The organism is Halobacterium sp. KA-4 (genome assembly GCF_021028995.1).
Classification (GTDB): domain Archaea; phylum Halobacteriota; class Halobacteria; order Halobacteriales; family Halobacteriaceae; genus Halobacterium.
Map to the genome: position 1 here is coordinate 1 of NZ_JAJJZG010000004.1, position 198,883 is coordinate 198,883.

Annotated in this window: 211 protein-coding genes, 4 tRNA genes and 4 pseudogenes; 115 read left to right on the plus strand and 104 right to left on the minus strand. The window is 64.9% G+C overall.

What is annotated here, in order from left to right:
* Positions 1-224: 224 nt before the first annotated feature.
* Positions 225-761 (minus strand): hypothetical protein, encoded by a 537-nt coding sequence (locus tag LPA44_RS05405; RefSeq protein WP_269069804.1) that lies wholly within the window; start codon positions 759-761, stop codon positions 225-227.
* Positions 762-1,058: 297 nt separating this feature from the next.
* Between LPA44_RS05405 and LPA44_RS05410 the strand changes: the two genes are divergently transcribed.
* From LPA44_RS05410 to LPA44_RS05455, 10 genes are all read left to right on the plus strand, one after another.
* Complete coding sequence (locus LPA44_RS05410) at positions 1,059-2,792, plus strand: transposase (protein WP_230888572.1); 1,734 nt, start codon at positions 1,059-1,061, stop codon at positions 2,790-2,792.
* A gap of 600 nt (positions 2,793-3,392) precedes the next feature.
* Entirely contained in the window at positions 3,393-4,712 is a 1,320-nt protein-coding gene (locus LPA44_RS05415; RefSeq protein WP_230888573.1) for an MFS transporter, read from the plus strand.
* Positions 4,712-5,293, plus strand: a complete 582-nt coding sequence (locus LPA44_RS05420) for a molybdenum cofactor guanylyltransferase (protein ID WP_230888574.1) — start codon at positions 4,712-4,714, stop codon at positions 5,291-5,293. The genes LPA44_RS05415 and LPA44_RS05420 overlap by 1 nt, the downstream gene beginning before the upstream one ends.
* Positions 5,294-5,469: 176 nt before the next feature.
* Positions 5,470-7,242 (plus strand): nitrite/sulfite reductase, encoded by a 1,773-nt coding sequence (locus tag LPA44_RS05425; RefSeq protein WP_230888575.1) that lies wholly within the window; start codon positions 5,470-5,472, stop codon positions 7,240-7,242.
* Between the two features lie 93 nt (positions 7,243-7,335).
* Positions 7,336-9,429: an assimilatory nitrate reductase NasA gene (gene nasA, locus LPA44_RS05430; RefSeq protein WP_330166480.1), complete on the plus strand. Its 2,094-nt coding sequence runs from the start codon at positions 7,336-7,338 to the stop codon at positions 9,427-9,429.
* A gap of 60 nt (positions 9,430-9,489) precedes the next feature.
* The gene (locus LPA44_RS05435) at positions 9,490-9,912 is read left to right on the plus strand and encodes an SRPBCC family protein (protein WP_230888576.1); all 423 of its coding nucleotides are present in this window, start codon (positions 9,490-9,492) and stop codon (positions 9,910-9,912) included.
* Between the two features lie 286 nt (positions 9,913-10,198).
* A complete protein-coding gene (locus LPA44_RS05440) occupies positions 10,199-10,348 on the plus strand; it encodes a hypothetical protein (RefSeq protein ID WP_230888577.1) in 150 nt (49 codons plus the stop codon).
* A gap of 4 nt (positions 10,349-10,352) precedes the next feature.
* Positions 10,353-11,330 carry a halocyanin domain-containing protein gene (locus LPA44_RS05445; RefSeq protein WP_230888578.1) on the plus strand — a complete coding sequence of 326 codons (978 nt, stop codon included), beginning with the start codon at positions 10,353-10,355 and terminating at the stop codon, positions 11,328-11,330.
* 1 nt (position 11,331) lies between these two features.
* Positions 11,332-13,041 carry a cytochrome c oxidase subunit I gene (locus tag LPA44_RS05450; protein WP_230888579.1) on the plus strand — a complete coding sequence of 570 codons (1,710 nt, stop codon included), beginning with the start codon at positions 11,332-11,334 and terminating at the stop codon, positions 13,039-13,041.
* Between the two features lie 70 nt (positions 13,042-13,111).
* Entirely contained in the window at positions 13,112-13,828 is a 717-nt protein-coding gene (locus tag LPA44_RS05455; protein ID WP_230888580.1) for a hypothetical protein, read from the plus strand.
* On the opposite strand, the gene LPA44_RS05460 is transcribed toward LPA44_RS05455, so the two are convergent.
* Both LPA44_RS05460 and LPA44_RS05465 read right to left on the minus strand, forming a co-directional pair.
* Positions 13,825-14,757: a DMT family transporter gene (locus tag LPA44_RS05460; RefSeq protein ID WP_230888581.1), complete on the minus strand. Its 933-nt coding sequence runs from the start codon at positions 14,755-14,757 to the stop codon at positions 13,825-13,827. The genes LPA44_RS05455 and LPA44_RS05460 overlap by 4 nt on opposite strands.
* Positions 14,758-14,819: 62 nt before the next feature.
* A complete protein-coding gene (locus tag LPA44_RS05465; RefSeq protein WP_230888582.1) occupies positions 14,820-15,731 on the minus strand; it encodes an alpha/beta hydrolase in 912 nt (303 codons plus the stop codon).
* Positions 15,732-15,812: 81 nt separating this feature from the next.
* On the opposite strand from LPA44_RS05465, the gene kynU reads away from it, so the two are divergent.
* Complete coding sequence (kynU, locus tag LPA44_RS05470; protein WP_230888583.1) at positions 15,813-17,084, plus strand: kynureninase; 1,272 nt, start codon at positions 15,813-15,815, stop codon at positions 17,082-17,084.
* 71 nt (positions 17,085-17,155) lie between these two features.
* Here the strand turns inward: kynU and LPA44_RS05475 are convergent, their stop codons facing one another.
* Positions 17,156-19,450 carry a GAF domain-containing protein gene (locus LPA44_RS05475; RefSeq protein WP_230888584.1) on the minus strand — a complete coding sequence of 765 codons (2,295 nt, stop codon included), beginning with the start codon at positions 19,448-19,450 and terminating at the stop codon, positions 17,156-17,158.
* Positions 19,440-20,036: a response regulator gene (locus LPA44_RS05480; protein WP_230888585.1), complete on the minus strand. Its 597-nt coding sequence runs from the start codon at positions 20,034-20,036 to the stop codon at positions 19,440-19,442. The genes LPA44_RS05475 and LPA44_RS05480 overlap by 11 nt, the downstream gene beginning before the upstream one ends.
* Positions 20,037-20,198: 162 nt before the next feature.
* On the opposite strand from LPA44_RS05480, the gene LPA44_RS05485 reads away from it, so the two are divergent.
* Positions 20,199-20,906, plus strand: a complete 708-nt coding sequence (locus LPA44_RS05485; RefSeq protein WP_230888586.1) for a dolichyl-phosphate hexose transferase — start codon at positions 20,199-20,201, stop codon at positions 20,904-20,906.
* 190 nt (positions 20,907-21,096) lie between these two features.
* Here LPA44_RS05485 and LPA44_RS05490 read toward each other — a convergent pair whose 3' ends face one another.
* From LPA44_RS05490 to LPA44_RS05520, 7 genes are all read right to left on the minus strand, one after another.
* A complete protein-coding gene (locus LPA44_RS05490) occupies positions 21,097-23,181 on the minus strand; it encodes a DUF7846 domain-containing protein (protein ID WP_230888587.1) in 2,085 nt (694 codons plus the stop codon).
* On the minus strand, positions 23,160-24,290 hold the full coding sequence (locus tag LPA44_RS05495) for an ABC transporter ATP-binding protein (RefSeq protein WP_230888588.1): 1,131 nt from the start codon (positions 24,288-24,290) through the stop codon (positions 23,160-23,162). Before LPA44_RS05495 ends, LPA44_RS05490 begins: the two co-directional genes overlap by 22 nt.
* The gene (locus tag LPA44_RS05500) at positions 24,283-25,893 is read right to left on the minus strand and encodes an ABC transporter permease (RefSeq protein ID WP_230888589.1); all 1,611 of its coding nucleotides are present in this window, start codon (positions 25,891-25,893) and stop codon (positions 24,283-24,285) included. Before LPA44_RS05500 ends, LPA44_RS05495 begins: the two co-directional genes overlap by 8 nt.
* A complete protein-coding gene (locus LPA44_RS05505; protein ID WP_230888590.1) occupies positions 25,894-27,057 on the minus strand; it encodes an extracellular solute-binding protein in 1,164 nt (387 codons plus the stop codon).
* A 60-nt stretch (positions 27,058-27,117) separates the two neighbouring features.
* Entirely contained in the window at positions 27,118-28,266 is a 1,149-nt protein-coding gene (locus LPA44_RS05510) for an alpha-1 4-glucan-protein synthase (protein WP_230888591.1), read from the minus strand.
* 64 nt (positions 28,267-28,330) lie between these two features.
* Entirely contained in the window at positions 28,331-29,038 is a 708-nt protein-coding gene (locus tag LPA44_RS05515) for a hypothetical protein (protein ID WP_230888592.1), read from the minus strand.
* On the minus strand, positions 29,035-30,543 hold the full coding sequence (locus tag LPA44_RS05520) for a protein kinase (protein ID WP_230888593.1): 1,509 nt from the start codon (positions 30,541-30,543) through the stop codon (positions 29,035-29,037). The genes LPA44_RS05515 and LPA44_RS05520 overlap by 4 nt, the downstream gene beginning before the upstream one ends.
* Before the next feature lie 91 nt (positions 30,544-30,634).
* Between LPA44_RS05520 and LPA44_RS18360 the strand changes: the two are divergent.
* Positions 30,635-31,962: pseudogene (locus LPA44_RS18360) on the plus strand (glycerate kinase type-2 family protein).
* A gap of 61 nt (positions 31,963-32,023) precedes the next feature.
* Here the strand turns inward: LPA44_RS18360 and LPA44_RS05530 are convergent.
* Together LPA44_RS05530 and LPA44_RS05535 are read right to left on the minus strand one after the other, a co-directional pair.
* Positions 32,024-32,794: pseudogene (locus LPA44_RS05530) on the minus strand (RNA-guided endonuclease InsQ/TnpB family protein); the annotation flags it as partial.
* A gap of 180 nt (positions 32,795-32,974) precedes the next feature.
* Positions 32,975-33,844 carry a universal stress protein gene (locus LPA44_RS05535; RefSeq protein WP_230888595.1) on the minus strand — a complete coding sequence of 290 codons (870 nt, stop codon included), beginning with the start codon at positions 33,842-33,844 and terminating at the stop codon, positions 32,975-32,977.
* Positions 33,845-34,006: 162 nt separating this feature from the next.
* On the opposite strand from LPA44_RS05535, the gene LPA44_RS05540 reads away from it, so the two are divergent.
* The 3 genes from LPA44_RS05540 (at position 34,007) to LPA44_RS05550 (ending at position 36,753) form a co-directional block, all read left to right on the plus strand.
* The gene (locus LPA44_RS05540) at positions 34,007-35,101 is read left to right on the plus strand and encodes a sensor histidine kinase (RefSeq protein WP_230888596.1); all 1,095 of its coding nucleotides are present in this window, start codon (positions 34,007-34,009) and stop codon (positions 35,099-35,101) included.
* 138 nt (positions 35,102-35,239) lie between these two features.
* Positions 35,240-36,391 carry a thiolase C-terminal domain-containing protein gene (locus LPA44_RS05545; protein WP_230888597.1) on the plus strand — a complete coding sequence of 384 codons (1,152 nt, stop codon included), beginning with the start codon at positions 35,240-35,242 and terminating at the stop codon, positions 36,389-36,391.
* On the plus strand, positions 36,388-36,753 hold the full coding sequence (locus LPA44_RS05550; protein WP_230888598.1) for a Zn-ribbon domain-containing OB-fold protein: 366 nt from the start codon (positions 36,388-36,390) through the stop codon (positions 36,751-36,753). The genes LPA44_RS05545 and LPA44_RS05550 overlap by 4 nt, the downstream gene beginning before the upstream one ends.
* A 10-nt stretch (positions 36,754-36,763) precedes the next feature.
* Here the strand turns inward: LPA44_RS05550 and LPA44_RS05555 are convergent, their stop codons facing one another.
* From LPA44_RS05555 to LPA44_RS05570, 4 genes are all read right to left on the minus strand, one after another.
* Positions 36,764-37,129: a GNAT family N-acetyltransferase gene (locus LPA44_RS05555; RefSeq protein ID WP_230888599.1), complete on the minus strand. Its 366-nt coding sequence runs from the start codon at positions 37,127-37,129 to the stop codon at positions 36,764-36,766.
* Positions 37,130-37,191: 62 nt separating this feature from the next.
* The gene (locus LPA44_RS05560; RefSeq protein ID WP_230888600.1) at positions 37,192-38,289 is read right to left on the minus strand and encodes an NADH:flavin oxidoreductase/NADH oxidase; all 1,098 of its coding nucleotides are present in this window, start codon (positions 38,287-38,289) and stop codon (positions 37,192-37,194) included.
* 275 nt (positions 38,290-38,564) lie between these two features.
* Complete coding sequence (locus LPA44_RS05565) at positions 38,565-38,831, minus strand: hypothetical protein (RefSeq protein WP_230888601.1); 267 nt, start codon at positions 38,829-38,831, stop codon at positions 38,565-38,567.
* 87 nt (positions 38,832-38,918) lie between these two features.
* Entirely contained in the window at positions 38,919-39,560 is a 642-nt protein-coding gene (locus LPA44_RS05570) for a nitroreductase family protein (protein WP_230888602.1), read from the minus strand.
* 144 nt (positions 39,561-39,704) lie between these two features.
* Between LPA44_RS05570 and LPA44_RS05575 the strand changes: the two genes are divergently transcribed.
* Positions 39,705-40,310 carry a TetR/AcrR family transcriptional regulator gene (locus LPA44_RS05575; protein ID WP_230888603.1) on the plus strand — a complete coding sequence of 202 codons (606 nt, stop codon included), beginning with the start codon at positions 39,705-39,707 and terminating at the stop codon, positions 40,308-40,310.
* A 15-nt stretch (positions 40,311-40,325) separates the two neighbouring features.
* On the opposite strand, the gene LPA44_RS05580 is transcribed toward LPA44_RS05575, so the two are convergent.
* Together LPA44_RS05580 and LPA44_RS05585 are read right to left on the minus strand one after the other, a co-directional pair.
* The gene (locus tag LPA44_RS05580) at positions 40,326-40,682 is read right to left on the minus strand and encodes a hypothetical protein (RefSeq protein ID WP_230888604.1); all 357 of its coding nucleotides are present in this window, start codon (positions 40,680-40,682) and stop codon (positions 40,326-40,328) included.
* An 84-nt stretch (positions 40,683-40,766) separates the two neighbouring features.
* Positions 40,767-42,194 carry a dihydrolipoyl dehydrogenase gene (locus LPA44_RS05585; protein WP_230888605.1) on the minus strand — a complete coding sequence of 476 codons (1,428 nt, stop codon included), beginning with the start codon at positions 42,192-42,194 and terminating at the stop codon, positions 40,767-40,769.
* 99 nt (positions 42,195-42,293) lie between these two features.
* Between LPA44_RS05585 and LPA44_RS05590 the strand changes: the two genes are divergently transcribed.
* Positions 42,294-42,977 carry a haloacid dehalogenase type II gene (locus LPA44_RS05590; RefSeq protein WP_230888606.1) on the plus strand — a complete coding sequence of 228 codons (684 nt, stop codon included), beginning with the start codon at positions 42,294-42,296 and terminating at the stop codon, positions 42,975-42,977.
* A 79-nt stretch (positions 42,978-43,056) separates the two neighbouring features.
* Positions 43,057-43,926, plus strand: coding sequence for a transcription initiation factor IIB family protein (locus tag LPA44_RS05595; protein WP_230888607.1), 870 nt, complete (start codon positions 43,057-43,059; stop codon positions 43,924-43,926).
* A gap of 121 nt (positions 43,927-44,047) precedes the next feature.
* Here LPA44_RS05595 and LPA44_RS05600 read toward each other — a convergent pair whose 3' ends face one another.
* Positions 44,048-44,251, minus strand: a complete 204-nt coding sequence (locus LPA44_RS05600; RefSeq protein WP_230888608.1) for an NlpC/P60 family protein — start codon at positions 44,249-44,251, stop codon at positions 44,048-44,050.
* Between the two features lie 186 nt (positions 44,252-44,437).
* On the minus strand, positions 44,438-45,214 hold the full coding sequence (locus LPA44_RS05605) for a carbon-nitrogen hydrolase family protein (RefSeq protein ID WP_230888609.1): 777 nt from the start codon (positions 45,212-45,214) through the stop codon (positions 44,438-44,440).
* Positions 45,215-45,309: 95 nt separating this feature from the next.
* On the opposite strand from LPA44_RS05605, the gene LPA44_RS05610 reads away from it, so the two are divergent.
* Positions 45,310-46,755, plus strand: a complete 1,446-nt coding sequence (locus LPA44_RS05610) for an aldehyde dehydrogenase family protein (protein ID WP_230888610.1) — start codon at positions 45,310-45,312, stop codon at positions 46,753-46,755.
* Here LPA44_RS05610 and LPA44_RS05615 read toward each other — a convergent pair.
* A complete protein-coding gene (locus LPA44_RS05615) occupies positions 46,745-48,034 on the minus strand; it encodes an MFS transporter (protein WP_230888611.1) in 1,290 nt (429 codons plus the stop codon). The genes LPA44_RS05610 and LPA44_RS05615 overlap by 11 nt on opposite strands.
* Before the next feature lie 32 nt (positions 48,035-48,066).
* Positions 48,067-48,864, minus strand: a complete 798-nt coding sequence (locus tag LPA44_RS05620) for a ZIP family metal transporter (protein WP_230888612.1) — start codon at positions 48,862-48,864, stop codon at positions 48,067-48,069.
* Positions 48,865-48,972: 108 nt separating this feature from the next.
* Here LPA44_RS05620 and LPA44_RS05625 point away from each other — a divergent pair, with 108 nt between their 5' ends.
* The 3 genes from LPA44_RS05625 to LPA44_RS05635 all read left to right on the plus strand — a co-directional run bounded on the left by LPA44_RS05625 (position 48,973) and on the right by LPA44_RS05635 (position 52,496).
* Positions 48,973-49,275: a MazG nucleotide pyrophosphohydrolase domain-containing protein gene (locus tag LPA44_RS05625; RefSeq protein WP_230888613.1), complete on the plus strand. Its 303-nt coding sequence runs from the start codon at positions 48,973-48,975 to the stop codon at positions 49,273-49,275.
* 66 nt (positions 49,276-49,341) lie between these two features.
* Entirely contained in the window at positions 49,342-51,438 is a 2,097-nt protein-coding gene (locus tag LPA44_RS05630; RefSeq protein ID WP_230888614.1) for an acetate--CoA ligase family protein, read from the plus strand.
* Positions 51,435-52,496 carry a phosphotransacetylase family protein gene (locus LPA44_RS05635; protein ID WP_230888615.1) on the plus strand — a complete coding sequence of 354 codons (1,062 nt, stop codon included), beginning with the start codon at positions 51,435-51,437 and terminating at the stop codon, positions 52,494-52,496. Before LPA44_RS05630 ends, LPA44_RS05635 begins: the two co-directional genes overlap by 4 nt.
* Here the strand turns inward: LPA44_RS05635 and LPA44_RS05640 are convergent.
* A complete protein-coding gene (locus LPA44_RS05640) occupies positions 52,493-52,888 on the minus strand; it encodes a chemotaxis protein CheW (protein WP_230888616.1) in 396 nt (131 codons plus the stop codon). The two genes, LPA44_RS05635 and LPA44_RS05640, sit on opposite strands and share 4 nt — an antisense overlap.
* Before the next feature lie 155 nt (positions 52,889-53,043).
* On the opposite strand from LPA44_RS05640, the gene LPA44_RS05645 reads away from it, so the two are divergent.
* From LPA44_RS05645 to LPA44_RS05670, 6 genes are all read left to right on the plus strand, one after another.
* A complete protein-coding gene (locus LPA44_RS05645; RefSeq protein ID WP_230888617.1) occupies positions 53,044-53,385 on the plus strand; it encodes an ArsR/SmtB family transcription factor in 342 nt (113 codons plus the stop codon).
* Between the two features lie 110 nt (positions 53,386-53,495).
* Positions 53,496-53,777: a DUF7521 family protein gene (locus LPA44_RS05650; RefSeq protein ID WP_230888618.1), complete on the plus strand. Its 282-nt coding sequence runs from the start codon at positions 53,496-53,498 to the stop codon at positions 53,775-53,777.
* A gap of 145 nt (positions 53,778-53,922) precedes the next feature.
* Entirely contained in the window at positions 53,923-54,651 is a 729-nt protein-coding gene (locus LPA44_RS05655; protein WP_230888619.1) for a fumarylacetoacetate hydrolase family protein, read from the plus strand.
* A 47-nt stretch (positions 54,652-54,698) separates the two neighbouring features.
* On the plus strand, positions 54,699-55,229 hold the full coding sequence (locus LPA44_RS05660) for a gluconate 2-dehydrogenase subunit 3 family protein (protein ID WP_230888620.1): 531 nt from the start codon (positions 54,699-54,701) through the stop codon (positions 55,227-55,229).
* Positions 55,229-56,824 (plus strand): GMC family oxidoreductase, encoded by a 1,596-nt coding sequence (locus tag LPA44_RS05665; protein WP_230888621.1) that lies wholly within the window; start codon positions 55,229-55,231, stop codon positions 56,822-56,824. Before LPA44_RS05660 ends, LPA44_RS05665 begins: the two co-directional genes overlap by 1 nt.
* A 173-nt stretch (positions 56,825-56,997) precedes the next feature.
* Positions 56,998-57,237: a hypothetical protein gene (locus LPA44_RS05670; RefSeq protein ID WP_230888622.1), complete on the plus strand. Its 240-nt coding sequence runs from the start codon at positions 56,998-57,000 to the stop codon at positions 57,235-57,237.
* A gap of 2 nt (positions 57,238-57,239) precedes the next feature.
* On the opposite strand, the gene LPA44_RS05675 is transcribed toward LPA44_RS05670, so the two are convergent.
* Genes LPA44_RS05675 through proC form a run of 3 tightly spaced genes read right to left on the minus strand, consistent with a single transcriptional unit; the run spans position 57,240 to position 60,181 of the window.
* Complete coding sequence (locus tag LPA44_RS05675) at positions 57,240-58,571, minus strand: glutamate-5-semialdehyde dehydrogenase (RefSeq protein WP_230888623.1); 1,332 nt, start codon at positions 58,569-58,571, stop codon at positions 57,240-57,242.
* The gene (gene proB / locus LPA44_RS05680) at positions 58,564-59,412 is read right to left on the minus strand and encodes a glutamate 5-kinase (protein WP_230888624.1); all 849 of its coding nucleotides are present in this window, start codon (positions 59,410-59,412) and stop codon (positions 58,564-58,566) included. The genes LPA44_RS05675 and proB overlap by 8 nt, the downstream gene beginning before the upstream one ends.
* On the minus strand, positions 59,405-60,181 hold the full coding sequence (proC, locus tag LPA44_RS05685; protein WP_230888771.1) for a pyrroline-5-carboxylate reductase: 777 nt from the start codon (positions 60,179-60,181) through the stop codon (positions 59,405-59,407). Before proC ends, proB begins: the two co-directional genes overlap by 8 nt.
* Positions 60,182-60,280: 99 nt before the next feature.
* On the opposite strand from proC, the gene LPA44_RS05690 reads away from it, so the two are divergent.
* Positions 60,281-60,679 carry a DoxX family protein gene (locus LPA44_RS05690; protein ID WP_230888625.1) on the plus strand — a complete coding sequence of 133 codons (399 nt, stop codon included), beginning with the start codon at positions 60,281-60,283 and terminating at the stop codon, positions 60,677-60,679.
* A 5-nt stretch (positions 60,680-60,684) separates the two neighbouring features.
* Here LPA44_RS05690 and LPA44_RS05695 read toward each other — a convergent pair whose 3' ends face one another.
* The 3 genes from LPA44_RS05695 to LPA44_RS05705 all read right to left on the minus strand — a co-directional run bounded on the left by LPA44_RS05695 (position 60,685) and on the right by LPA44_RS05705 (position 62,620).
* On the minus strand, positions 60,685-61,650 hold the full coding sequence (locus LPA44_RS05695) for an arsenic resistance protein (RefSeq protein ID WP_230888626.1): 966 nt from the start codon (positions 61,648-61,650) through the stop codon (positions 60,685-60,687).
* 46 nt (positions 61,651-61,696) lie between these two features.
* Positions 61,697-62,119: a Rieske (2Fe-2S) protein gene (locus LPA44_RS05700; RefSeq protein ID WP_230888627.1), complete on the minus strand. Its 423-nt coding sequence runs from the start codon at positions 62,117-62,119 to the stop codon at positions 61,697-61,699.
* A 75-nt stretch (positions 62,120-62,194) separates the two neighbouring features.
* A complete protein-coding gene (locus LPA44_RS05705; RefSeq protein WP_230888628.1) occupies positions 62,195-62,620 on the minus strand; it encodes a hypothetical protein in 426 nt (141 codons plus the stop codon).
* Positions 62,621-62,717: 97 nt separating this feature from the next.
* Between LPA44_RS05705 and hisC the strand changes: the two genes are divergently transcribed.
* From hisC to LPA44_RS05735, 6 genes are read left to right on the plus strand one after another with little or no spacing between them, the layout of a single operon-like run.
* Positions 62,718-63,791 carry a histidinol-phosphate transaminase gene (gene hisC, locus LPA44_RS05710; protein WP_230888629.1) on the plus strand — a complete coding sequence of 358 codons (1,074 nt, stop codon included), beginning with the start codon at positions 62,718-62,720 and terminating at the stop codon, positions 63,789-63,791.
* Positions 63,788-64,294 (plus strand): adenylate kinase family protein, encoded by a 507-nt coding sequence (locus LPA44_RS05715; RefSeq protein ID WP_230888630.1) that lies wholly within the window; start codon positions 63,788-63,790, stop codon positions 64,292-64,294. Before hisC ends, LPA44_RS05715 begins: the two co-directional genes overlap by 4 nt.
* Complete coding sequence (locus LPA44_RS05720) at positions 64,291-64,890, plus strand: CDP-alcohol phosphatidyltransferase family protein (RefSeq protein WP_230888631.1); 600 nt, start codon at positions 64,291-64,293, stop codon at positions 64,888-64,890. The genes LPA44_RS05715 and LPA44_RS05720 overlap by 4 nt, the downstream gene beginning before the upstream one ends.
* Before the next feature lie 48 nt (positions 64,891-64,938).
* Positions 64,939-65,472, plus strand: a complete 534-nt coding sequence (locus tag LPA44_RS05725; RefSeq protein ID WP_230888632.1) for a multiprotein bridging factor aMBF1 — start codon at positions 64,939-64,941, stop codon at positions 65,470-65,472.
* Positions 65,473-65,511: 39 nt separating this feature from the next.
* Positions 65,512-66,159 carry a triose-phosphate isomerase gene (tpiA, locus tag LPA44_RS05730; RefSeq protein WP_230888633.1) on the plus strand — a complete coding sequence of 216 codons (648 nt, stop codon included), beginning with the start codon at positions 65,512-65,514 and terminating at the stop codon, positions 66,157-66,159.
* Between the two features lie 42 nt (positions 66,160-66,201).
* Complete coding sequence (locus tag LPA44_RS05735; RefSeq protein WP_230888634.1) at positions 66,202-66,381, plus strand: hypothetical protein; 180 nt, start codon at positions 66,202-66,204, stop codon at positions 66,379-66,381.
* Positions 66,382-66,407: 26 nt separating this feature from the next.
* Here LPA44_RS05735 and LPA44_RS05740 read toward each other — a convergent pair whose 3' ends face one another.
* The 3 genes from LPA44_RS05740 to dinB all read right to left on the minus strand — a co-directional run bounded on the left by LPA44_RS05740 (position 66,408) and on the right by dinB (position 69,682).
* Positions 66,408-66,854 carry a universal stress protein gene (locus LPA44_RS05740; protein WP_230888635.1) on the minus strand — a complete coding sequence of 149 codons (447 nt, stop codon included), beginning with the start codon at positions 66,852-66,854 and terminating at the stop codon, positions 66,408-66,410.
* Positions 66,855-66,917: 63 nt separating this feature from the next.
* Positions 66,918-68,312: a GntP family permease gene (locus tag LPA44_RS05745; RefSeq protein WP_230888636.1), complete on the minus strand. Its 1,395-nt coding sequence runs from the start codon at positions 68,310-68,312 to the stop codon at positions 66,918-66,920.
* A gap of 113 nt (positions 68,313-68,425) precedes the next feature.
* Entirely contained in the window at positions 68,426-69,682 is a 1,257-nt protein-coding gene (dinB, locus tag LPA44_RS05750; RefSeq protein WP_330166483.1) for a DNA polymerase IV, read from the minus strand.
* A 453-nt stretch (positions 69,683-70,135) separates the two neighbouring features.
* Between dinB and LPA44_RS05755 the strand changes: the two genes are divergently transcribed.
* A complete protein-coding gene (locus LPA44_RS05755; protein ID WP_230888637.1) occupies positions 70,136-71,287 on the plus strand; it encodes a Cdc6/Cdc18 family protein in 1,152 nt (383 codons plus the stop codon).
* Between the two features lie 195 nt (positions 71,288-71,482).
* On the opposite strand, the gene LPA44_RS05760 is transcribed toward LPA44_RS05755, so the two are convergent.
* The gene (locus LPA44_RS05760) at positions 71,483-72,250 is read right to left on the minus strand and encodes a GTP cyclohydrolase III (protein WP_230888638.1); all 768 of its coding nucleotides are present in this window, start codon (positions 72,248-72,250) and stop codon (positions 71,483-71,485) included.
* A gap of 133 nt (positions 72,251-72,383) precedes the next feature.
* On the opposite strand from LPA44_RS05760, the gene LPA44_RS05765 reads away from it, so the two are divergent.
* From LPA44_RS05765 to LPA44_RS05795, 8 genes are all read left to right on the plus strand, one after another.
* Positions 72,384-73,334, plus strand: coding sequence for a hypothetical protein (locus tag LPA44_RS05765; RefSeq protein WP_230888639.1), 951 nt, complete (start codon positions 72,384-72,386; stop codon positions 73,332-73,334).
* A 49-nt stretch (positions 73,335-73,383) separates the two neighbouring features.
* Positions 73,384-73,518, plus strand: coding sequence for a hypothetical protein (locus LPA44_RS18055; RefSeq protein WP_269069752.1), 135 nt, complete (start codon positions 73,384-73,386; stop codon positions 73,516-73,518).
* A 178-nt stretch (positions 73,519-73,696) separates the two neighbouring features.
* Complete coding sequence (locus tag LPA44_RS05770; RefSeq protein ID WP_230888640.1) at positions 73,697-74,278, plus strand: SprT-like domain-containing protein; 582 nt, start codon at positions 73,697-73,699, stop codon at positions 74,276-74,278.
* A gap of 30 nt (positions 74,279-74,308) precedes the next feature.
* Positions 74,309-75,904: a hypothetical protein gene (locus LPA44_RS05775; RefSeq protein WP_230888641.1), complete on the plus strand. Its 1,596-nt coding sequence runs from the start codon at positions 74,309-74,311 to the stop codon at positions 75,902-75,904.
* 691 nt (positions 75,905-76,595) lie between these two features.
* Positions 76,596-76,763 (plus strand): hypothetical protein, encoded by a 168-nt coding sequence (locus LPA44_RS05780; protein ID WP_230888642.1) that lies wholly within the window; start codon positions 76,596-76,598, stop codon positions 76,761-76,763.
* A 5-nt stretch (positions 76,764-76,768) separates the two neighbouring features.
* Positions 76,769-77,104, plus strand: a complete 336-nt coding sequence (locus LPA44_RS05785; protein ID WP_230888643.1) for a type II toxin-antitoxin system RelE family toxin — start codon at positions 76,769-76,771, stop codon at positions 77,102-77,104.
* 144 nt (positions 77,105-77,248) lie between these two features.
* On the plus strand, positions 77,249-77,419 hold the full coding sequence (locus LPA44_RS05790; protein ID WP_230888644.1) for a hypothetical protein: 171 nt from the start codon (positions 77,249-77,251) through the stop codon (positions 77,417-77,419).
* A gap of 65 nt (positions 77,420-77,484) precedes the next feature.
* Positions 77,485-77,679 carry a hypothetical protein gene (locus LPA44_RS05795; protein WP_230888645.1) on the plus strand — a complete coding sequence of 65 codons (195 nt, stop codon included), beginning with the start codon at positions 77,485-77,487 and terminating at the stop codon, positions 77,677-77,679.
* A gap of 250 nt (positions 77,680-77,929) precedes the next feature.
* On the opposite strand, the gene LPA44_RS05800 is transcribed toward LPA44_RS05795, so the two are convergent.
* Positions 77,930-78,106 (minus strand) — tRNA-Trp (locus LPA44_RS05800).
* 96 nt (positions 78,107-78,202) lie between these two features.
* Between LPA44_RS05800 and LPA44_RS05805 the strand changes: the two genes are divergently transcribed.
* Positions 78,203-78,505, plus strand: a complete 303-nt coding sequence (locus LPA44_RS05805; RefSeq protein ID WP_230888646.1) for a hypothetical protein — start codon at positions 78,203-78,205, stop codon at positions 78,503-78,505.
* A 37-nt stretch (positions 78,506-78,542) separates the two neighbouring features.
* Positions 78,543-78,749, plus strand: coding sequence for a hypothetical protein (locus LPA44_RS05810; RefSeq protein WP_230888647.1), 207 nt, complete (start codon positions 78,543-78,545; stop codon positions 78,747-78,749).
* Here LPA44_RS05810 and LPA44_RS05815 read toward each other — a convergent pair.
* Entirely contained in the window at positions 78,746-78,970 is a 225-nt protein-coding gene (locus LPA44_RS05815; RefSeq protein WP_230888648.1) for a DUF5795 family protein, read from the minus strand. The genes LPA44_RS05810 and LPA44_RS05815 overlap by 4 nt on opposite strands.
* A gap of 45 nt (positions 78,971-79,015) precedes the next feature.
* Positions 79,016-79,900 carry a DUF5794 domain-containing protein gene (locus LPA44_RS05820; RefSeq protein ID WP_230888649.1) on the minus strand — a complete coding sequence of 295 codons (885 nt, stop codon included), beginning with the start codon at positions 79,898-79,900 and terminating at the stop codon, positions 79,016-79,018.
* Positions 79,901-80,395: 495 nt separating this feature from the next.
* Between LPA44_RS05820 and guaB the strand changes: the two genes are divergently transcribed.
* Positions 80,396-81,895 carry an IMP dehydrogenase gene (gene guaB, locus LPA44_RS05825; protein WP_230888650.1) on the plus strand — a complete coding sequence of 500 codons (1,500 nt, stop codon included), beginning with the start codon at positions 80,396-80,398 and terminating at the stop codon, positions 81,893-81,895.
* A 214-nt stretch (positions 81,896-82,109) separates the two neighbouring features.
* Here guaB and LPA44_RS05830 read toward each other — a convergent pair whose 3' ends face one another.
* The 5 genes from LPA44_RS05830 to LPA44_RS05850 form a co-directional block, all read right to left on the minus strand.
* On the minus strand, positions 82,110-82,529 hold the full coding sequence (locus tag LPA44_RS05830) for a universal stress protein (RefSeq protein ID WP_230888651.1): 420 nt from the start codon (positions 82,527-82,529) through the stop codon (positions 82,110-82,112).
* A 31-nt stretch (positions 82,530-82,560) separates the two neighbouring features.
* Positions 82,561-84,003, minus strand: a complete 1,443-nt coding sequence (locus LPA44_RS05835) for an ATP-binding protein (protein WP_230888652.1) — start codon at positions 84,001-84,003, stop codon at positions 82,561-82,563.
* Between the two features lie 7 nt (positions 84,004-84,010).
* Positions 84,011-85,474 (minus strand): ATPase domain-containing protein, encoded by a 1,464-nt coding sequence (locus tag LPA44_RS05840; protein ID WP_230888653.1) that lies wholly within the window; start codon positions 85,472-85,474, stop codon positions 84,011-84,013.
* Positions 85,474-86,082, minus strand: coding sequence for a response regulator (locus LPA44_RS05845; RefSeq protein WP_230888654.1), 609 nt, complete (start codon positions 86,080-86,082; stop codon positions 85,474-85,476). The genes LPA44_RS05840 and LPA44_RS05845 overlap by 1 nt, the downstream gene beginning before the upstream one ends.
* Before the next feature lie 400 nt (positions 86,083-86,482).
* A tRNA-Lys gene (locus tag LPA44_RS05850) sits at positions 86,483-86,556 on the minus strand.
* 218 nt (positions 86,557-86,774) lie between these two features.
* Here LPA44_RS05850 and LPA44_RS05855 point away from each other — a divergent pair.
* Positions 86,775-88,232 carry a DHH family phosphoesterase gene (locus LPA44_RS05855; protein WP_230888655.1) on the plus strand — a complete coding sequence of 486 codons (1,458 nt, stop codon included), beginning with the start codon at positions 86,775-86,777 and terminating at the stop codon, positions 88,230-88,232.
* A 15-nt stretch (positions 88,233-88,247) separates the two neighbouring features.
* Here LPA44_RS05855 and LPA44_RS05860 read toward each other — a convergent pair whose 3' ends face one another.
* The 4 genes from LPA44_RS05860 to LPA44_RS05875 all read right to left on the minus strand — a co-directional run bounded on the left by LPA44_RS05860 (position 88,248) and on the right by LPA44_RS05875 (position 91,228).
* Entirely contained in the window at positions 88,248-89,156 is a 909-nt protein-coding gene (locus tag LPA44_RS05860) for an AEC family transporter (protein WP_230888656.1), read from the minus strand.
* 136 nt (positions 89,157-89,292) lie between these two features.
* Positions 89,293-89,673, minus strand: a complete 381-nt coding sequence (locus LPA44_RS05865) for a DUF2267 domain-containing protein (protein ID WP_230888657.1) — start codon at positions 89,671-89,673, stop codon at positions 89,293-89,295.
* Between the two features lie 99 nt (positions 89,674-89,772).
* Positions 89,773-90,063, minus strand: a complete 291-nt coding sequence (locus tag LPA44_RS05870; protein WP_230888658.1) for a PRC-barrel domain-containing protein — start codon at positions 90,061-90,063, stop codon at positions 89,773-89,775.
* 67 nt (positions 90,064-90,130) lie between these two features.
* On the minus strand, positions 90,131-91,228 hold the full coding sequence (locus LPA44_RS05875; protein WP_230888659.1) for a pyridoxal phosphate-dependent aminotransferase: 1,098 nt from the start codon (positions 91,226-91,228) through the stop codon (positions 90,131-90,133).
* A gap of 105 nt (positions 91,229-91,333) precedes the next feature.
* Between LPA44_RS05875 and LPA44_RS05880 the strand changes: the two genes are divergently transcribed.
* On the plus strand, positions 91,334-93,637 hold the full coding sequence (locus LPA44_RS05880; RefSeq protein ID WP_230888660.1) for a DEAD/DEAH box helicase: 2,304 nt from the start codon (positions 91,334-91,336) through the stop codon (positions 93,635-93,637).
* A gap of 46 nt (positions 93,638-93,683) precedes the next feature.
* Complete coding sequence (locus LPA44_RS05885) at positions 93,684-94,361, plus strand: IS6 family transposase (protein WP_230888661.1); 678 nt, start codon at positions 93,684-93,686, stop codon at positions 94,359-94,361.
* A gap of 262 nt (positions 94,362-94,623) precedes the next feature.
* Here the strand turns inward: LPA44_RS05885 and LPA44_RS18220 are convergent, their stop codons facing one another.
* Positions 94,624-94,794, minus strand: a complete 171-nt coding sequence (locus LPA44_RS18220; RefSeq protein WP_330166484.1) for an HVO_0758 family zinc finger protein — start codon at positions 94,792-94,794, stop codon at positions 94,624-94,626.
* A gap of 667 nt (positions 94,795-95,461) precedes the next feature.
* Positions 95,462-96,086 (minus strand): annotated as a pseudogene (locus tag LPA44_RS05890) (IS6 family transposase).
* Between the two features lie 218 nt (positions 96,087-96,304).
* Between LPA44_RS05890 and LPA44_RS05895 the strand changes: the two are divergent.
* Positions 96,305-96,469 (plus strand): hypothetical protein, encoded by a 165-nt coding sequence (locus LPA44_RS05895; RefSeq protein WP_230888662.1) that lies wholly within the window; start codon positions 96,305-96,307, stop codon positions 96,467-96,469.
* A gap of 398 nt (positions 96,470-96,867) precedes the next feature.
* Complete coding sequence (locus LPA44_RS05900) at positions 96,868-97,224, plus strand: hypothetical protein (protein WP_230888663.1); 357 nt, start codon at positions 96,868-96,870, stop codon at positions 97,222-97,224.
* A 19-nt stretch (positions 97,225-97,243) separates the two neighbouring features.
* Here the strand turns inward: LPA44_RS05900 and LPA44_RS05905 are convergent, their stop codons facing one another.
* From LPA44_RS05905 to LPA44_RS05925, 5 genes are read right to left on the minus strand one after another with little or no spacing between them, the layout of a single operon-like run.
* Positions 97,244-97,648, minus strand: coding sequence for a helix-turn-helix transcriptional regulator (locus LPA44_RS05905; RefSeq protein WP_230888664.1), 405 nt, complete (start codon positions 97,646-97,648; stop codon positions 97,244-97,246).
* 25 nt (positions 97,649-97,673) lie between these two features.
* The gene (locus LPA44_RS05910; RefSeq protein WP_230888665.1) at positions 97,674-98,363 is read right to left on the minus strand and encodes an NRDE family protein; all 690 of its coding nucleotides are present in this window, start codon (positions 98,361-98,363) and stop codon (positions 97,674-97,676) included.
* Positions 98,364-98,388: 25 nt separating this feature from the next.
* Positions 98,389-99,855, minus strand: coding sequence for an o-succinylbenzoate--CoA ligase (gene menE / locus LPA44_RS05915; protein ID WP_230888666.1), 1,467 nt, complete (start codon positions 99,853-99,855; stop codon positions 98,389-98,391).
* Positions 99,848-100,855 (minus strand): mandelate racemase/muconate lactonizing enzyme family protein, encoded by a 1,008-nt coding sequence (locus LPA44_RS05920; protein WP_230888667.1) that lies wholly within the window; start codon positions 100,853-100,855, stop codon positions 99,848-99,850. Before LPA44_RS05920 ends, menE begins: the two co-directional genes overlap by 8 nt.
* Positions 100,852-101,787 carry a 1,4-dihydroxy-2-naphthoate polyprenyltransferase gene (locus tag LPA44_RS05925; RefSeq protein WP_230888668.1) on the minus strand — a complete coding sequence of 312 codons (936 nt, stop codon included), beginning with the start codon at positions 101,785-101,787 and terminating at the stop codon, positions 100,852-100,854. Before LPA44_RS05925 ends, LPA44_RS05920 begins: the two co-directional genes overlap by 4 nt.
* Positions 101,788-101,902: 115 nt before the next feature.
* Between LPA44_RS05925 and LPA44_RS05930 the strand changes: the two genes are divergently transcribed.
* Positions 101,903-103,561, plus strand: a complete 1,659-nt coding sequence (locus LPA44_RS05930; RefSeq protein ID WP_230888669.1) for a histidine kinase N-terminal 7TM domain-containing protein — start codon at positions 101,903-101,905, stop codon at positions 103,559-103,561.
* Here the strand turns inward: LPA44_RS05930 and LPA44_RS05935 are convergent.
* On the minus strand, positions 103,558-105,162 hold the full coding sequence (locus LPA44_RS05935; RefSeq protein WP_230888670.1) for a BCCT family transporter: 1,605 nt from the start codon (positions 105,160-105,162) through the stop codon (positions 103,558-103,560). The genes LPA44_RS05930 and LPA44_RS05935 overlap by 4 nt on opposite strands.
* Positions 105,163-105,489: 327 nt before the next feature.
* Here LPA44_RS05935 and LPA44_RS05940 point away from each other — a divergent pair, with 327 nt between their 5' ends.
* Complete coding sequence (locus LPA44_RS05940; RefSeq protein WP_230888671.1) at positions 105,490-106,626, plus strand: sensor histidine kinase; 1,137 nt, start codon at positions 105,490-105,492, stop codon at positions 106,624-106,626.
* Here the strand turns inward: LPA44_RS05940 and LPA44_RS05945 are convergent.
* From LPA44_RS05945 to LPA44_RS05965, 5 genes are all read right to left on the minus strand, one after another.
* The gene (locus tag LPA44_RS05945) at positions 106,620-107,534 is read right to left on the minus strand and encodes a 1,4-dihydroxy-2-naphthoyl-CoA synthase (protein WP_230888672.1); all 915 of its coding nucleotides are present in this window, start codon (positions 107,532-107,534) and stop codon (positions 106,620-106,622) included. The genes LPA44_RS05940 and LPA44_RS05945 overlap by 7 nt on opposite strands.
* 36 nt (positions 107,535-107,570) lie before the next feature.
* The gene (locus LPA44_RS05950) at positions 107,571-107,945 is read right to left on the minus strand and encodes a hypothetical protein (protein WP_230888673.1); all 375 of its coding nucleotides are present in this window, start codon (positions 107,943-107,945) and stop codon (positions 107,571-107,573) included.
* A 26-nt stretch (positions 107,946-107,971) separates the two neighbouring features.
* Positions 107,972-109,729, minus strand: coding sequence for a 2-succinyl-5-enolpyruvyl-6-hydroxy-3-cyclohexene-1-carboxylic-acid synthase (gene menD, locus LPA44_RS05955; RefSeq protein WP_230888674.1), 1,758 nt, complete (start codon positions 109,727-109,729; stop codon positions 107,972-107,974).
* Complete coding sequence (locus tag LPA44_RS05960; RefSeq protein WP_230888675.1) at positions 109,726-111,054, minus strand: isochorismate synthase; 1,329 nt, start codon at positions 111,052-111,054, stop codon at positions 109,726-109,728. The genes menD and LPA44_RS05960 overlap by 4 nt, the downstream gene beginning before the upstream one ends.
* Positions 111,055-111,486: 432 nt before the next feature.
* Entirely contained in the window at positions 111,487-112,083 is a 597-nt protein-coding gene (locus tag LPA44_RS05965; protein WP_230888676.1) for a sulfite oxidase-like oxidoreductase, read from the minus strand.
* A 156-nt stretch (positions 112,084-112,239) separates the two neighbouring features.
* On the opposite strand from LPA44_RS05965, the gene LPA44_RS05970 reads away from it, so the two are divergent.
* The 3 genes from LPA44_RS05970 to LPA44_RS05980 all read left to right on the plus strand — a co-directional run bounded on the left by LPA44_RS05970 (position 112,240) and on the right by LPA44_RS05980 (position 115,036).
* The gene (locus tag LPA44_RS05970; protein WP_059056697.1) at positions 112,240-112,458 is read left to right on the plus strand and encodes a DUF7120 family protein; all 219 of its coding nucleotides are present in this window, start codon (positions 112,240-112,242) and stop codon (positions 112,456-112,458) included.
* 115 nt (positions 112,459-112,573) lie between these two features.
* Positions 112,574-112,852, plus strand: coding sequence for a UPF0058 family protein (locus LPA44_RS05975; protein ID WP_230888677.1), 279 nt, complete (start codon positions 112,574-112,576; stop codon positions 112,850-112,852).
* A gap of 93 nt (positions 112,853-112,945) precedes the next feature.
* Entirely contained in the window at positions 112,946-115,036 is a 2,091-nt protein-coding gene (locus tag LPA44_RS05980; RefSeq protein WP_230888678.1) for a DUF7527 domain-containing protein, read from the plus strand.
* 16 nt (positions 115,037-115,052) lie between these two features.
* Here the strand turns inward: LPA44_RS05980 and LPA44_RS05985 are convergent, their stop codons facing one another.
* A complete protein-coding gene (locus LPA44_RS05985) occupies positions 115,053-115,355 on the minus strand; it encodes a hypothetical protein (protein WP_230888679.1) in 303 nt (100 codons plus the stop codon).
* A 238-nt stretch (positions 115,356-115,593) separates the two neighbouring features.
* Here LPA44_RS05985 and LPA44_RS05990 point away from each other — a divergent pair, with 238 nt between their 5' ends.
* Both LPA44_RS05990 and LPA44_RS05995 read left to right on the plus strand, forming a co-directional pair.
* The gene (locus LPA44_RS05990) at positions 115,594-116,919 is read left to right on the plus strand and encodes an adenylosuccinate synthase (RefSeq protein WP_230888680.1); all 1,326 of its coding nucleotides are present in this window, start codon (positions 115,594-115,596) and stop codon (positions 116,917-116,919) included.
* Positions 116,920-116,982: 63 nt separating this feature from the next.
* The gene (locus LPA44_RS05995) at positions 116,983-117,402 is read left to right on the plus strand and encodes a CBS domain-containing protein (RefSeq protein WP_230888681.1); all 420 of its coding nucleotides are present in this window, start codon (positions 116,983-116,985) and stop codon (positions 117,400-117,402) included.
* Between the two features lie 71 nt (positions 117,403-117,473).
* Here the strand turns inward: LPA44_RS05995 and LPA44_RS06000 are convergent, their stop codons facing one another.
* Positions 117,474-117,902: an Hsp20/alpha crystallin family protein gene (locus LPA44_RS06000; RefSeq protein ID WP_230888682.1), complete on the minus strand. Its 429-nt coding sequence runs from the start codon at positions 117,900-117,902 to the stop codon at positions 117,474-117,476.
* A gap of 109 nt (positions 117,903-118,011) precedes the next feature.
* Between LPA44_RS06000 and LPA44_RS06005 the strand changes: the two genes are divergently transcribed.
* Together LPA44_RS06005 and LPA44_RS06010 are read left to right on the plus strand one after the other, a co-directional pair.
* Positions 118,012-118,206, plus strand: coding sequence for a methytransferase partner Trm112 (locus LPA44_RS06005; RefSeq protein ID WP_230888683.1), 195 nt, complete (start codon positions 118,012-118,014; stop codon positions 118,204-118,206).
* A 42-nt stretch (positions 118,207-118,248) separates the two neighbouring features.
* Positions 118,249-118,809 carry a DUF7524 family protein gene (locus LPA44_RS06010; protein ID WP_230888684.1) on the plus strand — a complete coding sequence of 187 codons (561 nt, stop codon included), beginning with the start codon at positions 118,249-118,251 and terminating at the stop codon, positions 118,807-118,809.
* A 3-nt stretch (positions 118,810-118,812) separates the two neighbouring features.
* Here LPA44_RS06010 and LPA44_RS06015 read toward each other — a convergent pair whose 3' ends face one another.
* Both LPA44_RS06015 and LPA44_RS06020 read right to left on the minus strand, forming a co-directional pair.
* Positions 118,813-119,892, minus strand: coding sequence for a DR2241 family protein (locus LPA44_RS06015; RefSeq protein WP_230888685.1), 1,080 nt, complete (start codon positions 119,890-119,892; stop codon positions 118,813-118,815).
* Complete coding sequence (locus tag LPA44_RS06020; RefSeq protein ID WP_230888686.1) at positions 119,892-120,773, minus strand: CbiX/SirB N-terminal domain-containing protein; 882 nt, start codon at positions 120,771-120,773, stop codon at positions 119,892-119,894. Before LPA44_RS06020 ends, LPA44_RS06015 begins: the two co-directional genes overlap by 1 nt.
* A gap of 113 nt (positions 120,774-120,886) precedes the next feature.
* Here LPA44_RS06020 and LPA44_RS06025 point away from each other — a divergent pair, with 113 nt between their 5' ends.
* The gene (locus LPA44_RS06025; RefSeq protein ID WP_230888687.1) at positions 120,887-122,053 is read left to right on the plus strand and encodes a LolA family protein; all 1,167 of its coding nucleotides are present in this window, start codon (positions 120,887-120,889) and stop codon (positions 122,051-122,053) included.
* On the opposite strand, the gene LPA44_RS06030 is transcribed toward LPA44_RS06025, so the two are convergent.
* Positions 122,054-122,356 carry a DUF7521 family protein gene (locus tag LPA44_RS06030; RefSeq protein ID WP_230888688.1) on the minus strand — a complete coding sequence of 101 codons (303 nt, stop codon included), beginning with the start codon at positions 122,354-122,356 and terminating at the stop codon, positions 122,054-122,056.
* Positions 122,356-122,700, minus strand: coding sequence for an ArsR/SmtB family transcription factor (locus tag LPA44_RS06035; protein WP_230888689.1), 345 nt, complete (start codon positions 122,698-122,700; stop codon positions 122,356-122,358). The genes LPA44_RS06030 and LPA44_RS06035 overlap by 1 nt, the downstream gene beginning before the upstream one ends.
* 87 nt (positions 122,701-122,787) lie before the next feature.
* Here LPA44_RS06035 and LPA44_RS06040 point away from each other — a divergent pair, with 87 nt between their 5' ends.
* The 6 genes from LPA44_RS06040 (at position 122,788) to LPA44_RS06065 (ending at position 127,871) form a co-directional block, all read left to right on the plus strand.
* Positions 122,788-123,264 (plus strand): DUF7523 family protein, encoded by a 477-nt coding sequence (locus LPA44_RS06040; RefSeq protein WP_230888690.1) that lies wholly within the window; start codon positions 122,788-122,790, stop codon positions 123,262-123,264.
* Between the two features lie 60 nt (positions 123,265-123,324).
* Positions 123,325-124,806: a cysteine--tRNA ligase gene (cysS, locus tag LPA44_RS06045; protein ID WP_230888691.1), complete on the plus strand. Its 1,482-nt coding sequence runs from the start codon at positions 123,325-123,327 to the stop codon at positions 124,804-124,806.
* A gap of 76 nt (positions 124,807-124,882) precedes the next feature.
* Positions 124,883-125,515: a DUF6517 family protein gene (locus tag LPA44_RS06050; protein WP_230888692.1), complete on the plus strand. Its 633-nt coding sequence runs from the start codon at positions 124,883-124,885 to the stop codon at positions 125,513-125,515.
* 230 nt (positions 125,516-125,745) lie between these two features.
* Complete coding sequence (locus LPA44_RS06055; RefSeq protein ID WP_230888773.1) at positions 125,746-125,883, plus strand: rubrerythrin-like domain-containing protein; 138 nt, start codon at positions 125,746-125,748, stop codon at positions 125,881-125,883.
* 77 nt (positions 125,884-125,960) lie between these two features.
* Positions 125,961-127,466 (plus strand): HVO_2922 family protein, encoded by a 1,506-nt coding sequence (locus tag LPA44_RS06060; protein WP_230888693.1) that lies wholly within the window; start codon positions 125,961-125,963, stop codon positions 127,464-127,466.
* A 78-nt stretch (positions 127,467-127,544) separates the two neighbouring features.
* Positions 127,545-127,871, plus strand: coding sequence for a cupin domain-containing protein (locus LPA44_RS06065; protein ID WP_230888694.1), 327 nt, complete (start codon positions 127,545-127,547; stop codon positions 127,869-127,871).
* Between the two features lie 239 nt (positions 127,872-128,110).
* Here the strand turns inward: LPA44_RS06065 and rpl12p are convergent, their stop codons facing one another.
* The 5 genes from rpl12p to LPA44_RS06090 form a co-directional block, all read right to left on the minus strand.
* Positions 128,111-128,449, minus strand: a complete 339-nt coding sequence (gene rpl12p, locus LPA44_RS06070; protein ID WP_230888695.1) for a 50S ribosomal protein P1 — start codon at positions 128,447-128,449, stop codon at positions 128,111-128,113.
* 2 nt (positions 128,450-128,451) lie between these two features.
* Entirely contained in the window at positions 128,452-129,501 is a 1,050-nt protein-coding gene (locus LPA44_RS06075) for a 50S ribosomal protein L10 (protein WP_230888696.1), read from the minus strand.
* Positions 129,502-130,140 (minus strand): 50S ribosomal protein L1, encoded by a 639-nt coding sequence (locus tag LPA44_RS06080; protein ID WP_230888697.1) that lies wholly within the window; start codon positions 130,138-130,140, stop codon positions 129,502-129,504. It lies immediately after the preceding gene.
* 204 nt (positions 130,141-130,344) lie between these two features.
* Positions 130,345-130,836, minus strand: a complete 492-nt coding sequence (locus LPA44_RS06085) for a 50S ribosomal protein L11 (RefSeq protein ID WP_230888698.1) — start codon at positions 130,834-130,836, stop codon at positions 130,345-130,347.
* Positions 130,837-130,908: 72 nt separating this feature from the next.
* Positions 130,909-131,109 (minus strand): VNG_1110C family protein, encoded by a 201-nt coding sequence (locus LPA44_RS06090; protein WP_230888699.1) that lies wholly within the window; start codon positions 131,107-131,109, stop codon positions 130,909-130,911.
* Positions 131,110-131,210: 101 nt separating this feature from the next.
* Between LPA44_RS06090 and LPA44_RS06095 the strand changes: the two genes are divergently transcribed.
* The 6 genes from LPA44_RS06095 to LPA44_RS06120 all read left to right on the plus strand — a co-directional run bounded on the left by LPA44_RS06095 (position 131,211) and on the right by LPA44_RS06120 (position 135,675).
* Positions 131,211-132,323, plus strand: coding sequence for an OBG GTPase family GTP-binding protein (locus LPA44_RS06095; protein WP_230888700.1), 1,113 nt, complete (start codon positions 131,211-131,213; stop codon positions 132,321-132,323).
* A 1-nt stretch (position 132,324) separates the two neighbouring features.
* Entirely contained in the window at positions 132,325-132,747 is a 423-nt protein-coding gene (locus LPA44_RS06100) for a TIGR04206 family protein (protein ID WP_230888701.1), read from the plus strand.
* A gap of 59 nt (positions 132,748-132,806) precedes the next feature.
* Positions 132,807-133,592, plus strand: a complete 786-nt coding sequence (locus LPA44_RS06105; protein ID WP_230888702.1) for a VOC family protein — start codon at positions 132,807-132,809, stop codon at positions 133,590-133,592.
* A 61-nt stretch (positions 133,593-133,653) separates the two neighbouring features.
* Positions 133,654-134,043, plus strand: coding sequence for a tRNA (N6-threonylcarbamoyladenosine(37)-N6)-methyltransferase TrmO (gene tsaA, locus LPA44_RS06110; RefSeq protein WP_230888703.1), 390 nt, complete (start codon positions 133,654-133,656; stop codon positions 134,041-134,043).
* Between the two features lie 44 nt (positions 134,044-134,087).
* Positions 134,088-134,852, plus strand: a complete 765-nt coding sequence (locus LPA44_RS06115) for a DUF2267 domain-containing protein (protein ID WP_230888704.1) — start codon at positions 134,088-134,090, stop codon at positions 134,850-134,852.
* Positions 134,853-134,928: 76 nt separating this feature from the next.
* Entirely contained in the window at positions 134,929-135,675 is a 747-nt protein-coding gene (locus LPA44_RS06120; protein WP_230888705.1) for a DUF2267 domain-containing protein, read from the plus strand.
* 16 nt (positions 135,676-135,691) lie between these two features.
* Here the strand turns inward: LPA44_RS06120 and dph5 are convergent, their stop codons facing one another.
* Positions 135,692-136,489 (minus strand): diphthine synthase, encoded by a 798-nt coding sequence (gene dph5 / locus LPA44_RS06125; RefSeq protein ID WP_230888706.1) that lies wholly within the window; start codon positions 136,487-136,489, stop codon positions 135,692-135,694.
* Positions 136,490-136,571: 82 nt separating this feature from the next.
* Here dph5 and LPA44_RS06130 point away from each other — a divergent pair, with 82 nt between their 5' ends.
* The 4 genes from LPA44_RS06130 (at position 136,572) to LPA44_RS06145 (ending at position 139,164) form a co-directional block, all read left to right on the plus strand.
* Positions 136,572-137,555 (plus strand): class I SAM-dependent methyltransferase, encoded by a 984-nt coding sequence (locus LPA44_RS06130; RefSeq protein ID WP_230888707.1) that lies wholly within the window; start codon positions 136,572-136,574, stop codon positions 137,553-137,555.
* A 50-nt stretch (positions 137,556-137,605) separates the two neighbouring features.
* A tRNA-Thr gene (locus tag LPA44_RS06135) sits at positions 137,606-137,679 on the plus strand.
* Positions 137,680-137,891: 212 nt separating this feature from the next.
* Complete coding sequence (locus tag LPA44_RS06140) at positions 137,892-138,296, plus strand: hypothetical protein (RefSeq protein ID WP_230888708.1); 405 nt, start codon at positions 137,892-137,894, stop codon at positions 138,294-138,296.
* Positions 138,297-138,444: 148 nt separating this feature from the next.
* Complete coding sequence (locus LPA44_RS06145) at positions 138,445-139,164, plus strand: DUF4396 domain-containing protein (protein ID WP_230888709.1); 720 nt, start codon at positions 138,445-138,447, stop codon at positions 139,162-139,164.
* A 3-nt stretch (positions 139,165-139,167) separates the two neighbouring features.
* Here the strand turns inward: LPA44_RS06145 and LPA44_RS06150 are convergent, their stop codons facing one another.
* On the minus strand, positions 139,168-139,935 hold the full coding sequence (locus LPA44_RS06150; protein WP_230888710.1) for an MOSC domain-containing protein: 768 nt from the start codon (positions 139,933-139,935) through the stop codon (positions 139,168-139,170).
* A gap of 272 nt (positions 139,936-140,207) precedes the next feature.
* On the opposite strand from LPA44_RS06150, the gene LPA44_RS06155 reads away from it, so the two are divergent.
* A complete protein-coding gene (locus tag LPA44_RS06155; protein WP_442903367.1) occupies positions 140,208-141,584 on the plus strand; it encodes a short-chain fatty acid transporter in 1,377 nt (458 codons plus the stop codon).
* Here the strand turns inward: LPA44_RS06155 and LPA44_RS06160 are convergent.
* The 3 genes from LPA44_RS06160 to LPA44_RS06170 form a co-directional block, all read right to left on the minus strand.
* Positions 141,578-143,041, minus strand: coding sequence for an HTTM domain-containing protein (locus tag LPA44_RS06160; RefSeq protein ID WP_230888712.1), 1,464 nt, complete (start codon positions 143,039-143,041; stop codon positions 141,578-141,580). The two genes, LPA44_RS06155 and LPA44_RS06160, sit on opposite strands and share 7 nt — an antisense overlap.
* A 49-nt stretch (positions 143,042-143,090) precedes the next feature.
* On the minus strand, positions 143,091-143,636 hold the full coding sequence (locus LPA44_RS06165; protein WP_230888713.1) for a thermonuclease family protein: 546 nt from the start codon (positions 143,634-143,636) through the stop codon (positions 143,091-143,093).
* Positions 143,637-143,706: 70 nt separating this feature from the next.
* Positions 143,707-144,831, minus strand: coding sequence for a PGF-CTERM-anchored ABC transporter substrate-binding protein (locus tag LPA44_RS06170; protein ID WP_230888714.1), 1,125 nt, complete (start codon positions 144,829-144,831; stop codon positions 143,707-143,709).
* Positions 144,832-144,889: 58 nt separating this feature from the next.
* Between LPA44_RS06170 and btuC the strand changes: the two genes are divergently transcribed.
* The 6 genes from btuC to LPA44_RS06200 all read left to right on the plus strand — a co-directional run bounded on the left by btuC (position 144,890) and on the right by LPA44_RS06200 (position 150,904).
* Positions 144,890-145,993, plus strand: coding sequence for a vitamin B12 ABC transporter permease BtuC (gene btuC, locus LPA44_RS06175; RefSeq protein WP_230888715.1), 1,104 nt, complete (start codon positions 144,890-144,892; stop codon positions 145,991-145,993).
* Positions 145,990-147,207, plus strand: a complete 1,218-nt coding sequence (locus LPA44_RS06180; RefSeq protein WP_330166485.1) for an ATP-binding cassette domain-containing protein — start codon at positions 145,990-145,992, stop codon at positions 147,205-147,207. The genes btuC and LPA44_RS06180 overlap by 4 nt, the downstream gene beginning before the upstream one ends.
* Before the next feature lie 45 nt (positions 147,208-147,252).
* Positions 147,253-149,253, plus strand: a complete 2,001-nt coding sequence (locus tag LPA44_RS06185; RefSeq protein WP_230888716.1) for a PGF-CTERM sorting domain-containing protein — start codon at positions 147,253-147,255, stop codon at positions 149,251-149,253.
* Positions 149,254-149,355: 102 nt separating this feature from the next.
* Complete coding sequence (gene srp19, locus LPA44_RS06190; protein ID WP_230888717.1) at positions 149,356-149,637, plus strand: signal recognition particle subunit SRP19; 282 nt, start codon at positions 149,356-149,358, stop codon at positions 149,635-149,637.
* On the plus strand, positions 149,637-149,864 hold the full coding sequence (locus LPA44_RS06195; protein WP_230888718.1) for an H/ACA ribonucleoprotein complex subunit GAR1: 228 nt from the start codon (positions 149,637-149,639) through the stop codon (positions 149,862-149,864). Before srp19 ends, LPA44_RS06195 begins: the two co-directional genes overlap by 1 nt.
* A gap of 47 nt (positions 149,865-149,911) precedes the next feature.
* On the plus strand, positions 149,912-150,904 hold the full coding sequence (locus LPA44_RS06200; RefSeq protein WP_230888719.1) for a presenilin family intramembrane aspartyl protease PSH: 993 nt from the start codon (positions 149,912-149,914) through the stop codon (positions 150,902-150,904).
* Positions 150,905-151,048: 144 nt separating this feature from the next.
* On the opposite strand, the gene LPA44_RS06205 is transcribed toward LPA44_RS06200, so the two are convergent.
* The gene (locus LPA44_RS06205) at positions 151,049-152,047 is read right to left on the minus strand and encodes an ornithine cyclodeaminase family protein (protein ID WP_230888720.1); all 999 of its coding nucleotides are present in this window, start codon (positions 152,045-152,047) and stop codon (positions 151,049-151,051) included.
* Between the two features lie 41 nt (positions 152,048-152,088).
* Positions 152,089-152,301, minus strand: a complete 213-nt coding sequence (locus LPA44_RS06210; RefSeq protein ID WP_230888721.1) for a hypothetical protein — start codon at positions 152,299-152,301, stop codon at positions 152,089-152,091.
* A gap of 136 nt (positions 152,302-152,437) precedes the next feature.
* On the opposite strand from LPA44_RS06210, the gene LPA44_RS06215 reads away from it, so the two are divergent.
* Complete coding sequence (locus LPA44_RS06215; RefSeq protein ID WP_230888722.1) at positions 152,438-153,655, plus strand: MFS transporter; 1,218 nt, start codon at positions 152,438-152,440, stop codon at positions 153,653-153,655.
* Positions 153,656-153,664: 9 nt separating this feature from the next.
* Here LPA44_RS06215 and LPA44_RS06220 read toward each other — a convergent pair whose 3' ends face one another.
* Positions 153,665-154,063, minus strand: coding sequence for a DUF3054 domain-containing protein (locus LPA44_RS06220; protein ID WP_230888723.1), 399 nt, complete (start codon positions 154,061-154,063; stop codon positions 153,665-153,667).
* A 23-nt stretch (positions 154,064-154,086) separates the two neighbouring features.
* Positions 154,087-154,680, minus strand: a complete 594-nt coding sequence (locus tag LPA44_RS06225) for a class I SAM-dependent methyltransferase (RefSeq protein WP_230888724.1) — start codon at positions 154,678-154,680, stop codon at positions 154,087-154,089.
* Between the two features lie 59 nt (positions 154,681-154,739).
* Between LPA44_RS06225 and LPA44_RS06230 the strand changes: the two genes are divergently transcribed.
* From LPA44_RS06230 to LPA44_RS06255, 6 genes are all read left to right on the plus strand, one after another.
* Positions 154,740-155,318, plus strand: coding sequence for a GNAT family N-acetyltransferase (locus LPA44_RS06230; RefSeq protein ID WP_230888725.1), 579 nt, complete (start codon positions 154,740-154,742; stop codon positions 155,316-155,318).
* 31 nt (positions 155,319-155,349) lie between these two features.
* Positions 155,350-155,562, plus strand: a complete 213-nt coding sequence (locus LPA44_RS06235; protein ID WP_230888726.1) for a hypothetical protein — start codon at positions 155,350-155,352, stop codon at positions 155,560-155,562.
* 38 nt (positions 155,563-155,600) lie between these two features.
* On the plus strand, positions 155,601-156,584 hold the full coding sequence (gene fen / locus LPA44_RS06240; protein ID WP_230888727.1) for a flap endonuclease-1: 984 nt from the start codon (positions 155,601-155,603) through the stop codon (positions 156,582-156,584).
* Positions 156,585-156,630: 46 nt separating this feature from the next.
* Positions 156,631-156,888 (plus strand): BolA family protein, encoded by a 258-nt coding sequence (locus tag LPA44_RS06245; protein WP_230888728.1) that lies wholly within the window; start codon positions 156,631-156,633, stop codon positions 156,886-156,888.
* A 158-nt stretch (positions 156,889-157,046) separates the two neighbouring features.
* Positions 157,047-157,232, plus strand: a complete 186-nt coding sequence (locus LPA44_RS06250) for a hypothetical protein (protein WP_230888729.1) — start codon at positions 157,047-157,049, stop codon at positions 157,230-157,232.
* A complete protein-coding gene (locus tag LPA44_RS06255) occupies positions 157,225-157,920 on the plus strand; it encodes a hypothetical protein (RefSeq protein ID WP_230888730.1) in 696 nt (231 codons plus the stop codon). The genes LPA44_RS06250 and LPA44_RS06255 overlap by 8 nt, the downstream gene beginning before the upstream one ends.
* Before the next feature lie 15 nt (positions 157,921-157,935).
* Here LPA44_RS06255 and LPA44_RS06260 read toward each other — a convergent pair whose 3' ends face one another.
* The 4 genes from LPA44_RS06260 to LPA44_RS06275 form a co-directional block, all read right to left on the minus strand.
* Complete coding sequence (locus LPA44_RS06260) at positions 157,936-159,081, minus strand: ABC transporter ATP-binding protein (protein WP_230888731.1); 1,146 nt, start codon at positions 159,079-159,081, stop codon at positions 157,936-157,938.
* A gap of 90 nt (positions 159,082-159,171) precedes the next feature.
* The gene (locus tag LPA44_RS06265) at positions 159,172-160,113 is read right to left on the minus strand and encodes a carbohydrate ABC transporter permease (protein WP_230888732.1); all 942 of its coding nucleotides are present in this window, start codon (positions 160,111-160,113) and stop codon (positions 159,172-159,174) included.
* The gene (locus tag LPA44_RS06270; RefSeq protein ID WP_230888733.1) at positions 160,110-161,153 is read right to left on the minus strand and encodes a carbohydrate ABC transporter permease; all 1,044 of its coding nucleotides are present in this window, start codon (positions 161,151-161,153) and stop codon (positions 160,110-160,112) included. Before LPA44_RS06270 ends, LPA44_RS06265 begins: the two co-directional genes overlap by 4 nt.
* A gap of 7 nt (positions 161,154-161,160) precedes the next feature.
* A complete protein-coding gene (locus LPA44_RS06275) occupies positions 161,161-162,318 on the minus strand; it encodes an ABC transporter substrate-binding protein (protein ID WP_442903368.1) in 1,158 nt (385 codons plus the stop codon).
* Between the two features lie 693 nt (positions 162,319-163,011).
* Here LPA44_RS06275 and LPA44_RS06280 point away from each other — a divergent pair.
* Positions 163,012-164,421, plus strand: a complete 1,410-nt coding sequence (locus LPA44_RS06280) for a class II fumarate hydratase (protein ID WP_230888735.1) — start codon at positions 163,012-163,014, stop codon at positions 164,419-164,421.
* Between the two features lie 62 nt (positions 164,422-164,483).
* Here LPA44_RS06280 and LPA44_RS18225 read toward each other — a convergent pair whose 3' ends face one another.
* From LPA44_RS18225 to LPA44_RS18235, 3 genes are all read right to left on the minus strand, one after another.
* Complete coding sequence (locus LPA44_RS18225; RefSeq protein ID WP_330166486.1) at positions 164,484-164,717, minus strand: hypothetical protein; 234 nt, start codon at positions 164,715-164,717, stop codon at positions 164,484-164,486.
* Positions 164,718-164,786: 69 nt separating this feature from the next.
* Positions 164,787-165,182, minus strand: coding sequence for an SGNH/GDSL hydrolase family protein (locus tag LPA44_RS18230; RefSeq protein WP_330166487.1), 396 nt, complete (start codon positions 165,180-165,182; stop codon positions 164,787-164,789).
* 51 nt (positions 165,183-165,233) lie between these two features.
* A complete protein-coding gene (locus LPA44_RS18235; RefSeq protein ID WP_330166488.1) occupies positions 165,234-165,500 on the minus strand; it encodes a hypothetical protein in 267 nt (88 codons plus the stop codon).
* Positions 165,501-165,598: 98 nt separating this feature from the next.
* On the opposite strand from LPA44_RS18235, the gene LPA44_RS06290 reads away from it, so the two are divergent.
* From LPA44_RS06290 to gatE, 3 genes are read left to right on the plus strand one after another with little or no spacing between them, the layout of a single operon-like run.
* Positions 165,599-166,084, plus strand: coding sequence for a PH domain-containing protein (locus LPA44_RS06290; protein ID WP_230888736.1), 486 nt, complete (start codon positions 165,599-165,601; stop codon positions 166,082-166,084).
* Entirely contained in the window at positions 166,081-167,547 is a 1,467-nt protein-coding gene (locus tag LPA44_RS06295; RefSeq protein ID WP_230888737.1) for a PH domain-containing protein, read from the plus strand. The genes LPA44_RS06290 and LPA44_RS06295 overlap by 4 nt, the downstream gene beginning before the upstream one ends.
* 53 nt (positions 167,548-167,600) lie before the next feature.
* Positions 167,601-169,469, plus strand: coding sequence for a Glu-tRNA(Gln) amidotransferase subunit GatE (gatE, locus tag LPA44_RS06300; RefSeq protein WP_230888738.1), 1,869 nt, complete (start codon positions 167,601-167,603; stop codon positions 169,467-169,469).
* Here gatE and LPA44_RS06305 read toward each other — a convergent pair whose 3' ends face one another.
* A complete protein-coding gene (locus tag LPA44_RS06305) occupies positions 169,470-169,955 on the minus strand; it encodes an Lrp/AsnC family transcriptional regulator (RefSeq protein WP_230888739.1) in 486 nt (161 codons plus the stop codon). It abuts the gene before it with no gap.
* 169 nt (positions 169,956-170,124) lie between these two features.
* Here LPA44_RS06305 and LPA44_RS06310 point away from each other — a divergent pair, with 169 nt between their 5' ends.
* Both LPA44_RS06310 and LPA44_RS06315 read left to right on the plus strand, forming a co-directional pair.
* Complete coding sequence (locus LPA44_RS06310) at positions 170,125-171,057, plus strand: DMT family transporter (protein ID WP_230888740.1); 933 nt, start codon at positions 170,125-170,127, stop codon at positions 171,055-171,057.
* Positions 171,058-171,105: 48 nt separating this feature from the next.
* The gene (locus tag LPA44_RS06315) at positions 171,106-171,558 is read left to right on the plus strand and encodes a MaoC family dehydratase (RefSeq protein ID WP_230888741.1); all 453 of its coding nucleotides are present in this window, start codon (positions 171,106-171,108) and stop codon (positions 171,556-171,558) included.
* Between the two features lie 83 nt (positions 171,559-171,641).
* Here the strand turns inward: LPA44_RS06315 and LPA44_RS18240 are convergent, their stop codons facing one another.
* Together LPA44_RS18240 and LPA44_RS18245 are read right to left on the minus strand one after the other, a co-directional pair.
* Positions 171,642-172,745: a methyl-accepting chemotaxis protein gene (locus LPA44_RS18240; RefSeq protein ID WP_330166489.1), complete on the minus strand. Its 1,104-nt coding sequence runs from the start codon at positions 172,743-172,745 to the stop codon at positions 171,642-171,644.
* Positions 172,661-173,536 (minus strand): hypothetical protein, encoded by an 876-nt coding sequence (locus LPA44_RS18245; RefSeq protein ID WP_330166490.1) that lies wholly within the window; start codon positions 173,534-173,536, stop codon positions 172,661-172,663. Before LPA44_RS18245 ends, LPA44_RS18240 begins: the two co-directional genes overlap by 85 nt.
* Positions 173,537-173,669: 133 nt before the next feature.
* On the opposite strand from LPA44_RS18245, the gene LPA44_RS06325 reads away from it, so the two are divergent.
* Positions 173,670-174,392, plus strand: a complete 723-nt coding sequence (locus LPA44_RS06325; protein WP_230888742.1) for a DUF7537 family lipoprotein — start codon at positions 173,670-173,672, stop codon at positions 174,390-174,392.
* 28 nt (positions 174,393-174,420) lie between these two features.
* Here LPA44_RS06325 and LPA44_RS06330 read toward each other — a convergent pair whose 3' ends face one another.
* Entirely contained in the window at positions 174,421-175,137 is a 717-nt protein-coding gene (locus LPA44_RS06330; RefSeq protein ID WP_230888743.1) for an RNA methyltransferase, read from the minus strand.
* The gene (locus tag LPA44_RS06335; protein WP_230888744.1) at positions 175,130-175,687 is read right to left on the minus strand and encodes a hypothetical protein; all 558 of its coding nucleotides are present in this window, start codon (positions 175,685-175,687) and stop codon (positions 175,130-175,132) included. Before LPA44_RS06335 ends, LPA44_RS06330 begins: the two co-directional genes overlap by 8 nt.
* 111 nt (positions 175,688-175,798) lie before the next feature.
* Here LPA44_RS06335 and folP point away from each other — a divergent pair, with 111 nt between their 5' ends.
* The gene (folP, locus tag LPA44_RS06340) at positions 175,799-176,911 is read left to right on the plus strand and encodes a dihydropteroate synthase (RefSeq protein ID WP_230888745.1); all 1,113 of its coding nucleotides are present in this window, start codon (positions 175,799-175,801) and stop codon (positions 176,909-176,911) included.
* A gap of 131 nt (positions 176,912-177,042) precedes the next feature.
* Positions 177,043-177,720, plus strand: coding sequence for a 6-hydroxymethylpterin diphosphokinase MptE-like protein (locus LPA44_RS06345; RefSeq protein ID WP_230888746.1), 678 nt, complete (start codon positions 177,043-177,045; stop codon positions 177,718-177,720).
* Here the strand turns inward: LPA44_RS06345 and LPA44_RS06350 are convergent, their stop codons facing one another.
* The 3 genes from LPA44_RS06350 to LPA44_RS06360 form a co-directional block, all read right to left on the minus strand.
* Positions 177,721-178,086 carry a hypothetical protein gene (locus LPA44_RS06350; RefSeq protein WP_230888747.1) on the minus strand — a complete coding sequence of 122 codons (366 nt, stop codon included), beginning with the start codon at positions 178,084-178,086 and terminating at the stop codon, positions 177,721-177,723. It lies immediately after the preceding gene.
* Between the two features lie 75 nt (positions 178,087-178,161).
* Positions 178,162-179,163, minus strand: coding sequence for a TIGR04024 family LLM class F420-dependent oxidoreductase (locus LPA44_RS06355; protein WP_230888748.1), 1,002 nt, complete (start codon positions 179,161-179,163; stop codon positions 178,162-178,164).
* A gap of 66 nt (positions 179,164-179,229) precedes the next feature.
* Positions 179,230-180,786: a long-chain-fatty-acid--CoA ligase gene (locus LPA44_RS06360; protein WP_230888749.1), complete on the minus strand. Its 1,557-nt coding sequence runs from the start codon at positions 180,784-180,786 to the stop codon at positions 179,230-179,232.
* Positions 180,787-180,886: 100 nt separating this feature from the next.
* Between LPA44_RS06360 and LPA44_RS06365 the strand changes: the two genes are divergently transcribed.
* The 6 genes from LPA44_RS06365 to LPA44_RS06390 all read left to right on the plus strand — a co-directional run bounded on the left by LPA44_RS06365 (position 180,887) and on the right by LPA44_RS06390 (position 185,256).
* Positions 180,887-181,330, plus strand: a complete 444-nt coding sequence (locus LPA44_RS06365; RefSeq protein ID WP_230888750.1) for a PaaI family thioesterase — start codon at positions 180,887-180,889, stop codon at positions 181,328-181,330.
* Positions 181,331-181,367: 37 nt separating this feature from the next.
* Positions 181,368-182,768, plus strand: coding sequence for a cryptochrome/photolyase family protein (locus LPA44_RS06370; protein ID WP_230888751.1), 1,401 nt, complete (start codon positions 181,368-181,370; stop codon positions 182,766-182,768).
* Between the two features lie 96 nt (positions 182,769-182,864).
* The gene (locus LPA44_RS06375) at positions 182,865-183,314 is read left to right on the plus strand and encodes a hypothetical protein (RefSeq protein WP_230888752.1); all 450 of its coding nucleotides are present in this window, start codon (positions 182,865-182,867) and stop codon (positions 183,312-183,314) included.
* A 118-nt stretch (positions 183,315-183,432) separates the two neighbouring features.
* Positions 183,433-183,960, plus strand: coding sequence for a hypothetical protein (locus LPA44_RS06380; RefSeq protein ID WP_230888753.1), 528 nt, complete (start codon positions 183,433-183,435; stop codon positions 183,958-183,960).
* A 114-nt stretch (positions 183,961-184,074) separates the two neighbouring features.
* Positions 184,075-184,635, plus strand: coding sequence for a hypothetical protein (locus LPA44_RS06385; RefSeq protein ID WP_230888754.1), 561 nt, complete (start codon positions 184,075-184,077; stop codon positions 184,633-184,635).
* A gap of 165 nt (positions 184,636-184,800) precedes the next feature.
* Positions 184,801-185,256: a pyridoxamine 5'-phosphate oxidase family protein gene (locus LPA44_RS06390; protein WP_230888755.1), complete on the plus strand. Its 456-nt coding sequence runs from the start codon at positions 184,801-184,803 to the stop codon at positions 185,254-185,256.
* Positions 185,257-185,332: 76 nt separating this feature from the next.
* Here LPA44_RS06390 and LPA44_RS06395 read toward each other — a convergent pair whose 3' ends face one another.
* Entirely contained in the window at positions 185,333-187,582 is a 2,250-nt protein-coding gene (locus LPA44_RS06395; RefSeq protein ID WP_230888756.1) for a PAS domain S-box protein, read from the minus strand.
* Between the two features lie 172 nt (positions 187,583-187,754).
* On the opposite strand from LPA44_RS06395, the gene LPA44_RS06400 reads away from it, so the two are divergent.
* Positions 187,755-188,411 (plus strand): hypothetical protein, encoded by a 657-nt coding sequence (locus LPA44_RS06400; RefSeq protein ID WP_230888757.1) that lies wholly within the window; start codon positions 187,755-187,757, stop codon positions 188,409-188,411.
* A gap of 74 nt (positions 188,412-188,485) precedes the next feature.
* Here LPA44_RS06400 and LPA44_RS06405 read toward each other — a convergent pair whose 3' ends face one another.
* Positions 188,486-189,658, minus strand: a complete 1,173-nt coding sequence (locus tag LPA44_RS06405; RefSeq protein WP_230888758.1) for an MFS transporter — start codon at positions 189,656-189,658, stop codon at positions 188,486-188,488.
* A gap of 150 nt (positions 189,659-189,808) precedes the next feature.
* On the opposite strand from LPA44_RS06405, the gene sod reads away from it, so the two are divergent.
* Positions 189,809-190,411: a superoxide dismutase gene (gene sod / locus LPA44_RS06410; protein WP_230888759.1), complete on the plus strand. Its 603-nt coding sequence runs from the start codon at positions 189,809-189,811 to the stop codon at positions 190,409-190,411.
* Positions 190,412-190,439: 28 nt separating this feature from the next.
* Here the strand turns inward: sod and LPA44_RS06415 are convergent, their stop codons facing one another.
* Positions 190,440-190,895, minus strand: a complete 456-nt coding sequence (locus tag LPA44_RS06415; protein ID WP_230888760.1) for a DUF7522 family protein — start codon at positions 190,893-190,895, stop codon at positions 190,440-190,442.
* A gap of 101 nt (positions 190,896-190,996) precedes the next feature.
* Here LPA44_RS06415 and LPA44_RS06420 point away from each other — a divergent pair, with 101 nt between their 5' ends.
* A complete protein-coding gene (locus LPA44_RS06420) occupies positions 190,997-191,266 on the plus strand; it encodes a DUF5827 family protein (protein ID WP_230888761.1) in 270 nt (89 codons plus the stop codon).
* On the opposite strand, the gene LPA44_RS06425 is transcribed toward LPA44_RS06420, so the two are convergent.
* Together LPA44_RS06425 and LPA44_RS06430 are read right to left on the minus strand one after the other, a co-directional pair.
* Entirely contained in the window at positions 191,267-191,842 is a 576-nt protein-coding gene (locus tag LPA44_RS06425) for an MBL fold metallo-hydrolase (RefSeq protein WP_230888762.1), read from the minus strand.
* A 75-nt stretch (positions 191,843-191,917) separates the two neighbouring features.
* Positions 191,918-192,256, minus strand: a complete 339-nt coding sequence (locus tag LPA44_RS06430; protein ID WP_230888763.1) for a cupin domain-containing protein — start codon at positions 192,254-192,256, stop codon at positions 191,918-191,920.
* 88 nt (positions 192,257-192,344) lie between these two features.
* On the opposite strand from LPA44_RS06430, the gene thyX reads away from it, so the two are divergent.
* The 4 genes from thyX to LPA44_RS06450 all read left to right on the plus strand — a co-directional run bounded on the left by thyX (position 192,345) and on the right by LPA44_RS06450 (position 195,768).
* Positions 192,345-193,088, plus strand: a complete 744-nt coding sequence (gene thyX / locus LPA44_RS06435) for an FAD-dependent thymidylate synthase (protein ID WP_230888764.1) — start codon at positions 192,345-192,347, stop codon at positions 193,086-193,088.
* A gap of 210 nt (positions 193,089-193,298) precedes the next feature.
* Positions 193,299-194,273 (plus strand): transcription initiation factor IIB, encoded by a 975-nt coding sequence (locus LPA44_RS06440; protein ID WP_230888765.1) that lies wholly within the window; start codon positions 193,299-193,301, stop codon positions 194,271-194,273.
* A 130-nt stretch (positions 194,274-194,403) separates the two neighbouring features.
* Positions 194,404-194,478, plus strand: a tRNA-Glu gene (locus tag LPA44_RS06445).
* 186 nt (positions 194,479-194,664) lie between these two features.
* On the plus strand, positions 194,665-195,768 hold the full coding sequence (locus LPA44_RS06450) for a tyrosine-type recombinase/integrase (RefSeq protein ID WP_230888766.1): 1,104 nt from the start codon (positions 194,665-194,667) through the stop codon (positions 195,766-195,768).
* Between the two features lie 300 nt (positions 195,769-196,068).
* Here LPA44_RS06450 and LPA44_RS06455 read toward each other — a convergent pair whose 3' ends face one another.
* The 4 genes and pseudogenes from LPA44_RS06455 to LPA44_RS06470 form a co-directional block, all read right to left on the minus strand.
* Positions 196,069-196,323, minus strand: a complete 255-nt coding sequence (locus LPA44_RS06455; protein WP_230888767.1) for a hypothetical protein — start codon at positions 196,321-196,323, stop codon at positions 196,069-196,071.
* A complete protein-coding gene (locus LPA44_RS06460) occupies positions 196,320-196,601 on the minus strand; it encodes a hypothetical protein (RefSeq protein WP_230888768.1) in 282 nt (93 codons plus the stop codon). The genes LPA44_RS06455 and LPA44_RS06460 overlap by 4 nt, the downstream gene beginning before the upstream one ends.
* Before the next feature lie 468 nt (positions 196,602-197,069).
* Positions 197,070-198,104 carry a hypothetical protein gene (locus LPA44_RS06465; protein WP_230888769.1) on the minus strand — a complete coding sequence of 345 codons (1,035 nt, stop codon included), beginning with the start codon at positions 198,102-198,104 and terminating at the stop codon, positions 197,070-197,072.
* A 236-nt stretch (positions 198,105-198,340) separates the two neighbouring features.
* Positions 198,341-198,883, minus strand: a pseudogene (locus tag LPA44_RS06470) (ISH3-like element ISH3B family transposase); the annotation flags it as partial.

Genomic DNA, 198,883 nt, shown 5'->3' on the forward strand with positions numbered 1-198,883 from the left:
TCTAGTGGTACTGATTATTTTCCCATGTCGAGGAGAATACACCCATTTACAGTCTGTTCGGAATTCACCGGTGTCTGTTGCACGCTTAATCGGGTTCCTCTGTTAGCTATGATTGGCGGATGTTGACCCACTCCTGGGCTTTACTCAGGTCGTACGGATCCCCAAGTCAGGAACCCCTTCGGGGTTAACCTCCCGGGCTGTACTTAGCCTTCAGGAGTTCGTCTTCACTCACTACTCTCTTCGGCTTGATCGTCCGCAATTGGCTCGAGTGATTCTTCCATGCGTTCGAATTTGGCTTCACGAAGTTCCTCCTCTGACGGAGCTTTCGGTACGAATGATGCGCCCTCGGGCAGGTCAACATTCTCGCCCTCCAGGGGGTCCGAATCCGCAACCATCTTGCAGATTTCCATATCTCGATTGAGCTTCCCAATCAACTGCTCGAACGATGTATCACGCTCGTGACGCAGCCGGCGCAGTTCTCGAACCTTCCGCTCGAACTCTGTCTGTTCTGCCCAATCATAGATTCGCCGTCCAAGCACCGTGAGCTCATACCGCTTTTCGGTTCCATGCTCAGTTGGCCTGTGACTCACCGTGAAAATATCGCGTTCAACACCCTCGGATACCCGTGAGGATACTGTCGAAGAACTCACCGCAACCGCGTCGACGAGTTCGTTAAACGTCGCTGTTCCTGTCCCGATCTCCGTGACGAGTTCCGGTGCGCCCTTCTGCCGGAGAAACCCCTCCAAGTCGTCTAATCCCATCGTATCCACGCATTCGCCACCAGCCACTATAAATCCAACCAATAGATAACTCACACCGATATTTGGACTATACCGTATTTCAGCCACAACCAATTCTTCAACTACAGCACGCACACCCCTTCATACATCCGCAGTCACAAGTTCCAGACAGACAACCGACGCTAATGACTGGTCCTAATCCTACTCTAATCTATACCGATTTCTGCCAGTCCAGCGGAACCACACTACGTTTGAACCACTCCACAATCTGGCTAGCGTCACGCCACCAGTGCAGTAGGGCGGCTCGGAGGCGGGATAATGACGGGTGATCCGGCGGCGGTCGCTGAGTCAATCGTCGTTCACGCGGAGACGCTCTGTGAGCGTGAAGACCACCTCTGGGATGTCATTCGCCAGCTTTCGATTCCAGTTAACGATCTCGAGGACGCCCGTGACCAGAACAAGGCCGATTTCGAGACCGACGAAATGTTTCGCACGCTCCTATTCAAAGGGATCCGTGGGATCTCACAGAATGAATTAGCGCAACAGCTCGGTCGGAAGCCAAACCTCGTCAAGAGCTTCCACTTCGATATTACTGACCTCGAGAAGACGCCGACCCAACAGCAACTCTCGTACACGCACGGGAAATTCAGTGAGGACACTCAGGAAGTCCTCAACCGGACTGTGGCTGGCGTCCGGCAAGTCGCGCTCGACAATGATGTCCTCACAGAAGCTCTCGTGCCGTCCGTCCCAACCGAAACCGGGGAAGAGGAGTCACAGAGCACGAGCGAGTACAAGAAGGAGAAGGCTCAGAAGACGCTGACGCTTGCTCGCAAACACGTTATCCCCGAGTTTGACACGCACCGAGCGGCCCACAAGTCGTACTCCGACGAGGTAATCCTGGATATGTTTGCGAGTATCTGCGCGAACAACGGGAGTGCCCACTCAGAAGCCGAGTACGGCTGGCTCACCGACGACGACCTCACCTGCGACGACTCAACGTTCCTACGGGCAATCAAGAAAATCGCAACACCCGAAGACTCGGACAACCAGCTCACGTTCGCGGAGTTCGAGGACGATGATTCGATGCCCGAGATTGACCAGATTCGGGACGCAGTTATGACGGCGTTCAACGCCGCCACGGAGAACATCATCAACTCAATTCGCGGTGACGATCCCTTCGACTCACGGGAGACCGTTGCAGCCATCGACATCACGCACGAGCAGTTCCACGTCTGGCCGTGGGAAGACAAGGAAGCGGGAGTTGCGAAGCCAGACTACCCGAAGATGGTGAGCGGCTACAAGAAAGACGGCGAGTTCAAACGTGGATATAAATACGCGACTATCACGCTCGTTGGTGACCACGCACCAATCGTCCTCGGTATTGAGCCGGTCAAAGAGAACTCCAAGTGGGAGCCGGATGGGTCTCCCTCCTATTCGAAGGCGGACCTGGTGGGACGATTGCTGGACCGCGCTGAGCAGTTCGTTGACCTGGATATGGTGATGTTCGACCGAGGATTCTACATCAATCAAGCGTACGCGAACGTGCACGAGCGCGACATTACGTATCTCTCGCCGGTCCCGAGATACGAGGACGAATTGGCGGCAATCCAGGATATTCAGGAGCATCCGACGGCGGACGAGGCCGTCAAACACGATGTGGCACTCGAGATTGACGGTGAGGTACACCACGAGGCGGAGTTCCTCTATACGCCGAGCACGAGTGATGATGCTGACGGGAAGTACGCGGTCTTCGTGACCAACCAGGACCGCGTTGAGCCGGCGGAGATTGCGAGTGTGGTGAACGGGTACAGTCGGCGGTGGGACATCGAAAACCAGTACAAGTCGATCAAGGACTTTCTGCCGAAAACGTCGTCGACGGACTACCGGCTTCGGTTGTGTAACTTCGCGCTGTCGACGCTGATCTATAATCTGTGGCGGCTCACAGACTATCTGATCAAGGTCGCACTCGAGAAGTCGATCCGGTCGCCGCCAGTGATTACGGCGAAGACGTTCGTACGGGCGTTAGGAGACTTCCTCCGGGAGCTCGGGTAACGCTTTTCTCACGCCGGGTTCATCGATTCAGTAGCGGTGGCGCTGTTCATTTCCGCTCATTTTCACGGTATCTGTCAGTAGTTCGGATGATGTTCAGTCGGTAAGTCGATCTCGTCCGTTTTTCGCGCTGGTAGCGGACTCACTAACTTCCAGAATCCCAGTTTCGTTTGTAGGCTTAAAAGGACGCGAAGAATGTGGGCTACCCGTAGACGCCACCGAACCCAGTTGATACGTGCGCTAATGCAGTTGTTCTCGCGAATCAGCGCTTGATGCGTCCGTGCAGCGACCACGCAGCGGTTCGCCGGGACGCGGCCGTTCTTGAACCACGGGTACCGAACTTATTCGGCATTCGTACTATTTTCCCGTCGACAAATGCCCATTCAAACTCCTTAATGTGGTGGTATCCATCCTAATACTGGTTGAACACTAGGCAGAACACGATATTATCGCCTAAACGTCAACGCGTAGGTTAATGTAGTTGGTAGTGCTCGATTTTCTCGTATCGATGTGGCCTCACATCCAGGATAGCGTGAAATCAGTGGACGACCGGTTTAGTGAAATCGAATTTGTTGGACGTTCGGGTGAAACTGCGGGGGTAGCATGGCGCTGATACGGATGACCAAATACCGGACGCTGTTGCTCGCGACCATCGGGTTCAACTTCTCGTTTCTCATCTGGTTCTCGTTCGCGCCGTTCACCGAGCCGATGGCCAGCGAGTTCGGGCTGTCGCTGGCGGAAATCGGCCTACTCGCCAGCGCAAACATCTGGCTTGCACCGTTCGGGCGCGCGCTAACCGGCTGGCTATCAGACAAATTCGGCGCGCCATCGGTGTTCGCCATTGTGTTGGGGTACGTCGGCGTGTTCTCCATCGCGTCGGCGTTCGCGCAGTCCTACGAGGTGTTCTTCGTTGAGCGCCTCATCGTCGCGACGGCCGGCATCACGTTCGTCGTCGGCATCCAGCACGTCGCCGAATGGTTCGAGGAAGAGAACCTCGGGCTCGCAGAGGGCATCTACGCGGGCGTCGGGAACGCCGGCGCTGCGGGTGGCGCGCTCATCCTCCCGCGCGTGTTCGGAACGAACTGGAACGGCCCGCTATTTTCGACGAACTGGCGGGCGGCGTTCTTCTACACGGGCATCATCTCGATTCTGCTTGGGGTAGCGTACTTCACGCTCGGGGAAGCCGCCAAGAGCGAGGAAAAACGCCAGGCAACCAAGGACAGCGCGAGCTTCGCGGGCTGGGTGCACACCGCCACGCGGTACGGGACGCTCGTCCTCGCGCTCGCGTACGTGATGACGTTCGGCCTCGAACTGTCGATGAACGGCTGGCTTGCGACCTACTACCGCGAGGGGTTCGACACGAACAACCTCGTGCTCGCGAGCACGTTCGCGGCGACGTTCTCCGTCGCAGCGGGCCTGCTGCGCCCTATCGGTGGCTACGTCAGCGACCGGCTGGCACGCGCCGAGCGCAACATCCTCCCAATCTTCACGGGCCACTACCGCGAGCAGTGGACGTTCACGGCGATGTCGTTCGTCGTCGTTGCGATGTTCGGGATGACGCTCGCTGGAATGTCGGGCGAGGTGTTGCTCGCGGTCGGCGCGGGGTTCCTCGTCGGGATGGGCTGTGCGTTCGCGGAGGGCGCCATCTTCGCGCAGGTGCCAGCGATGTTCCCGAACAGTTCGGGGGCGGTCGCGGGCGTCGTCGGCGGCGTCGGCACCATCGGCGGCATTGTCTACCCGTTGGTGTACTCGGCGCAGTTCATGCCGAACCTCCACACGGGCTACTCGGTGGTCGCGGCGTCGATGATCCCCATCCTCGTGCTGACAGCGTGGGTGTTCCAGCCGAGAATCGCAAGCGTCGCCAACGAGGCCGGCTTCGGCGACTCGACGTCGTCGGCGGTTGAGGCGCCGGGTGACGACTGATGCGGACGGGGCTCGTGCTCGCGGGTGGCCACTCGACGCGCTTCGGCGAGGCGGACAAGTCTGTCGCCACCGTCGACGAAAATCCGATGGTGCGCCGCGTCGCCGAGCGAATCGACAGTGTCACTGACGAGCTCGTAGTGAACTGCCGGGACGACCAGCGGACGGCGATTACAGATGCCCTCGATGGCCTCGACTACCGGATGGCGGTCGACCCGATTCCTGACGAGGGGCCCGTTGCGGGAATGCGGACCGGGCTACGAGTTGCGCGTGGCGACAGGGTTGCCGTCGTCGCCTGCGACATGCCGCTGGCCGACCCCGAGTTGTTCGAGCGGCTCTTCGAGCGTTCGGGTACCGCTGCGGTCCCGCGCGCAGACGGCCACTTACAGCCGTTGCATGCCGTCTACGGTCGTCACGCGGCACGGTTCGCGTGCGACCGGACGCTCGCGAACGGGTCGCGTCGGCTGGCCGATGCGCTCGCGCGCCTCGATCCAGTGGTCGTCGACGTCGCCTCCACGGACTCATTCACGAACATCAACACTAGAGATGATTTAGTGGGCGTACGTGGAATACTCAGCAGGTAGTTGGCAAATATATCTGTATAAGGTCCTTTAGATTCTGACGTTCGTCTGCATACACGTACTGCAATTCGACTTTTTCAACGCTGACCTTTATTATCTAGACGAGAGACTCCTCTAACTGTATTAGACGCGACGGTCGTCCGGATATATCCGGAAAACAAGCCCAAACACAAACCACGATGGCACACAAGAAAGAAGAGTGGAAGGCCGAGCAGTACGGTGACGAAGTCAGAGCACAGCTCGAGGAGTTCGCCGAGCGCGGTTGGGAGGCAATTCCCGAGGAGGAACATGACCAGTGGTTCTCCCGGTTCAAGTTCTGGGGGGTATTCCACCAGCGCGGCGGCCAGGAGAGCTACTTCATGATGCGGTTGACCAACTGCGGCGGCGTCCTCGAACCCGACCAACTGCGGGCCATCGGCGAGGTCGCCCGCGACTACGCGCAGGGACCCACCGAGAACCCCGAGTTCGGGAACGGGTGGATCGACCTCACGACCCGCCAGTCCATCCAACTGCACTGGCTCAAACTCGAAGATATCCCCGAAATCTGGGAGAAACTCGAAGCCGTCGGCGTCTCCTCGCGCTCAGCGGGCGGAGACACGATGCGCAACATCTCCGGCTGTCCGGTCGCCGGAAAAGCCGACGAGTACGTCGAGAGCCGCGAACTCCTTGACGAGATTCAGGACGGCATCCGCGGGGACGACGACCTCGCGAACATGCCCCGCAAGTTCAACATCTCGGTGACTGGCTGCCGGCAGGGCTGCGCGCAGGACGCACTCAACGACATCGGCCTTGAACCCGCGCACAAATTCGTCGAGGGAGAAGAAGTCAAAGGCTTCAACGTCCGCGCCGGCGGCGGACTCGGCGGCCGCGAGCCCCGTGCGGCACGCCCGCTCGATATCTTCGTCACGCGCGACCAGGCCTACGACACCGTGCGCGCGTTCGTCGAACTGTACCACGAGGAAGGCAACCGCGAGAACCGCTCGAAGAACCGCGGGCGCTTCTTCGTCGACGAGTGGGGCACCGACGAGATTCGGGACGCCCTCGATGAGCGCCTAGACTTCGACCTCGAATCCGCGGGCACAGACTTCCGCGGCGAGTACACGTACAACGCCGGCAAGCCGTCCGAGCGCGGCGCGCACGACCACGTCGGCGTCTACGACCAGGAGGACGGCCAGAACTACGTCGGCATCAGCGTCGCCCTCGGGCGGCTGCGTGCCGACGAAGCAATCGAACTCGCGGACCTCACCGACGAGTACGGCAGCGGGGAAGTCCGCTTGACGCGCCGGCAGAACCCCATCATCACGGACGTCGCGGACAAGGATCTCGACAACCTGCTTGCGGAGCCACTACTCGACAAACACAAGCCCGAGCCCAACCCCTTCGAGCAGGGCGCGATGGCCTGTACTGGCACGGAGTTCTGCTCCCTTGCGCTCACGGAGACGAAGGCGCGGATGGCGCGGCTGTTGCGCTGGCTCGGGGACAACGTCGAAGTCCCCGACGATGTCGACCGCATTAAGATGCACTTCTCGGGCTGCACCGCGGACTGCGGGCAGGCGATGACCGCGGACATCGGCCTTCAGGGGATGCGCGCACGCAAGGACGGCGAGATGGTCGAAGCCGTCGACGTCGGCGTCGGCGGCGGCGTCGGCGAGGAGCCGACGTTCATCGACTGGGTGCGCCAGCGCGTCCCCGCCGACGAACTCCCGGGCATGATTGCGAACCTCGTGCGGGCGTTCGCCGCGCTCCGCGAGGACGGACAGACGTTCCGCGAGTGGGTGGAGGCGACCGGCCACGAGACCATCGTCGAACTCGCAGAACCTGAGGAGGTCGAGGGGTACACGGATCCCTGTCTCTACGACGCCAAGCAGTCGTGGTACCCGTTCGCGGAGGGGGACAGTCCGGCGCCGACCGCCGCTGACGGCACGCCGCTGGCCACCGAAAGCGATGACTGACGACGCGACGGTGTCGACGGCACCGATGGACGTCGCGCCCGAACTGTTCCCGACGAACGCCGACCAGCCCGACCCCGCCGAGGTGGACGACGCGTGAGTGAGCCCGTCCAAACCACGTGCATGCGGTGTGCGGTCGGCTGCGGCCACCTAACCGACCGCGTGGATGCCGGCTACGGCATCGGGACCGTGCGCGGCGACGTCACCCACCCCGTCAACCGCGGGCTGGCGTGCTCGCGCGGCGTCGAGGAAACGAAATCACCCGATGGAACGTGGCTGACACGCCCGCTCGTGCGGATGGACGGCGACCTCCAGCCGACGACGTGGGACGTGGCGCTCTCCCGCATCGCCAACGAGTTCGGGGCCGCCCTCGACCGCGACCACAACAGCGTCGCCGTGCTCGGGAGCGGCCAGCAGACCAACGAGGCGGCGTACGCGCTCGGAAAACTCGCACGCGGCGGGTTCGGCACCCGCTACTACGACGCCAACACGACGCTCTGCATGGCGAGTGCGGTGACTGCCTACTACGACGCGTTCGGCAGCGACGCGCCGCCGTGCACGTACGACGACATCGAGGACGCGAAGACGCACGTCGTCTGGGGCGCGAACCCGGCGGTCGCCCACCCGGTGATGTTCCGCTGGATTTCCGAGAGCGCGACAGCCGACGACAGTGAACTCGTGGTTGTGGACCCGGTCGGCACGAAGACCGCCCAGGGGGCCGACGAACACGTCGCGCTCGAACCGGGGACGGACCTCGCGCTCGCACGGGCCGTGCTCGCTCGCGTCGTCGAACGCGGTGACGTCGACGAAGAGTTCGTCGAGGAAGCGACGACGGGCTTCAAGGAGCTACGCGGCGATCTCCCGGACCCGGAGGAGGCAGCGGCGACCGCCGATGTGGACGTGGAGACCGTCGACAAGCTCGCGGACGCCTTCCGGGAGCAGACGCTCGTCTACTGGGGGATGGGCGTCAACCAGAGCACGCAGGGGACGGAGACGGCGGGCGCGCTCGTGGACCTCTGCCTCGCGACGGGGAACCTCGGCCCCGGAACCGGTCCGTTCTCGCTGACCGGGCAGGCGAACTCGATGGGCACGCGCGTGTGCTCCTCGAAGGGCTCGTGGCCGGGAATGCGGTCGTTCACGGACCCGGACGAGCGCCAGGTCGTCGCAGACGCGTGGAACGTCCCGGTCGAACGCCTCCCCGACGACCCCGGACCCGGGCCGGTCGGCCTCGTGAACGCCATCGATGACGGCCCGGTGGAGGCAGTCTGGACGGTCGCGACGAACCCCGCGGCGGGCCTGCCGGACGCCTCCGCCGCGCGCGAACACCTCGAAGACGCGTTCCTCGTCGCGCAGGACGCCTTCCACACGGAGACGACGGAACTCGCGGACGTCGTGTTGCCGGCGGCGACGTGGGGTGAGTCCTCGGGGACGGCGGTGAACATGGAGCGTCGCGTCTCCCGCATCCGGCCGGCGTCGGACCTCGTGCCGGACGTGCGCACCGACCTCGACATCATCACGACCATCGGCGAGCTGCTCGTCCCCGGACTCCTCGGCGACCCCGACCCCCGGGACGTCTTCGACGAACTCGCGGCGCTGACGGCGGGGACGCTAGCGGATCTCTCGGGCATCAGTTACGCGCGCCTCGACGACCAGCAAGCGGTCAGGTGGCCCGCGCCGGACGCAGTTTCGGAGGGCGGCTACCGCTACTACGACGACGGCGACTGGTCGTTCCCGACGCCCTCTGGGAAGGCCCGGTTCTCCACGGGACGCCATGAGGGCCTCCCGGAGCCGACCAACGAGACGTACCCGTTGACGTTGACGACCGCTCGCGAGGCGGACGGTTACAACACGGGCGTGCGCTCCCGGGGCGAGGACGCGCCAGCGAATCCGCTCGCACGCATTAACCCTGAGACCGTCGAGGCTGCCGACATCGCGGCGGACGCCGACGTCGCGGTCGTCGAGTCCCGTCGCGCGAACGTCCCCGTGCGGGTGGAGGTGGACGACGCCGTACCGACGGGCCTCGTCTGGCTGCCGATTCACCACCCGGAGACGAACGCGCTGACGCTCCCCGAGACCGACCCGCGCTCGGACGAGCCGAACTTCAAGCAGTGCGCGGTGCGCGTGCGGCCGGTCATCGACGAGGCGGCTGCGGGTACGCTCGGCGATGCGGAAGCGCCCGCCGACGACTGACGTTCCCGGGGTCTGGGAGCGTGGGAAATCTGCTTTTGGCAGCGCCGCGAACGCCACGCCATGAACGAGGTCACGGAGACGCGGCGTATCGAAGCGTCGCCTGACGCCATCCGGGACGCGATGGTGGACGTCGAAGCGTTCGTCGAGTCCGCGGGCTTCGACGACGTCGAAGTCGATGGGGAGACGATTCGCGTGGCCAATCAAGTGGGTATCGCGGAACTCGAACTGGAACTCGTCGCCGTTGAGCGCGAGGGCGCGGATGTCGCCCACGAGCAACGCGACGGCATCTTTGAGGAGATGTGGACGACGTACACCGTGGAACCGCGAGCGGGCGGCGACGAGGTCGACGTTACGGCGCACACAGAGTTCACGCTCGACGTGCCTGTAGTCGGTGACATCCTTGACGCGACGGTCATCCAGCGCCAGCGTCGCAAAGAACTGAACGCGCAACTGGACTGGCTGGAGGGAGAGACCCGACGGTAGCGCGACGTGGCTCGAATTGGTGGTCTGGTCGGCGGCACAGTACTGGCGTTCGTCGCCAGTGGTCGATACGCACGGTACCTGCTGTCTTCGCGTGACGGGTACGACGAGTAGGGGAGAGTCGGAACGGACGACACGCAATCAGTGGACGCTATTGATTGCGTCATCCGGTCTGCACGGCAATTCCTTCCCCCGGCGCCGAACGGGGAAACCGCGTTGTCAGCCACTGGGAATCCGGACGAACGCGTTCGGGACAACTTCCTCCGAGGGTGCGTCACGACGCTCCATTATGTCGGGTGACGCGAACGACGGGAGCGCGCCGTGGCCCCAGCAACTGCTCGACAGCGAGTGGCTGCTGGCGGGCGCGGCCATCCTGTACTTCATGGTCTCGTACGTCCTGTGGGGTGTAATCGACATTTTCACGGTTCCCGCGGGGTGACACGATGGGCGACGACGACCACTCCCCGCTGGAGTCGCCGGAGGGCCACTGGTGGAACCAGTCGGTCAACCGCCGGGAGTCAATCTGGCTGGGCATCTCGGGCGCGTGGGCAGTGTCGATGTTCGGCTGGATGCTCGGCTGGACGCAGGTCGGCGAACAGAACCAGACCGGCCAGACCTACGAGGTGAGCACGGAGCGCTACCGGCAGAAGGTCCAGTCGTTCAAGGAGGCGGCGGGCACGCTGGAAGTCGACGGCGAGGAGGTGCTCGTGCCGGACGGCAACGACGTCTACGTCGGCGCGCTCCAGTGGGCGTGGGACGGCCTCCCGGTCGTCCTGCAGCCGGGCGAGACGTACAACTTCCACCTCGGCTCCTACGACGTCCAGCACGGCTTCGGCGTGCGCCCGGAGGGGAACCTCAGCAAGCAGATTTCGCTCCAGATTCTCCCGGGTTACGAGTGGGTCGTGGAGATGTCCTTCGACGAGACGGGCACCTACCATGTCGTCTGCAACGAGTTCTGCGGCGTCGGCCACCGCTCGATGCACGGGACGTTCGTCGTGCAGGACCACGAGCCCGTCGAGACCGGCAGCGGGGGCAGCGAATCGTCCGACGCGGCCTACGGCAGCTGGTTCACGAGCGACGCGCGCGGCGGCGCGACAGATTTCGACGGCGAGCCGACGGACGCCACCGACCAGAGCGACGTGACCGTGGAGGTCGGTGCGGACGGCAACGGCGGCCCGTACGCGTTCGCGCCGACCGCCGTGCAGGTGTCGTCGGGGACGACGGTGACCTTCGAGTGGGTGTCGGACAACCACAACGTCCTCGTGGAGTCCCAGCCCGATGGCGCGGACTGGGAGGGCGTCGATGCCTTCGAGAATGAGGGGTACAGCCACTCGTTCACGTTCGACGCGCAGGGCGTCTACGAGTACTACTGCGAGCCCCACCTCGGCATGGGAATGAAGGGCGTTGTGGAGGTGGTCTGAGATGTTCGGCCTGAGCACGTTCGACTACGACGAGGACGGCTTCCGGGAGTGCGACGTTACGGGCCTGACGGTCCACAAGTCGGCCGAAGACCTCGTGAAACTGTTCGGCGTGACCGCCATCGTCTCACTTGCGGTTGGCGGCGCGTTCGCGCTCACGGTCGCACTGACGCGCTGGGAGGCCATCGGCTTCCTCGACCCCGGGCAGTACTACCGGTTCACGAGCCTGCACGCGTGGTTCATGATTCTATTCTGGATGGTGTTCATGGAAATCGCCATCCTCTACGTCGGCGGGCCGTTCGTCCTCGGCCGCAAACTCTCCCTCTCACGACTCGGTTGGGCGGGCTACGGCATCATGCTGGCCGGCGGCGCGCTTGCCGTCTTCAGCATCGCGACCTACGACCTCCCGAACCAGGCGCCATTCTACACGTCGTACGTCCCGCTACCGTCGCCAGCGCCGTACTTCGCGGGCGCCGTGCTCTTCCTCTTGGGCGCGCTCGTCGCCGCCGTCCCGTTCTTTGTGACACTGTGGCACGAGAAGCGCGAACACCCCAGCAAAACGCTACCGCTCATCACGTTCGGCGCGTTCATCACGGGCGTCATCGCGCTGGAGGCGCTCGTCGGCGGTATCACCGCACTCACGCCCGCGTTCCTCTGGCGCATCGGGTTCCTCGAACACCTCGACGCGGCGTGGTACCGCCAGATGTTCTGGACCATCGGCCACGGCAGCCAGCAAATCAACCTGCTGGCGATGATCACGGTCTGGTACTTCATGACCCACGTCATCGGCGGCGCCGAAGTCGCCTCCGAGAAGATTTCCCGCGTCGCTTTCGTGCTCTATCTCTTCTTCATCAACCTCGGCGCCGCCCACCACCTGATGTCCGACCCCGCGCTCTCCTCGTCGTGGCGCATGTGGAACACCTCCTACGCCGCCTACGGCGCGGTCGTCGCATCGATGATTCACGCATTCGCCATCCCTGCTGGCCTGGAAGCCGGCCGCCGGCGGAAGGGTGCGGGCGGCGGGCTGTTCGGCTGGCTGTGGTCCGCACCGTGGAAGGACCCCGGGTTCTCCTCAACGATTCTCTCCATCATCCTCTTCGGCTTCCTCGGCGGCATCACCGGCGTCATGATGGGGCAGATGCAACTCAACATGAGCTGGCATAACAACCTCGCCGTCCCCGGCCACTTCCACGCCACCGTCGTCACCGGCACCACGCTGGCGTTCATGGGACTGGCGTACTACGTGCTCCGGCTGGTCTTCGGCCGCGACTGGTTCGCCAGCCGGCTCGCCTCGATTCAGCCGTTCTTCTACGGCGGCGCGATGGCCGTCGTCTGCCTGATGATGATGTACCTCGGCCTGCTGTTCGGTGTGCCACGCCGCCACCCCTCCGTGATGGACATTCCCGGGACGGCGTTCGACTTCTCGCCGTCGGAGCCGTTCTTCGTGGTGTTCGGCATCGCGGCCATTCTCTCCGTCGTCGGCGGCGCGCTGTTCGTCGTCATCGCCGTCGGCACGCTCCTCGCTGGCGGCACGTTCACACCCCCAATTGTCGAGGACCGTGCCATATCGCCGGTCAGCGGGGACGCCGCGCCGCCACACGAGCAGAGCATGCGTGGGACGTTCGTGCTCGTGCTCGTGTTCTTCGCGGTGTTCGTGGTGCTGTACGCGTTGAATTGGTTCCTGCTCTCGCAGGTCTGGGAAATCGGCCCCTGACCGCAGGCAAATATATTCGGGACAACCCCCACCGGCCGCGACCGCCAACCACTACTCAAGGTGATGCGCCGTGGCTAATCCGACCGAAACGTCGCCGTCCGCGCTCGCCGGCGTCACCAGTGCCGTCCGCAACGGCTGGCGGACCGCGAAAACAGTCTACTACGCGAATTCGGTGAGTTGGCGGGTGCTGAAGAGCGGCGCGCTCCTCTTCCTCGGTTGCTTCCTCTGGGCGGGGTCGAACGTCCTCCAGTCGTACGTCGGCTGGCGCGTGCTCGACTACACGATGGCGTACGGGTTCGTCGTGCTGCTCTACGGGCCGGTCCACCACCTCGTCGTGATTCCGCTGGCGTTGCGGTGGAGGCGGTCGTCGGGGCTGCGCCAGCGTTTCGGGAAGCGTTTGCCGACGGCGATGCTGGCGGTGTTCCTCGCGGTCGTCCTGATTGCGGGGGCGTTCCCGGCGGGTGCAATGACCGTGGACTTCGGGTCGGCAATCGGAACCTCAGACAGCGCGACTGCTGCCCAGCCGGAGTTGGCGTGTACGACCGAGTCCGGCGGCGAAACTATTGTCTGCGAGGTCACGAACGCCGGGCGCGTGGACCGCGTGGTCGTCACGAGCGCGGGCGAGCAGTTGCTCGCGGTCGACGACCCGCCCTACGACTTCACCGTCGAGGCGGCGAACGTCCAATCGACGATGGATCGCGAGCAGTTCCGCGTCGTCCTCTACGACGAGAACGGGAACCTCGTGCGACAGTACACGCGCCGGCTATCAACCATCGGGCTGAACTAGTCCGCGGGCTGAGACGGCCTGCCGTCGGCGAAGCGCCGGAGTTCGGTTCTGATGGCCCGGAACTTCGCGGCGAGGAAGCCTGCGAGGATGAAGACGAAGCCGGTCGCGGTGGTGGCAGTCACTTCCTGGCCGAGGACGAGCCAGCCTGCCAGCGCCGCGAACACCGGAATCACGTACTCGATGAAGCTCATTTCGATGGGGCCGAGGTCGTCTAGGAGCGTGAAGTACAGCAGGAAGCCGCCCGCGCCGGCAACGACGGCGAGGTATGCGATAGCGCCCAGCGCGGAGGGTGTCCACGTCGCGGCCGCGAACGACTGGCTGGGGAGCGCGAGCACGGCGATGTGGAGGACGAGCGCGCCGACGGCCATCATCCACGCCTGCGTCGCGAGGAACGGCAGCGACGGGGACCGACTGTGTGTGAGGACGGCGGCAAGCGCGAACGCGAGCGCGGAAGCGAGCACGAGCGCGACGCCAAGCACGCCGTCCGCGAGGTTCGCGGGGTCGGGGTTCGCGATGACGACGACGCCGGCGAACCCGAGCACGACGCCGAGCGCAGTCGCGGCGGTGAACTCCTCGTCGGTGGAGACGAGCCGCGTGAGCGCGGGCGTCACGACCGGGATGAGGCCGAGGAGGACGGCAGCGACGCCGCCGGCGACATACTGCTGGCCGGCGAACAGGAACGCGTGGTGGACGCCAATCATCAGCGCGCCGCCGACGAGCACGTAGACGTAGTCGTCGCGCGTCTGCGGCCGGAACTCGGTGCCAGAGGCGAGGACGGCCGCGAACAACAGCGCGGCGGCGACGTCGAAGCGCACGGCCGCGAACGGCACGGCCGGGAGGTCTGCGAGGCCGACGTCCGTAGCCATGAACGCCGTCCCCCAGATGGCAGCCAACAGCAGGTACTTGCCCGTGGTCCGGTAGCGACTCATTCATGAGTAGGTCGCCGTCCGACGTGGATATGTGCGTCGAACCGACCGGATCACCCGAGCGCTCAGATGTGTGCGGCGACCGTGTCGAGCGCGTCGTCGGCCACTGCCACGTCGTCGCTGAGACTGAGGAAACCGTGGGCCATCGTCGGGAAGTGTAGACGTTCGACTGGTGTCCCCGCGTCGTCGAGTGCGTCGGCGTACGCGCGGCCCTCGTCGCGGAGTGGGTCGTGCCCCGCCGTGACGACCGTCGCGGGCGGGAGGTCAGCGTGGTTGGCGCGTAGGACGCTCGCGTACGGGTTCACGGCGTCAACAGGGCTCCGGCAGTAGTTCCCCCAGAACCACTCGACGTCCGCGCGCGTCAACAGCGGGCCGTCGCCGTGCTCCTCGTAGGACGGCCAAGTCGTATCGCGGTCGGTCATCGGATAGAGTAGGTGCTGGGCGGAAATCTCGGAGCCATCGAAGTCTCGGGCGCGTAGCGCGACGGCGGCCGCGAGGTTCGCGCCCGCGCTCGTCCCTGCGACGGCGATGTGCTCGGGGTCGCCGCCGAATGCGTCAGTGGTCTCGACGGTCCACTCCAAGGCGGCGTATGCGTCGTCCAGCGGCGCGGGGAACGGGTGTTCGGGCGCGAGCCGGTAGTCCACGCTGACGACGATACAGCCGGCACGCGCCGCGACTTCACGGCAGACGCCGCCGATGGAGTCGAGCATTCCGAGCATCCAGCCGCCACCGTGGTAGAAGACGACCACGGGTGCGGGCTGGTCTGGGTCGTCGTGGTAGACGCGAACTGGGACGTTGCAGTTCGGACCTGAGAACGAGAGGTCGCGGACGAACGCCACGTCGCGACGCTCGTCGGGCGTGAACACGTCGTCCTCAACGCGGCGCGCGATTGCGACCGAGAGCTGGTGCCACTCCGGGACGCCCGCGGCTTCGATGTCCTTGATGGCTGCGGCGAGTTCGGGGTCGAGTGCGGTCACGGATGGCTGTCTCGTCGCTGGCACCTGAACGTTCGGGACGCGGTCCACAACGTTCTCGGCGCTCGCCGGGAATGACGAGACATGGACGAGTTTGACGCGTCGCTGGCGGCCGCCCGGATGCGGGACGCCGAGTCGTCGCTGACCGGGCTCCGCGAGCGCTTCTCCGTACCCGAGGACACCGTCTACATGGACGGAAACAGCCTCGGCGTCCACGGGCAGGACGCCGCGGACGCCCTAGAGCGCGCCCTCACGCAGTGGAAGGAGTACGGCATCGAGGGGTGGACACAGGCGGACCCGCCATGGTTCGAGTACGGCGAACGCCTCGGTGACCGACTCGCCGACGTCGTCGGCGCGAAGCCCGACGAGTGCGTCGCCGCAAACTCCACCACCGTGAACATCCACGCACTCGTCGGGACGTTCCTTGATGTCGCCAACGGCACCGAGGTAGTCGTCAACGAACTGGACTTCCCGACCGACCACTACGCGATTCGCTCCCAACTGCGAGCGCGACACCTCGACCCCGACGAGCACCTCGTCGTCGTGGAGAGCGACGACGGCCGCACAATCGAGACGGACGCAATCGCAGATGCCGTGACCGACGATACCGCCATCGTGTTCATGCCGTCGGTGCTCTATCGTAGCGGCCAACTTCTCGATGTCGAAGCCATCACCGACATCGCCCACGAGCACGACGCGTTCGCGGGGTTCGACCTCGCGCACTCGGTTGGAGTCGTCAACCACGACCTCCACTTCGACGGCGTGGACTTCGCGGTGTGGTGTAGCTACAAGTACCTCAACGCCGGCCCCGGTGCCATCGGCGGCCTCTACGTCCACGAGGACCACTTCGACCGCTCGCCTGCGATGGCTGGCTGGTGGGGGAATGCGGACGGGACGCAGTTCGATCTCGCTCCCGAATTCGACCCCGCACGCGGCGCTGCTGCGTTCCAAATCGGGACTGTGCCCGTCTTCGCCGCCGCGCCACTGTTCGGGACGCTCGACGTCACCGAGGCTGCGGGCGTCGACTCGCTCCGCGAGCGCTCCGTCGAGTTGACACGCTACCTCGTCAGCCTCGTGGATGAACGGCTCCCCGAGTGTGAAATTGGGACGCCCCGAGAGGCCGAGCGCCGCGGCGGCCACGTCGCCGTCGAACACCCCGACGCCGGGAAGCTCAGCCGTGCGCTCCGTGATCGGGGCGTCGTTGTGGACTTCCGCCCACCGAACGTCGTCCGCGTCGCGCCTTCCCCGTACTACGTCGGCTTCGATGACATCTGGCACGCCGTTGACGAAGTCCGCGCGATTTTGGATGCGGACGCCCACCACGCGTACGACGAGGGCGACGAACAGGTGACTTGACAGCGGTGTTAGCGGAAGCCCACCCCTTCAGGGGTGGATGCAAGCGATAGGCATCGCAGACCAATCTACGTCTACACCCGGAACTCGAAGCGCGCGCCGCCGTCCGCGCCGTCGGTAACGCTGGCCGTCCAGCCATGGGCCTCCGCGATGTTCTTCACGATGGCGAGCCCGAACCCTGTGCCGTCCTCGTTTCTGGTTTCGCCGTTTTCGAAGACGTGCTCGCGGCGCTCGGGCGAGATGCCGCGGCCATCGTCCTCGACAAAGAAGCCTGGGACGCCGTCGAGGCAACCGACGGACACGGCCACGTCGCGGCCTCCGTGTTCGATGGCGTTCCGAAACAGGTTCTCCAGGAGCGAGCCCAACCGCGAGGGGTCAGCTTCCAACGTGGCGTCGTCGGCGACGTTGAGGGTGGCGTCCGCGGTGTCGACGTTCGCCCACGCGTCGTCGGCGGCCTCCGAGAGTGACAGCTCACGGACGTCGTCGAGGCTGCGGCCGTGGCGCGCGAGCGCGAGCACGCTCTCGATGATTTCGTGCATGCGATCCAGCGATGTGTCCATGCGCTCGAAGTACTCGTCGTCGCCGGTCTGCTCGGCAAGTTCGAGGTAGCCGCGGGCGACGTTGAGGGGGTTGCGGAGGTCGTGACTGACGATGCTCGCGAACTCCTCGAGGCGGTCGTTCTGGCGTTCGAGTTCGCGCTCGTGTTCTTTCCGGTCGGTGATATCCGTGTACATCGCGTAGCCGTGGATGTTTGGCTCGTCAAGGCGGAACGGCACGACGTCAAGTAGGAAGTCCCGAGGGCCGTCGGCGGTCTCGCGGCGGACTTCGACGTTGATGTTCTGGCCGTCGAAGAGCTTCTGGTTGTATTCGTCGGCCTCGGCCTGCTCTTCCGCGGGAATAATGTAGTCGTCGATGTTCTCGCCGACGAGCTCGTCCTCGCTGTAGCCAAACACGTCCTCGAAGGCGGGGTTGACCGCGCGAACGAGTGGTTCGTTATTCTCCACGACGAAGCTCGCTGTGGGGCTGGGGACGTTCTCGAACAGCGCCGCGAGTCGGCTGTGTTCGCGCCGCAGGTCGGCTTCTCGGCGGCGGAGTTGGCGGACGCGCTCGGCGCGGTCGAGGGCGGCTTCGGCGTTCGTTGCGAGCACGCGCACGAGGTCGTGGTCGGTACTGTCGAAGCTCCCGGCGTCGGTCGCGCCAATCATTAGGACGCCGTGGTCGCCCAGCGGGTGGATTATCTCCTCGCGGATGACCGTCTCGGGGTTGTGGACGTTGGGCTGCCTGTGGACGTCCGTGAACGTTTTTGGTTCCCCGGATTCGTAGACGTCCCACGCGAGGCTCTCGCCGGCCTCGAACGTCGGCGGCGTGTCGCCGGTGACGGGGTCGGAGACGGACGCCGGCCGGAGTTCACCGGCGTCGGCCGCGGCGTAGAACACGCCGACGTACGGGAGTTCAAGGAGGTCGTCGGCGGCCTCCACGATGACTGCGGCGATGTCGTTGCGGTCGTCCACTACGAGCATCCGCCGAGTCGCGTCGTGGAGCCCGGTGAGGGTGTGCTCGCGGTGGCGCTGCTCGGTGACGTCGCTGACGACCGCGAACGCGTCCGGGCCGTCCTGGTGGAGGAATTGCTTGACCGTGACCTCGAAGATGCGGCCGTCACCGGCGAACCCGGCTTCGAACGTCTTTGCGCCGTTTCCGGGGATGAACTGCTCAGGGTGCGCGTCGAAGCACGCGGCCAGCGACTTCCCCTGGAGGTCGGCTTCGTCGGTGCCGACGACGCGCTCCGCGGCGTCGTTGACGAGGCGGACTTCGGTGTCACCGTCGGCAGTGACATCGTAGAGTACGAGTGCGTCGTCGTTCTGTTCGAACAGTTCGCGGAAGCGCGCTTCGCTTTCACGGAGGTCGCGCTGTGAGCGGATGCGCTGGACGGCCTGGTAGGCGTGGGAGGCGAGCAGCTCCGCGAGTTCGACGTCGTCCTCATCGAAGCCCTCGGGTTCGTCCATGCCCGCTTGGAAGACGCCGATGTCGCCGATGGGGACGCTGACGACGGACTGTGGCGTACCGACTGGCGGGTCCGTGATGCGGGGGTCCTCGTGGATGTCCGCGACTAGCTGGGGTTCGCCGGTACGGTAAGTCTCCCCGGCGATGCCCTCGTCGGTGGGGATGCCGTCGACGCTTGGCGCGCGGCCGCTCCACGAGCGCACGGCCAGCATTCCGTTGGTCTCGGTTTCGACGACTGCCGAGGAGAAGTCGAACGCCGCCTCTGCGGCGTCGGCCATCGCGTCGTAGACCGCTTCCACGTCGTCGGCGCTCGCAACTTCAGTGGCGTAGGAGAGGAGGTCGCTACGGTAGTCGCGGTCACTCGTCATCGGCTGAGAGCCGGCGGAACAGGACTTCGTAGTCGTCCTCGTCGAACTCATCGACAACGTCGTCGAGCCGGCTCCGGAGGTCGTCGAGGCGGTCTTCGAGCGTTTCGAACTCCGCCGATTCGGTGACGCTCGGATCGTTGGACTCGGTGAGTAGTGCGTGTTTCCGGGCGGCGGCGAAGTACCGTTGGACGGTCTCGTCGTAGGCCGAGCGGCGGAGGAGGCGGTCGACGGTCTCGCGGAGGGTCTCGCGGTCGACGGGTTTGCGTAGGTAGTCGTCGAAACCGAGGTCGACGATGTCGAGTTCGGGCTCGACGGCGGTTACCATCGCGACGCGGCAGTCGAGGCCGCGCTCACGGATGGTTTCGAGGACGTCGTCGCCGGAGACGCCAGGCATCTGTCGGTCCAGTAGGACCACGTCGACGTCCTCGTCGAGGGCGGTGAGGGCGGCTTCGCCGTCGTAGGCGGTCTCGACGGTGTATCGGTCGCGGAGCCAGATGGCGTAGAGGTCGGCGAGTCCTTCCTCGTCGTCGACGACCAGCACTGTGGCTTCGTCGGCGCTTGCGTCGTCCGAACCTTCCCCTGTCATAGTTGTCCGCGTACCGCGGGTCTGGCGAACCTTCGACGTGTACCTATTTATGGATGTTGCAAGTTGAAAATCTCCGTCGTTCAAGGCGGGGAGGATGTCAACGCTTGTTGCCGACCGGACTTTTTGGTAAGCCTAAAATAACGGGGCGTCCTACCGGCTGTCATGTCCGAGTCAGAGGCGCCGTACACGCTCGACGACGTTACCGTCGTCATGGGAACGTACAATGAGGAAGCCGCAATTGCGACCGTCCTCGAAGACATCGACAACGTCACGGACGGCCGCGCATCCGTCGTCTGCGTCGACAGCTCGTCCGACCGAACGCCCGAAATCGCACGCGAGCACGGCGCTCGCGTCGTTGAACAAGAGCCGCTCGGCTACGGCGTCGCCGTCCGGTCGGCGCTGTACGAGGCCGACACCGAGGTCGTGATCACGACCGACTGCGACGACACCTACCCGATGGAGCGCATCCCGGACTTCCTCGAGTACGTCAACGAGGGGTACGACGTCGTCAGCGGCGACCGCCTCTACTGGGGTGCCGACGAGATGCCCGCCGTCAACCGCCTCGGCAACGCCACGTTCGCCGCCATCGCGTCGCTATTCGTCGGCGAGCGCGTTCACGACACCACCACGGGGATGCGCGCGTACCGCCGCGACGTTATCCAGGACATCGACTGGACGCAGAACACGGGTCTCTCCGCGGAACTGCTGATTCGACCGCTCTGCCGGGACTACGACGTCATCGAGGTCCCCATCGAGTACGACGAGCGCCTCGGCGAGACGAAACTCGACCCGCTCTCGGGCGGCGCCGAAATCATGGGATCCATTCTGAAAGTGTGTGTGGAGGAACGGCTCCACGGGCTGCTGCATTGATATCCTCCTCCGCGTTCACGGGGAGGAATCCCGAGCGGTGGGAGTGCCAGGTCTGACAGCTCACCGAACAGCCAGTCAGTGCGAATCTAACTGGCTGTTCACGGACTGAGTGGGTGGGAGTACTGGGAGTGCCAAGCCCCCGGGGACTCCTATCCTCGGTCAGATAGGGACTCTCAGAGTTGTTTGTGCCTCAAGGGAGTCCCCCAGACTTCGACGGACTCGGAGTCACCGACGTGTTCACGTAGGCGCCGTCCGGCCCGACGCCGGGCACGTACGCGGCGCCACCCTCGCAGTTCCGCAGGTCTGTGCAAAGTTCGCGGTACGGCGTCAACGTCTGGTACTCCCCGTCGGCTCGCTCAATGGGGAACCGGACGCGGTACGCGAACCCCGCGCCGTAGCCGCCGTCGACGTGCGCGTCCAGCACGACACTTACTCCGTCCTCGACCGGTATCGACGCGGTCTCATCGCCGGCCGACAGTCGCATTCGGCCGTCCGCGACCACAAGGTCGATGTTCGCGCGCGACGCGTTCTGTGGCGTGAGCGTAACGTACGTCTCTTCATCGGCCGCCGATACCGTGAGCGTCACCGTCTCCGTCCACGACGGCAGCCCCAGTTCCGCGTTCACGGTCAGCGAGTCGCCCGATGCGACGTGGATTCGCCGGAGGTCGGGGTCGACGGGGTCGTCGCCGTACGGCGACCACGACCCACGGTAGACGTACCGGTAGAATACGCGGTCCGGATATTCGGCGGCGATGTCGAGCGGCCGCTCGTTGACCGCATAGACGGTGCGGCCGTCGAAGCTCGGGTTGTTACGCAGCGGCTGGAACGGGTGGTTCAGCCAGTCACCGTACGGGTCCGGGAGGAAGACGACGCTGTTCGTGGGCGGTTTGGGTTCGAACGGCTCGTAGGCCGCCTCGTAGTGGTCGGTGAGTTCAGCGTTGTCCCGTACCTGTTCGGCGGTCGCTGACGCCGCGACGCCGCCGAGTACTGCGCTCGCGACGAGTAGCACGGCGAGCGTGGCTGCGACGGCGCGGCTCGTCGAAAGTCGGTTCGTAGCCGCGTCGCGAACACGGTCGGCGGCAGCGAGCACTCCCGTCGCGGCGAACGCGCTCACGGGTACGAGCAGGTCGAAGTGGTAGTACGGCCCGAGCGTCGTAATCAGGCCGTTCGGGTCCTCGACGTCTCCGAGGACGTTGAAGTTCCCCCAGAAGTAGATGTTCCCAACGACGACGCTGGCGGCGACGCCCGCGAGCACGGCCTGCTGCCACGCCCAGCCCCGACGGTGTGTCACGAGCGCGCCGACGGCGGCCAGCGGCACGCCGAGAACGCCGAGTGGCGCCCACTCCGTGACGAACTGTTCGAGGACGCTGGCGTTCGCGCGCAGCGCGAGCCTGGGGGTGTACTGGATTTCGTGGTTCAGTATCTCGCGGCGGCCGAAGCCGAGGCCGTCCAGCGGCGCGAACGCCTGATATGGGAACATCAGCGGGTCACCCGTAACGACGGCGTTGTACGCGAGCGTGACGGCGACGCCGCAGAGACCGAGGCTGGCAGTCGCGACGCGGCGCCGGAATAGCGCGGAGAGGTGGCGATCCTGGAACGGTTCGCGGAGTGTCCAGACGGCGTGGACGATGAACGGCGTCGCGAACAGGACTGCCGTATAGGGACGCGAGAAGAACGCGAGGCCGATAGCGGCCCCCGCGACGGCCGCCCAGCGGACGCTCCCGGTGCGTTCGGCACGGAAGTACGCGAGCGCGAATGCGAGGTTGAGCATCGTCGTCGGCGCGTACGGGAGGAAGACGGCAGACTGCATGAGGAACAGCGGCGAGCAAAGCAGCACGACGGCGGCGAGTACGCCCGTGCGGTGGTCGAACGGCTCCCGGACGACGCCGTAGAGGAGCGCGACGTTGGCGGCGGCGACGGCGGGGAGCGCGTATCGGTATGCGCCCGCGAGTTCGCCGAGCGCGTAAATGGCGGCCGTGACAGGCGCGTACTTCGAGTAGAGGCCGCGCGGCGAGTCCACGAAGAACCATGGGCGGAACGAGCCCTCGACGGGCGGGTGGAGGAACAGTTTGCCGTCGAGCAGCATCGCGGCCTGTTGGAGGTAGACGGCTTCGTCGTGGTTCGTGGAGTGGTACGGAAAGACGGTGACGGAGAGCACGTACGCCGTGACCGCGGCGACAACCGCGAGCGCGGCGGGCGCGAGAAACTGACTGCCGCGGACGCGAGTGACGAGTCGGCGGATGCGCCCGTCCGTCATCCCTGTTTGGGGTACCATGCGAGTGAGTGGTCGGCGACGAGGTCGACGGTGACGGGTTCGCCGACTGTCATGTCCTCAGCGTGGTTGTGGAGGCAGCGTACGAGATCGCCGTTGTCCAGTTCGACGTGGTAGATGAACGAGGGGCCGGTGTACTGTCGGCGGACGATTGTGCCGTTGGCGTTGGCTTCGTTCTCGGGGACGGCGCGGAGGTCGTCCGGGCGCACGAGTACGTCAACCATCGCGCCCGCGTAGCCATCCGCGAGCCCCTTCAGGAGGGTGCGGTCGTAACTCCCTATAGAGGTGTCGACGGTGTCGCTGCCAACGCGCGCGGAGAGGAACCCGGCCTGTCCAAGGAACGACGCGACGAAGCGCGACTCGGGGTGTTCGAACACTTCCTCGGGGTCGCCGATCTGTTCGAGTTGGCCGTCGTTGAGCACTGCAACGCGGTCCGAGATGGAGAGTGCTTCCTCTTGGTCGTGGGTGACGGAGACAGCCGTGACACCGGCCTCCTTGAGGATGCGCCGGACTTCCTCACGCATTTCCACGCGCAGCCGGACGTCCAGATTCGAGAACGGTTCGTCGAGCAGCAGGATGTCGGGTTCGGGCGCAAGGCTGCGCGCGAGTGCGACACGCTGCTGTTGGCCGCCCGAGAGCTGGTCGGGCGAGCGGTCGCCCATCCCGGGCATGTCCACAAGGTCGAGGAGGTCGTCGACGCGCTCGTCGGCGGCGTCGCCGTCGCGATCGGTGAGCCCGAACGCGACGTTTTCCCGGACCGAGAGGTGGGGGAACAGTGCGAAGTCCTGGAAGACGATGCCGACGCCGCGGGACTCGGCCTCTATGAACGTTGACGGCCCGGCGACTTCCTCGTCCGCCAGCGAGATGACGCCCTCGCTGGGGCGTTCGAGGCCGGCGAGCATGCGTAGCGTCGTCGTCTTCCCGCAACCCGACGGCCCAAGAAGTGTGAGAAGTTCGCCGTCGCGGACGGACAGCGAGAGGTCCGTGACCGCGGTCTCGGAGCCGTACTCCTTGGTCACGCCGTCGAGTTCGAGGACTGCGTCGGCGGCGTCGGTCGGTCCGTCTATGTCGGGCTCGACCGCCGCGTTCGTCGTAAGTTCGCTGTCAGCCATTGTATCGTTCCTGTGCGAGGATGACGACCATCGAGAGCGCGGACACGCCCACGAGTACGAGCGCGGGTATCGCGGCCGCGCCGTACGAGCCGGCCCCTCTAACGAGCCAGATGTACGAGACGAGGGTTTCAAAGCCTATCGGACTCAGCATTAGCGTCGCTGGAAGCTCCTTCATCGTCGTGAGGAAGACCAGCGCCGCGCCGGCGGCGACGCCGGGCGCGATGAGCGGCAGCGTCACCTTCCGGAACGCACCCATTGGGGACCGGCCGAGCGTGCGTGCGGCCTCCGTGAGCTTCGGATCCACCTGAAGAACCGACGACCGGACGGTGCCGACCGCCTGCGGGAGGAAGCGCACAACATACGCGAACACGAGCAGCGGCACGGTCTTGTACAGCGACTGGGCGAACTCCGTGGAGAGGTACAGCAGCGCGAGCCCGACGACGACGCCTGGGACCGCATAGCCGACATACGTCAGACGGTCCGCGAGCGTCGATAACAGCGACGTCGAGCGAGCAGCGTACCCAGCGACGGGTAGCGCGAGTAGCGAGGCGGCGACGGCAGCGGCGACAGCCACCTTCAGGGAGTTCCACGCGACGGCGGGCTCGAACTCGAAGACCGCAGCGCCAGCCTGCTCGAACCACCACGCGAGTACGCCCAACGGCACGCCGAGCGAGAGCACGGCGATACTTGCGCAGAACACCAGCGCGGGCCATTTCCACGCACCGAGCGTGATTTGGCCGGGCTGGCGGGAGCCCCGGGAGATGTACGACGCGTTGGCGTCGCTGCCGATGCGGGACTCCAGCGCGAGCACGACCGCGACCACCGCGAGCAACTGCAGGGAGAGCAACGCGGGGTAGCCCTCGGGGACACCGAGGCTGCGCTGCGCGACATAAATCTGCTGGGTGAACACCTCGTAGCGCATGATAGAGGGCGTCCCGAAGTCCGAGAGCGCGTATAGCGCAGCGAGCAGCGCGCCCGCGGTAACGCCGGGCAGAATCTGGGGGACAGTGACGCGCTTGAACGCTTCCCACCGCGAGTGGTTGAGGGTGCGCGCGGCCTCGACGAGCGTTCCGTCAAACGAGAGCAACGCGGCTCGCGTAGTCAGGAAGACGTAGGGATACGTGAACAGAACCAACACGAGCGCGGTGCCGTGGAGCCCGTAGATAGCAGGGATGCGTTCAACCCCAAGTGGAGCGAGTGCATCCGCAAGGTCGCCCTGCGGACCGAACGCGGAGACAAACGTGAACGCGCCAATATAGCTCGGGACAACCAGCGGGAGCGCTGCGACAACCGTCCAGAACCGCCGCCCCGGGAGGTCGGTTTGGACGGTGAGCACAGCCAGCGGCACGCCGACGAGCACGCACCCCAGTGTCACCCAGAACACGAGTACGAGGCTGTTGAGAAGCACGTCGAGGCTGTCGGTCTCGGTGAGCAGGCCGACGAGGTGGCCGAATCCGTAGTTCGACGCGCGGACGAGTAGGCCGACCAGCGGCAGGGAGACGAACGCCGCGACGGCACCGGCCAGCACTGCGAGCGAGAGCCCCGGCTCGTCGTCGCCGCCGACGGCGTCGCGGAGGCGTGCGAGGCGCTCGCTGACTGCCATCTATGAGAGGATGCCGACGTCCTCTAGGAGTTGGATGGTAGGCTGGACGTCCGACAGCGACTGGAGGTCGAGGTCCGGCGGCGAGAGTTCCTCGATGGTGGGGAGCGGGCCGACGGGTTCGACGCCCTCAATCATCGGGAACGCGAAGCCGCGGGTGGCGAGGAACTCCTGGGCTTCCGCGGAGAGCAGGTGGCGGACGAACAGTTCCGCGAGGTCGGGGTTGGAAGCGCCGTCGAGGACGCTCGCGCCCGCGGTGTTGACGAGGGCGCCGGCGTCATTCTCGGTGAACGCCAGGTCGAGAGGAGCGTCGGGGGTGTTGGCGAAGACGAGCATGGGGTAGTAGTGGTTCGTCAGCCCGACGCCGACTTCGCCGTTTGTGATGCCCTGCGAGACGGTGGCGTACTCGCTGTCATAGCGCGCGGGGTTCTGGTCGAGCATGTTGTTCAGCCACTCGCGCGTGCCGTCCTCGCCGCGAAGCTGGCGCATCGCGGTGACGAACCCGTGGAACGCGCCGTACGTGGGCGCCCAGCCGATGGTGTCGGTGAATCGGTCCTCGGTCGCAATCGCGTCGACGCTGGTGGGGATCTCGGACGCGCTGAATTGGTTCGTGTTGTACGGAATCGCGCGCGACCGGCCGGCGACGCCGGCCCACTGGTCGGTCACGAATCGGTCGTCGGCGACCATCGAGGTGGCGTCGCTGGAGAGGTCGAGGGTCGCGCTGTTGTCCGCGACGTACGCCAGCGAGCCGGCGTCGACCGACCAGAAGACGTCCGCTTGCGTGGTCCCGCTTTCGTACTCGTCGACGATGACGTTTGCGAGCTGCGAGGACGGCTGCGTCTGGGCGGACGCCTCGAAGCCGTCGTAGTACTGGTTGAGCAGGTCGATGAGCGTGGTGTAGCGGCCGCCTTCGCCGCCGCCGAGGTAGATGGAGAGTTCGCCTTCGAGGTCGGGGAGGTCCTCGATGGAGGTGCCGCCGGGGGCGGGCCGCCCGGAGACGAGTTCGCCGGAACCGCGGAAGTCCGCGAGCGTCGGTTGGTCGTTCTCACCGCTGCTGCCGCTCCCCCCGTCGCCGAGGATGCCCGTACAGCCCGCGAGTGCGGTCGTCGAAGCTACACCTGCCGCCGCGAGGAAGCGCCGGCGCGTCTGACTCTTTCGCTCTTTCATGTATTGAATTAGGTCGGCCTAAAACTCTTATAACTACCGATTCCGGTGCCTGCGGTCTGGTTAGTCGTCGGCGGGCGCAGCCGTACGCTGGTCCGCCAGCGCCGCACAGCAGTCCACCCAGTCCAGCAGATACTCCCCGCACTCCACGAGGAACGCGCCGTTGTTGTACTCCTCATAGTCGCCCTCCACGAGGCGCTCGCCGACCGCACGGGCGACTGCCTCGTAGGAGTCCTCGTCGGGCTCAACGGCCGCGACCTCCTTCCAGAAGTGCTCGTTCAGTTCGAGGCCCGCGACCTCGTTGGCGAGGTCGTCGAACGTCGACCGCGGCGCCTTGTTGTGCTCGCACAGCGGCGCACCGTTGTAGATTTCGCCGCCCACCACGTCGGCCGCGCGCTTCAGGAGCACACCGCTCCAGATGTCGTCGAAGCGCCCGACCTCCCACGCGTTGTCGTCCATCGGGAACTGGTAGAACGCGGGCACGACCTCGCGGCGGAACGCGAGGTTCATCGAGCACACCGTGAGGTAGTCGCCCTCGGCGGCCACGAAGTCGCGATCGAAGTCCTCGAAGTCCGTGCGCGTCTGAGCCTGCCCCTGCAGATCGCCGTCCATCAGGATACGCACCGCGTCGAGGTCCGGGACGTTCGTCCAGAGCCCCTGCGAGGCGACCACGTGGTCGGTCTCCGTGGTGTCGGTCTCGATGTCCTCATCCATCGCGGAGTAGGGGTACCCGCGCGGGTAGAGGTCAGATTCGGACTGGTAGAGGACGTTCACCCAGCGCTCGTCCGAGGAGACTTCCTCTACTTCGCCCTCGTGGGCGAGGTTATCGAGATGCGTGCCGAAGAAGTCCCACTCGTCGTGGGGGAGCGTGTCGTCGTCGATGAACACGCCGTACTCGAAGTCGTTTGCCCAGAGGTAGAGCAGGCCGAACGAGGTCTGGGCGTGGCTGGCGGCGGGAATCAGGTGGCTGTACTGTTCGAGGCCCTGCTCGGCGAACCACGCCTCGCGGTCGCTGCCGTCGAAGACAGCGCCGGCGACGCCCTCCTCGTCGAGCATCTCCCGCATCCCCTCGGTGTCACAGAAGTCCTCGGTGACGAGGACGACGAACAGGCGGTCCAAGTCAAAGCCGTGGTCGCGGGCGTTTCGGAAGTACTCGCGCATGCATTCGTACTCTCGAATCGTCGGCACGATCACGCAGACGTCTTGGTTCATCTGTTGGAGTGGTCTATTTAGGCCACCCTAAAATGTGTGTCGATGTTTAGGGCGTCCTAAATTGTCAAGTAAGGCCAGCGACCGACTGCTGAAGGCGTACCGTCGGCGGCACCAGCAGGCCGCCCAGCAGCACGAGGAACACGTGGAACACGCCATCGGCGACCGCAGCGGGCGCTAGCAGCGCCAACGCATCGGCGGCTGCCACGCCGGTCGCACACACCAACACGAGCAGTAGGTGGCGGCGTAAACTGTCCAGCGCCGTCCCGTGCGCCAGCGTCTCCAGACGCTCGCTGAACGCCACGCCGTACGCCGCGAACCCGAGCGCGCCCAGCGCCTTCACGCCCGCAGCTATCGCGGGCTGGTCGATGAGCAACACGACCAGCCACTCCGCGGCGATGACGACCACGAACCCGAATTCGAGCCGCCTGACCCGGTCGAGCGAGACCGCGCGCTCCTCGGGCGACGGCGCAAGTGCGCTGTTGAAGTACACCTCCCGCAGCGCGAACGTCAGAAACGCGATAGCCACGAGCAACGAGACATCCGCGAATGCACGCACTACGCTCGCGTTCCGCACTGTCAACACGAGCCCAAGCACGCCGAAGGCCGCGAACGACAGCCCGAGATAGGTGAGGTATCCCCAGAAGTCGTCGTATCCCTCTAGCCGGTCGAAGGCATAGTTCTGGACCGCGTAGTACGTGAACGCCAGCCCGGCGACGACGACGATGCCGTAGCCCGCGAACGCCACCGCTGACAGCGTCTCCGTAGCGGTCATCGACGCACCCCACCGAGGTCGGCGGTGAAGTCGTCGAGCGCGCGCTGGAAGTCCAGCACGGTCGCGAACCGCGCACGCTTCTCCGGGGCCAGCGCCCGCGCGAACAGGTCGTCAGCGCTCCCTGGGAGCGCCGGGTTCTGCTCGGACGCCGGAATCCGTTTCTCTTCTTTACCTGGTGGCTCGCCCGTCAGCAGGAAGTACGTCAGCGCGCCCAGCCCGTAGACGTCCGTCGCCTGGTCGAAACGGCCGTACGTCTCCGGGTCGTGATGCTCGGGGGCCGCGAACGCGGCTGGAATTGGCGGCGTCCGGCGCGCGCTGGCGGCGTGCGCGAACCCCCAGTCGCCCAGCAGCGGCGCGTCCCATGTCCGCGCGCCCGTCTCCACGAACCGTACCGCGCCCGGGTGGATACCGCCGTGGACGACGCCACGCGAGTGGGCGTGACTGACCGCGCGAGTTAGCGCACTGGCATTCCAGACGGCCTCCGTGAGCGTCGTCGGAGCCCCACGGCTGTCGAGCGTGTCGCCGTCATCGTAGCGCGTCGCCAGCCATCGCGCGCCGTAGCCGAGCACGGCGACCACGTGGTCGTGGTCGTCCACGCCCGCCCACTGCTCGACGCCGTCCGCAAACGCCGACGTGACCGCGCTCTCGTCGGCGTGCAGCCGCCGCACCGTCGCCAGCCCGTGTTCAAGCACATCTTCGTCGACGTCCGCGCGGTAGTCTGTCGTGAGCACGCCCTCGCGGACTTTCAGGTTCGGTGAGACGTCCTCGGCGGCGAGCGTCACGTCCGGCGGGTCCGGAATCTCCGCGGGCGGCCCCGCGTCCGTCTCGTCGCTCTCGGCCTCCTCGCTGTGGACCGGCGCGTTCTGCCCGAAGGAGACGTGAATCGGCCGCGAACGGTCGTCGTCGTCGTTCACTGTGACCACGGAGACGCCGTCGGGGAACAGGTCTGCGTACGCCGGGTGCGAGCGCACGACCATCGGGTAGCCCGCGTCCTCGGCCCGCTTCGCGATGGCGGTCGTTACCTCAGCGACCGCCTGCTTCGCGTACCGCTGGACGAGCGCGTCCTCGGACTGCGTGAGTGGCGCAATTGCTGACAGGCCCGTCGAAGCCCGCGCAGGGTATGACTTTGTGACGCCAGCGAGCGCGACTACACCATTCTGCCGAACAAGCGGGTCCTCTGCTCGCGTCAGCGAGACGAGGTCGGAAAACTCTACGGAGAGCGCGTCAGGCTGGCGCTCGGCTAGTTCCGCGAGCACCCACGTAGCCCCCCGCCGCACCCACACGTCGTCGTCCTCGACCGCGTCGCGGATATCATTGAGGACGGCGCGAACCTCGGTCGGCTCGGTGGTGACGGCCTCCACGAGCCGCCACGCGGCGCCCGCGCGCTCGTCGGCGTCGTCGCTGTGGAGGCGCTCCGCGAGTTCCTCGACGCCGTCGGCGTCCACCGACTGCCGGAGCGCGGCGACGCGCTCCTCGTCGACCGAGCCATCTGTGTGGCGTTCCATGCGCGTTGCTATCGAGCCAACTTCGCCGGCACCCGCATTGAACCTTCGGCTTCCCCCGGTGGTTTTGCTGCCCCGGTACGTCTCGCCCGGTATGGTAGATATCCGGGACCAGGCGACGCTCGCTGAGACGCCCGCCCGCGAGACGGCGCTGGCGTGTGTCGAGGCCGGCATCGACGCCGCGCACCCCGCCCGCGTGGTCACCGACGAAGTGACGGTCGACGGAGACGTGCTCCGGGTTGGAGACGCGACTTACGACCTCGCCGGCCACGACCGCGTCGTCGTGCTCGGTGGCGGGAACGCGGCTGCACACGTCGCTCGCGCACTCGTCGACGTTCTGGGCGACCGGCTCAACGGCGGGTGTGTAGTAACCGACGACCCGGTCGACGTACCAGGCGTGGCCGTGCTCCCGAGTGACCACCCCGTCCCCTCGAAGCGAGGCGTCGATTCCACTGCGGACCTGCTTGACGCCGCCCACGGCTACGACGCGGATACGCTCGTGCTCACAGTGATAACGGGGGGTGGCAGCGCGGTGATGCCCGCTCCCGCAGACGGACTTTCCCTCTCCAACTTGCAGGCCACGACCGAGGCGCTGTTGCGCTCGGGCGCGCCGATTCACGACGTGAACGCCGTCCGCAAGCACTGCTCGGCGCTGAAAGGCGGGCAGCTCGCGCGAGCGCTCGCACCGGCGACTGTCGCTACGCTCGTGTTCAGCGACGTCGTCGGCAACGACCTCGATGTCGTCGCCAGCGGGCCGACAGTCCCGGACACCTCGACGTACGACGACGCGCTCGCCGTTCTCGACGACTACGTGGTCGACGTTCCGACCGCAGTCTGCGACCACCTTGAACGCGGCGCGCGCGGCGACCTCCCCGAGACGCCTGGTAAGGAAGACCCAGCGTTCGAGGCCGTCGACACGCACGTGCTCGCGGACGGGTCTACTGCGCTCGCCGCGGCAAGCAATGCCGCCCGGGAACGCGGCTATGAGTCGCTGATCTCTCCTCGTGTATCGAGGGTGAAGCCCGCGAAATCGGAGGGGTTCACGCCGCGATTGGAACAGAAACCGCGCACACGGGCGACCCGGTCGAACCACCCGCCGTCCTGCTCTCGGGCGGCGAACTCACGGTCACCGTCGGGGGCGACGGCGTCGGCGGCCCGAATCAGGAATGCGTGCTCGCCGCTGCCCACCGTCTCCCGGGAGGCGCGGCGTTCGCGTGCGTGGACACGGACGGCATCGACGGCGCAAGCGAGTACGCAGGCGCGCTCGTCGACAGCGAGACGGTCGACGACCCCGCCGACGCTCGCGCGGCGCTCCGCGAGAACGACGCGGGCGGCTTCCTCGCCAACCGAAACGCGCTACTCCGTACTGGTCCGACCGGGACGAACGTCAACGACCTGCGCGTGCTCGTCGTCGAGAACTGAGTGCCTACCTGATCGACATCCTCCTCCGCCTGAAAGCGGAGGAATCCCGAGCGTTGGGATATTAAGGTTTGCAGACGCCCTGTTCTCTCGGTGTGAACCGGCCGCTCTCGCGGTCGAACAGGAAGACTCCGGGCTGTGCCAACCAGCCGGGACTCATATCCCCAGTCGGAGGACTCTGAGTTATCTTTCGTCGGATGTTCACTGCGCCGTTCACGTTCGCGTTCATCGTCGTCTTGCACGATGAACAGACGTACAGACCACGCTCCACGCGATTACTGTCTCGAATCTGCCCACAACACGAACATGTCTTCGACGTGTTCTCCTCGTCCACGCGGTCAACGAGGATACCGTGTTCCTCGGCCTTGTATTCGAGCAGACGGGCGAATCGGTCGAACTCCCATCCGTGGAGTTTCTTGTTCCCCGACGCTCCCCAGTTCCGCGAGTCGCCGTTCTCATCCTCGCGGATGTCACTAAGGTCGCCAACTGCTATCTCTGCCACGCCTGCTTCGACACACCGTGTGACGATGTGCTTGCTGAGGGTGTGGAGGAAGTGGTCTTTGCGGCGAGAGAGTTTCCGACGAGCCTTCAACGCCCGCTTGGATGGCCCGTTCTCGCCTTCAGTCTGGTACTCCTCACGAGTGAAGTAGTGCTTGTCTTCTTTCAGCACATTCCCTGGATACAACTCATTCGAGCCGTCTTCATAGTCGATGGCGAGATAGTTGCTGATGCCGAGGTCGATACCCGCTGTCTTGTCACCGGGAGCGTCCTCAACGGGAATTGCTTTCTTGCAGACGAGGTGGAGTTCCCAGCGGTCGCCGTGGTATTGCGCCTGCTCCGCGTATAACACGGTCGATGACACGGCCTGTATGCCTCAAGTGGGACGACCATCACTGGTCAGAGTCATCACGCTCTGTTCCCAACGAGGAGCATACGAACCCGCAAGTTGCCTCCGTGGGCCGGTAAGCGATACCCCCAGCGCGAGGAAACCCCGGCGTTCACGCCGGGGAGGATGTCATAGCCAGCGGGAGAACACGGACTCGTCCGTGTCGCGGTGGACGGTCAGGACCGGGCCGGATTCGCCGTCCTGTTCGACTTCGTCGGTCGTCGACCCGAAGAGGAACCGCCTGAGCCGCCCCTTCTCGGGCGCGCCCAGCACCGTCACGTCGTGGTAGCCGGCGTGCTTGATGATTTCGTCCGCGGGCTCCGCGGCTTCGACGATGTGATGGTCGACTTCGACGTCGTCGCCCAGCCGGTGCTCGTATGCATCCAGTAGCGCGTCGGCGTTCCCTCGCTCCGACTCGCTCGCGTCCTCGTTGACGACGTGGAAGAGTTCGATCCAGCAGCCGGAGGCGCGCGCAATCGCCTCCGCGATGCGCGTCGCCAGTCCCGAGTGTGGGCCCTTCGCCACCGGCACGAGAATGCTGGACGGCGACTCGAAGGTGTCCATGCGCGTCCCGACGACGTTGTGACACCCCGATGCGACCGTCTGCTCGTCGCGGCTCCGCGAGAAGAAGCCCCGTTCCTCGCGGTCGACGACCGTCGCCGTTATCGAGTGCGAATCGACGAACGTGTCGAGGACTCGGTTCGAGAAGTCGTCCTCGAACTGCGCGACGGGGATGTCGAACTCTTCGCGGACCGCCAGCTCCAGCTCCGCCTCGTCGCGCAACTCGTTCGCGTCCGCCAGCCCGCCCGCTTCGGTCGCGTGCAGGATGTACAGTTCGCCGTCACTCCCGAACGTGATGCTCGCACCGAGGAGGCTCGTCTCCGTTCGGTTCGCGGCTTCGCAGAACGGCACGAGGATGCGCTGCTCGTCGGCCGGCCAGTCGACGCCCTCGTGGTCGAGGACCTGCGGCCACGGTCGGTCGCCGGAGTTGATGCTCATGGATGGGGCGTTCGGTGGATGGAGTGATAAATTGTCGCCGTCGTCGCAACGGTCTCGAGATGGCATTCAAAATTCGTTCGTCCATCCTATTATAGAATACCGGGACAAGAAGATAGTAATTCGAGTATAGTGCAAACGTATATATTGTAATAATAGGATTTAGTGCTCGAGCGGCAAGAAACATACGTGTGGGCGTGGAACGGGGAGATGATGGAAGGTAACGATTCGAGCCCCCTCGAACCCCGCGAGGACGCCGGTCGGTTCCAGTACCTTTTCGAGCACGTGCAGGACGCCGTCGTGGAGTTCGAACTGGACGGCGAGGAGCCTATCGTCGCAACGGTCAACGACTCGTTCTGCGAGATGTTCGGCGTGGACCGCGAGGCGGTCGTGGGCGCGTCGCTGAACGACCTCATCGTTCCGAGCGAGCGGGTGACCGAAAGCAACCGCTTCGACCAGCGCACCGCCGCGGGCAAGTCGAACTACGCCATCGTCGACCGGCGCACCGAGAACGGCCTCAAGACACTGCTCTACCGCGGCATCCCCTTCGACGGCGGCGACGGAGGATTCGCGCTCTACACCGACCTCACCGACGAGATTCGCCAAGAGCGCGAATTGGCGGTGCTCAACCGCGTGCTCCGGTACAACCTCTCCGAGGAAGTCGACGCCTTGCTCGACCACGCCGAGGCCCTCGCCGAGAACGTCGAGGACCCCGAACTGGCCGACACCGCGCGGGAAATCCAGGAGCGCGCGCTCGCGCTCGACCGCACCAGCGAGGAAGCGAGGGACGTCGAGCGCGTGCTGGACGCCGACCCCGACCTGGAGCCGACCGACCTCGGCGACGTGGTGCGGGCGGCGCTCGACGACGTGCCGCTGGTCGACTACGCGGACGTGACCGTCGACGTCGAGGACGCGCCGCAAGTCATGTCCGGCGGCCACCTCGACCGCGCGGTCGCCGCGCTCGTCGACAACGCGATTCGCTACACCGACGACGAGACGCCGCGCGTCCAAATTACCGCACGTCGGACCGACGGCGCGGTCGCGCTGACAGTGAGCGACGACGGACCCGGCCTCCCAGACAAGGAGCGGCGGCTCCTCACCGGCGACGTCGACCTGACGCCGCTCGACCACGGAAGCGGGCTCGGGCTGTGGCTGGTCCGGTGGATTGCGACGGCCTACAACGGCGCCGTCACCTACGAAGAGCGTGCGAGCGGCGGGAGCGACGTCACGCTCGAAGTCCGCGCCGCGCCGAATCACTGAACGACAGCGGGAGTGGGCTGAGACGTATTCGAGGCCGCGAACCCGGGCAGACCACCGTGTAGCGGCGATATTTCGCGTCCGGCCGCGTGTCGGCGCGAACGTGAAAGCGTAAAGACCCCGCTCCGAGACGGTGGGGGTATGGACCGCGTAGCAATCATCGGTGCGTCGATGACGACGTTCGGCGACCGCGACGCGTGGGTGCGGGAGTTGCTGGCGGAGGCCGGCGACGCCGCCCTGCGGGACGCGGGCGTGGACGGCGACGACCTCGACCACCTCTACGTCTCGAACATGGCCAGCGGCGAGTTCGAGGGACAGACCGGCGTCCCGAACGCGCTCGCCCACGACCTCGGCGCGCTCGGCGCGTACACCCAGCGCGTCGACCAGACGAGCGCCTCCGGCGGCGCGGGCATCTACGCCGCGTGGCAGTCCGTCGCCTCCGGCGCGAGCGACATGACGCTGCTCGTCGGCGGCGAGAAGATGACCCACAAGACGACGGGCGAGGCGACCGACGTCATCGCCAGCCTCACGCACCCCGTGGAGTACAAGCACGGCGTCACACTCCCGAGTTTCGCGGGCCTCACCGCACGCAAGTACCTTGACGAGTACGACGCGCCCCGCGAGAGCCTCGGCAAAGTCGCCGTGAAGAACCACCGCAACGGCGTGGACAACCCCCACGCGCAGTTCCGTAAGGAAGTCGACCTGGAGACTGTTCTCGACTCCCCCATCGTCGCGGACCCGCTCCGGCTGTACGACTTCTGCCCGATTACGGACGGTAGTTCCGCGCTGCTGTTCTGCCCGGAGTCCGTCGCCGAGGAGTACGCCGACGACTACGTCGTCGTCTCCGGTATCGGCGGCGCGACCGACACCCACGTCGTCCACGAGCGCGAGGACCCGACGACGATGCAGGGCGTCGTGGAGTCCTCCGAAATCGCCTACGAGATGGCCGACCGCGGCCCCGAGGACGTCGACTTCGCGGAACTCCACGACATGTTCACGATTCTGGAGTTCCTCCAGAGCGAGGACCTCGGCTTCTTCGAGAAGGGCGAGGGCTGGAAGGCCGCCGAGGAGGGCGTCACCGCTCGCGACGGCGACCTCCCCATCAACACCTCTGGAGGACTGAAGTCGAAGGGCCACCCGCTCGGCGCGAGCGGCGTCGCACAGGCGTACGAACTCTACGTGCAGTTGCTCGGCAACGCGGGCGACCGACAGGTCGAGGGTGACGTCGGCCTCGCCTGCAACGTCGGCGGCTTCGGCAACTGCGTGACCACCACCATCCTCGAACAGCCATGAGCTTCGACGCACACCGCTGCCCGAACGGCCACGTCACGTACCCCGGACACACGCGCTGCCCGGAGTGCGGGGAAGCACAGACCGAGACCATCGACCTCGCCGAGCGCACCGCTACAGTCGTCACATGGACGACATCCACGGCGACGCCGCCGGGCGTCCGCGAGCCCAACCACCTCGCAATCGTCGAGTTCCAGGTAGAGGGTGAGAGCGTCCGCGCGCTCGGCCAGCTCACGACCGCCGACGACGTCGAAATCGGCGACGACGTCGAACCGGTGTACGAAGAACAGCTACGCGACCCCGAGGCGGGCATCCGCGAGCCCGACAGCCACGAGTGGGACGGCTACCGGTTCGAACCTCCGTAGCCGCTTAAACCTACTCGGGCGTCACGTGGTCGACGACTGCGCCGAGCTTCTCGACGCCGCCGTCGAGGAACGACCGCACGGAGCCGAGGATGTCGCCAACGAAGTCCGGGACGGGCTCGGGCAGGCTCGCGACCGCAGAGAGCCCGTGGAGGTCGTGAAAATCGCCGCGAATCCGCGTCCGGAAGTCGATGTGCTTGGAGGTCGTCAGGAGGTCGTCGCCGTCGTAGAGCCCGTAGCGGGTGCCGACCGTCGCGGGTGTGGGGACGTCCTTGGGGTCGAAGTCCTTGACTGGGCCCGCTTCGGGGCGGAACGCGTACGAGACCAGCGAGTGGAAGGCCTCGCGGTCGTCGTCGGGGACCGCGTGAAACTCGGGCATACCACGAGAAGTGGCGGTCGCCCGCTTGAAACTATTGGGCCCGTGTGAATCGGCGTCGGGCCCTAGAACGCGCGGTGGTACTGGACGGGGACGTCGACAGCCTCCTCGCGGTCGAGTTCCTTCGCGGCGTGCAGCGGGAAGTAGGGGTCACGGAGGAACTCGCGGCCGACGATGGCGAGGTCCGCGCGGTCGTTGCGGATGATGGCGTCGGCCTGCTCGGCGGACGTGATGCCGCCGACGGTGCCAACCTTCACGTCAGTGTCGCGGCTGTTCCGGATGTGTTCGGCGAATCGGAGCTGGTAGTTCGGGCCGGTCCACTCGATGTTCTGGTCGGGGTGAATGCCACCGGAGGAGACGTCGACGAGGTCCGCGCCGACCTCGTAGAGGTCGTCGGCGAGGCGGGCGGACTGCTCGACGTCCCAGGAATCGCGGTCGTCGAGCCAGTCGGTCGCGGAGATGCGCACGAAGACGGCTTTGTCCTCGCCCATCTCCTCGCGGACGGCTTCGGTGACCTCGCGGACGATGCGGGTGCGGTTCTCGAAGCTGCCGCCGTACTCGTCGTCGCGGTCGTTGGTCACAGGGGAGAGGAATTCGTGGAGGAGGTAACCGTGAGCCGCGTGGACCTCAGCGATTTCGAAGCCGGCTTCCCGGGAGCGTCGGGCGGCCTCGCGGAACGATTCGATGACTTCATCGATGCCGTCCGAATCGAGGGCTTCGGTCGCAGGCGGCTCCTGGTCGTAGGGCCACGGTTCGTCGGAGGGACCGACGACCGTCCAACCGCCGTCCTCGGGGTGGACTGGTTCGGAGCCCTCCCACGGTCGGGACTTCGACCCCTTCCGGCCGGCGTGCGCGAGTTGGATGCCGGGTGTCGCGCCCTGGGACTTCACGAAGTCGACGATGGGTTCGAGCGCGTCGCGGTGCTCGTCGCTCCAGATGCCGAGGTCCTCGGGTGTGATGCGGCCACGGGATTCGACGGCAGTGGCTTCAGTCATCACGATGCCAGCGCCGCCGGTGGCGCGCGAACCGAGGTGGACGCGGTGCCAGTCCGTGGCGAGGCCGTCGCGGGCGTCGACGGAGTACTGGCACATCGGGGACACGACGAACCGATTCCGGGCGGTCACGTCTCGCAACTCCAGCGGCGAGAACACGTCGTCTGTCATCGCGTGGCTGTAGTGCTGCCGGGGGTTTATCCGCGATGACTGAGGGGCTGCTTGCCGGCTTCGCGTCTGACTGAGGATTTTTCACTCGGCGAAAACACACGATATCCACCGATTTGATTGGTGTTTGTACATGTACGAGTCAGCCAACACCGCCCCGGCATCGTGGTCGAGGGACTACTTGGACAGTTTGACGCTGTCGTCGAAGGTGGCGGCAACGACCAGTGGCAGCGCTGGCACCTCCCCGACAAGTCGCTGTCCACGCGCTGGCCGGAACTCTAGTCTTCCTCCAACCCTTCTTCCTCGTCCTCTTCGAGTTTCATTCCCTCGGCTTCCGGCGCGTAGTACTCGTCTTCGCCCTCCTCGGATTCCTCGCTCTCTGCGCCCGTCTCCTCGCCGGCGACCTCGATTTCGGCTTCCACTTCGATGGAGACCCCCGGCGCGTCCAATTCCGCCTCGAACTCCTCCTCGTCGCCGGCTTCGATCTCAAGTTCGGTCGAGTCGACTTCCACTTCGACCTCGGTGTCGACGTACGTATCAGACATACTCGGAGCCACACCACGACGACTGGTAAACGGTGTGGCCGGCCGCAGTGCTGGCCGGCGTGAAAATAATGCGGCGAAGCGGAGCCGCTAGAAGGTTTCGCGGTGGAGAACGTCGTCGACGTCGCGGCGCGGCAGGCGCTCGGGCTCGTCGCCACCGCTTGGGCCAACCGCAATCAGGACGACCGGAATCGTGTCCTCGGGCAGGTCGACGAAGTCCGCAGCAGCCTCGAAGTCGAAGCCAGTCATCGGCGTCGCGGTGAGGCCGCGGGCGTGCGCGGACAGCAGGATGTTCTGTGCGGCGAGGGAGGCGTTGCGAATCGCGTAGTCGCGGCCCGCGCGGTCGGACTCGTAGCCGGCGACGGTCTGCTCTTTCATCGCCTCGCCGGTCTCGGCGTCGACGCGGCCGGCTTCGACCCACTCGTCGAAGACGCGGTCGGCGGTCTTCGTCTCGGTGTGGCCAGCGACGAGAATTGCGGTGCCGGCCTCCTTGATGTGCTCTTGGCCGTTCGCAATCTCGACGAGTTCGTCGAGGCGGTCGTCGTCCTGAATCGCGACGAAGTCCCACGGCTGGAGGTTGAACGAGGAGGGTGCGAGCGTCGCGTCCTCGACGATTGCTTCCAGGGTCTCATCGTCGACGTCCTCGCTGGGGTCGAAGTTGTGCCCGGAGCGGCGGCTGCGCAGCGCCTCGATGGCGGCGTCGGTTCGCGACTGCTGGCTGGCTTCTGACATCGGCTTACGATAGGTTACCCGTACGGAGGGGGCTGGCGGTCCCAGCGCGTCCCGCCGATTGGAGTGCGTGAGCGACCGACACGCGCGAACCCCGTTCCCGGCCACCGACATCACTATCCCGTTCGCTTGACTACCCGTTCGCCGATGGTGGACGCTCACCCGTTCTCCGGCGAGCCGGCGACCACGCGGGAAGCGATCATGCAGGCGACGTTCCGCGCGCTCCGCGAGCATGGCTACGCGGGGTTGACGATTCAGCGAATTGGCGATCACTTTGAGAAAAGCAAGTCGCTGCTCTACCACCACTACGACAGCAAGGACGAACTCCTCTTGGAGTTTCTGGCGTACATGCTCGCGGAATTCGAGCAGGCTGCACCTGATGACGACCTGCCGCCGCGCGAGCGTCTCGACGCGATTCTCGACCACGTGCTCGCGGTGAAACTCCCCGACGACCGGCGGGAGTTCACGAGGGCGATGGTCGAACTCCGCGCGCAGGCCGCCCACGATGAGCGCTATCGCGACCATTTCACGCGTAGCGACGACTCGCTGCACGACGAAATCGCAGGCATCGTCCGCGAAGGCGTCGAGTCGGGCGAATTCCGCGACCTCGACCCCGACGATGTCGCGTCGTTCCTGTTGACGCTCGTGAATGGCGCGATGTTTCAGCGAGTCACTGCCGAGGAAACGCGCACGGAAGCGGTCCGCGACGAAGTCGACGCCTACCTCGAATCGCAGCTGCTGGCCGAGGAGTAGGGCGGGCGAGGCGCGTTAGAACGTGATAATCTCGTAGTCGTCGTCGACGAGCGAGCGGATGCTTGGGTGGCCGTCGTGTTCGTCGACGGTGACGACGCCCGCGTCCTCGATGGCTTCGTCGACCCCGAACGCGCCCGAGCAGTGGTCGCACGCGGAGCTGTCGTCCTTGACCGTGGCGTAGAGGTGGTGGTAGTCGTGGTCGGGGTCTTCGAGTTCGGGAATCCACTGCGTGCCCGCGCCGTCGAAGATGAGTTCGAGGTCGTCCTCGGGGTTCTCGGCGAACTCGCGGGCGGCTTCGAGGCCGTTGACGAGCCGGCCGAGGTCGCTGTGGGATTCGGTGCCTGCCAGAATTACGATTGCGGCATTCGTCATTACACTCCGACCCACGAGCGCCGGTCAGAAAAGGTCGCGCGAACGTCTCAGTAACGAGGTTACGGGACAGTAATCCCGGGACGGCTAGTGGTGGTGTTCGTGGCCGCGGCTGAACTGCCCGGAGAACGCGCGCTGGACGACCTCCGGGAGCGCGGGGTGGACGTGAATCGACTCGCGGATGTCTCGCACGGTGCCGGAGCCGGCTTTCATTGCGACGACGACCTCCTGAATCAGCGTCGAGGCGTCCGGGCCGACGATGTGGCAGCCCAGAATCTCGCCGTCGAGGTTGACGAGCACCTTCACGAATCCGTCGGCGTGCATCGCGTCGCCGCGTGCGGTGTCCGCGAAGTCGTACGTGTTCGTCGCGTACTCGCGGTCCGCGTCGCGGAGTTCGGCTTCGGTCGCGCCGACGCCCGCGACCTCCGGCGACCCGAACACGGCGAACGGCATCGCCGAGTAGTCGACCGGCTCGGGTTCGCTCCCGAAGATGTTGCGCGCGACTGCCTGCGCCTCGTGGTTGGCGCTGTGCTTGAGGAGGTACTCGCCGACGACGTCGCCGAGCGCCCACACGTCCTCGACGTCGGTTTCGAGGTAGTCGTCAGTCGCCACGAACCCGCGGTCGTCAGTCTCGACACCCGTCGCGTCGAGGTTCAGTGTGTCCGTGTTCGGCGTGCGACCGGCCGCCACGAGCAGCGCGTCGCCGGTGACGGACAAAGTTTCGCCGGCCTCGACGACGCCGCCGCCCTCTCCGTACTCGTACTCGCGGGCTTCTAAGGTCACTTCGCCGTCTGACTGGGAGACGCTCGTCGCCTCGTAGCCCGTGTAGACGTCGGCGCGCTCGGCGAACTGGTCGGTGAACGCCGCCGCGACCTCGCTGTCGGCGTTCGGCAGCAGGTTCGGACGCCGGCCGACGACCGTGACGTCGCTGCCGAACGTCTCGAAGAAATGCCCGAGTTCCGCTGCGATGTAGCCGCCGCCGACAACGACGAGGCGGTCGGGCGGCGTCTCCAACTGGAGCGCCTCCTGGCTCGTAAGGTAGTCGACCTCTTCGATGCCGTCGATAGGTGGAATCGCGGGGCGCGTGCCCGCCGCGATGAGTACGGTCTCGGCACGGATGCGCGCACCGTCGTCTTCGCCACCCGAAATCTCGACCTCGTGATCGTCCAAGAAGCGCGCTTCACCCTCATAGAGCGTGTGTCTGTCCGACGAGCGCAGGCCGCGCCGAATCGAATCCGCGTCCGCCTGCACCTCCTCGTTGACCTTGCGGACGATACGCTCGAAGTCGACGCCGTTGACTTCGGCGTCGATCTCGAACTCGCCGGCGCGCTCGATGGTTTCGAGCACGTCAGCGTGGTACAACAGGAGCTTCGAGGGAATGCAGCCGCGGTTCAGACATGTCCCGCCCAACGGCCCCTTCTCCACGACGGCGACCGACTGGCCCTGATTGGCGGCGACGTTCGCGACGTCCAGCCCGGACCCCGAACCGATGACGAGAAAGTCGAATTCGTCCATACGCCGCACACGCGTGCCGGCGTCAAGAAACCGCTTGCAGCCGCGAACCCCGCCGGTTGGCCCGAAAGTTATCCGGGACGGGGGTGAAGGCGAGCGTAGATGACCTTCGACTCGGAGCGCGTCACGACGGTGACCTTCGACTCGTACAGCACGCTCGTGGACGTGGACGCCGCCGAGCGCGCGCTCGCCGACCGCGTCGCCGACCCGAAGCCGGTCTCTCGGCTGTGGCGGTCGCGGTCGCTGGCGTACACGTTCGTCGCCAACCAAATCGACGCCTACCAGCCGTTCTATGAGATGAACCGGGACGCCCTCCAGTACGCGCTGGACGCCCACGGCGCGGACGTCACCACCGCGGAGCGCGACGAGATTCTCGCTGTCTACCACGAACTCGACGTCTTCGACGACGTCCGCAGCGGCCTCGAAGCGCTCACCGACGCGGGCTACGACTGCTACGTCGTCTCGAACGGCAACCCCGAGATGCTGGCGTCGATGGTCGACCACGCCGACATCGGCGACCTCCTCGAGGACACGGTGAGCGCCGATGAGGTGGGGACGTTCAAGCCCGCCGCCGAACTCTACCGCCACGCTGCCGCCCGGACGGGGACGCCAATCGACGAAATCGTCCACGTCACGGCGGGCTGGTTCGACGTGCTCGGCGCGAGTCACGCGGGTATGCAGAGCGCGTGGGTCGATCGGAAGTCGTCGCCGTGGGAGCCGTTCGCGGGCGACCCGGACCTCACGGTTTCTGACTTCCATGACCTCGTCGCGGCGCTCTCGGCCTGATTCGCCGCGTGGTGGGCGCGTGGTATCCGCCTCAACCCCGAGTTATTTGTCCCCGCATGACACACTCCGGGACGATTAGATGACGACCGAAGAGACGAGCGTCGAGCCGCAGGTGGTCGGCGACGCGCTCGACCAAATCCAGTCTGCCGCGACCGCGCTTGGGGTTCCCGCGGAGACGACGGAGACCGCGATTGCGGTGTTCCGCCGTCACCGCGACCAGCGCGCGGCCCACGCGCACAACGTCGCGACGACTGCAGCGGCATGCCTGTACGTTGCGTGCAAAGTTGAGCGAGTCCCGCGTACGGTCGACGAGTTCGTCGACGCGACGGGCGTCGATCGCACGCAGCTCCTGCGGCGCGCAAAGGCGGTGACCAGCGAACTCGGCATCGACCTCTCGGGGTTCGCGGACGCCTCCCAGTACGTCGACCGGTACGCCGACGAGCTCTCGCTCCCCGAGGACGTCGCGGACCGCGCGCGGGAAATCGTCGACCACTGCGAGGACGCCGGCATCGCGGGCGGTAAGTCGCCAAGCGGGTGGGCGGCGGCCGCCATCTACAATGCCTCTGTGGAGGCCGACATGAACGTGCGGCAGGACACGCTCACGGAACTGGCGGACGTCACGCACGTCACCATCAGGAACCGCTACAAGGAGCAACGCGAAGTGCTGCGCGAGCGGAACCCGCCGCCCGCAACCGCGGTGGCCGCTATCGACTGGTATCGCGAGTACCTGCCCGCGTCGGATTACGTTGCGAGCACGGCGCGCGACCTGCTGGAGTCGGCGGCGGACGTCCGATCCGTGGACGACGAGCCCGCTGCGTGGGCGGCCGCCGCGCTCCGGGTCGCGGGCGAGCGAGCGGGCGCTCCAATCGGCATGAAGGCGCTGAAGACGCCCGCGGGCTGTGCTTCGACGGACATCCATGACCGCGCTAGCGATCTCGAATCGCTGTAGTCTGAGGCGTGGCGCGCACTCGACGGATTCGTCGAGATCGGCGACGTAGCCGTCGTCGCTACTATCGAGGCTGTTCTCGGTGACTTCGTTCGCCGGCTTGTGCGCGTGGACGAACGACTACTCAAACCCGTGAAATAGCGATATACCCGGGGGAGAACAGCAGGTCCCCGGGCTGTAGTTCGTCGCGCTCTCCGGCGTCGCCGACAGCGCGTTGCTGGTCGGCGTCCCGCGGGCGCGTATCACCGTGGCGCCGAAATACGGCCCAGACGAGGACCGAGAAGTCGATACTGGCGTCCGTGAAGCGGCCCCAGCGGTAGGGCGTCAACGCGTACTCGCGGGCCGCCGATCGGCTTTTGCGTCCGTGCGGAAAGGCACGCGTTGCCAGTCGTCGCGGGCATCGCGATAGTATCGAAGCACGGTCACGTCGAAGGCGAGTGGCGGGTACGATAGCGCTGGACGGCGAGCGTTGCGCGGCGGGCAGCGTCCACACCATCGGGGGTGCGAACCGGCGTCAAGAATCCTCGCCGAACACGTCGATGAACTCGCGCTGCTCGGCCAGAATCTTGGGGTCAAGGTCGGCGACGAGCGTGCGTTCGTCGCGGTTGAGCGCAGCGCTGACGGCGCCGTCCGGCCGCACGACGGCGGACTTGCCGGCGTAGTCGACGACACGGGCGTCCGGGAGGTCGCGACGGCCAGTGCGACCGCAGCCGACGACCCAGCGTACGCCGTCGAGGGCGCGGGCGCGCAGGAGGAGCCGCCAGTTCTCGCTGTGCGTGCCCGGCCACGCACCAACGACGAAGAGGGCGTCAACGCGTTCGCGGGCGAATTCGGCGCTAACGTCCACGAAGTTGAGGTCGTAACAGGTGATGACGCCCGTCCTCCCGGCGGGGGTCTCCACGGTGACTGCGTCGTCGCCGGCCGTGAGTACGTCGGCTTCGCCGCCCCAGAGGTTACGCTTCCGGTAGTACGTACGGTCGCCGTCCGGCGTGATGTAGCCGGTGGTGTTGTAGTAGTCGTCGCCCGCATCCTCGACGAAGCCCGCGAGCACGCTCACGTCGTAGTCCGCGGCGGAGGCGGCGAGGCGGTCGAGTGCGTCGCTGTCGTGGGCGAGCGCGGCGTCGTGGACGCGGTCGTCGGCGACGAAGCCAGTGAGCGCGTACTCGGGGAACAGTGCGACATCCACGCGGTCGTCGAGGCCGGCGAGGCGTTCGCCGACGGTAGCGAGGTTGGCGGGCGGGTCGAGGTCTGCGAGGTCGGTCTGACAGGCGGCGACGGTCGGTGTCGGCACGCCGCGGAATCGGCGCGCAGCCAGCAAAAACCCGGCGGACCGTTTTAATACGAATTTGAGTAAAGTCTTTACCCGGGGCGTGCCAATCTCCGCGTATGGAACGAGAGGCCATCCGTCGCCGGGAGCGGCTGTACGTGGGTGGCGAGTGGGTCACGGGGCCTGACACCTTCCCCGTCACCGACCTCGCCGAAGGCGGCACGTTCGCCGAAGTCGCGGCGGCCGACGAGGACGCTGCCAACGACGCGCTCGCCGCCGCCGAGGACGCGAAGGCGACGCTTCGAGACACCACGATTCCGCAGCGCTGCGAGTGGCTGCAGGCCATCGCGGACGGCCTGCGCGACCGTAAAACCGAGCTCGCGGAGGTCATCGTCCGCGAGGCCGGCAAACCAATCTCCTCGGCGCGCGGCGAGGTCGACAGCGCCGCCGAGCGCTTCGAGCGCGCCATCGAGGAGATTCGCCACCTCAAGGGCGAGTACCGGGAGGGCACCACAAGCGGCCACGAGGGCTGGGAGGCCATCGTGAAGCACGAGCCGGTCGGTGCTGTGCTCTGCATCACGCCGTACAACTATCCGCTCGCGACGACGGCGCTGCAGGTCGCGCCCGCTCTCGCCGCCGGGAACGCGGTCGTCCTCAAGCCCGCGAGCAAGACGCCCGTGAGCGCCGCTATCCTCACTGAAATCGTCGACGAGGTCGGGCTCCCGGACGGCGCATTCAACTTCGTGCCGGGGAAGGCCAGCGTCATCGGCGACGAATTGGCGGGTGACGACCGCGTGAACGCAATCGCGATGACCGGCTCCTCGGGCGCCGGCAAGCACGTCGCCTACGAGTCCGGGATGGTGAACCTCCACATGGAACTCGGCGGGAACGCGCCCGCCGTCGTCTTCGACGACGCGGACCTCGACGAGGCCGCCGGTGCGGCCGCGAAGGGATCGCTGAAGTACGCCGGCCAGCGCTGTTCGGCCATCTCGCGCGTGCTCGCTCACGAATCCATCCACGACGACATCGTCGAGCGCATCGACGCTGGGATGGACGACTGGGTGCAGGGCGACCTCTTCGACGAGGACACCGACCTCGGCCCGCTCATCAGCGCCGAGCAGGCGGACTGGGTCGAGGAACTGGTCGATGAGGCCGTCGATCGCGGTGCGACCGTCGTGCGCGGCGGCGACCGATACGAGCAAAAAGAGGGCGTCCACGTCTTCGAGCCGACGCTGCTCGCGGACGTCCCACAGGACGCCCGCATCGTCGACGAGGAGCAGTTCGGGCCCGTCTGCGCGGTGACGACGTTCGAGGACGACGACGAAGCCCTCGAAGTCGCGAACCGCTCGGACCTGGCGCTGGACGCCTGCGTGTTCACCAGCGACTACGACCGCGCGATGCGGATGGCCGAGTACATCGACGCGGGCGCGGTCCGCATCAACGGCGCGCCCTCCCACGGCCTCGGCGACATTCCGTTCGGCGGGAACGAGGACTCCGGCATCGGTCGCGAGGGACTGGACTCGACCATCCACGAGTTCGTCCGCAAGAAGTCGATTATTCTATAGTCCGGCGGGTCACCGTCGCGACTACCGCTCCCGCGAGTACGAGCCCGCCAGCGACGGCGAACGCGCCGACGTAACTGAGTTCTGTGGCGAGGAGACCGCCGACGACGCTGCCAACCGCCGTTCCTAGTCCGCCCAGCGCCGTGTACGCGCCGAGCGCGTCCCCACGAACTGCGGGCGGGGCGAGTCGCGCGACAATGGTCGTCCCGGTGACGGCGACGACCGCCCACGTCAAGCCGACCGCGACGAACAGCACGACTAGCCCCGGGAGCGCGAGCGCGCCGAGCACGGCTGCGAACGCGACTGCGGGGAAGAGGACGACGCGTGCGGCGAGCGCGGCGGTCTGTACGGCTTCCGGGCTGCGGGCCGCAGCAAGCGCGCCGACGCGCTCGTAGGCGACCGCGGAGGCCGCGCTGGAGACGAGGAACAGCGCGAACACGTTGCCGGACGCGAGTCCAAGGTCCGTGGCGAGGTACGACGGGAGCGGGCCGAAAAACACCGCGAACCCCGTGAAGAACAGCGTCGCGGCCACGAGGTAGCCCGATAGCGCGGGCGTCAGCCGGGCGGCGAGCGTGCGTGGGTGGAGCCGGCGGAGCGCCCAGAACGATCGCACGCCGGAGAATGGCGCGAGCCGGGCGGCTCGACCCGCACCGCGCTGGAGGCTCTCGATGGAGACTGTGGCGCGACCGAACCGCGCCGCTGAGACGTCGGGCCGGCCGGGTAGCCAGCGCCACGCGAGCACGGTGGCTAGCCCGCATGCGGCGGCCGAGGCGTAGAAGAACCAGCGCTGGGCGGTGATGGCGGCCGTGTACTGGCTGGCGATGGCGGTCCACGCGGCGCCCGCGAGCAGGCCGGCGAGCCAGCCGTAGCCCTGCCACGCGTTCAGCACGCCGATGCGGCGGTCCCACTCCGCGTCGGGGTGGCCGGAGACGACCAGCAGCGCGAGCACGGGCGCGGCGGCGGCGACGGCGAACTGGAGCGCGGCGTTCGCGGCGACGACCGCGGGCAACGACTCCGCGAGCGGGAGCGCGACAAACGAGACGGCCGAGAGGCCGAGGCTGACGAGGAGGAACGGGCGGTAGCGGCCGGTGCGGGTAGCGAGGTTCCCCCACGCGAGCGCGCCGGGGATGCCGGCGAACGCAGCGGTCGCAGCGACGACGGCGACGACGAACGCGTCCGCGCCGAGCGCGATGGCGTACAGCGGCACGAGCACGGACGAAGCGCCGACGGCGGCGTAGCCGAGACTCCACGCGACCAGCCAGCGGTCCCCGGTGTCGAACACGCCCGAACCCTCGCGGGGCGGGGACAAATCGCTTACGCGACCAGCAGCGGGAGCATCGCGGCGACGCCGACGACCAGCCCGACGAGCAGTTCGCGGTGGCCGTCGTTCGGGAGGCGGCGGCCGACTGCGCGGGCTTCGGGAATGAACTCGGTGAGCACGAGGTAGACCATCGCGCCGCCCGCGAATCCGTAGCCGGCGGGGAGCAGCGTGCGCGCGAACTGGACGAACACGAACGCCAGCACCGCGCCGATTGGCTGGGGGACGCTTGTGAAGACGGCGACACCGACAAGTTTCCAGCGGCGCGCGCCGTGCTCGTGGAGCGGAATCGATACCGCCAGCCCCTCCGGGATGTTGTGGATGGAGATGGCGATGGTCATGAACACCGCGAGCAGCGGCACGGAGAAGCCCAAGATTGGGTAGCCACCCTCCAGCCCCATGTCGGCGAAGGAGACGCCGACGGCGACGCCCTCGGGGAACGAGTGGACGGTGAGTACGCCCGCGACGAGCACGAGCTTCTCGAAGTCGGCCTGCGCGATTTCCCGGGGCTCGAACTCGTAGTCGTCGATGACGCGACGGGCGACGACGACGAGCGCGACGCCGACGAGCGCGCCCGCGGCGACGTCCAGCGGCGTGCCGTAGTTGAGCCCCTCGCGGAACAGTCCGAACCCGGATGCGGAGAGCATGATGCCGGAGGCGAGTCCCCAGAGGCCGACGCGCCAGCGGTCGTTGACGTCGTCGACGAAGAAGAAGGGGAGTGCGCCGAGGCCGGTTGCGAGGTCCGTCAACAGGCCGGCGAAGAAGACGAACGCGAGCGCACCCGTGAGTTCCATGTGCGGCGGTACGAACGCTCGTGGAATAGTCTTTCCCTTCCCAGAAAGAAAAGTTTGGGAAACCTAAAAACCATCCAAGTGAAGGGGGTTCAGTCTCTCCCGCGGCGTATGGACGAGCAAGCCCGCGTCGCCGCGTTCCTCGACGAGGAGGACCTCCACGCACCGCCAGCCAACCGCGTGCTCGATCTCGCCAGCGAGGTCGGCGAACTCTCGAAGAACGTCAACGAATCCACCGACTACGGAGCTAGCGCGGGCGCGGACGTCGACCGCGACGAACTCGGGGACGCCCTGTTCTGCCTGCTCGCGCTCGCCGACGAACTCGACTACGACGCGAGTGCGGCGCTCGACGAGGCGCTCGGGAAATATGAGGACCGGCTCGCCGACTCCGGGACGGCCGGCTCCGGCGAGTAGCGGGTTCTCGTCTCCCGGGAGGCGCGGACGCTTTTATAGCCCTGCTGTGCGTCGGTCAACGTGAAGATGGAAGACGACGCAAGCGGGCTGTTCGCGCCCGACAGAGTCGCCGTCGTCGGTGCAACCGACCGGGAGGGTTCTATCGGTCGCGCCATCGCGACGAACCTCGCTGACTTCGACGGCGACGTCGTCGCCGTCAACCCGGGCCGCGACGCAGTGCTCGGCTACGACTGCTACCCGGACCTCCAGTCTGCCCCCGACGCCGACCTCGCGGTCGTCGTCGTCCCACCTTCTGTAGTGGTCGACGCCGTCCGTGACGCCGGCGAAGCAGGCGTCCGGAACGTGGTGGTCATCACCGCGGGGTTCAGCGAGACCGGCAGCGAGGGCGCGGCCCGCGAGCACGAACTCGCGGCCGTCGCCGACGAGTACGACCTCAACCTCGTCGGCCCGAACAGCCTCGGCGTGCTCTCCACGCCGTCGGGACTGAACGCAACGTTCGGCCCGTCGAACGCGCTCCCCGGCTCGCTCTCGTTCATGAGTCAGTCGGGCGCGTTCATCACGGCCGTATTGGACTGGGCGAACGACCAGGGAATCGGCTTCAAGGACGTCGTCAGCCTCGGGAACAAGGCCGTCATGGACGAGACGGACTTTCTCCGGCAGTGGCACGACGACCCCGAGACGAACGTCGTGCTCGGCTACCTCGAGGGCATCGAGGACGGCCGCGATTTCATCGACACCGCCCGCGAGGTCACGCAGGACACGCCCGCGGTCGTCGTGAAGTCCGGCCGCACGGAGGCCGGCGCGCAGGCCGCGTCCTCGCACACGGGGACCATCGCGGGCAGCGAGGCCGCCTACGAGGCAGGCTTCGAGCAGGCGGGCGTCGTCCGCGCGGAGAACGTCCAGGAACTGTTCGACTTCGCGCGCGCCCTCGACGGCCTCCCGCTCCCGGACTCCGAGGAGGTCGCGGTCGTCACGAACGCAGGCGGTCCGGGCGTGATGGCGACGGACGCAGTCGGCGATGCTCGACTGTCGATGGCGTCGTTCGGCGACGACACGCTCGACGCGCTCTCCGACTCGCTGCCAGACGCGGCGAACGTCTACAACCCCGTGGACGTGCTCGGGGACGCCGGCGTCGACCGGTTCGCGGACGCCCTCGACACCGTACTCGGCTCGGAGGACGTCGGCTGCGCGGTCGTCGTCGCCGCACCCACGGCCGTCATGGACTTCGGCGACCTCGCGGAGGTGCTCGCCAAGCGGCAGGCCGAACACGGCAAGCCCGTGGTCGCGTGCCTGATGGGTGGCGAGCGCACTGAGGCCGCGGCCGACACGCTCTCAGCGGCGGGCATCCCGAACTACTTCGACCCAGCACGGGCGGTGCGTAGCCTGGACGCGCTCGCCGTCCAGCGCGCCGTCGAGGCCCGCGAGTACGAGGAACCCACCGAGTTCGACGTAGATCGTGAACGTGCTCGCGAGATTCTTGATGCCGCCGCGGAACGGGATTCTCGCCGGCTCGGCGTCGAAGCGATGGATCTGCTCGATGCCTACGGCATTCCGACACCCGGGGGCGAAGTCGTCGACGATCCCATAGCAGCCGAGGAGGTCGCTCACGACATCGACGGCGATGTCGTGATGAAAATCGTCAGTCCGGATATCCTCCACAAGTCCGATATCGGCGGCGTGAAAGTCGGTGTCTCCGACGAGGCGGTCCGGGATGCCTACGAGGACCTCGTAACGCGCGCGAAGAACTACCAGCCCGACGCCACTATCCTCGGCGTCCAAGTCCAGGAGATGGTCGACACCGAGGCTGGGGCGGAGACGATTCTTGGGATGAATCGCGACCCCCAGTTCGGGCCGCTCGTGCTGTTCGGGCTGGGCGGCATCTTTGTTGAAGTACTGGAGGACACGAGCGTCCGTGTCGCACCCGTCTCCGAGCGCGAGGCCGACGAGATGATAGACGACCTCGACTCCGCGCCGCTGCTGCGCGGGGCGCGCGGCCGCGAACCGGCCGATGAGACAGCAGTCACAGAAGCCGTCCAGCGGCTCAGCCAGCTGGTCACCGACTTCCCCGCGATACTGGAACTCGACGTGAACCCGCTACTGGCAACCGCTGACGGCGTGCAGGCGCTGGACGTCCGACTCACCATCGACCCCGAGGAACTATGAAAACGCTACTGGTCACATCCACGGAAGCAGGCACCGGCAAGACCGCGGTCGCGCTCGCGCTCGCGCGGCTCGCGACCGAACGCGGCGACGACGTCGGCTACATGAAGCCCAAGGGCACCCGGCTGGAGAGCAACGTCGGGAAGACCCTCGACGCCGACCCGATGCTCGCCCGGGAACTACTCCCGCTCGACGCCGAGATGCATGAACTCGAACCCGTCGTCTACTCGCCGACGTTCATCGAGGGCGCGATTCGCGGCCGCGAGAACCCCGCGGAACTCCGATCGCGCGTGCAGGAGGCCTTCGACGGGCTCGCCGGGGGCAAGGATCTGATGGTCGTGGAGGGTGCCGACGACCTCGCGACGGGTGGCATCGTCGACCTCACAGACGCCGAGGTCGCGGATCTATTAGACGCCGAGGTCGTCGTGCTCTCACGGTACAGCGAGCCGGGTGACATCGATGATGTGCTCGCAGCCGCGGACGACCTCGGCGACCGGTGTGCTGGCGTCGTCTTTAACGCCGTCCAGGACGCCGTCTACGACGACGTGGAGACGAATATCGCGCCGTTCCTTGACGGCCGCGACGTCCCCGTGCTCGGCGTACTCCCGCGGGACGCGGACCTTGCTGGCGTGACGATTGCGGATCTCGCGACAGAACTCGGCGCGGAGGTTCTCACCGAGGACGGCGCGGGGACCGACGAGCGCGTCGAGCGATTCCTCGTCGGCGCGATGAGCGGCGAAGCTGCGCTGAGTCACTTCCGGCGCACGAAAGACGCCGCGGTCATCACGGGCGGCGACCGCGCCGACGTCCAGACTGCCGCCCTCGACGCGCCGGGTGTGACGTGTCTCGTGCTCACGGGCGGCCACCGGCCGTCTGGCGCGGTGCTTGGGAAGGCAGCGGAGAACGGCGTGCCCGTCCTCTCGGTGCAATCGGACACGCTGACGACCGTCGAACGTGCCGAAGAACTAGTACGGGGCGGGCGCGTCCGCGACGAGCGTACCGTCGACCGGATGCAGGAACTGCTCTACGACCACGCGGACGTCGACGCACTCCTCGACTAGACGAGGGCGGTCGGCTCGATCCAGACGACGAAGCGGTCGTCGCGGCGGACGACGCCGTGGGTCGTCTCGGAGGCCGCCGAGTCGTCGACGTCGGCGGGGTCGACGCACTCCACTTCGTGGACATCGTCGACCAGCAGGCCCGTGCTCTCGTGCTCGGAGAGGACGACGATGCGGCTGCCGTCTGGCGATCCCTCGACGCCGAGGCGGACCCGCGGGTCGACCACGGTCGTCGTCTCGCCGCGGAGGTCGACGACGCCCACGACGTTGGCGTCTGCGTTCGGAATCGCGGTGACGTCCTCGGCTGCGTCCACGATTTCGTCGACGTGCGCGATGTCGATGCAGTAGCGGTTGTCGCCGAGGGAGAACTCCAGCACGTCCGTCTCCGATGTCATGGCCGCGAGTCTGGTTCCAACCGAATTAAGCGTTGGGTCTGTCCAGCGAATATGTCGCCAGTCGAACTACTCCGTCGTACTGTCGGCGAATTCTCCGCCGAATCGGCACGCCGACCCCGACACTCTTTTTTCCCTCCGTATTCATCATCAGTTCGATGGACCCGGTGGACGTGTTGCGGGTACTCGGCAACAAGTACAACGCCGAGATTCTCGAAGCCACGCACGCCCCGAAGTCAGCCCAGGAGCTCAGCGAGGAGCTCGACATTCCGATTGCGACGAGCTACCGGCGCATCGAGGAGCTCAACGAACACGACCTCCTCAAACTCGAAGGGAAAGAGCTCTCCGACGAGGGCCGCCGCACGAAGGTGTACCGCCGGCAGGTCGACGAACTCACCGTGAAGTTTGGCGTCGACGAGACTGACATCGAGACGACCGAACGCACCGAAGCGAAGAACGCCCTTGTAGACGTCTGGAGCGACCTCCGCTCCGAGCAGTAGGCTCGCAGGCCGCCCGTAGTGGGCGTCGTACGTGCGTAATTCTATAGAATAATAATCGCAGGGTCATCTTTATACGGAGTCTGTGGGACGTGGGTACGAGCCACGCGACCATGCGCCCAATTGAAGCAATCTACCTCGTCTTCAGCGCGACCCTCGCCACCGCCGGCCTCAGCATGGTAGCGTTCGCAGTTCGCGCCTACCTCGACACCGGCCGGCACTCAATGATGCACCTTTCAGCCGGCTTCGCGCTGGTTGTTACCGCCGCCATCGGCACGACCGTTGTGGCCTTCGTCACTGACTTCGAGCACACCCGGACGCTGCTGACGGCGAACTATGTGCTCACGACGGCGGGATACCTCTTCGTTATGTACAGCATCGTCACGCCCGAGTGACAAAATCCCGTCTGCAAGGGGCAGCGCTTTCTCCTTGATTCACGCCCGCCGTGAATGGCGGGATTCTCTCGCTGGGTCAAGATAGCGCCCTCTCTCGTTTGCCGCACCCGGAACGCTTACGCGGTCACCCCGGAAAGCCGCGGACATGCATTGGATGCGTTTCCGTGATCGGGCAGGAGCAGTACGACGCGGCGAATACGAAGACGGTACTGTCTCCTTCGGTGGGCGGACGTACGATGTCGATGACGTTGAGGTACTGCCGCCGGCGGAGCCGTCGAAAGTCGTCTGCGTCGGCCGGAACTACGCTGCGCACGCCGAGGAGCGCGGTGAGGAAGTGCCAGACCGCCCGCTTCTCTTCTTGAAGCCACCGAACGCCGTAGCCAGCGACGGCGACACCGTCACGCTGCCCGGCGACAACTACATTGAGCACGAGGCGGAGGTCGCGGTCGTCATCGGCGAGCAGTGTCGGAATGTCGCCGTCGAAGATGCTCTCGACGTGGTTGCGGGATACACGGCCGCCGACGACGTCTCGAACCGCACTGACCAGTCCCAAGAGAAGAACTGGGTGCGCGGGAAGGCCTTCGACGGTGCGTGCCCGCTCGGCCCGGTGCTCGCGTCGCCCGACGAGGTGCCCCACGACGCGAGCGTCGAACTGCGCGTGAACGGCGAAACACGACAGTCGTCCTCGATAGAGCACTTCATCTTCACTGTCCCCGAGCTCATCGCCGAGATTACGGAGTACATGACCCTCGAACCTGGCGACGTCATCATCACGGGGACGCCCGAGGGCGTGGCCGAACTGGAGGACGGCGACAGCGTTGAGGTCGAGGTCGAGGGCGTCGGCACGCTCTCCCACGACGTCGAACGACGCTGAGTACGAAGGACAACGCTAAAGATTAGGCCGACCTAAGACTCGGCCGAATGGAGCTGACGCGACGCGACGTGCTCGCCGCGCTCGGCGCTGCGGGCGCCGCAGGTGCGGTCGGCGCTGGCGCACTCACGCTCTCCCAACGCGACAACACCGGGAATCCTGTTGGCGACCACGAAGTAGCAACGCTGGTCGCGGTCGCGGGCGTCGTCTATCCCAGCGAGGTTGAAGGCGTCGAGACATTCGTCCGGGAGTACAGTGTCGCCCGCTTCGCGGACCGCCCCGAGTACGCGGCGGGCGTTGCGGACGCCGTCGCCGCGCTCGACGAGTACACGCGAACCTGGCATGACGCGGCCTTCGTCGGCCTCGACGCTAATGCGCGCGAGGAGACGCTTTCCGGAATGGAAGTTGACATCGCCGACCCCGTACCCGAGGGGGACCATCGCGAGCGCGTCCGCTACTACCTCGTGAACGAACTGCTGTACGCGCTGTTCTCGACGCCAACCGGCGGCGAACTCGCGGGCATCGAGAACCCGCAAGGCCACCCCGGCGGCACGACGAGCTACCAGCGGGGGCCACAGTGATGCAGTCGAACCGCGAGCCCTCCGAGCGCGCGGACGTCTGCGTCGTGGGTGCTGGCCCCGCCGGTGGCATCGTCGCGGACAAACTCGCCAGCGAAGGCTACGACGTGGTCGTCCTCGAAGCCGGGCCGCGATTCGACGACGACGAGCGCGAGCAGCGCATGGAGCGCTCGATTCGGCCCGCGCACGGCCCGCATTCGGTTTGGGAGATGGGCGGCGAGCGCGATGCCTACGCGTCGACGGGCGACCGCCACTATCCGCTGAACGCGGCGCGCGTGAAGGGCGTCGGCGGGTCGACGCTGCACTGGCAGGGGATGGTGATGCGCCTGCACGAGCAGGACTTCACCCTCGAGAGCGAGACCGGCGTCGGCACGGACTGGCCGGTGAGCTACGACGATCTGCGGCCATACTACGCCGACGCCGAGGAAGAATTGGGCGTCGCGGGCGCTAGCGACAACCCGTTCGCGCCGCCGCGCAAGCAGCCCCACCCACTGCCCGCGTTCCCGCCGAGCTACTCGGACTCGCTTTTCGCCGAGGCCTGCGAAGCAGTCGGCGTGACGACGCACTCGGTGCCGAACGCCCGACTCTCCGAGTCTCGGAACGACCGGAGCGCGTGCGTGGGCTACGGCACCTGCCAGCCCGTCTGCCCGTCGGGCGCGAAGTACGACGCGACAATTCACGTTGAACAGGCCGAGCAACGTGGGGCTCGTGTCGTGGACCGTGCGCCAGTCCAGCGTCTTGAACACGACGACGCGGGCGAACGCGTGACGGCGGCCGTCTACGCGACACCGGATGGCACCGAACACCGACAGGAGGCCCGCGAGTTCGTGCTCGCTGCGGGTGGCGTCGAGAATCCACGGTTGCTCTTGCTCTCCGAATCGGAGCAGTACCCGGACGGCCTCGCGAACTCCTCGGGACTCGTCGGTCGGTACTTCATGGACCACCTGTTCGCGGGCGCCGGCGGCACGCTCGACGAACCCACCCGGCAGAACCACGTCGGCTTCAACACCACGGAGAGCCACCAATTCTACGACCGAGAGGACGACTCACGGGGCGCCATCAAGCTCGAGTTCCTCAACTACGCCGGCCCCTCGCCCCTGGAGATGGCGCTATCCGGCGACGACTGGGGCGACGCGATGCTCGACCGCATCCGCGACGGCTACGGCACGCACGTCGCAGTAGGGGCGCTCGTCGAGCAACCCCCGAAGAAGGAGAACCAAATCCGCCTCCACCCCGAGCGCACCGACGACCACGGCAACCCTGTGCCAGACGTGGTGTGGTCGGTCGACGACCAGACACGCCGGACCATCAAGCGCGCGAACGAGATTCAACACGAGATTCTGACCGAACTCGGCGCGGACATTCAGTGGACGGTCGGCCCTGACGCGACGGGACCGGCGTTCCACCACATGGGTACGACGCGGATGGGCGACAACCCCGAGACGAGCGTCGTCGACGCCCAACTACGCACGCACGACCTCGCAAACCTCACGATTCCGTCCTCAAGCGTCTTCCCGACGGGCGGCGCGATGAACCCGACGCTCACCATTGCCGCGCTCGCGTTGAAGGCCGCCAACCACGTCGCCGAGCGGATCTAGCGCCAGCGCCAGCCGAGCGCGAGCGGTCCATCGTCGCTCTCGGCTGTGTTCACCTACAAGTGCTTTTCCCGGCTTCGGGAGGGGGCGACACAGAAACGAATTTCAGCAAGCTCGCTTACAGAAATGTCGTTCAGATTATCCTTATGGGGTGCGGGGCCATTCATCCATCTGTGATGAGACCAGGTACCTCACACGCCCCGGCCGACGCGCACAGCCTCCGAACGACTGTCGCGGCCGCGGCACTGGTCGTCGTCGTCACGTTCGCCACGGTCGCCGTGGCAGTCGCCCCCCGAACCACGGCCACGGTCGCCGCGACCACGGTCGTCGTCCTCGGTATCCAGCGCGGCGTCGCGGCCTACCGTGGCGTCCGCTGGGACCCGCTGGCGCTCCACGCAGAAGAGACCGACGGCTAGAACTATTCGACGTGGAGGCGGCCCGGCTGCCACTCCGCGTCGAAGTCCTCGTGCGCGAACGGCACGGCGTCCTCGCCGCTGTACGTCGCGACGAGCTGGCCGTCGCCCTCTAGGTAGTACTTGTACGTCGTCAGGCCTTCGAGGCCGACCGGGCCGCGCGCGTGAATCTTCCCCGTAGAAATGCCGACTTCGGCGCCGAGCCCGTAGCGGTAGCCGTCCGCGAACCGCGTGGAGGCGTTGTGGAAGACGCTCGCGGCGTCGATGCCCTGCATGAACACCGCGGCGGCGTCCTCGTCTTCCGTGAGGATGGACTCCGTGTGCTTGGAGCCGTGCGTGTTGACGTGGTCGACGGCGTCGTAGACGTCCGCGACGACCTTGATGGCGAGTTCGAGGTCGCCGTACTCGGTGTCCCAGTCGTCCTCGGTCGCCGGGTCAATATCCACGATGTCGCGGGTGGCGTCGTCGCCACGGAGTTCCACGCCCGCGTTCTCGTAGCGCTCGACCATCTCCGGGAGGAACTCCTCGGCGACGGCCTCGTTCACGAGCAGCGTCTCCACGGCGTTGCACACCGCGGGGTACTGGACTTTCGCGTCGAAGGCGACGTCCTCGGCCATGTCGAGGTCGGCGTCGTCGTCCACGTAGACGTGGCAGACGCCCTCCGTGTGGCCGAGCACGGGAATCTGGGTGTTGTCCTGAATGTAACTGACGAATTCGGAGGACCCCCGCGGCATCACGAGGTCGACTTTGTCGTCCATCTCCAGCAGCCGGTCGACGTCTTCCCGGGCCTCGATGAGTTGCGCCCACCCGGTCGGCAGGTCCTCGGTCGCGTCCCGGATGATGTCGTAGAGCACGCGGTTGGACTCGCTGGCCTCGCTGCCGCCCTTCAGGATGACTGCGTTCCCGGATTTGAGGGCGAGCGCCGCAATCTGGACGAGTGCGTCGGGCCGCGACTCGAAGACCGTCGCGACGACGCCGATGGGCACCGCGACCTTGTACAGTTCGAGGTCGTCGTCCAGTTTTCGGGCTTCGAGGGTCTCGCCGAGTGGGTCGTCCTGGCCCGCGACGGACTCGACCATCTCCGCGATGTTCTCCAGCTTGGCGTCGTCGAGCTTGAGGCGGTCGACGAGCGCCTGCGTGTACTCGCCGCGTTCGAGCATCTCCTCGGCGGCTTCGACGTCGTCCTCGTTCGCAGCGAGAATTTCGTCCTCGTGGGCGCGAATCGCGTCCGCCATCGACTGGAGCGCGTCGTTGCGCGCCGCCTCGTCGATGTTCGCGAGGTCGAGCGCCGCGCGCTGTGCCTCAGTCACCTGGGCGTCGGTGTCGCGTTCACTCATCGTGCTCACCATTCGTGGGAACGAATAGCGTGCCGACGGGCTTGGCAGTAGCGATTTTCTCGAGCACGTCGGGCTCGGTGGACTGTGCGATAATGGCGGGGATGTCGTGTTCGGCGGCCGCGCGCGCCCGCTCGACTTTCGTCTGGATGCCGCCGAACTGCTCGGGCGTGCTCTCGCTGACCAACTGCTGGACGTCGCCGTAGTTCTCACCGACGGACTCGATGCGCTGGGCGGTCTCGTCGTGTTTCGGGTTCGCGGTGTAGACGCCGCCGACGTCAGTCAGCGTCACCAGCAAGTCGACGTCCACGCCGATGGCGACCGACGACGACAGCATGTCGTTGTCGCCGATGCGAATCTCCTCGGTGGCGACCGCATCGTTCTCGTTGATGATGGGGACGATCCCCCAGTCGAGCAGCGTCTCGATGGTGTTGCGGGTGTTCGTGAACCGCTCGGGGTTCGAGAGGTCGTGCTCGGTCAGCAACAACTGAGCGATCTTCTGGTCGTAGCGGTCGAAGCTCTCCGTGTAGTGGCGCATCAGGTGACTCTGCCCGACCGTGGCGAGCGCCTGACTTTCCTCGACGGTCTCGACGTCGTGGTCGACGCGCCCCTTCCCGGCGCCGACTGCACCCGATGAAACGAGTAGGACGTCCTTCCCGCGCTCGCGGAGGTCCATGATGTCGTCGACGAGCTTGTCGAGCTTCTCGCGGTCGAGGCGCGACTGGTCGTCGGTCAGCGAGTTCGTCCCCGCCTTCACGACGACGCGCTGGGCGTCCGCCGCACGCTGGCGCGCGTGCTCGACGGCGTCCGTGTCTGCGGCTTTCGTCTGCACCTGCTCACTCATCCTCGAACTCCTCCGCGAGTTCCCGGGAGCGCCGCTCTGCCGCCTCGACGGCCGCGCGCACGGCCTCGTCGGCGTCGCTGTCCCATAGCACTTCCATGCCCTCGATGGTCGTTCCCTTCGGCGAGCAGACCGCGTCGATGAGTTCGTCGACGCTGCGCTCGTCCTGGAGCACCGTCTCTGCGGCGCCCTTGAACGTCTGCGCGGCGAGCGTTTCCGCCTGCTCGGCGTCCAGCCCGGCCTCGACGCCGGCTTCCTTCATCGCCTCGATGAGGTAGAACGCGAACGCCGGGCCGCTGCCGTTGACCGCGGTCGCGATGTCCATCTGCTCCTCATCGACGACGACGAACTCCCCGAGGTCGTCGAGGAGCGCGCGCACATCGTCAGTGATGCCTTCCTGGGTGGCCGCAGCGGCCATGTCCCGCGTCTCCGCGGCGACGTTCGGCATGATTCGCACGACATTGGCGTCCGTCTGCGCGGCGACAAAGTCCCGGGGGACGCCCGCGGCGAGCGTAATCAGGGTCTGGTCCGCGCGCAGGTCGAGGTCGTCAAGGACCGCCGCGGCGATGCTGGGCTTCACTGCGAGCACCACGATGTCCGCGTCCCGCGCCGCCGCGCTGTCCGTCGTGGTCGTGTCCGCGGCATCCGCGACGCGCTCGAGCGCGTCGGGGTCGAGGTCAATTGCCGTCACTTCGTAACCGCCGGCCTTCGCGAGCCCTCGGACGAAGGCCCCACCCATGTTTCCGCAGCCGATGACGCTGACGTGTTTCATCTTACCCCTACAGAGGGGACTGGGGGTCATACCGTCTACGCTTCCGACACAACCATCCTGCAGGTAGGCTTTTGTCGCCATCGCGTAAACGACGACACGATGACAGACCCGACCGAGAACGAGTCCCGCTCGCTGTCCAGCCTCGGCCGCGTCGCGCTCGGCCTCGGGCTCGCACTGCAAGCGAGCGAGGACTTCCGCGACATGGACGACACCGTCGAGTACGCCGAGTCCGCGGGCGTCCCGATGCCCGACCTGATGGCGCCGCTCGCGTCGGGCATGATGGTCGCCGCGGGCCTCGGCATCGCGCTCTGGCGGCTCCCCCGGCTCGCGACCGGTGCGGCCGCGACGTTCCTCACCGTCGTCACCGCGACGATGCACGACTTCTGGAACGCCGACGAGGACGACGCCAGCGGCGAGCGCCTCGCGTTCTTCGGGAACCTCGCCATGCTTGGCGGCGTGCTCGTCTTCCTCCGAGAAGCGTACCGCAGCGAGGACTAAACCGGCTACTCGTTCTCCGGAAGTAGCCACGCCGGAACGACGCGCGTGAGCGTGACCATTCCAGCGAGTTCGACGAGCGTCTGCGTCACGACGACCGCGGGAGCCAACTCGTAGCCGGCGGGGAGCGCGAGCGCCAGCGGAAGCACGACAAGCGAGTTGCGCGTCACCGACGTGAACACGAGCGCACGCCCCTCGCCAACATCCATTTCGAGCAGGCTCACCGCCACCCGCGCAAGCAACGGCACAACGACGAGGAACGCGACGTAGACCGGGACGACGGCCGCGACCTGGTCGATGGAGCTGCGAACGCGCGGGAACTGCGACGCGACGACGACGAACAGCGTCGCGGCCATCATCGGCACGGGCAGCCACCCCATCGTTGCCTGCCACTGGCGGCCCGACGCGGAGCGTTCGGCCCACGCTTCGGTGAGCCATGCCAACGTCAACGGCAACGCGATAAGGAAAAGGAATGCCTCGATGAAGGGGCCTGCTTCGACGACTTCTGCGACGCGCGGCCCCACGAACAGCCAGAGGTACACCGGGAGCAACAGGAGTTGCACGAGCATCAGCGCCGGCGTCGTCGCGGTCAGTTGCTCCGCGTCCCCACCCGCGAGCTTCGTGAACGGGACGACGTAGTCAATGCACGGCGTCAACAGCACCATCAGCGCGCCGACGAGTACGACCGGTTCCTGCAGGAACACTCGCGTGAGCACCCAGACGACGACGGGGACGACGAGGAAGTTCATTGCGAGCGCCGCGCCCACGAAGCGCGTGTTCGTGAACGCGCGGCGGAGCCGCACAAACGGGATTTCGAGGAACGTCACGTAGAGGAGCACGGCTAGCACGGGGTCGATGACGCGCTCGACGGCCCGCGCGGCGGCCGGGCGGCTCGCCGCGACTGCGACGGCGAGCACGACCACGACTGCGTAGACGCCGACCTGCCGACGCTGCAGCCACTCCTTCCCGCTCATGTACTGGTCGTGTCCACAAACCGGCTAAAAGCCGGGTGTCTCGCGCTTAGAACTGAAGATGCGAAGTCGAACTCGGGCCGCCATCGTCGGCTTCGTCCTGTTTCAGCCCGTCGTGGAGGTAGCGCACGTCGTCGTCCGTGAGGTACACCTGGCCGTCCTCGACGGTAATGTCGACGTCAACGAGCGTCGTATCCGCGGCTTCGCCGTTGTCGCAGTGGCCGCTGCACGTGTCGAACATCGACCCGTGCTTCGGACAGACGACCTCCCCGTTCCGCACGACCGCGCCGACGCCCTCGCGGTAGAGCCGCTGGGCCTCGTGCGTGCAGCGGTTCACCCACGCCTCCACGCCGTCCTCACAGGGCACCAACAGCACTTCCTCGTCGCCGCCGTGTTCGTCCCGCACCGTGAACACCCAGCCGCCCTCCTCGTGAACGTCTGCGACGCTCGTCACGCGATAACGACTCGTCATAGCGGTAGAGGCGGCGCCGACCCCGTTAATTCCAACGGTCACGGCGGCAAGCGGGGAAAAGTGCCTTCGGCCGGCTCAGAGCCCGCCGGTGGCGAGCGCACCTGCATCGAGCAGCAGGAGGACGGCAACGGTGGATGCGCCGTAGAGGATGGAGGTAGCGTCTTCACCGTCTTCGAGTTTGCCGGCGGCGACTTCGGTGAGACCGGCAAGAGCGAACCACAGCACGAGCATCGCCAACACGAGATGGCCCTGGCCAGTACCCGTGAGAACGCCACTCTCGGTGTAGCCAGCGAGCGTGAGCATGTAGCCGCCCGAGAGGAAGAGAACAGCGGCGCTGACGCGGGAGACCTTCCGGAGCGTCCCGACGAACGACTCGCGAGCGCTCGCGGACAGCGTCCCGCCGATTCCGGGCAGCGTCGCCGTCGCGAACAGCACGCTCCCGGTCCAGAGGCCGGCGAACAACAGGTGGAACGCGTAGACGACTGTCTCGATGACTGTCATGGCCCTCAGTTGTTGGCGTGTGGTCGTAAAACGCCGGGGTTGCGGCGGACGCCTCCGTGAGGGCAATCTTAAGGCACGCCCGCTATTCGATTCGGGCATGGAACTACGGGACCTCTCCGACCATGTGGAGTACCGGGCCGGTCGGGGTATTGAGGAGGTTGCGCGCGAACTTGGGCGCGATCCTGCGGAGTTCGTGAAGCTCTCCTCGAACGAGAACCCCCACGGTCCGAGTCCGAAGGCTGAAGCCGAAATCCGTGAGACCGCTTCGGAGGTCCACCGCTACCCGAAGGCCGTCCACGCCGACCTCACGGCCGCGCTCGCCGACCGGTGGGACGTTGCCGACGAGCAGGTGTGGCTGGCGAACGGCGGCGACGGTGCGCTCGACTACCTCGCGCGGGCGACGCTTGCGCCGGGCGATCGCGTGCTCGTGCCGACGCCCGGTTTCACGTACTATGGGATGAGCGCGCGCTTCCACCACGGCGAGGTTGCCGAGTACGATGTCCGGACCGACGACGGGTTCGCGCTCACTGCCGAGAGCGTGCTTGACGCGTACGACGGCGAGCGCGTCGTCTACCTCACGAGCCCGCACAACCCCACGGGACATCGGTTCACGCTGGACGCGGTCACGGACATCGCAGATAAGACCGACGAGGATACGCTCGTTGTCGTGGACGAGGCGTACGGTGAATTCACGGACGCGCCCTCCGCCGTCTCCCTGCTTGACGAGCGCGACGATATCGCGGTGCTGCGGACGTTCTCGAAGGCGTACGGGCTCGCGGGCCTCCGGCTCGGCTACGCGCTCACGCCACCGGAGTGGGCGGACGCGTACGCTCGCGTGCAGACACCGTTCGCCGCGAGCGCCATCGCGTGCCGCGCTGGCACCGCCGCACTGGACGACGACGAACACGTCGAGCAGACCGTCGACAGCGTCGAGTGGTCCCGGCAGTACATGTACGACGAACTCGACGCACCGACCTACGAGAGCCACGGGAACTTCGTGCTCGCGAACGTCGGCGACGCCACCGAAGTTGCGGACGCCGCGAAGCGTGAGGGTGTCCTGATTCGGGACTGTTCGAGTTTTGGGCTCCCCGAGCACGTCCGCATCACGTGTGGGACCCGCGAGGAGACCGAGCGCGCGGTCGCCGTGCTCAACGAGGTGCTCGCAGAATGAGAGTCGCCGTTACCGGAACGCCGGGCACGGGGAAGACGACCGCCACAGAGCACCTCGATACCGACCTCGACATCGTCCACCTCAACGACGTTATCCAAGAAGAAGGCCTCTACACCGAGGTCGACGAAGCCCGCGACAGCAAGGTCGCCGACCTTGACGCCGTCCGCGACTGGCTGGAGGGGCGCGAGGACGTGCTCGTGGAGTCTCACCTATCGCACCTATTGGACGCCGACCGCGTAGTCGTGCTGCGGTGCGCGCCTGGCGAACTGGAGCGCCGCCTCATCGAGCGCGGCGAACCCGCAGAGAAAGCCGAGGAGAACGCTGAGAGCGAGGCGCTGGATGTTATCCTCTCGGAGGCCGTCCGCGAGCACGGGAAACCTAACGTCTACGAAATCGACACCACCGACCGCGACCCGGAGGTAGTCGCCGACGACATCGAGGCCGTGCTCGCAGGCGAACGCGACCCCTCCGCGGGCGAGGTGGACTTTACCGAGTACCTATGACCCTCGACACGTACCGCGACCTCGCGACGCGACTGATGCGGCCGTGGGTACGCGCCGCCGTCAAGGTCGGCGCGACCCCGAACGCGGTCAGCGTCGTTGCGTTCCTGTTCGCGGTTGCGGCCGCCGCCGCGTTCTACGTCGCGTCGCCGTTGATGTACGCGGTCGGCGCGCTCTGCGTCGTCGTGAACGGCTGGCTTGACCTGCTTGACGGCGCGCTCGCCCGAGAACTCGGCACCGACTCCGTGGCTGGCGACCTCCTCGACCACGTGCTGGACCGGTACGCTGACGTGGTTATCGTCGCCGGCCTCGCCGCCGGTATTGGCCGCTACGACCTCGGTCTCGCCGCCGTCACGGGTGTGTTGCTCACGTCGTACCTCGGGACGCAAGCGCAGGCCGTCGGCCTCGACCGCGTCTATGGTGGCCTGCTCGGGCGCGCGGACCGCCTCGCGCTTGTCGGCATCACGGGCGGGCTCTCCGTGTTCATTCCGGCTGCCGGCGGGTTTTCGCTGGTTGCGTGGCTGCTCGCGCTGTTCGCCGTTGTTGGCCACCTTACCGCGATTCAGCGGTTCGTCTCCGCGTGGCGCCAGCTCTCTTGAGGTCCCCGCGGCGTGCCATTTAAGCGTCGTCCGCGGCTACCTGTTAGTATGGCTCAGTGCGAGATGTGTGGCAAGGAGGTCTCGTCCCCGAAGACCGTCAAAATCGAGGGGGCGGAAATCGACGTCTGCGACGACTGTTCGGACTTCGGCACGACAGTCGAAACGGAGTCCTCCAGCACCACCAGCACCAAGTATTCGACGTCTTCATCTAGTCAGTCCTCCGGCGGCTCTACGTCCTCGTCCAGCGGCGGGTCCTCGGGCGGTCGCCGCCGCCGCGACATGTTCGACGAGATGGAAGAACTCGCCAGTGACTACGACGAACGCATCCGGAAGGCCCGCGAGACCGAGGGGCTCAGCCAGGAGGAACTGGCCGACGACCTCAACGAGAAGGCCAGCGTCATCCGGAAGCTCGAACGCGGCGACAGCCTCCCCAGCGACGACGTCCGCGAGAAGCTCGAGAACAAGCTCAGCATCTCGCTGACCGAGTCCAGCGGCGACACCGACGAGGACTGGTCCTCGAGCAGCGACAGCGCGGGGCTGACGCTTGGCGACAAGGTTCGCCGGAAGAGCGACGACAGCTAAACCTACAGTTTTTTCGCGCGGGAGAACGCCGGTGGGGACGTGTTCGTACTCGTCAACCTGAAGGCGTACCCTTGCGACCCGGTCGCGGTCGCGGAGGCCGCCGCCGACGTCGCCGAATCGACAGACACGACCATCGCCGTCGCCCCGCAGCCCGCGGATCTCACGCGGGTCGCGGAGACCGGCGCGACGACGTACGCCCAGCACGTCAGCCCCGTCGAGCACGGCAGCCACACGGGCAGCGTGCTCGCCGAATCCGTCGCGGACAACGGCGCTGTCGGCACGCTCCTCAATCACTCCGAGCACCGCCGCAAGCTCGCGGACATCGACGGCAGCCTTGACGCCGCCGAGCGCGTCGACCTCGACACCGTCGTCTGCGCGAACAACCCCGAGCAGGTCGCGGCCGCCGCCGCGCTCGGCCCCGACGCCGTCGCCGTCGAACCGCCCGAACTCATCGGCACCGGAACGCCCGTCTCGCAGGCCGACCCGGATATTGTTGAGGACGCGGTCGCGGCCGCGGAAGCCGTCGACCCGAGCGTCGACGTCTACTGTGGTGCCGGCATCAGCACGGGCGACGACCTCGAAGCCGCCCGTGAGTTGGGTGCCAGCGGCGTGCTGCTCGCCAGCGGCGTCGCCAAGGCCGACGACCCGCGTGCCGCCCTCGAAGACCTCGTCGAACCACTCGAGTGACGCCAACATAACGCTGAAGGCGGCGACAGTCGACTGCCCGGTATGGCTGCCCGCGACCTCCTGTTGTTCGGCATCGCCGTGATCCTCGCCAGTGGATTCGTCCTCATCCACGACGTCCTTCGATACAACCGTGGCACCGAGCTCACCGTACTGTTCTACTTCGGTATTTTTCTCGGACTCGCACTCGCGCTCCTCGGCACACTAGTGTCCAGCAGCGACTAAGGCGTCGAAAAAAGCGAGGTATCGGGTTACGCGGTGAGGACGGTGACGGGGTCGTCGTAGTCGAGGATGACTTTCTGCGTCGCGTCCCCGAAGATGGCCTTCCCCGTCGGCGAGCGCTTGCGGCCCGCGAGGAAGACGTGGTCGCAGCCGTACTCTTCGGCGGCTTCAAGGGTTTTACCGGCCTTGTTGCCGAGGTAGCCGGCGGTCTCGTACTCGACGTCGAGGTCCGCGAGAATCTCGTCGGCGAGGTCCTGCGCGAACTGCGCGGCCCCTTCTTCGGCTTCGCCGGGCGAGTAGCTCGCTGAGCCGTTCGGAATCGCTTCCATCGCTTCGCGGCGCCCGCCGTATTCGTCCTCGGTGGTGACGTGAATCACCACGAGGTCGGCGTCGACGCCCGCCGCGAGCGTGCCTGCCTCGTGCAGGAGGTCTTTCGCTGCGTCGGTCGGGTCGATAACTGCGAGTGCGCGGTCCATGAGTGTGTTCTCGTTGTGGGTTGTGATTTGTTTTCGGGGCGATACGACGAAGCAGCCGTTCGCTTACACAAGCGGCAGCACGGAGGACATGATGAGCACCGACACGAGCCCGGTGACGGAGATAATCGTTGTCAGTGCGGTCCACGTCTTCAGCGTCTCCGCTTGTGTGAGGCCGCCGATTTCCTTCACGAGCCAGAAGCCCGAGTCGTTGTACCACGAGCAGATGTTCCCGCCCGCGCCGATGACCATCACGAGGTACGCCGCGCTGACGTCGAGTTGGCCGGTCAGGGGCGCCATGATGCCAGCGGCGGTCAGCATCGCGGCGGTCGCCGATCCCTGCGCAATGCGGACAATAGCGGCGATGAGCCATGCGGTGACGAGCAGGCCGATGCCGAAGTTCTGCAGGATGTCGGCGATGTACGGGCCGATGCCGGAGGCGGCGAGCAGCGCACCGAACGCGCCACCCATCGCGGTGATAGCGGCGATGTTGCCACCGCTTCTCAGTGCTTCAGTGAGTTCGTCCTCCCAGACGGACCGCGAGAGGCCGGTCCAGCGGAGGTAGGTGACGGCGGCTGCCATCGCGGCGATGGTGAGTGCGACGTTCTTGTCGCCGAGGAACGCGACGACTGGTTGAACTAGTTCCAAGATAGGGTACCAATCTTGGAATGCGCTGACAGCAGTAGCCGACCCGACGAGGCCAACTGCGAGGAGGATGGGCGCGATGGCCTCGAGGACGCCGGGGAGGTTCGTGGTGTCGCGCTGGGCGCGCTCCTCCAGCTCCTCCGTGGTGGTGCCCATTGCGTCCCGCAGCGGGATGTCGAGGCGGGCGTTAATCCAGCGGCCGTAGATGAGGCCGCCGACGATGGCCGCGGGGATTGCGGTGGCGACACCGACGAGGATCGTGATGCCGAGGTCGACGCCGATTTCGCTGGCGACGGCGAGCGGGCCGGGCGTCGGCGGGACGAACACGTGCGTGGTTGCCGCACCGGCACCGACCACGACGAGGTAGAGTGCGTAGTTCTTCCCGACGCGGGCGCGCATCGAGCGGGCCAGCGGCGCCATCAGGTAGAACACGCTGTCGAAGAACACTGGGATCGCGAGGACGGAGCTGCTACCCCAGAGCGCGAGGTCGGAGTTGCCTTCGCCGACTAGCGACTGGAACCCACGAACGATGCGCTGGGCAGCCCCGCTCTCTAGCATTGACTTCCCGATGATGGCAGCCATCAGGATGGGGATACCGATGCCGGCCATGTTGTTACCGAAGGCCGTCGCGGTCCTCGCCGCCGCGTCGGCCATTGCGAAGTCGGGGACGAAGACGGCGTTGACGAGGCCGACGGTGAACGCCGCGATGGCGAGCCCGACGAACGCAGGAAGGTCCAAGAAGACTAGTAGCATCACGACTACGGCCAGCCCGGCCGCGAACGTGAGCAGTGGACTGTGTGCGAATTCAATTGCCATGTGTTACGATTTATCAGGCAATCCCAGCACCCCAAAAAAGTTTTTATTCGATACCGGAATAATTCCGACAGGCCGCCCCTACAGGTCATATTTCTGACCTTCGAGGCGGCTACTTAATCGAAGTCTTCGAGGGACACCTGGCCGCGGCGCTGGTCGTCATCGGAGCGGTTGCGCCTTCGCACGGCATCGGTCCGGTCGATCTCGGTGTGGGAATCATCCGTACAGCTGTCGCTCTCGAAGCCGTCGAGGCTAGCCTGCTCGCGCTCGGAGAAGTCCAGATTCGAGACGCGGACGCCGACCTTTCGCACGGACTCGCCCTCGAACTCGCCGAGGAGGTCCTGCGTGACGTCATCCACGAGGCCGGCGTCGTCCACGGGCCCGGGCAAGGATTCGGCGCGCGTATGGACGTCGAACGGCGGCGTCACCACCTTAATTCCGATAGTACGGTAGAAGGCGTCCTTCCGGGTGGCGCGGTCCGCGACCGCCTCCGCAAGCGTCGCCACCTGCTCGCGCACGCGCTCGAAGTCATCGGTCGCGCCGTCGAAGGCGGACTCCCGGGAGAGGCTCTTGGGCTTCCCGCGCGGCTCGACGGGCCGGTTGTCCTCCCCACGGGCGCGCCGATAGAGGTCCCGGCCGCGGTCACCGAACCGATCGGTGAGCTCGTAGGGGTCCGCGCTGGCGAGGTCGCCCGCAGTCTCGATACTCATCTCGCGGAGTTCCCGCGCGCGAACCGGGCCGATGCCGTGGACGTCCGCGACGTCGATTGGCGCGAGAAACTCCCGGACTTCGTCGGGCTCGACGACCACGAGGCCGTCGGGCTTGTCGTAGTCGCTGGCGAGCTTCGCGGTGCTCATGTCGGGCGCGACGCCGACGCTCGCGGGCACGCCGACCTCGCGGTGGATGCGCTGTTTGACGTGGCGCGCGAATCCGTCGGCGACGTCCCACGCGGTCCGGTCGGTAACGTCGAGGTACGCCTCGTCGATGCTTACCTCGCGGACCGTATCGCCGAGCTCGTAGAGGATTTCCTTGACCGAACTGCCGACGTCCTGGTAGAAGTCGAGGTCCACGGGCCGGTAGTAGCCCGCGTCCGGATTGTCGGGCTCGTCGGCCTTCCGCGGGAGGTTGTCGAGGGCGGCACCGATCGCTTGCGCGCTCGCGACGCCGTACTCGCGGGCCTCGTAACTGGCGGTGGCGACCGCGCCGACGGTCTCGCCTGGCTCGTAGCCCATGCCGACGACGACAGGTTCGCCACGCAACTCGGGTTCACGACGGCGCTCGCAGCTGGCATAAAAGCAATCCATGTCGACGTGAAGTATCACGGGATTGTCGCCGCCAGTACTCGCGTCGTGCGTGAAATCGTCGAGTGTCACCCCGAATCACCACGGAAACAGCGCGGAGACTGATTCAAGTTGACTCGCTGGATGCGTGGACACGATTCGAGGGGTTGGGTGGCTGATCGAGGGCTTCGGAATCCAACAATGACCGAACTCGAACCACTCACGCTATACGACGCGTTGGAACTATATACTAAAGTCAGTAGCGGCAATCTCTTTGAGAGCTCTGTTGAAGTTAGAGAGTTCAACTCGCCTTCTTCATCCAAGCACCCACACACCGGATTTCGAGTGTCTAACACCCGCCCCAGTTTTCGAGTGTCTTTTGGCGAGAGTGAGGTCATGAGATTACAGAGATCAGCGGCGAGAAACCCCCAAATCAACTACATTACGAAGCCACCCACACACCAGTTTTCGAGTGTCTTTTGCGTATAGGGACGTTTGTCTGATATAATCCATACCCCCATGTCTAACGAGAATCTTTTCACAGACATGAGCAGCGTCTATAAGAATCGTTCCGTCCTTTCAGAGGACTATCAACCAGAGGCCATCCTCGAACGAGAGGACGAGAAACAGGCCTACGGTGCTGCGCTTAGCCCAATTCTGAACGGAGGCAAGCCAAACAACATCTTCGTTTACGGGAACACAGGCGTTGGGAAAACCGCAGTCACGCGGTATATGTTTAGGCAACTAGACGATCGACTCAACGACGAGGACAAAGATTTCACCGTCGTCTGGCAAAACTGCCGTAACCAGACAACGTCCTACCAAGTGGCCGTATCGCTCGTAAACGAACTAGCACCACGCGGCGAGGAAATCCCCGAGACAGGGTATGCTCCACCGCAGGTCTACAATATGCTGTTCGACTTACTTGACGATGCCGGTGGAACAATCTTAGTTGTACTTGACGAAGTTGATGCCGTCGGTAGTGACGATGACTTGCTCTATGAACTCCCCCGTGCGCGAGCAGAAGGCAATCTCAAGGATGCTCATGTAGGTGTAGTTGGCATTAGCAACGACTACCAGTTCCGTGGCCAACTCTCCCCACAGGTGCAAGACACACTCTGCGAGAAAGAAATCACGTTCCCTGCCTACGATGCAACTGAACTACAGACAATCCTAACTGCGAGAGCGAAGGCCGCATTCGATAATGACGCGTACGATGAGGCAATCATTCCACAGGCTGCTGCAATGGCAGCGAAAGACTCAGGAAGTGCGCGACAGGGACTGGACCTGCTGCGCGAGGCCGGCGATCTCGCTGCTGAGGAAGAACGTGTGATTGACGAAGAGACTGTTCGAGAAGCAGTGGACCGGCTGGAACGAACGAATGTACGGCGGTCAGTGCAAGACCTAACAAATCATGCACGACTTGCACTCATTAGCACAACGTTAAAGACAGTAGAAGAAAAAGAACGTAGTAGGACGAAGAATATCTACGAGAAGTACGCGGTACTCGCAGAAGAGAATGGCGACGACCCGCTCGGATACCGGTCGTTCCAGAATCGCTTGAACGACCTCTCGATGATGGGATTTTTGGACCGTAGTACGGTCAACAAGGGCGAACGCGGCGGAAAGTCCTACACATATTCGGTCACGAATGATCCAGATGTAATTCTCGACGCAGTCAGCGAACTCAACTACTAGCCGCAGATTATCGCCGCCACTACTTATCTGAGAAGACAGTCGAAAACTGGGGTGGAGGGGTTACAGAGTCACGCTTTCTGTACACGAGACATCGGAAGTGTAATGCGCTCCTCGCGTGCTGGCGCACCGGGGAGTCGCTCGCCGTCGACCATCACGCGTGATTCGGGCGCGACGAGCAAAAAACGGCCGGTCCGGTCAGGGCTCGGGGACGACTTCGACGTCGGTCTCGTGTTCGCGGGCATCTTCGAGCGCGTGCTTGGCGCCCATGCCGGCGTCGTGCGGGGAGACGCCGTACCCGACGCCGACGCGGACGTCGACGTCGGCGGTGTCGTGGACGTGCTCGATGGCCTCCTCGTAGTCGGCGGGCGTGAGGTCCGGGCAGACCGCGATGATGTTGTCGCCCCCGACGAAGAACGAGAGGGAGTCGTGGGCGTCGTGCATGTGCTGCATGAGCGCGGCGTATCCCTGCTCGATGTGGACGAACGACGAGTATGCGTCGAGTTCGTCGGTGTACGTGCCGGTGGCGTCGACGACGTCGAAGTGAGCGATCTGGATGTCGTCGTCGGTGCGCGTCTCTTCGTCGATGGGCTGGCCGAGGAGTGCTTCGCGGCGGTCGGCGTCCTGTGCGCTGCCCTGTTCTTGGAGGGCGGCGGTCGCCTCGACGAGTGCGTCGGCGGGCGACGAGCCGGTGCCGATGGAGAGGCTGACGGTGACCGGGTAGCGGTTGCGGATGGACTCTTGGATCCGGGCGTGGTCTTCGAGGTCGAGTCCGTTGCTCACCGCGATCATGTTGTCGAAGCGCGTGAAGAAGATGTAGCCGTCCCGCATCCCGAACGCCTGCGAGAGGTCGGCGTAGAGGCGGGACTGCATCGTCTGGAGGTCGACTTCGCGTCGCGGCGACGGCGTTACGGTCCACGGGCCGTAGTTGTCGAGTTGGACGAGAGTAACCTGCGTGTTCGTCACGGTTACCGACACTCGGCCCCACGGAGGTATATCGGTTGTGGATTGCGTTCCAAAAATGACGGGCGTCTGGGAGAGGGTCGCCTCCGGAGTGCGAATCGAAACCCCCAACCGCCGACTATGGATACACGGCAGCGTGCTCGGAACCCTCCGCCGTACCGGATTCGCCGCGCTGGCGCTCGCACCCGCGATCCTCCTCGCAGGCGCGGCCACAACGCGGACCTTCACTGGCAGCACGACGGCAGCCCGGACCGCCATCGTTCTCGCCGCCAGCGCTGCCGTCATGGCGGAACGCGACGCCCTCGACGCCGTCCGTCCCGCCGCCACGTTCCGCGTCCGCGATGCCGGCGTCACCGTCGCCGCTACTGCGCTCGGTAGCGTCGCGACGTACGCGCTCAGCGTGCACGCCGACCTCGGCCCCGTGCTCGCCTCCGCAGGCGTCGGCCTCGTTGCCGGCCTCGCCGCGCCATCCATCGCCGTCGCCGTCTACTGCGGGTCGTTCGTCGGTATGGCGTCGCCTGCGCTCTTCCCCACGTCCGTCGGCGTCGCGACGGCCGGATTCGCTGCGGGCGTCGGCCTCGTCGCCGCCGATGGCGTCTTCGACGGCGTCGGTGGAAAACTCGGTACGCTCGCGTTCGCGGGCTGTCTCGCTGCCGCCGCCACGATGCCCGCCTCCTTCCCCTCAGGGACCACACTCCCCACCAGCACGCTTCTCGTAGCCGCGCCTGTCGCCGCCATGGCGGCCGTCGTGGCGTTCCACCTCCACACCGAACGCGGCCACAGCACGGTCGTCGCGTCCGCGCTCGTCGGCGTGTTTGCTGTCATGCTCCGTCCCGGATTCTCGCTCGTGACCAACGCGCCGCTCGCCACGGTCGCGTTCTGCGCGTCGTTCGTCGGTATGTCGGCGCCGCGACGCCTCCACAGCAATCGCGTCGTCGCCCTCGCGGGCGCACTCGCGGCCGTCGTCTTCCTGCTTACGTCGCCCGTGTTCGGCGGCGCTGGCGGCAAACTTGGCACGACTGCATTTGTCGCGTGCACGGCCGTCGTCGGCGTCGGCGAAGTCCAAGACCGCCTTCTGACCGATTAGCTGTCGTTCGGCCACAAGCCTCGACATCCACCCCTCCAAACGGCCACGTATGCCAGAGTGTCCCGACTGCGGCGGCGAACTCGTCGTCTCGGCCGACAACAGCGACTCCCGCGGCACGACCAACGTGTACGAGTGCAACAATTGCAACGAGCTATTCGACGTCGAGGAAATCGAAGCCGACTGAGTTTCGAAGTATACCGTTCTGTTCCCGAATTCGCCCGTTCGAATTCGATGTTCCAGCGATAGTGTTCTCGTCGACCAGCCAGCGGTGAACACTGGCGTGGTTCGAGGATGTGGCTTTTGACGGTGGCCGTCGACCCATAACGCTACTATGCCAGGGCCGAAACTCACGCCCAACCACGATGACGTCCGGGACGCCGACGCTGGAGACGGACTTCTACGCGGTCGACCGAGATGTCTCCGTCCCGGAGTTTCTCGCGGTCGCGAAAGTGTATGCCCGGGACGTCGTCGACGCCTACGACCTTGCGGTGACCGTGAGCGCGCTGGAGTGGGAGGTCAGCAAGCGCGCGAAGCGCCGCGCCGGCGCTGTCAAATACTACGGCGAGCACCCCGAAACCGTATCGCTGACTTGGGAGTACTTCCAGGAGCACGGCTGGGGTGCCACTGCGGACGTAATTCGCCACGAATTGATTCACGTGCACCTGCTGAACGAAGCTGGCGACGCCAGCCATGGCGACGCGTTCCGCGAGCTAGCGACCGAACTCCAAACGTCGGTGACCTGTGAACGGTTTGCCGATCCGAATTGGTGGGTTGTGTGTGAGTCCTGTGGGAGTGAGATGGCGCGCTACCGGAAGTCGAAGCTCGTGAAAAACCCTGGCGAGTATCGCTGTGGTGGGTGTGGTGGCGCGCTCACGTCGATGAACGCTGAATCTCGGGCCTCCGACAGTCGCACCCCCCGCAATCATAATACATCCCGGGAGTAAGGTGGTGTTATGGGTTCGTGGAGTGGGTTCGTGCAGCGAGTTCGTTGCGAGGACTGGCAGGTCGCTGTAGTCACGGTTATCGCGGTTGTCGTGACCGTGGCGCTGGCGGGCTGTCTCGGGTTTGGCGGGGGGAGTAGTCAGTCAGTATCGGACGTACAGGTTGCATCGGCTGAGGGCGATGGAGTGGCTGTGGCGTTTAACTACTCGGTGACTGCTAACACAACTGCCGTATTTGAAGCCCCGAATGGAACCGTTCTCATGGAGCAGCGTCTCTCACCGGATAGCGCGCGCAGTACGCTGTCTCTTGGGGGGCTACAGCCTGGCGAGTATGAGCTCGTTCTCCGCCAGGGGGACAAAACAATCGCGTCACGGACCACGACCTTTGCGGGTGCTGACCCGGAGATCACGGCTGTCAGCCCAAATTGGTCCGGGAATACCCTGGAATCCGTCGTCGTGACCGTCCAGAACAACGGTGACCTTCCAACGTATATTCGGAATGCGACAGTTTCGGTTCGTGGAACGGCAGTTACACAGTCGTTCTCACAGCCGGTTCCAGCGAACGAGTCACGGCAATTCAACGTCTCAACGACCGATAGTGAGCCGCTGACAATAACGGACGCTGGGACAGTTAACGGCTCTGTTGAGGTACAGACTACTCACGGGCCGCTTACGGGTGCGTTCCAAAGAACGTTCCACGGGGCGAATCTCACGTTCACGACGGTAAATGAGACGTGGAATGGGAGTCGGCTGGAGCAGGTTACAGTCTCCGTCCAGAACGACGGCGACCTCCCAACGACCGCCAACGTGACCATTCAGCGTGCCGGAGAACAACTAGCGCCTGTGGGTACTAAGCAAATCCCTGCCGGATGGACGAAATCGTTTGAAACCACGACAGCCAACCCAATCTACGCTGCTGACTTTGGTGAAACAACCTCCTTTGTTGTCGCTGCCAACGCTTCGACGCACCGGATAACCCGAGACGTTACACGGGACATCCCCCCTGCAGAGATTTCGATCGAATCGATGACGCCAGTGTGGGAAAAAGGCCAGCTGGCGGCCGTTGAATTTAACGCGACGAATGCGGAGCACGTCGCAGTTGACACGGAGGCGCACATATCGCTTACTGGAACCTCCGTGACGACGTCGTCGTTCTCGCTGCCCGCGTCTTCGACGAAACAGTACACTATCGGTGGTGAGGACACCACAGACGCGCTCTTCACGCCAACAACCCGCGGTACCAAGGACGTGAAACTGACGCTCACCGGCGGCGGCACGTCAGACTCCACGACAGCCGCAACGGTGTTTGATGGACGAATCACCTCGATTTCAGCGACGTTTGCTTCGAGCTACGACGACGATACTGCACAGATGAGTGCCGTGAACTTCGACGTACAGAACACTGGCTACATCCCGATCGGCTACGACTCAGCCGAAATTACCATCGACGGGACAACCCGAACTGACTTTCTCGTGTATGAACACGGATTAGCACGCGATGATTCGACATCCGAGCATCTCTCGACAGATCTCACAGTTTCGAGTGGAATGCACGAGCTCACGATTCGATTGATAAACGACGGCGAAACCGTCTTAGTCGAATCCGCAACGGTCGTCACGACCGGCTGAGTAGCGGAACGAACATCACTCGAATCGAGCACTCTCAGGCTTGATGATTTTGTGGCTGTGGACTGTGTCGTGTGGCGGACGCGCTTCCTCCCACCCCTGAAGGGGTGGGCTTCCGTGCTGCTACCGCTGTGAGGGATCTACGCTGGTTCTTTGCCCTATCTTCTACAAGGAGAGAATCCCCGTCGTTTACGGTGTTGACGAGACGCGTTGGGTCTCGTTCGCACACCAGAACGCAAAGCGTTCTGGGGACGGGCGTGGATCCAACAACGCCGACACAAACCTCGTTCAGCAGCAATACGGATATTTACGTAGAATCGTATCGTAGAGTGACATACACCGAGGCGGTCACACCGCCCACTCAAATGCACAATATCGGGACTCCGAGGCCCAAAACGTTTGAGACACCCTCTCGAAGGGCTGTGGTGTCTCGGTCAGAAGATAACTCCGAGTCCCCTCTGGAGATAGGAGTAACGGCGGTGTGGCCCCGTCCTCAGAACGCTTCGCGTTCTGATGGGCTGCGCAAGAGCCCTGCTCTTGCGAACGCCATCGGCCTGTCTTGTCGATAGGTCGCAAACCAGCAAATAGTCCAACTCAGCGGTGCGGTGCCGTGGGGCGCCTCGCCGTTTACCGCGAGGAGGAGGTCACCCCGGCGACCAAGGGCTTATTGTGCCGGCCGGCATACCACGATGTAATGGCTACCAACGACGAAGGTAGCGTTCACGAGCCCGATGAGGGTGATATGCTTCCGGATGAAGCGGCAGTGCTCCCTGAGCGAGGCGAACGCCTCGACGAGACTGATGAGGACGATTTACTCACGACTGAGGAAGCTGCCGACCGTCTTGGCATCGATCTGGACTAAAAGGCGTGCCGGAGGCTCCAGACGCACTTCGCATTCTCCCCGCCGTCATCGAGGACGACCTCGCTTCCATTCAAGCTCACAACCCTGACCACGCAGAGCGGATTCTCCAGAAAATCAACGACTGGGAAGACAAGATTCAGTGGGGGCGAGTGCCCCAAGAGCATCTTACGTATCTCGCTGGCTCTGCTGAGTACAACTTTTACCGGGAGCGTGTTGGAAACAGCGGCTATCGCGTCGTGTATGAAATCAGTGATGGGCTGATGGCTGCCGTTGCCGTGTTCCCGAAAGACGACAACGCCTACGATTTAGACGAGTTCGCTCGCCGCACCGACCGCGCTTGACAGCTGCCGTCTTGGCAGTTAGTATCCGGGCGTCTGGACATCACACGCCGTCGCTTACGGTACCGTCGACTGGCGAATAGCGTTGGTAGGTACAGAGAATTGTCCTATCGAATAGTTCATGTTGGATGGCTGTAGAGTCATCGTATGTCCGACCGGACCGACCGTTTACTCGCCCTCCACGTGATATTGATGGCGTTGCTTGTCGTTTCACAGACGACCGTCGTTCCACGAAACCAGACTTTGGGTTCGATTGGCGTGCTATTCGGAGCGATTGCCATTGTGTTCGCGCTCGCGGAGCTCAAAAACGCGTCCTGAATTCAGTCGTCGGAAACAACAGGCCTGGCAACAGATTTATCGTTTCGCCAATCGCCGCTTCTGCTATGGGAAGCCCGTTGAGCAATACCCTCCACACTCAACAGTTTCAAGATGCCCTGTTCATACTCGGTGGTATCGGTGGATTCCTCTTCATTACCGGGTTCACGGGGTACGGCAACTTCGCAACGACCCTCCCCGGAGTAATATTACTCGCGCTGACCGGATACCTCGGATTTCGGTTGAGTCGGTCGATGAATTAGCATCTCTACTAATCTCCTATTTCGTTCATCAAGTCACACCTCAATAACGCCGGCGAGCGGCAAGCATGGCCAGTCAATAGCCTCTCCAGCAGCACCTGCCGGTACTTCTTTGAAGACAGGCATCACATATCTCATCGCCTGATAGCGACGACCACCATCCGATAGTTGGTTCAATTAAAGACTGCAAATTCGGAGTTACGTAAAACAAACCCGCCGCTATACGGGGATTATTGGTCGGAAGATGAAGTAATGGGGCCGGAGGGATTTGAACCCCCGATCGACTGATATCTCCGGTGCGCCTCGGAACTCCAGAGGGTCGTCGTCGCGGACCGATGATCAGTCGGCCGCTCGGTATACCAGTCTGGAATTTCGTCCCGGGCGCGTGGCCTCTGGAGTCAGTCGCCATCCCTGGCTTGGCCACAGCCCCTCGCGTTCCTTCGTACGGTGATTTGTCCTAAGTGCGTTTCGATTCGGCGTCTCAGGTCACCACCGACAAGGCAAACCCAGCCGTATCGGGGATAGTATGATTGTACGCATGTGGCATGGGTGGACCGAGCCCGCCGACGCTGACGAGTATGAGGCGTTCGTGACCGAGACGGTGTTCCCGGACGCGAAACGCGACATCCCCGAGTTGGAGAGTTTCGAGGTGTTGCGCCGCGATGCGGGCGACGAGGTAGAGTTCGTGACTATCGCGCGGTTCGCGTCGTGGGACGCAATCGAGTCGTTCGCGGGCGAGGAGTACGAGACCGCGCACGTTCCCGACCGCGCGGAGGCGCTGCTTGCGCGCTACGAGGAATCGGTCGCGCACTACGAGGTTCGCGCGTAGCGATTGGTCTTTCCGGGCCGAGAGCGAATCCGGAGGCATGACGGAGTATCCGATTGTGGTCCGGGAAATCGGCGGGAAGATGCGACTCGGCGTTGAGGAAGCAGAGGCGTTGGACGCGGACCTCCGTGAGGTTGTCGCGGAGGCTTACGAGCGAATCGACGTCCAGGACTGCGGGGATGGCGAAGTCGTCGGGCACGTGGTCGCGAGCGGCGACGAAATAGAGGACGTGCGCTGGAGTCGCTAGTCTTCTCGGGCGCTCCACTCGCAGTCTTGGCATTTGTAGCCGGTGACGAACTCCGTCACCGAGGGCATGTAGCCGACGGAGAGGACGTCGCCGCCGCATTCGGGGCAGTCGCGGTCGGCGTCCTCGATGGGTTCGGCGTCCATCACGGACTCGCCTTCGACGAGCTCCGCGAGTTTTTTCGGGGTGACCATGCGGCCTTCGACGACGCGGTTGTCGGACATACCGGCGGGACGGCCGCGGACGGCTAAAGACTTCTCCTCGCTACCTCACAGCCAGGGCGCGCGTTCTTCGGCGCCGTCTTCGCCGGGGTAGCCGTAGGCGGCTTCGTCGTCGTCGGGGTCGCTGCCGCCGTCGGGCGTCGCGGCTGGTGCGGTGCTGTCGGGGCCGTCGTCGGCGGCTGGCGGGACGTCTGGGGTGTCGACGTCGGCTTCCTCGGGGTCGAACGCGAGGAGGCCAGCGACGGCGAAGACGACCAGTGGCGCTTGTGAGGGCACGAGTCCGAACACGGAGAGTGCGAGCGTGCCGAGTGCGACGGCGCTTCCGAATCGGAAGCGGTCGATGTCGACGACCTGGCGGAGGTACGGTTGGAGTGCGACGACTGCGAGTGCGAAGCCGACGGCGACGCCGCCGGCGGCTGCGGCGCGCAGCATCAATACGGGGTCGGACTTGAATACGAGTTCGGCGCCCGCGGGTTGGACGCTTGCGACGAATCCGAGGCCGATGATGATGCTGGGGGAGGGGAGGTAGTCGCCGATGGTGGAGCTGGCGGTCTTTGCGGCGATGGCGAGGATGACGATGGCGGCGAAGCGCTCGAAGGTGGGGATGTCGACGATGGTCGCGATGGTGGGCGCGAGCGCGGCTTCGGCGGCGGCGACGAGTATTAGCGGCGTGCCGACGACGAGGACGGTGATGGCTTGGGAGCGTGGGTCCTCGTCCATCTCTGCGAGGATGACTGCGAGCGTTGCGCTCCCGCCGAAGACGAGCAGCCCGATTTGGGCGATGCCGATGTACGTGTCGAGTTCGCCCGCGAGCACGAGGGCGGCGAAGATGCCGTCCACGAGCGGGAGCAGCATGACGGTAGCGAGTAGTCGCGTGTCGCCGCCTACGCGTTGCTCTAGGCGGAGGGCGACGGGGTGGCGTGAGCTACTCATGAACTACCGGCCTAACCTAGACGAACTTTGGTTGGCCCGGCGATGCGGGGACGCGCGCGGCGTCGAGGGCGCGAGTGCCGGCGTTCCGAGCCAGAATGTGTCCATCAGTTTGCCGAAAAATGTGCGTGCGGCGGAGTCGACGGTGTGGTTACCGGCGGTACGCACTGCCTCGGGACTGATGGAGTCCATATGTACAACCATTAGGGTCGGATGCATAAAGATTGCGTGAGAGACGGCCGCATGTGATAGAGGACCAAAACCTGTCTTTAAGTACCGAACTACTGTCCATCGGCGAGAGTGGACGATAGGCGGAAACACGACGACATACGCCTGGATATTCTAACGTTCGTCGCCGGAACGCCCATTCACTGTGCGTTCGTGGGATCCTATAGTAGCGATACACGGACGTGCTTGGACTGGGGTAGCCACGGGAGTAGTTCACGCACGTTCGCCCAATCTCGGAACGTTTTTGCCACCGGCGATGCGACGATTTACATGGCGCACGACCCTTCCACGGACGGCCGATTCTCCGAGAAACTCCGCGTTCCAGAGGCATTGACCTTCGACGACGTACTCCTCCGCCCCGCGGAAAGCCGCGTCGAACCCGACGACGCCGACGTCAGCACCAAAGTCTCAACAAACGTCTCCCTGAACACGCCGATTCTCTCTGCGGCGATGGACACCGTCACGGAGTCCGACCTCGCCGCTGCGATGGCTCGCGAAGGCGGGCTCGGCGTCCTCCACCGCAACATGGACGTCGAGGAGACCGCCGCCGAAGTCGAGCGCGTGAAGCGCGCGGACGAACTCGTCATCGACCGCGAGAACGTCGTCACCGCGACGCCCGAGCAGACCGTCAGCGAGGTCGACCGCATGATGAGCCACGAGGGCGTCTCCGGCGCCCCCGTCGTCGACGACGACGACCGCGTGCTCGGCATCATCTCCGGGACGGACATCCGCCCATACCTCGAAGTCGGCGAGTCCGACACGGTCCGCGAGGCGATGACCGACGAGGTCATCACCGCCAGCGAAGACGTCGACGCCCGCGACGCCCTCGAACTCATGTACGAGCACAAAATCGAGCGCGTCCCGCTCGTGGACGACGAGGACCGCCTCGTCGGCCTCGTCACGATGCAGGGCATCCTCGAACGCCGCGAACACGAGGACGCCGCTCGCGACGAAGAAGGCCACCTGCGCGTCGGCGTCGCCGTCGGTCCCTTCGAGGAGGACCGCGCGACCGCCGCCGACGACGCTGGCGCGGACGTCCTGTTCATCGACTGCGCGCACGCCCACAACAAGAACGTCATCCAGTCCGCGCGCGAAATCAGCGAAATCGTTGAGGCCGACGTCGTCGTCGGGAACGTCGGCACCAGCGAGGCCGCCGCGGAAATCGTCGACTTCGCCGACGGCATCAAGGTCGGCATCGGACCGGGCTCCATCTGCACCACACGCGTCGTCACGGGCGCCGGCATGCCCCAGATTACGGCCGTCTCCGAGGTCGCAGACGTCGCCCACCCCGAGGATGTCCCTGTCATCGCGGACGGCGGTATCCGGTACTCTGGCGACGCTGCGAAGGCTATCGCCGCGGGCGCCGACGCCGTCATGCTCGGTTCGTACTTCGCGGGCACCGAGGAAGCCCCGGGCCGCGTCATCACGATGAACGGCAAGAAGTACAAGCAGTACCGCGGCATGGGCTCGGTCGGCGCGATGCAGTCCGGCGGTGGCGACCGCTACCTCAAGGAAGAAGACGAAGACGAGGAGTTCGTCCCCGAGGGCGTCGAAGCCGCGACCCCCTACAAGGGCCCGCTCTCCCAGGAACTTCACCAGCTCATCGGCGGCATCCAGTCCGGCATGGGCTACGTCGGCGCCGAAACCATCCCGCAGTTCAAGGCGGACGCGGAGTTCGTTCGCGTCTCCGCTGCGGGCCAGACCGAGGGCCACCCCCACGACGTGATGATTACGGACGAAGCACCCAACTACAGCCCGCAGAACGAGTAACGTAGCCAGCGCCGCGCTGGCCGCTCAGAGTCCTTCTCCGTCGACTTCGCAGCGCGGACTACAATACTGGTTCGTGGCCGCTTTCGAATCCTCAAACGCCTGGAAATCGTCGCCACACGTCTGGCATTCGTACGTTTCGAACGCCATGCCTGGGGGATGCGACGCCTCCAAAAAATGCGTTACGGTAGCCCGTTCGCGCGATAGCGGGCCGCGCTCAGGCCTCTTCGCCGGTCACGACGACCGGACGGTCGGCGTTCAGGATGACCGACTGCGTGACGCTGCCGAAGATGGCCTTCCCCGCGGGCGAGCGCTTTCGCCCGCCGAGCACGATGGCGTCGACGTCGTACTCGTCGGCTTCCGCGATGATGTCGTCGGTGGTGTCCCCGGAGTCGTCATGGACCTGGACGTCGATGCCCGCGTCCTCCAAGAACTCCTGTGCGCGCCGCACCGACTGGATGCGGCTCGCGGACTTGAACTGCTGGACGTCCTCGGGGAGGTCTTCGGAGTCACCAGTGAACACGAACAGTACGATAGCTTCGACGCTTTCGGCGGCGTCGGGCAGGTTCGCGACGTATCGAGCCTGCGCGAGCGCGCGATCTACGTCGTCGTCAACCGGTACCAGCACGCGGTACATGTTCCCCACGACGTCCGACGGGGGCTTAAAACTACGCGCGTTCGACGGACGGATCGTCGCCGTCTAGCACGCCACGGAGTTCGAACCGCGCGCCGCCACCGTCGGCGTCGGTCGCGCTGACCGTCCAGCCGTGTGCGTCCGCAATCTGCTTCACGATGGCGAGCCCGAATCCGGTGCCGTGATCGGCGGTTGTGTACCCGGACTCGAACAACTGGTCGCGGTCGACGCCGGCCAGCCCAGGGCCGTCGTCGGCGACGTAGACACCGCGCCCGTCGTCGGTCACCCCGACCTCGACGGAAACGGCCGGGCCGCCGTGCTCGACGGCGTTCCGGAACAGGTTCGCGAACACCTCCTGAATGCGGGCAGGGTCCCCCGACACCGTTTGGTCGGTCAGCGCCGAGTCAACGTGGAGCGTCGCGTCCGCCGTCGTCACGTTGGCCCATGAGTCGGCAACCAGTCCCGCCAGCGGGACCGACGTCCGCTCGCCGATGACGCTGCCCTGCCGGGCAAGCTGGAGGAGTTCCGCTATCATCTCGGTCATGCGTTCGTGGGCGGTCTCGACGCGCTCGAAGGCTTCCGGGTCGCCCGTGCGTTCGGCCTGGTCGAGCCACCCGCAGGCGATGCCAAGCGGATTCCGCATCTCGTGGGCGAGCACGCCCGCGAACTCGTCGAGCCGGTCGACTTGTCGCTGGAGTTCCCGCTCGTGGTGGATGCGCTCGGTGACGTCCCGGAGGATGAGTATCCGATGCCCGGGCTCGATGTCGAGGTCGTTCCCGTTGCACTCCACGTAGCGGCGTTCGGTCGCCGTCTGCACGGGGATGACCGTCGACTCGTCGCGGTCGCCGTCCCGGGACGCACGCATCTCCTCGACGGATGCAGGGTCGAACGCGTCGAAGGCGTCCAGCGGGCGACCGTGGCACTCGCCCGTGACGCCGACGAGGTCGCGGAACGCGGCGTTGCTGTCCGCGACAATCCCGTCAGCATCGACGACTATCGCGGGGTCGGGGCTCGTCTCGAACAGCGTACGGAAGCGGTCCTCGCTGGCCGCGAGTTCACGGGAGAGGCCGCGCCGCGACAGCAGCCCGCGGATGCGAGCATGGAGGACCGCCTTCTGGACCGGCATGGAGACGACGTCGTCGACGCTCGACCAGATGTCCGCGGCGGTGCGCAGGTCGTCGTTGGACACGAGCAACAGTACTGGGCAGAACAGCGACTCCTCGTGTTGGCGGTAGGCGGCGACCCAGTCGGCGTGGCGGTCGTAGGCGCCCTCGTCGAGCAACAACAGGTCCGCGCGCTCGGCGACGTCCTCGAACGTGACGCCCTCGGTCGCCGGCGTGAGCACGTCATAGGTCGCGTCCAGCCATTCCGTGAGGAGCGCGCGGTTCTGGTCGTGTGAGAGCACCGCGCCGATGCACAGCGGTTCGTCGTCCACGAAGACCCCCTCGGACTGCTGTTCCGTGTGGGGGCCCGACATAGCGGGGTTACGAATCCGTCGCTCCGTCGTTCACGAATTCTGGGGTCCCGGTCAGCAGGCCGCGCAGATTCGTGAGCGGCTCGCCGACCTTGATGCCGTGTTCGGTTATCTCGAGGGGGCGCAGCGTCCGCTCGAAGTCGCTGGTGCGCTTCTTGAGCACGCCAATCACCTTTCGGAGTTCGCCCTCAACCTCGACGTGGCGCAGGAAGACGATGTTGTCCGCGAGGTAGCTGATGCCGACCTCCGTCGGCTGGAAGTCGCCCGTGAGGTGGCCGACCTCGTCGACGAAGACGACGGTTACGCCCATGTTCTTGAGGTAGCGGCCGAGCGCGTGCAGCCGCCGCACGAGCGTCTCGTCGTCGCCCGCGAGCGCGAGCTTGTATCCCTTGATGCCGTCGATCATCACGATTTCGGTGTCGCGCTGTTCGACCTCCTCGCGCACCATGCTCGCGAACTCCTGTGGCGTCAAGTCCAGGGGGTCCATCTCCTCGATGGCGAGCGTGCCGCGGTCGACCATCTCCTCGACGGGGATGTTGACGGCTTCCGAGCGCGTGAGGAACGTCGTCCGGCTCTCCTCGAAGAGATAGACGACCGAGCGCTCGCCGCGTCCCGCGGCTTCCTTCATGAACTGCGTGCCCGTGGTGGTCTTGCCGGCGCCGCTGGGCCCGCTGATGACGCTGACCGTGCCGCGTTCGAGCCCGCCGTGCAGCAGTTCGTCCAGTTCCGGGACGCCCGCGGAGATGGACTCGGAGACGAACGTCTGCTTGTACTCGCCGGGCTGCAGTTCGGGGAACACCCGAACGCCGTCGTCGGTGATGCGGAACGTGTGTTCGCCACCCTGGGTCGACGACCCGCGGAACTTCGGGACGGAGATCTGGCGCGACTCGCGCGTGTGTTCGAGGTCGAGCGTCCCGTCCGCGATGAATTGGATGTCGTCGTCGGGGTTGTTGGGCGTCGCCTGCGAGGTGAACAGGACGGTCCCGTCCTGCTCGCCGAGGAACTGCTGGAGCGCCAGCACCTGCTTGCGGAACTGGTACTCGTCCCCGGAAAGGTACCGGAGCTGCGTAATCGGGTCGATGAAGATGCGTGCCGGGTCCAGTTCCTCGATGCGCTCGACGATGGCCTCGTTGAACGCGTCCGCCTCGACTTCCTCCGCGGCGAAGACGCTGTACGACTGGCTCTCGGTGAACACCTCGCTCTCGGGCGTGAGGCTCAGGAACTCGACGTCGCCGAGGTCGAAGCCGACCGCAGCCGCGTTCGCCTTCACGTCCTCGACGGACTCTTCGAGGTTGACGTACAGTACCGTCTCGTCGTTCTCGACGCCCGCTGTGAGGTAGTGGTAGCCGAAGATGGTCTTCCCGGTGCCGGGTTCGCCGCGCGCGAGGTACGCCCGCCCGGGGACAAACCCGCCGTTCAGCACCGCGTCAAGACCGTCGATGCCCGTCGAGACGCGTTCCTCAATACCGGGCATCAGATGCTCCCCCCGCCGGTGTCGCGGACGTCCCCATCAGCGTCCTGTTCGATGCGGTGGAATTGTGCCTCGAAGTCGTCGTCGTCGAAGTCGCTGGCGAGCGTGTCCGTCTCGCGTTCCAGCGATTCGATTTCGGCCTGCAGCGCCTCGTATTTCGGGTCGCTGGCGGCGTCGTCGCCGTACTGTGCTTCCAGCGCGGCGCGCTTCGTGACCAGTTGGAAGTACCGCTGGACTGCGGTGTCGTGGTGTTTGCGCGTTAGCAGTGTCTCCACGACGTCGTGGATGTCTTCGTTCGTCACGGGCTTGGTGAGGTATGCGTCGAAGCCCATTTCGACGATGTCGAAGTCGGGGTCGACGGCGGTTACCATCGCCACCCGGCAGTCGAGGTCGCGCTCGCGGACCTCTGTGAGTACGGCGTCTCCGGAGAGGTCCGGCATGCGGCGGTCCAGCAGGACAACGTCGATTGAGTCGTCGAGTGAATCGAGCGCCGCCTGCCCGCTGTAGGCGGTCCGCACGGTGTAGTCAGCGGACAGCCATGCGGTGAATAGGTCGGCGAGGTCCTTCTCGTCGTCGACGACGAGGACCACTGGTGGGTTTTCTTGGTCCATAAGCGGCAACGTGTTCTGGTTCTTCAGAGACGGGGACGACGTTAAGTCGTTTCGACAAGTGTACAAATGAACGACAAGTATTTCAAATTTCTATCCATTCCTATTCCCGGAATAAACAAACGGTCGCAGTCCCACGCCGTGTGAACAGATTAGTGAAAACACGTTTCGGTTGTTCGCGGAGTACGCTCTGGAAACGGTGGAGTGCCTCGTCTGTGGGTGTTAGAGCTCTACACTCCACTCTGGAACCTCTGCCACAGCAGCAAACGGCACACGAGGTGCTCCCGATCATTGTATCTGACGCCAAAACGACGGGTGTAGCCGAGCCTACTAATTCTCGCAACCCCTGTAAATCAATAGTTCAGCCACTAACAGTCTGACTCAGTATCCGTCGTTGAGAAAGCGGGCCGGGCGCGATTTGAACACGCGACCGACGGATTAAGAGTCCGTCGCTCTGCCAAACTGAGCTACCGGCCCAACGCATCCCAACGTTCGATGCTGCAACTCAAATACGTTCTGATTTGGGTTGCCAGTCCCCTGCGGGCTGTCGAATTCAATTCGACTCAACAAGCGTCAATCGTGGAGACAGCTCAGTAGACGAAATCACCCGAGTGAGACGACCAACGCGCATATTTCTCGGCTATCGACAGCAGGTCGGGAACATTAAGTGACGGCCTGTGTTATTCCGGGACATCATGAGTAGCCGGGCAACCATCTCCTCGATGTCCTCGTATGCCATTCTAGGTTGCGGGAGCGTCGGCCACGCGGTCGCCGAGGAGTTGGTCGAACGGGGTAAGGATGTTCTCATCGTGGATCGCGATGAGTCCCGGGTAGAGGCGCTGCGCGACCAGGACTTGAACGCCCAGGCCGCGGACATCCGCGATGAGGAGGTTGCGGAACTCGTCGCCGACCGCGATGTTGTTCTCATTCTGGCCTCCGATATTGAGGCGAATGAAGCGGCAGTTACGAACATTCGTGGGCGTGACGACGACCAGTTTATCGTCGTACGCGCCAGCGATCCCGTGACCAGCGACGAACTCACGGAGTTGGGTGCGGACGTCGTCATCAATCCGTCGTCAGTTATTGCAGACGCGGCGCTGCGTGCGCTCGAATCAGGCGAACTGGAGTACAAGGCCCGCCAGCTCGCGGAGGTCATCGAGGGAACGGAGGGCCGGCTGGCTATCGTCACGCACGATAACCCCGACCCGGACTCTATCGCCGCGGCGGCCGCGCTGAACGCCATCGCGGACCACCTCGGCGTTGAGGCGGATATCCTCTACTTTGGGGATATTGGCCATCAGGAGAACCGCGCGTTCGTTAACCTGCTCGAAATTGAGTTGACGCCGTACGAGGACGTTGACATTGACGACTATGACACGGTCGCGCTCGTCGACCCGGCGAAGGCTGGCGAGGTGTCGCTCGAACGCGAGGTCGACATCTTCCTTGATCACTACGAGGTCGATGAGGAGTTCGACGCGGAGTTCGCGGACGTACGCCCGAACGTCTCGGCGACGTCCACTATTCTCACGAAGTACATCCAGGAGTTCGACCTCTCGGTGAGCCAGGAGGTCGCGACCGCGCTCCTGTACGGGATTCGTGCGGAGACGTTGGACTTCCGTCGGGATACGACGCCCGCGGACCTCACCGCGGCGGCGTACCTCTACCCGTTCGCGGACCACGACACCTTAGAGCAGGTGGAGTCGCCGAACATGAGTCCGGAGACGCTGGACGTGCTCGCGGAGGCGATCGCCAACCGCGAGGTTCAGGGTAGCCATCTCGTTTCGAACGCGGGATTCATCAGTGACCGGGATGCGCTCTCGCAGGCTGCCTCCCAGCTCCTGAACTTGGAGGGTATCACGACAACTGCCGTCTTCGGCATCGTCGAGGACACCATCTATCTGGCCGCGCGCTCGAAGGACATCCGGCTGAACATCGGGCGCGTGCTCAGTGACGCCTTCGAGAACATCGGTGAGGCTGCTGGCCACTCCACGCAGGCGTCCGCCGAAATCCCGCTCGGCATTTTCACGGGCATCGAGACCACCGAGGAGAACCGCGAGACCCTACTGTCGCTGACCGAGGAAGCAGTCACGCAGAAGCTCTTCGACGCGATGGGCGTCGAATCCGAGAGTTCCAGCAGCTCGAACGGCAGCTAGCCCTTCTCTCGTACTTCAGCTGACGGCTCTGATGAGGACGAACAGCGTCCCGACCGAGACCAGCGTGGTGAGGAAGACGTTCAGGGACGCGAACGCTTCGTCGCCGCCGAGTTCGTTGGCGAACACGTACGTCGACACCGCAGTGGGCGTGCCGAGCATCACGACGGCGGCGGTGAACGTCGCGGTGTCCACACCCAGAAGCGAGAACGTCGCCCACGCGATCGCGGGCATTAGCACGATTTTGAGCGCGACGACGGAGCCGGTCGCCCCGACGTCGACGTTCGGCAGGTCGACGTCCAGGGATGCGCCGACGCACAGCAACGCGATGGGGAGCGCGAGCGTCCCCAGTAGGTCCAGTCCTGCCGTCGCCGGACCGGGAACTGTGAGCGCGACCGACCCGACGATCAGGCCGGCGACCAGCGCCACGAGCACGGGGTTCGTCGCGAGTTTTCGCAGTTCCTCGCGGACGGACGCGTCGGCGTCGTTGATGGTGGTGAGGACGAGCACCGTCAGCGGCACCTGCGCCAGCGAGACGATGCCGAGCACGACGCTCGCGATGGCGGTCACGTCGTCGCTGAACGTCGCGGCGACCAGCGGCAGCCCGAGGTAGCCCAGATTCGAGTGGTAGGACTGCGTGACGGCGACGCTCCGGCGGTGGCGCTCGGACTGGTTCCGGTGTACTATCCACGCCGTCGCCGCGGTGACGAACAGCACGAACAGCAGTCCACCAAACAGCGCAGGGGAGACCAGTTCGTCGATGGCGCGGTCGTACGTCGACACGAACACGAGTGCGGGCAGCGCGACGAAGTACGCAAGGTCGTTGAGCCGCTCCGTGCGCGCGTCGTCAAGCACGCCGGCGACCCGTAGCCCCGTCCCTACGAGCAGCAAAACGAGCAGGGCGAGTAACCGACCGACGACTTCCATGTCTCCGCCGAGCGCGTGCGACGCCTTACAGGGTTCGACTTCGGAACGCGAACGCGTGGGTGTGCCGCGTGCCGCGATTCGTGCTCGCTGGGTTCCGGAAGTCCGAGGAGAAAATCCCGCCTTTAGGGCAGGGCTGTCAAGCGTCGGCGTTGAAGAGGCGGTTGTACTCCTCGGGGAGTTGTTCGCGAGCGAGCGCGAGTTCGTCACCGCTGACCGTGTCGGCGAGCGCCGTTAACACGGCCGCGGTCTTCGGCTCCCGGCCTTCGTAGTTGAGGTCCCCGCGCTGCTCCACGCGGTCGAGGAACTCCGGCACGGAGTACTCTTGTGGGTGGCGGGGCGCGGGCGACTGGAGCTCGTTGGCGTACTTCATCGGGAGTTGCTCGGCGAGGTCCTCGGCTTCGCCCTCGGAGAGTCGTTCGGCCAGCGTCTCCAATACCGCGTCCACCGTCTCTTCGGCGTGTTCGTCGGAGTCGAACGAGTCGTGCTCACGGGCGTGCTCGACGAGTTCGGTGGGCATACCCACGCGGCCTGTCGGCCAGCAGTAAGTTGAGTCTGCTGCCCGATTCAGCGAGCGCTCGCTCGCTGGATGCGCGGAGACTGAACCGCAGAAACGGCGTTAGACTGCGACTTCGGCGTCTTCGTTGGGACTCTCGTAGCGCTCGATGACGTCGTTGATGAGGACGACGTCGCCGACTGCGCGCACCCAGCGGTATGGGATGATGACGCCTTTCTTCCCGGTTTCGGTGTCCGCGAACAGCGTGGGGTTGAGTTCGCTGAGCGCGAGGCCGTTCACTACTTCTGTGTCGAGGTTTAGGCGGACGTCTTCGACTTCCCCGACGAAGACGCCATTATTCGAGTACACCTCGCGGCCAACGAGTGAGGTGATTTCGTCTGCTTCGGAGTCCATGTCGTGGTGATTGTCGCGGTGCCACATAAGTCTTCGAGGCTCGGTGTCTCACGGGCGTCCGACGCGGCTACTGGAACTGGTCGAGGACTGCGCCGAGCGCGTCGAGTGCGGGCGCGACCTCGCTGGGGTTGCGGCCGAGACTCACGCGGACGCGTTCGTCTTCGCCGAAGAACCGGCCGGGGACGACTAGAACGCCTTCCTCCCACGCGGCGGCCGCGAGTTCGTTGCCGTCGACATTGGTGGGGTTGAGGAACGCGAACGTTGAGCCTTCCGCGAGGAACCCCTCGACGTCGTCGCGTTCGGCGAGGAATTCCTCGAATAGTTCGGTGTTTTCCACGAGTAGTGTCCGCGAGCGTTCCGCGAGGTGGTCTTTGTTGTGGAGTGCGCGCCGGCCGAGCGCCCGGCTTGTGTCCGCGACGCCGAGGAAGTGCATCGACACCGAGCGTGCGCGCTCGACGAACTCGCGGTCCGCGACCAGCCAGCCGATGCGGAGGTCGTCGAGCCCGAAGAACTTCGTTAGCGAGCTCGTGACGACGGTATTGTCGAGTCCGACCGCGGTCGGCCCGCCAAACGGACCGTCCCGGGGGCTGGTGACGTAGGGCGCGTACACTTCGTCGACGAGCAGGCGCGCGTCTGATTCGCTGGCGGCCTCCGCGAGGTCTGCGAGCGTTTCGCGTTCCGCCAGCGAGCCGCTGGGGTTGTGGCGGTTCGTTACGGTGACGAGTTCGGTCCATTCCGTGAGCGCGTTCGCCGCGCGCTCGACGTCGAGCCGGTAGATGTCGCCGCGTAGGAACCGGTCGACCTCCGCGCCGAGCGCCCCGGGCGTCTTCACGAGCGGCTCGTAACTCGGTTTCTCGACGAGCACGCGCTGTTTCTCCTCAGCGTCCTCGTCGGGGTCGAGGTGGAGCGCGGTCGCCGCAGCGACGACGTTCGCCATCGTCGCGCCGGGCGTTATCAGCACCTGCTCGGGTTCGACGCCGTACTCACCGGCAATCTGAGTTTCGAGTGTTGCACCCCTTGGTGGATCGTCGAGGCCCTCCAGTGGCTTGGGGACGGCCTCGGGTTCGTGGCCGCGGTCGCCGCGCAGGTCGCTGGACGCGAGGTCGTACAGCGCGACCTCGGGTCGTCCGGAAATCCATTCGAGGTACTCCAGCCGCGGGAACATGTCCTCGTCTCGGTCCCGCGGTGGGAAAGTAGTTATCGCTCGCGGCCAGCTGAGGCGAGTACGACTACCGGAAGCCGTTAGATCGATCAGCCCCGACCCACGGGCGTGGACGACCTCGCCGACTGGCTCCGGGACCGCCCGCATTACGACGGCCAACTTGTCGACGAGCGCACGCTCCCCGGCCGGGACGCGAGCACGCGGGACGTGGACCTGGAAAACCGTCTCGAGTCGGCGCTTGCCGACCGCGGCATCGACGCACTCTACGAGCACCAAGCAGACGCCATCAGCGCGGTCCGGGACGGCGACGATGTGGTGGTGGCGACGCCGACGGCGAGCGGGAAGAGCCTCGCGTACACGGTGCCGGCGTTCGAGCGCGCGATGGACCACGGCGGCCGGACACTCTATATTGCGCCGCAGAACGCGCTCGTCGCCGACCAGGAGGAGACGTTGTCGGGACTCGCGAGCGACCTCGGGTTCGGGAGTCGCGTGCAGGTGGATACGTACACGGGGCGGCTGTCGCGCTCGGAGAAACAGGCCGTGCGGGACCGCCGGCCGACCGTCCTGCTGACGAACCCGGAGATGCTGCACTACGCGTTGCTGCCGCACGGCCACCGGCTCTGGGAGTGGTTCTTCTCGGGGCTGGAGACCGTGGTGCTCGACGAGGTCCACGAGTACCGCGGCGTCTTCGGCGGCCACGTCTCTCACGTGCTGCGCCGTCTGCGGCGAGTCTGCGAGCGCTTTGACGCTGACCCTGACTTCGTCTGTTGTTCGGCGACGATCGGCAACCCCGTCGAGCACGCCGCGCGCGTGACAGGGAAACCCGAGTCCGGGTTCGCGCTCGTCGAGCGAGATACGAGCGAGCGTGGGCCGCGACACTGGCTGCTGTGGAATCCGCCCGAGGAAGCCGGCGGCGAGGGACGGCGGCGCTCCTCGCACGTCGAAACGAGAAACCTGATGGCGGACCTCGTGATGCGTGGCCACCAGACGCTGGCGTTCACGCGCTCTCGGCAGGGCGCGGAGCGCAACGCCACCGGCACCGCCGACGACCTCCGCGACCGCGGCGAGCACGACCTCGCCAGCGAGATTGCGGCGTACCAGGCGACCCTGACGGACGACCGCCGGCGTAGCCTCGAAGCCAGCCTCCACGACGGCAGCCTACGCGGCGTCTGGAGCACGAGCGCGCTCGAACTCGGCGTGGACGTCGGCGGCCTTGATGCTGTGCTGTTAGATGGGTATCCGGGGACGCAGATGAACACGTTCCAGCGTGCGGGCCGCGCTGGCCGCGGCACCGACCCCGCCGCCGTCGCGCTCGTCGCCGGCGAGGACCAACTCGACCAGTACGTGATGAACCACCCCGGGGAACTGTTCGATGGTGACCCCGAGGACGCCATCGTCGACCCCGCGAACGAACACCTGCTGGACCCACACATCACGTCCGCTGCGCGCGAGAACTGGCTGTCGCCGGAGGACGACCAGTACTTCCCGCGGTTCGCCGAGCGCGTCCGAACACTCGAAAGCCGGGGCGTGCTCGATCGCCGCGAGACCGACTACGGTACGCGCTGGACGTACAACGGCGACGGCAGCCCCCAGCACGAGATGAGTCTGCGCTCCATCGATGACCGCGAAATCCGGCTACTCGACCCGTCTGGTGATACTGTCGCGACGATGGAGTTCTCGGACGCGCTCCGGGACGCCCACCCCGGCGCCATCTACCATCATCAGGGCCAGCGCTACGAGGTCGTCGACCTCAACCTCGGCAACGACGTGGCGGACCTCCAGCCGACGTACGCCGACCACTACACGCGCGTCCTCACGGACAAGGACATGGACGTCCGCGAGGACCGCGAGGAACGCTCGCTGTTCGCCCGCGACGACGTCCCAGTGCGATTCGCGGATGTCACGCTCACCGAGCAAGTCACCGCGTATGAGCGTCGGAACGCCAAGCACGGCGAGTCGGAGGCAACCGTGAGACTCGACCTCCCCGAGCAGACGCTGGAGACGCGCGCGCTCTACTACACGGTGCCGTCAGATATCGAGGCGGAGTTGCGTGCGGGCGGTGACCTCCCGGGCGCGATTCACGCTGCCGAGCACGCGATGATTTCGATGTTCCCCACCGAGTTACTCTGCGACCGCGGCGACATCGGTGGGCTCTCAACGCCAGTCCACCCACACACGGGCCGCCCGACGATTTTCATTTATGACGGCTATCCGGGCGGCGTCGGGCTGGCGCGTGCCGGGTTCGACTCCATTGCGGAGCTCGCCGAGCGCACGCTCGCGATGCTCAAATCGTGTGACTGCGCGGATGGCTGTCCCGCGTGCGTGCAGTCCCCGCAGTGCGGGAACGCCAACAACCATCTCGACAAAGACCTCGCAATCAACTTACTCAACGAGTTTACCGGCACTGTCTAGTTGAGTTAGTTTGAGGAGTGAGCAGGTCGTTGAGTGAATTGGGTAGATGCTCGCAGACCTGCTCAGCGAGAGCTATGAACCGGGTTTAGAAGAACCTTGGGAGAACGAGCGGACGGCGACGCCCGTCAGGGCGTTCGCCGTCCGCCTTCACCAGACCGGTTGTTCGCTCAGAGAAACAACAACGATCTTAGCGGAATTAGGAGTGAAACGCTCTCATGGAGCGGTTTGGAACTGGGCGCATCGGCTATCTAACAGCGGACACGACCCGCCTGAGGCGCAGCCGAAGCGGGTCGCCGTTGACGAGACTGCTGTCAAGATTACCGGTGAGTGGTCTTGGCTGTATGCTGCAATAGACACCGACATAAAGTTGATCCTCGATGTCGCGTTACTCGGACGACATGCCACCGATCCAGCGGCTACGTTTCTGCAGAAACTCCAAGGGAAACATGACCTTTCGGAGACTGAGTTTCTCGTCGATCAATTCGGCTATCGGACTGCCATCTCTCGATTAGGATTGAGCGGTCGGGTCAACTATACCGACCGAACCCGCATCGAAAAGTGGTTTCACACGCTCAAAATGCGGGTTGACCGCTTCCATAATTCGTGGGTGGGCAGTCGGGCAATCGTCCGCAAGTGGCTTGAACAGTTCATGCATTACTACAACCGCCACAGACCGCATCAAGGTCTCGATGGCAGAACGCCGATCGAGGAGCTCCAGAACTAGACAGTGCCAACTCTCTCTCTTTTATTAATGATAATTTATATGTCGGCGAGGAAATATTTGAATCGTGGCTCCAGACCTTCTCTGTCTGGTTGGGTTCACTAAACACGATGACCATAATATCGCTAGTAACCGCGATCCAGTCATCAGCTTTTCAGGTTCTTACTCCCACCGATCAGCAATCACAGAGTTGTACGCTCGCAGAAACACTTTCTCAGGATGGAGAGGTTTCCAAAGGTGACTGGTGCGTTACCCCGTTCGTTTGTCAAGGGAGTTGACGCCACTCCTGCCCACACTCTGGGCAGGCACGAATTGACCCTACCTCATCTGGTTCATTCTTGGTTACCAGTTGCTCGTCACACTCTGCACATTCCAGCCGCTCATACATGTCCTTCTTAATCTCTCCTTCCCTGAGCGCACGTCGGATAGAGTCCATATATTAAGGCGTTAATCTCTGCGATGTAAACTCTGTTGGTCATCATGAGACGGGAGTTGTCAAGCTGTTGTAGAGTGTCCGACTCTCACGGACGCAGCCCGGCATTTAGGAGTTTCTTCGGAGCCCCTTTAGAAGGAAGCGCACAGGATAAAATTCGTCTGTGAGCGATCGTCTTGTTTCCGGACAAGCCGTCAAAGGGCGAATCTCTGGCAATCATTCCCGTGGTGCTTCACCTTGGAACCGTACGTGGCCTACCGCTTCAGCGGTGGAGTGCTGATACGTAGCGAGCGAAAGCGCGTCCTTTCAATAATGAGAGGGTTTTAAACCGATGAATGACGACTCGCCTGCCGGTGTTAGTTGCGAAGCTATCCAAGATCCTTGGCGACGAGCGGGCCGATTGTACCGATAACGAACGCTAAGCCAGTGCAATATCAATAATCGATTGCCGTCCACAGCACTCGTATCGAAAGAAACGGATGACACCTAGAAGGATGCCAATCAGTAGAACTGCACTGAGATCCTGCGCCGTAAGGTGTTGAAGCACAGTTCCGATTAGGATTGAAGAATGAGGCGGTGCGATTTATTAGTGATTCAGGCCAGAAACCAACCGACCAAACGGGAATAATGACTGAGTTGAGTTTGATTTTGTGGAGCGAGAGGGCACTGTTCAGATTGAGTGATTTTCGATGAAGGCGGTGGTTTGGAGCCAAGTTCCGAAGGTTGCTGGATCAGCGTGACAGAAATTATTTGTGAGCTGGTTGTCGTGACGTTTTATTCTTTGAATATACGTTCGGCGGCATTCCACTTCCCAGATGTTTCATACTGGAAGCGAAGATCGTGGCGATGGAGAGTAGCCTGCAGCCACGGCGCTCTATCAACTAAGGATGTCGCCTTGGTGACGTGATGTTTCTCGCGGGGTTCACGGAGAAACATCTCCGTGAGAGCTTATGTTCACGACGAAAACACTGACGTGGAGGTATTGCTTGGTTGCTGGATCGACAGCATACAGCCAGTAGCGTCGGTTATTGAGTTGGATCACAGTTTCGTCGATTGCAGCGTGATCCGGGCTCTTTCCTACAGTCGACTGTATGCCGGTTTTCTCCCAGCTAATTATGGACGGATGAGAGAGCACGCTTGACACAAAATTTATCGAGAATTGAAACTGTATCTGAAAGAGACAGGAAGTGTGGATGGATGCCGAATTTCATCAGCTCGCACGGTGTTTCTTCCCGCTCTATAAAATATAACTCAATCCAGTCATTACTACCGCTGAAGCATCCGATTTGCGGGATGGACGCCTAGAGATATGTCTGCCTCACTCGTCAATCCTAATCTGAACAGTGCCCATTATGCAGTCGTGTTCAGTTAAGGCAGAAAAGTGAGGCTCGGTAATTTTTGGTTGACGCAACGGTGATCCGCATCGACGATCGGCAGTACCGGATGTACGCTGCCGTCAATCCCGTCTCAAATAAATTCCTGCAAGTACGGCTATTTGCAGGGACAAAAACCATTGACTGAACGGCTCCCGCAGGAACTCCGCGAGAAACACGGCGTCTTCGACGTCGTGTTTCTCGCCGTCATACCCGACATCTCAAAACAGCACTGCAGCGAGTTGGGCTCCGATTCCAAACCGTTCGTCGTGGGACTCGGAATTCCCTCAAACATATCTTTATAATTATAAAACGACGAACCTTATAGTTTAGTGATGATTCTCCCTATCCCGAACCAACGACAGCGGAAAATCACACCTTGAAATGAATGAGTCTTCACGAAAATCCGCCATATTGTGGATACACTAAATGTGTCTTGAAGCACGTTAACAGTGTAATGATACATTATAGACCGCGGAACCCGGTCGGAGTTTTCTCGTCGTGCTAATGGACGCGCTCCGAGCGCCGGCTATCTCAATTCGCGTTGCGAGCGGCGAGCGTGGGCGGCGTCCTCGTCGCGGCAGTCATCGGTGCTGGTAGTGTGCTCGTTCTCGATGCAACGACCGACGACCTCGATTACTAACTGCCGACAGATCCCGCCGCTGGACGGTGGGTTTTCCTCGTTGCGTTCGAACGCATAGCTATGCTCCTGTTCGACGACGAGACGGTTGCGCGCGTCGCTTCCGACAGCGGCGTCCCCGAGCCCGCGCTCCGTGAGGCCGTGGAATCCGTGCAGGCGACTCTCGATGACTTCCCCAGTCGGTCTGTCGATGGCCTCGTTTACGAGTGGCGCCAAGCGTTCCGCGACGACCCGCTCGTCGAACGTCGGCCGGACACGTGGATCCTCCGGGTGCCTGAGCGCGTCTGGGTGGACATCCGCGAGCGCGCCGATGTTCCGGATGACCTTGTGGATGCGCTCGTGTCTCTGTACGAGACGGAAGCGGACGCAACAGAAGACGGCGTTGCGCTGGTGATTGCGCGGGACTCCGCGAGCGAATAACGGCGAACGGAGGCCCGACCTAGAATTCGCTTTCCGGCTCGGGTTCAGGCTCTGACTCGGGCTCGATCTGGTCCTCGTAGGCGAGGTTCATGATCCACTGCGAGAAGGCGTCGCTTTGGGCGTCGACTTCTTCTTCGCCGACGAACGGCGACAGCATTTCGCCGGCCATCAGCAGCGTGAAGTCGAGGGAGCGCTCGTCGATAACGGGCGTGATGAGGTAGGTGGTGTTGCCCTCGTGGACCGTCTCCTCGCGCTCGACGAATCCTTTCTCTTCGAGTTTCGACGCGATGCGGCTGCCCTTCCGCGAGGAGACGTCGAGTTCCTTCCAGAACTCGCTTTGGTGGACTCCCCGCGTCTCTCGAACGAGTTCCAGCCCCTGTCGCTCGTCCTCCGAGAGGTCCGACTCGGTGGCTTCGGCGCTCATGTACGAAACAGGGTGTGCGCGCGGTTTAAAGTTGGTTGTCTACGTGCCGGAAGTCGCACTCGCAGGGCGGGCCGTCCGCGAACTGGTAGGTTACCTCACCGTCCGCAGATATCGTCACGAGCGACGACGACCGCGTGCCGAAGCCGTCGCGGTGAATACACGCGCCGGTCTCGTGGTCGCGCAGCGCCGTCCGCGCAGCCGCTCGCCACGCGTCGGCGCTATCGTGGCCACGGAGTGCATCGCGGATTGAGCGCGACTTCTCGGTGTCGTCGTCGAAGCCCGCGTTCACGACGACATGCGTTCCGGGGGTGAACGCGTGCGTCCGCAACACGCCGTCCCACTCCAAGAGCACGCATTCGTGTTCGTCCGCGATAACGAGATTGAACCCCGCGTACTCGCGGTTAGCAATCCCGCGTTCGACGGTGCCGATAGCGTCGTCGGCCGACCCCGCGGCGAGCGCGTCAGTAACCAGCAGCCCGCGAGAGCGCTCGCCGTCGAGATCGGCGTCGCGGTTCGTTACACCGACGAACACGCGGTGCTCGTTCACGCCGAGCCACGTCCCACCGGCTTCCTCGTCTCTGGGCATCAGCACCTCGGGATTCGCGCCGCGAAGGGCGGGCGGCGAGGACGGCCGGCCGACTGCTTCGTCGCGGTTCGCCCCGACCACGAGCGGCGCGTCGTCGTAGACCTGCCACGCAAATGCCAGCGTACACACGCATCCGGCTACGGCCCGCGCGCACTTAGTTCTCGTCGGCCAGTCTCGCCCGAACGGCCTCCCGGTCGACGGTCCCCGACGCGGTTCGCGGCACCGCCTCGGCGAACGCAATCGTGCGCGGGTGTTTGTAGCCCGCGAGCCGGTCCTCACAGAACTCTCGAAGGCCGGCATCAGTTACGCCGTCGTCTCCGGGAACGACGAGCGCAGCGACGCGCTCACCCCACTCGTCGTCGGGTACGCCAACGACGGCGACATTTGCGACGTCCGGGTGGTCGCGGAGGACAGCCGCGACTTCCTCGGGGTGGACGTTCTCGCCGCCCGTGACGATTTGGTCGGTCTGCCGGCCGCCGACATGGAGGAAGCCATCACCATCGACGAATCCGAAGTCGCCCGTGCGGAGGCCGTGTTCGCAGAACCGCTCGCTGTTCGCGTCCGCGGAGAGGTACCCCGGCGTGACCGTCGGCCCGGAGACGACGAGCTCCCCTGTCTCGCCCACCGGCAGGACCTCACCGTCCTCACCGACGACGGTGATGTCGGTGCCGAGCAGCGGCCGCCCTGAACTGTCCGGGCGGTCGCGGGCGTCCGTCGCGTGCAGGGTTGCGACCTGCGAGGTGGTTTCGGTCATCCCGAACGTCGGGCAGACGGGAACGCCCGCATCGAGCGCGTGTTCGACGAGTTTGGGTGGCGTCGGTGCGCCGCCAACGAGTGCGAACCGCAGGCTGGCGGGGACCGCGCCCGCGTCGAGTAGCCGGTCGAGCATCGTCGGAACGAGCGAGACGCCCGTACAGCCGTACTCAGCGAGCGCCTCGTGGACGTCGTCAGCGTCGAAGCCGCGCGTGAGCACTGCTGTCGTCCCGTACAGCGCTGATCGAAGGACGACCGAAAGCCCGCCCATGTGGTACAGCGACAGCGGGCACAGCCAGCTATCCTCGGGAAGCACGCCCAAGCGGAACGACGATGCGACCGCGCTCGCGGCGAAGCTCGCGTACGTCAGCCGGACAGCCTTTGGGTTACCCGTCGTCCCCGAGGTGAACATAATGGCGCGCGTGTCCGTCCACGAGAGGTCCGCGGGCTCGAAACTCTCCGGCGAGCGCGCACCGACGTGCTCGACGTCTCCCTTGGCGTCCACGCTCACGGCCGGCACCGGGAGTTCGCGTGCCGCATCCACAGTCCCAGTTTCACAGACGACGAGCGCGGGCCCGACACGCTCCGCTTGCGCGCGGAGCTCGGGCGTCGCGAGCCGCGCATTCAGCGGCACGAGCACCGCACCGACCCGAGCGCACGCGAACACCAGCCGAACGAACGCCGGACGGTTCTCCATCAGCACCGCGACTCTGTCGCCACGCTGGACGCCACACGCGGCAAGTCGTCCCGCGGTCTCCTCGATGTCAGCGTCGAGGTCGCGGAACGTCCACGATGAATCGGTCGCGGCATCCACAAATGCAGTCGCATCGGGGTTGCTCCGCGTTTGGAGCGCGATGGCGTCACGCATCCGGGGTCACCTCCGCGAGGTCGACGCTGACGCCGTGTCCGGGCGACTCGGGGACGCGAATCCGTCCGTCTTCGACGGGCGCTGGGTCGGCCGCGAGGTCCTCGGCGAGTCGGTCGGCCGTCGCGAGCCCACAGGCTGGCACGTCTGGAATCGCGGCGGCGAGGTGGACGGCGGCAGTTCGCGCGACGACGGCGTCAACAGTCGTCGTCACAACGGGTTCGACACCTGCGCTACGGGCGTCGCGAGCGGCATTGAGCGCGCGGTCTACGCCTCCGAGTGCCATCGGCTTCAACACGACGTAGTCTGTGGCGTCAAGCACGTCCGAGAGTGCGTGCTCGGTCAGCGACTCGTCGAGCGCGACACCAACCTCGCCGCCACAGAGGTCGGCGTGCCCCGCGAGGTCGTCTGTGGGAAGCGGCTGTTCGACATACTCGACATCGAGATCGTCGAACGCGTCGAAGGCTTTCCGGGCTTGCTCGCGCGTCCACGCGCCGTTCGCGTCCGCGCGCAGCGTCGCATCGGTCGCGTCTCGAACGGCGCGGAGGCGTTCGATATCCGCGTCCAGAGAGCGCGCGCCGACCTTGATTTTCACCGTGCCGAAGCCGTTCTCCGCGGCTGCTCGTGCCTCGTCGGCGGTCTTCTCGGGGGAGCCGTCGCCGACCGTCGCGTTCACCGGAACTGACGCTGCAGGGTCCTCTGTGAGATGGCGAGCGAGCGAGACGTTCGCGTCCCGACTCTCGGAATCGAGTTTCGCCAGCGAGACGGCGTGACGGGTAGCAGGCGCGTCCTCGCAAGCAGCGAGCGCGTCATTCCAAGTTTCGGCGTTCTCGGCGGCTTCGAGAGCGTGCTCGCAGGCGTCCAGTGGCTCTGTCCAGCCCGGGAGTGGCGTGGCTTCGCCGACCCCACCGTCGCGGGCGAAGAGGAAACCCTGGCGCTCGTCGATGGTGCCGTGAGCTGTCTCAAGCGCGTAGTCTAGTGGGAGCGCGAAGCGCCGAATCATATCCCGAGGCCGACGCCGAACAGGAGCGCATACAGCGCAAGCAGTTGGCCGGTGCGCGTGAGCGCCGGGTTGAGTGCGTCACCGTCGGTCCGGGTGAAAACGGTCTTCGTGACGCGCGCGGCGAGCGGGAGCGAGAGGTACGGCAGGAACACCGCGACTTCGCCGGTGCGTACGAAAAACCACACCGGCACGGCGTACGCGAGCACCAGCATCGCCGCGAACTCAATCCGGGAGAACGTGTAGCCGAAGCGGACGGCGAGCGTGCGCTTGCCGGTCTTCGCGTCCTCCTCGCGGTCGCGGACGTTGTTTACCACGAGAACATTCGTCGCGATAGCCGCGATAGGGAGGCTCGCGACGACCGACGCCAGCGTCACCGAGCCCTCGGGGATGCCGACCGGAATCCCGGCAGCGAGTGTAGCGGCAGCCTGCACGTAGTACGCGCCCGTGACGGCGACGACGCCAAAGAAGATGAACACGAAGACGTCGCCGAGGCCGTGGTAGCCAAGCGGGTACGGGCCGCCCGTGTACGCGATGCCGGAGGCGACGCTCACGAGGCCGACGACAAGGATGGGGACGCCGCCCACCCAGACGAGGTAGGTGCCGACGAGGATGGCGGCGGCGAACGTGAGGTACATCGCGCGCTTCACTTCACCGGGCTCGATGAGGCCACCGGCGGTGACGCGCGTGAACCCCTCGCGTTCCTCGGTGTCGGCGCCCTGGACGGCGTCATAGTAGTCGTTCGCGAAGTTCGTGCCGATCTGGATGAGTGCGGCACCGACGAACGCGGCGAACGCGGGTAGCGGCGCGAACACGCCGTCGCGGACCGCAAGCCCAGCCGCGACCAGGATAGGAGCGGCCGCAACCGGGAGCGTGTGCGGGCGCGCGGCGATGAGCCACGCCTCCCGCCGAGAGACGTCAGCCGTATCGGTCATGTCCCGGGATTGGGCGAGCGCGCCCATAGCGGTGGCGGTCCCAGCCGTCGCCGCCACCCCGTATGGTCCGCCGCAAGGCGGACGTATAAGTCGGTGAAGCGACGTTTTCGAAGGGATGGCGCTATCTCCAGTCTTTCTGGCGTACGTCGGCGCATTCGGTGCGGCCGTCGTCGGGTGTGTGGTCGGCTTTCGGCGCGCGCTCCAAGTCGCGGACACCGACACACGCCGCGGGCTCGCCGGCGTCGTCGCGGGAAGCGGCGGCTGGGCGCTGTTCGAACTCGCTTTCCTCGTTGCGCCCTCGCCGTTCCTGAAATACGTCGCCTACGACCTCAGCCTCGTCGTCGGACTCTCGACGGTGGGCGCGTGGCTGTACTTCTGCTCGGCGTACACCGGGCGGGCGTTCCACCGCAACACCACCTACCGTCGGGCCGCCGTCGCCACATACGTCGGCATCGTCACGGTGAAACTCACCAACCACGTCCACGGCCTCTACTTCACGACGATACCCGTCCAGTCGCCGTTCCCGCACCTCGCCATCCAGCACGGCACCATTCACTGGCTCGTCGCGGGACTGTCGTACGCGCTGGTCGCCGTCGGCTTCTTCATGCTGTTCGAGTTGTTCCTCCAAGCCGATTACGACACGCGGCCGCTGGGCGCGCTTGTCGGCGTCACCGCACTCCCGGTCGCGCTCGACGTCGTTGGCTTCGCGTCGCCACTGCTCGTTGACATCAACTACGAGCCATTAGGCGTCGCAGCGTTCGCGCTCGGCGTGCTCTACGTCTACGAAGCAGAGTTCCTCGCCGTCCAACTCACCGACGGCGTCGACGACGCAATCGTCTACCTCGACGCCAACAACCGCATCCGCGAGTACAACGGCCGCGCGAGCGACCTCTTCGCCGCGCTCGACGGCGCGACCGGCCAGCCATTCGACGACGTCCTCCCCGAGGTCGCCGAGACGCTGAGCGACGACCATCCCGTCGTGGAGCGCGCCGTCGACGGCGAGACGCGCTACTACCTCGCGTCGGACACGTCGTTCTCCCTGGGCCAGTCGGACATCGGCCGCATGGTCGTGTTCAGCGACGTCACGCGCACCGAACGCAAGCGCCGCGAACTCGAACGACACAACGAGCAACTCGAAGGATTCGCCGCGGCCATCCGCCACGAACTACTGAACACACTCCAGATAATCGGTGGGCGCGTCACCATCGCCGGGAACGCCCTTGACCGCGGGAACGTCGAGACCGCCCGCGAGTCGCTACAAACGGCCTCGTCGACGACCGACCGAATGTCCAGCATCGTCGAGGACCTCTCGCTGCTCGCACGCCACGGCAAGACGCTCGGCGACACGGAGCGCGTCGACTTCACGAACGCCGTCGAGGACGCGTGGGCGGACGCCGACGTCGACGACCTATCCCTGTCCATGGAGGGAGACGACGACGTGATCGCGGACCCAACCCGGCTCCGCGAACTGCTGGCGAGCGCGTTCGCGTTCGCCGCACACAACGGTGCCAGCGAGGTGACCGTCGAGCGCGGCGACGACTGGTTCGCAATCGCGGGCGACGGCCAGCCGCCCGGCGACACAGAGCCCGCGGAGTTCTTCGAGTACGGGAGCGCCGTCCCGGACTCGGAGGCCGGCATCCTGCTGCCGAACGTCCGAATGCTGGCGGCCGTGCACGGCTGGTCGGCGAGTCTCGACACGGAGTACGAAAAAGGGATCCGCGTGGTCGTTTCGGGGACGGAGAGCGTTAGTGGGCCAGTCGACAGCGCGGCTTAGTCGTCGTCAGCTGGCTGGATGTCGCTCGCGCGGTCCTGTTCGGAGAGCAGCGACCCCGGGTCGACGTCGACGCGGTCGTGGCCCTCTGCGTAGTCGCGAGCAGCGACGTAGCTCGCGTAGACGATCGCCACGAGGAACACCGTGAACGGCAACGCGAGTATCGGCGACAGCGCCTCGATGGCCTGGAAGCTCTCCAGTTCGAGCGCCATCATCCCGAACCCGGCGAGCAGCGCACCCCACCACGCGCGGTTCCGGGCATTGGGGTCCTCGTCGCCGAGCGTGATGGCGGAAATCATGAACACCGCCGAGTCCAGCGACGTGATGATGTAGCCCGCGATGACGAACACGAACAGCACCGCCAGCACCGTGCCGTACGGGGTGATGTTCAGCGCGGTGACGATCGCGGCGGGGATGCCGTTAGCCGCCCACGCCTCACTGACGGGGCCGATGTACCCCGGAGAGAGCACCCAGCCGCCGAGGATGAGGTGTTGGAGCCACGAGAGGAACGCGGGCGCGACGACGAGCACGACGAACATCTCGCGGATGGTACGGCCCTTCGAAACGCGTGCGACGAAGCTCCCAACGAAGATGCTCCATGCCGCCCACCACGCCCACCAGAAGCCGGTCCAGTTGGCGGCCCAGTTGCCGGCGGACATCGGGTCGGTGTACAGCATCAGCCGCGTCATGTTGCCGAGCCAGACGCCCGTCGCGTCAAGCCCGAGTTCGAAGATGAACAGCGTCGGCCCGACGACCACCAGCAGCGCCATCGCGGCGACGATGAACAGCATGGTTGCGCGGGCGGCGTTCCGGATGCCCTTACGGAGACCAAGCCAGACGTCCGTGAGGAACACCGCGCCGATGAGCGCGAATATCCCGTACGTGAGAATGTTCGCCTCTAGGCCGAAAACGCCGCCGAGGATGGCGGCCATCGTCTGCGAGCTGAACCCGAGTGTGGTGGCGATGCCGCCGATGCTGGCGACGATCGCTGCGAGGTCGACCGCCCAGTGGAAGCCCGGATACGAGTCGGGGTCGACGATGCCCGACAGCATCGAGGAGATCTTGTACTCGCCGACGCCCTGCGTGTAGACGATGATGCCGAACGCGAGCGCGACTGGGAGGTACCACATCGCCAGGCCGGGGAACGCCTCGTGGACGAACATGAACGCCAGCGCCAGCGACTCGATGGACGCGCCCTCCACGGGGTAGGGCTGCGGCGGCGGATTCTGGACGATGGAGATGGGTTCGCCGACGCCCCAGATGAGGATGGACGCGCCGAAGCCGACGGTGAACACCATCGACAGCCACGAGAGCGTGTCGAACTCCGGTTCGGCGTCCGGGCCGCCGATGCGCAGGCGTCCGTACCGGGAGAACGTAACTCCGAGCACGAGCAACAGCAACACGAACCCGAGCAGGATGAACCACCAGCCGAAGTACGTAAGGACCCACTCGAAGGCACCGTTGAGTGCCGTGCTGAGCGCGCTCGGGCGAGCGAACCCGAAGGCTGCGAGCGCAATCATCGCGGCCATCGTCACGCCGAAGAGCGCGCGCTCGGGCCACGTCGCCTCGTCGAGGCCGAGCAGGTACCAGAAGCCAGCGGTCATGTGAATGGTACGACGGTCGCAGCGTCGGCTTCGCGGCTATCGTGTGCGCGACGGCGAGCGCTGTCGCTCGGTCGTCGTAGCACGGCTCCGTACATCTTGACCAAGCCGAGCGGGGTTTCACTGAAAAACTCGTCGTCTCACCGCCCGACCGAAACCCGGGTGCAGTGTAGATGTTTGCCAACGTGTGACGCCTGCACAGTGGCAGTTTTGACGATACCGTGAATTTATGGCCGCACGGGTCAGTCAGTAAAGAGAATGAGTGCGTTTCCGCTCCGTTCAGCGGACTCGGTTCCGGAGCGGTTAGTCGCTACTGCTGTCACGCTCAGTATGTTTGTCGTCGTGGAGGGCGTCGTCCGCCTGCGCGACGGCAAGTTCGTGGAAGGAACACAACTCCTGTTCGCGGGCGAGTTCCTCGTCGGCGCGCTCACGATGGCGCCGTTCGTCGTAGGTATCGCATACGCAGGGTACTGGCTCGACCGAAGCACCATCGAGCCCAGCGGCTACACTCGCGTCTGGTGGTGGACGGTCGCCGGTACCGCCGCCGCCGTCGGACTAAACGTCGCACTGATGACCGTCCTCCCAGTCCAGTCAACGCAAACCCTGGTCGCGTGGCTGCGATGGGCTGTCGCGGTTGGCGCCGGTCTCGGAGTCGGCATCGGCGTGACTGAGGCGCGGGCCATCCAGCAAGCGACGGTAGCCGAACGCAACGCCGTCCGCGCCGAACACCTCGAAGTCCAGCGCGACCTCCTCGACTACCTCAACAGCCTGCTACGCCACGAGGTATTGAACGCCGCGAACGTCATCTCGGGCTACGCCGACCTTCTGCAAGCCGAACACGAGGAAGGGACGTCCGGGTACGAACACAGCGAGACGATACGCCGAAAGAGCGACGAGGTGACAGGAGTGGTGCAGGACGTCCGCGTGCTGTTGCACGCCACCGAGGAACGCGCGGACTTCGAGCGGGTTGATGTCGTACCGATTCTCCACGAGGAACTCGAGAAGCTCTCGGATCTCCACGAGGACGTGGTCATCGAGACGGACCTTCCGGAAACGGCGGTTGTCCACGCGGACGCCCTGCTCCCGCGGGTGTTCGGGAATGTGCTGGCGAACGCCGTCGAGCACAACGACAGCGACCCACCGAAGGTGTGGGTTCGCAGCCGCGTGAACGAGGACACTGTCACCGTCGACGTCGAAGACAACGGCCCGGGCCTCCCAGAGGAGGACATCCCGACGTTATTCGAGCGGCCGTCGCGCCGGGCCGCCGACCACGGCCTCGGGCTGTATCTGGTTGCGCGACTCGTCGAGCACTACTGCGGAACCGTCGAACTACTCGAAACCGGCAGCGAAGGGTCGACGTTCCGTATCACGCTCCCACGTGAGCCACCCGAAGAATCCACTGCGTCGCCGTTTGTCGACCCGTTCAGCGGCGAGCGAGCCGAACAGTCCACGGGTGACGGTCAGTAGTACCAGGGATAATCAGAGAAGTCTGGGTCGCGGCCCTCCATGAACGCTTCGCGGCCTTCTTTTGCTTCCTCAGTCATGTAGCCGAGGCGCGTGGCTTCACCCGCGAACACTTGCTGGTCGACGAGGCCGTCGTCGGCCATATTGAACGCGTACTTCAGCATCCGCATCGCGGTGGGGGACTTCGACGCCATCTCGTCGGCCCACTCCAGGGCGACGTCCTCGAGGTCCTCGTGGGCGATAACTTCGTTGACCATCCCCATGTCTTCGGCTTCCTCAGCGGAGTACGTCTTCCCGCGGAAGAAGATCTCGCGGGCCTTCTTCTGCCCGACCTGCTTGGCGAGGTACGCTGACCCGAAGCCAGCGTCAAAGGAGGCGACGTCAGGGTCCGTCTGGAGGAACTTCGCATGCTCGTCGCTGGCGAGCGTCATGTCACAGACGACGTGCAGGGAATGCCCGCCGCCGACTGCCCACCCCGGGACAACCGCGACCACAGGCTTGGGCATGAACCGAATCGCACGCTGGACTTCCAGAATGTGGAGGCGGCCCGCTTTCGCCTTCTGGACCGTCTCGTCCTCCTCGGTTGCGGCTTCGTCCTCGCCGCGGTACTCGTAGCCGGACTCGCCACGCACCGACTGGTCGCCGCCAGAGCAGAACGCCCAGCCGCCGTCCTTCGGACTCGGGCCGTTCCCCGTGAGAAGCACACACCCAATATCGGTCTGGCGTTTCGCGTGGTCGAGCGCCTCGTGGAGTTCGTCGACGGTGCCCGGGCGGAATGCGTTCCGGACCTCGGGGCGGTCGAACGCGATGCGGACCGCGTCGACGTCCACGCCGCGGTGATAGGTGATGTCCTCGAAGTCGCAGTCCGCGACCGGCTCCCACCGGTCGGCGTCAAAGATGTCCGAGACCATACCCGAAATCGGGCGCGGACGGCGCAAAAAGGTTCCTTACTCGGCGGCCTCCTCAGCGGACTCCTTGGACGCGTCGTCGAGCACGCGCTCGGGGATGACCGACGGTGGGGACGCGTCGAAGGGACCGTCGGGGTCGGTCACCCATAGCGTGAGGTAGACGACACAGGCCGCGACGACCGCGGTCGGGAACTGGAGCGTGAACACGCCGTAGACGACGGTCGCGCCCATCGTCACAGCGGCGACGGTCTCGCGGTTCGTCCCGCCCGCGTACAGGAGGACAGCGACAACCGCGCAGCCGAGCGCGACCGCGAGGCCGACAACGATTTCGTTGGCGATTGCGCCGACGTACAGCAGTCCGAGCACACCAGCAAGTGCAGCGATGACGGCGAGTTGCGTCGTGGTGGAGGGCATCGAACCGACGTGCTGCGTCGAGTTCCTTAGTCGTTGAGGTTGCGTTCGACGGCGGCGGCGAGGCGTTCGCGCTCTCGGTGGCTGGCTTCGGCGTCCGTCTGGACTTCGATAACCTGCGTGCCTGGCGAGCCAACGGACTCCCGGTAGGCGTCTCGGAACCCATCAAGCGTCTCCACGCATGCGAACTCGAAACCGTAGACGTCGCCGGTCGGTTCGAAGTCGAGGCCGTGGGGCGTCTTGAATTGGCTCGTGAACGGCGGGTCGTACGTCTCGATGGGAAGCATGTGGAAGATGCCGCCGCCGTCGTTGTTCACGAGGACGATAGTCGCGTCCACGTCGCAGCGGTCGAGCGCGAGCAAGCCGTTCGCGTCGTGGTAGTATGCGAGGTCTCCCGTAATCACGACCAGCGGGTCGTCAGTGGCGCTGCCAGCGCCGAGTCCCGTCGACGTGATGCCGTCGATGCCGGAGGCGCCCCGATTTCCGAGTACGGTCAACTCGGCGCCTCGCGGTCGCGCGAACCGGTCGAGGTCGCGGACCGGCATGCTGTTCGAGACTATTACGGTAGCGGGGCCGGGCGCGTCGTCGGTCGCCGCGGCAACTACGTCGCCCTCTAGCAGCGTCTCGCGCTCGAAGGCGTCGACGGCGTTCCAGTAGTCGGCTTCGAGTGCCGCGACGCGGTCTGTCCAGTCGCTCGCGGAGCGGTCGACGCGCTCGGCGAGCGCGCGCGCCGTCTCGGTCGGGTCTGCAACCACGAGGTCCGACGCGGTGAACGTGGCTTCGCGCCATCCGCCTGCGGGGTCGACGAGGAACTGGCGGGCGTCACTATCATGGAGGTAGGTGCGCAGCGGCTTCGACGTCGGCGACGCGCCGAAGCGGAGGACAACGTCGGGCTCAGGGAGGGGTGTGTCGTCTGCGGCGAGGAAGCCGTCGTAGCCGCCGACGATGTGGGAGTCGGAGACGTGCTCGCCGAATCGAAGCCCCGAGAGTGGGTCCGCGAACACCGGGAAGCCGGTTGCGTCGGCCAGCGTTGCGGCGGCGTCAATAGCGAGGCCGTGCGCGTCGTCCGGGCCCGCGACGACGAGCCCGCGGTCCGCGGATTTGACGGCCTCCGCGAGTGCGTCGAGGGTTGCGTCGTCGGGTGCCGCGGGATTCTGGTGGACGTCGACGAACGGCCCGTCGCGGCCCTCGGCGGCCAGCGGGTGCTCGTCGGCGAAGTCCTCGGGCACGTCGCCCCGGACTTCCACGGGTTCCAGCGGCTTCTTGAACGGGATGTTGAGGTGGACGGGACCGGGGTTCGCGCCGGTCGTCTCACCAACGGCACGACATATCGACGTCCGCAGCGAGCGGAGTTTGCGGTCGTCGGCCTCCGGTTCGGGGAGTTCACGGAAGTGGCGGACAGCGTCCCCGTAGAGTTTGGTCTGGTCGACGGTCTGGTTCGCGCCCGAGTCACGGAGTTCCGGCGGACGGTCGGCCGTGAGGACGAGCAGCGGAACGCGCGCCTGATTGGCCTCCATCACGGCGGGATGGAAGTTCGCGGTCGCAGTGCCGGACGTGGAGACGACGGGCGTGGGTTTGCCGGTTCGTTTCGCGCGGCCGAGCGCGAAGAACGCCGCCGACCGCTCGTCAAGGTGCGAGAACACGTGAATGTCGTCGTGTTCGGCGAGCGCGACGGTCAGCGGCGTCGATCGACTCCCCGGGCAGACACAGGCGGCGTCAACGCCCGCGCGAACGAGTTCCTCCACGGCGGCGCGCGCCCATAGCGTGTTCCGGTTCGGCGCGCTCATTGGCGGACCTCGTCCAGAATCGGCTGGTACTTGAGTTGGACCTCGTCCCACTCTTCGCTGGGGTCGCTGTCCGCGACGATGCCGTTACCCGCGAACATCGTCACCGTCTGGTCCCGGGCGACCGCCGATCGCAGGCCGACCGCGAACGTGCCGTCGCCGTCGCCGTCGAACCAGCCGACGGGCGCGGCGTACCAGCCGCGGTCGAACGTCTCAGTCTCCCGAATCACATCCAGCGCCGCATCCGGCGGCAGCCCACCCACAGCAGGTGTCGGGTGCAGGGCTTCGGCGACGTCGAGCACGTGCGTGTCCTCGCTCACGTCCGCGGTAATCGGTGTGCTCAGGTGCTGGATGTTCGAGAGCTTGCGGACGCTGCGATCGCCCACGGAAACGTCGCCGAACGCGCCGAGCTGGGCAGCAATGGTGTCGGTGACGAGGCGCTGCTCGTGACGGATCTTCTCGCTGTCCCGCAGCCGTGCGGCAAGTTCGGCGTCCTCTTCGGGCGTGTCGCCGCGACCGACCGAGCCCGCGAGCCCAACCGTCTCCACGCTGGTGTCCTGGAGTGTCACGAGGAGTTCGGGGGTCGCACCGAGGAACGCTGCGTCGCCGGTCGGCTCCACGAGGAAGCGGAAACACGACGGATACGACTGCCGGAGGCGCTCCAGCAGGTCGCGGGGGTCGAGGTCGCCCGCGAGGTCCGCGCGCAGTGCGGTCGCCAGGACGACCTTCTGGAGGTCGCCGGCTTCGATGCGCTCGACGGCGTGCTCGACCTGCTCGCGCCACGACGCCTCGTCGCTCGTGGGGGTAGTCGATTCGACGCCGGGCCGGGGGCCGCTCGGCTGCATCGCGGGCAGCGACTCGATTTCCTCGCGGGCGTCCTCGAGCGCCGCCTCGACGTCGGCGGGGTCGACGTCCTCGCCTGCTCGCGTGACGGTCAGCCACGTCTCCTCGCCTGCGCTCGCCAACTGGACTTCGGGGAGCACGAACTGCGCGGCGGGGAACCCGGTCCACGTGCCGGCGGGGGTGTGGTTGTCGTGGAACGCGAACCCACCGAGTAGTCGGGGGCGGGCAACTTCGGGGCCGTCGTGGTCCGTGTCGTCGAACAGCGCGGTCGCCCACTCGCGGACGGCGTCGAAGCGATTGTCGCCGGACGCCGTCACGGTGGCGGCGGTGCCGACGCCGGACAGTTCGAGGCCGTCCGGGTCCGCCCAGTGGATGCGGGGCGCGCCCCGTGCCGCCAGGAACGCCCGATAGGAGACGTCGGCCACCCGGCAGCTCCTGCTCACGACCGCCCCGCGGGCGGCCGCTTCGCCGGACAGAGAACTCATTATTCGAGGTTCAGGACGCTGCGACTAAATAGCCTATCTTTTTTCGAGGAGAGAATCCCGTCCTTCGGGGCGGGCGTGAATCCGACAACGTATGTCAAATCCATGCTCGCCAGGAATTCGGGTATTTAACTCGAACGCTGTGGTTGCATGACGTACGCTGAGGCGGCATGACCGCCCACGTAATCGGATAATATCGGGACTTCGGAGACTCAGGATGTTCGAGATGCTCTCTCGAAGGGCTGTGGTGTCTCACCCAAGATAACTCCGAGTCCCCTGCCGGGATAGGAGTAACGGCGGTGTGGCCCCGCCATCGGCCTGTCATGCCGACCGGGTTGTAAACCACCAAATAGCCCACCTCAGCGGCGCGGTACCGTGGGAAGCCGCGCCGTGAACGGCGAGGAATAGGTCACCCTTCGGACCGCAGGGCCGCGATTAGCTGTACCGGTCTTCGGCCCACGGATCAGCGGTGTTCGAGTAGCCGCGCTTCTCCCAGTAGCCCCGTTCGGGCTCCGTGAGGAACTCCACACCGTCAACCCACTTCGCGCCCTTGTAGGCGTACTTGTGGGGCGTAACGACGCGCAGCGGGCCGCCGTGTTCGCGGGGAAGGTCCTCGCCATCGAACTCCCACGTAAACAGGACTTCCTCGCGCATGCAGTCCTCCAGCGGAAGGTTCGTCGTGTAGCCGTCAAGCGCGTGGAACATCACCGTCGTCACGTCCTCGTCGACGCCCGCAAGGTTCGCAAGGCGCGGGAACGTGACGCCCGTGAACTCGCAGTCGAGTTTCGACCAGCCAGTGACGCAGTGGAAGTCCTGGCGCTGCGTGACGCTCTCGAGATCCCTGAATTCGTCGTAGGACAACGAGAGCTCGTTCTCAACGGCGCCCGTCACTGTGAACGTCCAGTCTTCGCGATCCCAGTTCGGCGTCCCGCCCTTCGACAGCACGGGGAACTTTGACGTCTCGCGCTGGCCGGGCGGCAGTCGGTCGTCCCCGAACTCCTCGTAGAGGTCCGTGACGTCCACGACAGTCATACCCTCGAATAGGGGCCGCGGCCACCTATTCCTACCGACTCGGGGCTGCGCTGCCGGTTTCGAGAATCGTCGGAGTTGCGGGCTCAGCCCGGAAAACGCTCCGAATCCGCCCCCGTCAGGCTTAAGAACGGTGGCGGCGAAGCCCCGCCCAGAACGATGCCCCAGATCGAAGTCAACATCCCGGACCAGATCGAGATGCAGATTGCACAGCTCGTCGAACAGGGGGAGTTCGTCAGCCGCGAGGAGGCCGTCGAACAGCTGCTGTCGTCGGGAATTCGCGCATACAAGACCAGCGGCCCGTCCGAGGAAGAGGAGGGAGCCGGCCTCGAAAGCGAGGGCGGCATGATGGGTCACGAGGACGAGTACGTCTTCTAGACCGAGCGGGCGGCCGGCGCGCCCACACACCACCCCGTCGCGTCGTCTGCGTGACGGGCGTGGTACGCTGTCGCAGACAACGCTTAAACGCCCGAATTCCCTACCCTAACTAAGCATGCACAAGGACGAGCTCCTCGACCTCCACGAACAGATGGTGCAGATCAAAGACCAGTTCCTCCAGTTCGACAACGTCGACGACAACGCCTTCCGGGCGTACGAGGAACTCGAAGTTGATCCCTCCCACGTCCACAAGTCCAAGAGCGAGCACAAACACGCCGTGTTCCTGCTCGGGAACGCGCTAGCCGCGGCGATGAGCGAGGATGAGTTCTCGAACGCCGGTCGGCTCAGCAAGCGAATGAAAGAGCTCGCCGACGACGCTTCCGGCAAGCTATAGAGGGTTCTTCTCACGGGCTCGTCGCCGTCAGACGCACGTAGGGCGTCCGTCCGCCCGGAAAGTCTTATACGCGCGCCTTGCCTTCCAGTGGGTATGCAGGCACACACGGTCGAGCGGGTGGAGTCCTGGGACTCCCGGCCGTTCTCGGGCGGATTCCGCGAGCTACACAGCCTCGCGGACCAGGAGTTTTCGGGAGCGGTCGTTACCGAAGGCACGTGGCTGTTCATGTTGAACGGCCGCGTCATCGGCGTCTACGAGGGTGACGTCGAGGACTTCGGTGACGCATCCGGGACGGTGTACGAGGCACCCCATCCCAGCGTCGCGCTGTTGTTTTCGATGCAAGAGCGCGGCGGCGAGACGCAGGCGAAGTACTACACGAATGACACGCCGCTGTCGGAGGCCGCCGACACCCTGAAGAACGCGAGCTTTACGGGCTATATCGAGCTCTCCGAGAACGTTCTCTCCGGCGATTACTACGTCGTCTACTACGGCGGCCGCTCGATGAGCGCGGCGTTCGTCGGTGCCAGTGAGGAACTCATCACGGGCGACGAGGCCTTCGAGCTCGCCGACGATGAGGTCGGCGTCTACGAGGTCAAGAAATCCCCCGTGAACGTGACGGAGCTCCCGGAAGCCGAAGACCAGCCGACTTCGACGGCAGGCGCGGCAGGGAGCACCCACGAGCCAGAATCCGACGACGCAGAGCCCGACGAAACCACCGACGAAGCTGAGGAATCGCGGACGCAGCCGAGTGAATCCGGTGACGAGTCCGCCGAAGAGGCTGCCGAGTCTGAACCGACCGCCACCCGGAGCCCTCAGTCGGCACCGGCAACCGACACGTCTGCCGATACTGCGACGGCATCAGATTCATCGTCCAAAGCACCTGATACGGCCGAAGCGTCGACAGGTAGTGCCGAGGCAGCCGAAGCGTCAACAGATGCTGCCGAAGCAGCCGACCCACGCGCGCAAGCAGCGACGAAGCAGTCGGAGGCGAGCAGCGAGAAGCCGACCGACGCCGAGGCTGCTGCGGCACGCGCGGCTGGCGAGGAGGGCGTCTTCGACCAGGAGGAGGAGTGGCGCAACGCCAGCTCGGTGCCGACGCTCGCCCCCGAGAAGAGCCAATCCACTGATGGGGGCGCAACACGCTCGCAGTCGGCGTCCCGGAACGCGAGCGCCAAGCAGTCGACGTCGTCGTCCACGAGCACGAAGTCGAGGGCTAAGTCAAGTAGCACGGCCAAGAGTAAGGGCAAGCAGTCCCGCTCAACCGTCGAGAAGCTTAAGCGCGCCGTCAAGCAACGCGACGAGAAACTCGAAGAGGCTGCCGAGCGCGTCGACGAGCTGGAATCCGAGCGGTCGGACCTCCGCGAGCGCGTGGAGACGCTGGAAGCTGAGCGCGATGAACTGCAGACGCGCGCCGACGAACTCGAAGCACAACTGGAAGCCGCTGGTGGCGAGGACGTAGCATCGGAGACGGACCTTGCGCCGGCGGCGGCGCTGTCCGGGACGAACCTGTTTGTACGGTACGGGTCGAAAGGAAAGCCGACGCTCGACGATCTCGGACCGGAGACGGACCTCGATGCGGTGAACGAGAACCTCCGCATCGAGCACCATACGCAATTCGAGGCAGCGGACGCGACCGTCGACGGCGAGGACTACGAGTCGTTCCTCGAAGCATCGGCGGCCTACCGATTCGTTTCGTGGGCGGTCCGGGAGCTGCCCTTTGAGATTCGGGACGCCGGCCACACCGACGGGCTTTCGAACCTCTATCAGGCGTTACCGGACGTCGACCGCGCGGAACTCGATGGTACAGTTGCCGTCGATACCGATGACGGCGCCACGTCGCGGACGTTCGACGTTGTGCTCCGGGATCGGATGGGAGACCCGCTGGTGGTCGCGGAGTTGAATGCCGAGCGTGAACCTGTGACTGGTGAGGAGATGGGAACGCTCGTCGACGATGCGACCGCGGTTCGTGAAGGCGCCGACGAACTCAGCGCGGCGATGTACGTCACGTCGTCGTTCTTCGAGCCCGCAGCATTAGAGACGGCGAGCGAGGAGACGGGCGGCGGCGGCTTCCTCAGCCGCAACGACAAGGAGAGTTTCGTGAAGGTGGGCCGGAAATCCGGCTACCACCTCTGTCTCATCGAGGACCGCAACGATGCGTTCCACCTGACCGTCCCAGAACTGTAGACGGGACGTGACGGCGTTATTCGGCTTCCGCGGCAGCGTCGATTTTCATTGCTTCCATCTTGTCGACGAGGCCGTCGACTTTGCCGTCGAGTTCGTCGACGAACTCGCTGGTGCGCTCGGTCGTGATAGCTCCCTGCGAGGACGGCTCGATGAGGTTCTCCTCTTCGAGCACGCGCAGCGAGTACCGGACCTTGTGGTGTGGGTAGCCGGTCTCGTTGGACATCTTCACGATACCGATGGGTTCGTTCTCGATGACCATGCGGAGAACCTGCAGATGGCGCTCCAGCATATCGACTTCCTTCTCAAGCCGGTCTATCATGGCATTTGTTAACTTGTCTTGGCGGGGGTTTAAAGGTTGTCGTAGGTCTCCGGCGAGAAAGTGACAGTATTCGCTTGCGATTGGCAACAGTTAACGCTTGCGCCCAGCGCCGACAGCGCCCCTATTCTGCCCGTTCGTCCAACATCTTGACCACTATCTCACCACGATATGCACACACGTGCCTACTTACGGCGGCGAGACCGTAACCGGTTTGACGACGCTGGTGGAACGCACGGGTATGACCGTCACCATCGTCGGGTCGCAACTCGGCGACGAAGGCAAAGGCGGCGTCGTCGACCTGTTCGGCGACGCGGCCGACGTCGTCGTCCGATATCAGGGCGGAGATAACGCCGGCCACACCGTCGTCGTCGGCGGCGACGAGTACAAACTCTCGCTGGTCCCCTCCGGGGCTGTCCGCGGGAAGACCGGCGTCCTCGGAAACGGCTGCGTCGTCAACCCCGAGACGCTGTTCGACGAAATCGACGCACTCCGCGAGCGCGGCCTCGACCCCGACGTCCGGGTCGCCCGCCGCGCCCACGTCATCCTGCCATACCACCGCGTGCTCGACGGCATCGAGGAGGACGTCAAGTCCGACTCGGATCTCGACGCCGGAACCACGGGCCGCGGCATCGGCCCGACATACGAGGATAAGGCCGGCCGCCGCGGCGTCCGCATCGGCGACCTCCTTGACCCCGAAGTCCTCCGCGACCGACTGGAGTACGCCGTCCCACAGAAGCGCGCGCTCTACGAAGACGTCTACGGCGGCGACGCCGGCGAGGAGTTCGACGTCGAAGCGCTGTTCGAGCAGTACCGTGCGTTCGGCGAACGCATCCAGAACGAAGGAATGGACGTCAACGCCGGCGACTACCTCGCCGACCGTATCGACGACGGCGACAGCGTAATGCTGGAGGGCGCGCAGGGAACCAGCCTCGACATCGACCACGGCGTCTACCCCTACGTCACGTCCTCAAATCCGACCGCAGGCTACGCCGCTACCGGCACCGGCCTCGGCCCGACCACCGTCGGCAAGGGTGAAGTCGTCGGCGTCGTGAAAGCCTACCTCTCCCGCGTCGGCACCGGCCCACTCCCGACCGAACTCACCGGTGACGACGAGGATCTCGCGGAGTACATCCGCGAAGAAGGCGGCGAGTACGGCACCGTCACTGGCCGTCCGCGCCGCGTCGGCTGGCTCGACCTCCCGATGCTTCGCCACGCCGCGCGCGCCAACGGGTTCACCGGTCTCGCCATCAACCACCTCGACGTGCTCGCTGGCCTCGACGAGGTGAAGGTCGGGCACGCCTACGAACTGGACGGCGACACCATCTACTCGATGCCCGCGACGACCGAGCGCTGGGGCGACTGTGAGCCCGTCTTCCGGAGCTTCGACGGCTGGCCGGAGTTCGACCCCGAAGCGGTCGCCGCCGAAGGCTACGACGCGCTCCCCGAGCAAGCACAGAAGTACGTCGAGTACGTCGAGTACGAACTCGACACCGCGGCCTACGCGCTCGGCGTCGGCCCCGGCCGCGAGGAGACGGTCGTCCAGCAGAACCCCTTCGAGCAGTAACGAGGTTCGCGGCCATCGCGTTTTTTCTGAGTGCGCTGGTACCCCCGCGTGGGGAGAGTGCGAATGCCAATCCGAGACATCGCCGCCACGGAGGTTGTAACGGCCGCACGAACGGACAGTGTCACGGACGTCGCGGAGACGATGGCCGACGAGCACGTCGGCAGCGTCGTCGTCGAGGAGGAGTCGCTGCCCATCGGCATAGTCACGGACCGCCAAATCGCCACAGAGCTCGGCGACGACCCCGAACTCGGGTACGAGCACGTCGACGAAATCATGACTCGGGACGTGATGACCATCGACGCGGACGCGGGCGTCTACCAGGCGGCCCAGGCGCTCGCCGACGAGGGCGTGCGGCGCGCGCCGCTCGTGGACGACGACGAGGAACTAGTCGGCCTCGTCTCTCTGGACGACATCCTCTACACGCTTGAGGAGGAGTTCGACGCCGTCGGGGACATTCTCGAAGCACAGTCGCCGCGCGCGTAACTCGGACGGCCGCGCTTTTTTCGGATTTGTAGGAGTACGCGCTCGAAAAACGTGGACAGCGAACCGGCCGCCTACTGGATCTCGACGCGGTGGCCGCCTGCTTCGCCTTCCTCGGATTCGTGTTTCGGGAGGACGACGGTCAGCACGCCGTTCTCGTATGTCGCCGAAACCTCGTCTTCGTTGATTTCCTCCGGGAGCGTAATCGTCCGGGAGACGTCCGTCTTCACTCGCTCCTTCCGGAGGTAGGAGAGTTCCTCGCGCTCCTCGCGTTCGGCCTTGTGTTCGGCGTCGATGTGGAGGGTGTTGTCCGTGACGCGGACGTCGATGTCCTCGCGCTCGTAGCCGGGGAGGTCGGCTTCCACGACGAACTCGCCGTCCCACTCACCGACGTCCACGGCGGCGGTGGCGATTTCGCCACCCACCGACAGCCGCGTCTGTTCGAGCTGTTCGCCCATCCGTTCGAGCACGTCCTCGATGTTGGTGAATGGCTTCTGTCGCATGGCGACTCCGGGAGGGACGACTCGCGGACACAACTTCAGGCTTCTCGCCGATTCGCCCCGCACTCGCGGAACCCGCACGCTTTTTGTCCGCGCCCTCGTCGGTTCGCGCATGAAAGAAGACCTCGTGGACATCATCTGCTGCCCGCTGGACAAACACGACCTCGACCTCGACGTCGAGGAGCGCGAGGACGACGAAATCCTCTCGGGGACACTCACCTGCACGGAGTGTGGCGAAACCTACCCCATCGAGGACGGCATCCCGAACCTCCTGCCGCCGGACATGCGCGAAGAAGCCCCCGCGTAACCGTCGGGAACCTTTTTCTTACCGCGCGACAATCCATCGTGCGTGCCCGAACGGCTGTCCGTTCACCTCAACCGCGACCACCCACGCGACCTGCAGCCGGAAGCGGCGTCGTTGGAGACGGACCGGTCGTTCGTTCTCGTCTTCGAGAACCACGGCGGCCCCGTCCACGTCCACCTCCACTTGGACGACGCGCTCGACGCGGTCGCGGACATCGCGGCCACACAGGTCTACGTTGACGAGGGCGAGACCCGCGGCGTCGAAATCGCGATCCCGCCTGACCACCCGCCGGCGAAGGGCTACGTCGAACTGTCCATCGGGTACGGCGCAGAGCAGGCGCGCGTGAACGTCACCGTCACCGACAAGCGAAAGGACGGCGGCCCGGACGTCGCCGTCGACGAGTCGCTCTCCGAGAAGTCCGAGCCCGCTCGCGACGAGGAATCCGTGGCGCTGGCGGACGTTGCGCTCCCGACGGCCGCCGCGGCTGCCGTCGTCGTGATCGCCGCGGCGCTCACCCTCTCGATTTCGGACTCGGTCGCGATGCTCATCGGCGTGCTCGCGCTGTTGGGCGGCATCGGGGTCGCCGCCTACGTGCTGGCGACGTGAGAACTATTCGTGGTCCTCGGGGTACGTCGGCGTCCCCGAGAGCCCGTGTTCGTCCATGCGCTTGGCGCGCAGGAACCGGGCGCGGTAGCGGTTCGCGCCCTCGTTGACGTCGGCTTCCCGAATCTCGTCGACGCGGCCGTCCGCGACCGCGTCCACGATATCCTCGAGTTGTTCTTTCTCCGCGGGCGTCAACTCGAACGTGTACTCCCGTGTGTCCTCGCGTTCGAGCGTCGTGAATTTTCGCGCTGCGGCGATGAACAGCGAACACGGCTCCCGGCACGGGAACTCGCCGTCGCCACGAGGCACGTCGAGTTCTTCATCCTCGCTTTTGTCCCACTCGCGGCGCTTCACGCACTGCGAGTCCACGCAGCAGGCTTCTGCCGCCCATTCGAGGGCTTCGTCGTCGAGTTGTTCGACGATGCTGTAGATGCCGGACTGGCGGCCCGCGACCTCGCTCCAGTGGTCGACGTCGAGTTCGCCCTCGCGCTCGCGGTGCCAGTTCGACACCGTCGCGGGATAGACGTAGTCGACCGTCTGCACAAGGTCGGAACCATCTAAGTCGACGAACGCCCAGCCGTGCGGGAGCGACGGGGCCGTCGAGAGCGGGCGGTAGCGTCCCTCGTCGTCGTGTTTCACGAGGTGGCGGGCTTCTAGCGGGTCCGTGTAGGCGTCGACATCCTCACCCAGGTCGTCCTCGTGGCGGACCTCGTAGCGGCGCTGCCCGCCCTCGCTGAGAACGGCGGTGACCGCGAGTTCGCCCCACGAGCTCGTGTGGCCGCCGCGGAGTTCGTCGTAGCGCTCGGGAACGTCGATGTCGTCGGCGCCTTCGAGCCATCGCAGGAACGCGCGTCGGGGCGTATCGTGGCCCTCGACAACGTGCTCCCAGTAGTACCAGTTAGTGGCGTACGGGTCGCCGGCGCGCTCCCGGAGCAGGTCTTCGCTGACCGTGAGCTGTTCGCCGGGCGTCTCCCAGCGATAGCCACCGTTCGCGGGTTCGACGACGAGGCCGTCGAAGTCGATGCCGTCGGCGGCGTGCTCGACGAGCGCCGCTTCGACGTCGTCGATGGTGTCGGCTGCGGACATCAGTCTCCCGCGCTCGTGGCGCTGTCACTCTCGATCTGCTGGCGCACGCGCTCGATGGCGTCGGCGAGGTCGGCGCCCGCGTCGTCGGCGCGCTCAAGGATCACGTCTGCGACCAGCGGCTCAGTTCCCACGGCGCCCGAGTACCAGATGCGGTGGCCGTCGACTTCCGTCGGGACGTCGTAGCCCGTGCGGTAGTCGTCGGTGAGGCCCATGTCTTCGGGGATGTCCTCCTGGGTGTGGAAGCCGTCGGCGACGAACAGCGGGACGACGACGATGTCCTCCGCGTCGAAGAACTCCGTGACGTCGTCGACCTCCGGGTCCTCGTCCATGAATACGGCCTTCACTTCCTCGAAGCGGCCGGTGTCGTGGATGCGGTCGGCGTGGTAATGGATGGCTTTCGCGGAGTTCTCGTTGCGCTCGGTGCCGTGGCCGACGACCGCGAGCCCGAAGCCCTCGCCGACGTCGGGATCGTCGGTGATGGACTTCGCGCGCTCGACGATGACGTCGCTCATCGAGTCGTGGGTGCCGACCGGCCCGCAGTAGTGGACGGTCTTGTCGACGTCCTTGGCTTGTACGGTGACGTGGTCGGCGTCCGTGCCGTCCGAGTCCCAGTCTTCGGGGTCCCACTCGTTGAGGCGGAGTTCCCGGGGGATGACTTGCTCCGTGAAGTAGCCCTCGGAGATGAACAGCGGAACGACGAACACCTCCTCGGATTCGAGCGTGCGCAGTACTTCGCGGAACGACGGCTCTTCCTTCCAGAACGCCTCCCGGACCTCGTCGAAGGCGCCCGACGCGCGGATTGTGTCCGCGTGTGTGAACGCCGGATCCGACGAACCCGGGTTGAGGTGTGAACCGTGGCCGACGATGACCAGCGCTTGCATGCTCTTTCGTTGGGGAGATGCGTCCTTAGTGGCTTCGCAACCGGCGGCCAACGACGCGAGTAGCGGACAAATTCGCCCCTTTTATCCTTTTGTGCGAGAATCACGTCCTATCGATGGGGCGACAGACACTGCTGGCGGTCGCGGTCGCTGCCCTCCTCGTCACGAGCGGCTGCACCGGCCTTGACGTCCTCGCGGACGACACGGCGACGCCGCCGGACGTCGACGTCGCCCAGCGCTACGACTCCCTCGACACCCTTGAAGCGACCCGGGTGACCACCGTCGACTCCGGGAACACCACCAACGAGACCCGTGCGCTCGTCCGCGTCGACTTCACGGGCAACCCACCCCGCCGGTACCAGCGAACCCTCGCGCCCGAATCCCGTGCGGGCGACGTGATGGTCGTCAACAAATCCGAGTCACTGCTGTACGACACCGACGAGAACACCGTGACGCACGTCCCACGGTCAGGCGGGGCGACCAGAAACCAATCCGCGTACCTCGAACGAATCGTCGCGTCCGCGCGCAGCGACGACGTAGCCAAACCATCGGACGGCGTCTCGCCGCTTCCGGTTGTCCCCACGACCCGGACCGGGCCGCCGATCCCCGAAAACGCCATCGAGGGCTTCGAAGTCGAGTACATCGGAACGCAGGGCGTCGCCGGGCGGACCGCGCACGGGTTCGAGTTGACCGCGGTCACGGAAGCGGCGCTGACCGCAAACCAGACGCTGTGGCTGGACAGCGAGTACTACTACCCGTTGAGGACCAGCTACCGCCTCGATTACCAGAACCGCACTATCGAGGCAACGTCGCACCTGGAGAACGTCACCTTCAACGCCGACCTTTCCACGGACGCCTACGACTTCGACGTCCCCGAGAACGCGACGGTGGAGACGCTGAACGTCTCTACTCGGACGTTCGACTCTCCGAGCACGCTCCGCAACCACGTCGACTTCTCAATCCCCGACCCCGACGTCCCCACGGCGTACGAGTTCGAGGAGGCGCGGTACCTCAACGGGAACCTGACACAAGCCGCTCTCCAGTATATCACGGCCGACGACCAGCGACTCATCGTCACCAAGACAATATCCGGGCCGAACGCGACACTAGGATTTAGATCCGGAAAGCACGTCACCGTCGCGGGCCACGACGGCCAGTACATAACGACACCACGGAGCAAGTTCGTGTCGTGGTCATGCGGCGACGCCCGATACACCGTGGTCGCGACCGGCCTCGACGAGGAGTCACTGTTGACGGTCGCCGACTCCGTCGCCTGCAAGTAGCTACGACGGCCGCCGATACAGCGAATACGCGATACAGAGCAAGCCCGCGAGCTGGAGCATCCGAACCACCAGCCGGAACGGCGCTTCGAAGGTCGCGTCGAGGACGCCGTACCGGAGCATCGCGGAGCCAACGAACGTCGCGGTGTACGTTACCGCCGTTAAGAGGACCAGCCCCGCTGAGAGATACTGCATCGGCACGCTCTGGTGGCGGCGGAACCCCCGGTAGGCGTGGTAGCCGATGAATAGCCCGACGGCGGTCGCGGCGAACGACGCGGCGACATTAACGACGTAGAGTGCATTCATTACAGTCCCTCCCACATTCTCGTGAAGCGGTCGGCAACGTCCTCGGACTCACACTCAACCTCGGTGGTGAACTCGCCGTCGTCGAGTGCGAGCGTGAACCGGCGGAACGTCGCACGGTAGACGCGGTGGTGGTTGCCGTCCGACCGAACGTTGATGGATTCTTCGAGCAGTTCGTGGTCGGTCAGATCGTCAATTCGCCGATACACTGTCGCGGTTGACGCGTCACAGGCCTCGCTCAGTTGGCTCGCGGACATGGGTTCCGTGCTCGCCGCTGCGAGGATGGTGCGGGCGTGCTCGTCGTCAAGCAACGAGAGCACCGACGTCGGGTCGCTGTCCTCGCTCACGGCGCGTCGTACTCACCACGGGGGTTTAAAATGGCGGAGTGCTCGCAGGCGCTGAGACTTATGCCTCCACGGCGACGAACCTGAGATATGACTCAGGCGGCGGTGACACGTGCGGCAGTCGACGAGCATCCGTTCCTGCGGCGAGCGCTTCGCGCGGGCGTCGTAAACCACGCGGCGGCCGCACGCTTCCTCGACGTCGACGGCGACGAGGACGCAGTCGCAGCGGCGATTCGGCGGTACAGCGAGGACCTCCCAGGATTTGACACCGACTCGCGGGACGCACGCGTTTCGATGCAGTCCGGGCTTGGCCCCAGCGACGACGGCCTCCTGTTCGTCGCGGGCTGTGGGTTCGAACCCGGCGAAGGTGATTTGACCGCGCTGCTTGTGAGCGGCAGGGTAGACACGCGGACGCTTGCGGCAGCGCTTGAGCGCCTCCACGTCGTGGACATCGACCCGGTGGCCGCGGGCGTCGCCGAGGACACGCTCGCGGTGGTCGTCGAGCGGCGGGACGGCGCGGACGCGTTGCGCGTCATCGAGGACGCGCTCGACACGGTACCGGCCTAACCACGACAGACGCCGTCAGTTCCGACGCTTTGAAACGCCGGCGCGCGTACGTACCGCTGTATGACTCTCTACGTGTCGAACACCCTCTCCGGCGAGCAGGAGGCGTTCGAGCCCCACAACCCCGAGCAAGCTCTCGTGTACACCTGTGGGCTCACGGTCTCCGACGACGCCCACCTTGGGCACGCTCGCCTCTGGGTGCAGTCGGACGTGATGGCGCGGTGGCTCTCACACGTCGGCTACGACGTCCGCCACGTCCAGAACTTCACGGACGTCAACGAAAAGATCGTCGCGCGCACCGGCGAGGATGACCTCGGTACCACCGAACAATCGGTTGCACGCCACTACATCGACTCCGTCATCGAGGACATGCGCGACCTCAACCTCCAGCGCGCGGAAGTGTACCCGCGAGTCTCCGAGCACGTCCCCGAAATCATCGATCTCGTGGAGACGCTTATCGAGGAGGGGTACGCCTACGAGGCCGACGGCTCCGTCTACTTCGACGTTACCGCCTTCGAGGACTACGGGAAACTCTCCGGCCAGCAGGTCGAGGAGATGGAAGCACAAGGCCCCGAGTCCGAGCAGTCCGAGAAGCGCCACCCCGCGGACTTCGCGCTCTGGAAGGCAGGTGCGGTCGCTCCCGAGGATGCCAACGAACACCGGAGCGACGACCTGCCGCCCCTGGAGGAACCCGCGGGCCAGACGTGGGAGTCGCCGTGGAGCGAGGGCCGGCCGGGCTGGCACATCGAATGCTCGGCGATGAGCATGACCCACCTCGACGACCACATCGACATCCACGTCGGCGGGCAGGATCTCGTGTTTCCCCACCACGAGAATGAGGTCGCACAGAGCGAGGCCGCAGCCGGCGAGCCGTTCGCGAAGTACTGGCTGCACGTCCGCCTCCTCGAAACCGAGGGCGAGAAGATGAGTTCCAGTCTCGGGAACTTCTTCACAACGAAGAACGCCATCGAAGAGTTCGGCCCGAACGTCGTCCGGATGTTCCTCGTGTCCACGTCGTACACGCAGCGCCAGACGTACTCCGAGGAGACGATTCAGGAGGCCCAGCAGCGCTGGGAGCGCCTCGAACGGGCGTACGAGCGCGCGACCGACGCCACCGACAGCCCGGATGCGTACGCGAAAGTCGAGGCCGAGGACCTCCGTGATGCGGTCACGCAAGCCCGCGAAGAGTTCGAAGCGGCGATGAACGACGACTTCAACACGCGTGCGGCGGTGAGCGCGTTGCTGGAACTCGCGTCTGCCGTTCATCGGTACGTCGACGCGACCGAGCGCTACGACTACCGCGGGCTCGTTGACGCCATTGAGACGTTCGAGGAGTTGGGTGGGGACGTACTCGGCTTCCAATTCGTGACCGTTGACGGTGGCGAGGTCGAACTCGCTGGCGACATCGTCGACCTTGTCTTGGATATCCGAGAAGAAGCCCGTGAAGAAGGCAATTATGAGCGTGCCGATGAACTTCGTGACCGCCTTGAATCGCTCGGCGTCACCGTTGAGGACACCGACGAGGGTTCGACCTACCGACTCTAACTCCCCATCGGATCGAAGTTGCCGGATTGACACGAAAGCCACCAAGCTTATTCCTGCCGGCCGGGTTCTGTTCTCCATGCACCGACGAACGGCGGTCGCCGTAGCGCTTGCTGCACTAATCGCGACCAGCGGCTGTCTCGGCATCCTTGGCGGGGACGGCGTGGAAGTCTCGGCGTCGAAGGCCACCGTTTCCGAGAACGCCCTCCAAGAGACAGGGTACGAGGAGGCCCGCGTGAACGAATCGGAAGTCACCCGAGAGTACTCCGTGGCGGGCCAGTCGCGGAATGTCACCGTCACCAACTGGATAGCGATGTACGAACGCACCGTTGACGTGCCCGTCCTCGGCGAGCAGCGCGCCGCAGTCTTCGGCGCGTTCTCCAGCCCCGAGGTGAGCGTGCTTGGCCAGTCGTTCAACCCGATCAAAGACTACTCGGATCGCGAACTCGCCGAACTCGCCCAACAGCAGTACGATGGTCTCTCCGTCGGGCAGGCCATCAATGCCAGTGAAATGACCGTGCTCAATGAGTCCACGGAGGTTACGAAGTTCGAGGGCACCGCCGAGATTAGCGGGCAGTCCGTGGACGTCTACGTTCACGTTACGAGGGTCAAACACGACGGCGACTACGTCGTCGCGGTCGCCATCTATCCCCAAGACCTTGACGGCGAGCAGGAGCGCGTCGAGACGCTGCTGGCCGGCCTCGAACACTAACGCGATAACTCCCTCGTTTTCCGGCTCACGCGCTCGAAGTGTTACGTGCGTTCGAGTACGCCGCCCAGCAACGACTATAATCACCCCACCATCTCTTTCTATCCGTATAAACTGGATATACGTCCAATAAAACTCCTGTGCGACCGAACTACTAGCAATATAGTTCCCCTAAACCAGTATTATGGTCACTCTTACAAGTGGTTGGGTTGGTACCTATGCACATGGTTCGAATGGATTCGTACACGCCGCCGTCGACTAGCCGCTACGAGTGTACCGGCTGTCTCAGCCGCTTCGAGCGAGAGTCACACCTCGTGGACTGCCCGGAGTGCGGCGAACGAGTGCGGAACGTAGCAGTACCGCGAGAATAGCCGTCGCCACCGCACCCATCTGTGGGTGGTTCTCACTATCACGGATGTTTTTATAGTTAGTCTGTGTATTATCGTACATGTCAGCCACAGACAGCAGTGATGGCGTGACGGGCTTCTACGAACGACAGATCGGACGAGCCCAGACTGCCGACGAGGTGTACGGCTACCTCGTATTCGTCGCCGGGCTCCTGCTCGGCATCCTCGGCATCCTGCTGTTCCTGCCGAGCGAGTCCGCCGGCTCGCTCCGCGAGTACAGCATCGCACTCGGCGCGGCCGGGTTCGCGCTGCTCATCGCCGGCCCCATCATCCGGCTCCCGCTCCGACGAGCCGCAACGATAGCCGTCTACCTCGGCGTCCTGCTGTGCGCAGCCGCCATCGCATGGTTCCTCGTCGTCTTCCCGAATCAGTGGCAGGTCGCGACCGGCCACCAAGGCGTCATCGCGCTCTACGTCGTCGGCGTCGCAATCATCGGCGCGGGCGGCGTGCTCGTGCCGCTGCTCACGTCCACGCGAACAACCGAGGAAACCGCGGCCGCACGAGAGCGCAGCGAGGAGAGCGAGCGCCGCGTCAAGGAAGTCGAAAGCGAGCTCGAAGCCGCCGAACGCGCCCGCGACGAACTCGAAAGCGAAATCGAGTCCATTCGCACCAGTCAGGCACAGTTCGAACTCTTCGAGGACAAGGCCGGTGAGTTCCGCTGGCGGCTCCGCCACCGCAACGGCAACGTCATCGCCGACGGCGGCGAAGGCTACACGGCCAAGCACAACGCCCAGAAGGGCATGCAGAGCGTCCGCCGGAACGCGCTCGGCGCGGCGTCGATTCACGCCGATGAAGTCGAAGCAATCGAGGACGAATCGGACCTCGACGACCTCCCAATGCTGCCCGACGAAGCCGAACAGAGTCAGGCGACTTTCGAGGTGTTCGAGGACGAGGGCGGCGAATACCGGTGGCGGCTCGTTCACGACAACGGCAATGTCATCGCCGACAGCGGCGAGGGCTACACGCGCCGCCGCGACGCCGAGCGCGCCATCGACGGCGTCCAGAACAACGCCGGCCCCGCCGAGTACCTCACGTTCGACCCGACGTCGTTCGAAATCTACCGCGACGTCGCCGGCGAGTGGCGCTGGCGGCTCGTCCACAAGAACGGGAACATCCTCGCGGACAGCGGCGAGGGCTACTCCCGTCGTCGCGACGCCCGCCGCGCGGTCGACCGGCTGCAGGACCGCGTCGCCGACGCCGACTTCGACGTCTACGAGGACGACGCCGGCGAGTACCGCTGGCGGCTCCGCGCGGAGAACGGAAACATCGTCGCCGACAGCGGTGAAGGCTACACCCGCCGCGGCGAGGCTGAGGACGCCGTCGAGCGCGTCCGCGAGTACGCGCCCGATGCCGACGCGCTCGACGTCGGCTTCGCAGCGTTCGAGGTGTACGAGGACGCCGGCGGTGAGTGGCGCTGGCGGCTCCGCCACCGCAACGGCAACATCATCGCCGACGGCGGCGAAGGCTACAGTTCGCGAACCAACGCTCACGACGCCATCGATAGCGTGAAGCGCAACGCACCCGGCGCAACTGTCGAAGCCGAGTAACGTTCCACTCCACCTGCCCCTCGTTTTGCGAACATGTTCGGGCGAGTACCCAGGTAGCCACCGCGATGAGAGACACGCGTGTCCAACGAATCCACGGCCAACGCCGTCGAAGTCACGGACGTTGACGGGCTAACGGAGACGCCCCACGCCGAGGTGTTCGAGATACGGGACCCACGGACGGTCCGCCTCCACCTCGACGCCGGCGAGTCAGTCCCCGCTCACAAGCACCCTGACTCGATGGTCGTCCTCTACGTGCTCTCAGGCGCGCTTGATCTCGGGCTCGGCGACGAGACCTACGACCTCAATGCCGGGGACGCCGTCCGCTTCGACGGCGCGCAAGACGTCTCGCCACACGCCGTCGAGGATGCCGAGGCGCTGGTCGTGTTCGCGCCGAAACTCGAATAGCGCCAACGGCGCGCACAGGGCTATCAGGACGAGTGTCGCGCCCGGACAAGCCGCAACCAGCGCCACCGCTGATGCACTCGGAGCGATGAGTGGTCGCCCGGCGACGAAGTCTATTCCAGCGAGTCGGTCCCGCGCTCGCAGTTCAAGCGACGCGTCGCTGCCAAGGACTTCCGTGTGCGTGGCAAGCCACTGGCTGTCCGTACTGTGCGCGAAAGAAAACGGATGATCGTGGAACCGGATTAACCGAAGAGGTCGCCGAGACCTTCGCCGCTGGCCTCTTCTTCCTCTTCTTCGGCGGCTTCCTCTTCTTCCTCAGCCTCGGCCTCTTCCTCGGCTTCGGCTTCTTCCGCTTCCTCGGCTTCCTCACCGCCAGCCGCGCCCGCGGCGGGCGCAGCAGGAGCGGCAGCCGCCTCGGCGACGGCTTCCTCGATATCGACGTCTTCGAGGGCCGCGACGAGCGCCTTGACGCGGGATTCCTCGACGTCGACGCCGGCGGCCTCGAGGACGCCGGTGATGTTGTCTTCGTTGATCTCTTCGCCAGATTCGTTCAGGATGAGTGCTGCGTAAACGTACTCCATTGTTAACCGAACATCTCCCCGAGGCCTTCGGCGCCGTCGCCTCCGTCTTCGTCGTCGTCGGAGTCGTCGGCGTCTGCCTCGGATTCAGGTTCTTGTTCGTCGCTCTGTTCGTCTTCGCTCTCCGCTTCGGCTTCCGGCTCCGCCGCGGCGGCGGGGGCCTCGACGTCCTGGAGCTCCTCGGGGAGCGCCTCCTCGTCGTCAATCTGCGAGGCGAGTGCGCGAACCTGTGCGTCCGCCTTGCTGACGAGGTCGTCCGCGAGGTCCGGGCTCTCGATGGACGCCTGCAGGCCGAGGCTCTTTGCCTCGCCCTGGGCTTTCCGGATGAGTGTCGGAGCGGTCTGCGTCGTCGGGTACTCCGCGTTCACGGAGAGGTTCCGTGCGGACGCGGCTGCGGACTGGATGTCCGCGCGGTACTCCTCGACGTCGATTTCGAGTTCGTCCGGCGTGAACAGGACGCCCTCGGAGTAGACGCCGCGGAGGTCCAGGCCGACTTCCTTCGGCTCGATGCCAAGCTCGGTCAGGACGTTCGCGACGTCCGTGGAGACCGTCTCGCCTTCCTCGACGACGACGGAGTCCTCCGTGACCTTGATGGAGCCTTCCTGGATGCGCGCGTTCGCGCCAATCTGCTGGAGTTCGCCGACGAACGGACCCGGGTCGATACCGGTGTCGCCCTCGGGAATAACGATGTCGTTGGGCGCGACCTCGCCAGCGTTGGTGGGCGCGGGCGTCTTCGACTCTTCGAGCTGCTGGAACAGCCCGAACGGGTTGTCGTTCGTGGCGACGAGGCCGACCTCACCCGAGATGTACTGGGTGAGGTCTTCGAGGCCGTCGTCGACCTCTTCGAGCGCACGAACGAGGAGCGTGTTCCGGCTCATGCGGAGCGCGGCGCTGCCGTGCAGGCCGCGGCGCATGTCCTGGAGCTGCTTGCTCGGGATGCCGGTGACGCTCACGACACCGACGCTGTCGTACTTCTCGAGCAGGTCGACGAGCTCGTCGACTTCTTCGCGCTTCCACTCGGGGACAGTTTCGGTCGTGCGTTCTTCTGCGGACATCTAAGCCACCTCCACGGCGGGCCCCATCGTGGTCTTCACGTAGACTGCGTCGATGTTGAGCGGGCCCTTTTCGAGGTCCGCGTGCAGGCGGCGCAGAATGACGTCGATGTTGTCCGCGATGTTTTCGGCGGACATGTCCTCCGCGCCGACGCGCGTGTGGAACGTGCGACGGTCGCGGCTGCGAAGCTGCACGGTGTTTTTCATTCGGTTGACTGTCTCGACGACGTCGTCGTCGGGCTGGAGCGGCGTCGGCATCTTGCCGCGCGGACCGAGCACTTGACCGAGCGCACCCGCGATGTCCTGCATCATGGATGCTTCGGCCACGAAGAAGTCCGTCGCGTCAGCGAGGTCCTTCGCGGCGTCGGTGTCGTCGGCGAGATCGGCGACTTCGTCGCCACCGTAGACCTCGTCCGCGACTTCCTCGGCTCGAACTGCGGTTTCGCCCTCTGCGAAAACCACAATCTGTGTCTCCTGTCCGGTGCCCGACGGCAGCACGACGCCCTCGTCGACACGATTCGACGGGTCGTTAAGGTCGAGGTCGCGCAGGTTGATCGCGAGGTCCACCGTCTCACGGAAATTCCGCTCTGGGGCCTCCTCGAGTGCGCGAGCTACGGCCTCTTCAATATCGTTGTCTGCCATCTTTCACCTCCGTAGTGCGTTGACCCTGTGAAGGTCGGATCTCCTACGGGTCAGTGAAACAGGCGAAGCCTGTCTCGCTTCGAGAGAAGGGCATCGCGCCCTTAAAACCGTCGAACCACGCTTCCCGCGACGAGCGCCAAGAGACGGTCTCACGGCTATAGAGCCGGAAAATACGGACGCACGAAAGGAACTGAAACTGCTGCGTTACGCCGCTGCTTCTTCTGCGCCGAGGACCTCGTCGTACTCGCCGGACGCGACGCGCTCGTTGAACGTCCGCGCGTCCTCGCCCTCGATGGTGACGCCCATGGAAGCACAGGTACCCGCGACTTCCTTGGCGGCGTTACGCGTGTCGTACGCCAGCAGGTCGGGCTTCTTCTGCTCGGCGATAGTCTTCAGCTGCTCGATGGAGAGATCCGCGACGAACTCCTCGTTGGGTTCGCCGGAACCGGTCTCAAAGCCAGCCTCGTCCTTGATGAGGGCGGCCGTCGGCGGGACACCGACCTCGATGCTGAACGAACCATCTTCCTCGTACTCGATGGTGACCGGAACCTCCGTACCGTCGAAGGCGGCGGTCTGTTCGTTGATTTCCTGTACAACAGCCTGCACGTCGACGGGTGTCGGTCCGAGCTCGGGACCGAGCGGTGGGCCGGGGTCGGCCTGGCCGCCTGCCACGAGCACTTCTATCGTCTCAGCCATACCCGAACGAACCGTCGCCGCGGCTTTAACCCTTTCTTTCTCCGGAGGCGCTGGCGGCGTCGCCGAGTCGGGCTACGGGACGTTCACGCCCTGCCGAGCGAGATACTCGCTGACGTTCTTAATGACGACAGGGCTACCGATGATGCGCACCATCTCCTCGTGTTCGAGAAAACTCACCGTAAACTTCTCGTCGATGTCCTCGCGGTACCCCTCCACCGTGGAGACAGGAAGCACAATCTGCGTGCTGTCGCGCAGGCTGGAGGGGTCAGGCATCACCCCGCACTCTCTTGAGACGAAGTATGAACGTGTCGAAAACAATCCCTGTCGGGCGGGAGGGAAAGCGCTTTTCGGCGGCAGTAGCCTACTGCAGAGTAATGGGTCTGGAGGAGGAAATCGAACAGCTCGAAGAAGAAATCTCGGAGACGCCGTACAACAAGTCCACAGAGGCTCACATCGGCCGCCTGAAGGCGAAGCTCGCCGAGAAGAAGGAGAAACTGGAGAAACAGCAGTCCGGCGGCAGCGGCGGTGGCGGCTACGCCGTCGAACAGCACGGCGACGCCACAGTCGCGCTCGTCGGGTTCCCCTCGGTCGGCAAGTCCTCGCTCATCAACGCGATGACGAACGCCGACAGCGAGGTCGGCTCCTACGAATTCACGACGCTCAACGTCAACCCCGGGATGCTGGAGTACCGCGGCGCAAACATCCAACTCCTGGACGTGCCAGGGCTCATCGAGGGTGCGGCCGGCGGCCGCGGCGGCGGGAAGGAGATCCTGTCGGTCATTCGGGCCGCAGACCTCGTCATCTTCATGCTGTCTGCGTTCGAAATCGAACAGTACGAGCGACTCTACCAGGAACTCTACAACGTCAACATCCGCGTCGACGAAGAGCCCCCATCGGTGACAGTGCGCCGAAAGGGCAAGGACGGCATCGACGTCAACACGTCTGGCGACCTCGAACTCGACCACGATACGGTCAAGGAGATTCTCCGCGAGCGCGGATTCATCAACGCCGACGTCACCATCCGTGGGAACCCCTCCGTGGACAAACTCATCGACGGCGTGATGAACAACCGCGTCTACATGCCGTCGCTGGTCGCCGTCAACAAGGTCGACCTCATCGAGCCCTCGTACGTGGAGACGATGAAGGCCAACCTCCGGGAACACGACATCGACCCCGAGGAGGCCATCTTCATCTCCGCGGTGGAGGAGAAGGGCCTGGACGCCCTCAAGGAGAAGATGTGGGAGGAACTGGGGCTCATCCGCATCTACATGGACAAGCCCGGACGCGGCGTCGACTACGAGGAGCCGCTGGTCATCCGACGGGGCGACACCGTCGACGACGCCCTCCAGAAGCTCGGCGGTACGCTCGACGAGCGCTTCCGGTTCGCGCGCGTGTCGGGGCCGTCCGCGCAACACGACGACCAGCAGGTCGGCCGCGACCACGTGCTCGAAGACGAGGACGTTCTGCGCGTCATCGCGCGGCGGTAGCGTGGCCAGTCCCCAGCGACGCCTCGCAGTGGTCGTGCTCGCGGGCGTGCTCCCGTGGGTGGTCGTCACGTTCGACGGCGGCTGGTATCCGGTTTTCTCCTTCGGCTTCCTCCACCTCGACCCCGTCTCGTTCACCTCACTCCCGACGTACGTCTCCCGCGTCGGAAGCGTCCCACCGCGCCTGACCGCGTGGCCGATGGCGACACTGCTGTACGTGGCAGCGCTCGCCACGGCACTCTTCGACTACGTCTCCTCACTCGACTCGCGCATCCCCGCTGGCTTGCTCTTCCTCGCGGGCGTCGACGTCGGCTTGCTCGCGCTCTCGTTGTCCCGCCAGCCGACGATTCTCGCGCTCCCGGTCGGCGCGCTCTGTCTGTGGGCGGCCGTCTGGGTGGGGTACGGCGACGCCTTGCTCGGCGACTGAACGGGAGCGGACGTTTCCGCGTTCGGTACGCTTTTCGACGCGCCCGACAATCCCCGGGCATGAGCGAGTTCGTACTCGACCACGTGATGATGCGCGTCGGCGACCTCGACGCGAGCCTCGACTGGTACAAGACCCACCTCGACTACGTCGAATACGGCCGCTGGGAGGCCGACACGTTCGACATCGTCTACCTCGGCCCCGAGAACGTCCACGAGGAGGGTGCGCTTCTGGAACTCACGTACAACCACGACACCGACGAGTACGACGTCGGCGACGCGTGGGGCCACATCGCCGTGCGCGTCGAGGACGTCTACGACGCCTACGAGCAACTCATGGACGAGGGCGTCGAGGACTACCGCGACCCCGACTCCTGCGGCGGGTCGTACGCCTTCGTCAAGGACCCGGACGGCCACGAGGTCGAAATCGTCGAGCGCGACCACGGCGCGAAGTGGAGCCTCGACCACACGATGATTCGCGTCGAGGACGCCGACGAACAGCTCGGGTTCTGGACGCGGAAGTTCAAGTACGAGCACACGGGCCGCTGGGAGGCGGACACGTTCGCGAACTACTTCATGAAGCCCGAGGGGAGCGCCGAGGAGGCGATGGCGGTCGAACTCACGTACAACTACGACGGCCGCACGTACGACTTCGGGGACGCCTGGGGCCACCTCGCGGTGCGCACGGACGACCTCGTCGAGGACTGGGAGACGCTGATGGAGCGCGAGGCCGAGGACTATCGCGACCCCGAGTCCTGTGACTACAACTATGCGTTCACGAAGGATCCCGACGGCCACGAAATCGAGGTGCTGAACCCCGCGGAGTCCCCGGTCGACCGCGAGGACTGACGTTCCCACGCCGCGGGTTCGTGCCCGCCCGTTTTTCTTGCCGCGTGCGGAAGCCGCCAGCATGGAATGTGCGCCCATCGGTCGCGTCGAGACGCCGTTCGCGGAAGCCGCCGACGCGCCCCGTCAGGGATTCCTTGACGACGCGACCGGCACCGTCCACGTCGCCGAGCCGTACCGCGAAGGGCTGTCTGGCCTCGACGCCGGGCACACGATAGACGTCGTGTGGTGGGCCGACGACGCCGACCGCTCGGTCCTCCGCGTCCGCGACGGCGACCGGGGCGTGTTCACGACGCGGTCGCAGGCACGTCCCAACCCGGTCTGTGTGACGACCTGCGACGTGCTCGACGTGCACCGAGCGACGGGAACGGTCGACGTTTCTGGCGTGGACATGGGCGACGGTAGCCCCGTCTTGGATTTGAAGTACGCCCTCGACAGCGACGAGCGGGCATGACTTCGGCCGTCGGATTCAACCTGTCTCCGCTCGGGGGGCCACACATGGTCACGGAAGGCTTCTACTCGCTGGCCCGCACGAACGACGCGTTCGACACCGACGCGGAGGTCGACGCGACCGTCGACGCGGTCGCCGAGACGCTCGGAGAGAGCCTCTCTCGTGGGGAGACAGTCGACCTCGCCGAACACCTCCCCGAGGACGTCTCGGAGACGCTACTGGACGCGTCGGCGGACGCCGAAGAGCCCGAATCCCCACCGCTGGACGAGTTCTACGACCGCGTCGCCGAACGCGCAGACCTCGACCGAGCGGCCACACCACAGAAGGCCCAGGCCGTCGGCGTCGCCATCGCTGAATCCGTCGGCGACGAACTGGCGAACGCTCGCGCACAACTCCCGCCCGCGTACAAGGAACTATTTGAGCCACCGGCAGTGCGTCGCGAGCCGTTCGCCGAGACCGTGCGCCGCCGCCTTGACCTCGACTCGGATCCGGAAGCTCAGGAGGCCAGCGAAGCGGTGCTGGGCGCGCTCGGGGAACGCCTCCCGAAGGGCGAAACCGAAGACCTCGCGGTCTACCTCCCCGCGGACGTCGAGGACGCCATTGTCGTCGACAATCCGGCGGAAGCGACCGACTACTCGCGTAGCGAGTTCGTGCTGCGGGTCGGCGAGCGCGCGGACGTCGACGACCCGACCGCCCACGAGTACGCCAACGTCGTGCTTGGTCGGCTCGCAGAGGTCGCCGACGACGAGGAACTCGACCGCGCGCTCGAACAACTCCCCGTCGCCTACGAGTCGTTCTTCGAGCGGGCGTAGCGCGCGAATCGGCCAATTCCTTCAAGCGGCTGCTGGTCGACGTGTCTGCCGTGGTGTACGAGCGCCACGAGTCCTCATGACTGGGTTCCTCGATATCGTCGCCGAGCGAGCGGATGTATCGACACCGGAAGCCGAAGACACCGCGGAAGCCGTCCTGAAGACGCTCTCGGAGGGTATCTCGCACGGCGAGGCGGCGGACCTCGCGGCGCCGCTGCCCGAGCCGTACGCGCGCGTGCTCCGGGAGACCGAACGCGGCCGCGCGGAACCACCGGCGTTCGAGGAGTTCGTCTCGCGTGTGGGCGACCGCCTCGACGTCTCCGAGCACGAGGCGGAAGCGCGCTCGCAGGCGGTCGTCGCGGCGCTCTCCGAGACGGTCGGGGTTGAGGAAGTGGAGGACGCGCGCTCCCAGCTCCCACCTGAGTACGAGGAGGTGTTCGAGCCCGGGGAGGCGCTGGGCAGCGAGTCGTTCGTGGAGGCCGTCGCCGACCACGGCGACCTCTCACGAGCGCACGCCCGGCGCGCGAGCGAGGTCGTCCTCGCCACGCTCGGGGAACGCCTCTCGAAGGGCGAAGCCGAGGACGTTGCCGAGTACCTCCCGGAGGACGCCGCGGAGTGGCTGGTGCCCGACGAGCCGGCACGCGCGCTCGACTACGATTTCGACGAACTCGTCGCCGAAGTCGCCGACCAGGAGAACGTCACGCGCGAACTCGCAATCGAGCACGCGGAAGCGGTCACTGACGTGCTCGCGGACGCCGTCGGCGAGGAAGAACTCGACCGGATGCAGGCCCAGCTTCCCGAGACCTACGACCCGATGTTCGCGTAACTAGCCCGCCGGCCAGTCACTCTCGGTACTCGTCGAGGACGGCGTCGGGCGCGTCCGCGAGCCCAGCAAGCGCGTCCGTCTCGACGTGGTGGAGGTCGCCCGGAATCACGAGCAGGTGCAGGGGCTCGCCGAAGTCCATCTCAGCGAGCGCGCCGAGGCGGTCAGCGCGCACGGTTGCGTCGGGGGCGCCGGCGCGGGCGACGACGACGCCGAGCGCGTCCGGATTCCAGTTGTCTGCGAGCAGGCCTGCGGCGTGGCTCGCTGTCATGTACTCGTCGCCCTCGACGCGCGGGTGGTCGACCTTGATGTCCAGATAACAGAGCGTGTGGAGGCCGCGCTCGCGGTTCGCCTCGATGGTGTCGACGACCGAACTCGGTACGCCGTCGGCGCCGTGCGCCCACTCGAAGGGAAGCGTGGTCGCCTTCCCGAAGCGGTAGTTCTGGAGGCCCGTGAGACTCGACGCTGCGGACTCCGCGGTGGGGGCGTGAATCACGCGCGTGTCGATGCCGCGCTCCTCGGCGCGCAGCCGGAGGTCGACGTGCGTTGTGGAAATCATCGTGTCCCCGGCCGTGAGGAAGACACAATCGCCGGATTCGGCGGCCGAGAGGATCGGCTCGGGGTCCTGTTCGACGCCCGCGCGGTCCCGCACCTCGATGTCGGTGTTGTGGTAGGCTTCGAGGTCAGCGACGTCCGCGCCGACGAGTTTGCTGGTGTAGAACTCCGCGAACGCGCGGTCGGCGGCCGCGATGGCGTCGGCGCCAGCGACCGTGACCGAGCGCTCGTCGTAGAGGCCGAGCCCGACGAACGTGAGCATACCCACGGTAGCGCGCGCGCCGCCCTATGGGTTTCGGGACGCAAGCGACACGAGTAAGGCCGCGCCCGCCTGACTCCCGGGCATGTCAGTGCCGTGCGTCCGCGTCTCCACGGACGAGGGCGAAGCCACGCGCCGCCGGCTCGCCGAGGAAGACCTCCTCGTCGACGAGTACGCCATCACGGCCAGCGACGGCGACCTCTACATCCCCGTCAGCGACCCAGACGCAGTTCCAGACGATCTCACGATCGTGGAGTTCGACGCGCCCGAGCGCGAGACGCCGACGACGCCCGCCGAACTGCTCGGCTTCGAACCGACGTACGAGCGACTCGGCGACGTCGTCATACTTGACGAGGATTCACCCGAACGCGCCCGCGAAATCGCCGAGGCGGTGATGGAGTCGGACGTCCGCGCGAAAACAGTCGTCAACCGCGCGTCCAAGGTGAAGGGCACCGAGCGCGTCCGCGACTGGGACGTCGTCGCCGGGGATGGCACCGAGACGGTGCACACGGAGTACGGCTGCGAGTTCGAACTTGACCTCGCGACGGTGTACTTCTCGCCACGGCTCGCGACCGAGCGCCACCGCGTCGTTGAGCAAGTCCAGGCGGGCGAGCACGCCTTTGACATGTTCGCGGGTGTCGGCCCGTACGCCGTCCCGATGGCAAAGCAGGGCGCGGAGGTAGTCGCGACGGACATCAACGAGGACGCCATCGAGTATCTCCGACGGAACGCCGAGCGCAACGACGTGAGCGAGCGCGTGACCGCCATCGCTGGAGACGTCCGCGAGACCGCCGACGAGTACGAGGACTGGGCGGACCGCATCGTAATGAACCTCCCCCACACCGCCGACGAGTTCCTCGACACCGCCGTCGCGCTTGCCGGCGACGACTGCGTGATTCACTTCTATGACTTCCAGCACGAGGACGACCGCTTCGGGCCCTGTGAGGCCGCCATCCGCGATGCCGCCGAGCCTGCGTATGACGTCACAGTCAAGGACGAGCACACGGTGCGTTCGTACGCGCCCCATGAATTCAACGTCGTCGTGGATGCCCGGCTGACGCGCCGGTGATTCGCAAGGCTTATTTCTTGAATCCGGTTACGGAGAAGTGCACAGGTCGTGCCGGTATAGCTCAGACTGGTAGAGCGATTCCTTCGTAAGGAATAGGCCAAGGGTTCAAATCCCTTTACCGGCTCTACGTCGCAGGCTCGAAGCCTGCACCCACATTTTCCAAGTGCTAACGTCCGAGCGTTAGCGTCGTCCAACCGGGACGGTCGTCGGACCGGAACCGGGATAGCGGCTGCACAACTATCGGAGAGTTGTGTACACGACCGTTTCCTGGGAAATCTCCGACTTGGCGATCGACTCACGTGGCCCACAGTTCGGCGACGTCCGGGGAGGCCACCAGTGAACAACAAGCGCCACCACGACGAGTATGGCGGCCGTAAGGCCCTCCAGGACGCCGGCTGGCAGGTCGAGAAGCGGGACGCCGTGGCGTTCAACCCCGGGAGTGAGACAGACAGACACCTCGTCGCGAAGACGCTGGTCGCGAAAGTGCTGCGGGACCGGGGCTACCGCATCGACACCGAGGTCGTCAAGGACGGCGTCGGGGAAATCGACGTCGTCGCGTACGGACTCGACGAGCCACCGTTCGCAGTCGAGGTCGAGACTAACCCCACAAAGGACGTCGTCTCGGACAAGATCAGTCGGTACTATCGCGGGGAGCCGTTCTGCGAGTGCTACGTCCTCGACGTCGACGAGCTGCCGGATTCGATTGCGGACGCTCGCGAGTGGGTGGAAGCCCAAATATGAGGACTGCTCCGCGGGATTTCACTGACCCGAGACTCACCTTGAACGCATCACTTCGGACACTCCGCTCACCGTCGACGGGTCAGCAAGGGCGAGCCGTGAACGGGACGCCGCCACCAGTTCCTAAGGCGTGGAGGCACGAGGAGCGGGTATGTCCGCCGCTAGTCTCCTGCACTCGATAGAGGACGCGCTCGCGCCGGCTCGTGAGGTCGTTCGGCCGGTCTTCTCGGACCACCGCGTCCTTGCCGCGTGGGCGGTGCTGGTCGCGGCGTCGGTTGGCGTGCTGTGGTGGGACCTGCGGCGGAACAACGAGGCGATTCCGTCGCTGATGCGGGCAGTTTGGTCGCTCGTCGTGGTGTACTCGGGTCCGGCAGGACTGGCGCTGTACTGGTACGCGGGTCGAACGCAGATATCCCAGGATTCGCTGTGGCGCCGGGGCGTGCGCTCGACTGCACACTGTTACTCGGGATGTGGTGCCGGCGAAGTGACGGGGGTCGTCCTGCTGGTCGGCGTGCTCGCCATCGGGAACTCGCTCGTGACTACGCTCGGGACGTTCGCGTTCGCGTACACGTTCGGGTACGCGTTGACCGTTGGGCCACTGCTCCAGGACGGCGAGACGCTCACTACCGCGCTCGCCGACGCGTTATACACGGAGACACCCTCGATTACCGTGATGGAAGTTACCGCCATCGGCACGGACCTCCTGTTGGCGGGTGGCGCGACCATCGGCGAACCGCTGTTCTGGGGTGCGCTCGCGTTCTCGCTATCCGTCGGTTTCGTGGCGGCGTTCCCGGTGAACGTGGCGCTCCTCCGCGTCGGTGTCAAGGAAGGCATGGCGAACCCCGCGGAGCTAGCGGGGTCAAGTGCGTGAGCGTCAGTCTTCCCGTACTTCGTCGCCGACGCGCAGCGTTTGCCCGCGACTCGATTCGGGGACGTCCGCGATGAGCATGAGTGTGTAGAAGTGGTCGAAGGCGTCCTCGTCGGCGAAGTCGGGGAACGTCTCTTGTCGCCGCTGGACGAAGGTCTCCCGGAAGTCGGGCGTGCCCTCCCCCGTGTCTGGGTCGCGTGTCGGGACGACACAGCGTCCGCACGGGGTGACGCCCTCGAAGCGCACGTTACCGGCGTCGAAGCCGGGGGCGTCCTCGCCGACGAAGCGGTCCTCCCAGAACGCGGGGACGCCAGCAATTTCGACGTTCGCGCGGAGCCGCCGGCGCACGCTGTCGACGGTGAGGTCCTCGAACCACGATGCGACCTCCTGCAGGGTGGCGGTGCTGACGACCGACGGACCCATCTCGCGGCGGTCCACGTAGCCGAGGCGGTCGTCGCGTTCGAGCGTGAGGTCCTCGTCGAAGAAGTCCGAGAACCACACCTCGGCCCGCTTGGGACCGTCGTCGAGGTCGAATCGCTCGACTGCTCCGATAGGGGTCTCGACGACGAACTCGTGGGTGTCGCGGTCGAAGTCCGTGTCGAGGTCATGAATCCGCGCGGTACGCTTACCGTTGACGACGTCGCCGTCACTGTCGAACAGTGCGTACGTGCGGTCGTCGGCGAGTGTGCCGCCCTCCGTGACATCGGCTGCTTCGACGTCGATGCCGTCCAGCCCCTTCACGGGATAGACGCGCAATCGGTCGACTCGTGGCATCGTCGGAACGGAGGGCAGGCTGACTCATAGGTGTTGGTCCGAACGGGTCTAGCCCAGCGCGTGGCCAAACGTACTGCTTCGCGTATGTTTCTCCGATCAGTGTGCGACGACCGCGGCACATGGGCGTGGTACCTCGCGTATCAGAGATTCGAGTTCAGGTGAGTATCCTGCCATTATATCCCTTAATTTTATTATACTCCTCCGCCGTGGTTGCTCCCGGTATGTCATCACGAGACAAAGCATCGCAGTCGGGCGGTAACGCCTTCGAACGGATGGGCCACCGGCTCGCCGGCGTCGTCGAGCGCTGGATGCCGAGCCCGTTCCTGTTCGCAATCCTGCTGAGCTACGTCGTCTTCGTCGTCGGCATCGCCGTCGAGGGAACCGGCCCCGGCGAGATGGTCGGCTTCTGGTTCGACGGCTTCTGGGCGTTCCTGAGCTTCGCGATGCAGATGACGCTCATCCTCATGACCGGATTCGTCATCGCGTACCATCCGCGCGTGAACGGCGTACTCCAGAAGCTCACGGAGTTCCCGAGTTCGCCCGGGCAGGCCGTCGTGCTCGTCGGCGTGTTCTCGATGGCCATCGCATGGGTACACTGGGGCTTCAGCCTCATCCTCGGCGCTATCTTCGCCCGCGAAATGGGTAAGACCGCCCTCGAAAACGACATCGACGTCCACTACCCCCTACTGGCGGTCGCGGGCTACATGGGCCTCGGGCTGACGTGGCACTGGGGGCTATCCGGTTCGGCACCGCTCGCGCTCGCGACGCCCGGCAACGACTTTATTGAGGCCGGCGTCATTGACGGCGTCGTCCCGACCACGCAGACCATCTTCAGTTCGTACGCGCTCTCGTTGACCGTCCTCTCCATTCTGTTCGCGGCGGCGATGCTCTACCTGCTGTCGCCGTCGCCGAAGCGCGCCCGCCCAATCACAGACTACGTCGACGAGAGCGAATTGACTGACTCGGCGACTGAAGAACACGGCAAGTCCCCGGAACCCACTCCCGACGGTGGGACAGTGAGCCCCGCCGAGCGCATCGACAACAGCCGCGTTCTCGGGGCTCTCATCGCGCTGACGGGCGTCGCGTACGTCGCGTACCTGTTCGCAACGGACGGCCTCGACGCACTCACGCTGAACGTCGTAAACTTCGGCTTCCTGTTCGCCGGCCTCGCCATCTACCAGCGCCCGTCGCTGTACCGCGAGCGGTTCGGGGAAGCCGCCGAGTCCGCGGCCGGCATCATCCTGCTGTTCCCATTCTTCGCGGGCATCCAGGGCATGATGAACGCCTCCGGGCTCTCGGAGACGTTCGCGCAGACGCTGCTGGATGTCTCCACGCAGGCGACGTTCCCGGTCGTCGCGTGGCTCGTCGGCTCCGTTGTCAACCTCTTCGTTCCGTCCGGTGGCGGTGAGTGGATCGTCCTCGGGCCCTCGATTATCGCTGCGGCCCAGGATCTCGGCGTGCCCGTCGGGAAAGCCACCATCGCGTACGCCGTCGGTGACGCACACACGAACCTCCTGAATCCATTCTGGGCGCTCCCGCTGCTCGCCATCACGGGCGTCAAGGCCCGCGAGATGTTCGGGTACGCGGTCGCGATGCTGTTGCTGTTAATTCCGTTCCTCGCCGTCGCGCTGTACGCGCTCCCTTACTGAACCGAGCAGTTTTTCGCCGCCAGTTCGACGCGGTCGGTCGGACCCGGGCCGTCGAGGCGTACCTGCTGTTCGACGACGAACACCCTCACGGACGCGAGCTCGTCGTCCTGGCCGCCGTTCCACCGCGTACAGAGATAGTCGGCGAACCCGTCGGCAACCGCTGGGTCCGCGCCGCGTAAATTGGCGACGTACTTGCGCCAGCGCGCACTCGGGTAACTCCCGGCGACGTCGGACGGTTCGCGCCACGTCACCGCCCCGCCGTGAAACGCGTCAACGCTCCCCTCGGAGACGAGTTTCCCGGGCGCGACGACCCAGAAGTCGGTGCTCGCGGGTATGGGGGCGAACATCGACCAGCGCGGCTCCGGCGACTCGGTTACGGGGTCGGCCGCAGTGGCGTCGACAACGCCGACGGATGCGGCATTCCACACGAGCATGCTGGCGAGCACCACGGCCACTACGACCGGCACGACACGGCGCTTCCAGCGCAGCGCTACGCTCGGAATCGCTGGCAGCGTGACGAGCGGGAGCTCTCTCTTAACGATGCTCGTGTACCGCGAAATCGGAAGTGCACGGAGGCCGGGAACGCGCTGCCAGCCGGGCAACAGGTCCCAAAATGCTGGCGGGAGGAACGGGAGGAGTGCAGTCATCGAGACCAGCGGGAACAGCCCAAGCTGCATCGAGACGAGCATACCGGCATGCATCGCGACGAACAGCCCCGCGAACGCCGCGCGCAGCCATCCAGTGAGTACGAGTAAGAGTACGGACACGACCAGCAGCACCAGCCAGAACCGGTCGAACACCGCAAGTAGCATGGGGAAATCCGCAAGCACGTCCCCGAGCAGAACGGTGAACATGTCGAGTTCAAGGACGTAACGGATGGCGTCGCCGGCGATCCAGTGCTCTCCACGGAGCTTCAGGAGTGCATTCGTCGAGTACACCACGACAACCTGCACGAGCAAGCCAGCGGTCGCCACGCTCGCCACGCGGCGCGGACCATCGTCAGGGTCGCGGAGCGCGTCAACGGACCAGCGCTCGCCCAGCGGGACAAAGACGCCCCAGAGGAACAGCATGCGGAGGAGGGTGTCCCCGCTATTCAACACGAGCGGGTTGCGGTAATGCAGCGACGCCAACAAGACGCCGGTGACGATCGTCGCCAGCGTCGTCCGGTAGCCCGCGAGCATCGCCAGCGCGGCGAGCGCGGTCACGAGGAACAAGACGACCTGCACCCATGCCGCTCCAGAGATAGCGTGTATCGACAGCCGAGAGATGGTGCCGTACTGCTCGAACAACAGCGATCGCGGGAGCACGCCCGCGTCGGTGTAGAATGCGCCGAGGAAGCGCGCACGGAGACAGAGGTCGACGAGCACGAGCGCTGCAAGCGACACGCGGAGCGCGGCGAGTGCGCGCGTGTCGACGCCGAACCGACGCGCGATGGCAGCGCGGAGACGTGCTGTCACGTTCGGGACTGCCGGCGCACAGCGAATAAGCCTTCCGTGGCCTCGGTGGTTAGCTCGCGCACGTCCAGAGCCCGGTTCCGTTCTCGCGCGCCCGCTGCTCGATGGCCGCGTAGTTGTCGCGTTGCGTGAAGTCGCTGTCGTAGAGCCGGGCGTAGCCATTCTCGAGCAGCGCACGATTGAACGACTGGTCCTCGACGATAACGTACGCGAGCAGTCTGTCGTAGCCGCCGCGGCGGTCGCTCTCCGCGTCGAATTCGACGGTCACGGATTCGCCAGAGAGCCGCTCGGTGGCGTACCCGCTGGCGCGCTCCCCCCACGACCGCAGACACGACCGGCCGGCCTCCGTGTCCGGGACGCCCTCGAACTCACCGGCGGAGACATCCGCGTGGACCTCGGGCGTGTCCACGCCGAGCAAGCGGACGCGCTCCTTCGTGCCGTCCGCGAACCGTACGTCCACGGTGTCGCCGTCCACGACGCCGACAACCGTCGCGTTCCGACTCTCTGCTGGCTGTTGATCGCCCGTAAGCGGGCCGACGCAGCCAGCACTGGCGACAAGTGCGACCACGGCGAGCGCGGCGAGTGCGCGTCGATTCACACAGGTGGGGTTCTCGCCGACGTGTGTTAACGGCTACGTGCTCGCTCAAGAAGAGAGGGCCAGTGTGGCGTTACGACGAACGCCGCGCGAACAGCGCTGCACCGAGAGCGGCGACGACTGCGGCGGGGATGCCGAAGCCAGGGATGGTCGTTCCCGTGGTCTCGGTCGTCGTCTGGGTGGCGGTTGCGGTCTCAGTTGCGGTGGGTTCCTGCGTGGTCGTATTCGCTTCCGCGTATGCTTCGGGGTGGAACGCCTGCGCCATCTGCGTCATCGATTCGACGACGCGGGGCGCGGGCTGGCTAATGTGGTTGGTGTCGACCACGACGATGTTGCCTTCCTCGAAGGCGGTCGTGTTCCGGAGAATGGAGTCCTCGGCGATATACGACCGGCTATCGTTGCCGAGTTGACTGGGCTGCGCGCTCACGACGAGGAACTCGGGGTCCTGTTCGACGATGAACTCTGCGGAGAGCTGCGGGTACGCGGCAGTGGCGTTCGCATCAGCGGCGATGTTGTGGCCGCCCGCCCGCGAGATAATCTGGCCGATGAACGTGTTCGGGCCCGCGGTGTATCGGTCGCCCATGTCGTAGAAGACGCTGGGCTGCTCCTCACCCTCGACGGCCGCTTCGACGGTCTCGACGCGATCGCGCATCTCCGTGACCGTGGACTCGGCGCTGTCGCATTCGCCGGCGAGCTGGCCGATTGTTTCGGTCTTCTGGTAGATATCTTCGATGGAACTCGCTGCCGCGAAGCGATAGACGGTGACGTTGGCGTCCCGGAGCTGGGCGACCGTCTCGTTATTAATCGTGTTGGGCGCGAGCACCAAGTCGGGGTCAAGGCTGATGACCTGCTCGACGTCCACGGAGGAAGGGAAGCCGGAGGTCACGACTTCCCGGTCTTCGGCGCCATCGAGGAAGCCGGCGAACTGGGAGACGCCGACGACTTTGTCGCTGGCACCGAGCTCCCACATGGTCTGGGCGGCGCTCGGATTGAGCGTGACGACGCGCTCGGGCTCTTCCACGACCGTGACGTTGGACCCGCTCGCGTCCTCCTTGGTGACCGGGAACGAGCAGTCAAGGTCCTGTGCGCCGGCGTTCGTGATGGCGTCACCAGCGGGCGAAGCCGCGACGCCAGCGGCTGGCGCAACGGCGGACAACAGCAGTAATACCACTCCAAATACGGTTGCAGCCTGATGCATGCGGGGAGGACAGGCCTAACGCAATAAATATTTGCCTAAAGAAACTACGTTTGTCCAGATGCGCGCCTACACCCGGGCGAGCGCGTGGACCGTCGGCACGTTCCTCGCGCTCGTCGCCGTCATGCTCACCAGCGCCACCATCGGCCCGGTCGATATCCCCCTCGACCGGGTAGCGCTCGCGGCGCTGGACGCCTTCGCGGTCCCCTCCGCCGCCACGTTCTACGTCACCTCCGTCGTCTTTCCCGCCATCGGCGACGTGCCGTGGCTCGCCGTCGACCTCGCCTACACCTCGCCGCTGGACTTCGCGGTCCCCGACCAGCAGCAACTCATCGTCGGCGAAATCCGGCTGCCCCGCATCGTCCTCGGAGCCGTCGTCGGGGCCGCGCTCGCCGTCGCCGGCACGGTCATGCAGGGGTTCTTCCGGAACCCGATGGCCGACCCCTCCATCATCGGCGTCTCCTCGGGAGCGGCAGTCGGCGCCGTTACTGCCATCGCTTTCCCCCTCCTGCTCCCATTTGGCATCCAAGTGTCGGCGTTTGCGGGCGCGCTCGTCGCCGCATTCGGCGTCTACCTACTCGCCACCGACGGCGGCCGCACGCCCGTCGCAACCCTCCTGCTCGCTGGTGTGGCCGTCCAGACGTTCCTGGGTGCCATCACCTCCTACGTCATCGTCCACTCCGGGGACAGCATCCGCGAGGCGATGTACTGGCTGATGGGACACCTCCACCTCGCCAACTGGGCAGACGTTGAACTCACGCTCCCCATCGTCGTCGTCGGCAGCATTGTTCTGCTAGCGTACGCCCGCGACCTGAACGTCCTCCTCGCTGGTGAGGAGGACGCGCACACGCTCGGCGTCGAAGTCGAGCGCACGAAGCAAGTACTGCTCGCGGTGTCCAGCGTCGTCACCGCCGCCGCCGTCTCCGTCGCCGGCGTCATCGGGTTCGTCGGGCTCATCGTCCCACACGTGATGCGGCTGCTCGTCGGCCCCGACCACCGCATCCTGCTGCCCACGTCGGCATTCGCCGGAGGCGCGTTCCTCGTCGCCGCGGACACGTTCGCGCGCGCCGGCCCTGCCGAACTCCCGGTGGGCATTGTGACGGCGTTCGTCGGCGCGCCGTTCTTCCTCTACTTGCTCCGGAACCGGGAGGTGCACGCGCTGTGACCCTCGATGTCCGCGACGTAGACGTGGAACTCGGCGGCACGCAGATTCTGGACGCCGTGAGCGCGGCCGTCGGCGACGGTCGCCTCGTCGGCGTCGTCGGCCCGAACGGTGCGGGGAAGTCGACGCTGCTGCGCGCGATGAACGGCGTCGTCGAACCCGTCGCCGGCTCTGTCCTCGTCGATGACGAAGCCGTCCACGAACTCCCCTCGAAGGCCGCGAGCCGCCGAATCGCCAGCGTCCCCCAGGATACGAGCCTCGGCTTTGAATTCACCGTCCGCGAGACCGTCGAGATGGGGCGCCACGCCCACGTCCCACGGTTCGGCTCCGACCCCGACCCGGAGGCGGTCGAGCGCGCGATGGAGCGCGCGGAGGTCGCGCAGTTCGCGGACCGAGAGGTCACCTCGCTCTCGGGCGGCGAGAAACAACGCGTGCTGTTGGCGCGCGCGCTCGCCCAGCAAGCGCCCGTTCTGCTGCTGGACGAGCCGACCGCGAGCCTCGACGTCAACCACCAGGTGCGCACGCTCGAACTCGTGCGTGGGCTCGCCGACGACGCCGACCGCGCCGTCGTCGCGGCCATCCACGACCTCGACCTGGCGGCCCGGTACTGCGACGAACTCGTGCTCGTCGCGGACGGCCGCGTGCTCGACTCCGGCCGCCCCGAAGACGTGCTCACGCCAGAGCAGGTCCGCGAAGCGTTCGACGCCCGCGTCGCGGTCGGCACCGACCCTGCGACCGGCGACCCAACAGTCACGCCGCTCCCGGACACCGAGGGTGACCTCGCCGAGCGCGTCCACGTGCTCGGCGGCGGAGACGCCGCGACGCCCATCCTCCGCGAACTCGCTGACGCCGGCGCGACCGTGACTGTCGGCCCTGTCAGCGAGGGGTCGCTGGACCACGAGACCGCGACTCGATTCGGATTCGAGGCCGTCACCGTCCCACCGTTCTCGACGCCCGACGACGCTGCGGTTTCTCGCGCCCGTGACCTCGTCGGCGCGGCTGACGCGGTCGTCGTGGCTGGCGACGCCGTTTCGTGGGGGGCGAACGAGACGCTTCGCGACGCCGCCGACGCAGCCGTCGTCGTCGGCGACGCTGGCCCGCGAACTGTCGCTGGTGCGCGCGTCGAACTCGTCTCGCTCGTGGACGCGCTCGCGGCGCTCGACGTCGAACCCGAGCCGTTCGCGGTCGCCGACGGCGGCAACGTGGCGGACGATTGAGGGGTAGCCGGGTCGCCTTTGTGTGTCGCCGACACAGCTGCAATTATGAGACGCGTGGCCGTCGCACTCGTCGTCATCCTCGCGACACAGGCTGTCGGCGCTGCCGCCGTACAGGGACCAGTCGACGCGGACGCGCAGTCCTCGAACGTGCAGGTGGCGACCGAGCCCGCCCGCGGGACAGTCGACGCCGCGACCGCACAACCGTCAACGATTCAGAAGGACATCGAACTCCACCTCACGCCGTCCGAACCAGGTTCCGTCGACGTCGTGGCCACGTACGACATCCCGGATGCTGTGACAGCGCTGAGCGTGACGCTTCCCTCGGGCGCTGAGAACGTCGACTCGGAGTCGTTCACGCAGACGCCCGACGGCTACGAGTGGGACGAAACGACCGACCCCGCGACGCTGCAGTTCACGCTGCCCGCGAACCAGACCGCCAGCGGCTCGCGCGGACCGACCGTGCAAGCCGGCGGCGACTACTCGTTCGTCGACACCGGCGAGTGGGCGCTCATTACGGTCCCCCAACTTCGGACGGGATGGAGCTACCGCGGGCCGGAGGGATCAGTAACTATCACGGAGGACGTCACCGTCGCTGGTGAGGGCTCGACGGGCGGCGAAATCGCGTACCTCGGGCCCGTCGAAGAGTTCACGCAGACGACGAACGGCCAGAAGTTCACGCTTGCCGTTCCCGAGCACGCGTCGATGGTCGAGTCGTCCGGCGAGGTGCTGGACGCGCTCGGCGCGGCGTCGAGCCAGCTCCACGTCGGCGCGCGGGACGACGACGTCTGGTTCGTCGCTGCGCCAACGAGCGCCGACTGGGGCGTTCGTGGCGTCGAGTACGGCGGCAACGACGCATGGGTGGTCGCCGATGCCCGGATCGACAGAGCCAGTAACGTCTGGTTCCACGAGTACGTCCACACCAGGCAGTCGTTCAGCACGGCGGAGAGCGGCCGGTGGACGATGGAAGCTGGCGCCGAGTACTACGCCGCTCTTCTGGCGCTACAGACGGACTACGTGAGATTCTCGGCGTTCGAGACGCACATCTCGTACGGCGAGCGCGACCCGTGGCGAGACGCCATCCTCTCGCAGCCGTCGACGTGGCCCGTCGGCGCAAACTACGTGAAAGGCAGCCTCGTCTGGGGAGCGATCGACCGGCGCATACGCCTCGTCACGAACAGCACTGCGACGATGGCCGACGTCCTCTACCGACTGAACCAGCGCTCCGAATCCGTGACGAACGCGAACGTGCTGGCCGCGGTGCTGGAGGTCTCCACTCCGTCGGTCGAGGAGCGCGCGAACCAGTACACGAACACCCGCGAAACACCCGAGATGTGGACGCGCAGCCAGCATGCCGACGCGTTCAGTACGCAGCCTGCGCACATGAACTTCGAGGTGCAGGAATACCGCGTCAGCGGGCCGTTCCGGAACAAGACGTTCGCGCAGCCGCCGACGCTGTACGTCGGCGAAACCGTCACCGTCGTCGGCTCGGTGACCAACGACGGCGGTCAAACCGGCGAGTACGTCGCCACCGTCGGGTTCGAGGGTGATGTGCTCGTGGAGACGCGCGGCGACCTTACGTCAGGCGAAACCACCGAGGTCGCGCTCCGCGAGGAAGTGGGTGCTGCCGGCACGTACAACGTGACTGCCGGCCGGACCACGGTTTCCCTCGACGTACGGAAACCGGGGAACATCTCCGTGAGTGACCTCTCTGTCGCCGAGTCCAGAGTCCAACCAGGAAGCGACGTGACCACAACTGTCACGCTCTCGAATCCCAACGACGTGCCCGCGACGGGACCGGTCGCCGTAACTCTCGACGGCGAGGAAGTCGCGACCATCGACGCGTCGCTCGCTCCGGGCGCGACCGCCACGCGAACGCTGAACGTGACGCTTCCGGAAGCGGGCCAGTACACGCTCGCAGCCGGCGACAAGTCGGTGACTGTGACCGCCGGGGACCTCGGAACTGGCACGGGAATCCCCGGATTCGGCATCCCGGTCGCGCTCCTCGCGCTGCTCGTCGCCGGACTACTCGCGCGGCGCTTCGAGTAGCGTTACTGGCTGCTGGGGGCGCTCCACTCGCTCGTTTCGTGGCCTCACTTCGTTCGGCCACGCGTCCGATACCGTTTAAGGGCGCGACCTGCTAGCCGACGTATGGTCGAGAACGTCATCTGGCCCGCGTACTTCGACGCGACGCTGTCGCGTCGCGAGGGCCGCCGCGTCCCCGAATCCCTCTCCGTCGAAGACCCGACGGTTGACGAGGTCGCGACCGCCGTCCAACAGGTGGGCTACGACGCGGTCGTCGAACGCGACGTCGCGTACCCGCGCCAGCACTGGGAGGACTCCGGGCGCGTCCTCGTGAAGGGTGCCGACGACGCCGGGAAGTCCGACCTCCTGCAGGCCGTCGCGGCGTACGTGACGGCGCTGCGCGAATAATGGAGCGCGCCGGCGACGTCGTCCGTACCGCGCAGAACGTCGCAGTCGTGCGCTGCGAGAGCGACGACCACCCCGACATCGGGGCTGTAGTCGTCGACCAAAACCTCGACGAAGTCGGGCGCGTCGTCGACGTCTTCGGGCCGGTCGAACGCCCCTACCTCTCGGTCACGCCCAACGAGGGCGTCCACCTCCCGGTGCTGGTCGGCCAGACGCTGTACATTCGGTAGGTCGGCGAGTCGCAAAGCCAAAGCACGGGCGGGCCGACTGCCCGGGCATGAAGGATTCGCTGCGCGGCGTCCCGGTGCTCGTGGGCGTCGTCGCGCTGTTTCTCGTCGTGCAGTTCGGCGCGCTCGCGCTCCTTGAACCGTTCGAGAGCGCCGGCCTCCAATCCACCGAGAACCCCCAAAACCCGCTGAACAGCATTTTCTACGTCGCGTTCCTGCTGGTTGCGACGGCTGGTATTCTGCTGGTCATCAAGTACGACCAGCAGTGGATTCTGCGCGGGTTCATCCTGTTCACGAGCGGGTTCATCGCGACGTACGTGTTCGGGGTCGTGCTCCCGACGGTCGAGCTCGCGGGGGTGGACCTCGCGACCTACGGGCCGGCAGTCGCGCTCGTCGTCGCGCTGTACGTCTACCCGGAGTGGTGGGTCATCGACAGCGCAGGCGCCATTCTCGGAATGGGCGCGGCGGCATTGTTCGGCATCAGTTTCGGGATTCTGCCGGCACTCGTCTTGCTGACGGCGCTAGCCGTCTATGACGCCATCAGCGTCTACGGCACCGAGCACATGCTCACGCTCGCGGAAGGCGTGATGGAACTTCGACTCCCCATCGTGTTGGTTGTGCCGGCGACGCGCGGCTACTCGTTCCTCGAAGAAGCCGACGGCGACGCCGAAGTCGTCGAGGAAGAAGACATCGAGGGTGACGAGGAGAGCGAATCCGAGGAGCGCCAACTCGAAGGCGTCGACGAGGAGGAACGCGAGGCGTACTTCATCGGGCTCGGGGACGCCGTGATGCCGACGATTCTCGTCGCAAGCGCGGCACATTTCCTCGACACGCCCGTCGTATTCGGCGTGGAGTTGGCGGCGCTAACCGCGATTGTCGGGACCCTAATCGGGCTGCTCGTCCTGATGCGGATGGTGTTCGCGGGTCGTGCGCACGCCGGTCTCCCGCTGCTGAACGGTGGCGCTATCGCGGGCTACCTGGTGGGTGCAGTCGCAGCGGGCATCCCACTCGTGGAAGCGCTCGGGCTCGCGCCGTACGTCTAAGCGCGCTGAAGTCGCGACTAGTCGGGGCGAACAGGTGGCGAAACGAAGTCACGGAGCGGGCCACCACGCTCCCGCCGAACCGCTCCGCGCAACTCGTCAAGTCACGGGACCCGGTGGTCCCGCTCTCGTACTTCAACCTTCGTCCTACTCGCCAGTGAGCGCCTCGCTCGCGGGCGCGAACTCGATGTCGGTGCCGAGGCCGCGCTCGCTTGCGCGCTCATAGAGCATGTACGCGGCCGCGGCAGTCTCGATGCCCGTGCCGCCGCTGTCGAAAACGGTCACGTCATCGGCGGCAACGCGACCGGGCGCGTTCCCGGCGACCACGTCGCCGAGCTCAGCGTGGACGTGGTCCTCCGTGACAACGCCCTCCTCGAGCGCGTGGATGAACGAGCCGGCGTCCTGCGTGACGCGGTCGCGGAGGTCGGGGACGTAGACCGCGCGCTCGATGGTTTCGGCGTCGAGTTCGTGCTTCTCGGGGTGGTATTGTCCCATCGCTGTAACGTGCGTGCCGTCCGCGAGGTCCGCACTGTCGAAGACAGGTTCACTCGCGTTCGTCGCGGTGACGACGACGTCTGCGCCCTCGACGGCCGCGGTACTGGACGAGACAGCCTCGACAGAGATGGCGAGGTCGTCGTCCATCTCTGCGGCGAACGCTTCGCGGTTGGCTTCAGTCGGCGAGAACACGCGCACTTCTTCGAAGTCTCGGACTGTGGCGGTCGCGCGGAGTTGGCCGCGGGCTTGCGCGCCACTTCCGATGACGGCGAGCGTACTGGCGTCCTCGCGGGCGAGCGCGTCGACGCCAACCGCGCCCGTCGCACCGGTCTTGAACGGGTTCATGCGCGCGCCGTCGACGATGGCGAGCGGTTCGCCGGTGTCGGCGTCGAACAGCGGCGTGACGAACCACGCGTCGGCGTCCGCGAAGCCCGCGCTGTACATGTAGCCCCCCATCGCGCCGGTCTCGGGCAAGACAGCGGCGTACGCGGTAAACATGCCGGGCGGGGACTCGTTGAGGAGTTTCGTGCGCGGCTTGGCGGGCGCGCCCTCGCCGCGTTGTCGGTACGCGTCGCGGACAGCATCGACGTAGTCGGCTGGGTCGGCGAGCCCTGCGACGTCGTCGTCAGAGAGGAACAGCGTCTCGGTCATACGCGCCGTTTCGGCGGTCGCGTAGAAAAGGCTCGTGGGAGTTAGTCTGCGGACTCGTAGCCGGGGTCGGCGTGCCGCTCGGTCACCGACGCGGGGTCGTTGACGAACAGCCCGTGCGCGGTCAGCGCGGTCGCCACGACTGCACCGAGCGTGAGCGCCACGGTGAGGTCGACGCCCACCGCGTAGAGGCCGCCCGCGAGCCCGATCAGCGAGAGCGGGAGCGCCGCGAGCAAGGCGTCGTAGTAACTGCTCATGGTCACCTGGTACGTCTGCGCGCAGCCACATAATAGTTTGGTGCTGGTTTTGCGTATTATCTGCATAAGTTATAGCACTCAGCTGCCGGAGGCCACACGCCTATAACGCTGACAGGCGATTCTGCGCCTGTACACAGTGAACCGGAACGACCGATCTATCGTCGGACTCGTGGCGCTCGCACACGCCATGGTCCACACGTACGAACTCTCCATCCCGATTCTCATCCCGCTGTGGCTGGACACGTTCCCGGTCGGCCAGGGCACGATCGGCCTCGTCGTCGCTGCAGGCTACGCGCTGTTCGGCCTCGGCGCGCTCCCCGGCGGCATCCTCTCGGACACCGTCGGCTCGCGCCGGCTCATCGCGGGCTGCCTGTTCGGCATGGCCGCGTCGTTCGCCCTACTGTCGGTCGCGCCCTCCATCCTCGTCGTCGCGCTCGCGCTCGTCTGCTGGGGGGTCGCCGCCAGCGTCTACCACCCCTCGGGGCTGTCGCTCATCTCCACGGGCGTCGAGGACCGTGGCGACGCCTTCGCGTACCACGGCATCGCCGGCAACGTCGGCACCGCCGCCGGCCCGCTCGCGGTCACGCTCCTGTTGCTCGTAGCGGACTGGCGGGTCGTCACCGCGCTGCTCGCCGTGCCCGCCGTCGTCGCGGGACTCGTCGCCCTCCGCGTGCGTTTCGACGAACACGCTGCCGTCACCGCTACCGACGGCGGCGACTCGAAAGCCAGCGTCGGCGTCTCCTCGGTGAGCGAGTTCCTCGCCGAATCGAAACTCCTGCTCGCCGGACCGTTCGTCGCCGTCTTCGTCATCGTCATGCTGAGCGGGCTCTACTACCGGGGCATCCTCACGTTCCTCCCCGACCTGCTCTCCGAGCTGCCCGCGTTCGCACCCGTCCAGTTCGCCGGCCGCGAACTCGAGCCGTACCGCTACGCGTACGCCGGCCTGCTGATGGTCGGCGTCGCCGGGCAGTACGCCGGCGGGAAACTCACCGAGCGCATCCCGACCGAGCGCGGCATCGGCATCACGTTCGCCGCGCTCGCGGTGCTCGCCGTCGTCTTCCTCCCGGCCGCGAACGCCGGACTCCTGCCGCTGCTGGTGGTCGGCGCACTCCTCGGGTTCACGCTGTTCGTCATCCAGCCGATGTACCAGGCGACCGTCGCCCAGTACACGCCCTCGGGGACGCGCGGGCTCTCCTACGGCTACACCTACCTCGGCGTGTTCGGCGTCGGCTCCGCCGGCTCCGCGATGGCGGGGAGCATCCTCGAATACTCGAACGCGACCGTGCTGTTCGGCGTGCTCGCGGTGCTCGCGCTCGGCGGTGCGAGCATCGCAGCCGTGCTCGCCGCCCGGTAGCGGCACCTTCTAGCTACGGTAGTCGACGATTACGAGCGTGAGGAATCGCGCGACGGTGAGCGCTATCGTGCCGAACACGAGCGCGACGACGAAGAACTGGAGGTCGGCGTTCCCCGGGAAGAACGGTGTGCCGCGCAGCAGTTGCGCGAGGAAGTCTGCGCCCAGCCACGACGCCGCGCCGTACAACAGCGCGGCGCGCGTGGACTCGCGGACGCTGGCGTCGTAGCCGCCCGCGAACGGCGCGACGACCACCCAGCCCACGACGAACGGCACGAGCACGCCGGCGTACCGCTGGGCAGTCAGCGAGCCGTGGGAGAGCGTCCCCACGAGCACGAACGCGAAGATGGCCAGCAGGTCACCCGGCAGGAATCGAACGACCGCGCGCGGGTCGGCGTCGTAGAGGTCCATGTCGGAGCCTTCGGAACGAGGGACTATGTTGGTCCCGGTTCGACGCCGACGACGGTGTACGCGAACCCGCGGTTGAGCACGCGAGCATCCAGTCCTGTTTTCTCCATCCGCGTAGCGAGGTCGTCGGGCGCGTCGAACGACGAGTGGAACGCGACGGCGTGCTCGGCAGCGACAAGCAGGCGGCCTCGCAGCGTCTCTGGATTGAAGTCGCGGACGACGAGCACGCCACCGGGTCGAAGAACGCGCTTTGCTTCCGCGAGCGCGCCGTCTCGGTCGGGGAAGTGGTGGAGCGCGTCCACGATAGTAATCGCGTCCACGCTGTCGTCGCGGTACGGGAGTGCGGCGGCGTCGCCGCGAACTGCTGGCAGTCCGCTCTCGCGGGCTTCCGCCAGCATTCGCGCGCTGGCGTCGACGACCGTGACGTCCCGGCCTGCGACCTCGGTGGTGTCCCGAGCGAGCGCACGAGCCGCGCGCCCCGTGCCACCGCCGACGTCGAGCACACACTCGACCGGGCGCTCGGCTGCCGCCAGCCCCGCTGCGAGGTCGCCGCGGTCCGCGGCCGGCATCACGAGGTCGTACACCGGCGCGAACCACTCGAAGTACTGGACGTCGTGCATACACCTGCCTTCGGCCCGCAGGCACGCAACTCTTTGCCCTCGCCATCCAACCGACGGGCGTGCAGTACGCGGTACTCGGTGGTCCCGACGACGGCCCGACGCTCCGCCTCGACTGGCGGGCGTTCAGCTACGCCGGGAAGTTCGTGATGTCGAACACCGGGAAAGCGATAGCGTTCGAGGGCGCGCCGCTGGCCGAGCGCACGAACTGGCCGCCGGCGGCCCGCGACGCCGACGACCCGGTTGCGGATATTGTGGGTGCTGTCTCGTTCAACGACGACCGCACCGACTCCGGGACGGCGTGGCTGCGGTACGTCACGGTGCGCGAGGACCGCCGCGGCGACGGCATCGGCGCACGCCTCTGTGCGTTCGCGGCCGACCACCTGCTTGCTGACCACGAGCGCGTTAAGATTGCAGTGAACAACCCGTTCGCGTACGAAGCGCTCCACAAGGCCGGATTCGGGTTCACGGGCGAGGAAACCGGCATCGCGGAGTTAGTGCTGGAGCGTCCCTGCACGGACCGCGCGGCGCGCTATCAGAACGGCCTCGACGTCTACCGCGAACGCGACCTCTCCGAGGAAGAAGCGGCGTTTCTCGACCAGAGAACCGGCAGTAGACCGCCCGAGCGAGTGGACTCGTAGCTTTTTCCAGGTCCGGCCCGGACCTTCTCTCGTGACGCTGCTCTCGACGGCCCTGCTCGCGCTCGGTGCAGTCCACCTCGTCGCCGGGATTCCACTGCTGCTCGCGCCCGGATTCGTGCGTACCAGCCTCCCGGAGCGGTACGCCGAGGCGGTCGGCAACCGCGGTGAGTGGCGTGGCTTCGGTGCGGGCGTGACCAGTATCGGCATCTCCTTGTTGCTCATTGGGAACGGCATCGCGTCGTAGCTCAACGGTTAAATCCGGGGGCCGCCTACGGGCGCGTAATGGGTAACGCGGACCTCCGGCAGCTCGCGGTCATCGAGGAGGTTCCCTTCGACGAATTGGAGGGGGACGTGGTGGCCGTGGACGCGCACAACTGGCTGTACAAGTACCTCACGACGACGGTGCAGTGGACCAGCGAGAGCATCTACACGACCAGCGAGGGCATCGAGGTCGCGAACCTGGTGGGCATCGTGCAGGGCCTGCCGAAGTTCTTCGAGCACGACCTCACGCCGATTTTCGTCTGGGACGGCGGCGTCACGGAACTCAAAGACGAGGAAGTCGAGGCGCGCCGCGAGCAGCGCGAGCGCTACGAGGAAGAACTCGAAGAAGCACGCGAAGCGGGCGAGGCAATCGAGGCCGCGCGCTTGGAAGCCCGCACGCAGCGGCTCACGGAGACCATCCACGAGACCTCCCGCGAACTCCTAGAGCTGCTGGACGTGCCACAGGTCGAAGCGCCCGCGGAGGGCGAGGCGCAGGCCGCGCATATGGCGCGCGTTGACGACGATGTCGACTACGCGGGCAGCGACGACTACGACTGCCTGTTGCTCGGCGCGCCCGTGACGCTCCGCCAACTCACGAGCAAGGGCGCGCCCGAGCGCATGGACTTCGAAGCAACGCTCGACGAGCACGACCTGACGTGGGAGCAACTCGTGGACGTCGGTATCCTCTGTGGCACGGACTTCAACGAGGGCATCACGGGCTTCGGTCCGAAGACCGCGCTGAAGGCCATCCACGAGCACGGCGACCTCTGGAGTGTCCTCGACGCCGAGGGCGAGCACATCGAGTACGCCGACCGCATCCGCGAGCTGTTCTTGAACCCGGACGTCACCGACGACTACGACCTCAATCTGGAGCCGTCGCCGGACATCGACGCAGCGCGTGAGTACGTAATCGAGGAGTGGGAGGTCGACGCTGCGGAACTCGAACGTGGGTTCTCCCGCATCGAGGACAGCGTCGTCCAGACCGGGCTCGACCAGTGGACCTGACGCCGGGACCCACGGGCTTTTCTCGCCGGCTCACCGAATAGAGAGTATGGACCTGACGTTCGCGGATATCGAAGCCATCATCGAGGACGAGATTCCAGACGCCGAGGCGACTATCTCGCGGATGCGCGGCGATCACGACGACGACCACCTCGCGGCCACCGTCGTCTCGCCCGCCTTCGAGGGCAAGCGCCTCGTCCAGCAACACCAGCTCGTCTACGATGCCCTCGACGAACACATGACTGAGGAGATTCACGCACTGGAGTTGTCGACGTACACGCCCGAGGAGTACGAAGAGCACGCCTGAGGTCGCTGACGTCGGTGACTACGCCGTCCAGCCGGACTACTTGCTCGCCGCACGCCTTCGCGACGGCAATCGTGGCCAGCGTGGCGCGCTCTCGAACCACCGTACCCCGACGATGGTTGCTTCCGAAGCGTTAGGAGGATAGGTTGATAGGGTCCGGTATGGAGACTCGACCACTCGAACCAACACGCGCGGGCACGACGGAAATCGGGCCCGGAACCTGGAAGATGGGTGGCGACTGTCGCGACGCGGACGAAACGCAGGTGCGGGCTGTCCGAGCAACGCTGGGGGCGAACGTCGACTGCCTCGGCGCCGTCGGCGTTCGCGGCGACGGGCGGGGTGAGTGAGTTGTTCGTCGACGCGCTCCGATACCCAATCCAAGACCGGACGCGATTGGACGGGACAGCCAAGTGCCTCGTCTGCCTCCTGCTCGCTGGAATCCTCTTCCGAATCGCGGCTCGCATCTGGCCCGACTGGGCGTTTCTCGCCCCGCTCGTGGTCGCGGTCGTCCCGGCGGCTGGGTTCTTCGGCCTCGTTGGCGGCGTCCTCTCTGGAGCGGAGTTCCCCGACCTCCTGACGCGTTCCACGGCGACGTTCGCTCGGCGGCTGCTCGCTGTCTCGGCCGTCTACCTCCTACTGCCGGTGCTCGCCATCGTCGCGACGGGCTATGTAATCGGGAGCGGAGCCGTCCCCGCCGAAATCGGCGGCATCACGGCGGCGACGCTGGCGACGGTCGCCCTACTGCTCACCATCGTCTGCAGTTACCTGCTGCCCGCGGCAGCCGTTTCTGGAATTGAGGACGGAGTCCGTGCGGGGCTCCGCCGGGAGGCGCTCCGTGGAACTGCCTCGGGGGCGTACTTCCTCGCGTGGGTTGGCGCGATCGTCCTCGTCGTCGTCTCGTGGAGCGTGCTCGCGACGGTGGCTACACGGAGTCTTGCCGCGGTCGTGGCCCTCGCGTGGTTCTCGTACGCGCACGTCGCCGCCGCGGCACTCCTCGCCGAGGGAGTCGAGCGAACGCGGTACTGGCAGCGGTGAAGGGGAGAAAAGCGGCTATTCGAGGTCGATCGTTTCGGCGTCGTCCAGCGAGCGGTTGTGGAGTGCGTCGCCGGTCGCACGGTCGAAGATGTGAATCGCGTCTTCGGGAATCTGCGCGATGACCTCGTCGCCTTCGGGGACACGAGTGAAGCCGTCAGTCGACGCGATGAGCGTCTCGGCGTCCTCGCCGGCGTCGGGGTCGAACTGGAGGTAGACGGTGTTTTCGTCGCCCATCGGTTCGATGACGTCGACGACCGTTTCGAAGTCGTGGTCGCCGCTCGCGCTCTCGACCAGTTCGATGTCTTCGGGACGGATGCCCAAGACGAGGTCAGTCGTGTCGCCGAGGTTCGCCTGAACGTCGGAACTGATGGGGTACTCGAAGGAGTCGCCACGCAGGACGCCGTCCTGCAGCGTCACGTCAAAGAAGTTCATCGACGGCTCGCCGAGGAAGCCAGCAACGAATTTGTTCGCTGGCTTGTGGTAGCACTCCAACGGCGTGCTGATCTGCTGGAGTCGACCGTCGTTGAGGATGGCGATGCGGTCCCCCATCGTCATCGCCTCGGTCTGGTCGTGCGTCACGTAGATCGTCGTCACGCCGAGGTCGTCCTGGAGCCGCTGGAGCTCGGTGCGCATCTGTGCGCGGAGCTTCGCGTCGAGGTTCGACAGCGGCTCGTCCATCAGGAACACTTCCGGGTCCCGGACGATTGCGCGACCGAGGGCGACGCGCTGCTGCTGGCCGCCCGAGAGTTCGCTCGGCTTTCGGTCGAGCAACTCGGAGATGCCGAGCAGTTCGCCGGTCTCGGAGACCATCTGCTGAATCTCGTCGTCCGGAATGTCGGTGGACTCCTCCAGCCCGAACGACATGTTCTCACGGACGGACATGTGGGGGTACAGTGCGTACGACTGAAACACCATCGCGATGTTCCGGTCCTGTGATTTCACGTCGTTGATGACGCGGTCTGCCAGCGAGAGGGTCCCGGAGGTAATCGACTCCAGTCCCGCGATCATCCGCAGCATCGTCGACTTGCCGCAGCCCGAGGGGCCGACCACGACGAGGAACTCGCCGTCGTCGACCGACGCCGAGACGTCGTCGACAGCGACGATTTCGTCGTTCCCGTCCTGGAATACCTTCGTTACCGAGTCGAGTTCAAGCGTTGCCATATCTGTGAGTTGTGATGGAAAGGTCGTTCGCGCGCCACACACCTATCTCTTCCGCGAGGTCGCCGGAGCCGCGAGCGGCGGCAGAACGGCTCACGCCGCCACCCCCTCGGCGAACTCGTCGCCGAAGAAGATGTAGACCGCCAGCGTCGGCAACGCCGCGAGGAACGCTCCAGCCATCCGGAGCGCGAAGTCCTGGCCCTCCAGCGAGGACCCGAGGCCGGCAAGGATCAACACGACCGGTGCAGCCGGGCTCGACTCTGTCGCGACTAGTACCAGCGTGAACAGCAGGTCGTTCCAGATCTGCGTGAACTGGTAGATGAGGACGACCGCGAACATCGGCCCCGACAGCGGGAGCACGATGCGGCGGTAGACCCGACGGAGTGACGCGCCGTCGAGTCGCGCCGACTCGATCATCTCCTCACTCAGGTTCGTGTAGTACGTCCGGAATAGGAGCGTACACATGGGAATCCCGTACGCGACGTGAGTGACGATCAGTTCGATGATGCCAGCGTAGTCGTTGGGGATGCCCAGCGCCCAGACGAACGACAGCAGGCTCGTGAGTTCGACCCACTGCGACCAGAACTGGGTCAGCGGCACCAGCACGGCCTGGTACGGGATGAAGATGCCCGCGATGATGATTGCGAGCAGCGGGGCCTTGTACGCCTGCTTCCAGTTCGGAATCGTGAGTCCGTACGCCATCAGACTCCCGACGACCGCCGAGATGACCGTCGCCGGCACGGCGTACAGCAGGCTGTTGCCCATTCCGCGCAGCAGCGCGTCGACGGCCGCCTGCCACTTCGCCAGCGTGAACCCACTCGGTCCCGGGGGCGCGAACGGCGCCGTCTCGATGACCGCGGTTCCGGTCTTGAACGAGGTGACTAGTCCGGACTCGATCGGGACGAGGTAGAAGGCCGCCATCACGAGCAGCACGACGTACAGTCCGACGTCTTCTACCGTCGTCTGTTCGAGGTTCTGGCGGATTCGGGCCGTCACCGCCGCGTCGCCGTCCGTTCGAGATTCGGTGTCGCTCATAGGTTGTCCCTCCGGTATTCGTAGACGAGGTACGGGCCGATGACGCTGAGCGCCATCGCGAACAGGACGATGGCAATCGCGGACCCGTACGCCCAGTTGAGGTTTGCGTACGCTTCACGGACCATCTTTGTCGCCAGGATGTCCGCACCGTTCGGTGGTCGATAGCCGCCAACCAGCGAGTAGAGGAAGTCGAAGGCCTTCATCGCGAACACCATCAGCACGACAGCGGCGCTGATGGTCGCACCCTTCAACTGTGGGATGATGACTCGCCAGTACATCTTCATGGTCGACGCGCCGTCGACCTTCGCAGCCTCGTAGTGCTCGCTGGGTATCGCTCGGAGGCCCGCGAGATACACGACCATCGCGTACCCCGAGAACTGCCACATCAGCGCGAAGATGATTGCTGGGAGGACGACTGCCTGGTTCCCCAACCAGCTCACTGGGCCGAGCCCGAACACGCCGATGACGCTGTTGACGATACCGTTGTTGTAGTTGTACATCCACAACCAGAACTGTGCGGTCACCACGAACGAGAGGCTCATCGGCAGGAGGTAGATCGTCCGGAACGAGTTCTCGAACCGGATTCCCCTGTCGATGAGAATCGCCAGTACGAGCCCAACCACGAGCGTCACTCCGGTGAATCCGATGAGCAGGACGAATGTGTTGATCGCAGCGTCGATGAATCCTGGATCACCGAGCGCCCGCGCGTACATCTCGAAGTCGAGGTTCGAGTAGTCCGGTGCGTTCGCGAACCCCCGGTAGTCGGTCAGCGAGATTAGCAGGTTCCAGATGATCGCCCCGTAGACGAACAGCGCCATCAGCAGGAACGGCAGCAGCCAGAAAACGGAGGATTCGGTGAAGTCGCTACCGAAGCGACTATTCAGGGCCTCGGTAACCCGGCCGACGGGTCCCGGGTCCGACCCCGAGTCCGGCTGCCGGGCGGATTCTTCGCTCACGACGCCGCCGTCGGGGCGGACCTCCTCGTCGGCCCGGGACGACGGGCTGAGAGCGGCGAACAACCGACGGAGATTGTCGAACATGCGGCGGTTAGTTCGATACGGCGTCCAGGAACCCCTGCGTGGCCGCGTCGACGTTGTACGGGCCAGTGAACTCCGAGGAGATGACCTCGTTGAGCTGGCTCATCTTCTGGGAGGAGACTGCGAGGCCGTGCTGGAGCGTCGGCGGTCGGTGCTCCGCGTTCGCGAAGTCCTCGGCCGTCTCCTGGAGGTACGGACCGAATTCGTCCATACTCACGTCGGTTCGGGTCGGGATGGACCCCTTGTACTGGTTGAACGCAATCTGGGCCTCCTGGCTGCCGACGAACCCCTCCCAGATTTTCGAGGCTTCCGGGGTCGGATTGTTCGCGGGGTAGAGGAACGAGTCGAAGTGCACCGTGTACATGTTCTCCGTTCCCGGGAACGTCTTGAATCCCCAGTCGTCGTTGTAGTCGAAGTTCTCCGCGTTCCGGAACGCACCAGCGGCCCAGTTGCCCTGATGGATGAACGCCGCGTTGCCGTTGATGATGTTCTGGTTGGACGCGGTCAGGTTGAGCGAGGCCGCGTCGTCGCTGATGTAGTTCTCCAGCATCTCCGCGGTCGTCTCGAAGGCCGACCGGACGGCGCTCTCCGAGCCGTTACCCTCGACGAAGTCCATGTACGGCTGGTACCCTTCCTGCCCGAGCATCACGGCGGCCCACAGCTGGGTCGTCGTCCACGTGCCGGACATTGCGTGGGTCATCGGCACCGCGTCGGTCTCGTTGGCGACCGTCTCGAAGGCGTCCAGGAGCGCCGAGAGGCTGGTCAGCGAGTCCACATCGACGCCTGCCTCTTCGACGACCGAGGTGTTGTAGAACAGGCAGTTGAGGCGGTGCGAGCCGAGCGGGACGGCTCGGTAGCTGCCGTTCATCTGGTGGAGGTCGATTGCCTCTTGAACCATCACGTCCTCGAAGTTGTTCTCCTCCCAGACGTCGTCGACGCTCCCGAGGACGCCCTCGTAGCGACGGAGGTTGGGGCCGGGCCAGTTCGCGAACGACCCGGGCGGGTCGTTGCTCTGGAGTCGGTTGGCCACGACTGCGTCGAGGTTCTGGTTCCCACCGCCACCAATGGGGCTCATGTCGAGGCCGACGTCGGGGTGTGCCTCTTCGAACGCAGTGGTCAGCGCTTCGGCCGCGCGGGCACCGTCGCCGCCCGTCCAGCCGTGGAGCACTTCGACCGGGCCGCTAACTTCGCCACCGCTCGTCGTGCCGCTCGCGGTGCCGTCGTTCGTCGTGCCGCTCCCACTGTCGCCACCACCGGTACAGCCAGCGATTCCGGCGAGAGCCGCAATACTGGCGCCTCGGATGAAGGTCCTTCTGGACCGTCCGCTGCCGCCTGACCGTTCGTCGTTGCCTTTGTGTGGCATGCATTCACGAATTAACCACAACTATAATAAAAGTTTGGAAAGAGTGGGTCCTGTCAAATATATAGATGGATTTGACTTAAATAACGCCCCCTCGATCATTCCGCCACGACCGGTTGCATCACGGGTCATTCCGACGGCTGCAACTATAGACTTACGACGACCGGGAACTGATCACCGACGTTTTGTCTGCGCCCAGCAGAACCAGAGATTTCGACCAGATTGCCAAGAGCGCGGCTTCAAACCCGGAGCGTGAATCACAGAAGGTTCTCACCGATCTCGTCGGTTCACAGAGTGGCGCACTCAGAACGGTGGTTCTTCAAAGCGGGGCAAGTGGACAGCAAGCACTCCTACAGAGGCGAGGTAGCTTGCATGCCGGTCTGGGAGAGGTTGTACGCAACTCCTCAAGTGGAAGCTCTGGTCGCAGGGCATCACGTTCGCACGGTCCCAGCCGGGATCGATTCGGTGGGTTTTACGCGCCGGCACTTCGTCCCCCCGAGTATGGGAGACGACTACCGAACCGAACGCGACAGTCTCGGCGAAATCGAAGTTCCCGCGGACGCGTACTGGGGCGCACAGACCCAGCGCGCCGTCGAGAACTTCCCCATCTCGGACAGCACGTTCGGGCGGCGCTTCGTGCGTGCGCTCGGCGTCGTGAAGAAGGCCGCCGCGCAGGCGAACAACGACCTCGGTTTGGTCGACGACGAGAAAGCCGACGCCATCGTCGAAGCCGCTGACGAAGTCATCGAGGGCGAGCACGACGACCAGTTCCCCGTCGACGTCTTCCAGACCGGGAGCGGGACGTCTTCGAACATGAACGCCAACGAGGTCATCGCGAACCGCGCCGCCGAGATTCTCGGCGAGGAGGTCGGCGCGCGCGTCGTCCACCCCAACGACCACGTCAACTACGGCCAGTCCAGCAACGACGTCATCCCGACCGCGATGCACGTCGCCGCCCTGGAAGCCGTCGAGAAGGACGTCGAACCCGCGCTCGAACTGCTCGCCGACGCCCTCGACCAGAAGGCCGACGAGTTCGACGGCGTCGTCAAGACCGGCCGCACGCACCTCCAGGACGCCACGCCCGTGCGCCTCGGCCAGGAGTTCGGCGGCTACCGGACGCAGGTCGAGAAGGGGATCGAGCGCGTGCGCGACGTGAAAGCCCACCTCTCGGAGCTCGCGCTCGGCGGCACCGCGGTCGGCACCGGACTCAACACGCATCCCGAATTCCCCGAGAAGGCTGCCGCGTACATCTCGGAGGAGACCGGCGTCTCCTTCCGCGAAGCGGACGACCACTTCGAGGCCCAGGCCGCCCACGACGCGATGAACGAGGCCCACGGCGCGCTCCGCACGGTCGCGGGCTCGCTGAATAAGATTGCCAACGACCTCCGCCTGCTCGCGTCCGGGCCGCGCAACGGCCTCGGGGAGATCGAGCAGCCCGAGAACCAGCCCGGCTCCTCGATTATGCCCGGGAAAATCAACCCCGTGGTGGCTGAAGCTGTCAATCAGGTCCACAAGCAGGTCGTCGGCAACGACGCTGCCGTGAACGCGGGTGCCGTCGAGGGTCAGCTCGACCTCAACCTCTACAAGCCGGTGCTGGCGCACAACTTCCTTGAATCCTCGAAGGTCATCGCGAACGCCAGCGTCGCGTTCGCGGAGAAATTCGTGGCGAAGCTCGAAGCCAACGAGGAGTACTGCGAGGAGCAGGTCGAGCGCTCGATGGCGCTGGCGACCGCGCTTAACCCCGCTATCGGCTACGACAAGGCTAGCGAGGTCGCGAAGGCCGCGCTTAAGGAGGGTAAGTCGGTCAAGGAGGTCGTCGTCGAGAAGGGCTACCTCTCCGAGTCGGAAGCCGAGGACGTCCTCGACCCAGAGAAGATGACCCACCGCGGCATCCTCTCGGGCGACGACTGACGACACAGGACGGCAGCTAGTCGAGAGCAGTATTTTTGCGGCGCGTTGGCCGGCGCTCGCAGTTAGACGTCGAGACGCTGGGATAGTTCGTCGCCGATACGTTTCATGCCGTAATCCCCGGGGTGGAGCAGGTCCGCGGCCAGCTCGGAGAGCGGCAGTAGTTCGGGGCTCTCGACGAGCGAGAGGTTGCCGTGGGGTGATTCCTCGACAATGGTGCGCAACGTCTCTCGGTACGCTATGGCGTGTTCGGCGTCGCCTGATTCGGTCACGTCGTCGCAGTACGGGAACAGCGTCACGCACGTAATCGGCTTCTCTGGATGGGCGGCCGTGATGGTATTGACGAGGTCGTCGGCGCGTTCGTGGAACTACTCGGGTGAGAAGCCGCCGGAGGACGCCATGTTGACCGAGATGGCGAGTGTCGCGACGTCCCAGTCGTCGCGGGCGGCGATGTGCTCGGTCATCGCGGCCTCACAGTATGCGGACCCGGAGCAGCCGAGGTTCAGCGCGTCGACCCCGCAGTTGCGCGCGACGGTGGTGACGTAGTCAGTGTGTGGGACCGACGCCGCGGCGCCCTCGGTAATCGACGTCCCGTACGCGAGATACCGCTGGTCGGGAAGTTCGTCGACGGTGGGCGGCCGGCAGTCGCCGGTGACGTCGTGGACGGCGATAGCCTGGTAGCGGTCGAGTTGGATGCGGCAGACGCACGGGTCGAACCGGCCGGTCTCATCACTGGACGCGAGCTCCTGGAGTCGCTCGCGCACGCGGAACGTCAGCGTCTCGGGATCGGTGCCGACTCCGGTCGGCTCCCACGGCTAGAACTCCCCCCAGAACGTGTGAATCTCGGTCGGCTCGGACGCGGACAGGGACAGCGTCACCTCGACTTCGGCGTCGTCGGTGTGCGGGACGAATCTGACCTCGCTGTCGGTCGGATGGCCCACGCGGTCGCGGGCCATGTCGTTCAAGCCGTCGCTCACTGCGGTGGGAACGCGGCAGAGTCGGTCGCCGCCGTCGGCCCACTCCGCTGAGACCGTCTCCGCGACGTTGTACAGCGAGACGGACGGAAACTTCGCTACCTCCATGTCCCCCTCGTCTGGAGGGGCCACGTGAGTGTGTCGGAGTCCCGTCTCGTCGATTCAGCCCGCCCACCTTCTTGTACCCGCGTTTCGATGACCGACGCATGGAACGACTCGACTCCCGCGTCCGCCTCATCTGGTTCCTCCGCGTGTTCGTCGGTTCCGTCGTCGCCGGCGTCATCGCAGCCATCGTGACGGGATTCGTCGACAGCGTGACCGTCTCTCCCCTCCTCGTCGGCGGCAGCGTGTTCGCTGTCCTCCTCGTGCTCGGCGCCATCCACGTCGTCCTCAGGTATCGAGCGTGGCGCTTCGAGGTCCGCGAAGACACCCTCTACATCGAGCGCGGCGTGCTCGTGAACGTCCGCACGGTCGTCCCGTTCGTGCGCGTCCAGCACGTCGACGCCCGCCGCGGCCCAATCGAACGCGCGCTCGGGCTGAGTAGCGTCGTCGTCTACACGGCTGGGTCCCGTGGAGCGGACGTCTCGATTCCGGGACTGGTCGCCGAGCGCGCCGACGACGTCCAGGAGACGCTGCGACGCCTCGCAATCGAGAGCGAGCCCGAGACCGGCGATGCCGGGGATGCAGTGTGAAACTCCACCCGCTGTCGATTCCCGTCCGCGTCGTCTCGCGCGCCGTTGGCATCGTGTGGGCGTTTATCTTCGCGGGCTTCGCGCTCGCGGGCGGCGACCCGCTGTTGCTCAGCGGCGTCGTCGTGCTCGCGGTCGTCGTGCTCGCGGGGCTCGCGGGCTACGAGGTGGCGTACTACCGGCGCTTCGACTACGAACTCACCGACGAGAGCCTCGACATTTCCTCGGGAGTGTTCTCGCGGCGCGACCGAGAGATTCCGCTGCGTCGCGTGCAGAACGTCGACGTGACGCGGTCGTTCGTCGCGCGGCTGCTCGGCATCGCGGTCGTCGACGTGGAGACGGCGGGCGGCGGCGGCACCGAGGCGAACCTGCGGTTCGTTGGCGGTGAGGAAGCCGACCGCCTGCAGGAAGCGATTCGAGCGAAGCGCGCTGCACTCCAACGCGAGGAAGGCGAGGAGGGCGAAACCGAGGAAGCGGAAGCCGCGGCGTCGGCGGGCGGCGAGACACTGTTCGAGCTCTCGGACCGCGACCTCGTGCTGTACGGCGCGCTCTCGTTCGACCCGCGGCTGGCGTCCGGCGTGGTCGCGCTCGCGACGTTCCTCGCGCCCACGTTCGGTGACCGCATCTCGCTGTCTGGACTCGGCATCGCCGCTATCGTCGGCTTTGCGGTCGTCGCCGCGCTCGCGCTGTGGGCGGCATCGGCGGTCGCGCGCATCGTCCAGTTCTACGGCTTCCGGCTGCGTCGGGTCGGCGACGACCTGCGCTACGAGCGCGGCTTGCTCTCGCGGCACGACGGCACCATTCCGCTATCGAAGCTCCAGACGGTCGCCGTCGAGGAGAACGTCCTGATGCGGCGCTTCGGCTTCGCGTCGCTGGCCGTCGAGACCGCTGGCTACGCGCCCGGTAGTCAGCCCAGCGGCGGCTCGGAAGCAGCCATCCCGATTGCGCCCCGCGAAGACGTGCTTTCGCTGGCGCAGACGCTCGAACCGTTCCACGACTTCGAGGTCGAACGGCCGCCCGAGCGCGCTCGCAAGCGCTACGTCCGTCGGTACCTGCTCGTGGGCCTCGCGGTGGTCGCCGCAGGGTTCCTCGTCGACCAGTTCCTCACGAGCGTCCCGTGGTACGCGGCTGGCGTGTTGCTCCTGCTGGCGTGGCCCGCCGCACGGCTCACGCACCGCCACCGAGGCTACGAAGTCGGCCCGGACCACGTCGTTACGCAGGGCGGGTTCTGGAACCGCAGCACGCGCATTGTGCCCTACCGCCGCATTCAGACGGTCATCCGACGGCAGACGGTCTTCCAGCAGCGCTGGCGGCTCGCGACGGTTATCTTCGACACCGCCGGTTCCCGCTCAATATCGGCGGGTGACGCCGCGGCGCTGGACCGCGACGAGGACGACGCCGACAGCATCGCGGTGGCTGTCCGCGACCGCGTCCTCGACGTCATCTACGAGCGCGACCGGAAGTAGTCGGGACGACAGACTGAACGGTTTTTTATCGTTCGCCCGCACACGACCACGTAATGACCGAGTTCGACTATGACGAGCTGGGACTCGTCGCCGGGCTGGAAATCCACCAGCAACTGGACACGGCGACGAAGCTGTTCTGCGAGTGCCCGACGGAACTCCGCGAGCCCGAGGAGGCCGAGCGTACGTTCACGCGCTACCTCCACCCAACGCGCTCCGAATTGGGCGAAATCGACGAGGCCGCCCTCGAAGAGAGCAAGGTCGAACGGGAGTTCGAGTACCTCGCGTACGACACAACGTGTCTCGTCGAGGAAGACGACGAACCACCCCACCGTCTCGACGAGGAAGCCCTCGGCACGGCGCTGGAAATCACGCAACTGCTGGACATGGACCCGGTCGACCGCGCGCACGTGATGCGGAAGGTCGTCATCGACGGGTCGAACACCTCTGGGTTCCAGCGGTCAACGCTCCTCGCCCACGACGGCGAAATCGAGACCAGCGAGGGTCCTGTCGGCATCGAGGACCTGATGCTCGAAGAGGAGTCCGCCCAGCGTGTGGAGGAACGCGAGGGCGGCGTGCAGTTCTCGCTGGACCGCCTCGGCATTCCGCTCGTTGAGATTGGCACGAAGCCGGACATCTCGACGCCCGAGCAGGCACTGGAGGCCGCCGAGCGCATCGGGATGTTGCTGCGCTCGACGGGGAAGGTCAAGCGCGGGCTCGGGACGATTCGCCAGGACGTCAACGTCTCCATCGCGGAGGGCGCGCGCGTGGAGATGAAGGGCGTTCAGAGCCTCGGCGACATCGACGACCTGGTGCGCGAGGAGGTCCGTCGACAGGTCGAACTCGTGGACATCGCCGACGAACTCCAAGATAGAGACGCCAGCGTCGGCGATACGCAGGACGTCTCCGACGTCTTCGCCGAGACGGGATCGGGCGTCATTCGGGGCGCGCTAGATGCTGACGGCGTCGTCTATGCGGTTCCCTTGTACGGCTTCGACGGGCTGGTCGGCCGCGAAGTCCAGGAGGGCCGCCGGCTTGGCACGGAGTTCTCCGACCACGCCAAGCGCCACGGCGCGGGCGGCCTCTTCCACACGGACGAACTGCCGGCGTACGGCGTCACCGAGGACGAAGTCGAAGCGCTTCGGGAGGCAGTCGGCGCGGACGAGAACGACGCGGTCGCCATCGTCGCGGACGAGCCGTCGGTGGCGACGGGCGCTATCGATGCGGTTGCGGAGCGTGCGGAGACGGCCATTGAGGGTGTCCCGGAGGAGACACGCGGCGCGAACGACGACGGCACGTCGGAGTACCTGCGGCCGCTGCCGGGCGCGGCGCGGATGTACCCCGAAACGGACGTGCCGCCCGTCGACCCCGACCCCTCGGAGGTCGAACCGCCGGAGCTGTTGACGGAAAAGGTCGAGCGGTACCAGGAGGACTACGACCTCGATGCGGGGCTCGCCGAGCAGGTCGCGTACGGCCGGCGGTGGCCGCTGTTCGAGGAGCGCGTCGAGGCCGGCGTGGATGCGACGCTCGCTGCGCAGACCTTGGAGTCGACGGTGACGGAGTTGCGCCGCGACGACGTACCCGTCGAGAATCTCACCGACGACCACTTCCGCGGCGTGCTGGACCTCGTGGCGGAGGGCGAGCTCGCCCAGGAGGGGGTTCCGGAGCTGTTGGCGGCGCTGGCCGAGCAGCCCGACCGGGAAGCCGCCGTCCTCGCGGAGGATCTCGGGCTCGGCTCCGCGGGTGAGGACGAAGTCCGCGAGGCGGTCGTGGAGGTCGTTGAACGGAACAGCGACCAGGTCGAGGAGGAAGGGATGGGCGCGTTCTCTGGGCTGATGGGTGAGTGCATGGGGGCGCTCCGCGGGAAGGCGGACGGTGACCTCGTCAGTGAGGTGCTGCGCGAGGAGATTCAGAAGCGCGCCTGACTATTCGTCGGCCAGTTCTTCGAGCAGCGTCTCCAGTTCGTAGCTCTGGAGCGGGCGTTGGGTGTCTTTCTGTCGGGCGATGACGAACGTGGAGTTCGTGCGGTCGACTTCGGGGATGGCTTCGAAGTCGGAGATGAGGCGTTCGACGTCGTCGGAGTGTGGGAGGCGTGCGAGCACCATGAAGTCGGTTTCGCCCATCGTGAAGAACGTCTGCGTGACGCCTTCGACGCCGCTGATTTTCTCGCCGACGTCTTCGTAGCTGCCCTCGTAGGAGGTGAGGACTTCGAGGACGACTGTCACGCCGAGGCCGAGTTCGTCGAGGTCGAGGTCGTAGAGGTCGTTCTCGACGACGCCCTGTTCGCGGAGGTTGTTGAGGCGGTAGTGGATAGTAGAGACGGGGATGTCGGTCTCCTCGTGGAGTTCCTCGGGGCTGCCGGTGCCGAGGTCGGAGATGGCTTTCAGGAGGCGTACGTCGCGTTCGTCCATGCCTGTCGGCATCGATAGGCGCGAGGATAAGCCTGTGGGAGTCGGCTACAACGTCCCCGGGAGAGGTTTGGCAGCGACACTAATGAACGACCGTTATATTGCTCTGTGAACTACCAACGGAGTCTTCTTTGAAGAAAACTCTAATATATCTCTGGCTGTTTGTAGAAATATGAGCTACCGACGTCCCCGGTTGGGCGTCTCCCCCGCGGCCGTGATGTTCCTCGCGCTCGCCGCCATCTGGGGGACTTCGTTCCCAGCCATCGAAATCGGGCTGCACACCGTACCAGCCCTCTCGTTCGCCGCCATCAGGTACAGCCTCGCAGGTCTCATCATTCTCGGATACGCCGCCTACGCCACCGACCGCTGGCGCCCCCGCGGCACCGAGGAGTGGCTCGCGGTCAGCGTCGCTGGCCTCCTCGTCATCGCCGTCTACCACGGCCTGCTGTACCTCGGCGAACTCCGCGTCTCCGGCGCCGTCGCGGCCATCGTTGTCAGCCTCTCGCCCGTGCTCACCGCCGGGCTGGCCGCCATCCTCCTTGACAGCGACATCGACCTCGTCGAAGGCCTCGGCCTATTTGCCGGATTCGCCGGCGTCGTCATCGTCGCCTCACCCGGCGGCGGTGGCACCGACCTGCTCGGCGTCGCGCTCGTCTTCGGCGGTGCCGTCGCGTTCGCGCTCGGCGCCGTCCTCGCGCGCCCGCTCTCGACGGACCTCCCCGTCGAGACGATGGAAGCGTGGGCGATGCTGCTCGGAGCCGCCGTCCTCTGGATTGGCGCGGGCGCCCGCGGTGAGTCCCTCGTCGGCGTCGAGTGGACGCTCCCCGCGCTCGCCAGCCTCGCGTACCTCACGCTGGTCGCGGGCTGCATCGGCTTCCTACTGTACTTCGAACTCCTCGACCGCATCGGCGCGACAGAACTCCACCTCGTCGGCTACCTCGAACCCGTCGTCGCCGCGCTGATGGCGTGGGCGCTGCTCGGACAGGTCGTCGACTCGCAGGCACTCGCAGGCTTCGCAGCCATCTTTGTCGGATTCGCTCTGCTCGAGCGCGACGTCCTCTTCGAAGCGGCCGTCACCACCGCCGACGCCGTCCGCTCCCACTAGTCGAAATCGTCCCCAACAGATATCGCAGTTCATTTCGAACCCCTCGACGTGACCGTCTACTTCGAAGACCTCGACGAGGGTGACGTCCTCGAATTCGGCACGTACGACGTCACCGAGGACGAAATCGTGGAGTTCGCCAAGCGCTACGACCCACAGTGGTTCCACACGCAGCCCGAGCGCGCTCGCGAGGAGTCGCACTTCGGCGACCTCGCGGCGTCTGGCTGGCACACCTGTGCGATGGCGATGCGGCTCGTCGTCGACGGCCACTACAGTGAGGCTGCCGGCCTCGGTGCGCTCGGCATCGAGGAACTCCGCTGGCCGAATCCGACCGCCCCGGGTGACTCGCTGTCGGTCACCGTCGAAATCACGGAAACACGACGCTCCGAGAGCGACCCGAGCCGTGGCATCGTCACGCTTGACCACACCGTCACCGACCAAGACGGCGAAGTCAAACTGGAGATGCGGCCGACGGTGATGTACGCGTGCCGAAACACCGAGTGACGGCCCGAACACAGTCGAATAGAGGAATAGGTAGAATAGCCGAGTGAGGTAGAATAGCCGCAAAGGGAATGGCCGCGTTTCAGTTAACGGCTGTCTGTCTGTGCGGCGCTGACCTCGAAGTTCCCCAGTAACGCCTGGAGCTGTTCGGCCTGCTCGCTGAGCGACGTGACGTTCGTGCTCACACGAGACATCGACGCGGCCTGCTCGGCGGCAGCCGTGGACGCGTCGTCGCTCTCCCCGGCCGTCGCGCGACTGATGTCCGCGACCTCCTCGACCATCGACACCGCTTCTTCAGTGCTTGCAGCCTGGTCGTCCGTCGTCGCACTGATCTCCTGGATGCCGGTGTCGGTCTCCTCGGCGTTCTCCGCCACCTGCCCGAACGCGTCGACGGCCTCCTGGACGGCATTGATGCCTTCCTGCATCGACTGCTCGGCCGCCTGCGCGTCCTCTACCGCGGACGCCGTCTGCGATTGGGTCTCTTCGATTCGGGATTCGATGTCGTTCGCGGACTCGCGGGTCGCCTCGGCTAACTGCTTGACCTCGTTAGCGACGACGGCGAACCCGTCTCCCTCCGCGCCAGCGCGGGCGGCCTCGATGTTCGCGTTCAGCGCGAGCATGTTCGTCTGGTCGGCGACGTTGCCGATGAGGTCGACGATGTCCCCGATTTCGGCCATCTGCTCGTCGAGCGCTTCGACGTTCTCGACGGTCGAGGCTATCGCCGTCTGGACCGCTCGGGACTCCTCGATTGCCTGCTCGGCGGTCGCCTCGCCTTCATCGGCGATTCTGGCCGTCTCGTGAGAGCGGTCGGCGACGGTTTCGGCGGACGCCGCGACCTCCTCGACGGCCGCCGACAGGTTCGTCATCTCCCCGGAGACGGTTTCGAGCATCTCCCGCTGTTCGTTCGCGCCGCGGGAAATCTCGCGAATCGACTCGCTGGTTTCCTCACTGGCCTGTTCGGCGTCGCCAGCGTCCGTGACTGCGTCCCCGCTGGCGGCCGCGACCTCGTCGGCGAACGACTGAATCTCGCGCATCGCTGGCTCCGTCTCGTCCATCATCCCGTTGAACGCGCGCGCAATCTCCCGCATCGCGTCGCTGTCGGCGTCTAACCGCACGCCGAGGTCGCCGTCGGCCGCCCGCTCCATCGCCGCGCTGTACGCGTCCGCGTCGGCTTCGAGGTTCGCGTACAACTGCTGGACTTCCTCCTTGCGGGCTTCGGCCGCGGCTTCCGCCTCCTCGGCTTGTGCTCGCGCGCGCGTTCGAGTTCCGCCTGCTTCTCCTCTAAGTCCTCCACTTCCTCGGTCTTCGCGCGTGCTTCTGCGAGTTGGGCCCGAGCCTCTTCGCGGGAACGCTCGGTGGACTGCCAGTGCGACAGCAGCGCGCCCGCCAGCAACAGGACGAACGCCGCGTGGATGAACGACCACGCCCACGGGTTGTTGATGCCCGCGGCGTGGTTGTAGACGCGACTCGGGTCTATCGTCCCGAAGTAGCCGTGCTGGATACCGACGTACGCGATGCCGAGCGCGAACGGAACCCAGTCCTCGTAGACGGCGACGACCGCCATCACGACGAAGAAGTGGAAGTGCGCCTCGATGTAGCCGCCCGAGAAGTGGACGAGGAACGCCGACGTCGTCGCTAATCCCATCGTCGCGAGCGCGGTTCGTGTGCGCCGTCCGAACCACGGGAGCGCTGCGAGCACGCCGAATGCCACGACGACGCCGACTTCGAGGAGAACCGTGGTCAACGGGAGTTCGGGTATCGCCGCACCCGTTATTGGCTCGGTCCCCTCGTAGGTGCCGAGCAACACGAGAAACGGCACGTGTGCCGCGAGGAACACGAGCACGTTCCGGTGGCGGCTCCGCCACGTCTCGTCGGGAATCGTGTCGCCGCTCGGTGTGTACCTGACGACGTCACGAAACGCTCGCTCCCACCGCTGCCCCCACGACTGGTCGACCCCCGGACTGCTCGTAGCCCCTGACATAACACGGAAGAATCTGTCCTAGGTGAAAAGCACTCGTTCCGCACTATCACGCGCTATAATCGGCGTTCGTGCCGGAGACGTCCGTCTCCCACCGTCGCAAGCTTTTTTCGCGTTAGTACAGTCGCCTACCAGTATGGCTGGTCGCCCTCGCTGGTCCCTCTCTGCGGTCGCACTTGTTGCCCTCCTCGTCCTCGCCGGTTGCTCCGGTCTGCCCACGACCGACCAACAGCCGTCGGCGCCCGAGACGACAGTAGAGAACTTCTCGTACCCGACGGGGTGGTCGCAGGACGGAATTACGGACCTCAACAGTGCGATGGCGACGCACTACGACACCGTCGAGAACGCCTCCCGGACGACCCGGCTCGTCATCACCAACGACGACGGGAATCGAACGGTCGTCAGGACGGTCGACGTGGACGCGGGCACCGGATCGATACGGTTCTGGGACACGACGCTCGGCTCCTACAGGTACGCGTACTACAGTTCCGAGGGTGTTTTCGAGTACAATCCGGCGACCGAGGAGGTAGAGCGGCAGCCCGACGAGAACTGGACGACGGCCGACGTCGCGCTGACGGCCGGGCTAGAGAGACCGCTCAGGAGCCTCGAACTGAACGCCACGACGACGATCACGGCCGAAGGAACGACGGCGGTCAGGTACGCGGTGACCGGCATCACCGACCCGGATTCGGTCCCTTCGGACAACGCGAGCGGCTACGTCACCGTCTCGGAGGCGGGCTACGTCGCGTCGTACGACATCACGCGGGGCAACGACGAGTTCACGCGCCAGACGACGTACAATCTCTCCGAATTCGGTGACGCGACGGTGACGCGGCCATCCTGGCTGCCCGACGAGTGAGCGACTGCGCGGCGTCCCGGCCGGGCCGCTACTCCATCTGGTTCTCGGCGCGCCGCATGAGTCCGAGGACCGTGTTGATTTCGCGGCCCGTCGGGTGGGTGCGGCCGACCATCCGGCGGAGCATCCGCATCACTTTGTCGCGTTTCTCCTCGGGGTAGTCGATTTCCGCGAGGAACGCCTCGGCGTGGTCGTAGAAGCGCTCGATTTCCTCTTCCTCGGCGCGGTGGCGCTCGACGTCCGGCAGTTGGGTCTCGTTCATCGCGAGGTCCCGGAGTTCGTACAGCGAGACGGTGGCGGCCTGCCCGAGGTTCATGACGGGGTAGTCGTGGGAGGCAGGAATCGACGCCACTTCGTCGATTTGCGCGAGTTCGTCGTTCGTCAGGCCGACGCGCTCGCGGCCGAACACCAGCGCCGTGTTCGACTCGACGTCCGCGAGGCTCTCGGAGAGTTCCGCGGGCGTGCGGAACGGGAAGCGCACGTGCTTGGTGGCGTCCTCGTTCGTGATGGCGGTGAAGCCGACGGTGTGGAACTCCGACGTGAGGTCCTCGAAGGAGAGTTCGCGGGCGTTCGGGAGCACGTCCTCGCGGGCCTGGCCCGCGAAGCCGTAGGCTTCGGAGTCTCGGCCGAGGTACGGCGGGTCCACGAGCAGGAGGTCCTCGAAGCCGAAGTTCTTCATCGCCCGCGCGATGGTGCCGACGTTCCCGGATGTCTTGGCGTCGACGACGGCGACGGCTGGCTTACTCATCGCTCGTGGGGTAGTCGGCGTCCAGGTCGAGGTCGAGTTCGTCGGCGTCCTCGATTTCCGGCCGGAGGTCGATGCCGGCCTGTTCGTCCTCGGGCAACTCGACGTTGTGAATCTCGGGGTCCGGGATGTCCGGATTCGGCGTTTGCTCGGGGTCGGTAGCGACGTGCTCGGGGCCGTCGTACCACTCCGGCGAGCGCTCGCCGTCCGCGAACCACTCGCGGAATGCCTCCTGGAGTTCTTCGGTGCCGCGGTACTGCTCGCCGCCGGCTTCGAGGAACCAGTAGTAGAAGTCGACCTCGTGTTCGGCGCACAGCAGGACTTCAGCGCGGGGTTCGCCGTACACCGCAGCGGGCGTGTTCCGCGACGTATCGTCGTCGCCGTGGAGGAGATAGCAGGCGTCACACGGCCGGTCCATCAGCGCCGGTAGTCGCTGCAGGCGCGCGCTGGCGTCGTCGGGCATCTCGTCGAAGTCTCGGTAGTCGCCGTGCTCGTCGAAGACCTCGTCCTCGTCGAAGCGCCACCCCCGGAAGCCGATGCTCACCTTGCTCATTAGCGGCTCGTAGGCGGCCGACGTACAAAAGTCGCCTGAAGGCACCCGCGGGAGGCGGCCGCGAGCCCCGGAACCGATTCGCCTTTGAGCGCGGGGTCCCGCCTTCGAGGCATGCAGACGGTCGACGCCGCCGGCCTCCAAATCGGAGACGACCACCCGCCCCGTATCATGGGCGTGTTGAACGTCTCGAAGGAATCGCCGTACGACCCCAGTGTCTTCGACGACCCCGACGAGGCGGCCGCGTACGTCGACGAGGAGCTCGTCGGCGAGGGCGCGGACATCGTCGACGTCGGCCTCGAATCCGCGAACAAGAAGTTCGACGTGCTCTCCCCCGAGCAGGAACTCGACCGGCTGGACACCGCCGTCGAGACCATCCAGCGCGTCGAGGGCGACGTGGTGTTCTCCATCGAGACGCGGTACGCGGAGGTCGCCGACGAAGCACTGTCGCGTGGATTCGACATGGTCAACGACATCTGTGGGTTCGCCGACCCCGAGATGCCCGAGGTGTGTGAGGCCCACGACGCAGCCGTCGTGAAGATGGCGAGCCCGCCGGACCTCGAACGTCCCGGCGCAATCGAGGACGTGGATGACATCTACGACGCACTGACGCTGAACGGGTTCACGGACAAGACTATCGTCGACCCGGCGTTCGGCGGGTGGAGCGAAGACAAGACGCTTGCAGACGACCGCGAGACGTTCGACCGCCTCCGAGAGTTCCGCGGGCACGGCTGTCCGATTCTCGTTTCCATCAATCGGAAGAACTTCCTCCGAGAGGTCGCCGACCGCTCCACGGAGGAGGCGCTCCCAGTCTCGCTGGCGGCGACGTCGATGGCTGTCGAACGCGGCGCACACATCGTCCGTACGCACGACGTCGCCGAAACGCGGGACGCTGCGCTCATCGGCTACGAGTTCCGCCGGGACCGCTACGACGCCGAGCGCGTCGAGGAACTGGACGTGACGACCGTTGCGGAGGCTGAGCGCCACGTGACGCGACTCGACGGCGACCTTGACGCTGCCGGCGACGCGGCGGCTCGCGCGTACGAGGTACACGGCCTCGATGGCGACGACCGCGCGGCACTGGCGGCCGAAGGCGTCGCCGTCACGGGGGAGGATCCGACGTTCGTCGCGGCCCCAATTAGTGTGATTCAAGCGGCCGCGGACGAACTCGAATCCCCAGACGGCGTGCTGGGGGAGCTCACAGCGGCGTGGTCAATTCGCACGTAACGAGAAAACTTATACCGGCGGGGCCTAAATCCGGGATTGGAAGCCGGACCCCCGCTGGGTAGGGGTACTTCGCGGGGCGTCTCGGCTCGAACCAGGAATCCTTTCATTTATTCAGGTTCGTAGCGACAGCCATGGAGTTCGCCGACTGGGTGCCGGTCTACGAGGAGGTTCTCGCCGACTTCGGGTTCGAAAGAGCTGCCGACGAGCAGGCGCGAGACGTGCTCGCGGAGTACGCCGAGCCGTTCGACCTGACACGGCTTGATTGCACGGGCCAGCGGGTCGCTATCGCCGGTGGCGCATCGTCGCTGGTCGACGAGACTGCGGTTGCAGCTGACGCGGACGTCGTGTTCGCGGCGTCGACCGCCGTCGACGTGCTCGACGATGCGGGCGTCGACGTCGACTTGATGGTGACCGACCTCGACAAGAACCCCGGTACTGCACGCCAGCTCACCCAGTCTGGGACGCCGGTGGCAGCACACGCCCACGGCGACAACATCCCCGCCATCCGCGAGTACGTCCCGGAATTCAACTTCGCGCACCTCCTCAGTACGACGCAAGCCGAGCCGGTGGATGCGGTGTATAATTTCGGCGGGTTCACGGATGGCGACCGCGCTGCGTTCCTCGCGGACCACCTCGGTGCTGCCGACCTCGTCTTCCCGGGGTGGGACTTTGAGGACCCGTCGGTCGGCGACCAGAAAGCGAAGAAACTGGCATGGGCCGAACGCCTCCTGTACTGGCTCGAACGCCGTCGCGGCGACCAGTTTGATGTGCTCGATAGTCGCCGCGACGGCATCGACGCGATTCCGTAGTTATCCGCCGACGGTGACGGTCGCGTCGTTGGCGATGCCGATGGAGACGGTGTCGTCGTCGCTGCTGAAGTCGTAGGTCTGCTCGGTCGTCTCCCCGTCGACGGTGACGGCGACGGTGTACTCGCCGCTCCCCTCGAACGCCGGTAGTTCCTCGTCAGTTTCGGCGTTCACAGTCGCGTCCTCGCTGTACACACTGTCGCCGTCGTTCAGTACTTCGACGGTCACGCTGTGGCTCGTCTCGTCGTTGTTGACGAGGAGGATGTCCGTCGTCGACGAACTCCCGAACCCGAGTGCGCTACAGCCCGCAGTCGCAACGAGAACGCCGACGAGCGCGACCAGCACGACCCGCTTGCTTCGACTGTCCATACCTACCCCTGGTAGAGTGGATGTAAAGAACGCTGGATAGCTCAAAGAGCGGTCGAAGTCTTCGCCGCTGAACAGTTACTCCGGTGCCACGGTCGCCAGTGTCTGGTCGATGACATCGCGGTCGGCGGCGCGGGGGAATGAGACGGCGATGGCGTCGATGCCGTCGACGGTTGCGAAGTCGGCGACGCGCTCGCGGACGGTTTCGGGCGTACCGGCGGCTGCCAGCGCGTCCAGCAGGCCGTCGGAGACGCTAGCGACGGCGCGCTCGCGGTCGCCGTCCTGCCACGCACTGTGGATGGTCTCGGCGGCGTCCTCGTAGCCCTGTCGGGCGAGTGCGTCCCGGTAGAACGTCCCCATGCCACCGACGTAGAACGCGAGGTGCTGGCGCGCGAGGTTGCGGGCGGCGTCACCATCGTCGAGCGCACAGCACGGCAGCACGAACGTCGTGTGGACGTCCTCGGCGCTGCGGTCGCCGAGACTCGCGCCGCGTCGGAGGTCCGCGTAGCGGTCCTCGAAGCCCGCCTGCGTGAACATGAGCGCGTGCCAGCCGTCGGCGAACCGGCCCGCGAGTTCGACGGCTTTCGGGCCCATGCCGGTGACGTCGATTTCGGGGGTGGGCTCGGGCGGGTCCTGTCGCAGCCGGAAGCCGCGCGTCTGGACGATGTCGCCGTCGTAGTCAACCTGTTCGCCCGATAGTACCTGGCGGACGACTTCGACGTACTCGCGCGTTCGCTTCAGGGGGTTACCGAACTCCTGGCCGTGCCAGCCCTCAACGACTGCGGGGCCGCTCGGGCCGAGGCCGAGGCGGAACCGTCCGTCGGAGTGCTCTTGGAGCGTGGCGGCGGTCTGCCCAAGCAGTGCAGCGCTACGAGAGTACGTGTTCACGATGCTAGTACCGACGCCGATGGTGTCGGTGCGGTCGGCAAGCGCGGCCAGCGTGGTGACGGCGTCTCGGCCCCACGTCTCCGGGAACCAGACGCGGTCGTAGTCGAGTGCTTCGGCGCGTTCGCCGATGCCGACGACGTCAGACAGCGAGTCCTGTGCGGCGACCGGCAAGTGGACGGTGCGGGCGGTCACGACTCCGTGTTTCGCACCTCACCGCATAAATCTGTGTCAACTTATGACAACCCGTGGTGGGTGGCCCTACTCCTCGACGAGTTCGAACTTCTGGACTTTCCCCGTGGTCGTGCGCGGGAGTTCGTCCACGAATTCGACTTCGCGGGGGTGTTTGTATTCCGCGAGGCGGTCCAAGCAGAACTGCTTGAGTTCGTCGCCGGTCACGTCGGTGTCCGGGGATTTCACCACGAACGCCTTCACCGTCTCGCCGCGGCGGTCGTCCGGAATTCCGACGACCGCGACGTCAGCGACGGCGTCGTGCTCGAAGAGGAGTTCCTCGACTTCACGGGGGTAGACGTTGTAGCCCGCCGTGTTGATCATGTGCTTCTTCCGGTCGACGACGTAGAAGTAGCCGTCCTCGTCGTGGTAGCCGAGGTCGCCCGTATGGAACCACCGCTTGCCCTCTGCTTCGGTGAACGCTTCCTCGTTGGCGTCCGGGAGCCCCGAGTACCCCTTCATCACGTTCGGCCCGGCGACGACGAGTTCGCCCGTGATATCGTCCATCTCGACGTCATCTTCGCTTACGGGGCCTTCCTTGATGGGTGGGACATCTTCGAAGTCACCGGTGATGACGCGCGCGTCGATGCCCTCGAGTGGTTTCCCGATGGAGCCGACGCGCCGCCCCCAGTTCGGGCTGTTGAAGTGGGTGACGGGGCTGGTCTCGGTGAGCCCGTAGCCTTCGTAGATTTTCACTGGGTAGAGTTCCTCGAAGCGCCGCAGCACCTCGACGGGAATGCCGGAGCCACCGACCGTGCACTGGCGCAGTGAGGAGAGGTCGAACTCTTCGGCGTTGGGCTGGTTGATGACGTCGTTGTACATTGCGGGCACGCCGTCGAACAGCGTCAGGTCGGCGTCCGCGACGAGGCTCATCGCCTCCTGGGCGTCCCATGCTGGCAGCGGGTAGAACGACGCGCCGGCGAACAGTGCGGCGTTCATCCCGACGGTCATCCCGTAGATGTGGAACAGCGGGAGCACGCCGATTTTGCGGTCCGAGGGCTGGACGCCGTCGGGGACGATGTCGATGGATTGCCGGGCGTTCGATGCGAGGTTGTGATGGGTGAGCTGGACGCCCTTCGGTTTCCCGGTGGTGCCGGAGGTGTACGGCTGGACGGCAACGTCGTCGTCCGCGCGTTTGGCGACGCTGTCGTCGCCGCTGGTGAGGAACTCTTGGAACGGCGTTCCCTTGTCGGCGTCACCGCCGACGGTGACGACGCGCTCGACGCTCGTGTCGTCGCGTACCTGCTCGACGAACGGGACGACGTCGGCGAGTGCGACGACCGTTTCGGCCCCCGAATCTGAGAGCAGGTGTTGGATTTCGCGGCTCTTGTACTGGGGGTTCATCGGCACGACCGTACATCCTGCGCGGAGTGCGCCGTGGAATGCGACGACGAACTGCGGGAGGTTCGGCAGGTAGATGCCGACCGCGTCGCCGGCTTCGACACCCGCGTCGCGGAGCGCGGCAGCGAACTGCCCGGTTTGAGCCCAGAACTCCCCGTAGGATAGTTCGACGTCCTCGTAAACGACGGCGGGTCGCGCTGGCTGCTCGTCGACGACGGATTCGATGTGGCGGACTAGATTCGTCACGGCTACTCCGCTCAAGGAAGTCTATCATCAATAATACTGGTGTTCAGTAGGGTCGCGTCGACTCGGTGGCCTTTTGCCGGGTGACTGCACATCCGAACCCATGACAGCGTTCGACGCCGATGACGTGCAGGCGTTCATCCAGTCGTACGTCGACGACCACGGCTTCCTCTCGTTCCTGGACCTCCAGGTAGAGGCCGTCGACGACGGTGAGATGACGCTGCGCATCCCCTACGACGAGAAACTCACCAACCACGGCGCAGGCGAAGGGAACGTCCACGGCGGCATCGCCGCCACCATCATCGACACTGCAGGCGGGCTCGCCATCCGCACGACCCTCGACGAACCCGTCACCGCCGGCGTCGCCACCATCGACCTGAACGTCTCCTATCTCCGGCCCGCACGCGGCGACCTCGTTGCCGAAGCCGAAGTCATCCGCGTCGGCTCCACAGTCGGCGTTGCTGAGGTAACGGTCACCTGCGAAGACGACGACGGGGAGCGCGTAGAAGTTGCAGTTGGCCGCGGGTCGTTCCGCGTGTTCGAGTAGCGGTACTTTTTCGCAGCACCCGGCCCACGAGTCGGGCATGCAGCTGTTCTGGCACCGCCGCGACCTCCGCACAGCCGACAACCGCGGACTCGCCGCGGCCGCCGATTCGGGCGAGGTCGTCCCCGTGTTCTGCTTCGACGACGTCGTCCTCGACCACGCGAGCCCGCCACGGGTGGCGTTCATGCTGGACGCACTCGCCGACCTCCGAGCGCGCTACCGCGACCTCGGCAGCGACCTCCTCGTGCGTCGCGGCGACCCGTCGACGGTGCTGCCCGACCTCGTCGAAGAGTACGGCGTTGACCGCGTCGTCTGGAACCACGACTACTCGGGGCTCGCCCGCGAGCGCGACGAGGCCGTCCGTGCCGCCCTCGACGACGCTAGCGTCTCCCACGAGCAGGTCCACGACGCGGTCTTCCACGAGCCCGGCGCGATTCGCACGAATGCCGGCGACCCCTACTCCGTGTACACGTACTTCTGGAAGAAGTGGCAGGACCGCGAGAAACCGGAGCCAGTCCCCGAACCAGCCGAGGGGGACCTCGCGGACGTGTCGGGCGAGGAGTTGCCGACAGTGGCGGACCTCGGATTCGCGGAGCCCGACGCAGAACTGCCAGGCGCAGGGACGGACGCGGCTCGCGAGCGCCTCGCGGCCTTCTGTGAGGACGACATCTTCCGCTACGAGGAGGCTCGCGACTACCCCGCGGAAGCGGCGACGTCGCGGCTCTCGCAGGACCTCAAGTTCGGGACGATTGGCGTCCGCGAAGTGTACGAGCAAACGGAGGAAGCGATGGCCGAGGCGGACGGCGAGGCGGAGCGTGAGAGCATCGAGGAGTACCAGGGGCAACTCGCGTGGCGGGAGTTCTACGCGCAAGTGCTGTACTTCAATCCGGAAGTTGTCTCGCAGAACTACAAGGAGTACGCGAACCCAATCGAGTGGCACAAGGACGACGCCGAACTCGCGGCGTGGAAGCGTGGGGAGACGGGGTACCCGATCGTGGACGCGGGGATGCGCCAACTCCGTGAGGAGGCCTACATGCACAATCGCGTGCGGATGATTGTCGCGTCCTTCCTGACGAAGGACCTTCTGGTGGATTGGCGCGAGGGGTACGACCACTTCCGCGAGCACCTCGTCGACCACGACACCGCCAACGACAACGGGGGCTGGCAGTGGGCAGCCTCTACTGGTACCGACGCCCAGCCGTACTTCCGCATTTTCAACCCGACGACGCAGGGCGAGCGCTACGACCCGGACGCCGAGTACATCACCGAGTACGTCCCCGAACTACGGGACGTGCCGGTCGAGAAGATTCACGCGTGGCCGGAGTTGGACGCCGACGAGCGGACGAAACTCGCGCCCGACTACCCGGATCCGATTGTGGACCACGGCGAGCGCCGCGAGGAAGCAATATCGATGTTCGAGCGGGCACGCGGCGACGACTAACCGTAGTCGGAAATATGGGTTCTCTATTGAGTAGAAGACTGAACCGCACGGGTAGTACAGACAAGAGATTTACAGGTTCGGGGAGTTTGTGTCCGTATGGCTACGACAGTAACTGTCCGCCTTTCTGTCGTCGTAGGCGTCATATTACTCGTTGCTGGCGGCGGATTCTACGGGTATGGGGCCTACGATGCAGCCACGTACGACCGTGAAGCCGGTATCGACGTTGCTCCGACTTCTACAGCCAACGCAACCGCAACGAACTTCTCTGACCTCCCCCGGGAGCAACAGGCGTTGTTCTTGCTTGCCGTTGAGCCCGGAGAGGACAGTTACTACATGACCACTGACGAAGAGTTACAGGATCTCTCCTCTGAAATGCCCTCCCATGTACGGTACGACACCACGATCTACGACGTCTCAGGAACCCACACCGACGCCGTTGTAGGAATGTACACAATCCCCTTCGGCATGCTTCTCGCCGCAATTGGTAGCGTGACACTGCTCGGTGCAGGCGCAACATCCATCCTCCGGAAGGTACGAGACTGGTAGCGGTATTCAATCCCTACAGCCAGCCTCGATGTGGTGAGGCACTTCGGCAAGTATAGGAGTTCTCTAACCGTTATGTACTTACAGAAAACTTATTGGTGCAACGCCACTTCCAATTGGCGTGAATAACCGGGTTCGAGCAGCCCTCATTACTGTGCTTACAGTCGCTCTCCTGTACGCTCTCGCCACGATTGAGGGCCGTCCAGATGCGACCGGCCTCTCGAACCTCGGGTCCGCCCCAGCAATCGGAGTAACGGGAATCGTTTTTGGAGTGGCTAGTTACGTTACAATCACGGGGAAATACGGCCCAGAATCGGTCCTAGAAGCCGCGAGTGTTGTCACGTTAATGTATGGTGGCGCTGCCCTTGGACTCACTGAGTTCAGCCTGAAGTTGCTGGACAAGGAGATTCTCTTCTTAATATTCGGCTTGGGAACGATACCCGCTGCAGCTGGCGGAGCGTTCGCAGCAGGATCATATGAAGACGAACTGCTGTTTGGGAGCGTGTTCGTTTTGGTATCGCTAGGTTCGGCGTTCTATCTCCGCGGCGACCTGCTGAATCGAGTAGTCCTGCACACTTGGGCGATGGTTCCCGGGTTCCTCCTCGCCTTTGTGTACACGAGTGCGGCGAACGCCGGCGCATTTGAGTGAACCATCTTGCCCAACTGTCACGCCAAACCCAGTTAGGGAGAACCCGTCCCGATGTGGTACGGCATTTCGTTAAGTGCAGACAAGACATTTACACGTTCGAAGGATTCTACCCGTATGGCTACGACAGAGGCTAAATCACTCATCATTCTAGGTCTCACCAGTAGTCTTCTCACCATTCTTGGTCTTTGGCCGGAATATGGGCCGTTAAATGCTGACCTACCGGAATTAGCGACGGTTCTGCTCCTTCTGATTAATCTCGGATTTATGGCAACTGGTTGGTTCTGGTACCAAGAGCGTGCATCCGGTCAGATTCGCTACGAGCAGATACCAGCGCTCGTTATCAGTCTGGTCGGTATCACGGGTATCGTCGGGAGTCTTGTCGTGTTTCAGCCGTGGCAGTATACTGGGATGGCCGCCGGTCTATTCTCCATTTCTACCGGTCTGTTCGTTATTCCCGGTATCGGGCTGAGTCTCAGTGGCTATCTCTGGTTTCGTCACCAGGAGATGCGGTATCCACTTGCACTGTTGGTTGGGCTACTGGCTGTCGGTCTCTTATACATCATCCGTCAGCGATTAGATATTATTATTCAAATTCCGCTCTTTGCGATTGTCGTTGTGGCCGTCTTCCTTCTGCCAGTTGTCGTAGTTCTCCGCGTTATTCACCATAGCCATTAGCAAAGTGACTATCCCACCCTACTGAGCGGCTATTTCACTCTGAACCAACTGGTGAGAACCGGCCTCGATGTGGTTCGTCATTTCGCTAAGTACAGGTGCGGAACTAATCGCTGAATAGAATCGATGGCCAAAACATGCTCGGAGGATTAGCGAGAATGTATCGGTATGACTACTGAGCTATCGACGGAAGACTGTGAAACATTACTCTCTGAGTCGGGTGTTGGCGTCTTAGCGCTCACTGACGGCACAGAAGCGTACTCGATTCCCGAATCATTCGGCTACAATGGGGAGACACTGTACTTCCAGTTCGTCTACAAACCAGATAGCAAGAAAATGGCCTTTCTCGAGACGACAGAGACCGTGACGTTCACGGTCTACGACGAACAGCCAGCACAGAGCGTCCTTGTGCAGGGCCCAATCGAACCTGTCCCTGAAGAGGATGAAACCAAGGCTGCCACAGCAATCGCGGAAAACGCCTCCATTCCAACTCTGAACATCTACCCCGAAGCAACACCTGACGAGGTCAGCATGGACTACTACCGCTTACCGCCAACCTCAATTACCGGCCGTCAGTTCAACGCATTCACCCCCACATCCGACGACCAGCAACACTCTCACTGACCGAGTGTTCCATACCCAATCCAGCTAGTGAGAAACGGCCCTAATGTGGGCGGTGCATTCGGTAAGTACAGATGCACTATTCAGCAACTGTTTCTACGCCAAGAATTTCGAATCTGGCTCCGTTCGTGGGACTGTCAGTGACACGAATCTGCCAGTCGTGGGCTTCAACAATCTGTTTGACGATGCTCAACCCGAACCCAGTGCCATCCTCACTTGTTGAGTAGCCAGCTCTAAAGACATCCTCACGCTCGTCGGCCGGGATTCCTTGCCCATCGTCCTCAACGTAGAATCCATCGTCGAGTGCACCGACCGTTACGGTTACGTCCTCACCACCGTGGTCGATAGCGTTACGAATCAGATTCTCAAACAGCTGTTTGAGCCGACTCTTATCTGCCCGAACGGTGCGGTTGATGTCGGTGATAAGCGTGGCAGCACCCGTCTCAACGGTTGCCCAACACTCCTCTACCAGTACATCGAGCGCGACCCGGTCGAAATCCGTAACGGCATCTCCCTCTCGGGCTAACGATAGAAGTTCATCTATCAGCGTCCGCATGCGCTCGTGGGCTTGCTCAATTGCGTCCAAATGTTCACTGTCGCACTCCGTAGCCACCAACTCCAAACGCCCTTCGGCAACAGTGAGCGGATTCCGAAGATCGTGACTGACGATACTGGCGAACTCTTCGAGTCGGTCGTTTTGCTCGGTGAGTTCCTGTTCACGAGCACGGAGCTGCTCGGTTCGTTCTAACTGTTCAAGCGCTGTCGACAGTCCGCCGGCCAGAATTTCACCCAGGAGTGCGTCCTGTTCGTCGAAGGTCTCTGGGGACGATGACCCGGCGAGCAAAACCCCGTATTTACCGAGCGGCAAGATAAGCTCGCTCCGAATCGCCGTGGCTGGATTATACCGGTCCGAATCCTCGTGGACATCATCAACAGAGAGTGTCTCCCCGCTTTGATAAACCCGCCACGCAATACTGTCACCACCCGAAAATGTGGGTGGCTCGCCAATAAGATCGTATACGGCGTCCGTGGATGCCACCGGAACGAGCCCATCGACATCATCGTCGTACAGATGGATCGAATTCGCTTCTAATTCCAGCAGATCCCTCATCGTCTCCACACCGATCTCGGCAACCTCCTCCCGGGTGTCCGCACTCATCAACTCCTGGGTGACCCGATTTAATGCTTCGAGTTGCCGTTCACGGGTCTTCCACTCATCAACATCGAGGTGAATGCCAACCGCACGGACTGGCTCACCGTCGTCATCTCGCTCAACAATTTTGCCGAGATCCCGAATCCACTTCCACTCACCATCAGCCGTTCGCATTCGGTGTTCGGTGTCGTAGTAGTCCGTTTGCTGCTGGCGATGCGCCTCAAGGGCAGCAGTCACGTCATCAACATCGTCCGGATGAACCCGCGACTCCCATGTGTGGAGGTGTGGGTCGAGTTCGTCAAGCGTGTAGCCGAGCATCTCCGCCCACTGCTCGTTGAACTCAACTTCATCAGTCGTCATGTCCCAATCCCACACGCCGAGGTTCGCGCCTTCGATTGCGAGTTCGAGACGTTCCTTGAGCCTCTCGATTTCTTCTATCCGCTGCGTTCGCTCAGTGATGTCCCGCGAGACGACCATAAACCGGTCACCATCTCCCACTGGGAGGCGAGTAAGGTGAACTTCGACAGGAAACCGTGTTCCGTCATGCGTCTCGAACTCCGTTTCGATTCGTTTCCGATCTCCAACGTCCATTCCATCCCAAATGGCCTGTAATTCGTCTGGCTCGATTCCCTGATCGATGTCCCAGACTTTCTGCCCGACAATCTCGTCTTTCGGTTGGTTGAACGCCTCACAGAAGTGCTGGTTGACATCGACGATAGTCCCGTCAGTGGTATGAATATCGATCATATCAGGAGAGCTTTCGAAGAGGGCTTCGAGACGGGCTGTGGTCTGTTTGAGACGGTTCTCACGCTCTTTGGTTTCCGTAATGTCGCGCACACTCACGACGTATCCGCCAATCGCGGTCGCCGTTTGGTTACTCCCTCTGGTCTCAAGCCAAATCCATGAGCCATCCTTGTGCCGGTAGCGAAATTCATCGGTAACGACCTCATCGTCTTCGGCGTTGAGGATTTCAGCGAACGTCTCACGAACTTGCTGTTGATCGTCGGGATGGACGTGTTCGAATACCTGATCACCGACACGCTCAGCAGGCTGATACCCAGTGATACGCTGTACAGACGGGCTTTCATACAGAATATCGCCTGACTCACCCACGATGAGAATCCCATTAGAGAGATGCCTAACGAGTTCCTGGTATTTCTCTTTCGGCAACTCCATTATTGTAATCTCTTAATCACTAACCGGCAAATAACCCTTGTATTCCATACGCAATCCTACCGAGCGGCTGTTCCACGCCAAATCCAGTTTGTGAAAACCTGCTTCCTCGGAGTCAGTGAATCGCTAAGTATAGACAAAGCACTTTACGGGATAATATGAAAGATAGCGAACAGTGGCAGAGAATCACGCTCAGCGCTGGCCGATTCTGCTAGTCGGTATCGGCCTCGGGATGGTGGTTTTCGGCGCACAAGCCACGCACTTTGCGAATTTGATCGAGTTCACGTACAGTGTGGAGGCGACAACACAGGCCGCAGCAACCGAAGCCGCCAACGTCTCAGACCCCGGTGTTGACGTCATCTACCACTTCACAGACCTTCCAGCAACCGCACAAGACGCCTTCCGCCAAGCACTCGAAGCCCCGGACAACAGAACCACGATTCGAGGTCTGGAACACCAAGTCACGGAATTAACGAGTGCGAGTGATACCACCGCACAGCCCGGGCATGGGCACTACTACGTCGAGTATCAGGAGAGCTACTACGAGTTCACGATTCGACAGCCGATGAATGTTGCCGCGTTGTCGTCGTTGCTCGGGTATGCGTTCGCTGTCTTTGGAGTTCTTGTCGGTGTTTGGGGGAGTTTCGAACACGGGTCAACGACCCGTGCCCTACTTGCACACCTGAGTGGGGTCGGTTCCTTCCTTGCGGTGTACGGTGTGACCGGCTGGTGGGGGCTCAATACCTTCCTATCCCTCGTCGTTGTTGGCGCTGTTTGTGCGTCCCTCCCAGCAGTCGGCGTGTGGACGGTTTATCGAACACTTCGTTCCTGAGTCTGCATATCCTCGTCCCAATTCGGTCGTTTGAGTTTCGAGCAGCAGTCTGACCGAAGAAATTGCGCTCGCAACTATTGTGAGGCCTGCCGGGCGACCTGCGTCCAGACAACGACTGCCCCGATTGCCGTGATGGCTGCGGCGAGCGTCCACGCGACGTCGTAACTGAAGCCGTCGACGACGAGCCCGAACAGCGGCGGCGCGGTGATGCCGCCGAGGTTCAGCATGGTCTGGCCGCCTGCGGTGGCAGCGCCGACTTCGTCGTCGTCGACGATTGCGGTCATCGTCGCGTAGTAGACGCCGGGGAATCCGAGAATGAACAGCCCCAGGAGCGCGAACGCGACGGCCGACGTCCACGGCGACTCTGCGACGGTGACGCCAAGGAAGCAGACGGCCGCAAGGACGCCTTGCGCGGTCAGTACGAGTGCGGGGCCGCGGGCGGGCGAGCCACCGAGCCGGTCGGAGAGTGCGCCACCGACGAGCCGGCCGATGCTGCCCGCGACCTGCACGCCCGCGAGTACGGCGCCCGCGAAGCCGGCGGCGACAGCGACGGATTCGGTCATGTGGAGGACGACGTAGCCGGTCGTCGTGAACACCGTCGCGCCGAGGAACAGGCCAGCGACGATGAGCCCTCGATACGCGGGGTCATCGAGGAGCCCGCGGACGTCCGGCATCAAGAGTGTTCCAGAGCCGGTCGTTCCCTCGTAGCCGGCGGCGAACGCTGCGGCGATGACGACGGCGATGCCGGCGATGACGAGGAAGCCTGCGCGCCAGCCGAAGCGGGTGGCAGCGATGCCTGTGACGAGGAGTGCGCCGAGGCCGGAGCCACCGGTGACGCCGACCTGTTTGACGTTCATTGCCAGGTTACGGCTGTCCTTTGGGGAGACGGCGACGATGGCGCGGTTGGTTGCGGGCATCGCGGTGGCGTACGCGAATCCGAGGACGACGAGCGCGGCGAGCAATAGCGGGAATGTCGGCGCGTACGCGACGCCGATGCACCCGACGGCCATGCCGAGCAGCCCGACGATCATCACGGGTCGTTCGCCGTAGCCGTCGACTGCAGCCCCCGTTCCGAAGAGGAGGACGGTGTAGCCGAGCATGATGGCGGTGACGACAGTGCCGGTGAGCGCCCGGGAGATGCCGAAGTCGCTGCGGACGAAGGCTGTCGACGCGAAGATGGCGTAGAATGCGAGGCTTGCGGTGAACTGCCAGCCGGTCACGAGGCCGACGCCACGCCACGAACGCATACGCGTTCGTTGCAACTCGGGACGTATGTGGGTAACCATCCAAACTGCGGGCAAGCGGCGTCATTCGCCGGTTTTCGTGGTAGGTGCTAGCAAAGATGCCACAAACGTTTAACACGAACCGCTACGATGGTTCTGGCGGGTGACCGCACCATGAGTGACTACGAACTTCCACCGCTTCCGTACGACTACGACGCACTCGAACCGCACATCTCCGAACAAGTAATGACGTGGCATCACGACACGCACCACCAGGGCTACGTCAACGGCTGGAACTCCGCCGAGGAAACCCTCGAAGCAAATCGTGAAGAGGGCGACTTCTCGTCGTCGCCGGGCGCTATCGGCAACGTAACCCACAACGGCTCCGGGCACATCCTGCACTCCATCTTCTGGAACAACATGAGCCCGAACGGCGGCGGTGAACCCGCCGGCGCCCTCGCCGCGCAAATCGAGGAGGACTTCGGGTCCTACGACGCCTGGAAGGGCGAATTCGAGGCTGCAGCCTCCGCTGCCGGTGGCTGGGCGCTGCTGGTTTACGACAGCCACTCCGAGCAGCTGCGCAACGTTGTCGTCGACAAGCACGACAAGGGCGCGCTCTGGGGTTCGCATCCGATTCTGGCGCTGGACGTCTGGGAGCACTCGTACTACTACGACTACGGTCCCGCCCGCGGCGACTTCATCGAGAACTTCTTCGAGGTCGTCGACTGGGACGACGTCGCGGACCGCTACGAGGACGTCGCTGCGCGCTTCGAGTAGCGTCACACATCCGCCGTTTTCTTTCGCGTCAGTCGTCGTCGGGAGCCACGGGTGCGAACGCGCCGGCACCGTACTCGTCGGCGAGGTCGTGGACGATGTCGGTGAGCGCGCCGAAATCGTAGCCAGTGTCGTTCGAGTCGATGCCGACGACGACGCCGACCTTAGCGTCGTCGTCCGTGACGAACGTCCGGAACAGCTCCCACGTGTCGAACCCGCGGTGCGTGTACCGGAACTCCGAGTAGTGGAGGAGGTTGTACGTCTGGCGCGTGACAAAGCCGTAGCGTTCGTTGTCCAGATGTTTCTCGACGGCGACGTCTTCGATGCGTTCAGCGACGTCCTCGCGGAGGTACAGCGGCTGTTGAGTGCGTTGGTCGAGGACCCAGACGTCTCGGAGGGTGTCGCCGAGTGCGTCGCGGAGGGCGTCGACTAGCGCGGCCTTCCCTTCATCGAGATCCGACTGGGGCTGCGTGTCGTACGTTGTCATGCGGACCGCTCGTCCGTGGTTGCGCCCGACGCTCAGATAAGCGTTCCCCACAGTCGGCGCGCCACCGGGGGTTTTTTCGTCGCGACGCACGCACGTCGAGTATGCCCGTTCCGAAGGACGACTTCGAGACCTTCCACCCGTGTGACTTCTACACGCCGGCGGAGCTCCTCGACGAGGACAAGATGTACACCGTCTACGAGATTGCACGCCTCCTCCAGGACTTAGAGCCCGACGCGGAACTAGACCCGAACACGGAGAACGTGCTCCTCGACTGGGCAATTCCGTGGATTATGAACCACAGCGACGACCTCGTTGTCGCCGAACCCCGCGAAGAGGAAGAACCCGGCTACTACGGCATCGATACCCAGTAACTACCGCTGTCGCGCGGCTTTTGCGGCGAGTTCGATGTTCTCGATTGCGCCAGTCGTGACGCTTGGACCGTGGCCTGCGTGCATCACATCGGGCTCGTCAACGACGTCGAGCACGCGGTCGATGCTTCGCAGGAGTGTGTCACGGTCGCCACCCTCCAGATCGGTGCGGCCGAACGCGCGATTCGCGAACACGAGATCCGCCGCGAACAACACGCTCGCGTCCTGCGAGTAGAAGACCAAGTGATGTGGCTCGTGACCGGGCGTGTGCAGGGCCTCGTAATCGTGGTCGCCGATAGCGACGGTGTCACCGTCCGCAACTTCGTGGTCCACGCCGTCGTCGCTGGTGTCGAAGCCCCAGGCGTCGACGTCGAAGGCGGCTTTTACGTCGTCGAGGTTGCCGATGTGATCGGGGTGGGGGTGCGTAAGGAGTACTGCGTCGAGGTCGTCGACATGCTCGCGGACGGCGCTGACGACGTCGAAGTTCGCGCCCGGGTCCACGAGCACTGTGCGGTCGCCCTCCACGAGGAAGGCGTTGCTCGTGAACGCGTCGACGCCGGCAGCGAGATTGGTGGCCATACACTGGCTACGCTGTCCGACACTTAGGGGTTGGCGGGACGCGAACGCGAGGAGAAGCGCCTGCGGTGGCTGTCGCTAGCGCGGTGCGCCGACGAGCACGAGCTCGGAGTAGTTGTCTCGGTTGCGAATCTGACGAGTCTCTTCTGGGTCAATGCGGATGGCTTCGCGTTCGTCCAGGGAAACAGTCGCGTCCCCGAACTCCACGTCGACACCACCCTCGACGACGTAGTAGACCTCCTCCTGGCCGGAGTCGAGGTGGTCGTGTTCCATGCCCTCGGCGTTGGGTTCCATCGTGAACAGCGTGAACGCCACCTCCTCGGTGTCGAGGGCGTCTTTCATTCGGAACATCTTCGCGCGGGCTTCGTCCGGCAGCGCCGATTCGGCGTCAGCTATCGTCGCCTTCTGGTACGGCATACCCGGAACTGGGGCAGGCCGGTACTTCTGGTTAGTGGCCGTTGGGTTCGGAGCGCTTTTGTCGCCGGCGCGAGCATCCACGTTCAACATGCGAGTGCGTCTTCTCAACGCGACCGACGACCCGGAAGAACTCATCTGCCGGGGCGCGCGCAACGACTACATGAGCGGCTGGGTTGCCGAACAGGACTTCGAGGAAGCGATGGAGGGCGTCGAGGGCGATGATATTGAAGAGCAGAAAGCGAACTTCCTCGCGAAGCTCCTCAAGCGCGGGCACTACGGGCCCTTCGAGCACCCGAGTGCGACGTTCGCCATCGAGGGGATGAGTCGGTCGTGTATGGCGCAGCTCACTCGGCACCGGCACGCGAGTTTCGACGTGCAGTCGATGCGGTACGTCGCTTTCGATGAGGTTGATCCCGCGGACGTCGAGGAGGGTGAGATGGTGGTGACGCCGCCGTCGGCGACCGATCCGGATTGGATTGGTCGCAATCAGAAGAACGCGGAGGTCGACGAGGAGACTATCGAGCAGCGCGAGGAGATCTTCCAGCGGTCCGTCCGGCAGTCCGTTGAGGACTACCAGGAGTTACTGGAACTCGGGATGCCGCCCGAGGATGCACGGTTCGTCCTGCCGATTGGGACTGAAGTGAATGTCGTCGTCACGTTGAATCCGCGGTCGCTGATGCACATCGCGGACATGCGAGCGGCCGCGGACGCCCAGTGGGAGATTCGGGACCTCACCGAGCAGCTGTTGGACCTCGCTGCGGAGTGGTGTCCACATACGTTCGACTACTACGAAGCGGAGATGAAACACCGGAAGAACCGCCTCGCACCGTAACTGTCGGTTAGTCGCGGTCGGTATTTTCTCTGGCGTTGTCGCTGTGGTGTGTTCGCTGCCCGGAAATTTGTTGGAGTATGAAAAACGCTCGGAAATATCGATTGTAGTACTTAAGGGTGTCGCAAACTTTAAGTACTGGTGTCCCTTACCTATAGTTATACTGGGTGTCCGGGAGCCCACTGCGGACAACGTCCCGGAACGGAATTCAACATGAGTACGAAGACAATCCAACAGTACAGCGGAACGGCACAGCACGAGACAGACACGACCGAAACAGAACACGAGCAGACCCACACATGCCCCGAATGTGGCGGGTCCCTCCAACAGGACGAGACCCACGGCGAGACCATCTGTGTCGACTGTGGCCTCGTCGTCGAAGAGGACGACATCGACCGCGGCCCGGAATGGCGCGCGTTCGACTCCAGCGAGCAAGACGAGAAATCCCGCGTCGGTGCCCCCACGACGAAGCTGATGCACGACAAGGGGCTGTCGACGAACATCGGTTGGCAGGACAAAGACGCCTACGGCAACAGCCTCTCGTCCAGTCAGCGCCAGAAGATGCAGCGGCTCCGCAAGTGGAACGAGCGCTTCCGCACCCGCGACAGCAAGGAGCGCAACCTCAAGCAGGCGCTTGCAGAAATCGAACGCATGGGGAGCGCGCTCGGGCTGCCCGAGAACGTCCGTGAGACCGCCTCGGTCATCTACCGCCGCGCCCTCAGTGAGGACCTGCTCCCCGGCCGCAGCATCGAAGGTGTCGCATCCGCGGCGCTGTACGCGGCCGGCCGTCAGGCCAACCACCCGCGCAGCATCAAAGAGGTCGCAAACGTCAGCCGCGTCGACGACATGGAGTTCAAGCGGACGTACCGCTACATCGTACGCGAACTTGGCCTCGCCGTCAAGCCCGCCGACCCCGCTAGCTACGTCGGCCGCATCGCCTCCGAACTCGACGTCGAAGACCACGTCGAACGCCGCGCCCGCGAACTCCTCGACACCGCCGAGGGCACGGGCGTATTCAACGGCAAATCTCCGGTCGGCCTGGCCGCCGCAGCCATCTACGCTGCCGGCCGCCTGACCGGCACCCGCTCCACGCAGGACGAGGTCGCCGCCGCAGCCGACATCAGTACGGTTACCATCCGCAACCGCTACCAGGAGCTGCTCGAAGTCGCCGACACCACCTCGGCGTAACGCTCTCCGAGTAGTTCGGTAGTGTCGCTGTCCTTCGATGGATTCCCGAGGCTACGTGTGTGTCACTGTCTCAGCGTGCAGCCGAGACGAAACCGTTATTTGTACACCTCGGCTACGAAAGAGTGGACGCGCTCCGTTGGTGTAGTCCGGCCAATCATCTTGCCCTCTCACGGCAAGGACCAGGGTTCGAATCCCTGACGGAGCACTCCTTCCTTTCGCTGTCTTGCGATTCTGGCTGTGAACAATGAGCGTGTTCACCATTGCTTCAGGTCAAGCCAGAAACTAGGATTCGACCACCCCGACGCCGTACAGCGATTAACCCACTTGCCCGACCATCCCAATTCGAAGGACTCGCCAAATATACACGACGGCTCACCCGGAGGCGGTCCTAATGGTCGATTTAGACGATATCTCAGTCCTCACAGAGCCATCCAAGGAATATCTCAACCAACGTCAGGAACTTGACTACAAATCCGAGCGCGAGAGCTGCCTCAAGTGGCTACTTACGTTCGGAAAGAACCCAGAGAAAGCCGACGGCTACGCCCATGGAACCGTCAAACCCCGTTCGAGCCGAATCGACCAATTCTATCGGTTCGTCTGGGAGTACGAAGGCGGCTATACTGCAAACGTCACCCACGAACACGCCGACGCGTGGATGACCCACCTCGCCCAGCGAGACGTCAGTAATACCCACAAGTGTAACTGCCAGAAGGCAATCAAAATGCTGTTCAAGTGGCGCAAGCACGAGCACGGCTTCAGTGAATGGGATCCGAAGATCACGTTCTCCCAAGACTCCAGCTCGAACCCACGTGAGTTCCTGACCCGAGACGAACGTGCGGCAGTCCGTGACGCCGCCCTCGAATACGGTTCTGTCCCGGCTTACAACAATCTCACACCAGCCGAACGAGACCGGTGGAAGGCGTATCTCGCCCAGCGGTTCGACAAGCCGAAAGAAGATGTCGAACCGTCAGACTGGGATCGTGCGAACGGCTGGAAGGTCCCGTCGCTCGTATGGGCCAGCCTTGACGCCGGTCTCCGCCCCATCGAGGTCGAACGCTCCAAAATCAGTTGGATCGATACCGACAACTCCGTTCTCCGCATTCCGAAATCAGAGAGTTCGAAGAATCGAGACAACTGGGTTGTCAGTCTGCGCGAACGAACTGCGCAGGCACTGAAAAAGTGGCTGGATGAACGCGAGGCCTACGCCAAGTACGAAGACACAGACGCGGTTTGGCTGACGCGACAAGGAAATCCCTACGACACGTCCTCACTACGGTACCTTCTGAAGAATCTGTGCGAGATTGCGGACATCGACACGCAACACCGCCAGATGAGTTGGTACGCGATTCGCCACTCTGTTGGAACCTACATGACTCGTGAAGAAGATCTCGCGGCCGCTCAGGCCCAGCTACGGCATAAGAACCCAGAAACCACGATGAAATACGACCAGGTACCCATAGAAGATCGTCAGGACGCTTTGGATCGGATGGGATAAGAAAATCCCATCGGCGTTTTCTTTCGTACGCTTGGTCACAACCTGTGGATACTGGCTCTGCTGAGTTCAACACAGCTTCTGAAACCAAATCTCGATTAGGTTTGTTAGAACATTAGGATTTCAACAGAGCCGTCATAGAACAGAGGTCGAATGGTCGCCGGATAATGCTATTAACTACCTCATTCAGTTTCAGCTGAGGTCCGTCCGCAGTTCAATAGCACTGTATTCGAAAAACGGTATCCACACCGGAAATCTGGAGAATATCGAACTGACTCGGGGTTAGTCGCTCTCGTCTGCTCTCTATTCCCCGCCTTCGACGCGATCCAGCAACGCTTCGATTTCAGCTTGCTCGAACTGTGCGTCGGTCACGAATGTGAGGTAGCTGGAGTGGTCTTTCCCAGCGCCGTAGTGTTCGTAGAGTTCCCGGGCGGTGTTCAGACAGACGCGAGCCATCACGTCAGGATCCGCATCATCCTGGATTGCCCGCGCCATCGCCACGTTGATGATCGCAACGAACTTCTCCTCCGCAGAACGGTCGCTGTTTGATTCGCTCATTTTGACTCTTCCTGGCATTCGGTTTGCAGTTCGTCGATGAGGGCAGCGACGTCCGACGCAATTTCGTCGTGCCCACCTTCGATAGCGAGCCCAGCTATCTGCCCGGCTGCCTTCTGCATGTTGTCTACGAAGGCCGCCGACGACACGGTCTGTCCCGCACGCATCAACGTTCCACGAGGACCGCCTAACTGCATGCCCTTCTCGTCCTCTAACCGCACGAGGAGTTCCTTTGCTTCGTCCAGCTTCTGCACACGAGTAGCCGCGTTTTCCGATATCATGGGTCGGAGCAAACAAGTTGAGTAACCTCCCTCTTTTAAACATTAGCCATGAGCGCCTCGACAAGTTTCCGAGTACGCGGCTAATTCGCCTCTCTCAGACGTATCGAAATGGACGATATGACGTCGAAAGCCTGCAATACCCACGCATAGTACCGTATGTTAGATCCGACAGCACTCGCGGTGTCACCCACCGATTCGACCGGTTATCTGGTGGAAGCAAACTGTACGGTCGGTGATTCCCAGCGAAAACACGATATGGATTTTCCATAACCGCCCGGCAACAACGGACTGCTTTGCACTCAAGATGACCGTTCGCCACGGGCGTCAATCGGCAGCGGAAATTTCGTCGGCGAAAATCAACGGAATCTCCAGAATCTAGTGTCACTCGATACAGGCTACTACCAGAATACCGTTCTCGGCTTTCTGCCGCTTACTCCGCGCGAAGCCTTCCGTCGGGAGAGCATAGGTCTACGTATCGTCGGCGATGTAGATGAGGGTCTGAACGTCAATCATGGAGGCGCTTCCGGTTCGAGTTTCGATACGGTCGAGTAACTCACGACACGCAAGCGAAACCTCGTGGTACTGTCGAGCATCGAATCCTGAGTCAAGACCATCGGATGTGGAATACTGCTGGAAGAAGTGATCCATCCGCTGGTACTGGAACGTGATATGCTTCTGAGGGTACGCATACATGAGCAGCGCCGTCGCGGCCCGAAGAAGCGAACCCGGTGATCGGTCGTTTTCCTCGCGTGTCGTCAAATGACGGAATACTTCGTAGAATTCGTGCAGCCGATCGACGATTGACAACTCTTCGTTGTAGAGGTCACTGAGGACTCGCGCTGCTTCCTCAGGGTTCTCGCGGCAGTACGCCACGATATCATTCCATGTTAATCGGTGGAACTGTCCACCCATCATTTTCGCGGGCACATTCGAAACGGCATCAAACTCCTCGGGTGGCTCTTCGATCGCATCAAGGAACGCTGGAACGTCGTCCGCGGTCAAAGCGGTGAGATCGAAGGACTCCGTGACTACATCCTGGAAGTAATCTTTGAACTGCCACTTCCACGATTCGATATGTGTCCCACCCCAGTGCGACGTCTCCAAGTCGTCGTACGCACCAGAATCTCTGGCCTCGATGTGGTCCTCAATTAGTGAGTCAACACCGGTCCAGCGGAGTGATTCAGTCGCCCCCGTATGGATACGATGCCCGATTAGTGGGCGGAACAACGGCGCGTACGGACCAGTGAGTTGCGCGTTGATCGTGTCCCGGTCTGTGGTTTCGACGAGGCGAAAGAATTCGTCGATTTCGGCGTACACGGGAAGTTCGTAACTAGTCCCCTGCGACGCGTGCCCAACCTGCGAATTATAGGTGTCTGCGAACCGTTGAATCCCTGTAGTCACCGCATCGCGGTCGTTACCGACGTCATAGCCGAGGTCCTGCAGGACACTTTTCGCCTCAACCGAGGGGATTGCTTCATGGCCGTCTTGGAGTCGGCCATACAATTCGTACAACCCCCAGGGAGTGCCACCATCCCAGAACCGGCCTTCCCAAGCTCAGTACCTCACAAAGCATTCTCGGCTAGCTGTTTCTGAAGCCTGAGTTCCACGGCGGAGCTGTTGTGCTGGTGGTCTTGACGAGAAGATCTCCGACGAACCGACGGAGAGCTGTCGCTGTCGGCGGCGGCTGCCGCCGACGCGACAGCGTCGCCACTCCTGGCGAAGGCTACCCTGGTCGGGGATTAGCGGGTAAACCGGTCGTCTGGCGGTCGGTTTGCGGGGACGGCCCGACGCGTCGCGAGGGCCGTCCACGCTGCCCGTTGAATCATGTTGATGAACTCCTTGAACGACCACTTCCAGAGGCGACGCCCCCCACGGCGAGGCGTCGCCACGTACTCCCAATGTAAATACCGCCAGACGTTTTGTAACAACAGGCTCACCACGACGTACAGCAGCCGTACGACCGGATTTTGTGTTGAGGTCGTCGCAATACTTTGTTCAGAGAGTCGATAGCTCGCTTCGATACCGAAGCGTTTCGCGTAGTGGTATCGAGCGTCGCGTGGACTCTCGATGAACGGCGCGTCAGCGGCGTAGCCGTGACGCGCCACCCCATGTTCGTCGCACCGTCCGTTTTGGTACGTACAGTCGATGTAGACGAGAAACTCGACGGTCCAGCTGTGACCGTCGAGTTTCGCCGTCATGTCGTGTTGAATCACGCGACTCCAGCCTTCCGAGAGTTCTTGCTTGATCGTCTGTCCCCAGCGGACGATCGGCATGACGTAGGC

Excerpts from the sequence above, each read along its gene's own strand:
- LPA44_RS05405 (WP_269069804.1), bottom strand. The coding sequence starts at position 761 with ATGGGATTAGACGACTTGGAGGGGTTTCTCCGGCAGAAGGGCGCACCG.
- LPA44_RS05410 (WP_230888572.1), top strand. The coding sequence starts at position 1,059 with ATGACGGGTGATCCGGCGGCGGTCGCTGAGTCAATCGTCGTTCACGCG.
- LPA44_RS05415 (WP_230888573.1), top strand. The coding sequence starts at position 3,393 with ATGGCGCTGATACGGATGACCAAATACCGGACGCTGTTGCTCGCGACC.
- LPA44_RS05420 (WP_230888574.1), top strand. The coding sequence starts at position 4,712 with ATGCGGACGGGGCTCGTGCTCGCGGGTGGCCACTCGACGCGCTTCGGC.
- LPA44_RS05425 (WP_230888575.1), top strand. The coding sequence starts at position 5,470 with ATGGCACACAAGAAAGAAGAGTGGAAGGCCGAGCAGTACGGTGACGAA.
- LPA44_RS05435 (WP_230888576.1), top strand. The coding sequence starts at position 9,490 with ATGAACGAGGTCACGGAGACGCGGCGTATCGAAGCGTCGCCTGACGCC.
- LPA44_RS05440 (WP_230888577.1), top strand. The coding sequence starts at position 10,199 with ATGTCGGGTGACGCGAACGACGGGAGCGCGCCGTGGCCCCAGCAACTG.
- LPA44_RS05445 (WP_230888578.1), top strand. The coding sequence starts at position 10,353 with ATGGGCGACGACGACCACTCCCCGCTGGAGTCGCCGGAGGGCCACTGG.
- LPA44_RS05450 (WP_230888579.1), top strand. The coding sequence starts at position 11,332 with ATGTTCGGCCTGAGCACGTTCGACTACGACGAGGACGGCTTCCGGGAG.
- LPA44_RS05460 (WP_230888581.1), bottom strand. The coding sequence starts at position 14,757 with ATGAGTCGCTACCGGACCACGGGCAAGTACCTGCTGTTGGCTGCCATC.
- kynU (WP_230888583.1), top strand. The coding sequence starts at position 15,813 with ATGGACGAGTTTGACGCGTCGCTGGCGGCCGCCCGGATGCGGGACGCC.
- LPA44_RS05475 (WP_230888584.1), bottom strand. The coding sequence starts at position 19,450 with ATGACGAGTGACCGCGACTACCGTAGCGACCTCCTCTCCTACGCCACT.
- LPA44_RS05480 (WP_230888585.1), bottom strand. The coding sequence starts at position 20,036 with ATGACAGGGGAAGGTTCGGACGACGCAAGCGCCGACGAAGCCACAGTG.
- LPA44_RS05485 (WP_230888586.1), top strand. The coding sequence starts at position 20,199 with ATGTCCGAGTCAGAGGCGCCGTACACGCTCGACGACGTTACCGTCGTC.
- LPA44_RS05490 (WP_230888587.1), bottom strand. The coding sequence starts at position 23,181 with ATGGTACCCCAAACAGGGATGACGGACGGGCGCATCCGCCGACTCGTC.
- LPA44_RS05495 (WP_230888588.1), bottom strand. The coding sequence starts at position 24,290 with ATGGCTGACAGCGAACTTACGACGAACGCGGCGGTCGAGCCCGACATA.
- LPA44_RS05500 (WP_230888589.1), bottom strand. The coding sequence starts at position 25,893 with ATGGCAGTCAGCGAGCGCCTCGCACGCCTCCGCGACGCCGTCGGCGGC.
- LPA44_RS05505 (WP_230888590.1), bottom strand. The coding sequence starts at position 27,057 with ATGAAAGAGCGAAAGAGTCAGACGCGCCGGCGCTTCCTCGCGGCGGCA.
- LPA44_RS05510 (WP_230888591.1), bottom strand. The coding sequence starts at position 28,266 with ATGAACCAAGACGTCTGCGTGATCGTGCCGACGATTCGAGAGTACGAA.
- LPA44_RS05515 (WP_230888592.1), bottom strand. The coding sequence starts at position 29,038 with ATGACCGCTACGGAGACGCTGTCAGCGGTGGCGTTCGCGGGCTACGGC.
- LPA44_RS05520 (WP_230888593.1), bottom strand. The coding sequence starts at position 30,543 with ATGGAACGCCACACAGATGGCTCGGTCGACGAGGAGCGCGTCGCCGCG.
- LPA44_RS05535 (WP_230888595.1), bottom strand. The coding sequence starts at position 33,844 with ATGAGCATCAACTCCGGCGACCGACCGTGGCCGCAGGTCCTCGACCAC.
- LPA44_RS05545 (WP_230888597.1), top strand. The coding sequence starts at position 35,240 with ATGGACCGCGTAGCAATCATCGGTGCGTCGATGACGACGTTCGGCGAC.
- LPA44_RS05550 (WP_230888598.1), top strand. The coding sequence starts at position 36,388 with ATGAGCTTCGACGCACACCGCTGCCCGAACGGCCACGTCACGTACCCC.
- LPA44_RS05555 (WP_230888599.1), bottom strand. The coding sequence starts at position 37,129 with ATGCCCGAGTTTCACGCGGTCCCCGACGACGACCGCGAGGCCTTCCAC.
- LPA44_RS05560 (WP_230888600.1), bottom strand. The coding sequence starts at position 38,289 with ATGACAGACGACGTGTTCTCGCCGCTGGAGTTGCGAGACGTGACCGCC.
- LPA44_RS05565 (WP_230888601.1), bottom strand. The coding sequence starts at position 38,831 with ATGTCTGATACGTACGTCGACACCGAGGTCGAAGTGGAAGTCGACTCG.
- LPA44_RS05570 (WP_230888602.1), bottom strand. The coding sequence starts at position 39,560 with ATGTCAGAAGCCAGCCAGCAGTCGCGAACCGACGCCGCCATCGAGGCG.
- LPA44_RS05575 (WP_230888603.1), top strand. The coding sequence starts at position 39,705 with ATGGTGGACGCTCACCCGTTCTCCGGCGAGCCGGCGACCACGCGGGAA.
- LPA44_RS05580 (WP_230888604.1), bottom strand. The coding sequence starts at position 40,682 with ATGACGAATGCCGCAATCGTAATTCTGGCAGGCACCGAATCCCACAGC.
- LPA44_RS05585 (WP_230888605.1), bottom strand. The coding sequence starts at position 42,194 with ATGGACGAATTCGACTTTCTCGTCATCGGTTCGGGGTCCGGGCTGGAC.
- LPA44_RS05590 (WP_230888606.1), top strand. The coding sequence starts at position 42,294 with ATGACCTTCGACTCGGAGCGCGTCACGACGGTGACCTTCGACTCGTAC.
- LPA44_RS05595 (WP_230888607.1), top strand. The coding sequence starts at position 43,057 with ATGACGACCGAAGAGACGAGCGTCGAGCCGCAGGTGGTCGGCGACGCG.
- LPA44_RS05610 (WP_230888610.1), top strand. The coding sequence starts at position 45,310 with ATGGAACGAGAGGCCATCCGTCGCCGGGAGCGGCTGTACGTGGGTGGC.
- LPA44_RS05620 (WP_230888612.1), bottom strand. The coding sequence starts at position 48,864 with ATGGAACTCACGGGTGCGCTCGCGTTCGTCTTCTTCGCCGGCCTGTTG.
- LPA44_RS05625 (WP_230888613.1), top strand. The coding sequence starts at position 48,973 with ATGGACGAGCAAGCCCGCGTCGCCGCGTTCCTCGACGAGGAGGACCTC.
- LPA44_RS05630 (WP_230888614.1), top strand. The coding sequence starts at position 49,342 with ATGGAAGACGACGCAAGCGGGCTGTTCGCGCCCGACAGAGTCGCCGTC.
- LPA44_RS05635 (WP_230888615.1), top strand. The coding sequence starts at position 51,435 with ATGAAAACGCTACTGGTCACATCCACGGAAGCAGGCACCGGCAAGACC.
- LPA44_RS05640 (WP_230888616.1), bottom strand. The coding sequence starts at position 52,888 with ATGACATCGGAGACGGACGTGCTGGAGTTCTCCCTCGGCGACAACCGC.
- LPA44_RS05645 (WP_230888617.1), top strand. The coding sequence starts at position 53,044 with ATGGACCCGGTGGACGTGTTGCGGGTACTCGGCAACAAGTACAACGCC.
- LPA44_RS05650 (WP_230888618.1), top strand. The coding sequence starts at position 53,496 with ATGCGCCCAATTGAAGCAATCTACCTCGTCTTCAGCGCGACCCTCGCC.
- LPA44_RS05655 (WP_230888619.1), top strand. The coding sequence starts at position 53,923 with ATGCATTGGATGCGTTTCCGTGATCGGGCAGGAGCAGTACGACGCGGC.
- LPA44_RS05660 (WP_230888620.1), top strand. The coding sequence starts at position 54,699 with ATGGAGCTGACGCGACGCGACGTGCTCGCCGCGCTCGGCGCTGCGGGC.
- LPA44_RS05665 (WP_230888621.1), top strand. The coding sequence starts at position 55,229 with ATGCAGTCGAACCGCGAGCCCTCCGAGCGCGCGGACGTCTGCGTCGTG.
- LPA44_RS05670 (WP_230888622.1), top strand. The coding sequence starts at position 56,998 with ATGAGACCAGGTACCTCACACGCCCCGGCCGACGCGCACAGCCTCCGA.
- LPA44_RS05675 (WP_230888623.1), bottom strand. The coding sequence starts at position 58,571 with ATGAGTGAACGCGACACCGACGCCCAGGTGACTGAGGCACAGCGCGCG.
- proB (WP_230888624.1), bottom strand. The coding sequence starts at position 59,412 with ATGAGTGAGCAGGTGCAGACGAAAGCCGCAGACACGGACGCCGTCGAG.
- proC (WP_230888771.1), bottom strand. The coding sequence starts at position 60,181 with ATGAAACACGTCAGCGTCATCGGCTGCGGAAACATGGGTGGGGCCTTC.
- LPA44_RS05690 (WP_230888625.1), top strand. The coding sequence starts at position 60,281 with ATGACAGACCCGACCGAGAACGAGTCCCGCTCGCTGTCCAGCCTCGGC.
- LPA44_RS05695 (WP_230888626.1), bottom strand. The coding sequence starts at position 61,650 with ATGAGCGGGAAGGAGTGGCTGCAGCGTCGGCAGGTCGGCGTCTACGCA.
- LPA44_RS05700 (WP_230888627.1), bottom strand. The coding sequence starts at position 62,119 with ATGACGAGTCGTTATCGCGTGACGAGCGTCGCAGACGTTCACGAGGAG.
- LPA44_RS05705 (WP_230888628.1), bottom strand. The coding sequence starts at position 62,620 with ATGACAGTCATCGAGACAGTCGTCTACGCGTTCCACCTGTTGTTCGCC.
- hisC (WP_230888629.1), top strand. The coding sequence starts at position 62,718 with ATGGAACTACGGGACCTCTCCGACCATGTGGAGTACCGGGCCGGTCGG.
- LPA44_RS05715 (WP_230888630.1), top strand. The coding sequence starts at position 63,788 with ATGAGAGTCGCCGTTACCGGAACGCCGGGCACGGGGAAGACGACCGCC.
- LPA44_RS05720 (WP_230888631.1), top strand. The coding sequence starts at position 64,291 with ATGACCCTCGACACGTACCGCGACCTCGCGACGCGACTGATGCGGCCG.
- LPA44_RS05725 (WP_230888632.1), top strand. The coding sequence starts at position 64,939 with ATGGCTCAGTGCGAGATGTGTGGCAAGGAGGTCTCGTCCCCGAAGACC.
- LPA44_RS05735 (WP_230888634.1), top strand. The coding sequence starts at position 66,202 with ATGGCTGCCCGCGACCTCCTGTTGTTCGGCATCGCCGTGATCCTCGCC.
- LPA44_RS05740 (WP_230888635.1), bottom strand. The coding sequence starts at position 66,854 with ATGGACCGCGCACTCGCAGTTATCGACCCGACCGACGCAGCGAAAGAC.
- LPA44_RS05745 (WP_230888636.1), bottom strand. The coding sequence starts at position 68,312 with ATGGCAATTGAATTCGCACACAGTCCACTGCTCACGTTCGCGGCCGGG.
- LPA44_RS05755 (WP_230888637.1), top strand. The coding sequence starts at position 70,136 with ATGAGCAGCGTCTATAAGAATCGTTCCGTCCTTTCAGAGGACTATCAA.
- LPA44_RS18055 (WP_269069752.1), top strand. The coding sequence starts at position 73,384 with ATGCCAGAGTGTCCCGACTGCGGCGGCGAACTCGTCGTCTCGGCCGAC.
- LPA44_RS05770 (WP_230888640.1), top strand. The coding sequence starts at position 73,697 with ATGACGTCCGGGACGCCGACGCTGGAGACGGACTTCTACGCGGTCGAC.
- LPA44_RS05780 (WP_230888642.1), top strand. The coding sequence starts at position 76,596 with ATGGCTACCAACGACGAAGGTAGCGTTCACGAGCCCGATGAGGGTGAT.
- LPA44_RS05790 (WP_230888644.1), top strand. The coding sequence starts at position 77,249 with ATGTCCGACCGGACCGACCGTTTACTCGCCCTCCACGTGATATTGATG.
- LPA44_RS05795 (WP_230888645.1), top strand. The coding sequence starts at position 77,485 with ATGGGAAGCCCGTTGAGCAATACCCTCCACACTCAACAGTTTCAAGAT.
- LPA44_RS05805 (WP_230888646.1), top strand. The coding sequence starts at position 78,203 with ATGATTGTACGCATGTGGCATGGGTGGACCGAGCCCGCCGACGCTGAC.
- LPA44_RS05810 (WP_230888647.1), top strand. The coding sequence starts at position 78,543 with ATGACGGAGTATCCGATTGTGGTCCGGGAAATCGGCGGGAAGATGCGA.
- LPA44_RS05815 (WP_230888648.1), bottom strand. The coding sequence starts at position 78,970 with ATGTCCGACAACCGCGTCGTCGAAGGCCGCATGGTCACCCCGAAAAAA.
- LPA44_RS05820 (WP_230888649.1), bottom strand. The coding sequence starts at position 79,900 with ATGAGTAGCTCACGCCACCCCGTCGCCCTCCGCCTAGAGCAACGCGTA.
- guaB (WP_230888650.1), top strand. The coding sequence starts at position 80,396 with ATGGCGCACGACCCTTCCACGGACGGCCGATTCTCCGAGAAACTCCGC.
- LPA44_RS05830 (WP_230888651.1), bottom strand. The coding sequence starts at position 82,529 with ATGTACCGCGTGCTGGTACCGGTTGACGACGACGTAGATCGCGCGCTC.
- LPA44_RS05835 (WP_230888652.1), bottom strand. The coding sequence starts at position 84,003 with ATGTCGGGCCCCCACACGGAACAGCAGTCCGAGGGGGTCTTCGTGGAC.
- LPA44_RS05840 (WP_230888653.1), bottom strand. The coding sequence starts at position 85,474 with ATGCCCGGTATTGAGGAACGCGTCTCGACGGGCATCGACGGTCTTGAC.
- LPA44_RS05845 (WP_230888654.1), bottom strand. The coding sequence starts at position 86,082 with ATGGACCAAGAAAACCCACCAGTGGTCCTCGTCGTCGACGACGAGAAG.
- LPA44_RS05855 (WP_230888655.1), top strand. The coding sequence starts at position 86,775 with ATGAGTAGCCGGGCAACCATCTCCTCGATGTCCTCGTATGCCATTCTA.
- LPA44_RS05860 (WP_230888656.1), bottom strand. The coding sequence starts at position 89,156 with ATGGAAGTCGTCGGTCGGTTACTCGCCCTGCTCGTTTTGCTGCTCGTA.
- LPA44_RS05865 (WP_230888657.1), bottom strand. The coding sequence starts at position 89,673 with ATGCCCACCGAACTCGTCGAGCACGCCCGTGAGCACGACTCGTTCGAC.
- LPA44_RS05870 (WP_230888658.1), bottom strand. The coding sequence starts at position 90,063 with ATGGACTCCGAAGCAGACGAAATCACCTCACTCGTTGGCCGCGAGGTG.
- LPA44_RS05875 (WP_230888659.1), bottom strand. The coding sequence starts at position 91,228 with ATGTTCCCGCGGCTGGAGTACCTCGAATGGATTTCCGGACGACCCGAG.
- LPA44_RS05885 (WP_230888661.1), top strand. The coding sequence starts at position 93,684 with ATGCTCGCAGACCTGCTCAGCGAGAGCTATGAACCGGGTTTAGAAGAA.
- LPA44_RS18220 (WP_330166484.1), bottom strand. The coding sequence starts at position 94,794 with ATGGACTCTATCCGACGTGCGCTCAGGGAAGGAGAGATTAAGAAGGAC.
- LPA44_RS05900 (WP_230888663.1), top strand. The coding sequence starts at position 96,868 with ATGCTCCTGTTCGACGACGAGACGGTTGCGCGCGTCGCTTCCGACAGC.
- LPA44_RS05905 (WP_230888664.1), bottom strand. The coding sequence starts at position 97,648 with ATGAGCGCCGAAGCCACCGAGTCGGACCTCTCGGAGGACGAGCGACAG.
- menE (WP_230888666.1), bottom strand. The coding sequence starts at position 99,855 with ATGCGTGACGCCATCGCGCTCCAAACGCGGAGCAACCCCGATGCGACT.
- LPA44_RS05920 (WP_230888667.1), bottom strand. The coding sequence starts at position 100,855 with ATGATTCGGCGCTTCGCGCTCCCACTAGACTACGCGCTTGAGACAGCT.
- LPA44_RS05925 (WP_230888668.1), bottom strand. The coding sequence starts at position 101,787 with ATGACCGATACGGCTGACGTCTCTCGGCGGGAGGCGTGGCTCATCGCC.
- LPA44_RS05930 (WP_230888669.1), top strand. The coding sequence starts at position 101,903 with ATGGCGCTATCTCCAGTCTTTCTGGCGTACGTCGGCGCATTCGGTGCG.
- LPA44_RS05935 (WP_230888670.1), bottom strand. The coding sequence starts at position 105,162 with ATGACCGCTGGCTTCTGGTACCTGCTCGGCCTCGACGAGGCGACGTGG.
- LPA44_RS05940 (WP_230888671.1), top strand. The coding sequence starts at position 105,490 with ATGTTTGTCGTCGTGGAGGGCGTCGTCCGCCTGCGCGACGGCAAGTTC.
- LPA44_RS05945 (WP_230888672.1), bottom strand. The coding sequence starts at position 107,534 with ATGGTCTCGGACATCTTTGACGCCGACCGGTGGGAGCCGGTCGCGGAC.
- LPA44_RS05950 (WP_230888673.1), bottom strand. The coding sequence starts at position 107,945 with ATGCCCTCCACCACGACGCAACTCGCCGTCATCGCTGCACTTGCTGGT.
- menD (WP_230888674.1), bottom strand. The coding sequence starts at position 109,729 with ATGAGCGCGCCGAACCGGAACACGCTATGGGCGCGCGCCGCCGTGGAG.
- LPA44_RS05960 (WP_230888675.1), bottom strand. The coding sequence starts at position 111,054 with ATGAGTTCTCTGTCCGGCGAAGCGGCCGCCCGCGGGGCGGTCGTGAGC.
- LPA44_RS05965 (WP_230888676.1), bottom strand. The coding sequence starts at position 112,083 with ATGACTGTCGTGGACGTCACGGACCTCTACGAGGAGTTCGGGGACGAC.
- LPA44_RS05970 (WP_059056697.1), top strand. The coding sequence starts at position 112,240 with ATGCCCCAGATCGAAGTCAACATCCCGGACCAGATCGAGATGCAGATT.
- LPA44_RS05975 (WP_230888677.1), top strand. The coding sequence starts at position 112,574 with ATGCACAAGGACGAGCTCCTCGACCTCCACGAACAGATGGTGCAGATC.
- LPA44_RS05980 (WP_230888678.1), top strand. The coding sequence starts at position 112,946 with ATGCAGGCACACACGGTCGAGCGGGTGGAGTCCTGGGACTCCCGGCCG.
- LPA44_RS05985 (WP_230888679.1), bottom strand. The coding sequence starts at position 115,355 with ATGATAGACCGGCTTGAGAAGGAAGTCGATATGCTGGAGCGCCATCTG.
- LPA44_RS05990 (WP_230888680.1), top strand. The coding sequence starts at position 115,594 with ATGACCGTCACCATCGTCGGGTCGCAACTCGGCGACGAAGGCAAAGGC.
- LPA44_RS05995 (WP_230888681.1), top strand. The coding sequence starts at position 116,983 with ATGCCAATCCGAGACATCGCCGCCACGGAGGTTGTAACGGCCGCACGA.
- LPA44_RS06000 (WP_230888682.1), bottom strand. The coding sequence starts at position 117,902 with ATGCGACAGAAGCCATTCACCAACATCGAGGACGTGCTCGAACGGATG.
- LPA44_RS06005 (WP_230888683.1), top strand. The coding sequence starts at position 118,012 with ATGAAAGAAGACCTCGTGGACATCATCTGCTGCCCGCTGGACAAACAC.
- LPA44_RS06015 (WP_230888685.1), bottom strand. The coding sequence starts at position 119,892 with ATGTCCGCAGCCGACACCATCGACGACGTCGAAGCGGCGCTCGTCGAG.
- LPA44_RS06020 (WP_230888686.1), bottom strand. The coding sequence starts at position 120,773 with ATGCAAGCGCTGGTCATCGTCGGCCACGGTTCACACCTCAACCCGGGT.
- LPA44_RS06025 (WP_230888687.1), top strand. The coding sequence starts at position 120,887 with ATGGGGCGACAGACACTGCTGGCGGTCGCGGTCGCTGCCCTCCTCGTC.
- LPA44_RS06030 (WP_230888688.1), bottom strand. The coding sequence starts at position 122,356 with ATGAATGCACTCTACGTCGTTAATGTCGCCGCGTCGTTCGCCGCGACC.
- LPA44_RS06040 (WP_230888690.1), top strand. The coding sequence starts at position 122,788 with ATGACTCAGGCGGCGGTGACACGTGCGGCAGTCGACGAGCATCCGTTC.
- cysS (WP_230888691.1), top strand. The coding sequence starts at position 123,325 with ATGACTCTCTACGTGTCGAACACCCTCTCCGGCGAGCAGGAGGCGTTC.
- LPA44_RS06050 (WP_230888692.1), top strand. The coding sequence starts at position 124,883 with ATGCACCGACGAACGGCGGTCGCCGTAGCGCTTGCTGCACTAATCGCG.
- LPA44_RS06055 (WP_230888773.1), top strand. The coding sequence starts at position 125,746 with ATGGATTCGTACACGCCGCCGTCGACTAGCCGCTACGAGTGTACCGGC.
- LPA44_RS06060 (WP_230888693.1), top strand. The coding sequence starts at position 125,961 with ATGTCAGCCACAGACAGCAGTGATGGCGTGACGGGCTTCTACGAACGA.
- rpl12p (WP_230888695.1), bottom strand. The coding sequence starts at position 128,449 with ATGGAGTACGTTTACGCAGCACTCATCCTGAACGAATCTGGCGAAGAG.
- LPA44_RS06075 (WP_230888696.1), bottom strand. The coding sequence starts at position 129,501 with ATGTCCGCAGAAGAACGCACGACCGAAACTGTCCCCGAGTGGAAGCGC.
- LPA44_RS06080 (WP_230888697.1), bottom strand. The coding sequence starts at position 130,140 with ATGGCAGACAACGATATTGAAGAGGCCGTAGCTCGCGCACTCGAGGAG.
- LPA44_RS06085 (WP_230888698.1), bottom strand. The coding sequence starts at position 130,836 with ATGGCTGAGACGATAGAAGTGCTCGTGGCAGGCGGCCAGGCCGACCCC.
- LPA44_RS06090 (WP_230888699.1), bottom strand. The coding sequence starts at position 131,109 with ATGCCTGACCCCTCCAGCCTGCGCGACAGCACGCAGATTGTGCTTCCT.
- LPA44_RS06095 (WP_230888700.1), top strand. The coding sequence starts at position 131,211 with ATGGGTCTGGAGGAGGAAATCGAACAGCTCGAAGAAGAAATCTCGGAG.
- LPA44_RS06105 (WP_230888702.1), top strand. The coding sequence starts at position 132,807 with ATGAGCGAGTTCGTACTCGACCACGTGATGATGCGCGTCGGCGACCTC.
- tsaA (WP_230888703.1), top strand. The coding sequence starts at position 133,654 with ATGGAATGTGCGCCCATCGGTCGCGTCGAGACGCCGTTCGCGGAAGCC.
- LPA44_RS06115 (WP_230888704.1), top strand. The coding sequence starts at position 134,088 with ATGGTCACGGAAGGCTTCTACTCGCTGGCCCGCACGAACGACGCGTTC.
- LPA44_RS06120 (WP_230888705.1), top strand. The coding sequence starts at position 134,929 with ATGACTGGGTTCCTCGATATCGTCGCCGAGCGAGCGGATGTATCGACA.
- dph5 (WP_230888706.1), bottom strand. The coding sequence starts at position 136,489 with ATGCTCACGTTCGTCGGGCTCGGCCTCTACGACGAGCGCTCGGTCACG.
- LPA44_RS06130 (WP_230888707.1), top strand. The coding sequence starts at position 136,572 with ATGTCAGTGCCGTGCGTCCGCGTCTCCACGGACGAGGGCGAAGCCACG.
- LPA44_RS06145 (WP_230888709.1), top strand. The coding sequence starts at position 138,445 with ATGTCCGCCGCTAGTCTCCTGCACTCGATAGAGGACGCGCTCGCGCCG.
- LPA44_RS06150 (WP_230888710.1), bottom strand. The coding sequence starts at position 139,935 with ATGCCACGAGTCGACCGATTGCGCGTCTATCCCGTGAAGGGGCTGGAC.
- LPA44_RS06155 (WP_442903367.1), top strand. The coding sequence starts at position 140,208 with ATGGGCCACCGGCTCGCCGGCGTCGTCGAGCGCTGGATGCCGAGCCCG.
- LPA44_RS06170 (WP_230888714.1), bottom strand. The coding sequence starts at position 144,831 with ATGCATCAGGCTGCAACCGTATTTGGAGTGGTATTACTGCTGTTGTCC.
- btuC (WP_230888715.1), top strand. The coding sequence starts at position 144,890 with ATGCGCGCCTACACCCGGGCGAGCGCGTGGACCGTCGGCACGTTCCTC.
- LPA44_RS06185 (WP_230888716.1), top strand. The coding sequence starts at position 147,253 with ATGAGACGCGTGGCCGTCGCACTCGTCGTCATCCTCGCGACACAGGCT.
- srp19 (WP_230888717.1), top strand. The coding sequence starts at position 149,356 with ATGGTCGAGAACGTCATCTGGCCCGCGTACTTCGACGCGACGCTGTCG.
- LPA44_RS06195 (WP_230888718.1), top strand. The coding sequence starts at position 149,637 with ATGGAGCGCGCCGGCGACGTCGTCCGTACCGCGCAGAACGTCGCAGTC.
- LPA44_RS06200 (WP_230888719.1), top strand. The coding sequence starts at position 149,912 with ATGAAGGATTCGCTGCGCGGCGTCCCGGTGCTCGTGGGCGTCGTCGCG.
- LPA44_RS06205 (WP_230888720.1), bottom strand. The coding sequence starts at position 152,047 with ATGACCGAGACGCTGTTCCTCTCTGACGACGACGTCGCAGGGCTCGCC.
- LPA44_RS06210 (WP_230888721.1), bottom strand. The coding sequence starts at position 152,301 with ATGAGCAGTTACTACGACGCCTTGCTCGCGGCGCTCCCGCTCTCGCTG.
- LPA44_RS06220 (WP_230888723.1), bottom strand. The coding sequence starts at position 154,063 with ATGGACCTCTACGACGCCGACCCGCGCGCGGTCGTTCGATTCCTGCCG.
- LPA44_RS06225 (WP_230888724.1), bottom strand. The coding sequence starts at position 154,680 with ATGCACGACGTCCAGTACTTCGAGTGGTTCGCGCCGGTGTACGACCTC.
- fen (WP_230888727.1), top strand. The coding sequence starts at position 155,601 with ATGGGTAACGCGGACCTCCGGCAGCTCGCGGTCATCGAGGAGGTTCCC.
- LPA44_RS06245 (WP_230888728.1), top strand. The coding sequence starts at position 156,631 with ATGGACCTGACGTTCGCGGATATCGAAGCCATCATCGAGGACGAGATT.
- LPA44_RS06250 (WP_230888729.1), top strand. The coding sequence starts at position 157,047 with ATGGAGACTCGACCACTCGAACCAACACGCGCGGGCACGACGGAAATC.
- LPA44_RS06260 (WP_230888731.1), bottom strand. The coding sequence starts at position 159,081 with ATGGCAACGCTTGAACTCGACTCGGTAACGAAGGTATTCCAGGACGGG.
- LPA44_RS06265 (WP_230888732.1), bottom strand. The coding sequence starts at position 160,113 with ATGAGCGACACCGAATCTCGAACGGACGGCGACGCGGCGGTGACGGCC.
- LPA44_RS06270 (WP_230888733.1), bottom strand. The coding sequence starts at position 161,153 with ATGTTCGACAATCTCCGTCGGTTGTTCGCCGCTCTCAGCCCGTCGTCC.
- LPA44_RS06280 (WP_230888735.1), top strand. The coding sequence starts at position 163,012 with ATGGGAGACGACTACCGAACCGAACGCGACAGTCTCGGCGAAATCGAA.
- LPA44_RS18235 (WP_330166488.1), bottom strand. The coding sequence starts at position 165,500 with ATGGAGGTAGCGAAGTTTCCGTCCGTCTCGCTGTACAACGTCGCGGAG.
- LPA44_RS06290 (WP_230888736.1), top strand. The coding sequence starts at position 165,599 with ATGGAACGACTCGACTCCCGCGTCCGCCTCATCTGGTTCCTCCGCGTG.
- gatE (WP_230888738.1), top strand. The coding sequence starts at position 167,601 with ATGACCGAGTTCGACTATGACGAGCTGGGACTCGTCGCCGGGCTGGAA.
- LPA44_RS06305 (WP_230888739.1), bottom strand. The coding sequence starts at position 169,955 with ATGGACGAACGCGACGTACGCCTCCTGAAAGCCATCTCCGACCTCGGC.
- LPA44_RS06310 (WP_230888740.1), top strand. The coding sequence starts at position 170,125 with ATGAGCTACCGACGTCCCCGGTTGGGCGTCTCCCCCGCGGCCGTGATG.
- LPA44_RS18245 (WP_330166490.1), bottom strand. The coding sequence starts at position 173,536 with ATGTCAGGGGCTACGAGCAGTCCGGGGGTCGACCAGTCGTGGGGGCAG.
- LPA44_RS06325 (WP_230888742.1), top strand. The coding sequence starts at position 173,670 with ATGGCTGGTCGCCCTCGCTGGTCCCTCTCTGCGGTCGCACTTGTTGCC.
- LPA44_RS06330 (WP_230888743.1), bottom strand. The coding sequence starts at position 175,137 with ATGAGTAAGCCAGCCGTCGCCGTCGTCGACGCCAAGACATCCGGGAAC.
- LPA44_RS06335 (WP_230888744.1), bottom strand. The coding sequence starts at position 175,687 with ATGAGCAAGGTGAGCATCGGCTTCCGGGGGTGGCGCTTCGACGAGGAC.
- folP (WP_230888745.1), top strand. The coding sequence starts at position 175,799 with ATGCAGACGGTCGACGCCGCCGGCCTCCAAATCGGAGACGACCACCCG.
- LPA44_RS06345 (WP_230888746.1), top strand. The coding sequence starts at position 177,043 with ATGGAGTTCGCCGACTGGGTGCCGGTCTACGAGGAGGTTCTCGCCGAC.
- LPA44_RS06350 (WP_230888747.1), bottom strand. The coding sequence starts at position 178,086 with ATGGACAGTCGAAGCAAGCGGGTCGTGCTGGTCGCGCTCGTCGGCGTT.
- LPA44_RS06365 (WP_230888750.1), top strand. The coding sequence starts at position 180,887 with ATGACAGCGTTCGACGCCGATGACGTGCAGGCGTTCATCCAGTCGTAC.
- LPA44_RS06370 (WP_230888751.1), top strand. The coding sequence starts at position 181,368 with ATGCAGCTGTTCTGGCACCGCCGCGACCTCCGCACAGCCGACAACCGC.
- LPA44_RS06375 (WP_230888752.1), top strand. The coding sequence starts at position 182,865 with ATGGCTACGACAGTAACTGTCCGCCTTTCTGTCGTCGTAGGCGTCATA.
- LPA44_RS06385 (WP_230888754.1), top strand. The coding sequence starts at position 184,075 with ATGGCTACGACAGAGGCTAAATCACTCATCATTCTAGGTCTCACCAGT.
- LPA44_RS06390 (WP_230888755.1), top strand. The coding sequence starts at position 184,801 with ATGACTACTGAGCTATCGACGGAAGACTGTGAAACATTACTCTCTGAG.
- LPA44_RS06395 (WP_230888756.1), bottom strand. The coding sequence starts at position 187,582 with ATGGAGTTGCCGAAAGAGAAATACCAGGAACTCGTTAGGCATCTCTCT.
- LPA44_RS06405 (WP_230888758.1), bottom strand. The coding sequence starts at position 189,658 with ATGCGTTCGTGGCGTGGCGTCGGCCTCGTGACCGGCTGGCAGTTCACC.
- sod (WP_230888759.1), top strand. The coding sequence starts at position 189,809 with ATGAGTGACTACGAACTTCCACCGCTTCCGTACGACTACGACGCACTC.
- LPA44_RS06415 (WP_230888760.1), bottom strand. The coding sequence starts at position 190,895 with ATGACAACGTACGACACGCAGCCCCAGTCGGATCTCGATGAAGGGAAG.
- LPA44_RS06420 (WP_230888761.1), top strand. The coding sequence starts at position 190,997 with ATGCCCGTTCCGAAGGACGACTTCGAGACCTTCCACCCGTGTGACTTC.
- LPA44_RS06425 (WP_230888762.1), bottom strand. The coding sequence starts at position 191,842 with ATGGCCACCAATCTCGCTGCCGGCGTCGACGCGTTCACGAGCAACGCC.
- LPA44_RS06430 (WP_230888763.1), bottom strand. The coding sequence starts at position 192,256 with ATGCCGTACCAGAAGGCGACGATAGCTGACGCCGAATCGGCGCTGCCG.
- thyX (WP_230888764.1), top strand. The coding sequence starts at position 192,345 with ATGCGAGTGCGTCTTCTCAACGCGACCGACGACCCGGAAGAACTCATC.
- LPA44_RS06440 (WP_230888765.1), top strand. The coding sequence starts at position 193,299 with ATGAGTACGAAGACAATCCAACAGTACAGCGGAACGGCACAGCACGAG.
- LPA44_RS06450 (WP_230888766.1), top strand. The coding sequence starts at position 194,665 with ATGGTCGATTTAGACGATATCTCAGTCCTCACAGAGCCATCCAAGGAA.
- LPA44_RS06455 (WP_230888767.1), bottom strand. The coding sequence starts at position 196,323 with ATGAGCGAATCAAACAGCGACCGTTCTGCGGAGGAGAAGTTCGTTGCG.
- LPA44_RS06460 (WP_230888768.1), bottom strand. The coding sequence starts at position 196,601 with ATGATATCGGAAAACGCGGCTACTCGTGTGCAGAAGCTGGACGAAGCA.